This is a genomic window from Rhizobium sp. ERR 942, assembly GCF_007828395.1.
In the GTDB taxonomy this organism is placed as follows: Bacteria; Pseudomonadota; Alphaproteobacteria; order Rhizobiales; family Rhizobiaceae; genus Rhizobium; species Rhizobium dioscoreae.
Map to the genome: position 1 here is coordinate 110562 of NZ_VIUA01000006.1, position 224427 is coordinate 334988.

Genomic DNA, 224427 nt, shown 5'->3' on the forward strand with positions numbered 1-224427 from the left:
CAATTACACCATGCCCGTCCTCGCAGACGAACAGGCGTTCGCCATTGGTATGAATGGCAAAATCTTCAAGGGCGAAATGCCCGGGATCGACCCATAGGAACGTTTCGCGACGGACACGGAGATAGATCTCCGCAAGCTGCTGCATGTCCCGTTCGCGTGCAGGCCGGACGGCCCAGGTCTCGAATTTCGATGTCATGATCGACTATATGGGGCCGAAATATTCGGCTGGCAATCAGGCGCTCGCCTGGCCGTTGATGGCAGCGGTGAAATCGGCAAAAAACTGCTGCGCCAGCTTCTTGGCGCTGGAATCGACCAGGCGGGAGCCAAGCTGCGCGATCTTGCCGCCGACCTGCGCCTTCGCCTCATATTGCAGGATGGTCTCGTTGCCGTCTTCCTTGAGTATGACGTCCGCGCCGCCCTTGGCAAAGCCGGCAATGCCGCCCTTTCCTTCTCCCGAGATCGTATAGCTTTCCGGCGCATTGATGTTGGAAAGCTTGACCTCGCCGTTGAAGGAAGCCGAAACGGGGCCGATCTTCAGCTTGACGGTTGCCGTCAGCTCCGTCGGGGAGACCCAGTCGAGGCTTTGACAGCCGGGGATGCATTGTTTGAGGATTTCGGAATTGTTCAGCGCAGCCCAAACGGCATCTCTGGGTGCTGCGATCCGTTCCTCACCGGTCATGTCCATGCACAATCCTCCCAATGTGACATTTTGTGCATGGATCATCGCAGATCGGAAAGCGCTTTGCCAAGTGGCGGCCAGATGCTATTTGCACGCACATATCAATTTTGAGACAAGCATGGTGAAACATAGGGAAAGCCGGCCCGGCCAGAAAAATACGGGCGGCCTTGGGGCGAAACCCCGGCGTGACATGCCCGGCAAGCCGCCGGCAAAGCCCGCGCATGCTTCAAGGCCAGCCAAGCCTTTGCGTGATGCCAAGCCTCCGCGCGATCATGGCGAGCGTGTTGCAGAGTCGCGTTCTGCATCACCTGCCGCCGCCGCGCCGGAACGCCCGCTGATCGCCCGAACCGGTGAGCGTCCGCCGGAGCGCGTGCCGGTTATCCTGGAATCGCTCGGTGCCGGTGATTTCCACCTGATCGACAGCGGCAATGGCCTCAAGCTCGAGCAATACGGTCCCTACCGCATCGTCCGGCCTGAGGCACAGGCGCTGTGGCCGCCGTCGCTTGCCGCGCATATCTGGGATAATGCAGATGCGATCTTCACCGGCGATACCGATGAGGACGGCATGGGCCGCTGGCGTTTTCCGCGCGAGGCGCTCGGCGAGACATGGCCGCTGCAATTGCTCGGTGTCGATTTTCTCGGTCGCTTCACCGCATTTCGCCATGTCGGCGTCTTCCCGGAGCAGATCGTGCACTGGGCATGGATGAAGGAGCAGGTCGAGGCGGCGCAACGGCCACTGAAGGTCCTGAATCTATTCGGCTACACCGGCGTCGCCTCCCTGGTGGCGGCTGCTGCCGGGGCTGAAGTGACGCATGTTGACGCTTCGAAGAAGGCGATCGGCTGGGCGCGCGAAAACCAGGCTTTGGGCCGCATGGAAAAACTGCCGATCCGCTGGATCTGCGAGGATGCGATGAAGTTCATCCTGCGCGAGGAGCGGCGCGGCAACAAATACGACATCATTCTCACCGACCCGCCGAAGTTCGGCCGCGGCCCGAATGGCGAGGTCTGGCATCTGTTCGAACACTTGCCGCTGATGCTCGATATCTGCCGCGAGATCCTGTCGCCGAAGGCGCTCGGCCTCGTGCTGACGGCCTATTCCATCCGAGCCAGCTTCTATTCTATACATGAGTTGATGCGCGAGACGATGCGCGGTGCCGGCGGCGCCGTCGAATCCGGCGAACTCGTCATCCGCGAGGCCGGCCTCGATGGCCGCACGCCGGGCAGGGCGCTTTCCACCTCTCTCTTCAGCCGCTGGGTGCCGAAATGAACCAGGATTTTCGTAGTGACGGCCCGCGCAAGGTCGGACAGGTCAAAGAGGTTACCTCGCTTGCCAATCCGATCGTCAAGGATATCAAGGCGCTGACGGTCAAGAAGTCTCGCGAGGAAAGCGGCGCCTTCCTGGCCGAAGGACTGAAGCTCGTCATCGATGCGCTCGAGCTCGGCTGGACGATCCGCACGCTTGTTTACGCCAAGGCCGCCAAGGGCAAGCCTCTCGTCGAACAGGTCGCCGCCAAGACGGTCGCGGCCGGCGGGCTGGTGCTGGAGGTCAGCGAAAAGGTCATTGGCTCCATTACACGCCGCGACAATCCGCAGATGGTGGTCGGCGTCTTCGAGCAGCGCTGGCGGCCGCTTCGCGACGTCAAGCCGAAGGCGGGCGAGACCTGGGTGGCGCTCGATCGCGTGCGCGATCCCGGCAATCTCGGCACCATCATCCGCACTGCCGATGCGGCCGGCGCTTCCGGTGTCATCCTCGTCGGAGAAACGACCGATCCGTTTTCGCTGGAAACCGTGCGTGCCACCATGGGCTCGGTCTTTGCCGTTCCTGTCGTCAAAGCGACGCCGGAGGAGTTTCTGATCTGGAAGAAGACGGCCGGTGTCGCTGTCGTCGCCACCCATCTGGCTGGCGCCGTCGATTACCGCACCATCGATTACAAGAAGAAGCCCGTCGTCATCCTGATGGGTAACGAGCAGTCCGGCTTGCCGGATGCCCTGGCGAAAGAGGCCGATGCGCTCGCCCGTATCCCGCAGGCCGGCCGCGCGGATAGCCTCAATCTGGCGGTCGCGACGGCAGTCATGCTGTTCGAAGCACGCCGCCATATCCTGACCCTGAGCGAGACCCGATGACCGATAGCGAGACCCATGAGCAGCCGACTGCAAAGCCGGCCCTGTTTTCACGGCCCCTGCCGATCCTGATCTTCATCGTGGTTGCGGTCATTCTCGACCAGGCCATCAAGATCATGGTGGATCATTGGCTGCCGCTGCAGGAGATGGTGCCGGTCATTCCGATGCTGGCGCTCTATCGCACCTATAATCTAGGCGTGGCCTTCTCCATGCTTTCGGGCATGGACGGCTGGTTCATCGTCGGGATGCGGCTCGTCATCGTCGCCTTCGTGCTGTGGCTCTGGCGGCGCACGCCCGATCATCGCTGGCTCGCGCATATGGGTTTTGCCCTGATCATTGCCGGCGCGCTCGGCAATCTGCTTGATCGCTTTCTCTACGGTCACGTGATCGATTACATCCTGTTTCATACGCAGACATGGTCTTTCGCGGTTTTCAATCTTGCCGACAGTTTCATCACCGTCGGGGCAGGCTGCGTCATTCTCGACGAGCTTCTGATGCCGAAAAAGGCAAAAGTTTAAAATTCTAGCGAATCCCTGAAGGCATCGGGAAGAATGCCCATGTTAGCCAGACTGTATGAGCACTCTGGCAGATTTGCAGGAAAAGCTTGCCGCGGCGGCAGTTCACGACCAAACGGGACCGATCGAAGGGTCGACCGCCGACGAGTCGCCGCTTGCAAAATCGACCGTGCCACGTGAGGCAGGCCGGCACTCGGCGCCGCCTGCGCAAACCTGGTGGCTGCAAAGCCATTGGCTGAATGGTGGCGGTCTTGTGGCCGGGGCCGCCTTTCTTGCGATCGGCTTCGCCGGAGGTCCTCTGGTGCTTTTAGGCTTTCTTGGCCTCGCAGCCCTTGCGCTGGCAGCCGTCGGCATCGTCAAAACGCAAGGCGCGGCGCGCGAGCCCGAGATTGTCGCTGCCAATTTCAGCGAGAGCGATCACGATCGCCTATGGGAGTACAAGGAAAGCACCAGCCTCCTTGCTACCGTCCACGATGCGCTTGGCGACATCGCGGTCACGCGCAGCATCGACCGCCGGATTCTGCATGCCAACGCCACCTTCAGTAGATTGACCGGAAGGTCGCACCCCGAAGGCCTGACGCTGGAAGAAGCTGGCCTCGTATTCCGTGCCGTCACCGATGCGAAGCATCAGGATGCGGAAATCGCGACACCCGAGGGCCGGCGCATCTTCGCCTGGCACGATGTCATGTTCCGCGATGCGACGACCGGGCAATTATGCATACAGAGCATCGCGCGCGACGTGACGGAGGAGCGGCAGGCAGCCCGCCTGCGCGAAGACGCGCGGCTGAAGGCCGAATACAACAGTGCCGCCAAATCGAGGCTGCTCGCCACCGTCAGCCATGAGATCCGCACGCCGCTGTCGGGCATTCTCGGCATGAACCATCTGCTTGCCCAGACGCCGCTGACCCTGGAGCAGGCAAATTACCTGACGGGCATTCGTCAGTCGGGTCACGCGCTGGTGCAGCTGGTCGAAGATCTCCTTGATTTCTCCACGATCGAAGTCGGTCGCTTCCAGTTGCATCCGCGCACGGAGGCTTTGCGGCCGCTGCTGGAAGGCGTCATCGAGATGCTTGCGCATCGAGCCCATGAGAAGGGCATCGAAATTGCCGCGAGCGTTGCGGCCGATGTTCCCGAGAGCATGGAATTTGATCCAGCCCGGCTGCGCCAGATCCTGTTCAACGTCATCGGCAATGCGGTTAAGTTCACCCAGACCGGCGGTGTTCTAGTCAGCGTCGACCTCAACGGCCGGGATTTGACAATATCGGTGCGCGACAGCGGTCCCGGCATGACCGAGGAAGAACAGGCCCGCGTCTTCGGCGAATTCGAACAGGCCGGCACCACGGTGGAAAGAAGCGCCGGCACCGGCCTTGGCCTTGCAATCTCCGCCCGCATCCTGCGCGAATTCGGCGGCGGGCTCAGCGTTGCCAGCGAGCGCGGCGAGGGCAGCGAATTCGTCATCTCCTTCCCGGTCGGCCTGATTGCCGGCGAAGACGGATACGATCGGCGCAATACCATGCTTAGGGGATCTCGTATCCTGCTGCTGGCTCCCCAAGGGGCGGCAAGCACGGCCATCATGCGAACCATCCAGACCCTTGGCGGCCATTGCCGGCTGATCGGCCCGGGCGACATGGATGACCTGCTGCCTTCGTTTCCGATGGGCGAGGGCGGGGTTTGGACGGATCTCATCGTCGACCATCGCATGGCGCCCTGGTACTTCAGCGAGGGAAATGCGCTTGCGGTGCCAAGGCTGCGCAAGATCTTCCTGGTCAATCCCGAGGAGCGCAACACCCATCCGCTCGATCTTTTCGACGCCTGGCTCATCCGGCCGCTGCGCGAACAGTCGCTGATCGATGTGCTGAGAGGCCGCATGCGCGGCATGGAAAAGCGCGAAGCCTTGATCGAGGCAGTCTCCGAGATCGGCATAACGACACCAGAGTCGGAAGACCGCGCGCTCGATATTCTGCTGGGTGAGGATGACCCGGTCAATGCGATGCTGGTTCGGGCCATGCTCTCCAAGGCTGGCCACAGGGTTCGCCTCGTCGAGGATTTCGACGGTCTTCGAGCCCGCACCGAAGACGGCGAAGCGCGGCCGGAGGTGCTGGTGACGGATTTCAATATGCCGGGCGGTACGGGTGCGGCTGTGCTTGCGCAATTGCGCGCTCATGAACGCAGGCATGGCCTGCCGCCGCTTCCGATCATAGTGCTGACCGCGGACAGCCGCGATTCGATCCGTCGCCAGGCACTGCTGGCCGGAGCCGATGCCGTCATCGTCAAGCCGGTTGATCCCGAAAAGCTGACGGCCGCGCTACGCGGCCTGTCGAGATCGGTCTTCGAACGCGCCTAGAAATCATCCGCGATCTGCGGATGAAAATTGCAAAGCCGGCTCATCAATGCTTGATAGCGGCGTTTGACATGGCTCAACTTATGGCAATCGTCCTCGCTAAGTTGGGGATGGCGCGTCCATTCGAAAAATTGCAACGGGCACGGTTCTTGCTTTTAGCCAAGCTGCGTGTCACTTTCCTGTCGCACGAATTTGGTTTATGGCGCTATATCGGCCCGCAGGGGGAGAATCGCCATGTCCATCGAAATTTTGAATCGCGAAGCTCAGGGCGAAATGGTTCAGTCTTCAAAGGCAACGGTTGAGCCAGTTGCCAGCGATGTGCTTGGACGCATCGGAAATCTCGAAACGCGCCTTGCCCGCACGGCGCGCGAAATCGATGCCGCTCAGGCCGTCCGCTACCGCGTTTTCGTCGAGGAGATGAACGCGCAACTGCCGGCTGAGGCCATGCGTCGTCAGCGTGATGTCGACAGCTGGGACGACATTTGCGACCATCTTCTGGTGCTGGACCGCTCGCTTGAGGGCGATCCGGAAGACCAGATCGTCGGCACCTATCGCCTGCTGCGCCAGGAAGTGGCCATGGCCAATGGCGGCTTCTATTCCTCATCGGAATTCGACATCGATGCGCTGCTCGCCCGTCATCCCGATAAGCGCTTCATGGAGCTCGGCCGTTCCTGCGTGCTGCCGGATTACCGCAACAAGCGTACGGTGGAACTGCTCTGGCAGGGCAATTGGGCCTATGCGCTGAAGCATGGCATGGGCGCCATGTTCGGTTGCGCATCCTTTCCGGGCATTCTGCCGGAGCAGCATGCGCTGGCGCTTTCCTTCCTCTATCACAATGTTCTCGCCAAGGACGAATGGGCCGTCGGTGCGCTGCCATCGCTGGCACGCAACATGGATCTGATGCCGGTCGAGGCCGTCAATCCGAAGAAGGCGCTGATGTCGCTGCCGCCCTTGATCAAGGGCTATCTGCGTCTCGGCGCCATGGTCGGCTCGACCGCCGTGGTCGATCAGGCTTTCAACACGACGGACGTTCTGATCGTCCTGCCGATCGCCAGCATCTCCAACCGCTACGTGAACTATTACGGCGCGGATGCCGGTCGCTTCGCCAGCTGAGGACTATCAAGGGATCGCGAAAATATCGATCGCATCCGTGATGCCGCGCAGCGCGACATGATGCGATTGCGGCGTGAGGCCGCGCCTTGTCATCAGTTCGGCAGCGCGAGGATGATCGAGCACCGAGCTGGTGGCGAAGATCTCGCGTGACGTGGCGAGGTGCTGGACGCGGGATGCGATATTGACCGTCTGCCCGAAATAATCCTGTCGTTCGTTCAGGCTCACGGCGATGCACGGCCCCTCATGGATGCCGATTTTCAGGAGAAGATCGTCATTGCCGCGCTCTTCATTGAGGCTGAGCATGGCCTCGCGCATCCGCATCGCCGCAGTGAGCGCCCGGTCCGGCGTCGGGAAGGTCGCCATGACCGCATCGCCGATCGTCTTGACGACCGCGCCCGCCTCTGCCGCCACGATCTCATGCAGGATACCGAAATGCGTCTTGACCAGATCGAAGGCCGCAAGATCGCCAACCCTTTCGTATAATTCCGTCGAACCGCGCAGGTCGGTGAACAGAAAGGTCAGGCTGGTGATCTTCAGCCGCTGATCGATGTCAATCGTGTCCGTCCGATAGATGTCACGGAAGGTCTGGTTGGAAAGCAGGCGCTTGGCGGTCAGAAATGGCCGGCGTTGTCCAAGCAGCGTGTGAAGGGCATCGTTGGCCACGCAGATCGATGGCAGCACGCGAAGGTCCGTGTGGTTCTCCATCTGGACGCGTAGCGGGCCGGGCCGCAATTCTATGGCCTCGCTATGGCGATGCATGCGATCGAAAACGAGCGAGAGAGCCTGCCGCTCCTTCGATGGTTCTCCCTTCACGTCGAGGAATTGCGCCGCATGCGTGACCGGCTCGAAGATGATGGTGAATTCCGCCGGCAATTGAAGCGATATGACCGCTTTCTCGCCCGGCGGCAGTTCCAGGGATTCCAAAACGAACTGATCGACTTTTTCTTCGTAACCCTCGTCGGGAAGGTCGATGCCTGAGCCCCAATAAATCTGGCGGAAATATTCGAGCGGCGGCAGATCGTGCGGATTGTGCGCTTCTATGTGGCGCACGCGTGGACTGACGGTGAAGGTGACTTCGACCATCTCGTCGAGCGTCGGCTCATATCCGGCTGCGCAAAGCGTGCAGTTATAGGTATCGCTCTGCACGGTTTTGAGTGAAGTATTGGCATCCAACACTCCGCCGCAGCCGGGGCAAAGAACATTCCACGACATCTCGAACAGGCCGAGGCGCGAGGCGTGCAGGAAGGCATTGACGGCCTGTTCTTCATCGAAGCCGTGGCCTGCCGCAAAGGCGAGCGCATTCACACGGTTGAGCTTGCGGTCGGGTGCCTCAAGAACGAGCCGCTCGATAGCATCGACAATGTCAGGCTGCGCTGAATGGCGCAGCACTCCGAACAGGACCTGAGCTTCACTCATTCCCCTATTTTACACCGAATTGATACGGCAGCCCATCACCTTTGTTGGGTCGCCGGCTCAGTCTTATGGGGTAGTGGTTACGAGCCCGCGCCATAGGCGGCGATGGCGGCCATGTTGACGATATCGGAATCCTTGGCGCCCATCGATGTGATCTGCACCGGCTTGTCGAGACCTACGAGCAGCGGCCCGATGACCGTCGAGCCGCCGAGCTCCTGCAGCATCTTGGTGGAGATCGCCGCAGAGTGGAAGGCGGGCATGACAAGCACGTTTGCCGGTCCGGAAAGTCGCGAGAAGGGATAGAGGTTTTCCATGAGCTTGCGGTCCAGCGCCACATCCGCCGCCATTTCGCCGTCGAATTCAAAATTGACGTATCGCTTGTCGAGAATATTAACCGCTTCACGCACCCGCTCGGAGCGTTCGCCTGGGGGATGGCCGAAGGTGGAATAAGCGAGCATGGCGACGCGCGGCTCATAGCCCATGCGCCGGGCGAAGCCGGCAGCTTCCTCGGCGATATCGGCCAGTTCTTCGGAGGTCGGCATGTCATGCACGGCGGTATCGGCAACGAAGACGGTTCGGCCGCGGGCAAGCACGATCGATATGCCGATGACCCGGTGTCCCGGCTTGGCGTCGATGCAGCGGCGCACATCGCCAAGCGCAGTCGAATAGTTGCGCGTCACGCCCGTCACCATGCCGTCGGCATCGCCCAGTGCGACCATGCACGCGGCAAAATGATTGCGGTCGTTGTGGATCAGGCGCGTCACGTCACGATGCAGGTAGCCCTGGCGCTGCAGCCGGGCATAGAGATAATCGATATAGGCATCACCGCGCTTCGAGATGCGGGCATTGACGATCTCGAGGCCTGGGCGGTTGAGATCGATGCCGGCGCGCTCGGCGGTTGCCTGGATCAGATCCTCGCGGCCGAGCAGGATTGCCGTGCCAAGCCCCTGATTGGCGTAGGAGAGGGCGGCGCGCATGACCTGCTCTTCTTCCGCCTCGGCAAAGACGATGCGCTTCTGGTGCCGGCGGACACGCTCGTAGAGCTGCGCCAGTGTTGAGGCGATCGGATCGCGCCGGGCAGAGAGTTCGCGCGCATAAGCGGCCATGTCGGAAATTTCGCGGCGTGCGACGCCGCTCTCGATCGCGGCTTTTGCGACAGCCACCGGAATGGCCGAGATCAGGCGCGGGTCGAAGGGCACAGGGATGATGTACTGCGCGCCGAAGCGCGGCCGCGCGCCCTGATAGGCTGCCACGACATCGTCAGGCACGTCTTCGCGCGCAAGGCTCGCCAGCGCGTTGACGGCGGCGATCTTCATCTCGTCATTGATGGTGGTGGCGCGCACGTCGAGGGCGCCGCGGAAGATATAGGGAAAACCGAGGACATTGTTGACCTGGTTCGGATAGTCCGAGCGCCCCGTCGCCATGATGGCGTCGTCGCGGATGCGGGCGACTTCTTCCGGCGTGATTTCCGGATCCGGATTGGCCATGGCGAAAATGATCGGCCGGTCGGCCATGGAGCGGATCATATCCTCGGAAAAGGCGCCCTTCTGCGAGAGGCCGAACACGACGTCGGCGCCCTTCATTGCTTCCGCTAGCGTGCGCTTGTCGGTCTTGACGGCGTGTGCCGACTTCCACTGGTTCATGCCTTCGCTGCGACCCTGGTAGATCACGCCCTTGGTGTCGCAAAGGACGATGTTTTCCGGGGCGAAGCCCATCGACTTGATCAGCTCGATGCAGGCGATGGCGGCAGCGCCAGCGCCGTTGCAGACGAGCTTGGTGGTCTTCAGGTCGCGGCCGGTCAGCTCCAGCGCGTTGATGAGGCCGGCAGCGGCGATGATGGCGGTTCCGTGCTGGTCGTCATGGAACACGGGGATATCCATGAGCTCGCGCAGGCGCTGCTCGATGATGAAGCAGTCGGGTGCCTTGATATCTTCCAGATTGATGCCGCCGAAGGATGGGCCGAGATAGCGCACGCAATTGATGAATTCGTCGACATTCTCGGTGTCGATCTCGAGATCGATCGAATCGACGTCGGCGAAGCGCTTGAACAGCACCGATTTGCCTTCCATGACCGGCTTGGAGGCGAGTGCGCCGAGATTGCCGAGGCCGAGAATGGCTGTGCCGTTCGAAATGACAGCGACCATGTTGCCGCGCGAAGTATAATCGTAGGCGGTGGCCGGATCGGCGGCGATCGCTTTCACCGGGACGGCGACACCGGGCGAATAGGCAAGGGAAAGATCGCGTTGTGTCGCCATCGGCTTGGTCGGGTTGATCTCAAGCTTGCCGGGGCGCCCGTTCTTGTGGAAGTCCAGTGCTTCCTGATCGGTGATCCCCGTTCCCGGACGCGACTTGCTCTTGCTGTCAGCCATTGTTCCTCCAAACCTCCTGTGGGCGACCGGTCCCTCTTGTCCGATAGCTGTTGTCTTCTATAGCGGCGCGCGGATAGGGTGGCACCTCATTTTTTTGGAAAAACTGCACCTCCGTGAACGAACGTATTAACGCCAGCATCGATGCTTTCTCGGCCGCCGAGCTTGCCTCGGAGGAAAGCCGTGCCTCGGCCACTCCGATGATGGAGCAATATATCGAGATCAAGGCGAATAATCCCGGTTCGCTGCTGTTCTATCGCATGGGCGACTTCTACGAACTGTTCTTCGAAGACGCCATCGACGCCTCGCGCGCGCTCGGCATCACGCTGACGAAGCGCGGCCAGCACATGGGGCAGGATATCCCGATGTGCGGCGTGCCGGTTCATGCCGCCGATGATTATCTGCAAAAGCTGATCGGTCTCGGCTTCCGCGTTGCTGTATGCGAGCAGGTGGAGGATCCTGCCGAAGCGAAAAAGCGCGGCGGCAAATCGGTGGTGCGGCGCGATGTCGTGCGCCTGGTGACGCCGGGTACGATCACCGAAGAAAAGCTGCTTTCGCCCTCGGAATCCAATTATCTGATGGCGCTCACCCGTATTCGCGGTGGCGCCGAGCCGCAGCTGGCGCTTGCCTGGATCGATATTTCGACAGGCGTCTTCCGTCTTGCAGAAACAGAGACGTCGCGGCTGCTCGCCGATATCCTGCGCATCGATCCGAGAGAACTGATCCTGCCGGATACGATGTTTCATGATCCGGAGCTGAAGCCGGTTTTCGATATCCTCGGCCGGACCGCTGTTCCGCAGCCGGCGGTACTCTTCGACAGCGCCAGCGCCGAGGGACGGATCACGCGTTACTTCGGCGTCTCGACACTCGATGGTTTTGGCACGTTCAGCCGCGCCGAATTGGCTGCGGCTGCGGCTGCAATTGCCTATGTCGAAAAGACCCAGCTCGCCGAGCGGCCCCCGCTGGGACTGCCGGAGCGCGAAAGCGGCGCCTCGACACTTTTCATTGATCCCGCCACGCGCGCCAATCTCGAACTGGTGCGCACGCTCTCCGGCGACCGCAACGGTTCGCTGCTGAAGGCGATCGACCGTACCGTGACCGGCGGCGGTGCCCGCCTTCTTGCCGAGCGGCTGATGTCGCCACTGACCGACCCTGCCCGTATCAACGAACGGTTGGATTCGATCGGCTTTCTGACCGAGGAGCCATCGCTCTGCAGCGATCTGCGTTCGGCATTGAAGCATGTGCCCGACATGCCGCGCGCCCTGTCGCGCCTTGCGCTCGATCGTGGCGGCCCGCGCGATCTCTGGGCGATCCGTCAGGGGCTGGCGGCGGCGGCCGATCTTGCCCGGCTTCTCGATGGCGCCTTGCTGCCGGAAGAGCTTGCCGCCGCACTGGACGGACTGAAAGCTTTACCGGCTGATCTCGAAGCCATGCTTGCGGCGAATCTTGCCGACGAGCTGCCCCTGCTGAAGCGCGACGGAGGTTTCCTGCGGGAAGGGGCGAATGCCGAGCTGGATGAAGTGCGGGCACTGCGCGACCAGTCGCGCCGCGTCATCGCCGGCCTGCAGCTGCAATATGCCGAGGAAACCGGCATCAAGTCGCTGAAGATCAAGCACAATAATGTGCTCGGCTACTTTATCGAGGTCACCGCCGGCAATGCCGGTCCGATGACGGACACCAGCGAAGCCAAGGCGCGCTTCATCCATCGCCAGACCATGGCGAATGCCATGCGCTTCACCACTACAGAACTTGCCGATCTTGAAAGCCGCATTGCCAATGCCGCCGACAAGGCGCTGGCGATCGAACTCGAGGCCTTCGACCGCATGGTTGCGGCCGTTGTGGCCGCTGCCGAGGCGATCAAGACCGGCGCCCGCGCGTTGTCGGTGATCGATGTCGCGGCGGGGCTTGCACTGCTTGCCGAGGAGCAGGCCTATTGCCGGCCCGTCGTCGACGGCAGCCGCATGTTCGCGATCGAAGGCGGCCGTCATCCAGTCGTCGAACAGGCGCTGCGCCGTCAGGCCGGCGGTCCGTTCGTCGCCAACAATTGCGATCTTTCGCCGAAAGCCGACGGCAAGGATGGCGCCATCTGGCTCCTGACCGGCCCGAACATGGGCGGTAAATCCACCTTCCTGCGCCAGAATGCTTTGATCGCTATTCTAGGGCAGATGGGCTCCTTCGTGCCCGCCGCTTCGGCCCATATCGGTATCGTCGACCGGCTCTTCTCGCGCGTCGGCGCTTCCGATGATCTTGCCCGTGGCCGCTCGACCTTCATGGTCGAGATGGTCGAGACGGCGGCGATCCTCAACCAGGCAACGGAACGCTCCCTCGTCATCCTCGACGAGATCGGTCGTGGCACCGCGACCTTCGACGGTCTTTCGATCGCATGGGCAGCCGTCGAGCATCTGCATGAAGCCAACCGATGCCGCGGTCTGTTCGCCACGCATTTCCACGAGCTGACCGTGCTCTCGGAAAAGCTCGGCCGGCTTTCCAATGCCACCATGCGCGTCAAGGAATGGGATGGCGATGTCATCTTCCTGCACGAGGTTGGGCCGGGGGCTGCCGATCGCTCCTACGGTATCCAGGTGGCGCGACTCGCCGGTCTGCCGGCTTCCGTTGTGGCGCGCGCCCGCGATGTCCTGACGCGGCTTGAAGATGCCGACCGCAAGAATCCGGCAAGCCAGCTCATTGATGATCTCCCCCTCTTCCAGGTGGCCGTCCGCCGGGAGGAAGCCGTTGGCCGGCGCGAGCCGTCCAAGGTTGAGGAACGGCTGAAAACGCTCGATCTTGACGATCTGACGCCGCGAGCCGCCCTGGATGTGCTCTATGAACTGAAGAAAACGCTTACCAAGACCAGTTGACCGCAGGCGATATTCCAAAGGCAATATGATGTATCTCGAAGTTCTTCTCGCCGAAGTCCGCATTCTGGGTGAGCGCTTCTCTCCGATCGCCGCGCGCGGCAAGATCTGCGGCGAGGGCGAAGCCCCGGACTGTGAATCCGATCGGGGCCTGCTCGATATCACGCTGTCCTGCAGCCGCATTTCCGATATCTGCTCCAAGATCGCCAAGGCCGGTTATTGGGAATGCGAGCGCGAAATGGTGACGCAGATCGGCGCTCAATCGCGAAACATACTATATAGTTTGAACGAGCTCAGACGGGCACTTGGGCCGGCAAGGCCCTAAAACTGCCGATTTCTGCGTCGATGGCCGTCACGCTTCGTCAACCTTGGCCCGATAGAAATCTTGACGGATCATCGATTCGAGATGATCGGCTCCAGCTGGCTTTGGGGATGCGGGCGTAGAATGCCTGTGTCAATCGCTGGGCAAAGAGGCTATAGCGCATGCAGACGAAAAGACGGGCGCGCCGGCAACGGACCGCGGTCAGCGAAGAGAAAGCCGATCGGCAGAGCATGGAAACGCATCATATCGATTTTTCGACCATTCTCGATGTATCCGCGCTGAAGGCGGAGTGCGAGACCCTCGCCAAACGCGGCCTGGATAAGAATGAAGAGCGCTCCGCACTGCTGGCGCTGTTGAAAAAGGCAAGCCAGGATGGACGGGAAGAAGCGCGGCGGTTGCTGATCGCCGACGGCAGCGGGCTTAATTGCGCGCACCGGATTTCCTGGCTGCAGGACCAGATCATCACCGTCCTCTACGATTTCACCGTCCATCACGTCTATCCGAAGCAGGCCGGCGCCTTCTCCGTCACCGCCGTCGGCGGCTATGGCCGCGATACGCTGGCGCCGGGCTCCGATATCGACCTTCTCTTCCTCTTCCGGCCGAAGCCGGAGAGCGAGACGCACAAGGCGGTCGAATTCATTCTCTATATGCTGTGGGACATGGGCTTCAAAGTCGGCCACGCCACGCGCACGGTCGAGGAGTGCATCCGAGAGGCCAAGTCCGACATGACGGTGCGCACCGCCATTCTCGAAACCCGCTATATCTGCGGCAACATCGCGCTGGAGCGCGAGCTGCAAGCCCGTTTCGACAAGGAGATCGTCACCAATACCGGCCCGGAATTCATCGCCGCCAAGCTCGCCGAGCGTGACGAGCGCCACCGCAAGGCGGGCGACACCCGCTATCTCGTCGAGCCCAACGTCAAGGAAGGCAAGGGTGGCCTGCGCGACCTGCACACGCTGTTCTGGATCTCGAAATATTACTATCACGTCCGCGATCCAGCCGAGCTGGTAAAGCTCGGCGTGCTCTCGAAACAGGAATATCGTCTCTTTGAGAAGGCCGAGGATTTCCTCTGGGCCGTGCGCTGCCATATGCATTTCCTGACCGGCAAGGCGGAAGAGCGGCTTTCCTTCGATATCCAGCGCGATATCGCCGCAGCCCTCGACTATAACGCCCGCCCGGGCCTTTCGGCCGTCGAGCGCTTCATGAAGCATTATTTCCTTGTCGCCAAGGATGTCGGCGATCTCACCCGCATCCTCTGCGCCGCACTGGAGGACCAGCAGGCGAAAGCCACGCCGGGGCTCACCGGCGTCATCAGCCGTTTTGCCAACCGCTCGCGCAAGATCCCCGGCACCGTCGAATTCGTCGAAGACCGCGGCCGCATCGCGCTTGCCAATCCCGATGTCTTCAAGCGCGATCCGGTCAGCCTTATCCGGCTGTTCTTCGTTGCCGATATCAATGGGCTGGAATTCCATCCGGATGCGTTGAAGCGCGTCACCCGCTCGCTGAACCTCATCGACAACGATCTGCGCGAGAACGAGGAGGCGAACCGGCTCTTCCTCTCCATCCTCACCTCGAAGCGCGATCCCGCGCTGATCCTGCGCCGCATGAACGAGGCCGGCGTGCTCGGCCGCTTCATTCCGGAATTTGGCAAGATCGTCTCGATGATGCAGTTCAACATGTATCATCACTATACGGTGGACGAGCATCTGATCCGCGCCGTTGAGGTGCTATCGGAGATCGACAAGGGCAAGGCCGAGGATATTCATCCGCTGACCAACAAGCTGATGCCCGGCATCGAGGATCGCGACGCTCTCTATGTCGCCGTCCTCCTGCACGACATTGCCAAGGGCCGCGAGGAGGACCATTCGGAAGCCGGCGCCGCGGTTGCACGCAAGCTTTGCCCACGCTTCGGCCTTTCGCCGAAGCAGACGGAGCTGGTGGTCTGGCTGATCGCGGAACATCTGACCATGTCGATGGTCGCTCAGACGCGCGACCTGACCGACCGCAAGACCATTATCGATTTCGCCGACCGGGTGCAGTCGCTTGACCGGTTGAAGATGCTGCTGATCCTGACCGTCTGTGATATCCGCGCCGTAGGCCCCGGCGTCTGGAACGGCTGGAAGGGCCAGCTGTTGCGCACGCTCTATTATGAAACGGAGCTGCTGCTGTCAGGAGGTTTCTCCGAAGTTTCGCGCAAGGAACGCGCCGAAGCTGCTGCCGAAGCGCTGGAACACGCACTCGCGGATTGGAGCCAGAAGGAGCGCAAGGCCTACGTCAAGCTGCACTATCAGCCCTATCTGCTGTCCGTGCCGCTGGAAGATCAGGTCCGCCATACGCAGTTCATGCGTGAATCCGACAAGGCGGGCAAAGTCCTCGCCACCATGGTGCGCACCGACAGCTTCCACGCCATCACCGAGATCACCGTGCTCTCGCCTGACCATCCGCGTCTTTTGACCGTGATTGCCGGCGCCTGCGCTGCTGCGGGCGCTAATATCGCCGATGCGCAGATCTTCACGACATCGGATGGCCGCGCGCTCGACACCATCCATGTCAGCCGCGAATTTCCTGATGATGCCGACGAACTGCGCCGCGCCGGCACCATCGGCAAGATGATCGAGGACGTGCTGGCCGGCCGCAAGCGGCTACCGGAGGTCATCGCGACGCGCACGAAGAACCGCCGCAAGAATAAGGCTTTCGTCATCCCGCCGTCGGTCATCATCACCAACAGCCTCTCCAACAAGTTCACGGTCATCGAGGTCGAATGCCTCGACCGCCCAGGCCTGCTGTCGGAAATCACGGCCGTTCTTTCGGACCTGTCTCTCGATATCCAGTCTGCGCGGATCACCACCTTCGGCGAAAAAGTCATCGATACCTTCTATGTCGCCGACCTGGTAGGCCAGAAGATTTCCAACGAGAACAGGCGAGCCTATATCACCGCCCGCCTGAAAGCCGTCATGGCCGGCGAAGAGGATGAAATGCGCGAGCGCATGCCCTCCGGCATCATCGCGCCCGCCGCCACGCGCGGCGTCGCCGTCGAAAAGTCAGACACTGAGAAGAAAGCCGGTTCAGCCGCATGAGCCTAGTCAAGAAATTCATCACGGTCGGTGGCGCGACGCTCGGCAGCCGCATCTTCGGCTTCGCCCGCGAAACGCTGATGGCCGCTGCCCTCGGCACCGGGCCGATGGCCGACGTCTTCTACGCCGCCTTCCGCTTTCCGAATCTCTTCCGCCGATTGTTTGCCGAAGGCGCCTTCAACGCCGCCTTCGTGCCGCTTTTTGCAAAAGAGATCGAGGCGAATGGCATCGACGGCGCCAAGCGGTTTTCCGAGGAAGTATTCGGCGTTCTCTTCTCGGTCCTGCTGTTGATCACTATCGTCATGGAACTAGCCATGCCGCTCCTGGTGCGTTGGGTCATCGCACCTGGTTTCGCCGACGATGCCGAGAAATTCGATCTGACGGTCCGGTTGGCCGCCGTGATGTTCCCTTATCTCATGTCGATGTCGCTGACGGCGATGATGAGCGGCATGCTGAACTCGCTGCATCATTTCTTCGCTGCCGCCGTGGCTCCGATCTTCCTAAACCTAGTGATGATCAGTGCGCTGTTCTATGCGATCTACTACGGCGCCGATCCGCTGAGCACAGCCTGGTACTTGTCCTGGTCGGTACTGGTGGCAGGCGTGCTGCAGCTGGCGGTCGTCTATATCGGCGTGCGTCATGCCGGCATCAGTATCGGTCTGCGCTTTCCGCGCTTCACGCCCAATGTCAAACGGCTCCTGCTTCTTGCGATCCCGGCGGCCATCACCGGCGGCGTCACTCAGATCAATCTGGTGATCGGCCAGGCAATTGCCTCGGGCAAGGAAGGCGCGATCGCCGCCCTGCAATATGCAGACCGCATCTACCAGTTGCCGCTCGGCGTCGTCGGCGTCGCGGTCGGAATCGTGCTTCTGCCGGAACTAGCCCGCTCGCTGAAATCAGGCCATATCAAGGAAGCTGCCAATATCCAGAACCGCTCGATCGAATTTGTGCTGTTCCTGACCCTGCCGGCCGCTATTGCCCTCTGGCTGCTCTCTGACGATATCATCCGCGTGCTTTACGAGCGCGGCGCCTTTAACTCGGAAAATACAAAGCTGGTCGGCTCCATCCTCGCAATCTTCGGCCTTGGCCTGCCGGCTTTCGTGCTGATTAAAGCACTGCAGCCCGGCTTTTATGCCCGCGAAGATACGAAATCGCCGATGCGCTACACGGCGGTCGCCGTCGCCGTCAATTCGGCGCTGTCCATCTTGCTTTTCCCGGTGCTGGCCGAACGCGGCATTGCGCTCGCTGAGGCGGTTGCCGGATGGCTGAACGCCGTGCAGCTCTTCGTCACACTCTATCGCCGCGGACATCTCGCCTGGGAATGGTCGCTGGCGCGCCGCACTGTGATGCTGCTCGTATCCTCCGCCGTCATGGGCGGCGTTATCGTATATTTGTCTGATCGCTGGGAGCCGCTTCTGGGGGGGAGCTCGTCGCTGCTCATCAAAACCGGCATCCTGGGCTTGCTCATATTGATTGCGATGGCGGTGTATTTCATTGTCGCCTTCCTGATCGGCGGCGTGGATTTGGGCATGGTACGCCGCAATTTGAAGCGCAAGCGGGCCGCGACCGCTCCAGATGCCGAGGTGGCGAACGGGGAATAACAAAGGCTCCTTCGCCCGATCGAACGGTGCGAGATTGAATCCGTTTTATAGGTTTTTATTTCGAGCCGAGAATCGTAGCTAATGCTGCCGTGCCAGGAAATAAGACGGAGTTCCCATGCCCCAATCCCTCTTCCTCGTCGCCCTCGTCGTCGATGACTATGATCGCGCGAAAGCCTTCTATTGCGATGCCCTCGGCTTCGAGTGCTTGGCCGACGAGGTGCAGCCGGAGGGCAAGCGCTGGGTCGTGGTCAGACCGAAAGGCACCGAGGGCGCCGCGCTATTGCTCGCCCAGGCCGCCAGCGACAGCCAGCGCGCGGCGATCGGCAACCAGACCGGTGGCCGCGTCGGCTTCTTCCTCAAGACCGATGATTTCGCCCGCGATCATGCAGCTATGAAGGCAAAGGGCGTGCATTTTCTGGAGGAACCGCGCCATGAAGTCTATGGCACGGTCGCGGTCTTTGCCGATCCCTACGGCAACACCTGGGACCTGATCCAGCATTCTTCCTGAGACTGCCCATATAACCTCTTGATCCCAACCTATCCGCCGTGCATAAGCCGCACGAAACCAGGGGTCGAGAGCCACTCGCCCAGGCCCTCCACAAGCCTTTTGAGGACGACATGACCGAATTCAAGCCGCTCGTATTCTCCGGCGTTCAGCCTACCGGCAACCTCCACCTCGGCAACTATCTCGGCGCAATCCGCAAGTTCGTGGCCCTGCAGGCCAATAACGACTGCATCTACTGCGTCGTCGACATGCATGCGCTGACGGCGCAGCTGGTCCATGAGGACATGCCGAACCAAACGCGTTCGATCACCGCGGCCTTCCTTGCCGCCGGCATCGATCCGGAAAAGCATATCGTCTTCAATCAGTCGGCCGTGCCCGGCCATGCCGAGCTTGCCTGGATCTTTAACTGCGTCGCCCGCATCGGCTGGATGAACCGCATGACGCAGTTCAAGGACAAGGCGGGCAAGGACCGCGAACAGGCATCGCTTGGCCTTTACGCCTATCCGAGCCTGATGGCGGCGGACATTCTGCTCTATCGCGCCACCCATGTCCCGGTCGGCGACGACCAGAAGCAGCATCTAGAGCTGACCCGCGACATCGCCATGAAGTTCAATCTGGACTACATGGAGCATATTCGCCGCACGGGCTACGGCATCGACATCACCGTCGGCGATGAGCCGGTGCATGCCTATTTCCCCATGGTCGAGCCGCTGATCGATGGCCCGGCGCCGCGCGTCATGTCGCTGCGTGACGGCACGAAGAAGATGTCGAAATCCGACGCATCGGACCTCTCGCGCATCAACCTGCTCGACGACGAGGAAAACATCTCGAAGAAGATCCGCAAGGCCAAGACCGATCCGGATGGCTTGCCGAGCGAAATCGCCGGTCTTGCCGGCCGGCCTGAAGCCGACAATCTGGTTGGCATCTATGCGGCGCTTGCCGACAAGTCGAAGGCCGAGGTTCTTTCGGAGTTCGGCGGTCAGCAATTCTCGGTCTTCAAGCCGGCGCTGGTCGATCTCGCCGTGCATGTGCTCTCGCCGATCACGATGGAAATGCGCCGCCTGATGGCCGACCCTGGCCATATCGACGCCGTTCTGCGCGATGGCAGTGCCCGCGCCCGCGCCCGCGCCGACGTGACCATGAAGCAGATTCGCGACATTATCGGCTTTCTCTATTGATGATATCGTCATGCAAGCCTCTCGGTCCCAAACGGGGGCTTGCAAAACGCCGCCTTCGGGTGTCAGAGTCGCCGCATGGTTTCAAAACGTCTCTCACGGCTCGAAGGTCATCGCCGCAAGTTCATGGCGGTCATCGACGGCACGCCTGAATGCCAGCGCGCCGTCCATTATGCCGGCCGGCGCGCCAAGAATTCCAATGGCGGCCTCGTGCTGCTCTATGTGATCCCCGAGGGCGACTTCCAGCAATGGCTTGGGGTCGAGGAGATCATGCGGGCGGAAGCGCGCGAGGAGGCCGAGGCCGCAACCGCAAAGGCTGCGCAAACCGTGCGCGAAAACATCGGCATCGACGCGGAAATCGTCATCCGCGAGGGTGCTGCCGCCGAGCAGATCAATGCCGTGATTGAAGAGGATCGAGATATCGCTCTTCTCGTGCTTGCCGCCGGTTCCGCCAAGGAAGGTCCAGGCCCGCTCGTCTCGTCGATCGCCGGTCGTGCCGCTGCTTTCCCGATCCCGGTGACGGTGCTCCCGGATACGCTGAGCAACGAGGAAATCGACGCGCTGAGTTGATCGCGTGTGCCATTTCTTGAGAAACACTCTCTTGAATAGAATGGCCAAAAGGCCTATTTTCTTTTGAAATATTCTAAAGTCGGGATCGGGCGTCTGCCCGCCGCATGGAGATCAAGATGTTCATTCAGACCGAAGCGACGCCGAACCCCGCGACCCTCAAGTTTCTGCCGGGCAAAGTGGTGATGGAAAGTGGCACGGCCGAATTTCGCAGCGCCGAAGAAGCCGAAGCTTCGCCGCTCGCTGCTCGCCTCTTCGAAATCCCGGGCGTGATCGGCGTTTACTTCGGCTATGACTTCATTTCCGTCTCCAAGGAAAATCAGGAATGGCAGCATCTGAAGCCCGCCATCCTCGGTTCGATCATGGAGCACTTCATGTCCGGCAAGCCGGTCATGGGCTCGGCATCCGTTCTGTCCGAAGTGCAGGATGCCGGCGGCGAATTCTTCGATGAAGGTGACGAGGCCATCGTGCTGACCATCAAGGAGCTGCTCGATACCCGCGTTCGTCCCGCCGTTGCCCAGGATGGCGGCGACATCACCTTCCGCGGCTTCCGTGACGGCAAGGTCTACCTCAACATGAAGGGATCGTGCTCGGGCTGCCCGTCCTCCACGGCAACTCTGAAGCATGGCGTGCAGAACCTGCTGCGCCATTTCGTTCCGGAAGTGCAGGAAGTCGAAGCCGTCTAATCCCGGCCTAGCGGAAAAATTGACATGATCGTACTGGCGCTCGACACGGCAGGTGTGGATTGCGCTGCCGCTGTGTATGATAGCGGCAGTGATTCTGTGATGGGGGAGGTCACGGAAACGATCGGACGGGGGCATGCCGAGCATCTGATGCACGTTGTCGACGAGGCGCTGGCGAAAGCCGGTGTGACGCTTTCGGCCATTGAGCGTGTTGTCGTGACCGTCGGCCCCGGTTCCTTCACCGGCATCCGCATTGGCGTTGCAGCCGCGCGCGGTTTTGCACTTTCCCTCAATGTTCCAGCGGTTGGCGTCACGACCCTCGAGGTCATGGCCGCGACCGCCAGAGCGCAGAATCCGGGCAAGTCGGTTCTGGCTGCCATCGATGCCAAGCGCGAGGAGATCTATCTCCAGAGCTTCGATGCCGATGGCAACCCGCTGGACGAGGCTCGGGCCGTGACGATCGACGAAGCGCGGGCAATCGCCGGCGCATTCGATGGCGTCGTCACCGGAACGGCCGTCGCCCGGTTGAGCGACGCGCCGCCTGCGGAGCGGCCAGACGCATTTCCGATTGCCATCGTCGCCCGGCTGGGCGCTGGCAAGCCTGCCGGCGAAAAGCCGAAGCCGCTTTATCTTCGCGGACCCGATGCCAGACCGCAGGCCGGATACGCAGTTGCCAGGCAATAGACATGCTCGAATCCTATCTGACCTTGAAAGCCGAATACGAAATCGTCCCGATGGAACTGAAGGATTGCGCTGAAGTGGCGCTCCTTCATGGCGAACGCTTCCCGCGGGTATGGGACGAAACTGAATTTCAGGGTCTCCTTTCGCAGGAGACCACCTTCGGCTTCGTTGCCCGCCAGACCAATGCCATCCTTAAAAAGGCGCTTCCCGGCTTCGTGCTGGCCCGGCATGTGGCGGGCGAGGGCGAAATCCTGACAATCGCCGTCAATGCCAAACTCGGACGCTCCGGCCTTGGCTGGCGCCTCATGCAGGCGGCGTTGCGTGAAACTCGCAATCGCGGCGGCGAAACGATGTTTCTCGAAGTCGACGGCAGCAATCAGCCGGCCCTCGGCCTCTATCGCAAGCTCGGTTTCGAGACGGTCGGCGAGCGCAAGGCCTATTATGCCGGCGAAAACGGACAAAAATCGACGGCGCTTGTCATGCGCCGCGTTCTTCGCTAGTCCCTTGTCACAGTTCATTTGGACCGAAGACAGCGATTGATGGAAGACGCCGTAAAATCCCTGGAGGAGCTTTGCGCCGAGCGCGGCATGCGCATGACGGAGCAGCGCCGGGTCATTGCGCGCATCATCGAGAGCTCCGGCGATCACCCGGATGTCGAGGAGCTCTATCGCCGCTCGGTGAAAGTGGATGCGAAAATCTCAATCTCCACGGTGTACCGCACCGTCAAGCTGTTCGAGGACGCCGGCCTTCTTGCCCGCCATGATTTCCGCGATGGGCGCTCCCGCTACGAGACCGTGCCGGAAGAGCACCACGACCATCTGATCGATCTGAAGAGCGGTCAAGTGATCGAATTCCACTCGCCGGAGATCGAGGCGCTGCAGGAGCGCATCGCCCGCGAACACGGCTTCAAACTCGTCGACCACCGGCTGGAGCTTTACGGCATCCCGCTGAAGAAGGACGAAGGTTGACGTGAAGGCTTTCATGCAGGAGCGAGCGATTTGATGACCTGGCTGCGCATCGGCTGTGCCGCCGTGGTTATTTGTGTCGTCAGCGCGGTGATGCTGCCGCTGCAGATCCTCTGCCTGCGCTTTGACTGGAAGCTCCGGCGCTATCTGCCGCGCTACTGGCATCGCATCGTATGCTATTGGCTTGGTGTGCGCATTCATGTGATCGGCAAGATGGAGACGAGCCGGCCTCTCATGCTGGCCTCCAACCATTCGTCCTGGCTCGATATTCTCGTGCTTTCAGCAGTGGCCGATGTCTCCTTCATCGCCAAATCCGAAGTACGGGACTGGCCGATCTTCGGGCTTTTCGCGCAGTGGCAGAAGAGCGTCTTCGTCGAGCGCGAGCAAAAGCGCAAGACCGGCGAGCAGGTGAACGAAATCGCCGACCGTATGGCAGACGGCGAAATCATGGTGCTGTTCCCTGAAGGAACTACCTCGGACGGCAATCGCCTCCTCGAAGTCAAGTCCTCGCTGTTCGGCGCGGCCGCTGCCGCCCTGCCGAAGGCGCCGGATGCCGTCGTGCATGTCCAGCCGGTCGCGGTCGCCTATACCCGTGTCCACGGAACGCCCATGGGCCGCTATTATCGCCCGCTGACGGCATGGCCTGGTGACATCGAGCTTGTGCCACACCTAAAGGGCATCATCCAGTGCGGTGCCATCGATGTCGACGTCTGTTTCGGCGAGGCGGTGGATTATCGCGCCGGCACCAATCGCAAGGAAGTCAGCGCCACCATCGCCAGGCGCATCCGCAATATGCTTGCCAGCCGCCTGCTCGGGCGCGAGATCGCCTGATTTCCAGGTGATTCCAACTTTTTCATTTTCTCCGAAAGCAAAAGCCACTACATAGCGGCCCATGACCAAGGACAGCCTAACCCTCGACGCCCCGGCGGCCGACGCTTTGCAGCTCGGTCCCCGCGATGGCTCCAACAGCCGCAAGGTTTTCATCAAGACCTACGGTTGCCAGATGAACGTCTATGATTCCACGCGGATGAGCGATGCGCTTTCCCGCGACGGCTATGAGCCGACCGAGGACATGGAGGAGGCCGACCTTGTCCTTTTGAACACCTGCCACATCCGCGAGAAGGCTGCCGAAAAGGTCTATTCCGCGCTCGGCCGACTGCGCGAAATGAAGAAGCGCAAAGCGGCCGATGGTCGCGAGATGATGATCGGCGTCACCGGCTGCGTCGCGCAAGCGGAGGGCGAGGAAATCCTGCGGCGCGCGCCTGCCGTCGATGTCGTCATCGGCCCGCAAACGTATCATCGCCTGCCGGATGCGCTTCGCCGCGCCAAGGAGGGCCAGCGCGTCGTCGACACGGAATATGCGATCGAGGACAAGTTCGAGCATCTGCCGATCGCCGAAAAGACGAAGATCCGCGCCCGCGGCGTCACTGCCTTTCTGACGGTGCAGGAAGGCTGTGACAAGTTCTGCACCTTCTGTGTCGTGCCATATACGCGCGGCTCCGAGGTCTCCCGCCCGGTCGCGCAGATCGTCGAAGAGGCCGAGAAACTGGTCGATGGCGGCGTGCGCGAAATCACGCTGCTCGGCCAGAACGTCAATGCCTGGCATGGCGCTGGCCCGAAGGGCGAGGCTTGGAGCCTCGGCGATCTCCTCTATCGTCTCGCCGAGATCCCCGGCCTCGCGCGCCTGCGTTACACCACCAGCCACCCGCGCGACATGGACGACCGCCTCATCGGCGCCCATCGCGACCTGCGGACGCTGATGCCCTATCTGCATCTGCCCGTTCAGGCGGGCTCCGACCGCATCCTGAAGGCGATGAACAGGCGGCATACGGCCGCGGAATATCTGACGCTCATCGAGAAGATCCGCACTGCACGCCCGGATATCGCTCTTTCGGGCGATTTCATCGTCGGCTTCCCGGGGGAGACAGACCAGGATTTTGAGGATACACTGAAGCTTATCGAGGAGGTGAATTATGCACAGGCCTTCTCGTTCAAATATTCCACGCGGCCGGGCACACCCGGCGCGGAATTGAAGGATCAGGTGCCCGAAGAGGTCAAGACCGAGCGGCTGGAGCGTTTGCAGGCATTGTTGCTGAAGCAGCAGCATGCGTTTGCCGAGGCCTGTGTGGGCAAAACAGTGGATATCCTTCTGGAAAAGCCGGGCCGGATGCCGGGCCAGTTGATCGGACGCTCTCCCTGGCTGCAGTCTGTGAATGTTGATGCAAAAGCATCGCAAATCGGTGACATTATTAACGTACGAATCACCGGAACCAGCACCAACAGCCTTTTTGCTGAATTGCTCTAGGTTCCGGACGGGCACAAGGAGCCGCACCGCTTGAACGGACAGGAATTGGTTTCTTCTTCATCGCGCCAGCCCCGCACCGCGAGCGACGCCAATCACTTCACCCTGACGTTCGAGAATAATCGGTTCGCCAGTGAGCTTTTCGGGCAGTTCGACCAGAATTTGAAGCTGCTTGAGGAGCGCCTCGGCATCGATGCGCGTGCTCGCGGCAATTCCGTCGTCATCACAGGCGATGTGCTGGCCACCAATCAGGCACGCCGCACGCTCGATTATCTCTATGACAAGCTGCAAAAAGGCGGCAATGTGGAGCGTTCCGATGTGGAAGGGGCAATCCGCATGGCGGTTGCCGCCGACGATCAATTGACGCTGCCGACCATGGAGAGAAAAGCCAAGTTGACGATGGCGCAGATTTCAACGCGCAAGAAGACGATCATCGCGCGGACGCCGACCCAGGATGCCTATATGCGGGCGCTGGAGCGGTCCGAGCTCGTCCTCGGTGTCGGACCTGCCGGTACGGGCAAGACCTATCTCGCCGTCGCGCACGCCGCCCAGCTTCTGGAGCGCGGTGCCGTTGAAAAGATCATCCTGTCGCGCCCGGCCGTCGAAGCCGGCGAGCGGCTCGGCTTCCTGCCTGGCGACATGAAGGAAAAGGTCGATCCCTATCTGCGCCCGCTCTATGACGCGCTTTACGACATGATGCCCGGCGACAAGGTCGAGCGTGCTATCACTGCAGGCGTCATCGAGATCGCGCCGCTCGCTTTCATGCGTGGCCGCACGCTCTCCAATGCTGCCGTCATCCTCGATGAGGCGCAGAACACCACATCCATGCAGATGAAGATGTTTCTGACGCGTCTCGGCGAGAACTCGCGGATGATTGTGACGGGCGACCCAAGCCAGATCGACTTGCCGCGCGGCGTCAAATCCGGCCTCGTGGAAGCGCTGCAGCTGCTGGATGGCGTCGAGGGCATCACCATCGTCCGCTTCAAGGATACGGACGTCGTCCGCCATCCGCTGGTGGCGCGCATCGTCCGGGCCTACGATTCCACCTATGCCGCAAAGGCAGAGGAAAGCGATCCGCAGATCTGATCTGCGGTTACGAAAGCTCATGGCCGAACTCGATATACAGATCAGCGTGGAGGAGGGCGATTGGCCCTCCGAAGAGGTGTTGCAGTCACTTGCCGAGCGGGTGCTGGGCGAAGCTGCAAATTATCTCAAGAAGCACGAGAAGCAGCCATTTCCAAAAATGGCCCCTGAATTGTCGCTGGTCTTTACCGACGACGCTTCGATCCGCGAGATCAATGCGGAATGGCGCTCTCAGGACAAGGCGACGAACGTTCTGTCCTTTCCGGCTTTTCCGCTGCAGCCCGGCGGCAAGCCCGGCCCGATGCTGGGCGATATCATCATCGCCAGGGAGACGGTGGAGCGTGAGGCGGTGGATCTCGAAAAGAGTTTTGACGACCATCTGACGCATTTGATGGTGCATGGTTTCTTGCATCTCTTCGGCTACGACCATATGAATAATAGCGAAGCCGAAAGAATGGAGGGGCTGGAGACTCGCATTTTGGCTAGTCTTGGCCTATCTGATCCCTATGCGGGACAAGACCCCATTTGATCTGAACCCTGTCTGACCAGGAACAATGAGCGACTTTACGACAAGATCGGCCCCCGAGGCCAAAGACGGAGCCGACGCAGCCTCCTCCGACGAGGTAGGCAGTAGTAGCAACGGCAAGCGATCCCACTCTTCATTCTGGGCACGTGCCGCGCGGATTCTGCGCCCGGCGCAGGACGCCGCCCGCTTGCGCGAGGACCTTGCCGACGCGTTGATGACCAACGCTGCCGGTGATGATGCCTTTTCGCCCGATGAGCGTGCAATGCTGCACAACATCCTGCGCTTCCGCGAGGTGCGCGTCGAGGATGTCATGGTGCCGCGCGCCGATATCGAGGCCGTGGATCAGAACATCACCATCGGCGAGCTGATGATCCTCTTCGAGGAAAGCGGCCGCTCGCGCATGCCCGTCTATGCCGATACGCTCGATGATCCGCGCGGCATGGTGCATATCCGCGACCTGCTGTCCTATGTCGCCAAACAGGCCCGCAACAAGCGCCGCAGCGGCAGTGCTAAGTCGGCGGCTGCTGCAGCGGCTGCACCTGCAGCCGAAAAGCCGGCACGCTCGGCCAAGCCGAACTTCGATCTGTCGCGTGTCGATCTGCAGAAGACGCTGGTCGAGGCTGGTATCATCCGCAAGATCCTGTTCGTGCCGCCTTCGATGCTTGCCTCCGATCTCCTGCGCCGCATGCAGGTCAACCGAACGCAGATGGCCCTCGTGATCGATGAATACGGTGGCACGGACGGCCTGGCGTCGCATGAGGACATCGTCGAAATGGTCGTCGGCGATATTGATGACGAGCACGACGACGAAGAAGTGATGTTCAAGCGCGTCTCCGAGGATGTCTTCGTAGCCGACGCCCGTGTCGAGCTGGAGGAGATCGCAGCCGCGATCGGTCCGGATTTCGACATCGCCGAGCAGGTGGACGAGGTGGACACGCTCGGCGGCCTGATCTTCTCCGCGCTGGGCCGCATTCCGGTGCGTGGTGAGGTGGTGCAGGCGCTTCCCGGTTTCGAATTCCATATTCTCGATGCCGATCCGCGCCGCATCAAGCGGGTGCGCATCACGCGTAAGCGTCACGCCGCCCGTCGCCGCCCGACCGTCAAGCTGGAAGGCGATGCCGGTACGCCGGAGCGCGATTTGCCGGCACCGGAAACGATCGCCGAAGAAACGCGGGCCGAGCGTGACGCCGCCCGCCAATAAATGGCGTGAGAGCGGGACAAATCGCTGCATTTTTGAAAGACTGCGCCCAATTGATTCGCGATTGGACGGAGCTGACGCATGGAATGGCTTTCGGGCAGGGTGATCCTCGTCTGGGGTTTCAAACGTGCGTTGCTTACGGTCTTAGCCGGTGCCATCGGCGTACTGGCGCTGCCGCCCTTCGGCTTCTTCGCGGCAATGTTCGTCTCGTTCACGCTGCTCATCTGGCTGCTGGATGGCGTTGCTGCCGGCCCGGATAGCGGTCTGCTCGGGCGCCTCTGGCCCGCCTTCTTCACCGGCTGGCTGTTCGGCTTCGGCTATTTTGTCGCCGGCCTCTGGTGGCTCGGCCATGCGCTATTGATCGATGCCTATGAGTTCGCCTGGGCGCTGCCGCTGGCAATCCTCGGCCTGCCGGCCTTTCTGGCCGTTTTCTACGGCGTCGCGACCGTGCTTGCACGGATCCTGTGGTCCGACGGCATGGGGCGCATCGCCGCGCTTGCCTTCAGTTTCGGTATCCTGGAATGGCTGCGCAGCTTTCTTTTCACCGGCTTTCCCTGGAATGCAATCGGCTATGGCGCCATGCCCATTCCGCTGATGATGCAGTCGGCGCATGTCGTCGGTGTGCTCGGAGTGACCGTGCTTGCCGTCTTCGTCTTTGCGACACCTGCGCTGCTCGGCACGCGCCAGGGGCGGGTGCCGGGGATCGGCCTTGCTGTCCTCATCGCCGCCGCTCATTTCGGTTATGGTTATTACGCACTGGGCCAGCCGGAAGCGCCGTTGGCCGATGCCAAGACGGCACCTATGGTACGTATCGTTCAGCCGTCCATCGACCAGGAAACCAAGATGGATACGGCCGCCGACCGTGCCGCCATCTTCGACAAGCATTTGGCGCTCTCGGTCCAGCCGCCTGCCAATGGCGGCAAACGGCCCGACATCATCGTCTGGCCGGAAACGGCCGTGCCCTTCATCCTCACCGATAACCGCGATGCGCTCGCCCGTATTGCCGATCAGCTCGAAGACGATCAGATCCTGATCACCGGCGCCGTCCGCGTCGAAGACATGGGGCCGGGAGTCGAGCCGCGCTATTACAATTCGATCTATGTCATCGACGGTCGCGGACAGATCATCGGTGCGTCCGACAAGACCCATCTCGTCCCCTTCGGCGAATACGTGCCCTTCGAGCACATTCTGAGCTATCTCGGCATCGAGAACGTCGTGGAACTGCCGGGAGGGTTTTCAGCGACCGCCAAACGGGAATTGCTGAGCATGCCGGATGGCCTGAAATTCTATCCGCTGATCTGTTACGAGATCATTTTTCCGAACGAGATGACTCCGGAGATCTGGCAGGCCGACGCCATCTTGAACGTCACGAACGACGGCTGGTTCGGCGATACGCCTGGCCCATACCAGCATTTCCAGCAGGCAAGGGTGAGGGCGGTGGAGCAGGGGCTGCCGTTGATTCGAAGCGCCAATACCGGCATTTCAGCATTTGTTGATGCACATGGACGGGTGCTTTCCGGTATCGATTATAATCAGCAAGGCTTTATAGATACCACTTTAGGTGGCGCAACCGTATCGCGCATCGACGATAAAGCCAGAAAAACATACTTTTGGTTGATCATCGGAGCAGTCGGCATGATTGCCGTGATTTCGCGCATGGGTTTTATTTTCAGGGTGAATTGACCAAAAAACCCTAAAATTGCATAGTGCTAGATGTCCGCCTTTCGAACGTAGACTGGAGGCCTTGGGGGCGTCGGCTGCAACGTGGCGTTATAGGGGTGGTGAAGGGTACCGGGTGGCAGGTCCTGAATTCAACCTATGTTAGGGTAAAATGATGATTGAGAATAAAAAGAAGCCGAACCCCATCGACATTCATGTCGGTAGCCGCATACGCCTCCGCCGCACGATGCTTGGCATGAGCCAGGAGAAGCTCGGCGAAAGCCTCGGAATCACGTTTCAACAAATCCAGAAATACGAAAAAGGTACCAACCGCGTTGGCGCCAGCCGCCTCCAGAATATCTCCAGCATCCTCAATGTCCCGGTTTCCTTCTTTTTCGAGGATGCGCCGGGCGAGCACGCGGCCGGTGCGGGCGGCATGGCCGAGGCATCCAGCTCCAACTACGTCGTCGACTTTCTGTCGTCTTCCGAAGGATTGCAGCTCAACCGCGCCTTCGTGAAAATTTCCGATGGCAAGGTCCGACGCAAGGTTGTCGAGCTGGTCAAGGCGCTCGCGGCCGAGGCGGATGCCGAATAACCCTTCGAAGCGGGGTTAAACCGACAAAGTCGAGAGGCGGTCATTTTGGCCGCCTTTTCGCTATTTACGGCAAAATTTTATCACTTGAACGGGGATATAAAGATATATTTATGTCCTTGTGCGGCTTGTTTTTCGAGGCGGAGACGAATATCAAAAGCAGAGATTTGTTCTTTGAGGGGAATCCCGCATGCGCGCGAATTATCTGTTTACGAGTGAGTCTGTTGCCGAAGGTCACCCGGATAAAGTTTGTGACCGCATTTCCGATGAAATCGTCGATCTGGTTTACCGCGAGGCTGCAAAGACCGGCGTAAACCCATGGACCGTGCGCATTGCATGCGAGACCCTTGCCACCACCAATCGCGTCGTCATCGCCGGCGAAGTGCGTTTGCCGCCGAGCCTGATGAAGAAGGACAAGGATGGCAACGACGTCATCAATCCTTCGAAGTTCAAGGCTGCCGCACGCCGCGCCATTAAGGACATCGGCTACGAACAGGACGGCTTCCACTGGAAGAAGGCCCGCATCGACGTGCTCCTGCATTCGCAATCTGCCGATATCGCCCAGGGCGTCGACAATGCCGCCGACCAGCAGGGCGACGAAGGTGCTGGCGACCAGGGCATCATGTTCGGCTACGCCTGCAAGGAAACGCCTGATCTCATGCCGGCGCCGATCTACTATTCGCACAAGATTCTGCAGCTGCTCGCTACCGCCCGCAAGAAGGGCGATGGTGAAGTTGCCAAGCTCGGCCCGGACGCCAAGAGCCAGGTGACGGTCCGTTACGTCGACGGCAAGCCGTCCGAAGTGACCTCGATCGTGCTGTCTACCCAGCATCTCGACGAGAGCTGGGATTCGAAGAAGGTTCGTGCCGTTGTCGAGCCCTATATCGTCGAAGCGCTCGGCGACCTGAAGATCGCTTCCGATTGCAAGTGGTACATCAATCCCACGGGCAAGTTCGTCATCGGCGGTCCGGACGGCGACGCCGGCCTCACCGGCCGCAAGATCATCGTCGACACCTATGGCGGCGCAGCCCCGCATGGCGGCGGTGCATTCTCCGGCAAGGACACGACCAAGGTCGACCGTTCCGCAGCCTATGCGGCCCGCTATCTGGCGAAGAACGTTGTTGCCGCCGGTCTTTCCGATCGCTGCACGATCCAGCTCTCCTACGCCATCGGCGTTGCTCAGCCGCTGTCGATCTATGTCGACCTGCACGGCACGGGCAAGGGCGTCACCGAGGATCAGGTCGAAGCGGCCATCCGCAAGAACATGGACCTTTCGCCGACCGGCATCCGCCGCCACCTCGATCTCAACAAGCCGATCTACGCCAAGACTTCGGCTTACGGTCACTTCGGCCGCAAGGCCGGCCGTGACGGCTCCTTCTCCTGGGAGCGTACGGACCTGGTGAAGGCCCTCAAGGAAGCCGTAAAGCTCCGGGAAGCCGCATGATCGATACCGAGCGCCGGTCGCGGGCGACGGAAGCATTCTTCGGCCGGCGCAAGGGTAAAGCCTTGCGCAGCCAGCAGGCTGAAAAGCTGGAAGCATTGCTGCCGCAGTTCATCGTCGACCTTTCCGCCCCGGCGCCGCAGCCGCTGAACGACCTTTTCCCGGTGCCGACCGAGCGTCTGCGCCTTGAAATCGGTTTCGGCGGTGGAGAGCATCTGATTCACCGGGCGCTGGAGCAGCCAAAGACCGGCTTCATCGGCGTGGAACCTTTCGTCAACTCGATGCAGAAGTTGCTTGCTAGCGTCGACGACGCGGGTGCACGCAATATTCGCGTCTACAATGACGACGCGACGCAGGTACTGGATTGGCTGCCTAACGGCTGCCTAGATCAGATCGATCTGCTCTATCCTGATCCCTGGCCGAAGAAGAAGCACTGGAAGCGCCGTTTCGTCTCTCGGGTGAATCTTGCCCGCTTCCATCGCGTCCTGAAGCCGGGCGCGCTCTTCTGCTTCGCCTCCGATATCGACACCTACGTCAATTGGACGCTGCAGCATTGCCAGGCGCATGGCGGCTTCGAGTGGACCGCGCAGAACGCCGCCGACTGGCTGACGCCCTATGAGGGCTGGCCGAGCACGCGCTACGAAGCCAAGGCCAGGCGCGAAGGGCGCTCGTCGGCCTATCTGACCTTCAAGAGGGTCTGATCGCTCCAATTACGGGCGAGAATTTCAGATTGAAATATTCACACTATCCTGCGCGACGACCGCCGTTGGGCGGTCTGGATCATGCGCGCGCGTTGCCAGGTGGGGCCGGTTCGATGCGGTCCTTGCGGACGGTGACGTTCACCGTCGGGCGACGCTCATGGTCAGTGCAAGCTGACCGTCTTCAATTCGTCCTCGGCAGCACGATAGAAGGTGCTGGAGCGATTGTCCGTCAAGAGGATCGGGGTGCCGTCGGCGCCGAAAAGCGCCCAGAGATCGACATCCGGATCGATATCGGGCGCTTCCGGGAAGCAGCGGGATACTTCGGACCAATCCATTTTTCTGATGTAGGCGACCTCACCGGTGCCGATATTGGCAAGTTCGGATTGGGTCAGGCGGGCGGTGGCTTCTTTTAACAACATGCTCGTACCTCCAGTATGAGGGACCAACGGCTCCAGAGCATGATGACCAAAAGTGTGAGCGGCTTTTAGGTGACGTCGTGCTCTAGTTCTTTGATTCTAGAGCCGATTCAGACTTCAGACCGATTCGGCCTGAATCATGCGGCTCTAGGCCGTTGTTCTACTGTGAGACCGAAATGTTAATTTTCTTTACCACGCGGTCCGGTTCCGGCCGAATGAGATCGACGGAGAGCAGACCGTTCTTCAGCGTGGCGCCGAGCACCTGCATGCCATCGGCAAGGACGAAAACACGTTGGAATTGCCGGGCAGCGATGCCCCGGTAGAGATAGTCGCGCTCGCCCTGTTCCGTCTGGCGTCCGCGGATCAGCAGCTGGTTCTCTTCCGTGGTGACATCAAGCTCATCCTCGGAAAAGCCGGCGACCGCCAGCGTGATGCGCAGACGTTCCGGCTCGCCCGACAGGCGGTCCGCGCGCATTCTTTCGATATTATAGGGAGGGTAACCGTCGCTGACCTTGGCAATCCGCTCAAGCGTCTTTTCCATAGTATCAAAGCCCAGAAGCAGCGGGCTGGCAAAGGGAGTCGTCCGGCTCATCGTCTCAAAGTCCTTGGGTGTCAAGCGACCGTTCCGGACCTGATCTTCAGCACCCGGTTGTCCCTAATATGGGAGTACGCGTCTGGGAGTGCAAGCCATGAGGTCTTCGCATTTGCGAGATCGAATTCCGTGGTGAAAAATCGTTTTGTGACATGACGAGCGAGCGCTTGACAAAGCCGGACCGGACCCGCGACAAAGCCTGTCGATCTGCACCGGAGGAAAGTTGAAGACATGACCGAACCTAGAAAAATCATCATCGATACCGACCCCGGTCAAGATGACGCTGCGGCGATCTTTCTCGCCTTCGGCAGCCGCGAGGAGATCGAGGTGCTCGGCATCACGACGGTTGCCGGCAACGTGCCATTGCGGCTGACCAGCCGCAATGCCCGCATCGTCTGCGAGCTCTGCAATCGCCGCGACGTCAAGGTGTTTGCCGGCGCTGATGCGCCGCTCAAACGCAAGCTGGTCACGGCCGAACATGTGCACGGCAAGACCGGACTTGACGGCCCCGAACTGTCCGAGCCGACAATGGAGCTGCAGCCGGGCCACGCCGTCGATTTCATCATCGACACGCTGCGCAAGGAACCGGAAGGCGCCGTGACCCTCTGCACGCTTGGGCCGCTGACCAATATCGCAATGGCTTTCCAAAAAGCGCCTGACATCGTCGGCCGCGTGCGCGAGCTCGTGATGATGGGCGGCGGCTTTTTCGAGGGCGGCAACATTACGCCGGCGGCCGAGTTCAACATCTATGTCGATCCGGAGGCGGCAGATGTCGTGTTCCGTTCGGGTGTTCCCATCGTCATGATGCCACTCGATGTCACCCATAAGCTGCTGACGCGAAAGGATCGCGTCGAGCGCATCGCCGCGGTCGGCACGCCGCCTGCCAAGGCCATGGTCGAAATGCTGCAATTCTTCGAGCGCTTCGATATCGAGAAATACGGTTCGGACGGCGGTCCGCTGCATGACCCGACCGTCATCGCCTACCTTCTGAAGCCTGAGCTCTTCAAGGGTCGCGAATGCAATGTCGAGATCGAAGTGACATCGGAACTGACCGTCGGCATGACCGTCGTCGACTGGTGGCACGTTACCGACCGCAAGCGCAACGCCAGGGTCATGCGCGATGTCGATGCCGATGGCTTCTTCGCGCTGCTGACGGAACGCTTCGCTCGCATCTGATTAGGCTCCATGAGAAAGGCCGCCGGATCGCTCCGGCGGCCTTTTGATTTCTCTCCGAGCGGATTCGCTCAGAATTCTTCCCAATCGTCCTGGGCAAGCGCCGTGGCACCCTGTGTCTGCGGAATGGCCTTGCGTGCCGGTGCGGACGCGGGCGCGCGACGCGGCGCTGCCGGAGCCCGCATCTGCTGAGCAGTCGCCCGCAATGCGCTGGCGTTGTCCTGGGCAGCACGGCCGGTGCGGAAGCGTGCAACGAGCGCTCTGAGCGATTGGGCTTCCTCGGCAAGCGCGACGCTCGAAGCGGTGGTTTCCTCGACCATTGCGGCATTCTGCTGAGTGACCTGATCCATCTGGTTCATGGCCGAGTTGATTTCCTTCAGGCCGATCGCCTGCTCGCTCGCGGAAGCCGAAATTTGGCGGATCAGGCCGTTGATCTCCATGACCTGCTGGGCGATCTTGTGCAGGGCGTCGCCCGTGCGGCCGACCAGATCGACGCCTTCCTTCACCTGTCCCGCCGAGGCGTTGATCAAGGTCTTGATCTCCTTGGCGGCATTGGCCGAGCGCTGGGCCAGCTCGCGCACTTCCTGCGCGACAACGGCAAAGCCCTTGCCGGCCTCTCCGGCACGGGCCGCTTCCACGCCGGCATTGAGCGCCAGAAGGTTGGTCTGGAAGGCGATTTCGTCGATAACGCCGATAATGCGCGACACCTCCTGCGACGATTGCTCGATGCCGTGCATGGAGGCGATAGCCTTTTGCACGATCTCGCCGGAATGCTCGGCATCCTCTGATGCGGCATTGACGCTGCTGGCCGCCGTGCGTGCGTTTTCGGCGCTGGAATTGACCTGCGCGGTCAGCTCGTTGAGGGCTGCCGCAGTCTCTTCCAGGCTTGCCGCCTGCTGTTCGGTGCGGCGGGCGAGGTCCGAGGCACTGTTGCTGATTTCGCCCGTGCCACTGCCGATATTGCCGACGCTGACATTGACGGTATGAACCGTCTCCTCGAGGCTCGCCAGCGCGGCATTGAAGTCCTGCTTGAGCTGGGCATATTCGCCGGGGAAGTCGTCCGTGATCCGCTGAGTGAGGTTGCCCTTGGAGAGCTCAGCGAGGCTTTGGCCGAGAATGCTGACGATATGGCGCTGCAGGGCGACGCTCTCGTTGCGTTCATTTTCCGAGCGGCGGCGTTCGCCCTCGGCAGCCAGGCGCTGGTCGTTGGCTTCACTTTCGAGACGCTTGGTGTCGGCAAGCGCAAAGCGGAAACCTTCCAGAGCCTTGGCGACCGAGCCAACCTCATCGGCACGGGCCTGTCCTGCGACCGGCTCGGCATAATTGCCGGCGCTGAGGCGATTGACGCTTGCGACAAGACCGGCAAGTGGCTTCTGAACGAAGCCGCGCACGGCGGCATAGAGCGCCAGCATGACTGCAGCCAGCACGATGAAGCCGGAGACGATCATCATATAGGTCTGATCCCGGACCGGCGCTGCAATTGCGCTGTGCGGAACGTCGATCAGAACGACCCAGGTGGCGTTCAGGCCGGGAACGGCGAAGGGATAGACGACACGGTCGAATTCTTCGCTACCGTCTTCCGAGAGGTTTCTGAGGATGCTTGCGGACGAGGAGGTCAGCGCGGCCTTGATGGTGTCGGCGCCGGAACCATTATAGTCCTTCATCAGCAGGTTCGCGTTCGGCGCGACCAACCACTTGTTATCCTGCGAAACGAGCAGCACGCGGCCGGTGCCGAACGGCTGCAGCTTCTGAAGCTTAGTGGAAAGCGAAGCAAGGGAGATGTCGACACCTGCGACGCCGATCAGCTTGCCGCCCGACATGACGGGGTAGGCGATCGAGCTCATGGTCGTCGGAACGTCTGTGCCTTCGGCCATATAGGGCGGGGTGATTGCGCCCTTGCCGCTCGTGGCGGCGAGCTTCCACCAGGCAGCGGTATAATCATTGTCGAACGTGGAGAATTGGATGCCGCCATCCTTGGTCTTTGACCAATAGGGTGTAAAGGCGCCTTTGTCGTTGACACCCTGATCCTTGTTGTTGGCAAGCTCCGTCGTTTTACCGTCGAAGGTGCCGAGCTGTTCGCAGAACCAGCTGCCGAAGGCAAAAGCATTCTGTTCGACATTCGCCTTGAGGATATTGATGATGCCTTTGCGATCGAAGGTGTGACCTTCGTGACCGCGGCCGAGGATACCAGCCATGGAGCGGGCGGCGCTCGCCAGTTCGCCGACATTTGCCGCAATCTCATTGGAAATGGACTTGGCCTCGGTATTCGCCTGATCCATCGTCAGCGTCTCGACGCGATCGCGGGTTTGAGAAATCAGCAGAAAATTGGAAATCAGCAGAACGAGTGCGATCGCCAGTCCAGTGACCAAGATGAGTTTGGCCGCAAGCGACTTCATACGAAAGATGAACATCATTTCCTCGAAAAAGCGATGCGTCGGATACACATTATCCGAATGCAAGGTCGGCGCAGGATGGCCCTGTCATGGAGCCGCCGTGAGAATTCCTGCCGCGTGTGGAAGGTCATGCGCGCCAGGCCAGAGGAGAATGATATGGAAGCGCAAAAATTTAATTAATTGCGCTTCGCAATGCTTATGGAATTTTAGCTTTAAAGCTTTTCGGCGACTTCGCTGGCAACCGGTATGGAAGGCTGTGCGCCCGGCTTCAGGCAGGCCAGCGAACCGGCAACGGCGGCACGGCGCAGGCTGGCGTGGAAATCCAGGCCCTGATCGAGGCTTGCGGCAAAATAGCCGCAAAAGGTGTCGCCGGCACCGACGGTGTCCACCGGGTCGATCACGAGACCCTTGGCGCGAGAAAGCTCGCCGTCGCGGATGGCGATGACGCCGTCGCCGCCGAGCGTGACGATTAGCGTCTGGCCGGTTTCGCCGTGCAGGCGAACGAGGGCAGCCTCGCGCTCGGATGCCGACATGTTGTCCTGGCCGGCCAATCTCTCGAATTCGGTCTCGTTGGCGATGACGATATCGGCAAGGCGGCCGAGGCGAGCAGCCTCCGGGATCAGAGGAGCAAGATTGAGCACTGTGCGCACGCCCTTTGCCTTCGCGGCGTTGAGCGCGGTTTCGACGGCTGCGACCGGGATCTCAAACTGCAGCATCAACGTATCGCCGGGGTTTAGGGCCGCCACGGCGGCTGTTGCGTCTTCGGCCGTGTTCGTGCCGTTGGCACCGGGAACGACTGCGATCATGTTCTCGCCGTCGCCGCCGACGAGAATGAGAGCGGTACCGGTCGGCTCGGACACCCGCCGGACAGTGGAAAGATCCGTGCCTGCCGCCTGAAGCAGGTCCAGTGCGGGCTCCGCAAAGCCGTCATTGCCGACGGCACCGCTCATGCGCACTGTCGCGCCGGCCCGCCGGGCAGCCAGCGCCTGATTGGCGCCCTTGCCGCCGGCGGCCGTGGAAAAGCCGTTGCCGGCAACCGTTTCGCCCGGCTTCGGCAAACGATCCGTGGTGGCGATGAGGTCCATGTTGATGGAGCCGAAAATAGTGATCATGCGATATCCTGCCCTGGGTGTTGCGTCTGCATGATCCTGCCCGAAGGCTGCCTTTGTCTTTTCGGATCATGCATCGATTGGGCGCGACACTGCCGAAGCGATCAGTCTTCGTCAACCACCCTGAGCTTGAGTTGGCTCGTGCGGTTGTCGACCGACTTGGCCCGTTCTTCCGCGCGTGTCTTGGCGGGCTCTTTCACGGCCTCGAATTCCAGCGCTTCTATCCGCTCACCGCGTCTCGCCAGCTTGTCGGCCGAGGTGACGATCATGTCGACATCCTTTTGCGCCATGGCGAAATGACCCTGTAGCTTGCGCACGCGTTCGTCCAGGCGCGAGAGGTCGTCCATCAGATGCGCCACTTCGCTCTGGATGACATGAGCCTGCTCGCGCATGCGCTGATCCTTCAGCACGGCTTGAATGACCTGGATCGACAGCATCAGCAGCGAGGGCGAGACGATGACGATGCGGGCGCGCTGGGCCTTCTGCACGATCGCCTCGAAATTCTCGTGGATCTCGGCGAAGATCGACTCGGACGGCACGAAGAGAAAGGCCGTATCCTGCGTCTCGCCGGGAATGAGGTATTTCTCGGCAATGTCGCGAATATGCAGCTCCAAATCCCTACGGAATTGCTGGGCCGCGATCCGGCCTTGATCGGGATTGGCGGCGGCACGAATGGCGTTCCAGGCCTCCAGCGGGAACTTGGCATCGATGACGAGCGGCGGCGAGCCATTGGGCATGCGAACAGTGCAGTCCGGCCGCGAGCCGTTCGATAGCGTCGCCTGGAATGCATAGGCGCCCATCGGCAGTCCATCGGCGATGATGGTTTCCATGCGTGCCTGGCCGAAGGCGCCACGCGTCTGCTTGTTGGAAAGGATGGCCTGCAGGCCGACGACATCCTTTGCCAATGTCTGGATATTGGTCTGCGCGGCATCGATGACGGCGAGCCTTTCCTGCAGGCGGCGCAGATTCTCATGGGTCGCGCGCGTCTGCTCGCCGATGGTCGCCGTCATCCGCTGCGACATCCCGTCGAGACGCTGGCCGATGGCCTGATTGAGCTCGGCCTGTCTGGAGCCGAAGACTTCCGCCATGGTGGCAAGCCGTCCCTGCATCTCCGCCTGCGACCGCAGCAGCGCCGCCATCGTATGCTCGGCATCGAGCTCATCGTCCTCCGCCTGCGCCCTGCCGCGGACGAAAAGGACGATGACTGCGATCGCAAGCAGGAAAACGAGGCCGGTCAGAAGCTGGACCGTGGAAATGGCTTGGCCGAAGATGATGAAAGACATGAAACCTGGCGCGCTGATGAAGTTCTTCGCGCAAGCATAGCAAAATCGTTGTGAATATCCAGATCAAACCGTGAACAAAATTTCGAGGCCATCCGTGGCCGTTTGGATCGCTGCCGTTGAAAAAACACTGCCTCACCGCCATCTTGGCGATTCCATCGCACAACAAGATGCGTTATGGGAAACGTCATGACGATCAAGCCACTTATCATTTTGCCCGACCCGCTGCTCCGCCAGGCTTCGAAGCCCATCGAGCAGATCGATACCGAAATTCAGCGCCTCGCCGACGACATGCTGGAAACCATGTATGACGCGCCGGGCATCGGCCTTGCGGCGATCCAGATCGGCGTTCCCCGCCGCATGCTCGTCATCGATGTCGCGCGCGAAGGCGAAGAGAAGAAGCCGCTGGTGTTCATCAATCCGGAGATCGTCGCGTCTTCGGACGAACGTTCAGTTTACGAGGAAGGCTGCCTCTCGATTCCGGATTACTATGCCGAGGTGGAGCGCCCCGCGCGTGTCACCGTCAAGCATCTGGATCGCGACGGAAAGGAACAGCTCACCGAAGCCGACGGCCTACTGGCGACCTGCGTGCAGCACGAGATCGATCACCTGAACGGTGTGCTCTTCATCGACTATATCTCGCGCTTGAAGCGTGAGATGGTGATCAAGAAGTTCACCAAGGCCGCCAAGTCGAAGGCTCTATAGTCCCCGGCCATTGAAAGATCGGCCTGAGATGCCTATGATATCATTGATATCAAATGGAGGCGCGAATGGGCGATCTGTTGTTGCGCGGCATCGAGGACAGCTTGAAGAAGCAGTTGCAGGCCAATGCCAGCAGGCATGGCCGCAGCCTCTCGGATGAGGCGATCGAACTGCTGCGTCAGTCGCTCGGGCGCGAGCGGGATGGAAGCGAGTCGGCGGGGCAGCGATTGAGAGCTGTTCTCGGCGTAGAAAAGCTGAGCGAAGAAGAAATTGAGGCGATCAACACGTTTCGAAATGCGCCGGATCGCGAACCGCCCCATTTCGACTAGCCCCGTGGCCTGCGCATGATCGTTCTGGACACGAATGTCGTATCGGAGCTGCTGCAAGGGCGGCTGCATAGTGAACGCATATTGTCCTGGCTTGATAGTGTCGCCATCGAGGCCGTTTTTCTGACAACCATCACCATCGGCGAGATCCGGTTCGGACTGGAGCTCCTGGCTGACGGGAAGCGCAAGGCGGCGTTGATTGCGGAGCTGGACGCGATAGAGGCAGAGTTTTCGGGCCGCGTTCTGGGATTTTCGAGCAATGCTGCCCATCAATACGGAGTAATCTCCGCTCAGCGCCACAAGATTGGGCGAAGGATGGAAACGAAGGACGCCATGATCGCCGCCATCTGCCTTGCGAACGGCGCGACATTGGCCACGCGCAACACAAAAGACTTCGAGGGGCTTGATCTCAAGCTCATAAACCCGTTTGAAGGCGGCTAGCGTCTGACCCCAATGGCGCGTGCCGTCACTGCCGGGTCATTCGAAACTTGATATCTTAGCCGGATGGATCGCATGTCGCTCAACATCATCTTTATGGGAACGCCCGAATTCTCCGTGCCGACATTGCGGTCCCTGATCGATGCCGGTCACAAGATTCGTGCTGTTTATACACAGCCGCCGCGTCCCGGCGGCCGGCGAGGGCTGGATCTGCAGAAATCGCCGGTGCATCAAGCGGCTGAGCTGTTGGGCCTGCCGGTCTTCACGCCCGTCAACTTCAAGGATCCGGACGAGCGCCAGCGCTTTCGCGATCTGAACGCGGATGTCGCCGTCGTCGTCGCCTATGGCCTGTTGCTGCCGGAGGCAATTCTGTCGGGCACGCGTCTCGGCTGCTACAACGGCCATGCTTCCCTACTGCCGCGCTGGCGCGGCGCAGCCCCTATCCAACGGGCGATCATGGCCGGCGACAAAAAAACCGGCATGATGGTGATGAAGATGGATAAGGGGCTCGATACCGGTCCGGTTGCGCTGACACGCGAAGTCGAGATCGGTGACGCCATGACCGCGGGTGAACTGCATGACAAGCTGATGCTCGTCGGCGCAAAAGCCATGGCCGAGGCCATGAATAAGCTGGAGCACGATGAACTGCCACTGACCGCGCAGCCGTCCGAAGGCGTTCTTTATGCTGCAAAGATCGACAAAGGCGAAACGCGCATCGATTTCGGCAGGCCGGCAGCCGATGTCCATAATCACATTCGCGGCCTGTCGCCTTTTCCCGGCGCCTGGTTCGAAGCCGAAATCGCCGGCCGCCCCGAACGCATCAAGGTTTTGGGTTCGGAATTGACAGAGGGCAACGGAGCCTCCGGCCACGTGCTGACGGATGATCTCGTCATTGCCTGCGCTTCCGGCGCCGTCAGATTGACGAAGCTGCAGAAGGCCGGCGGCAAGCCCTTGGCCGCTGCTGATTTCCTGCGTGGCACGCCGATCGCATCAGGCACCGTGCTCGCCTCGGAGCAGGCCTGATGCCGCGTTACAAAATGACCGTCGAATATGACGGCGTTCCCTATGTCGGCTGGCAGCGCCAGGAAAACGGTCCCTCCGTGCAGGGTGCGATCGAAGGCGCCATCCTGTCCTTGACCGGCGAAACCGTTTCGATCCGCGGGGCGGGACGTACCGATTCCGGCGTGCATGCCATGGGGCAGGTCATGCATGCCGACCTCTCCAAGGAATGGAAGGTCTATACGCTGCGCAATGCGCTCAATGCCCATCTGAGGATGGCCGGTGACCGCATCGCCATTCTCGATATCGTCGAGGTCGACCAAAGCTTCGATGCACGCTTCTCGGCCATCCGCCGCCACTATCTCTATCGTATCATCGCCCGCCGCGCACCTTTGGCTTTGGAAGCCGGGCGTGCATGGTGGGTGCCGAAGGATATGGATCATGAGGTCATGCACGCCGCGGCGCAGACCCTTGTGGGACGGCATGATTTCACCACCTTTCGCTCCGCGCATTGCCAGGCAAACAGCCCGGTGCGTACTCTCGACCGGCTGGACGTGACGCGCAGCGGCGAACTGATCGAGATCCGCGCCACCGCGCAAAGCTTCCTGCACAATCAGATCCGCTCATTCGCCGGTACGCTGAAGCTTGCGGGCGAGGGCAAATGGACACCCGAGGATGTGCGCGCGGCGCTGGAAGCCAAGGATCGCAAAGCCTGTGGCCCTGTCGCCCCGCCGGATGGGCTCTATTTCATGCAGGTGGATTATCGTGACGGTGCCGGCTCGGACGGCAACGAAGTGCAGGATATCGATGACGGTGACGATCTATCATAATCCAGCCTGCGGCACATTGCGCAACACGCTGGCGATGATCCGCCAGTCCGGCGAAGAACCCGTCGTTATCGAATATCTGAAAACGCCGCCCAGCGGCGAACGGCTGGTGGAGCTCATTGCCGCCATGGGCCTGACGGTTCGTGATCTTCTCCGCCAAAAGGGAACGCCCTATGACGAACTCGGTCTTGGCAATCCCGATCTCACCGACGATCAGCTGCTTGACGGGATGATCGAGCACCCGATCCTGATCAACCGCCCGATCGTGGTGACGGAGAAAGGCGTGCGTCTCTGCCGCCCCTCCGAACTCGTGCTCGATATCCTGCCGAACCCGGACATCGGCCCTTTTACCAAGGAAGATGGTGAGGTCGTCAACCGTTAGAACGCGACTGCCTCAGCCCGGCGGATAGACGCCGAGGAAGCGCTGCAGGAAGTCCGTCAGCAGCATGGTCGGAATGAGCAGCACCAGCGTCAGCGTGCCGATGAAGAGCGGATGCGTACCGCAGATCATTCTGAGCATGCGCGCCAGCGAAAAGATGATCGCCATCATCAGTGCCAGCCACAGCAGCGCCGCCAACCCGCTGGACCCGGGAACGAAGGCGATCAAGGCGATGAGCAGCGCATTGAGGTAGGATGTCGGCACGCCAAGCCAGTTCACGACGACAACGATCGGCGTGAACTTGTCGCCGAAGCGAAAAATCAGCAGCAACACGCCAGCAAGCACGAGCGGGATCAACCAGTTCGCAAATTCGACCAAGGCCAGGCGCAGAAAAAAAGCAAGGCCCGTCGATGTCTCCGGCGGCATGGCAGTTAAATAGGCCTTCTGCCACCACAGCCATGAAATGCCGATCGACGGCAAGCACCAGAGGATTGCCCAGAAGGAGCGCATCATGCCGCGGTCCGATATGTCCAGATACTGGAAGCCGCGTGCATCCATCCGGATCAGCAGCCACAGGCCGGACAGGTAGTATTGGACTTCCTTAAAGCTCGGCATTCTCGAACCAGCGCTGGATGAAGGTCTGGTAGATCCCGGTCAGCGTTTCGAGATCCGAGAGCGCCACACGCTCGTCGATCATATGCATGGTCTGGCCGACAAGCCCGAATTCCACGACGGGGCAGTAGTCCTTGATGAAGCGGGCATCGGACGTGCCGCCGGTGGTCGACAGCGCCGGCCTTTGACCGGTGATGTTTTCGATGGCAGAGGAGAGCGAGGCGATTAGCGCATTGTTTCGCGTCAGGAAGACTTGGCTCGGGCGCTCCGACCAGACGATGTCGTATTTCGCCGGCGGACGCCCGGGCCGCAACGTCTGGTCGGCGGCGGCCGCATCCAGGCGCGCCAGGATTTCCGCCTTCAGCGTATCGGCGGTCCAGGTGTCGTTGAAACGGATGTTGAAGGCAGCAGTCGCCTTGGCGGGAATGACATTGGTTGCGGTATTGCCGACGTCGATCGTAGTCACTTCGAGGTTCGACGGCTGGAAATTGTCCGTGCCGGCATCGAAGGGTGGATCGAGCAGCGCTTCCGTCAGCTTGATGATGCTGCGCACCGGGTTATCGGCAAGGTGCGGATAGGCGGCGTGGCCTTGAACCCCGTGGACGGTGATAGTGCCGGAAATCGAGCCGCGGCGACCGATCTTGATCATGTCGCCGAGCCGGTCAGGATTGGTCGGTTCGCCGACGAGCGAGGCATCCCATGTCTCGCCGCGCTCGGCCGCCCATTGCAGCAGCTTCACGGTGCCGTTGATCGCGGGTCCTTCTTCGTCGCCGGTAATCAGGAAGGAGATTGAGCCGGCGGGTCTGCCATGCTTCTCGATATGACGCGCAACCGCCGCCACGAAGCAGGCGATGCCGCCCTTCATGTCGACGGCGCCACGGCCGAAAAGCTCGCCATCGGCGATTTCGGCGGCAAAAGGCGGATGGCTCCACGAAGCGGCATCGCCGACCGGCACGACATCCGTATGGCCGGCAAACATCAGATGCGGTCCGTCCGTGCCGAGCCGCGCATAGAGATTTTCTATATCGGGCGTTCCCGCCTCGCTCGCCGTCATGCGATCGATCTTGAAGCCGAGTGGCTGCAGCATATCGGCAAGCGCGGTCAGCGCGCCGCCTTCGGCCGGGGTGACGGAGGCGCAGCGGATCAGAGTCTGCAGGTTCGTAATGGGATTGGTAACAGTCATCGGAGGCAACTTATCCGGCGGGAAATGGCAAAGCGATGGCAAAGGATCGGTAACGACTCGAAAATCTTTGCCGCGATTCCAGCAATCGCACAGGCATGCTCACCCGGCAAGCATGAGGGAAGCGCGATATGGCAACCGCGCTTCCCAAATTTTGCGAGATTAGTCGCGCAGCAGCTCGTTGATGCCGGTCTTCGAGCGGGTCTTTTCATCGACGCGCTTGACGATGACGGCGCAATAGAGGCTCGGGGCCGGCTGGCCGTTTGCCATGGCGTTGCCGCTCGGCAGAGAGCCGGCGACGACGACCGAATATGGCGGAACTTCGCCATAGGTGATCTCGCCGGTGGCGCGATCAACGATCTTGGTGGACTTGCCGATGAACACGCCCATGCCAAGCACGGAGCCTTCACGGATGATGCAGCCTTCGACGACTTCGGAGCGGGCGCCGATGAAGCAATTGTCTTCGATGATGGTCGGGCCGGCCTGCATCGGCTCCAGCACGCCGCCGATGCCGACGCCACCGGAAAGATGCACATGCTTGCCGATCTGAGCGCAGGAGCCGACCGTCGCCCAGGTGTCGACCATGGTGCCTTCGCCGACATAAGCGCCGAGATTGACGAAGGACGGCATCAGGATGGCGTTGGGGGCGATATAGGCGGAATGACGTACGACTGCGTTCGGCACGGCGCGGAAACCCGCTTCGCGGAAGCGGTTCTCACCCCAGCCTTCGAACTTCGAGGGAACCTTGTCCCACCAGGTGGCGCCGCCGGAGCCACCTTCGACGATCTTCATGTCGTTGAGGCGGAAGGAGAGCAGAACCGCTTTCTTGAGCCACTGGTTGACGGTCCAGTTGCCATCGGCACCACGTTCGGCCACGCGAACCTTGCCGCTATCGAGGAGATTGAGCGCCGTTTCGACGGCATCGCGGACTTCGCCGCGCGTCGACGTGTTCACATTGTCGCGATTGTCGAAGGCAGCCTCGATGGACTTTTCGAGGGAGGCGAGATCGGTAGCGCTCATGGGAATTCCTTACAACGTCAGGGCCTATCGTGTTTTCCGGATAAAGCTCCGGATGCGGTCGATTGGTCCTATAGCATGCATGCCGAAAATGGAATGTCTTTTCCGCGCCGATTGAGCTTGGATTCAAGGCGTTGTAGGGGCATATGCAAGAGCTTGGCTATTTCCGTTCGCGGACGGAAACTGCCCGTCATGATCGATTTGAAAGGCATGAGCAGATGAGCAAGGCGAAGAACGGCAGGCTGAGGCGCAAGGACGGGGTTTGGGACCCGTTGAAGACGAGCTCGGCGGACAAGCAGCGGGCCGAGTCGGTGCCGCGCACGCCGCAGTCGATGTCGCCCTCCTACCGGCTTGCCTATGCCGATGAGGATTTCCTCTGCCGCGAGGAATTGCGGCCCATCCGCCTGCAGCTGGAATTGCTGAAGACCGAAATGTCGCTGACCGAGCGCGGCATCAAGTCGACTGTCGTGATGTTCGGCGGCGCACGCATTCCCGCCCCCGGCACCAACGCCTGGGCTGCCCGCAATGACGTGCAGCGCGCCAATCTCGAAGCCGCATCGGTCTATTACGAGGAGGCGCGCAAGTTCGCCCGACTCTGCTCCCGTTATTCCGCCGGCTTCGATTACCACGAATATGTCGTCGTCACCGGCGGCGGTCCAGGCGTCATGGAAGCAGGCAATCGCGGCGCGGCAGAAGAAGGCGCGCCCTCGATTGGCCTCAACATCGTGTTGCCGCACGAGCAGGCGCCGAACGCCTATGTGACGCCGGAACTCAGCTTCAACTTCCATTATTTCGCGATCCGCAAGATGCACTTCATGGTGCGAGCTAAGGCGATCGCGGTGTTCCCGGGCGGTTTCGGCACGCTCGACGAACTGTTCGAATGCCTGACGCTCATCCAGACCGGCCGTATGGAGCGCCTGCCGCTCATTCTCTTTGGTGAAAAGTTCTGGCGCAGCATCATCAATTTCGATGCGCTGGCGGAGTTCGGCACCATCGCGCCGGACGATGTGAACCTTATCAGCTTCGTCGATACCGCCGACGAGGCCTGGAAGATCGTCGCCGATTTCTACGAGCACGACAACGGCCACCACGACAACGGGCACTGATAACGAAAAGCCCGCCGTCGCTTGGGCGAGGGCGGGCCTTTGTTCATGGGTTTGTTGCCGGAGCGATCGGCTTAGAGCAGCGGGCGGCCCGGCATGTCGTCAAGGTTGACGACGCCATCATGATTGCGATCCAGCCGGTCGAAGAGCTTGTTCATGGCGTCTTCGGCCTCCTTCTTGCTGATCTGGCCGCTTTGATCGGTATCGGCAAAGCGGAAGACCATAGCTTCGTGCATGAAGCGGCCATGCGGTCTGTGATGGCGATGGGCTTCGCCACCCTTGTCGTTGTCATTGTCGTTTTGAGCCTGATCGCTCTTGGACTGGTCGGCCGGAGCCTGATTGCTCTGCGCCTGATTGTCTTGGGTCTGATTACCCGGGGACTGATCGCCGCCCGAAGCCTGGCCATTTTGAGCCTGATTATCATCGGCTTTGGCATGCTCGGCTCGCCACTGCTTCATCTGCTCCTGGCGGTAGGCGCGATATTCGCCGGGGGTGATCTCACCGTCGTGGTTGACGTCGATCTGGTCGAAGATCTTGTCGACGCCAGCCTTGACCTCATCCTTGGTGAGCTTCGTGTCACCGGGATTGCCGAATTCCTTCAGCATGCGCACGTAAAGGACTTCGGGCGAAATATGAGGTCTGTGCCAGCGGCCGTGATGATGCCTGCCCCCACGGTCGCCATCATGCGAAGCGGCGAGCGCCACCTGTGCAGCACCGCCGAGAAGCAGGGTTGCGGAAAGTCCGGCCAGAAGAAGTTTTTTCCCGTTCATCGTTTTTCCTTTCGTGTCGAGGAATGATCAAACGATACGGTTGGCGGTCGAAAACGACCAATTAAACCTCTGTAAGGCGCATGAAACTTTGGTAACCACGTCCTAATGAACAGTTAAACCAGCGCTTTCAGGAAGGTCGTGAGGTCGTCGGTCACGTAGTCGATGTGGTCGTCTTCGCCGGTGGTCCGTTCCCACCATTCGACGACCGTCGTCTCGAGATTTTGCGGTACAAGAAGTACCGTCTTCATGCCGAGCGCTTTGGGTACCGTGAGATTGCGCGGCAGGTCCTCGAACATGACCGCCTTCTTCGTATCCACCCGATGAAGGCTCATGAACTTGTCATAGGTGCTGCCGGCGGGTTTCGGCACGTAGTCGGCCGCGACGATATCGAAAATATCGTCGAAGCCATCGAGGATGCCGAGTGCGCCGGCCGTTGCCTGGGCGTGTTTGACGCTGCCATTGGTGAAGATGAACTTGCGCCCCGGCAATGCTTTGATGGCGGCGGCGAGCTCCGGCTGCGGCGTCAGCGCCGAATAGTCGATCGCGTGCGCTTTCTCCAGGAAGTCGTTGGGGTCGATGCCGTGATGGATCATCAAACCCTGCAGGGTCGTGCCGTGATCGAGATAATATTGCTTTTGCAGCTTGCGGGCCTCTTCGCGCTCCATGTGCAGAAGGGCGGAGACGTAAGCCGTCATGTTCTTATCGATCTGCGCGAAGAGATCGACATGATGAGGATAGAGCGTGTTGTCGAGATCGAATACCCAATCACGGATGTGGGAGAAATCGGCTGGCTCGGATAGCGTTTTTGTCTGGCTCATGCCTGTCTTATGGCACGCCCGCTCCGGACGGGGGAAGGGAAATATTCATGCTGCCGCATCTCAGCCATTTTGGGGAGATTGCCGTGCGATCTAATGCCGGCTATGATTTTACCATTGATTTCCGGGGTTTTACTCTATTTGCCATGTGAGGGAGAGCTTACGCTCTTTTGGGTCGCGGAGGAGAAATCACCCGGCCGGGCTTTTCGGAGGGGATGCGATGAGTCAGGTGGAAAAGGCGCTGGAATTCGCGCGGCTGCACAAGAAGGGTGAGCCGCTGATCCTTTTCAATATTTGGGATGCGGGCTCTGCCAAGGCTGTCACTGAAGCCGGCGCTAAGGCGCTGGCAACGGGGAGTTGGTCGGTCGCCGCTGCCAATGGTTTCGGGGACGGCCAGGCAATCCCGCTATCGCTGCTGGCGGTGACCGCCAGGCTGATTTCGGTGACGAGCCCGTTGCCTCTGTCGGTCGATTTCGAGGGCGGTTATGCCGTCGAGCCTGAGGAAGTCGCCGCCAATGTCGAAAAGATCATGGATCACGGCGCCATCGGCATCAATTTCGAAGATCAGGTGATCGGCGGCCAGGGCGTTCATCCTATCGAAACGCAGGCAGCACGCATCCGCGCCATCCGCGAGATGGCCGATCGCCGGGAAATGCCCTTGTTCATCAACGCCCGCACCGATCTTTTCCTGCAGGAAAGCGATACGGCGCATCATCAGCTCCTGCTGGACGATGCCTTTCAGCGCGCCGATGCTTTTGCCGAGGCCGGTGCCAGCGGTTTCTTCGCGCCGGGCCTGGTCGAACCGGATTTGATCGGCGCCCTCTGCGAACGCTCGCCTTTGCCTGTTAACATCATGGTGCGGCCGACCACGCCGGACAATGAGACCATGGCAAGGCTGGGTGTCAGCCGCATCAGCTATGGGCCGGCTCCCTATCGTTCGGTCATGGGAATGCTGAAAAGCGAGGCCGAAGCGATCTATCGGCCGTCCTGACGAGCCCCTCGGCGCTTCGCAATCTCGTTTGCGGAGCGCCTGAATTTTCTCAATGAGTGTGCCCTATCAGGGAACGATCAACGTGCCCGCACCGCGCTCGGTGAAGATCTCGAGCAGCACGGAATGGGCCGTCTTGCCGTTGAGGATAACGACGCCCTGAACACCGGCCTTGATGGCGTCGATGCAGGTTTCGACCTTCGGAATCATGCCGCCGGAAATCGTGCCGTCGGCAATCAGCGCATGGGCCTGGGCTACGGACAATTCCTTGATGAGCTGGCCCTGCTTGTCGAGGACGCCGGGAACATCCGTGAGGAAAAGCAGGCGCGTGGCACTGAGCGCACCTGCGATCGCGCCGGCAAAGGTATCGGCGTTGATGTTATAGGTCGCGCCGTCGCGGCCGGGGGCGACCGGGGCAATGACCGGAATCATCTCGGACTTGGCAAGCAGATCGAGCAGCGTGCGATCGACTTCGACCACTTCGCCGACGAAACCGAGATCGAGTACGCGTTCGATGTTGGAATCGGGGTCCTTGATGGTCTTGCGCGCCTTTTCGGCGAAGACCATGTTACCGTCCTTGCCGCAAAGGCCGATCGCCCATTCGCCAGTTTGGTTGATCAGCGCGACGATTTCCTTGTTGATCGAGCCGGCGAGCACCATTTCGACGATCTCGACCGTCTTCTGGTCGGTGACGCGCAGCCCGCCTTCGAACTTCGATTCGATTCCCATCTTTGTCAGCATGGCACCGATCTGAGGGCCGCCGCCATGGACGACGATCGGATTGACGCCGGACTGCTTCAGGAGCGCGATATCGGCCGCAAAGGCCTTGCCAAGTTCGACATTGCCCATGGCATGACCACCATATTTCACGACGATGGTCTTGTTTTCGTAACGCTGCATATAGGGCAGCGCCTGTGCGAGCAGGTTGGCTTGGAGTTCGCTTTGGGCTTCGGACATGGTGCACCCTTCGAAATTGATCGCGGCCTTTTATCTCAAGTTTTTGACAGAGGGAATAATGATCTCGGGATTAAAGCATGTCGCGCAAAGGTGTTCAGCGGTTTTGCGACAACGATATGCGAAAAATCAAAGACCTAAAGCGCGAAAAGTGCATCTGAAAGATCGCACTGCACTTTCGTTGACGCTTTGTCACATTAGCGTCGCCGAAATTGATGGTGCGGATGCGTTTGCCGAAGCGGAGTTTTCTTCTAAAGATGGTGCAGGCGTTGTACCCCGGGGATTTGGATGGCGAGCGAGGAGACGGAAGCGCTGATCGGCCGCATTGCCATGCGCGACCAGAAAGCCTTTGCCGTACTCTACAAGCGTACCAGCCCGAAACTTCTCGGTGTTTGCCTGCGCATCGTTGGCAACAAGGCGGATGCTGAAGAGGTTTTGCAGGAGGTCTATATCAAGGTCTGGCAGCGGGCCGAGCAATTTGCTGTTGCGGAAGGGCCGGCAATGGCCTGGCTGATGACGATCGCGCGCAATCGCGCCATCGATTTCGTCCGTGCCCGCAAGCCCGTAGCTGACGAAATAGACAGCGCTTACGATCTCGCCGACCTGGAACCCGGCCCCGAAGAGCAAGCAATCGTGAAGGGAGAGGGAAGGCGGATTGACAGGTGCATGGAAGAGTTGGAAGCTGATCGTGCGCGGGCTGTTCGCAGCGCCTATGTCGAGGGCTTGAGCTACCAGGAGCTCGCCGACCAACACGCTGTGCCATTGAATACTATGCGCACCTGGCTGCGCCGAAGCCTAATCAGACTGAGAGAGTGCATGGACCGATGAGTACGCCCGATCAAAGCAAGGGAGGCCGCTCCCGCGATGAAGTCCTGGCCGGAGAATATGTGCTTGGCGTGCTTTCCCTGGAAGACCGGCAGAAGGTCGAGCGCCGCATGCGCAGCGACCGGCAGTTCGCCGCAATCGTCAGCCGCTGGGAGCAGAATCTCTCGGAATTCAACGAGGAATATGAGGCGGTGACGCCTGCGGCCGCCGTATTTCCGAAGATCGAAAAGCGGATTTTCGGCGAAGCGGCGTTCGGCGCCCATCTCTGGAATTCGCTGATGCTGTGGCGCTCGGTCGCCTTCGGCTCGCTGTTCTTGGCGGCCGGCGTACTCGTCTTCGCCATCACGAATGAAGGCGGCTTGCGCACGAGCCCGGGCAAGCAGCTCACCGCATCCCTTTCCGGCCAGAACAGTCCCTTCAATCTCCTCGCCAATTACGACGTCGCCAATGGGCGCCTGAAAATTACGCCGGTCGCCGCCGGCAAACCCGAGGAGAAATCGCTGGAGCTCTGGCTGATTCGCGGCAGCGATCCCGCCGAGGCGCTGGGCATACTGCCACCGACCGGCGATGGGGAAATCGTCTTGTCGCCGGAACTTCACGCCAAATTGACTGAAGGCGCCATCATCGCCGTCAGTGTCGAGCCCTTTGGCGGCTCGCCGACCGGCAAACCAACGGGCGATGTGGTTGCTTCCGGCACGATCCATTTGCCCTGAGGAATTTCGCCTCCCGAAAAACGATCGCGGCTGAAACTCCCTGACAGCATGCTCCGTATCTTCTTCCGACCCCGCCTGATCGGGGCAACAGAGAGGAAGAGGTACGTTATGATCAAGACCGTGTTTCGCATTGCCGCCGCTGCCGCAATCCTGTCGGCCGCAAGCAGCCTAGCCTATGCCAAGGACCCGATGGTGGGCGGTGCTGCGATGTATGCCAGCAAGAACATCATCCAGAATGCCGTCAATTCCAAGGATCACACGACCCTGGTCGCGGCCGTCAAGGCGGCCGGCCTCGTCGATACCCTCGAAGGCAAAGGCCCATTCACCGTCTTTGCGCCGACCAATGAAGCCTTCAAGCAATTGCCAGCAGGCACGGTCGAAACCCTGCTGAAGCCCGAGAACAAGGAGAAGCTGGTCAAGGTGCTGACCTGCCACGTTGTCGCCGGTGATGACATGGCCGCCGCCATCAAGAAATGGGCAATGAGCAAGGGCGGCGAATACGATCTGAAGACGGTCGGCGGCTGCACGATCAAGGCCGTGGACAAGGGCGGCAAGCTGACGTTGACCGACGAAGCCGGCAGCATTGCCCATATCAGCATCGCCGACGTCAAGCAGTCGAACGGTGTGATTCATGTCGTCGACAAGGTGTTGTTGCCGAAGATGTAATCCTTAGCGGCAACACGGCCGCCGTCGCCTTATGCGGGGTTGGGGGCGGCGGCCTCACTTGACCGGTCGGTCTTCAGACCTGGATGCCGACCGTCAGGCCAATGGCCTCGCGCAATTCCTGAAGGCCAGCGCCCTTTTCCGATGAGGTGGCGAGGATGCCGGGATAAGCGGCGGGGCGCTTGCGGATTTTTTCAGCGGTATCGGCTAGCAGCTTCGGTATGCCTGCTTCCTTGATCTTGTCGGTCTTGGTCAGCACGATCTGATAGGAAACGGCAGCTTTGTCGAGAAGGTCCAGGACCTCCGCATCGTTCTTCTTGATACCGTGGCGGCTGTCGATCAGCACATAGACGCGCTTCAGCGTCGTGCGCCCGCGCAGATAGTCGAAGACGAGCTTCGTCCAGGCGTCGACCTGATCCTTCGGCGCTTCGGCATAGCCGTAGCCCGGCATATCGACCAGAGCCATCGGCGGCAGATCGCCGCCCTCGCCGGAAAAGCCGTCGGGAACGAAATAGTTGAGCTCCTGCGTGCGCCCCGGCGTATTCGAGGTACGCGCCAGGCCCTTATGCCCGACCAGGGCATTGATCAGCGACGACTTGCCGACATTGGAGCGGCCGGCAAAAGCAATTTCCGGCGGCCCTTCCGGCGGCAGAAATTTCATCGACGGCACGCCACGGATGAAAATCCACGGACGCCCGAAAAGCGGCTTGTCGTCTTTTGTCGTCTGATCTGCCATTTACTCAGTCTTTTGCTTGAATGAGTGGATTGGCTTCGAGGTTTTATCCGCGAAAGTCAAGTTTGGATCGGCATTTGGCTTCGTGCCGCCGAGCTTCGATGCCGCCTCAAAGAGTCGGTAATGGCTAACCGCAACACGTGACGGCATTTGCTGGGCCACAGCAAGCGGCCGCTTGAGCGACTAGCCACCGGTCACGTGGCTTGCAGCTAGCTGCGCGGGGAATGAGGTTGACATGCACCGCACCGTTACCGATAGCGGGAGTCGATGCGCAGTAGAGCTGCATCGGCTGCACCCCGTCGCTTACCTCAAAGGTCAGCCTTGCGGAACCGTCGAGCTGGACGTGCTCGGAAACTTTGCGGATGATAGCGGCGAATTTGCCCGCTGGCATATGCGTGCGGTTGCCTTCATCGATATCCCAAAGCTGCACGAAAATCTCCGCCCATGTTTCCGGATTGGCCCCGCAGTCCAGTGCCGAAAACTGCCCGGCTTTGACTTCTGTGACATGATAGCCTGGCCTCACCGGCCGTCCGTTATAGCGGAATACAAGGGGCAGATCGTGGGAAGCGGCCAAGGTCTCAAGCAGAAAGCCGATGCTGATATCCGAAGCTGGGGTCTTGTCGATCGCATTCATTTGAGGTACTCCATATTTCAACATTTCAAGGATTATTGAAATATGGATGAAGGTCAAGCCCTCGCTTCGTTCGGCGCTCTCTCTCAGGAGACCCGCCTGCAGATCGTCCGCATGCTCGTCGTTGCTGGTCCTGACGGCATGGCTGCGGGCGCGATTGCGGAGAAGCTCGGCGTATCGCCCTCGAATGTCTCATTCCATCTGAAGGAACTGGATCGGGCCGGCCTCATTGGCCAGCAACGGGAATCCCGCTCTATCGTCTACACCGCCAACTACCATGTGCTCGGAGGTCTCGTCCGCTTCCTGATGGAAGACTGCTGCGCGGGGCACCCGGAGGTCTGCGCGCCGGCGACGCAAGTCGCTGCCTGCTGCGCACCAGCTGCGAGAAACGTTCCATGAATATGCTGATCTCGGGCCTGAAACCATGACATCTTTTCCGCTTTCGCGCCGTCTTGTCTCTGAGGCCTTGGGCACGGGTCTTCTGGTCACGACGGTGGTCGGTTCGGGCATCATGGCGGACAGGCTGACGACCGATACGGCGCTTGCGCTGCTCACCAATACGCTGCCTACGGGTGCGATCCTCGTCGTGCTGATCACCGTCCTGGGGCCGATATCCGGCGCTCACTTCAACCCGGCCGTATCGCTGGTCTTTGCGATACGCCGCGAGCTGACCGCGATGTCGGCTTTGGGCTATGTCGTCGCCCAGATCCTTGGCGGGATTTTCGGAACGATCCTTGCGCATGCCATGTTCGAACTGCCGTTGCTGCAGGCCTCGACCACCATTCGCAGCGGCGGCGCGCAATGGCTGGCCGAGGTGACGGCCACCTTCGGCCTTGTCTTCTTCATCCTCGCCGGCCTGCGGTTTCGCGCCGACGCCGTGGCATGGCTGGTCGGCCTCTACATCACGGCTGCCTACTGGTTCACCGCTTCCACCTCTTTCGCCAATCCGGCTGTCGCAATCGCCCGCTCGCTGACGAACACCTTCGCCGGCATCCGTCCTGTCGATCTGCCGGGTTTCATCCTCGCGGAAATCCTCGGCGCATTGCTGGCGGTGTTGCTCGCGAGCTGGCTGCTGATGGAAGCCCGCAATCCTCAAACTCTCGCTGAAACGGAACTTGCCCATGATCATGGATGTCACGATCTACCACAATCCCGACTGCGGCACCTCGCGCAACACGCTGGCGATGATCCGTAATGCCGGCATCGAGCCCACCGTCATCGAATATCTGAGCAATCCGCCAAGTCGCGATGATCTCATCAAGATGATTGCCGATGCGGGTTTGACTGTCCGGCAGGCGATCCGCCAAAACGGCACGCCCTATGCCGAACTCGGCCTCGACAATCCGGACCTGACCGATGCCCAGTTGCTCGATGCCATGTTGAAGGATCCGATCCTGATCAACCGCCCGTTCGTCGTCACGCCCATGGGCACGCGTCTGGCCCGGCCTTCGGAAGTCGTCCTGGATATCCTGCCCGATACGCATAAAGGCCCGTTCGCCAAGGAAGATGGCGAACAGGTTCTCGATGCTGACGGCAAACGCCTTGTCTGAACGGGTGCCTCTTCTTGCAGTGCTTGCGCTCGGCATCACGCAGATCATCGGGTACGGCACTCTCTACTACAGCTTCAGCATCCTCGCGCCCGATATGGTCGCGCAGTTCGCGTGGTCGAGTGAACGGGTTTTCGGTGCGCTGTCGGTCGCGCTTCTGATCGGCGGCCTCACCGCACCGTGGCTCGGCGTGCTTTTCGACAGGCTCGGCGCCGCCCGGGTGATGACGATCGGCTCCCTCATGGCGGCTGTCGCCCTGGCCGCCTGTGCCTTTGCACCCAACAAGGCAGCCTATGTCGCTGCACTTGTTGCGATCGAAGCTTCCGCCAACCTGGTCCAGTATGGCGCGGCCTTTGCGCTGCTCGTGCAAATCCGACCGCAGGTTGCCTCCCGCAGTATTACCTATCTGACGCTGATCGGCGGATTCGCCTCGACAATCTTCTGGCCGATGACCACGGCACTTCACGCGCATCTCACATGGCAGAACGTCTATTTGGCTTTCGCCGTGCTCAACCTCAGTATCTGCCTGCCAATCCACGCCTGGTTGTCGCATCAGGGAGGCTCGCGCGAGGCGAAGGCATCGACCGTAGCTCGGCGCGTAGAGGGTGTGTTGCCACCTGCTCGCCGTCGCCTTGGCTTTGCAATCATGGTTACGGGTTTTTCGCTGATGTCGCTGGTCAGTTCGGCCGTTCTGGTGCATCTGGTGCCGCTGCTGTCCGGCCTTGGTCTTAGTGCGACCGCGGTTCTCGTAGGGACGCTCTTCGGCCCATCGCAGGTCGGCAGCCGCCTCACCAATATGGTGTTCGGCAAGAACCTGCCAGCACTCCATCTGGCCGTGATTGCTTCGACGCTGATTCCGGGCGGGCTGCTGGTGCTTCTGCTTTCGGCTCCCTCCGTGCCCGGCGCCATGGCCTTCGCGATAATCTTCGGCATGGGCAACGGCCTCCTCAGCATCGTCACCGGCACGCTGCCTCTGCATCTTTTCGGCAGTGATGACTACGGGAAGCTTCAGGGGAAGATGATGGCGGCGCGGCTGATCCTTTCAGCTCTTGCCCCGTTCGCTCTGGCCTTCGCGATGGAGAATATCGGCATTACGCCGTCACTCGCCGTCACGGCCGCTCTGGGCCTGCTTTCCATCGTTGCGCTATCTTCCATCGCAGCATTGCGATGACCATTATGGGCGGCGTATCGGTGCTGGAGGTCGCGTCGATCGCACCTCCGCCGGATAAAGAAAAAGCCCCACCGGAGCAGGGCTTTTGTCGTCATTTCGATGGTGCCGGTTTTCGTTTGAAGAGGCCCTTCAGATTGTCGAAGAGCTCCACCTTCACGCCATGGCGCTTCATGATGATCGACTGCTGGATGACCGAGAGCGTGTTGTTCCAGGCCCAGTAGATCACGAGTCCGGCCGGGAAGCTTGCCAGCATGAACATGAATACCAGCGGCATCCAGTTGAAGATCATTGCCTGCGTCGGGTCCGGCGGCGTCGGGTTCATGCGCATCTGCAGGAACATGGTGACGCCCATGATCAGCGGCCAAACGCCGAGATGCAGGAAGGTCGGAGCCGCGAACGGCAGCAGGCCGAACAGGTTGACGATCGAGGTCGGATCCGGCGCGGAAAGATCCTGGATCCAGCCGAAGAAGGGTGCATGGCGCATTTCGATGGTGATGTAGATCACCTTGTAGAGCGAGAAGAAGATCGGGATCTGCAAGAGCACCGGCCAGCAACCCGCGATCGGATTGATCTTCTCTTCCTTGTAGAGCTGCATGGTCGCCTGCTGCAGGGCCATGCGGTCGTCGCCGAACTTGGCCTTCAGCTCCTCCATCTTCGGCTGCACGCGCTTCATGTTCGCCATGGAGGCATATTGCCGGCTGGCGAGCGGGAAGAAGAGCGCCTTGACGACGATGGTGGTGCAGAGGATGGCAACGCCGAAATTGCCGAAGTAGCGGAAGAAGAAATCCATCAGCTTGAACATCGGCTTGGTGATGAAATAGAACCAGCCCCAGTCGATCAGGCGGTCGAAGCGCGGGATCGAATAGCTGGTCTCATAGCGGTCGATGACCGGAACTTCCTTGGCGCCGGCGAAGACGAGGTTCTTCAGGTCGATCGACTGACCGGGGGCAACCGTGATCGCATCCTGCTTGTAGTCTGCCTGGTAACGCGGCGTGCCATCCGCGAAGTGCGAGAAGCGGGCGTCGTAAGCGGTCGACTGCGGCGGCACGATGGTTGCAGCCCAATACTTGTCCGTCATGCCGAGCCAGCCGCCGGTCGCCTTGGCGGGCGTCGTGGCTTCCTTTTCGGTAGACGCGTACTTGGTCTCGATCAGGCCGTCATCGCCGATAACGCCGATGAAGCCTTCATGCAGGACGTAGGCGGAAGGCGTCTCGGGCTTGTTGTAGCGGGTGACGCGGCCATAGCTCGACAGTGCAATCGGCGCCTGGCTGGCGTTGGCGATCTTGTCGGTGATCGTGAACATATAGCGATCGTCGACGGAGATCGTGCGGCTGAAGGTGATGCCCTTGTCATTGGTGTAGGACAGTGTCACCGGCGTCTTGTCGGTCAGCTTGTCGCCGCTCGTGAGCTTCCACAGGGTCGAAGGGCCTGGGACTGCGCCGGTCGCATCGCTGCCAACATAGCCGAGTTCGGTGAAATAGCCGTCCTTGGTGTCGGCCGGGCTGAACAGGGTGATGATCGGGCTGCTCTTGTCGACCGTCTCGTGATAGGCCTTCAGACGGAGATCGTCGAGGCGAGCGCCTTCCAGGTTGATGGAGCCGGCAAGGGCCGGCGTATCGATGACAACGCGCGCGGATGCGGTCTTTTCGACGGACTGGTCACGGGTGAGGACCGCCGAGGTCGTCTGGCCATTCGCCGGCAGCGAACCGTTGACCGCAGTGCCCGCGGGAGCTGGCTGCGTCGTCTGGGCCTGCTGCGCCTGCTGGTGCTGCTTGGCGGCTTGCTCGGCCTGACGCTGCGCTTCAAGGCGCGGGTTCATGTAGAAAAACTGCCAGCCGAGAACAATCAGCACAGACAGTGCAATTGCAATGAAGTAATTGCGGTTGTTTTCCATCATACTTTCCTGGAGCGGTCCTTTTCCGACCGCCGGTGTTTCGGCCTGGTTTCGATGCGGCTTACGAGTTCGCTCGCCAGTTTTTCGAAAGGCGCGGTCAGCACCTCGCGTCGCGCGACAACCACATAGTCGTGTCCGGGCTGCATTGCAAATCCGGCGTGAAGCCGCACGGCTTCTTTCAGCCTGCGCCGCATGCGGTTGCGCTCCACCGCGTTGCCATGTTTTTTGGTGACGGTAAAACCGACGCGGGGTTCGGCGTCGGCGGTCTTGCGATCCAGCATTTCGATGAGAAAGAAGCTGCCTCTGCGCTTCTCGCCTTCGCGGACTGCAAGAAACTGCGGCCGGCTTTTCAGCCGCCCGACAGTCTTTTTGGGTCGTTCATTCGTCAATTTGCCCGCCATCCTGGATTATCGGGCACTTCGGCCCTTAGGCCGAAAGACGCTTGCGGCCGCGGTTACGGCGAGCGGAAAGAACCGCACGGCCGCCCTTGGTGGCCATACGCGCACGGAAGCCGTGACGACGCTTGCGGACAAGCTTGGATGGTTGGTAGGTACGCTTCATTTATTTAAACACCGCGGAGTGCGGCCCTTCTTGAGCTTTGCTTTGAATAGCAAGGAGCGTTGTTGATTATGGCGAACGGACTTGGCCCGCAAAAGCAGGCTCCATGACCGGACGTGCGCGGGCTTATACGGATCAAGGCCCCGGAAGTCAATTATAGGAGCGCAGATTCCTCGAAATCAGGCAAATTCGCGCCAATCGGCCGCGGCAACGTGCTTGGGCGGCAATGCTCGCCGGAATGTGTGCGCAACTTTAAATATAGATTGAGGATATTCTAAAATATATGGAAAGTATAGTTAGGAATGCCGTACGTTTAGATTTAAAATACTTCAATATAACGTTAATGATTTTAGCCGATATCTAGCTCTATGTCGTAAAACCCATCGATTTATGGGGGATGGGATCTGCGCCGGAGGGGTATTGTGAAAATTCGCGGCAAAATAAATCTGCTTGTATCTGTCATGGCCGGGGCGGCGCTTCTGATTGGCGCCACTGCCCTCTATGCATTGCATCAATATGACCAGAAATTACAGAGCTATGAGCAGACGGCGAGCCGCGCTTACATGGGCGAGCGCCTGAATCGCTACGTGACCGCAGTGGTCATGGAGGCGCGCGGCATCTATGCCGCTGCCGCGGCAAAGGATTCCAAACCCTTTGCCGATGGGCTGATGGCCGATCTCGACGAAATCGACAAGGTGCTGACGAGCTGGGCGCCTCTGGTGCCGGAGACGCAGAAGCCCGAATTCACCAAGCTGCAGGCCCGCGCCCAGGAGTTCCGCGTCTTTCGCACGGAAACGGCCAGGCTCGGCGTGACCGATGGCCCGGACGCCGCCGGCAAGCAGGGCAACAACGAGGCGAACCGCGCCAACCGCAAGGCTTTCCAGGCCGAGATCGATGCGATCGTCCAGACCGACAAGGCGGAGCTGGCGAAAGCCGAAGCCGAGATTGCAGCTTTTCATAGCAACGTCCTGTGGGTCGTCCTCGGCATCATGATTGCCGGTATCGTGGCGGGCGTCGGCCTCGGAGCCTATATCGGAACCGTCCACCTGAGCCGCCCGATCCGCAAGGTGACGGATGCGATAAAGAATGTCGCCAACGGCCAGTTCGATATCGAGGTGCCGTTTGCCGGCCGCCGGGACGAAATCGGCGAGATGGCCGCGGCCGTCGACGTCTTCAAGGAAAACGGCAATGCCGTGCGCCGCATGAATGCCGAAGAAACAGCCATGCGCGCCAAGAGCGACGAGCTTCAATCGAGCATGTCTCTCGCAGTATCTGCCGCGGCAGCCGGCGATTTCAGCCAGCGCATCGAGAAGGACTACGGTGACGTCAATCTCAACCGCTTCGCGCGCAACGTCAACGAGCTCCTGATCAGCGTCGACACGGGAATCGGCGAGGTCCGCCGCGTCATTGCAAGCCTGGCTGACGGAGATCTGACCCAGGCGATGAAGGGCGAATTCCAGGGCGCCTTTGCCGAGCTGCAGCAGAACGTCAATACGACGCTTGCGACGCTGAAGAGCACCATGAGCGAGGTGCGCGCGACCACTGGTTCGATCAACTCCAACACCAACGAGCTCCGCCACGCCAGCGACGACCTCTCCAAGCGCACCGAACAGCAGGCGGCCGCCCTGGAGGAGACCTCGGCGGCGCTCGATCAGATCACCTCCGTCGTGCAGAATTCCACGGAGCGGGCGCGCGAAGCCAGTGTCATGGTGAGCGAGGCCAAGGACGATGCGGCCCGTTCCGGCACGGTCGTTCGCAATGCCATCGACGCCATGGGACGCATCGAGCAGGCATCGGGCGAGATCAGCCAGATCATCGGCGTGATCGACGATATCGCCTTCCAGACCAATCTTCTGGCATTGAATGCGGGCGTCGAGGCCGCACGTGCCGGCGAGGCAGGCAAGGGCTTCGCGGTAGTTGCCCAGGAAGTACGCGAGCTTGCGCAGCGCTCCGCAACAGCTGCCAAGGATATCAAGGCCTTGATCGGCAAGTCCGGTAGCGAGGTGCAGATCGGCGTCAAGCTTGTGCAGGCGACCGGCGAGGCGCTGTCGTCCATCGAAGCGCGCGTCCTCAAGATCAACGACCACATACACTCGATCGCAACGGCGGCGCGCGAGCAGGCAACTGGCCTGTCCGAGGTCAACAACGCCGTCAACCAGATGGACGAAGTCACACAGCGCAACGCCGCCATGGTCGAGGAAACCTCGGCCGCGACCCATCGATTGGCAGCCGAGGCGGATGGCCTTGTCCACCTCGTTTCGCGCTTCAAGGTCGATGCAGCCAATGTTTCCGCTCCCGTTCCAGCGCGCGCCGAAACGCATCGCCCGGCCGCTTCGCCGGCCCGACGCATGATCGACAGGGTCGCGACTGCATTTGGCGGAGGAGCGCTTGCTCCGGCTGCCGCTGCGCAGGGCTGGGAAGAGTTCTGATCCTGCCGATCTGATCTCACCAATATGAGGCTGGCTGCGGCGCTTGGGCGTCGTTGCCGGCCTTCGTCTTGTGCCAAAATCCGGAGCCGATTGGAAAAAAGCCGACAATCGCCTATTATCTAGTTTCGATAAGGGCGCATCAGATCGCTTTGCGGCGAAGCGGGACAATTGAAATGGACAGTGGGCAGGACAAGGGTGCCGTAAAGGACGGCAAGGTTGAAAAAAGCCGCCTGTCCCAGCTTTGCCGTCCCACAGGCATTTTCGGCGGCCTCTCCGGCAAGCTTCTCATTCTCACCGTCGTTTTCATTTCGTTGGCGGAAGTGCTGATCTTCGTGCCGTCGGTCGCCAATATGCGGCTGCGATGGCTGGAGGATCGGCTGAACACCGCCGCTGCCGCCGCCATCGTCATCGACGGCCTGCAGCCGGCCGAGTTGCCGCGTGCTCTGCAAAAGGAGACGCTGATGGCGACTGGCACGCGGGCCATCGTCCTGCGCAAGGACGGCACGTCGCGCTTGCTGGCGACGGCCGAGATGCCAGCCTCCGTCGATGAGAAATACGATCTCAGCGACGTGTCGCAGCTCACCGCCATCAAGGATGCGCTCGATACGCTGCTGTTCGGCGGCAATCGCATCATCCGCGTGTTCGGCCCCGTCGGCGGCGATGCCAACACCGGTATCGAGGTTGTGCTGAAGGATACACGTCTCCGCAATGCGATGCTTGCCTATTCGACCAGCGTCTTCTTCGTGTCCATCCTCATCTCGCTGTTCACCGCAACGCTGATCTTCTTTGCGATCAACCGCATGATGATTCGTCCCATCCGTCGGCTGACGGACAGCATGCAGGCCTATTCCGATGATCCGGAGGATCCCGGCCGCGTTCTCGTTCCCGACAAGGGCGGCGATGAGCTTGCTGTTGCCGGACGCCATTTGGCCTCGATGCAATCGCAGCTGCAGAAGACGCTGAAGCAGCAGAAAAATCTTGCCGCCCTCGGCCTCGCCGTGTCGAAGATCAACCATGACATGCGCAATATTCTCTCGGCCGCGCAGCTGATGTCGGACCGCCTGGTCGATGTCGATGACCCGATGGTCAAGCGCTTCGCCCCGAAGCTGCTGCGCACCATCGATCGTGCCGTCGGCTATACGACCGAAGTTCTTTCCTTTGGCCAGACCTCCGAATCGGCGCCGCGCCGGCGCAAGATTCGCATATTCGAGCTTGTCGAGGAGGTCCGCGATATTCTGGCGATCGATCCGGATAGCGGCATCGAGTTCATCGAACAGCTCAGCCCCGACCTGGAGGTCGATGCCGACAGCGAGCAGCTGTTCCGCGTCATTCATAATCTCTGCCGCAACGCCCATCAGGCGCTGATCGCTTTCGGCGAGGCGGAGCCCGACAGCATCAGGCGGATCACCGTTTCGGCGCATCGAATCGGCAGTGTCGTCAGCATTACCGTAGACGATACGGGGCCGGGCATGCCGCAAAAGGCGCGGGAGAACCTGTTCACGGCTTTCCGTGGTTCAGCCCGCTCGGGCGGCACCGGCCTTGGCCTGGCAATCGCCCGTGAACTCGTCCTTGCCCATGGCGGCACCATTGCGCTCGTCGAAAAACCGGCGGCCGGCACGCAGTTTCGCATCGAAATTCCCGACCGCCCGGTATCCCTCGATGACTACCGGAGCAGAAGCCTCCAAGAAAACTGATTGTTTTCAGCTGCTTGGCGTCAATATGCACGAAAATCGCGATCTTTTTCAGAAATCCACTTGCATTCCCTCAAGGGAGGCTTTAGAGAACCGCCCACGCCAACGGTTTCTTCCGTTTCGGCCACGCACCCGTAGCTCAGCTGGATAGAGCACCAGACTACGAATCTGGGGGTCAGGAGTTCGAATCTCTTCGGGTGCGCCATTTTCACCACCTTCATGCGAATAGAAAATAGTTAGGCTTTCACGCCTTAGCCTGGTCACATAAAGCCTGGATTCCGCGGCAGATATTGAGTCCAGTCGCCATAGCCGGGTGATGCCATCAATAGCATCGGAAAGGTGATCCGCATGCCTTGGTTGATCGCAAGGCTCAAGGCGCTGTCGCATGTGCCCGGCAGGAATGCTGATATCTTCTCGGCAGAGCCATCTGCCGCCAGCTTCAATGCGGCCACAAAGGCATCATGAAGAAAATCGGGCCGCGTGACCGCGAGGGGGCCGATGTGCCCGCGGGGGCTGATATAGCCATAGCCGACAATATCATCGCCAGCACAGAGCAAAAGGCCCGTGGTCGATGGGTCGTCGAGCAGATAGCGATGATGCTTCTCCCGCGAGACGCCTATGGCATGGGAATCGATCTTGGCCAGATTTTCTATCGCCGCCGCGCTGATATCGAGTGCGATGGCGCGCAATGACGGTTCCGGCAATGTTTGCTTCAGCCGTTCGCGCTCGACGCTGAAAAGGTAAATGGGCATCTTGGGAAAGAGACCATGCCGCATGTAAAGGCCCTGCGAGACACGATTGAACGTGAACGTAATGAGTGCCTTGTGAACCGCTCCTGATTTGCGGGCATGCTCCACGGTTCTTTCCAAGAGCTCATTCCCGATGCCCTGGCCCTGCCGGGCGGGATCGACGAACAGCTGGGCGAGGAACCAGACATTGCCGCAAACCCAGCTCCAGGCGAAGCCGAGAATTTTTCCGCCATCGTCGGCAACCCATAGTCCATCCGGATCATCCTTGAGCGAAAACAGCTGAAAGTGGGGAGGGCTCGCCGTCGCCATGGGGCCGAAACCATGGCGAACGGTAAGATCGTTGATACTGGTGACCACCAGAGCATCGGTTGCGGCAAAGTCGTCCGCACGGGCAGGTCTGTAAACAAGCGGCATTGGATAACCCGCAAATGTTCCTGCGAAGGAGCGCCAGAACGCGTCGTACCGACCGCTTAAGACCGCCGTCTCAGTTGTCTAGGCTGCACTTTCGGCACCCCTTCGTCCCAACAAGAGAAACCGGAGGCTTAATACTTCTCTCTCCGGGTACATTCTTTGATCACAAGGCCGTGATTATAACACACGTGTTCCCAATTTCATCCTGCACGGCGCGCTGTTTGCGCACTCATCTAGACCCGGAACATGGCCCTCTCGCGTTACGAATCTGCGCCTTTTCGCGGGCTGAGCTGACTTAAGCCGGGCTTATTCCTAGGTGACTGCAATTGCTTCGCACGCCGCTCACCCCTGCCGCTTCGTTTCCTGCCCATGATCCGTCTTCAGCGGCAATTCCGGCAAGAACAGCAGCACGATCAGCGCCAGCGCCACGATGGCTGTTCCCGTTGCGAAGGTCATGGCGATCGCGTGACGATAGAGTGCTATCGCGGCGGCATGAGCCTCGGGAGAGGCCGTAGCGAGCTGTTTCATGCCAGCCTCGGTCAAGGACGATACATGCATCCCATCCAGCGCGCCGCCAGCGTTCTGAACGCGATAGGCAAGGATGGCGCCGGAGCCGGTAACGCCGATAAGGCCGCCAAGCGAGCGGAAGAAGGCGAGCGTCGCCGTCCCCACGCCGCGATGGGCTAGGGGCAGGGCATTCTGCACCGCGATCGTCATTGTAGGCGTGACGAGGCCAAGACCGAGGCCGAGCGCAAAGACCGTCGGCTCGATGATCCAGAAGCCCTGGCTGGTGGCGGCCGCCCAGGCGAGCACGGCGAAGGCGGCGGTTGCGAGGCTGAGACCGCAGAGCTGCGCCGGCTTGTAGCGCCCGAAGCGATGCAGCAGCACCCGCCCGTTGACCATGGAGGAGATGACGACGCCGATCATCAGCGGGCCGGTGAGCAGGCCGGAATGCGATGGGCTGACCCCCATGACCATCTGAAAGAACAGCGGAAAGAAGAGGCTTGCGCCCAGCATTCCCATGAAGGTCAGGGCGAGCACGGTGCAGGCGACGACGAAGAGCCGGTTGCGGAAGAGATCGGGCGGCAGCACCGGCTCTGGTTCACGCCGGATGTGCAGAATGAAAAAGACGAAGAGAACGAGTGCAAGGGCGGAAAGCCCGAAAATCTCAGGCGAATTCCAGGCCCATTCATTGCCGCCGAGGGCCAGCACCAGCAGGAAGCTGGTCGTACAGCTGGTCAGCAGCGCCGCGCCGAGATAGTCGATGCGGCGGCTGCGCGCCTGATGTGGCCGCTTCAGCGCCCGGCCGATCATAACGAGCGCGACGGCGCCGATCGGCAGGTTGACGTAGAAGATCCAGTGCCATGACAGGAGATCGGTGATGACGCCACCGGCGATCGGGCCGATGACGCTGCAGATGGCGAAGACGGCTGCGATCGAACCTTGATTGCGGCCGCGTCTGGCTGGCGGCACGATATCGCCGATGATGATCTGGGCCAGCGGCAGCAATCCCCCGGCGCCGATGCCCTGGATCGCCCGGAATATGATGAGCTGCGGCAGCGTCTGCGCCATGCCGCTCAGCACAGAGCCGAGAAGGAAGATGAGGATCGCCGCATAGATCATCGGCTTGCGGCCATATTGGTCGCTGAGCTTGCCGTAGAGCGGCATGGTGCTGGTTGAGGCGAGCACATAGGCGCTGACCACCCAGGAGAGATGCGTCAGCCCGCCGAGATCGCTGACGATACGCGGCAGCGCGGTCGCGACGATGCTCTGGTCTATGGCGCCGAGGCCGAGAACGATCATCAGTCCGAGGATGACGGCGCGGATCTCGCGACGATCGGGCGGGTCGCCTGCTGCCGGAGCGGATGGTGGGACAACATTCGGGCGAGCGGTATTCATTGTCCGATCTCCATGAGCGGTTCGATTGCGGCACGAATGGCGTCACGCTGCTGCGGCGACAGTTTGGCGAGTTCGGAGGCGAGCCAGTCGGTTCTCCGCCGTTTCAGGCTGCGGATGATGTCCTCACCTTTCTCCGTCGCCACCAGACCATTGCGGCGCCGGTCGCTCGGGTCCGGTTCCGAACGGGCGATGAGGCCATCCCGCTCCATGGCTTTCACATGCCCTGAAATCGTCGGTCCGCGCAGCTTCTCCATCCGCGCCAATTCGGCAACGCCGATGCCCGGCTGGCGCATGATGGCGACGAGCAACAAGGCATGCAGCGGCGACAGTCCGGCCTCGTCGCTCTCGCGCCGCAATTGTCGATGCAGGCGATGGAGGGCAGGACGCAACACCTCGGCCAGCGCGTAGGCTTCCTCGATTCGGTGATGACGGTCGGCTTTGCTCATCGATAGACTCGTTCATATCTAGATAGATAGGCTTCCTATCTATATACCTATCGTGCGGCATGTACTTGCGCAAGCAATAATATTGTGAAAGATTTTCAATCATTGCGCGTTGTTCATCAGTATTACGACTCGATAGGAGGAGAAGAGCTGTGAAACGATTCCTGACAACCGTAACAGTGACTGCCCTGAGCGCCCTGCTTGCGGTAGCGTCTTTCGACCCCGCGGCCGCTGCACCGATTCAGCCGCTGATCCAGCCGGCAATCCAGCAGACCGACAATCAGCCCGCTGGCCTGACCGAAGTTCAATATCGCCACCACAACAGGCACTATCGCGGGCGTCACCGTCCGCATTATCGTCCTCACTACCGTCCACATCATCGCCCGGGTTATTGGCATGGCCATCGCGGCTATCGCTATCACCGTCCGGGCTACCGGCGTCATGGTGGCTGGTGGTATCCGATGGCCGCCTTCACCGCCGGCGCGATCATTGGCGGAGCCGTTTCGCAGCCGCCGCGCGGCAGTGCGCATGTCCGCTGGTGTGCAAGCCGCTACAAGACCTATCGTGCGTCGGACAATACCTATCAGCCCAGCAAGGGTCCGCGCCGCCAGTGCGTCAGCCCGTAATACGAAATAGATCGAAATCCCTCTCCGTTTCGCGGAGGGGGATTTCTTTTCAGACCGTCGCGGGAAGGGTGTCTTCAACCGGTCAACTGTTCGGAGACGTCCCACAACCGCCGCCAGATCGCCTGATCACGGGCATGAGCGGCAATCTTGGCACGCACCGGCGGACCTTTGAGCTCATAGAAACCGTTCGGGCCATACATGGCGCCGCCTTCCGCCGTAGGCGAGGTGGCCGCAAAGAGGGTCGGGAGGGCGCCGGCTGCTGCCGTATGCGATAGAAACGGCCCCAGCAATTTTGTCGCGATTTCGAGACCGCCGGCCCGATCACGGCCCATGCGCGGACCCGTGGTCTGCAGGCCGGTCGCGGCATAGCCGGGATGAGCGGCAACGCTTTTCAGCTTCCAGCCTTCGGCGCGGGCGATGCGATCGAGCTCCAGGCTGAACAGCAGCGTTGCCAGCTTCGATTGGCAATAGGCGGGCCAGGGACGATAGCGCTTGCGCCACTGCAGATCGTCGAAATTGATCCTGCCGCTGCGATGCGCCAGGCTGCTCACCGTGACCACTCGCGGATTTTCCGCAGCAGAAACCTTTGGCAACAGCCGCATCGTCCAGGCGAAATGGCCGATATAATTGGCGCCCATCTGCATTTCGAAACCATCTTCGGTCTCATGCCGGTCCGGGATGGCCATGACACCGGCATTGTTGATGAGCAGATCGATATGCGGCAGTCTATCTCCGATGCGGGTTGCCGTGCGCGCGACGGAATCGAGGCTGGCAAGATCAAGCGCTTCGAATGTCACGTCTGCGCCCGGTGTCGCCGCACGGATCTTGGCGAGTGCCTCATTGGCCCTGGCCTCGTTTCGTGAGGCGATGACGACCTTTGCGCCGGCGCCTGCCAGAGCCTTTGCTGCTTCGTAGCCGATACCGCTGTTGGCGCCGGTAATGACTGCGATGCGGCCCGTCTGCGGCGGAATATCTTTTATTGTCCAGTCTGGCATTGCGGAGCTCCTGTGAAGAGATTTTGGCATTGCCCATTGTATCTGGTAATTTCTACACTAAATGCAAGTTTGCAATAAATGAAAATATGTAAGTGCAAAATATGCGATGATGCTTGCATATCAATGGCTTTCGACGGTCTAATGGCGTGGCATGCCTTCGAATTGCCACGCTGTTCGGCCCTCATAAAATTATGTGACCGAAGATTGGATTTGCGGAATGACGACAAAGACCTCATGCGCTGATTTTGTGCAGTTCTTCCGCTCCTGGGTCAGCGATCCCCTGCGTGTTGCGGCTGTGGCGCCCTCCGGTGAGAGGCTGGCAAGGCTGATGACCCAGGAGATCGAGCCGTTCGATGGTCCGATCCTCGAACTCGGTCCGGGCACCGGCGTATTCACGCGGGCGCTGCTGGCGCGTGGCGTCCCCGAAAGTGCGCTGACACTCGTCGAGTTTGGCGAGGAGTTCGCTGTCCGCCTGCGGGAGCGTTTTCCGGCGGCGCGGGTGGTGCATATGGATGCGGCGCAGCTCAGCCGATGCGGACTTTTCGATGACGCGCCTTTCGGCGCCGTCATCAGCGGCCTGCCGCTGCTGTCCATGCCTCCCTCCAAGGTCGTGGCCATTGTCGGTGGCGCCTTTGAAACGATGAAGCCGGGAGGAGCTTTCTATCAGTTCACCTACGGCCCGCGCTGTCCGGTGCAGAAACCGATCCTTGAAAGCCTGGGGCTTACGGCAAAGCGCATCGGCGGTACGGTGCGCAACATTCCGCCGGCCGGCGTCTACAGGATATCGCGGCAAAATCCTCTGGAGCTCTCGATTGCTGGCTCCAAATATCGTAGCACCGGAGAGAATGCCGGAATCAGCGCTTAGGCGCCGGAAGCCGGCAAGGCCGATTTGGGGCGGCCCGAAGTGAGTTCCGGGGGTAGCGGATGGCGAAAAAGCCGGATGTCGATAGCGCGGTGAAGGAAGGCCGGCGTGAACGCAAGCGTCGTCAAACCCGCGAACGCATCGAATCCGCCGCCTTGCGGCTGTTCCTCGAGCGTGGCTTCGAGGCCACCACCATCGAGGACATCACGGAAGCTGCCGATGTTTCCAAGCGCAGCTTCTTCGATTATTTCCCCAGCAAAGAAGATGTGGTCACCGCCTGGCAGGATGGTTTTGCCCGCGAGCTGATCGGCGCGGTCGCGGCGCAGCCCGAAGATGTTTCGATCGTCGACGTCATCGAGACGGCTGTCAATTCTGCCCTTCGTGCTGCCATCGCCGATCCGCAGAGCCTTGCTCTGGCTGCCCTGATTCACAATACGCCGACGCTTCAAGCACGCGACCAACTCAAATATGCCAAGCTGGAGAAGAAGCTTGCGGATGCACTGTTTGCCCGTGGCAGCGGCAGCGAGGAGGAGCGTCTTCGTCTTGGCATGCTTGCGGCCGCGGTCGTGACGATGCTGCGCATCGGCAGCGAGCGCTGGATGCAATCTCCGCAGGATGTTTCCGTAGAGCAGTTCGCTCGTAACCTCTTCGATGAGCTTTGGGCCACGCTTGCCGATCTCGGCAAACAGGTGCAACGGCGTACATGATGGCACCTGGCTAGACTAAGGGAAACCGTCCTGATCGGTCGCGACGCATCGCGTATCGATGCATTGCATATGCCGCGATGCAGACCCATCTAGTATCGGATCGCGACTGTATCTCTCCCTCGCGAAACCCTCGATTTGCCCCTCGAATCTCGGCTCCCCTCGGATGCCGGAAACGCCAGCTACATTTCAGATCAGCAAAAGGGACTATAACCATGTCAGAATTCGACGCAGCCAAGTCCGGTCAGTTCAAGATCGGCGGTGACCTTCCCGTTCATCGTCTCGGTTTCGGCGCCATGCGCATTACCGGCGCCGGTATCTGGGGTGAGCCAGAGGATCATGACGAAGCCGTCCGTACGCTGAGGCGCCTGCCGGAACTCGGCATCAATTTCATCGATACGGCCGATTCCTATGGTCCGGATGTTTCCGAACGTCTGATCAAGGAGGCTCTCCATCCCTACGGTCATGGCCTCGTGGTCGCGACCAAAGGCGGTTTGACCCGAACCGGCCCGAATGTCTGGGTGCCCGTGGGTCGCCCCGAATATCTGATCCAGCAGGCGCACAAAAGCCTGCGCAACCTCGGCGTCGATCGCATCGATCTCTGGCAACTGCATCGCATCGATTCCAAGGTGCCGGCGGCGGAGCAATTCGATGCCGTGAAATCGCTGCTAAATGACGGCATCATCCGTCATGCGGGCTTGAGCGAGGTCTCCGTTGCCGACATCGAAGCCGCTTCGAAGCATTTCAAGGTCGTGACGGTGCAGAACCGTTACAATCTGGTTGATCGCACGAGCGAAGACGTGCTCGACTATTGCGAAAAGCACGGCATCAGCTTTATCCCGTGGTTCCCGCTGGCCGCCGGCGACCTCGCCAAGGAAGGCTCGCTGCTCGATACCATCGCGAAGAAGCACAATGCTGCTCCGAGCCAGATCGCACTTGCCTGGGTGCTGAAGCGCAGCCCCGTAATGCTGCCGATTCCTGGAACCGGTAAGGTCAAGCACCTCGAAGAAAACACCGCAGCGGTGGATATCGTTCTATCCGACGAGGAGTTTGCTGCGCTCGATGCCGAGGGCAAGAAAGCCTTCAAGGCCGCATAAGCCGAAATTCGTTCGTCCGGTCGGCGGTTGCTGACCGGACAAGCGTCGGCGAGGGTGCTTTCCCATGCAGAAACGCCGATCACAATCATGTGAATCTCAGGATTTAGGTCGATAACGACTGCAAAATAGGCGTTGGAACCTCGGAAATGCCGGCGCTATGCGATATTTTTGGCATCTTCGGATAAAGCAATGCGCTCATTGCATTGCTGCAATGCGAAAGATGATCTGTTCATGCTGTCGCGAACATTATATCTACTCCCTCGAAGGCAGCGCACTCCTCCTCCCAGCGCTCCTTCAATGATTGGCAACACTCCTCCTCCTCCCAGTTGCCAATCCGGATCAAGAGCCCGATGCATCCTCCTCCCGCATCGGGCTCTTTTTTTATCTTCCTCAGTGATTTTCCGGGATCTTTAAAGGCGTTGCGCCTTTGCAATGCCTCCGCGAATTAGCATCGCATCATGTGGTCAAGAACCGCTGGAGTCGCTTGCGCCGCAGGTATCCATGCGTAGAGTGGCGCGACGTTATGGCGGTAAGGAAGGGTTGCATGATGCAGCGCATGGCGGGTTCGGACCGATGGGGAAAGCTGTTTTTCCGAACTGTAGCTGTCGTTGCCACATTGTCGCTGGCCGCATGCGGCCGTCCCATAGGGGTTATGCAGCCCATCAGTGAAAACGTGCCTGGCACATCCAAAGTCGATCTCCTCGTCGCGACGACACGCCTGCCGGACAAGGACCCGGCCATTCTGTTTTCCGGCGAGCGCGGGCCGGGGCTCAAGGTGGATGCTGTCAGCGTCTCCATTCCGCCGGAGGCCAATCGCAAGGTTGGCCAGGTGCAGTGGCCGAGCCGCCTGCCAGGCGATCCGTTGAAGAATTTCGTCACGACGGCCGTCAAGCCTTTGGCGACGGAGGCGGACGGGCGAGCCTGGGTGCATGCGGAACTGCCGAAAAACAAGCGTGTGCTGATTTTCGTGCATGGCTTCAACAACCGCTACGAGGATGCCGTCTACCGATTCGCGCAGATCGTTCACGATTCGCACGCCGACGTCGCGCCGATCGTGTTCACCTGGCCGTCGCGCGCCAGCATTTTCGACTACGCTTATGACAAGGAGAGCACCAACTATTCCCGCGACTCGCTTGAGGAATTGTTGCGTCGCGTTGCGGCCGATCCGGCCGTCGGCGATATCACCGTCATGGCGCATTCGATGGGCAGCTGGCTCGCGGTCGAATCGCTGCGGCAGATGGCGATCCGCAATGGCCGCGTCGCGCCGAAGATCAAGAACGTCATCCTGGCGTCGCCCGATCTCGACGTCGATGTTTTCGGGCGGCAGTTCGCCGCACTCGGCAAGGACAAGCCGCATTTCACCCTGTTCGTCTCGCGGGATGACCGCGCGCTTTCCCTCTCAAGGCGCATCTCCGGCAATATCGATCGCCTCGGTCAGATCGATCCCACGGCCGAGCCCTATCGCAGCGAGCTGGAAAAACAGGGGATCACCGTGCTGGATCTCACCAAGCTCAAGACTGGCGATGGCCTCAATCACGGCAAGTTCGCCGAAAGCCCGGAAGTGGTGAAGCTGATCGGCGCGCGGCTGATTGAGGGCCAGACGATCACCGATTCCGATGTCGGCATCGGCGATGCCGTCGGCGCGGTCGCCATGGGTGCTGCCCAGACGGTCGGCAGTGTCGCAGGTGCTGCCGTCAGCGCTCCGATTGCCATTTTCGATCCTCGGACGCGGGCGAATTACGGCGAGCAATGGCGTCGCGTCGGTGCGTCGGCGAACAATACCGTCGGCTCGCTCGGCGATAGCGTCGAGGCGACCGGCAACAATGTCGGCGACGCATTGAAGCAATAGCGCTGTCGCGGCATGTCCCCCAGCGGAGGCGTTTCAGCGCCGCCGCAAAACGCCATAGCCACGCCGCTCGATCTGATATATCAGAGGGGTGTGCATGGCGCTCGCTCGGTTTACCCTCCAGAATGCCTGCGTTGGCGGCGACATGACGCAACACGTCCGATGGGAGCCTGTGAAATGAGATGGAAGCGCACAATCCAGCTGCTGGATGTCCACTGCGAAGGTGAAATCGGCAAGGTTGCCATCGGCGGCGTCCCAAAAATCCCCGGCAACAGCATTGCCGAGCAGCTGCATTGGCTGAACACGGATCCGAAGGGTCAGGAACTGCGGCGCTTCCTTGTGCTGGAGCCGCGCGGTGCGCCGATCGGCTCCGTCAACCTGCTGTTGCCGGCTAAGCATCCTGAAGCCGATGCCGGTTTCATCATCCTGCAGCCGGATCAGGCACATGCAAGCTCCGGCTCGAACTCCATCTGCGTGACCACCGCTTTGCTCGAATCCGGCATTGTCGAGATGAAGGAGCCTGAAACCGTCGTCACGCTCGATACGGCCGCCGGTCTCGTGCGCGCGACTGCGACCTGCCGCGACGGCCGCTGCGAAAAGGTGCGTCTGACTATGGTGCCGTCCTTTGTGCATGAGCTGGATGTCGAGCTTGAGACGCCGCAATGGGGCAGGATCAAGCTCGATCTCTGCTATGGCGGGATTTTCTATGCGCTTGTTGATGTCGGCCAGATCGGATTGAAGATCGAAAAGGCCAATGCAGCCGCCCTCGTGCAGGCCGGCATGATCCTCAAGGAAGCGATCAACCGGGCGATGACCGTGGTCCACCCGGAAATTCCCGCAATTTCCGGCGTCGCCTATGTCATGTTCCGCGATATCGACGCCGATGGCGCGATCCGCACCTGCACGACCATGTGGCCCGGCCGCGCCGACCGTTCGCCCTGCGGCACCGGCAATTCCGCCAATCTGGCGACGCTGCATGCCCGCGGCAAGGCCAAGGTCGGCGATGTCTTTAAATCCCGCTCGATCATCGGTTCGGAGTTCGAGGTAGGCCTGCTGGCGGAGACCGAAGTTGCCGGCAAGCCGGCCGTCATCCCGACCATCACCGGCCGCGGCTTCACCTTTGGCTTGAGCCAGGTGGCGCTCGATCCCTTCGACCCGATGGCAGAAGGTTTTGCCATGACGGATGTCTGGGGACCTTCGGCGGGGGATATTTGAGGGATCGCGAAGAGATTGTTGTAACATCGTCCCGAGAATATTGCCCCTCACCCTAACCCTCTCCCCGCAGGCGGGGAGAGGGGATTAGTCCTGTATTCTCGTCTGAGTAAAGTGTGGGAAGGAAGGCTGCGGTTGCGCCCATCTCCTTCTCCCCGCATGCGGGGAGAAGGTGGCCGAAGGCCGGATGAGGGGCTTTTCGGAGTCATCCTCGTCTATACTTTCGGATAAATCACACCCTTGCGCAGAATGATATTGCCGTAGAGCCGGGGCTCGCTGGTCTGGATCAGCGCATGTGCCTGCTTCACCCGCTCGTAGAATTCCGAGGGCAGCAGCGGCACGACCTTGATCTCAGGCACATGACGGGCACAGCACTCGATCATCTCCGCATGAACGGGGTCGACGGCATCGCGGTCCTGCTTGACGGTTGCCCGGAAAATCGCCTGCGGCACGAAATCGTCGATCGGCAGCACGCTTAGCACTGCATCGAGCACGGGAATGACGCCATGGCCGTCGAGGCGGATGAGGCGGCGTCCATGTTCGAGACCGGGATAATTGCCGTCGACAAGGGCGATCTCGTCGCCGTGGCCCATGGCGCGTAGCGTCGCCAGAAGTTCCGGGCTCAACAGCGGGTCAATGCCCTTCAGCATGCTCAATCTCCTTGAAAAGAACGTTTTGGTCTATGAGGTAGCGCGCGAAGATCGGCAGGCTGGCGCCGCCGATGGCGCGGGCCTGCGGCCCCACGGCGCCCTCGATGATCTCGGGCATGACGACACCTTGAAGATCCAGTTCCGCCGCTGCCTTGATGGTTGCGCGCACCACGCGTTCCCGCACCCAGCCGGGAAAGCCGCCATCGATGACGGCGGCGCTGAAATCGAGAACCGAGGCGGAGGCAACGATCGCTTGTGCCAATGCCTTGGCTGTATCCTGGATCCAGATCTCCAGCGGCTCGCCGAAATCGATCCAATTATCCGCCGAATACCAAAGAGGGCGCGGATCGAAACCATGATCCCGCAATAGGTTTTCCAGCACGAAGATCGAGGCGATTTCCAGAAGCTGCCGGTTCTCGCCGTTGCGGCCGCGCACGGGCAGAGGGCCGAGCGCGCCGGCCGTCCCGGTCCGACCAACAAAGACGGATGAATTGAGGACGATGCCGCCGCCGATGAAGGAACCGATGAAGAAATAGACGAAATCAGGATAATGCGGGCCGACGCCGAAGACCAGCTCGGCACCGCAGGCGCTGGTGGCGTCGTTCTGCAGGAAGACGGGATAAGCGACGCGCGAGGCGATTTCGGTTCTCAGATCGAAGCCGCGCCAGGCATCCATCGCACCGGGCGGGGCGCCTACCTGCTCGGCCCAATTCCAGAGCTCGAAAGGTGCCGCGACACCCATTCCGGCGATCTTACGGCGCTGATCATCATGGAGGCGTCCCTCCAATTCCCTGATGCCGGCCGTGACGAAGGCGATGATGTCTTGCGGCAGCGGATATGGGTAGGTCTGATGCAGCTGCATCCTGATGCCGCCGACAAAATCCATCAGCACGAGGTCGGCGCTGCGCCGGCCGATCTTGACGCCGAAGGAGAGCACCGCATCCGGGTTGAGCCGCATGGGAATGGATGGCTGGCCGACGCGGCCGCGCACCGGAGCATCGCGGGACAGCAGGCCGTCCTTCTCTAGCGCGCGCATGATGACGGAGACTGTCTGCGCCGAAAGCCCGCTGCGCCGCGCGATATCGGCCTTCGACAGTGCGCCGTGACGGCGAACGAGCGAAAGCACGAGCCGCTCGTTATGGGCGCGCACGCCAAGCTGGTTCGCGCCCCCGGAGGGGTCGAGAATCGCCGGTGTTGTGGGTGTGTCCTCCGGGTCCTGCACGAGAGACATGGGCCTGCTCCTTCCATCATGGCCATGCCTGATTTTTTTCAAGAATGCCACATCGAATTAATAATTCAATCCGATTTATTTATTGACAGCTGGAAATCTTTAGGTTCAGATATGGGGGTAGGAGATGCGCATATGGCCGTGGAGGAGGTCCACTGGAAATAATCCGACAGGCATGGCGCGTCTTCAAGCCGGGTTGAGGCCCGGGGCTGCCGGAAGGTCCGGCTTTTAAACATCGGGAGGATTGAATGAAGAAATCTGTTATTTCCGCCGCCGTCGCCGCCCTGGCGCTCGGCGTTGCTTTTGCCGCACCTGCGAAGGCGGCCGGCGTATCCGCCTGCCTCATCACCAAGACCGATACCAATCCCTTCTTCGTGAAGATGAAAGAGGGCGCGACCGCCAAGGCCAAGGAACTCGGCGTGACGCTGAAGTCCTATGCCGGCAAGATCGATGGCGATAGCGAAAGCCAGGTTGCTGCGATCGAGAGCTGCATCGCCGATGGCGCGAAGGGCATCCTGATCACCGCCTCCGACACCAAGGGCATCGTTCCCTCGGTCAAGAAGGCACGCGATGCCGGCCTGCTGGTCATCGCGCTCGACACGCCGCTTGAGCCGGCCGATGCGGCCGACGCCACCTTTGCCACGGACAATCTGCTCGCCGGCAAACTCGTTGGCCAGTGGGCCAAGGAAACGCTGGGCGACAAGGCCAAAGACGCCAAGATCGGCTTCCTCGATCTGACGCCGTCGCAGCCGTCGGTCGACGTTCTGCGCGATCAGGGCTTCATGATCGGCTTCGGCATCGACCCGAAGGATCCGAACAAGATCGGCGACGAAACCGATCCGCGCATCGTCGGCCATGACGTCACCAACGGCAACGAAGAGGGCGGCCGCAAGGCCATGGAAAACCTTCTGCAGAAGGATTCCAGCATCAACGTCATCCACACGATCAACGAGCCGGCTGCAACCGGCGCCTATCAGGCTTTGAAGGCCGTCGGCCTCGAAAAGCAGGTGCTGATCGTGTCGATCGACGGCGGTTGCCCGGGCGTCAAGTCGGTCAAGGATGGCGTAATCGGCGCGACTGCGCAGCAGTATCCGCTGATGATGGCGGCCCTCGGCGTCGAGGCGATCAAGAAGTTCGCCGACTCGGGTGAGAAGCCGAAGCCGACCGAAGGCAAGACCTTCTTCGACACCGGTGTTTCCCTGGTGACGGACAAGCCGGTCTCGGGCCTGAAGTCCATCGACACCAAGGAAGGTCTCAACAAGTGCTGGGGCTAAGCCCCTCACGAATGTGATATAGTCCCTTCGGAGCCGCGTCATGCGCCTCATGGCGCGGCTCTTTGACAGGGAGAAGACAATCGCAACAGTCACGTCGGTCGGGCTCAGATCCTGGCTGGCCCCCAACAGCCGGCGGTTTCCGCGCATGTGCGCGGTGGCGGAGGAATAATTATGTCCGGAGCACAGGAATTCGAACGTGTTCTCGACGGCAGCGACAAGAATGTCGCTTCGTTCGAGCACAACGATGTCTCTCTTTTGAAGCGCGTGCAGCACTTTCTGCATTCGACGCCGGCGGCGGTGCCGCTGATCGTCCTGGTGCTGGCGATCGTGATCTTTGGTATCGCGATTGGCGGGAGGTTCTTTTCCGCCTATACGCTGACGCTCATCCTGCAGCAGATCGCCATCGTCGGCATTCTCGGCGCGGCCCAGACGCTGGTCATCCTGACCGCCGGCATCGATCTCTCGATCGGCGTCATCATGGTCATCTCCTCGGTCGTCATGGGCAATGTCGCCGTGACATACGGCTTGCCGACACCTGTAGCAATCGTCGCCGGCCTGGTCGTGGGCGGCATCTGCGGGCTGCTCAACGGCTTCCTTGTCGCCAATATGAAGCTGCCGCCGTTTATCGTGACGCTCGGCACGTGGAATATCGTCATGGCGACGAACTTCATCTATTCGGCCAATGAAACCATCCGCGACACCGATGTCGATGAAAAGGCGCCGCTGCTGCATCTTTTCGCCGCGAGCTTCCGCGTCGGCGGTGCCGTGCTCACCCTCGGCGTCATCGCCATGGTGCTCCTCGTCATTGGCCTCTGGTATGTCCTCAATCACACCGCCTGGGGCAGGCATGTATATGCCGTCGGCGACGATCCGGAAGCGGCGAAACTCGCCGGTATCCAGACCAAGAAAGTGCTTCTTGCCGTCTATGGCGTCTCGGGATTGATCGCAGCGCTTGCCGCCTGGGTCTCCATCGGCCGCAATGGCTCGGTCTCGCCGTCTTCCGCGGTGACCGATTTCAATCTTCAGGCAATCACAGCAACCGTGATCGGCGGCATCTCGCTCTTCGGCGGCCGCGGCTCGATCCTCGGCACGCTCTTCGGCGCCATGATCGTCGGTGTCGTTTCCATGGGCCTCAACATGCTCGGCGCCGATCCGCAGTGGAAGGTGCTCCTGACGGGCGTGCTCATCATCGGCGCCGTCGCGATCGATCAATGGATCAGAAAGGTATCGGCATGACCACGACCGTCGAACCCATCCTCACTGCCCGCGGTCTCGTGAAGCGCTATGGCCGCGTGACCGCCCTCGACAATGCCGATTTCGACCTCTATCCCGGCGAGATCCTTGCCGTGATCGGCGATAACGGCGCCGGCAAATCCTCGCTGATCAAGGCGATCTCCGGCGCGGTCACTCCCGATGAGGGCGAGATCAAGCTGGAAGGCAAGCCCGTTCACTTCCGCTCGCCCATGGAGGCGCGGGAGGCCGGCATCGAAACGGTCTACCAGAACCTGGCTCTGTCGCCGGCGCTCTCGATCGCCGACAACATGTTCCTCGGCCGCGAAGTGCGCAGGCCCGGCATTCTCGGCTCCGTGTTCCGGATGCTCGACCGCCCGGCTATGGAAAAGCGCGCCCGCGACAAGCTCTCTGAGCTCGGTCTGATGACGATCCAGAACATCAACCAGGCGGTGGAAACGCTCTCCGGAGGCCAGCGTCAGGGTGTGGCCGTGGCACGCGCCGCAGCCTTCGGTTCGAAGGTCGTGATCATGGACGAGCCGACGGCGGCCTTGGGTGTCAAGGAAAGCCGCAAGGTGCTGGAACTGATCCTCGACGTCCGTGCCCGCGGCCTGCCGATCGTGTTGATCTCGCACAACATGCCGCATGTCTTCGAGGTGGCGGACCGCATTCACGTCCATCGCCTTGGACGTCGGCTGACCGTGATCAATCCGAAGGAATACACCATGTCCGATGCCGTTGCCTTCATGACCGGCGCCAAGGCTCCGCCGGTCGAGAATGTTGCTGCATGAGCGTCTCTCTTGACGATGTTGCCGGCGAGATCATCGCGCGCGCCGGCAACAGGAAACGTTTCCTGGTTGCGATCGCCGGTCCTCCCGGTGCCGGCAAATCCACCCTGGCCGACAATGTCGTAAAGGCCTTGAAGGCGAGGGGCGAGAGCGCCGAAGTCCTGCCGATGGACGGCTTTCATATGGACAATGCCGTCCTGATCGAGAAGGGACTTTTGAAGCGGAAGGGCGTGCCTGACAGTTTCGATGTTCGCGCCTTCCTTGATATCGTCAAGGCCGTGCGCGCGGCCGATCAGGAAGTCCTCGTGCCGGTCTTCGACCGTTCGCGGGAGATTGCGATCGCCTCTGCCCGCATCGTCTCGGCCGATCATCGCTTCATCGTCATCGAGGGGAATTATCTGCTGTTCAGCCAGGGAAAATGGGCTGAGCTGGAAGGCATGTTCGATTATTCGATCATGCTCGCCCCGCCGATGGAAGTGCTGGAAGAGCGGCTATGGGCACGCTGGCGGGGCTACAAGCTCGATGAGGACGCCGCTCATGCCAAGGTCTATGGCAACGACCTGCCGAATGGTCGGCTGATTCTGGAGAACCGCCGCCCGGCCGACGTTACCATAGACATCGTGCAGGATTGACCATCTATCATTTAAGCGCCGTCGCGGATTGTTTTGCGGGGGCGTATGGTGCTATCGAAGCGCGATATCAAAGAGCACGATCCCGAAGAAGCCGAGGCGGTTTCCTGACGAGATCGCGCTCACATTTCCAAAGGTCGCGCCCATGCAAAAGCTCACCATCCGCCGTCCCGACGACTGGCATCTGCATTTGCGGGACGGAGCCATGCTCGAAGGTGTGATTGCTGATACCTCCAGGCATTTCGCCCGCGCCATCATCATGCCCAATCTCGTACCGCCGGTCGTGACCACGGCGGACGCGACTGCCTATCGCGGGCGCATCCTGAAGGCATTGCCGGCGGGCGATCGGTTCGAGCCGCTGATGACGCTTTATCTTACCGAACACACCAGCCCCGACGACGTCGAAGAGGGCAAGAAGAGCGGCCTTATCACCGCCGTCAAACTCTATCCGGCCGGCGCGACGACCAACTCGCATGGCGGCGTGCGCGATCTGAACAAGGCAATGCCGGTGCTGGAGCGCATGGCAAAGATCGGTCTGCCGCTCTGCGTTCATGGCGAGGTCACGACGCCGGAGGTGGATATTTTCGATCGCGAGGCCGTGTTCATCGAAACCGTGCTTGATCCCTTGCGCCAGCGCTTGCCGGAATTGAAGGTCACGATGGAGCATGTGACCACGTCGGATGGCATCAACTACATCAAATCGGCAAAGGCCAACCTCGCCGGCTCGATCACGACGCATCACCTGATCATCAACCGCAACGCCATCCTCGTCGGCGGCATCCGTCCACATTATTATTGCCTGCCGGTCGCCAAGCGCGAAAGCCATCGCCTGGCGCTGCGTGCGGCCGCAACCAGCGGCGATACCCGGTTCTTCCTCGGCACGGATTCGGCTCCGCATGTCGATCCGCTGAAGGAATGCGCCTGTGGCTGCGCCGGCATTTATACATCGATCAATACCATGAGCTGTCTTGCCCATGTCTTCGAGCAGGAAGGCGCGCTGGACAGGCTCGAAGCCTTTGCTTCGCTGAACGGCCCAGCCTGGTACGGCCTGCCGGTCAACGAGGACAGTATTACCCTCGTGCGCCGGCCCGAGGCTGTAACCTTCCCGGCAAAGATCGAAACTGGCGCCGGTCCGGTCACCGTCTTCGACCCGATGTTCCCTTTGCACTGGGACGTCGAGATTTAATTTCAGATTAATCTACATAAGTAAATATAAACATATAAGACGTATTGCGACACTTCATTGGTGTATGCCGGGATTTGAAACGTATATTTTGTTGAAATACATTTTCTTTATTATTTGCCGTAACTAATTTGATACCCCTGACGGCCTAGCGTGGCAGCAATCCCCTGCGGTAGAAACCAAACCGTTGAAAGAGCATGATGCTGGTCGATTACAACTCGCTTCTTCTGGCCCTCGGCGTTTCCGCCTCATGCCTGGCGGTCACGTTGGTCGGAAGCTGGTTTTCGCGCCGGCCCGATACCTTCCTCCTGACGTGTTCTGCCGGTCTTGTGCCTATCGTCGGTGGCATCTTCACCTATGGCGCCTATGTTGACCATCCCAGGCCGATTTTCGCCATTTTGACGTTCGTCTTATTCTTCCTCGGCTTCGCGACGATATGGGTGGCGGGTTATCAGTTTCGCAAGGGTCGCCTTTCCAAGATCCGCTTTGCCCTTGGTTGCTTGTCTGGCATGACAGTATCGATCGGACCGATGCTTGTCGGTTACGACGGTCTGGCTTTCATCGCTGATAATCTTGTCATCTGCGTGCTGCTGCTTCTGACGGCGCGCGAATATTGGCTCAGCCGGCGCGAGGCGCCGACGCCGCTTTACGGCATTACGGCGCTTTACACGCTGACGGCGATTTCCTTTGCCTTATGCGCGGCCGTGCTGATTGCCGATGGTAAGCTCGTGCTCGGTCATGCGCCGGATAACTGGGCGGAGGATGTCAGCCTCGCCGTCTGCATCGCCGGAATGACCGGGATCGGGGCTCTATCCCTCGCTTTGCACCAGTGGCGCCAAGCAGCATTTCATCGTCAGGAGGCGATCACCGATGCCCTGACCGGGCTGCTCAATCGCCGCGCGCTGTTCGATCTCTACGGCCGCCGGTCCTTCGGTCCCTCGATGGCTGTCATCATTTTCGATATAGACCGCTTCAAGACGATCAACGATCAACATGGCCATGCTGCCGGCGATCTTGTGCTTAAGCTTTTCGCGGAGGAGCTCTCCTTCGGCCTGCGGTCGTCCGACACTGTGGCCCGCCTCGGCGGCGAGGAGTTCGCGCTCGTGCTTGACAATATGCTGCCGGGCCGGGCCGAGCAGGTCGCCGAGCGGGTGCGCGATGCCTTTGCCGCGCGGGCGATCAGCATCGAAGACAAATCTCTCGCCTGCACCGTCAGTGCCGGTATCGCGACCGGCACTGCCAAAGGGCTCGGCTTCGACGATGTGTTACGTGCCGCCGACAAGGCGCTTTATGAGGCAAAGCGAAACGGCCGCAACCGCGTGGAGGTCGCGGCCTATCTGCGAGCTGTCTAGCCGGCCGTTTTGGCTGGTGCCCCATCATTTCCAGGCTTTCAGAACATGGCCTTCACGAAGGCGCATGCGGCGAGCAGCGAGGCGACCGTGCGCACATGGTTCCATCGCATCCAGTCGCTGAGATAGGTCGACCAAAATTGTACCGCCTCGGCTGAATGGCCATCGATCTTGTCGAGCGCGTCGTTCAGCGGCACGTTGAACACCATGGTCGAAAGAAAGCTCGCGACGATATAGAGCGCGGCGCCCGTGAGCATCATCACGCTCACGCTGCCCCGCCAATGGATGATGGCCATGACGGCGATGAAGAGCGACAGCGCGGCCGTCAGCAGGAACAGCACGATGAAGGGCGAACGCACGATCGTAACGTTGATCGATTGCATGGCAGCAATCCCTTGATCGACCGGAAGGCGGGCGAGGGACTGCATAACGAACGTCGAGAAGGCGAAATAGACGCCGGCGAGAAGACCGCTGCTGAGCGCGGCGATGATGAGAGCGATATTCATGATCGGAAAGGTCATGACTGGATACTCCAGATGCCGGTTGCGGCGGTTTCACGGGCATAATCGGAAAAATCTTTAGGCTGCCTGCCGAGAATCTGCCTTATGCCGTGCATGACAGGTGAATTGCGGCCATCAAGAACCTGCGTGAAAAGCTCGCGCAGGAGGTCGGTGGTTTCCTGTGGCAGGCCGTAGGCGGTCATCTCGGCGATAAAGGCGTCGATCGGAACCGTTTCGTATTCTATGGGCCTGTTCGAAGCCGTCGCGATTTCGGAAACCGCCTGACGGAAGGTTAAAGCGCGGGGTCCCGTCAGTTCGTAGGTTTGGTTGCGATGACGCGGATCGATAAGACATTCGACGGCCGCATCCGCGATGTCGTCTGCGTCGATGAAAGGCTCAGGGACATCGCCGGCCGGTAGAGCGAGCTTGCCCTGCAAAAGGCCGTCCACGAAGGCGCCCTCACTGAAATTCTGGTTGAACCAGCTGGCGCGCAGCACCGTATAGCCGATGCCGGTGGCCTTGAGTTTTTCCTCGCTGCGAACGGCTCCGTCTTCACCACGCCCGGAAAGCAGCACGATGTGTTCCACACCAGCCTCGATAGCGGCTTTTGCCAGAGCGCCGATGGTTTCTGCCGCCCAATCGACCGAAAGGTCCGGCTGGAACGTGACGTAAGCGGCAGAAGCGCCTTCCAGTGCCTGCCGCCATGTGCTGCGGTCCTGCCAATCGAAGCGTGGTGTCGTTGAGCGGGAGGCTGCGCGAGCCGCGATGCCGCGCTCTTTCAGCCGCTCGGCGACCCGGCCGCCGGTTTTTCCCAATCCACCGATGATGGCAATTGTCGAGATCTGCATTTCAAGCTCCTCCAGCGCAAAACGTGATAAATTCTCTCATTTGCGAAATGTGATAAACTCTCTTATATTGTCTGTCAACAGGCACAGGCGGGGAATGGTATGGCGCGGGAACTGATCGCGAGACGCAGGCGCAGCAAGGATGAGGCGGGCACACCACGACGCATACCCAGCCAGCAGCGCGGCCGCGAGCGCGTCGACCTCATCCTTTCGGTGGCATCCGAGCTGATTGCGAAAAACGGCAGCGATGCGCTACGCATGGGCGAGATCGTCGAAAAGGCAGGCGTCTCCTTCGGTTCGCTCTACCAATATTTCCCCGACAAGACGGCGATCATCCGCGTGCTGGCTGAGCGCTTCAACGAGCAGGGCAGGCAATGCGTCGAGGATGAGTTGGCGACGATCAAGAGCCGCGATCAGCTCCAATCCGCTCTTGGCCGCATTGTCGATGGCTACTACGCCATGTTTCTCAATGAGCCGGTCATGCGCGACATCTGGCATGCCACTCAGGCCGACAAGCTGCTGCAGAAGGTCGATGCTGAAGACATGGAATGGCATTCGCAGGCGTTTCTGACCGTCCTAAAACGCCTATGGCCGGAGCGCGACGATTCCGAACTTGCAAGAACGGCCCGATTGACCATGCAGCTCGTCGCGGCCGCGGTGCGCTATGCGATTTCGATCGAAAGAGAAGAAGGCGATAAGGTCATCGAGCTGTTCAAGGCCATGCTTCTTGCCGATCTTGGTATACTGCGCTGATTGCTTCGGCTCGCCCTGCGGGCGCCAGCCGAGAGGATATTGGCAAAAGCTTTCATACGTCTGGAAACTCGGGCCGCTTGCTGCTATTGCCGCTGGAACATTAGCGCTCGCGAAGGAGGCCTCGTATGACCCAGATGATATTCACCGATCGCACTGTCATGGCCGAGCTGATGGCCAGGATGCTTTGGGAGATCAAGGCGGTCCACTTCAATGCCGACAAGCCCTACAAATTCGCGTCCGGCATGGCGAGTCCTGTCTATATCGATTGCCGCAAGCTGATTTCCTATCCGCGCATCCGCTCGACAGTCATGGATTTCGCCGCAAGCCTCATCGTTCGCAATGTCGGCTTCGAGCAGTTCGATTGCGTCGCCGGCGGCGAGACGGCGGGCATCCCCTTTGCCGCCTTCCTGGCCGAGCGCCTGAACCTGCCGATGATCTATGTGCGCAAGCAGCCGAAGGGCCATGGCCGCAATGCCCAGATCGAAGGCGACATGAAGGAGGGCGCCCGCGTGCTCGTCATCGAGGATCTGACGACGGCTGGCGGCAGCATGTTCACCTTCATCGACGCCATTCGTGCGGCTGGCGGCATCGTCGATCACGGCATGGCGCTGTTCTACTATGGCATCTTCCCCGAGGCGGTCGAACGCTTTGCCAACCGGAAAGTCAGCCTGCAATACATCACGACCTGGCGTGAAGTGCTCGCCGTCGCCAAGGAGCAGAAGCTGTTCGACGACAAGACGCTGGAAGAAGTCGAGGCCTTTCTCAATGCGCCGCTCGCCTGGTCCGGCTGGAATGGCGGCATTTCGGAGCTGCCGACAAACTGACACTTTGCTTTTGCATTGAATCTATCTAATCGATTTATGTAACTGGATAAGACAGACGCGCTCTTTGGGAGGCCGGAATGATATTGTGCTGTGGCGAAGCTTTGATCGATATGCTGCCGCGGGATACGACGCTAGGTGAGAAGGGCTTCGCCCCTTACGCCGGCGGCGCGATCTTCAACACTGCGATCGCGCTTGGTCGTCTCGGCATTCCCACGGGCTTCTTCACCGGCATTGCCGATGACATGATGGGCGAAATCCTGCGCGACACGTTGTCGGCCGCCAAGGTGGATTTCAGCTATTGCGCCATCACGCCGCGTCCAAGCACGATTGCTTTCGTCAAGCTCGTCAATGGTCAGGCGACCTATGCCTTCTACGATGAAGGCACAGCTGGCCGCATGATCACCGAGGCGGATCTCCCGACGCTCGGTACTGATTGCGAAGCTCTGCATTTCGGTGCGATCAGCCTCATCCCCGATCCCTGCGGCGCGACCTATGAGGCGCTGATGAAGCGCGAGCACCAGAGCCGCGTCATCTCGCTAGATCCGAACATTCGTCCGGGCTTCATCAAGGACAAGGCGGCTCATATGGGTCGCATCAGCCGGATGGCTGCCATGTCCGACATTCTCAAATTCTCCGATGAGGATCTGGAATGGTTCGGTATTGCTGGCAATCACGACGAACTCGCCGCCCATTGGCTGAACCAGGGCGCCAAGCTCGTCGTCATCACCAAGGGTGCCGAAGGCGCAACCGGCTATACGAAGTCGCTGAAGGTCTCGGTGCCGAGCGAGCGCGTCACGGTCGTCGATACGGTCGGGGCTGGTGATACCTTCGATGCCGGCATCCTGGCATCGCTGAAGATGAACAATCTGCTGACCAAGGCGCAGGTGGCATCGCTGAACGAGAAGGCGTTGCAGGATGCGCTTGCTCTGGGCGCCAAGGCTGCGGCGGTGACTGTGTCGCGCGCGGGTGCAAATCCGCCCTGGGCACATGAGATCGGGCTGTAATCGTTTATCGGCTTTCGGAAGCGGGGAGAGTGCTGCACCCCCTCTGTCACTGTCGTGACATCTCCCCCACAAGGGGGGAGATCGGTAATTCGCGGCGCTTCATCACCTCAAGCTGATATCGAACCGACTGCGCTTGCTTTGTTTGCGGAGCGCGCGGCAAACTCCCAATGATCTCCCCCCTTGTGGGGGAGATGTCAGCGAAGCTGACAGAGGGGGGTACTTTCACGACATATTCGGATAGAGCGTTCAGCCAGCAAAACCCTCCCCTTGAGGGGAGGGTCGACACGTCATGCCGAGGTGGGGTGATCCTTTGGTCGTTCCGATGCGGAGAGCTCAATCACCCCCACCCGTCGCCTTGCGGCGACCTCCCCCGTCAAGGAGGAGGTGGATAATCAGCTTACTTCGCGCGGCTTGCGAGCGCTGCCACCAGCCCTTGCGTCGAGGAATCGTGGCCGGCGGCGCTTTCCTTGCCTTCGATGACCGGAAGCAGGCCTGTTGCCAGTTCCTTGCCGAGCTCGACGCCCCATTGGTCGAAGGAGTTGATGCGGAAGAGCACGCCCTCGACGAAGACGCGATGTTCGTAAAGCGCGATCAGGCGTCCCAGCGCAAAGGGCGTCAGCTTGTCATAGACGAAGGTGATCGACGGGCGGTTGCCGGTGAAGACGCGGTGCGGCGCGATGAAATCAGCCTTCTTGTCGTCCATGCCCTTGGAGGTGAGCTGAGCCTTGGCTTCCTCGAAGGTGCGGCCCTTCATCAGCGCTTCCGACTGTGCCAGGCAGTTGGCCATCAGCAGGTCGTGCTGGTGGCGCAGCTCCGGCTCGAAGCCGTTGGCGGCGATCATGAATTCGGCCGGGATGATGCTCGTACCCTGATGGATGAGCTGATAGAAGGCGTGCTGGCCGTTGGTGCCGGGCTCGCCCCAGACGACCGGGCCGGAATTGCCTTCGACCGGCGTGCCGTCGATGGTGACACCCTTGCCGTTCGATTCCATATCCAGCTGCTGCAGATAGGCCGGGAAGCGCGAGAGACGCTGGTCATAGGGCAGGATCGCACGCGTCGGATAGCCGAGCACGTTGCGGTGATAGAAGCCGATAAGGCCGAGCAGCATCGGCAGGTTTTCCTTGAATGGCGCCTGGCGGAAATGGTTGTCCATCGCATGCGCGCCATCGAGGAATTTGCCGAAGTTTTCCGGGCCGATCGCGATCATCAGCGGCAGGCCGATCGCCGACCAGATCGAATAGCGGCCGCCAACCCAATCCCAGAAGCCAAAGACGCGTTCACTGTCGATACCGAAGGCGGCGACCTTATCGAGCGCCGTCGAAACGGCGGCGAAGTGATGCTGCACGGCAGCTTCGCCGAGCGCGTCGGCGATGAACTTGCGCGCCGTCTGGGCGTTCGTCATCGTCTCGATGGTCGTGAAGGTCTTCGAAGCAACGATGAAGAGCGTCGTTTCCGGCTTAACGAGCTTCAGGATATCGGCGATATGGGCGCCGTCGATGTTGGAGATGAAATGCGAGCGTGGGCCGTCGTGGTAGGGGGCGAGCGCCAGCGTTGCCATGACCGGCCCGAGATCGGAGCCGCCGATGCCGATATTGATGACATCGGTGATCGCCTTGCCCGTGGAGCCCTTGAGTGCGCCCGAGCGGATGCCGTCGGCAAACTTGCCCATGGCGGCCAGAACCGCGTTGACATCAGGCATGACATCCTTGCCATCGACGAGCACCGGCTTGTTCGAGCGGTTGCGCAGCGCAGTGTGCAGAACGGCGCGATTTTCGGTGAAGTTGATCGCTACGCCGGAGAACATTTCCTCGCGCTTGGCGGCAACGCCGCCCTCGGCTGCGAGCTTCTCGAGCAGGGCGAGGATATCGTCGTTAACAGCCGTCTTGGAGTAATCCATCAACAGATCGTCGAACGAGGCGCTGAAGCGGGAAAAGCGTTTCGGATCGGCGGCGAAGGCGGCGCGAATATCCGTGGCCTTCGTTGCCGATGCGGTGCTCTTCAGTTGGTCGACGAGGGCGTTCATGGGAGGCTCCTTGCGGTTCGCGCTGCTGGCCTTCAAAACCGGGCCAAGCGCTTTGAGATTGGTCGCGAAAACTATTCCCTATGTAGGGCGTAAATCAAGTTCACCTATCGCCCAAAACGAAAAAAGCCGCTCGTGAAAAAGCACGAGCGGCTTCCTGAATGACATCGAATTATGTCAGCCGCGCAACTCCTTGCGCAGGATCTTGCCGACATTCGATTTCGGCAGTTCGGTGCGGAATTCAATGAAGCGCGGACGCTTGTAGTTGGTAAGGTTTTCCGCGCAATGAGCCTTGACGTCGGCCTCCGTCAAAGCCGGATCCTTCTTGACGATGAAGAGCTTCACCGCTTCACCGGAATGCGGGTCGGGCACGCCGATTGCTGCGGCCTCAAGAACGCCCGGATGCATGACGGCGACTTCCTCGATCTCGTTCGGATAGACGTTGAAGCCCGAGACCAGGATCATGTCCTTCTTGCGATCGACGATCTTGGTGTAGCCGCGCTCGTCCATGAAGCCCATGTCGCCGCTGCGGAAGAAGCCGTCCGGCGTCATGACGCGCGCGGTCTCTGCCGGCTGCTTCCAGTAGCCCGCCATGACCTGTGGCCCGCGAATGCAGATTTCGCCGACTTCGCCGAGCGGCAGGGAATTGCCGTTCTCGTCGCGAATATCGAAATCGGTGCCTGTAATCGGCAGGCCGATCGTGCCGGTAAATTCCGGGCTGTCGAAACGATTGGCGCTGGCAACCGGCGACGTCTCGGAAAGGCCGTAGCCCTCCGTGATCCAGGCGCCCGTCATCTTCTGCCACCGTTCGGCGACTGGCCGCTGAACCGCCATGCCGCCAGCAAGCGTTGCGGTATTGGACAGGTCGAGTTTGCTAAACTCCGGATTGTTCATCAGCGCGTTGAATAGCGTGTTCAGGCCGGGGAACATGTCGAACTTGTATTTACCGAGCTCCTTGATGAAGGCCGGTATGTCGCGTGGATTGGCGATCAGCACATTATGGCCGCCGAGCGACATGCCCATCAGCGAATTCACCGTCAGCGCAAAGATATGATAGAGCGGCAAGGCGCAGACAAAGGTCAGCTGCTCCGGGCGCGGCTTGTTGATATAGGCGGATTGGAGCCAGAGCAGCAATTGCAGCTGGTTGGCGAGCAGATTGGCATGGGTAAGGATCGCGCCCTTGGCGACGCCGGTCGTGCCGCCGGTATATTGCAGAAATGCGATGTCGCTGCCGGTCAGTTCCGATAGCTTCAGGGGCAGACGCGAGCCCTCGGCGATCACGCTCTTGAAACTGCGATGGCCGGGAATGGACCAGGCTGGAACCAGCTTCTTCACTTTACGGACGATGAAGTTGACAATGTGACCCTTGGCGCCGAGCATGTCGCCGAGCGCGGTGACGACGACATGGCGCACATCCGTATGGGCCAGAACCTGCTCGACCGTATGGGCGAAGTTTTCCAGAACGAAGATCGCCTTGGCGCCGCAATCGCGCAGCTGATGTTCGAGTTCGCGTGGCGTGTAGAGCGGGTTGACGTTGACGACGACGAGCCCGGCACGAAGAATGCCATAAACTGCGATCGGATTTTGCAGCACGTTCGGCATCATGACGGCAACGCGATCACCCTTCTGCAGGCCGAGGCTCTGCAACCAGGCGGCAATCTTGCGCGTCTGCAGATCGAGATCGCGATAGGTGATGGATTTGCCCATGCTGGTGAAGGCGGGTCTGTCGGCATAGCGCGCGCAGCTTTCCTCCAGCAGTTCGGCGAGCGATGCATGTTCCAGCGGCGGCAGCTCCGCCGGTACGATATCCGGATAGGAGGCGAGCCATATTTTCTTGACCTGCGGTCTATCCGAAGGAGCGGAGACTGAATTCATGCGCATTTCCTCCTCTACGCACCATCACCACGCCCCGCCGTCATATGCGGCGGCTATGCAGAGTGTCATTGGACGATCAAAAAGTCTCCCGCTTTTCACATCGCCGCAGTCTTTGCTCTCAACTAAATCATTGGAGCGAAACCGACGCTACAATAACCTTGACGTAAACGTCAATAATCGTCTTGCGCTCACGTTTTTTTACAATCTTGAAAAAAGTACTGGAACTTTTATGACAACGGAGCGTTAATAGCGCCATGGGTTTAAACCCATCGGAGCATCGTGCTGCCCCAAAGAGCAGATCGGACGCTCCATAGTTTATGTGACGCGTATCCAAAAGGAGGTGCGCATATGCATAAAGAGAGTGCCGATTTTTCGGGTCGTGACCTTTACATCAAGGACATGTCGATGCTGGTCGCCTGCGATCGCGTCGAAGGGTCGAGAGTGTACGGCTCGGACGGCAAACAGATTGGTCATATCGAGCGGCTGATGCTGGAAAAAAGTGATGGACGCATCGCTTTCGTCATTCTGAGCTTCGGCGGTTTCTTCGGCATCGGCCAGGAGCACTACCGGCTGCCGTGGGAGAAGTTGCGCTACGATGCCCACATTGATGGCTATCGCGTCAGCATGACCAAGAATGACATCGAAAAGGCGTGCCGCTTCGCTGCCAAGGACGACCACGACCATAAGAATCATGGCCACAAGAGCCACGATTATTTTGGCGTGCCGCCCTATTGGATGTGAGCGCGCTGGCGGAACTGCCGGATGCCCCGCCGATGCGGGGCTTGCTCCCTGTTTGGGCTAGTTGAACCGCCCAAGCCTTTGCACCACCTCGATCGTGTAACCATCGGGGTCGGTGACGAAGAACAGCAATGCAAAAAGCTTCCCATCACGATTGAGTTCGATGATCTTGCCGGGGTTGAGCCCGAGTTTGGTCATACGCGCATGCTCGTCCTTCAGTTCCGAAACTGAAACCGCGAGATGGCCGTAGGCATCCCCTTGCGCATAAGGCTCGATGCGGCCCTGATTGATGGTCAATTCCAGCTCGAAGCCGGTCTCGGCATTGCTGAGATAGACCAGGGTAAAGGTCTCGAAGGCAATACGGTCGGCAACCTTCAGGCCGAAAGCCTTGTCGTAGAATTCGATCGAGCGCGCCTCGTCCAGCACGCGGATCATCGAGTGAATCATCTTGGCCATCGGTGCCTCCATAAATCGTCGGAACATATCATTGCAGCCAATGCCATCGGCAGCCAGTGAAGGCAAGCATGGGGAAATTCGCCATATCTTCAGCCGAGCATAGATCCGGGGTTCCCGGATTGCGATCGGTCTGCTTAACTCCCCGGCGCTCACGTATAGGGCTCAAGGGGGAGAAACCATGTACTACGCCATTCTGGCCTATCACGAGGAAAGTATCGTCGAATCCTGGAGCAAGGAGGAGGATACCGCGCTCATGAAGGAGCTTTTGGAGATCAATGACCGCATGGTCGCGCAGAAATCGCTGGGGCCGGCTGCGCGTCTCGGATCGACCCAAAACGCCGTCACTTTGCGGGGGAAGGGTGCGGGAATGGTGATCGATGGACCGTTTGCAGAAACCAAGGAGCAACTGCTGGGCTTCTACGTCGTCGATTTTCCGACGATTGAGGGCGCGGTGGAGGCCGCGCGCGAGTTGCGCCGCGCCAATCCGACAGCCATCTACGAAATCAGGCCGGTCCTGCTTTATCTGCCGGGCGCATCCTTGCCGTCAGGCGAGGGCAAGGATGGGGAGCTGTGATCGGCGTCGACCTCAATGAGGTTGAAGGCCGATCTTGCTGGTGACCGACCGCTCGATCATCTCCATGCCGTCATAGATCAGCACCGCCATGAGGCCGACGATCAGGCCGCCCTGCAAGATGAAGGCGGTGTTGTCGTTGATGAGCCCGGCGATGATGACTTCACCCAGCCCCTTGGCGGCGACGGTGGAGCCGATTGTCGCCGTACCGATATTGATCACGGTCGCGATTTTCAGCCCTTCGATGATGAGCGGCAGGGCGAGCGGCAGCTCGACGCGGAAGAGCCGCTGCCAGCCGCTCATGCCCATGCCGTCGGCGGCCTCGAGCACCGAGGCGGGTACCTGCTGCAAGCCTGCGACCGTGTTCTCGAAGATCGGCAGCAGCGCGTAGAGAAACAGCGCGATGAATGTCGGGACGGCGCCGAAGCCGGTGGTTGAGATCGCAAGCGCCAGCACGGCAACCGGCGGGAAGGTCTGGCCGGCATTGGCGATCGCTCGCGACAGCGGCAGGAAGTCGGCGCCGATCGGCCGCGTGACGAAGATGCCGCCAAGCACGGCCAGGATCCCGCTTGCGGCGATCGAGACAAGGATCAGCTCGAGATGGCTGAGCGCCAGGCTCGGCAGGCTGTTCTGCGTATAGATCGGAGACGCCCCGAATTTGGTCAGCGGTGCCAGAACAGGTATCAGCCATTCCGGACGGAAGAGCATCACCAGCAGCAGCGCCAGAGCCAGGAGGCGAAAGAGATTGGCGGCGAGAAATCTCATGCTTTGCGGCCCAGCTCGATCAGGTGCTGGATCGAGATCGAGCCGACGGGCACTTTGCGCTCGTCCTCGACCGTCGCCTCGTCCTTGCCCTGCCAGATCAGTTCGGCCAAAGCGTCGCGAAGATTGAGGGTTTGCGGCAGGCTGTAGCCTAGGCCCGGCCGCGGCGGCTGCATGCTTTCCTTCAGCGGCAGCAGGGACATCAGCTTCAAGGCACGATCGGATGTGCCGGTCAGCTGCTGCACGAAGGGATCGGCCGGCTCGGTCAGGATCTTCTCGGGCTCGGAACATTGCAGCAGCTTGCCGCCGCTCATGACGGCGATCTGGTCGCCGAGATGAAAGGCCTCGTCCATATCGTGGGTGACGAGGACGATGGTCGTGCCGAACTGCTTCTGGATGGCGAGCAGGTCGTCCTGCGCCTTGCCGCGGATGACCGGGTCGAGTGCGCCGAAGGGCTCGTCCATCAGCAGCAATTCCGGTTCCGCTGCAAGCGCGCGTGCGACGCCGACGCGCTGTTGCTGGCCACCGGAAAGCTGGCTTGGATATTTGCCGGCAAAGGTGCCGGGGTCGAGATGGAAAAGATTGAGGAGCTCTTCGACACGGCCGTCGATGCGCGTCTTTTCCCAGCCGAGCAGCTCGGGGACGGTAGCAATATTCTGCGCAACGGTGCGATGCGGAAAGAGCCCGTGCCCCTGAATGGCATAGCCGATACGGCGGCGAAGCTCGGTCGCCGGCACATTCATGATGTCCTCGCCGGCAACGGAGATGTGGCCCCCCGATATCGGCACCAGCCGGTTGATCATGCGCATCAGCGTCGATTTGCCGGAGCCGGAGGTGCCGACGATGACGGTGATTGTGCCCTTCTCCATGCTCATGCTGACATTGTCGACGACCGTTGCGTTGCCATACCGCTTGGTGACGCCCTTGAGCTCGATCATGCTGGTCATACGCGTTGTCCCCGGATGCTGTCGATGACCGCATCGAGGATGACGGCCGATGAGAAGGCGAGAAAGACCGTCGGCACGGCGCCGAGCAGCACGAGGTCATTGGCCGTCTGGCCGATGCCCTGGAAGATGAAAAGACCGAAGCCGCCGCCGCCGATCAGCGCCGCCACGGTGACGAGGCCGATTGCCTGTACCAGCACGATGCGGATGCCCGTGAGGATGACGGGGAAGGCGAGCGGCAGGTCGATGCCGGTGAGGATCTGCCGGCGCGTCAGGCCCATGCCGGCGGCGGAATCTCGCACGGAAGGGTCGACGCCGGCAAGGCCGACGACCGTATTGGCGACGATCGGCAGCAGGGAATAGATGACGAGCGCTACCAGCGCCGGTGCCACGCCAATGCCTTTGACGCCGATCTCGGCGGCGAAAGGCACGGTCGCGGCGATATAGCCGAGCGGCAGCATGAGAATGCCGAATAGGGCAAGGCTGGGGATGGTCTGCACCAGGCTCAGCGCTCGCAGCACCACGGCGCGGATGCCAGGTTGCCAATAGCAGAAGATGCCGAGCGGCAGCGCCAGCACGATGGCGATGGCGACCGAGCCCAGAGACAGGAAGACATGGTTAAGCGCCTCATGCCAGAATTTGTCGGCATTGTTGGCGTATTCCTTCATGATCGAGAGATTGTTGAGCAGGCCGGAGCGCAGGACGACGGCAAGCAGCGCTGCATAAACAGCCAGCGCCCCGACCCGCAACCAGGGTGTCAGCCGCAGCTTGACCAGCGCGTCCGAAATCATCAATCCCACGACGGCGAGCAGCACCCAGAAGCAGCCGCCGGGCGTAATACGTGCCACGGTGCTGCCCGCAGGCGTTGCGGCCGTCGAAACCAGTCCGAGGGTTACGATCAGCATGGCGATCGCGAGTGTTGCGATCCCGAGGCGAATGACCTGGTTGCGCAGGAAAAGCGCGGCGAGCGCGGCTGCGGCCAGAAGGACCAGCAGGCATAGGGCGGACGGCTGGGCAAGAAGCTGCGTCAGCAGTTGTGGCTTGCCGGCGGCGATGCGGTTTGCCTTGACGATGATGAACGGCATCCAGGCCGTTGCCAGCACGCCGCCGGCCACCAATACCACTCCGAGACGGTCCACTCTGCGGACCGCTAGCGCATCTTCCATCAGGCAAGCTCCGTCAGCACATGAGCCCAGAATTCAAGGCGGGTTCGGACAAGATCATGCCCAATTGAGACCCCGCGGCTCCACCTTATTAAAATGGAGCCGCCGGAACGGATGATTTTAGGTCTGCTAGACCTAAAATCTGAATCCGCTCCGAAACCAGAGGAGTAGAGCATGATGTCGTCCGAAAACCGTTGACACTTTTCGGCATCATGCTCGAGAGCAGCGTCAATGCCTTATTTCAGGAAGCCATTATCCTTGAGGTAGGATTCGGCAACAGCCTTGGCCGGCTCGCCATCGACCTGGATGCGGCCGTTGAGCTTGCGCAGCACGTCGGCGGTCAGACCCTTGAAGATCGGAGCCAGAACCTCTTCGATCTTCGGATTGGCCTTCAGCACAGCCTCGCGGATGATCGGCGTCGGCGCATAGACCGGCTGCACGCTCTTGTCGTCCTCGAGCACGGTCAGTTCGGCGGCTTCGATGGCGCCGTCGGTGCCATAGACCATCGCCGTGTTGACGCCGTTGGTTTGGTCGGCAGCAGCCTTGATCGTCGCCGCAGTATCGCCGCCCGAAAGCACCACTTCCTGATCCGGCTTCAATTTGAAGCTATAGGTGGTTTCGAAGGCCGGCAGGGCTGCCGGCGAATTGACGAATTCAGAAGAGGCTGCGATCTTCACAGAACCGCCGCCAGCAACCCACTTGCCGAAGTCCGACATGGTTTTCAGCTTGGCCGGGCCGGCGACGTCACTGCGCACAGCGATCGCCCAGGTGTTGTTGGCGGGCGAGGGCGTCAGCCAGACGATTTTGTTGGCGTCATAATCCAGCTTCTTGGCCAGATCGTAGCCCTGCTGCAGGTTCTTCCAGGCCGCATCGTCGGCCTTGTTGAAGAAGAAGCCGGCATTGCCGGTATATTCGGCATAGATGTCGATTTCGCCCGCGGTAATCGCCTTGCGCACGACCGGCGTCGTGCCGAGCGCGATGCGATCCTGCGCCTTGATGCCGTTGGCATTGAGCGCCGCGAGGATGATGTTGCCGAGCAGCGTGCCTTCGGTGTCGATCTTCGAGGAGACGACGACGTCGGCGGCGCTGGCGCCACTGGCAAGGAGAGCCGTCAGCGTGGCGGCAAGTGCAAGCTTCTTGAACATGATGTTTCCCTTTGTACCCCGTTAAATCGTTCTTCTGCTTGCCCGCGCCGCCTTGAAGGGCCGCAGTCCGGACAGGCAGGCTTGGAGCGGGCGGTCAGCCCACAGGCGAATTCGTGGCCGCTTCGGGCAGGTAGCGCTCATCGCGGAAAAGTCGATGTGCTTTGGATTCCCGTTGCAGTCGCGCGATTATGACGAGCGTACTCGACATTCGCGCGAAATTGGATTTCTTTTTTCGGGGGCAAGTGCGTTTGTTTTTGTTCCCCTTACCCGTTTGGCGCTGTTCCGATCTCATTTTTGCGGCTGGATCGGTAAGGCGGCAAGGAAACGATAGCCGTCGCTTTTCGGCTTAGGGATATCTTTTTTCGAGAACACGGCATATCGTCGGGATATTGTTGATATTGCTGCGGTCGAGCCAGGATGCGCGCGGCGGCTGAGGAGATCTGATTTGTATCTCGGCGCATTGTTCATAGCCGATATGGTGTTCTCCATCGGCTCGGTGAGGGAGACCGCGCGGCGGCTGTCTTTTTCCGCTTCGACCGTCTCAAGCGCGTTGCGTCGGCTCGAGACCGAGCTGGCCATGAAGCTTGTCGAGCGCGCCTCCGGCGAGCTTGCAACCCTTCTGGCGAGTTCGAAGGTTCAAAAGGGCCTGCAACCTATTCTCGCGAGCATGCGTCAGCTTTCCGCCCTGGTGAAGGAGCCGCCGGCGCCCGGGGACTATGACCAATGGGCCGCGCGCCTGCCGCTGAAGATCGCCACCATAGAACGCTTTCTGGAGGTTGCCGATCAGGGCAGCATCAATCGTGCGGCCCGCCGCCTGCGTCTTGGCCAGCCGCAGCTCTCCTTGCAGATCGCCAATCTGGAGGAATTGTTCGGCTGCCGCCTGTTCGCGCGGCAGGCGCAAGGCTCCATGCTGACGGAGGCCGGACAGCAGGTTCACGCCATTCTCTCCGCCATTGCGCAGGCCTGGGACGAGATGAAGGCGGCGGCGGACGAGCGCTTTCAGCGCACTGCACGCGCGGTCCGCATCGGCTCGATCATTCCAACCGGTTCGGAAAGCTGGGTCGCCCGCTCGCTTGCAAGCCTGGTGTCGCGCTGGAACATCGGCGGCAACCGCAACATGCTGTCGCTAATGCTGATGACGGCCGATGATCTGCGCGAGGCGCTTCGATCAGGCCGTATCGATGTCGCCATCGTCGATTCCGTCTTCGGCCTCGATGCCTTCGAACATGTGGAACTGATCGCCACGGACATGGTGGCCATCGCCCCGCCCGACAGCACGGAGCAGACATTCGCCGCGCTCGTCGAAAATCATCCGCTCTGCGTGCCGAGCCCCCGGACCGGTATCGGCAATGCCGCGACGGCCTTCGGCTATGACAGCCGCGACCGCCGCCGGTTTCGCGGCCGCGACATTACCTCGGCCGACTCGCTGCCCGTCATCGTCGACCTCGTCGCCAATCACGGCTACGTCTCGTTTCTCGGCCGCGTCAGCGCCATTCCGATTGCCGACAAGGTCCGCATCGTCGATCCGGATGAGATATTGCCGCTGTCCTATCATCTCGCCCATAACGGCCGCAAAGCCTCGGTGGAAGCCTGCCGGTTGATCCAGCAGGCGGTTGGTGAACTGGTTGGAGAGATGGGTACGGCACGAAAGCGGCTGTCGTCCCGCGGGTAGCGGAACAAACGTGGCATATTCGCGTTTAGGTGGGTTAGGTTAGTCCGGGCGTACGCAGCCGGGGGGCTCGTTCGGCACCCAAGGAGAGACCATAGATGAAAATTCTTGCAACTGCGCTCGTCGCATTAGGCATTATTGTTCTACCCGCTACCTATGCCGAGGCGCGTGATCATCACCACCACCGCTGGCATCAACATCACCATCGCGACTATCGCCCTCATCATCATGGCTGGCATCGCCATGAGGGATGGCGGCATGGACATCGCCATCATCGCTGGCACAGCAAGCCGCATTTCTCGCATGCCTGATGGCCGTAGGCAGGTATGAAAGCGGCGCCCTGGGGCGCCGCTTTTGCGACTGCCCCACTCCTCATTCCGTCTTGACGATACCGGTTGAAACCCTCAGCCGGCAAGCGCGTGATCGTGCTTCGGCGGACCTATGGCGATGTCGCGAAAACGCCTGCTCTCCAAGGGATAACGGAACTTTCGAAGGCGCTGTTGCGTTTACTATATCGTCCGGAGGACGCGAGTAATACGAGTAGCGTTTACGTCCGGCATTGAAGGAGGCTGGAAATGAAAATTCTGGCAACAGCGCTGGTTGCGCTAGGTATGGTCGTGTTGCCGGCAACCTATGCCGAGGCGCGTCCCCATCACCATGGGCACCACCATCGGGTGTTCGTCCATCGGTATTATCATCACCACTACTATTACCGCCATCACTACTATCGCCCATATTACGGCTATTACGCGCCGTATTATGGCTATGATCGACCCTATTACGGTTATTACCAGCCCTACTACCCCTTAGGGGTATTCGGTGTTTTCGGCGGCTATGGCGGCTATCGCCACCACCACGGTTGGTATGGCGGGCGCGGATACCATCACGGCTGGTATGCCGGCGGCCATCGCGGATGGCACGGCGGCGGTGGCCACTGGCGCTATTACAGCCAGCCGCACTTCTCGCACAATTGACGGCCTGGCCGCTGGCAAAACGGCGCCTCCGGGGCGCCGTTTCATGATGACATCAGAAGCTGTCCGGCAGCGACAGGTTCACGCCGGGTTCAGGACGTGAACGGCGCGATCGGCCATCAGATGCTTCACCTTCTCGCCGTAGGCGGCCATATGCGCGGAAGCGGCATGCGCCCTCAGCGCCGCCAGGCTTTCCCATTTCTCGACCACGACGAAGGTGTCAGGCCCAAAGGCCGGATCGGCCCCTTCGACATCCACGACGGCGGTATATTCGATGCAGCCGTCTTCGGCGTGGACGGCCGGAACATTCGCTTGGAACGCTTCGAGCACTTCGGCGCGCTTGCCGGGATGGGCGGTGAGGATGGCGAGTACGTGAATCATGGAGATGTCCTTGAAGCGATGTTCAATACGGATGGAGAATAACGGACGCCACCGGATGTGCGGCCGGTTTCAACCATTACCACGGAACAGGTTCATCCGAACGCCGAACTTCAATTTTTATCGCGCATGAGATTCTTGCCGGATCGCGGCGTTCACATCCGATTGATGTATTTGGGATCGAGCGATCCGCTCAGCAGATGGCCGACCGCGAGGAGATTGCCCTGCAGGCGGCCGCGCCGGTCGATATAGGGCGGTGGGTTGACGGAGCCGACAACATTCGAGGCGATATTGCCGCCCATCAGCTTCAGCGCCCATTTCAGCGAGACCGAGCGCTTCTTGACGAGATAGAGCGGATTGGCGACCTGGGAGTATCCGAGGCGCAGGCCCGATGTGCGCCCGGCCTTGACCCCGAGATGGACGCCGCGCAGGCGATTGAACTTGACGATCTTGCCGAAAGGACGCAGCCGCCGGCACAGATCCACATCCTCCTGCCAGGCATAGAGCGGCAGATCCTCGTCGAAATAGATGCCGTTTGCGAGCATCTGCTTCCGGCGGAAAATCATATTGCAGCCATAGGCGTTGTGCGTGTCCTCGATCGTTGGCGCCGGAAAGGGAATGGCATCGGCTGCGAGCGCCGCGTCCGCCTCGTCCGCCGTCAGGCCCGGTCCAAGGATACCGTCGCGGACGACTTCGCCGGTCGCCACGACGATCTCCTCATCCGCCTCGAACAGGGCTTCCGTTTCGGCGAGATAGTTGGTTGCCGGGAAGAAATCGTCATCGAAGAATACGACCACATCCATGCCGACGGCCGCATCGATGATGGCATTGCGCTGCGGGCAGCTTCCCTGCGGTGAGGAGACGATCGTCACCGGAAAAGGCGCAGAACCTAAGCGTTCCGTGTCGATGTCGTCACTCTTGACCGGGCACAGGAAGAGATGATCCGGCTTGCGCGCCTGTCCGGCAAGCCTCTCGATCATCGCCCCCAGAATCGCCTTGCGACCGCATGTCGCCACGCCAACGGCAATTTTCATGATGCATCCCCAGAATATGATCCTAAGGCGCACGGAACCACCAAAAGCTGAATCTTTGGTTGTGCTAATCGCATGCATTCAACGGATTGCGCGCGAAAGCTGTTTCGTTGCCGGCGGCCGACCCATTTACAGCCGTCGATGGAGCGTTTCGAAAGAGGGGGCCGTCTCGCGGGCCGGCATTTGCGATCGGCTCGAATGCCTGACGCAAGCCATGAATGCCAAGACTTACAGCACCCACGGTCCAGAAGCAGGTCGTCCATGCGATCTGCCCTTCAGCCAATATCGAAGGTATCCGCTGCCAAATGCAAACGCGCGACTCGAGATTTCAGTACAAGAGCGGCATGCCGCATACGCAGCTCGGCCTGCATCACATGGAAAATGCCCGGCTGCTGCCCGATCGCGGCGAGCTGCTGCACCGCCTGCCGCATGGCGGCGTCTGCGCCGAGATCGGCGCGGCTTTCGGCGATTTCACCGCCGAGATATTTGAAAAGAACGCGCCGCGAGAGCTTTACCTGATCGACGCGTGGGATACGCCCCGCTATCAGGAGGGCCTGGAGCAGATCAGGTCAAAATTCCGCGGCGCATTGGATCAAGGCCGCCTGCGCATCGTTCAGGGCTACTCCACCGTCCGGCTTTCGGAATTTCCCAACAGCTTTTTCGATTGGGTCTACGTCGACACCAATCACAGCTACGAGACGACTCTGGAGGAGCTGCAGATCAGCCACTTCAAGGTCAAGCAGGACGGCCGCATTGCCGGCCACGACTTCTGCACCGGCAATGTCGTCGATGCCATTCCATATGGCGTGGTCGAAGCCTGCACCAAGTTCTGCAAGGATTTCCATTGGCAGTTCGAATACATGACCTTGGAATCCCACGGGCATTTTTCGTTCTCGCTGAAGCGGCTTTGAAGCATGTCGCGTAAAAATGCGCAGCGGTTTTGCGACAATGACATGCACAAAATCAAAGATCTGAAGCGCGAAAAGCGAATCTGAAAGATCGCGCCGCGCTTTGGGTGTCATGGCCTATGGCCGGCAGGCACCCCGTCGCCGATGCGGGCTCAATAAGGCCGCTGCCGTTCGGCGCCTGACGTGAGATGATTGCAGCGGCCGGCCTATTGGCGAGGAGCTTCCCGCCTGCATTTGAACACCGGCCGATCATGGACCGATGCAGGCTCAATCCTCGAAAATAAAGATGTCGCCTTCCTGCAAAGCCGCGATGAAGGCCTCCCTGGCTTTCTCCGCGTCAAGCTTACCCTCATGCGCGTCCAGCAGCGCTTTTCTGGCGGTCCTGTAGGCTTGCCCGTCCTCGAGCGTCGGCCACTCCTTCGCCATGTATTCCATGGCGCGTTCCGCATTCGATATCACCAGCCGGTCGCCCGTTTTGCGGGTCTCGACGATTACGGGTTTGCTCCACCATTGGGCCATGAGGTTTCTCCTTCCGCGGTCAACGTGCCGTTGGCTGGAATGTTCCGCAGCCCCGTCGGCCGGATCCGCGCCGTCACGACAGCAAGGGAACTCCCGCTTCGGCCGCTGCGGCAATGAAGGCGACGCGCGCTTCCTCAGGCGCTCGCCAGCCGCGCTGGACGTCGATGCAGATGAGCAGTGCCGACAGAAAGCAGTCGCCTTCCTCCGAAGGCCAGTCATCGAGAAGCGTCTTCCAGACTTCCTCGGCGGTGCCTACGGACTTCGCTTCACCGGAACCGTTGCGAATGACGCGGATGGGAGAGAAGTGCGGCACGATGTTCATGATAGCAGACTCCGTCAAGGCAGAGGCTGTTTTGGCCCTTTTGCCACTGGGCGCGCATTTAACTTTCTTAATCCGCCGGCCGCTTTGAGGCATATGTGATCAATCTTCGCCCGCACGCCTGCGATATCAGCAAAATCGCGCCTGAGTGGGGCGCTGACCAATCACGCCAGGATCGATAATTCTCGCGGCAAATTGGTCGACAGCGCGGGCGAACTTGCTGAGGATTGGCGATGCCTGGAATGGAGCTGAGGATATTCGGGCAGTAGACGGGATAAATGGTGCCGCTTACGTGACTCGAACACGTGACCCCATCATTACGAATGATGTGCTCTACCGACTGAGCTAAAGCGGCATTCTGCGGAGCATTCGGTTCGGCCCCGCGATTTGCATGGCGCTGATACAGTCTATGTGGCGAGATTTCAAGCGCTCAAATTGCCAATTGGCAAAAAAGCGAGATGCTTGTGAAAAAATACCGCCTTTCGCGTCCGATCAAAGTGCCAGTCGGGCGCGTGCCAGTCGGTATTCTCTCTCAAGCCTGTCGACGAGGGCGGATACGGGCTGGATGGATTTGACGGCGCCGATACCCTGGCCGGACCCCCAGATATCCTTCCAGGCCTTCACGCCGGTCGTGGCGGCCTCGAAATCCATCTTGGAAGGATCGGCCTCGGGCAAATTGTCCGGATCGAGGCCGGCTGCGCGAATGGAGGGCTTCAGATAATTGCCGTGAACGCCGGTGAAATAATTGGAATAGACGATATCGGCGGCGGAACCTTCGACGATCGCCTGCTTGTAGGCGTCAACCGCACAGGCCTCCTCCGTCGCGATGAACGGCGAGCCGATATAGGCAAGATCAGCTCCAGCAGCCTGCGCCGCCAGGATCGCGCCGCCCGTGGCGATGGCGCCGGCCAGGAGCAGCGGCCCATCGAACCATTCGCGGATTTCCTGCACTAGCGCGAAGGGTGAAAGCTGGCCGGCATGGCCGCCGGCGCCGGCAGCAACCGCAATCAGCCCGTCCGCACCCTTGCGGATCGCCGAATTGGCATGGCGGTTGTTGATGATGTCATGCAGTACGATGCCACCATAGGAATGCACGGCGGCGTTCACCTCGGGTACGGCGCCGAGCGAGGATATGACGATCGGCACCTTGTATTTCACGCAAAGCATCAGATCGTGCTCGAGGCGTTTGTTCGACGTATGGACGATCTGATTGACCGCAAATGGAGCTGCCGGACGGTCCGGATTTGCGGCATTGTGTGCGGCAAGGTCCTCTGTGATCATGGCAAGCCATTCGTCGAGCTGGCTTTCCGGGCGTGCATTCAGCGCCGGAAAGGAGCCGACGACGCCGGCCTTGCATTGCGCGAGCGTCAAGGCGGGGTGCGAGATGATGAAAAGCGGCGAAGCCACAACCGGCAGGCGCAGGTGCTCGGTCAGGATGGAGGGGAGGGCCATGAACATCATCCTTTTTGACGTTTACGAAAACGTCAAAGGGGATAGCAGATGTCTATCGAGAGGGGAAGATGGTGAAAGAGGCAGGGAAAGGCAGTAGGCAGTAGGCAACAGGCAACAGTAATAGCGCTTGACCGCCCCGGTCCGATACCTTCGCCCACTGCCCACTGCCCACTGCCCACTGCCCACCGCCTACTGCCTCACCTCCACCCCATTTGCGTCGTCTTTGCTGTTTATCCCCGCCCGAGTGCCCTTAACCCAAGGCGGAGGCTTGCGTATTGCAGAACGGGGCGTTACCGAATCCGGTTAACGATTGATGAAAATATGGCTGCCTTATCGGTAGAGTATGCGCGTATGTTGCGAGTGAGCGTAAAGGATCGGATGTGAGCGGATTAGAAACGGCTATCAGAAGCGCCTTGGATCGGTCTGATCGCGCCAATCCGGAAATTCGCGCTCGCATCTATCAATCGGCGCGTCAGGCTCTGGAAGCCGGCCTTCGCAAGCAGGACATTACCGATATCAACGTCATTGCCGCCCAGCGTCAGCGTCTGGAGGCGACGATCCGCGAGATTGAGGCCGATGAACGCGCCCGCCCCATGCAGGCGATGCCGGTTTCACCGGAGCTGGATGCTCCGCATGTTTCTCCTTCCGTACCCAGGTCCGATGCAAGGCAGGTAGCGGCACGACCGCAGGAGCCCGTCATGAGCGTGCGCGGAGAAACACGCGATCCGCCAACGTCGGCAGGCCCGGCCGTTCCGCCCGAGCCGACCTCGACCGAGCTGGCTGCACGTGAAGACGATTTCGGCGATATGCGCGCCGGCCCCGCCGATCATCTCGGGGCGGACAGTGATGTGCGTCCGACGGCTGATGCGCCGCCGCCGCGGTCGATGAATTTCAAGCCGGAGCGGGCGGCCGTGCGCCGCAAGCCGCGCAAGTTCTTCTCGCGCCTGCTCGTCTTCTGCATTCTGCTGGCCTTCCTCGGCGTCGGTGCCTGGTGGATCAAGACCTCGGGCTTGCTCATGTCTGCATCCCAGAGGGATACGAGCGTGCCCAATCCGCCGGCGCATGTCGATTCGCAGGATTTCAGCGGCAACAGCAACGATGACGATACCTCGGACCAGGACGACAATAGCGGTCCGGTCAATCCGGGCCTTGCGACCATCGATCCGCAGAACAGCTTCTCCGCGGAATGGTTGGAGGTATTGAAGCCCACCGACGCGCCGAAGGTGACGACCGGCTCGCAATCGAAGGCCGAGAATGTATCGGAAAACGAAGGGCCGGCCGTGAGGCTGACCTCGCTTAGCAGCGGTCCGGACGGCAGTGGCTCGGTCGAGGTGCCCGTCAATGTGTTGCAGCAGATGGCCGGCAAGGCTTCGACGGTCGCGCTGACATTGCAGTCCACCTCGGATGCGCCGACGCAGATCACCGTGGAATGCGATTTCGGTTCTCTCGGTCGTTGCGGCCGGCACCGTTTCACCGTCAGCCGGCAAAAAACGGATTCGTTGTTCCAGGTCAAGTTCGATCGCGCCATGGCGCCGACGGGTTCGGGACGCCTCATGATCAACAGCGATGTCGATGGCAAGGCCCGCGGCATCAATATCTACGCCATCCGCGTCCTGCCCGGGCAATAACCCCGGGGCGATGCCTCGACCTCGTCAGGCAAGGATATCCGATCCCATGCCGAGAATCTTGTCGTCGACCTTGCCGATGGCTTCCTTGTCCTTGCCGTCATAGTCGAGCGTCAGCAGAATGTGACGGATAAGATTTAGGCGTGCGCGCCGCTTGTCGTTGGCGCGGAGGACAGTCCAGGGTGCGTGGTCCGTATGCGTATCCTTCAGCATGCGGTCGCGCTTCTCGCTATAGTCCTTCCATTTCGGCAGGGCGGCGATATCCATCGAGGAAAGTTTCCAGACGGCGCGCGGATCGTGGCGCCGGTCGTGGAAGCGCTTCAGCTGCATCTCCCGGCCGATATCGAGATAGAATTTGAAGAAGTAGATGCCGTCCTGGACGATGAGCTTTTCCATCCTTGGGGCCTGCTTTAGGAACTGCTCGTATTGCTGCGGCGTGCAGAAGCCCATGACCGGCTCGACGCCGGCGCGGTTGTACCAGGAGCGGTCGAAGAGCACGAATTCGCCGGCCGTCGGGAACTGGGCGACATAGCGCTGAAAATACCATTGCCCGGCCTCGCGATCCGTGGGCTTCGTGAGCGCCACCACGCGCGCCAGACGAGGGTTCATATGGGCCGAGGTTGCGGCGATCGAGCCGCCTTTGCCGGCCGCGTCACGCCCCTCGAAGAGCGCCATCACTCGCTTGCCGGTCGCCTGCAGCCAAAACTGCACCTTGATGAGTTCGATCTGCAGCGTTTTCAGCTCGTCGAGATATTCGTCTTCCTTCAGCTTCTTCTTGTAGGGATAGCCGCCCGAGGTCAGCGCCTCGTCTTCGACCCAGCTCGGCAGGACGGGGTCATCGACATCGAATATGCGCTTGATGCCATGGATATCCAACTCAACTGCCCGGCTTTCTGTCTTCTCCCCCATATGTCGGCTCCTCGGCTGTTTACACGGCGTTAACCCTACCGCTGGCAGCGGCAAAAAAGCTTGGCCAGGAAACTGGAGCTTTTGTTCAATAGTTTCAAGCCCTTTACTGCTGCCCTCCTTTGCCGGCTACATTTATTTTTGTCAGTTACTGGCTTCTGTGGATAGAGCCGAATACTTCTGTCATGAATCGCAGATAAGACGCGGAATCCAGCGTTCCATGATGGCAGGCGAAGGACGGCGCAGTTGGAAGACGAATGGTCATTTGTCAGGAAGTTGGCAGTTCGGCTGCGGCAGGAGAGCGCCATCCTGGTTCTGGCGACGCTGATTGCCGCACTCGCCCTGGTCGAAGGCATCAATACCGGCGCCGTATTCTGGATCTGGGCGATTGTCATGATCGTCACACTGCTTCGCCCGCCGCTCGTCGAGCGGGTAGAGGTGCCGTCACAGGCCGAGGCGCCGCCCGTCGATGCGCAAGCCCTGTTGCGCACCGCCTTTGCTGGACTGGCGGCACTCGATATGCCAGTGCTGATCATCGACCGCGAGGCATCAGTGCTGGTGCAGAACATGGCCGTCGAAAAAGCCTTCGGTGCCTTTCCGATCGGCGCACATATTTCCTCCAAGCTGCGCTCGCCGGGTCTGCTCGACATGGTGCGCGAGACCATCGCGACCAATACGCCGAACCAGATCGAGCATTCCGAGCGCCTGCCTTCGGAACGGGTCTATGTCGTGCGCATCGCGCCGATTGATCTGCCTGAGATCGACAGACAGGAAGATGCGCTCTTCCTGCTCTCCTTCCGCGACATATCGGAGCTGCGCCACATCGACCGCATGCGCTCCGATTTCGTCGCCAATGCCAGCCACGAATTGCGCACGCCGCTGGCGTCGCTGCGAGGCTTCATCGAGACGATTCAGGGACCTGCCAAGGCCGATCCGAAGGCGCAGCAGCGTTTCCTCGGCATCATGCTCGATCAGACGACGCGCATGAGCAGGCTGGTCGACGACCTCCTGTCGCTGTCGCGCCTGGAGCTGAAGTCGCATATCGCGCCGGATCAGAAGGTAGATCTCGTGCCCCTGCTCGGCCATGTGCGCGACTCCCTGTTGCCGCTGGCCGGGGATCTCGATGTCAGCATCAATCTGCATTTGCCGGCGGGCAAGGTGGAAGTATTGGGCGATCGCGACGAGCTGGTGCAGGTCTTCGAAAACCTGATCGAGAATGCCTGCAAATACGGCCAGGAAGGCAAGTCGGTCGAGGTTTCGCTGCTGAACGGTGCCGGCCAGGCCGTCGAGGTCGTCGTCTCGGACAAGGGGCCGGGGATACCCGCAGAACATGTGCCGCGCCTGACCGAGCGCTTCTATCGCGTTAACGTTGAGGATAGCCGGTCCAAGAAGGGAACCGGTCTCGGGCTTGCCATCGTCAAGCACATTCTGACCCGCCATCGCGCCAGACTGATCGTCAAGTCGGAAGTCGGAAAGGGAACCGACTTTACGGTTCGCTTCTGACAAGCTCTACCTGCCCCGGTTTAGGTGGCGATTTATCCAAATTATATCAGGCATATAGCCTGTCATAATTGTTTCACTCGCCTGACATAAAAGGGCGGTGTTTTCGCCAGTAAGAATGGACTGCTGAAAAAGTGGATGTGGCCTCCACCTCGGCGCTCTTCAAAGCTCATCAGGGGGATTCGTTGTGAATGCTTTGAAAATATCCATTCTTGCGCTGGTTGCATCGGTTGCCCTTGCCGGCACTGCAACCGCTCGCGATCAAATTCAGATCGCCGGTTCATCGACCGTATTCCCATATGCCAAGATCGTGGCCGAAACTTTCGGCGAGACCTTCACCAACTTTAAGACCCCGGTGGTCGAGTCCGGCGGCTCCGGAGCCGGCCTGAAGGAATTCTGCAAGGGTGTGGGAACGGATTCGATCGACATCGCCAATTCGTCGCGTCCCATCAAGGACAGCGAAGTCGCAGCCTGCAAGGCTGCCGGTGTCGCTGACATCCAGCAGGTCAAGATCGGCTATGACGGCATCGTCTTTGCTTTCGACAAAAGCAATCCGGATATCAGGTTCGAACCGGTCGATCTCTACAAGGCGCTTGCTGCCGAGGTCGTCGTCGATGGCAAGCTCGTCGCCAATCCTTATAAGAAGTGGTCTGAGATCAATCCATCGCTGCCGGATTTTGAAATCGCCGCCTATATTCCGGGCGAGAAGCATGGCACGCGCGAAGTTTTTGAAGAGAAGGTGCTTGCTGCCGGCTGCAAGGCTTCCGGCGCGGCCGATGTCATCAAGGCAGCATTCTCGGATGCCGCTCAGCAGGCGAAGAAATGCATTGCCGTGCGCAAGGATGGCGCCGCAGTCGATATCGATGGCGACTATCCCGAGACCTTGGCCCGCATCAATGCCAACAAGCATGGCATCGGCGTGTTCGGCCTGTATTTTTTCCAGAACAACGCCGACAAGCTGAAGGTCGCTACCGTCAGCGGTATCGTGCCCTCGGGCCAGACGATCGCCGATGGCACCTATCCGGTATCGCGGCCGCTGTTCTTCTACGTCAAGAAAGCCCATCTGGGTGTGGTCCCGGGGCTCAAGGAATATGTCGATTTCTTCACGAGCGATCAGATGATCGGACCGGACGGCCCGCTGGCGGAATATGGCCTCGTGTCGGCGCCGGATGCTGAACGCGACCAGATCCGCAAGGATTTCGCGGGCGGGAAGATCATGTGACTGCTGAAGGGTCGGGCACCGGGGCGGCCTTCCGCTGCCCTGGGGGGCGCCGGGGAATGGGAATGAGTGTATCGCTGCTGCTGCTCTGCTTGTCGGTCTTCGGCGCCTCCGCTTTCGTGCTGGGGCGGGTGAGGGCGGCTGCGCTGTCGGGTGGCAGGTCTTCGTCCATGCACTCCCGGCTCGGCTATCACGGTGCCTATGCCGCCATATGGGCGGTACTTCCGCCCCTGGCGCTCGTCTGCGCCTGGCTGATCGTCAGTCCCATCGTCATCGACCGCCTGGTGACCAAATCCTTTCCCGAGGAGGTTCAGTCTCTGCCGCCGGCTGAGCTCAATCTCAGCTACGGCATGGTGCGCAGCATCGCCCGCGGCATGCGCATGCTCGATAGCCAGGAGCTTGCCGATGTCGATGGCGGCAAGGCCGATCTTCAGTTGCTGCTGGCGCAGAAGGGCGTTCCACTCGCCGTACGCCCCACGGGCTACATGATCGAGGCCGCGAATAGATATAATGGCATGCGCGAATTGAGCCGCATGGTCATGGCGGCGGCGGCGATCGTCCTGTCGTTGCTTTGCGCGGCCCATGGCCTTCACGCGATTGCGCCGCGTTTTCGCGCCCGCAACCGGGTCGAGCAGGTCATCCTCGGAGCCCTGATCGTTGCCTCCTCCATCGCGGTGCTGACAACGGTCGGCATCGTCGTTTCCATGCTTTCGGAAGCGGCGCGCTTCTTCAGTATGGTGCCGGCCAGCGAGTTCTTCTTCGGTACCGTCTGGGACCCGCGCTTCACCGGCGCCGGCGCGCAGACCTCGGGCACCTTCGGTCTGATCCCGCTCCTGGCAGGCACGATTTATATCGGGCTTGTGGCCATGCTCTTCGCCGTGCCCATTGGTCTGTTTGCGGCGATCTACATGGCCGAATATGCCTCGGCTCGCGTCCGTTCCATCGCCAAGCCGATGCTGGAGGTTCTGGCCGGCATTCCAACGATCGTCTACGGCTTCTTCGCCCTTGTCACAGTCGGCCCCTTCTTGCGCGATATCTCCGCCGAGATCGACGGGCTGATGACCGGAAACTACAGAAGCTTCATCGAGGCGCAGAGCGTTTTGACGGCTGGCTTTGTCATGGGCGTGATGCTCATCCCTTATGTTTCGTCGCTGTCGGATGATATCATCATGGCTGTGCCGCGCTCGCTGCGCGACGGCTCGCTCGGGCTTGGTGCCACGCGGTCGGAAACGGTCAAGCGCGTGCTCCTGCCGGCGGCTCTTCCGGGCATCGTCGGCGCGCTGCTGATGACCGCGTCGCGGGCGATCGGCGAAACCATGATCGTGGTACTGGCCGCAGGCGTTGCCGCGCGCATGCAGCTCGATCCCTTCGAACCGATGACGACGGTCACGGTGAAGATCGTCAATCAGCTGACCGGCGATCTGGAGTTCACTTCGCCGCAGACGCTCGTCGCCTTCGCCCTCGGCATCACACTGTTCTGCCTGACGCTGTGCCTCAACGTCTATGCGCTCTACATTGTCCGTCGATACAGGGAGCAATACGAATGAGCGACGTCGTATCTTCCTCTCAGCTCAACATGCCGCGCGGTCTGACGCCGGGTGCGTCTGTACACCGCGATATCGGCATTAAGCGGCGCTATGCCGCCGAGCGTCGCTTTCGCGCCTATGGGATGACCGCCGTCATCTTCGGTCTCGTCTTCCTTATCATCCTGGTCTCGACCGTGGTCCGCACAGGCTATACCGCCTTTGTCCAGACTTCGATCACCCTGCCGATCGAATTCAGCGAGAAGGTAATCGACCCGACGGGTAAGCGCATGAACGATCCAAAGGTGCTGATCGCTGCCAATTACCCCGTACTGGTGCGCGATGCGTTGGTGAAAGCGCTTGGCATCGATCCGGCCAATCGCACGCTTGTACGCGAGGCCATGGCGATGATGTCGGACAGCGCCAGGATCGTGTTGCGCGACAGAGTCGTTGCCAACTCCTCTCTCATAGGGACGACACAGAACGTCACATTCCTGGCCAGCGCCAACATCGATTCCGCCAACAAGGGGCAGATCGATCTGACCGTCAGCGAGAAGGATCGCAAGATTTCCGACCGCCAGGTCGCATGGATGAAGCAACTCAGCCAAAGCGGCGCGCTTCATAAGGCCTTCAACAGCGGTCTCTTTCTGTCGGGCAATTCGAGCCGCCCCGAAGCGGCCGGGCTTGGTGTCGCGCTGATCGGCTCGCTCTACCTGATGCTGACCGTTCTCGTACTTGCCTTGCCGGTCGGCGTTGCTGCCTCGATCTATCTGGAAGAGTTCGCACCGAAGAACCGGCTGACGGATCTGATCGAGGTCAACATCAACAATCTCGCTGCCGTCCCCTCGATCGTTTATGGCCTGTTGGGTCTCTCGGTCTTCATCAACATGATGGGGCTGCCGCGCTCGGCATCGCTGGTCGGCGGCCTTGTACTGAGCCTGATGACGCTGCCGATGATCATCATCGCCACGCGCTCCGCCTTGCGTGCTGTGCCGCCGTCGATCCGTAGCGCCGCGCTCGGTCTTGGCGCATCGCGCATGCAGATGGTCTTCCATCATGTTTTGCCGCTCGCGATGCCTGGCATTCTGACGGGCACGATCCTAGGGCTTGCCCATGCGCTCGGAGAGACCGCGCCACTGCTTCTGATCGGCATGGTCGCCTTCGTTGCCAATTATCCGACATCGCCGCTCGATCCCTCGACGGCGCTGCCGGTGCAGATCTATATGTGGGCGAGCGAAGCCGAGCGGGCCTTCGTCGAAAGGACGTCCGGCGCCATCATCGTGCTCCTCTTCTTCCTCGTCGCGATGAACATCGGCGCCATCCTGCTGCGCCGCCGCTTCGAGCGGCGCTGGTAAGGGAGGGTGCACGAAATGAACATGATGACGGAAGCTGCCAGCGAAAGAGCCTTGGCCAAGAAGATGACGACGATCCCTTACAAGATGATCGGCCAGGACGTTTCTGTGTTCTACGGCGACAAGCGGGCGCTCTTCGACGTCAATCTGAAGATCCGCGCCAATACGGTCACGGCTCTGATCGGCCCTTCCGGCTGCGGCAAGTCCACCTTTCTGCGCTGCCTCAACCGCATGAACGATACGATCGAGACCTGCCGCGTCACCGGCAAGATCACGCTCGACGATCAGGATGTCTACGACGACAGCATCGATGTCGTGGAATTGCGCGCCCGCGTCGGCATGGTCTTCCAGAAGCCCAACCCGTTTCCGAAGTCGATCTACGAGAACGTCGCCTACGGCCCGCGCATCCATGGCCTGCATCGCTCAAAGGCCGATCTCGAGCATATCGTCGAAACCAGTCTGCAGAAGGCCGGTCTATGGGGTGAGGTGAAGGATCGGCTCCATGATGCCGGCACGAGCCTGTCGGGCGGCCAGCAGCAGCGCCTCTGCATCGCGCGCGCCGTTGCTGTCAGCCCGGAGGTGATCCTGATGGATGAGCCGTGCTCGGCGCTCGATCCGATCGCAACCGCCAAGGTCGAGGATCTCATCCACGAGCTTCGGGAGAATTTTACCATCGTCATCGTGACGCATTCCATGCAGCAGGCCGCCCGTGTCTCGCAGCGTACCGCAATGTTCCATCTCGGCCACCTGGTCGAGGAGAACGACACCGATAAGATGTTCACCAATCCCGACGATTTCCGCACGCAGGATTACATCATGGGCCGTTTTGGTTGATGATGGCAGGCGCGCGGCTCCTTTCACACAGTTCACTTGAGGATAGAAAAATGGTCTCCACTCACATTCTCTCAGCCTATGACGAAGACCTGAAGTTTCTGACGCGTCGCATTGCCGAAATGGGCGGCCTGGCCGAGCAGATGGTTAGCGACAGCGTACGCGCTCTCGTCAACAGCGACGCGGCCCTGGCCCAGAAGGTCATCTCCGACGACGTCGTTCTCGACCATGCCGAGCGCGAAGTTGGTGACAAGGCGATCGTCACCATCGCTCGTCGTCAGCCGATGGCAGCGGACCTGCGCGAAATCATGGGCTCGATCCGCATCGCCTCCGATCTGGAGCGCGTCGGTGATCTCGGCAAGAATACCGCAAAGCGCGTCATCGCCGTTCAGGGCACGGGCGTGCCGCGTCGTCTCGCTCGTGGCATCGAACACCTCTCCGAACTGGCACTGAGCCAGCTCAAGGAAGTTCTTGATGTTTACGCGACCCGCTCGCCCGATAAGGCCGTGTCGATCCGCGAACGCGACGAGGAAATCGACGCCATGTACACCTCGCTCTTCCGCGAGATGCTGACCTACATGATGGAAGATCCGCGCAACATCACCACCTGCACGCATCTTCTCTTCTGCGCCAAGAACATCGAGCGCATCGGCGACCATGCCACCAACATCGCCGAGACGATCTATTACATGGCGACCGGTGCTCAGCCGGAAGGCGAGCGCCCGAAGGACGATACCGCCAACACCGTCGGCGCAGTGACGGAATAATCTGGAAGCGAAGAAAGGAGACCATAGGCGCATGGTTCCGAGAGTTGCTGTTGTAGAAGACGAGGAAGCGCTTAGCGTTCTGCTGCGCTACAATCTTGAGGCCGAAGGCTTCGAGGTCGACACGATCCTCAGAGGTGATGAGGCCGAGCTGCGTCTCCAGGAGCGCATCCCCGATCTCCTGATCCTCGACTGGATGCTCCCCGGCGTGTCCGGCATCGAGCTCTGCCGCCGGCTGCGTATGCGGCCGGAGACGGAGCGCTTGCCGATCATCATGCTGACGGCTCGCGGCGAGGAAAGCGAGCGCGTGCGCGGACTTTCGACCGGCGCGGACGATTACGTCGTCAAGCCGTTCTCGACGCCGGAGCTGATGGCCCGCGTCAAGGCGATGCTGCGGCGTGCCCGCCCGGAGGTTCTCTCCACGGTGCTGCGTTGCGGCGATATCGAGCTGGACCGCGAAACCCATCGCGTCCATCGCAAGAGCCGCGAAGTCCGGCTGGGGCCGACAGAATTCCGCCTGCTGGAGTTCCTGATGTCCTCGCCAGGGCGCGTCTTCTCGCGTTCGCAGCTGCTCGACGGCGTGTGGGGTCACGATATTTACGTCGACGAACGCACGGTCGACGTCCATGTCGGCCGCCTGCGCAAGGCGCTCAATTTCTCCAATATGCAGGATGTCATCCGCACCGTTCGCGGCGCGGGCTATTCCATGGAAGCCTGAGCGGCTCGCCGCTCGGGTGTTACTAGAGCGTTTCCGATTTATCTGAATCGGAGGGATTCCGTTTTTGGGTGTTTTGTGATTCAAGATGCTGGCTGGAATGGAGGCCAGCATCGAATGACTCGACCCCTTTCCGATGATCTTCGCAAGCGTGTTGTTGATGCGATCGAGGCCGGTGAGAGTTGCCGGTCGGTGGCGGCGCGGTTCGGTATTGCGGTGTCTTCGGCGGTGAAATGGTCGCAGCGGTATCGTTCGAGCGGCTCTGTCGCGCCCGGGAAGATGGGCGGTCACCGCAAGCGTGTTCTGGAGCCGTACCGGGCGTTTATCGTGGAGCGGATCAGCCAAACGCCGCATCTGTCACTGCATGGGTTGAAGGAAGAGCTGGCCGCACGAGGGGTGAAGGTATCCCACGACACCGTGTGGCAATTCCTGCGACGCGAGGGGCTACGGTTCAAAAAAAACACTATTCGCCCTTGAGCAGGCGCGTGCCGACATTGCGCGGCGGCGACAGCGCTGGCGGTCCTGGCAAACTGGTCTCGATCCAAAGCGGCTGGTCTTCATCGATGAAACCTGGATCAAGACCAACATGGCGCCGCTTCGAGGCTGGGGGCCGAGGGGCAAGCGTCTGCGCAGCTTCGCCCCGCACGGCCACTGGCGCACCTTGACCTTCCTCGGCGCGTTGCGCTGCGATCGGCTTGCCGCACCCTGTGTCTTTGACGGGCCGATCAACGGCCAGTGCTTTCGAGCCTATGTCGAGCAGCAACTCCTACCCGTGCTCCAACCTGGCGATATCGTCGTGATGGACAACCTCGGCTCTCATAAATCAGTCGCCATCCGGCAGATGATCCGTGATGCTGGTGCGCGGCTCTGGTATCTGCCGCCCTATTCTCCTGACCTTAATCCGATCGAACAAGCCTTCGCCAAAATCAAGCACTGGATGCGCTTGGCTCAGAAGCGAACCATCGATGACACCTGGCGCTACATCGGACACCTCGTCACAACCATCGAGCCTAGCGAATGCAGCAACTACTTCGCCAACGCCGGATACGCTTCCGTCAAAACCTGAAAAGCTCTAAATAGCGGCGGAAATAGAAAAACGGGCCTCGAGGGGCCCGTTTCTCTTTGTCTTGCGGTAACTTTCAGCCGTTGTTGCGACGGCGGTCATGCACCGGCTGGTAGGCCATGCGCTGATGATAGGTGCAGTAGGGCGACGAATCCGGGCTGTCATTGCCGCAGAAGTGGAAGTCGTCCTTCAGCGGGTCCCCGACCGGCCATTTGCAGGTGCGTTCCGTCAGCTCCGTCAGGCCGAGGCGGCGGGAGATCGGAACGACGACGTTCGATGCCGGGCGATACTGAATTTCATTGACGGAATCGATCTCGATCTCTTCCTTCAACATGGTTGCACCCTGCTGGCGGGCGACCACAGTGCGGGTAGCGACGCGCGAGCCATAGGTCGTTGCGCGAGGAGCCGCGGCACTGCGCTTTGGCGTGCGCGCCGCGGTTGCCGTGCCGCCTGCCTTCGCTCGGCCAGGAAGGTTCAGGCGGTGCACCTTGCCGATAACGGCATTACGGCTCACGCCACCGAGCTGCGCAGCGATCTGGCTGGCGCTCAACCCTTCGGACCATAGCTTTTTCAGCTTCTCGACGCGTTCGTCTGTCCAATTCATGCCCTGTCTCCGCTGTCGCGTTTCCGATGGCAGAATCCCTCACCATTGCCTCGCATGGGAACGAGGCGCGAAACGCTCTAAAATTGTGGTGACTAGTTCCGCCGCATGCAGTCTAGCAATTGCTTTTTAACCTAGTGTGAGGCTGACTCCGTGACAAGAGTCGCGAGAATCTTGAGGAATCGATTTCGAGGTTTTCCCCAACTTGCTGCCTAGGCGTGGCATTTCTGCAATAGGCGCCGCCGAACCTATCTCTTTTGCCCGCAAGCGCTATCTCGCACCTGCTAAAACGCCAGTTTTGTTGACATCGCGATGCAAAACATCAATAGTGCCCGGGCCGCCGCAAGGCGGCATTTTTGATTTTTTCGGACCCGTTTCATCAAATCGAAGCGATCGGTCCTTAAAGTTGTGATCAGGAGATATGGCCATGGCCGAGACCACGCCGCTTTATGACACCTATATGCGCGCTCCGTTACGGTTCGAGCGAGGCGAGGGCGTCTGGCTGGTCACCGAAAATGGCGAGCGTTACCTCGATTTCGCGGCCGGCGTCGCGGTCAACTCGCTCGGTCACGCCCATCCTCATCTCGTCGCCGAGCTGAAGGCACAGGCCGACAAGGTCTGGCACCTGTCGAACCTCTACGAGGTGCCCGGTCAGGAGAAGCTGTCGAAGCGGCTGACGGAAGCGACCTTCGCCGACAAGGTATTCTTCACCAATTCGGGCGCCGAGGCGCTGGAATGCGCCATCAAGACGGCGCGGCGCTATCAATTCGCCAAGGGGCATCCCGAAAAGTTCCACATCATCACCTTCGAGGGCGCCTTCCACGGCCGCACCATCGCGACCATCGCCGCCGGCGGCCAGGAGAAATATATCGAGGGCTTCGGGCCTAAGGCACCGGGTTTTGACCAAGTGCAGTTCGGTGATCTCGATGCCGTGCGTGCCGCCATCACGGATGCGACAGCCGGGATCCTGATCGAGCCGGTCCAGGGCGAGGGCGGCATCCGTCCGGCCACCAACGAATTCCTGCGCGGGCTGCGTGAGATCTGCGACGAACACGGCCTGCTGCTGATCCTCGACGAAGTACAGTGTGGCGTCGGTCGCACTGGCAAGCTTTTCGCCTATGAATGGGCCGGCATCAAGCCTGATATCATGGCTGTCGCCAAGGGCATCGGCGGTGGCTTCCCGCTCGGTGCATGCCTTGCGACGGCGGAAGCCGCCTCAGGCATGAAGGCGGGCACCCACGGCTCGACCTATGGCGGCAATCCGCTTGCCATGGCGGTCGGAAATGCCGTTCTCGATATCGTGCTTGCCGAAGGCTTCCTGCAGCATGTGCGCGATGTCTCGCTGGTCTTCCGCCAGGGGCTCGCTTCGCTCAAGGATCGTTTTCCTGACATCATCGAGGACGTTCGCGGCGAAGGTCTGATGCTCGGCATCAAGGCGGCCATTCCGCAGGCAGAGCTACTGCAGGCTATCCGTGCCGAGCATCTGCTCGGCGTGCCGGCCGGCGATAACGTCATCCGCCTTCTGCCGCCGCTGGTCGTCACCGCCGAAGAAGCACGCGAAGGTCTTGCCCGCCTGGAGCGTGCCGCCGAGCGTGCGCGCGCTGCCCGCACCAAGAAATCGGCTTGAGTTCAACGCCCGCTGACGGGGCGTTCCTGCCCACGCGGGCGTTATTGTTTTTTCTGGAGCACAGGTAAGGACATGGCTTCTCCGAAACACTTTCTCGACCTCTCTGCCGTTCCGGCGGCCGATCTGCGCAACATCATCGATGACGCGATCGTGCGAAAGAGCGCGCAGAAGGCCGGCACTGCCGACAAGCCGCTCGCCGGCAAGATGCTGGCGATGATCTTCGAGAAGCCGTCCACCCGAACCCGCGTTTCCTTCGATGTCGGCATGCGACAGCTGGGCGGCGAGACGCTGTTCCTCTCCGGCACCGAAATGCAGCTTGGCCGCGCCGAAACGATCGGCGATACGGCCAAGGTGCTGTCGCGCTATGTCGATGCCATCATGATCCGCACGACCGATCATTCGCGCCTGCTGGAGCTGGCGGAACATGCGACGGTTCCCGTCATCAATGCGCTGACCGACGATACGCATCCTTGCCAGATCATGGCCGACATCATGACCTTCGAAGAGCATCGCGGCCCGATCAAGGGCAAGACGCTCGCCTGGACGGGCGACGGCAACAACGTGCTGCATTCGCTGATCGAAGGGGCCGCGCGCTTCGGCTATCGCATGAATATGGCGGTACCCCTTGGCTCCGAGCCGAAGGATCACTATCTGAACTGGGCCCGCAACGAGGGCGCCGAAATCATGCTCTCGCATGATGCAGACCGTGCGGTCGCCGGCGCCGATTGCGTGGTAACCGATACCTGGGTTTCCATGAATCAGGAGCACCGGGCACGCGGTCACAACGTCTTCCAGCCCTATCAGGTCAACAAGGCTTTGATGGCACAGGCCGGCAAAGACGCTTTGTTCATGCATTGCCTGCCCGCCCATCGCGGAGAGGAAGTGACGGACGAGGTGATCGATGGCCCGCAATCCGTTGTCTTCGATGAGGCGGAAAACCGCCTTCATGCGCAAAAGTCGATTCTTGCTTGGTGCCTGGGCGCGATCTGAAGATATTAAACCGCGTCTCAAGGGCGCGGGCGCAGTAGGAGTAAAGCAATGGCCGAAAATGCCGCCTCGCTGGGTCAGTTCGATTTCGCCGGTGACGATCATGTCGTTCCCTTCCAGGTGGAAGGTTTGGACGTGCGCGGCCGTGCCGTACAGCTCGGTCCGCTGCTGGACGCGATCCTTGCCCGGCATGACTATCCGACGCCGGTTGCACGCCTTCTGGCCGAGGCCATCGTCCTGACCGTCCTGCTCGGCACGTCGCTGAAATTCGAAGGCAAGTTTACCGTACAGACCAAGAGCGACGGTCCCGTCGACCTTCTGGTTGCCGATTTCACGACGCCGGAAAACGTTCGCGCCTATGCCCGTTTCGACGAAGAAGCACTGGAAAAGGCAGTTGCCGAAGGCCGGACCGAGCCGGAACAGCTGCTCGGCAAAGGCGTCCTCGCCTTCACCATCGATCAGGGCCGTTTCAGCCAGCCCTATCAGGGCATTGTCGCGCTTGATGGCGCCTCGCTCGAGGAGATTGCCGGCACCTATTTCCGCCAGTCGGAGCAGATCCCGACGCGCGTGCGTCTGGGGGCGGCAGAACTTTTCGACCGTGATGAGAACGGCAAGCCGCGTCACCGCTGGCGGGCCGGTGGCCTGATCGCGCAGTTCCTGCCCGAAGCGCCCGAGCGTATGCGTCAGCCGGACCTGCATGGCGGTGACGGAGATACCGGCGTGCGCGATCATGTCGAAGACGATGCCTGGGCGGAGGCACGCAGCCTGGTGGAAACCATCGATGCCGATGAGCTGACGGATCCGCAGGTTGGCACCGAGCGCCTTCTCTATCGCCTGTTCCACGAGCGTGGCGTACGCGTCTACGAGCCGAAGGCCGTCTATGACCGCTGTTCGTGCTCGCGCGACAAGCTGAAGGGCGTCTTGAAGGGCTTCACGGCCGAGGAGATCGAGGCCAGCCAGGACAATGGCGAGATCGCCGTCACTTGTGAATTCTGCTCCACGACGTATCGCTTCGAAGTGTCGGAGATAGAGGCGGCCTGATGTTGCCGATTTTGGCGGCTCAGTTCAGCGTGCGCAACAGGTTGGGCGTGTCCAGAGAAAAGGCGGGGATCTTGACATGGAATTGCTCCCCGTCGTCCGTTTCCATCTGGTAATGGCCGAACATCATGCCTGACGGCGTATCCAGCGGGCAGCCCGATGAATATTCATAGGTATCGCCGGGTTTCAGATGCGGCTGCTCGCCGACGACGCCCGGCCCCGTCACCTCATCCACCATGCCGTTCATGTCGGTAATGTGCCAGTAGCGCGTCACCAGCTTCACGGCCTTCTTCGAATGGTTGGATATGACGATGCGGTATCCCCAGACATAGCGATCGTCGTCCGGATCGGATTGCTCCTCCAGATAAAAAGGTTCGACGACAACCTCGATGTCGCGTGTTAGGGCGCGATACATGCCTGATACCTTGCCACTGCCCTGAAGCGCCGAGCGCTTCTCCAAGCCTCACTGCCGCTTCAGCATTTCCACATTCGCGGCATATTATCCGCATTCCACCACCCCCGCCAAGAGCGGGATATCTAGCGGTATCCTATAACCAGCCCGCTCCGTCAAGGAACGGCGTGATGAAAACTTGCGTGAACGGGTAGAGCCTTCCCAGCATTTAGCTATTACAGCTAATAACAAAGGTTAACGAGACGTCGAAAGAAGTATCTCAAATCGTCTGTCATTTGGTATTCTCTGACATGAAGCCTCTCTCCACTTTTGGTGAGAAGAAACGCTTGCCGCAGCCAAAGGTGCACTTGTAGGTTGCCCGTCATATCTGCAGCCCGCCGATCAAAATCTCCAGCTCATATAATTCCTCATTTCATCTTATGTTCCCTGGGGGGTGTGACCGCAATTTTCATCGGAAGGCATTTCGGCTATCATCTGATTCTGGCATGGCCCGTGCCTCCCCCCTCCATTCGGGAAAGTATATTTCATGCGGGGCCGTCGATATCAAAACCGACTGTTTGAGCGCCTGGCATAAGGAGGGGTTGCGGTCATTGCTCGCAATAGGAGGTTTAGATGAGGCTTTCTGCCCCTGTTTATCATTTAAAGCGCAAGGCTAGGCTCCTGTCTCGCCAGCAGAAAATCCCCTTGCACGCCGCGCTGGATCGCGTCGCGGCTGGCGAAGGCTTTGCGGGCTGGAGCTTGCTCGTAAGCAAAACGAGCTCAGCTGTGCCCATCGGTGAGCTATATTCGCGTCTGAGCCCGGGCGATCTGGTGCTGATCGGCGCGCGGCGCGGTCATGGCAAGACCCTAATGAGCTTGCGGCTCGCCGTCGAAGCCATGAAGGCTGGCAATCGCGGTGTTTTCTTCACGCTGGAGGACACGGAAAAGGTCGTCCTGGACCGTTTTCCGGTGATCGGTGCCGATTATGCGGAATTTGCCGATCTGTTCGAATTCGACAATTCAGATGCCATCAGCGCCGATTATATCGTCGAGAGGCTGGCCGGTGCGCCGCGTGGCACGTTGGCGGTCGTCGATTTTCTGCAACTGCTCGATCAGAAGCGGGAAAAACCGGAGCTGATGATCCAGGTCCGGGCGCTGAAGGCGTTTGCGCGCGCCAGAGGCGTGATCGTCGTCTTTGTCTCGCAGATCGACCGTTCCTATGATCCGGCGCTGAAACCAGTGCCCGATCTCTCGGATGTTCGCCTGCCGAATCCGCTGGATCTCAAGCTGTTCGATAAAATGGTCTTTCTGAACAACGTCTGGTTGAATTCAAGGCCGCTAGCTGACGAGCTACCCTATCTCTCGCGAGATTGCCCGATGAGGGCAGGTCGAGCCGCCCGGAAAAATCCGGGCGGCTCGATTGATATCAGGCGGAAACCTGCTCGAGCGCGCGGGCGAAGTCCTCGACCAGATCCGCGCTGTCCTCGATGCCGGCGGAGAAGCGCACGGTGCCCGGCGAAATGCCGAGCTCGGCGCGGGCTTCGTCGGTGAGGTTCTTGTGCGTCGTGGTGGCAGGATGGGTGATCAGGCTCTTCGAGTCGCCGAGATTGTTGGAAATCTTGACGATCTCCAGCGCATTCTGCAGCTTGAAGGCCGCTTCCTTCCCGCCCTTGAGCTCGAAGGCGACCAGCGTAGAGCCGCCGCTCATCTGCTTGGCGATGATATCGGCCTGCGGATGGTCCTTGCGGCCTGGATAGATCACGCGGGCGACCTTGTTCGTCTGCTCGGCGAGGAAATCGGCAACCTTGGAGGCGTTCGCCGTCTGCTGCGCAACGCGCAGCGGCAGCGTCTCAATGCCTTTCAGCAGCGTCCAGGCGGTAAAGGGAGACATGGCCGGGCCGGTATGGCGGAAATAGTCCTGCAGGTTCTCGTCGATCCACTGCTTGTCGGAGAGGATGACGCCGCCGAGAGAACGGCCCTGGCCGTCGATATGCTTGGTGGCGGAATAGACGACGATATGGGCGCCAAGTTCTAGCGGCTTTTGGAAGAGCGGCGTCGCGAAGACGTTGTCGACCACGACCTTCGCGCCGATCTGGTTGGCGAGCTTGGCGACGGCGGCAATATCGACCACTTCCAGCGTCGGGTTGGTCGGGCTTTCGAGGAAGAACACCTTGGTGTTCGGGCGGATGGCCTTTTCCCAGTTCTCGGTAAAGCGGCCGTCGACCAGCGTGCATTCGATGCCGTATTTCGGCGCCAGCGTCTCGACCACCCAGCGGCAGGAGCCGAAGAGGGCTCGGGCAGCGACGATATGATCACCGGCCTTCAGCTGGCAGAGGATGGCAGCGGAGACGGCGGCCATGCCGGACGCGGTGGCGCGAGCGTCTTCAGCACCTTCCAGCGCGCACATGCGCTTTTCGAACATGTCGTTGGTGGGGCTGCCGTAACGGGCGTAGATAAAGCCGTCCGTCTCGCCCTTGAAGCGGGCTTCCGCCGCTTCCGAGGTCTCATAGACGAAGCCCTGGGTCAGATAGATTGCTTCGGAGGTCTCGCCGAATTGCGAACGGAGCGTTCCGTTGTGTACGAGCTGGGTTGCGGGGCGCCAAGTCTTGCTCATGCCATCACCACTTTCAAAACAAAAAAACCGGTCGCGAAAGCAGACCGGTTCAACCCCGGTCTTTTTAGCCATTTGTTTAACGTGGCTGCAAGCCGACCGGCCAAATCACCACGGGATAAGTTGCAATACTGCCGTTGACGGCTTGCGTCAATTCCCCGAGTTTGGTTTTGTCTGCGACAAATTATGAGAGAAGCATGATGGCTCGCAATACTGGAATTTTGGCCGATCGCGCCATCGCAGCGCTGTTTGAAACGGGGCGGCTGACGAGCGAGAGAGAACTGGATGTCGATCAGATCCAGCCGGCAAGCCTTGACCTGCGGCTCGGCTCGCATGCCTTCCGCGTCCGCGCCAGCTTCATGCCCGGTCCATCACATCTCGTCGCCGACAAGCTCGACCGGCTGAAACTGCATGTGGTCGATCTCTCTGAAGGCGCGGTGCTGGAAACGGGCTGCGTCTATATTGTGCCGCTGATGGAGCGGCTGGATCTACCCGAGGATATGTCGGCCTCCGCCAATCCGAAGAGCTCGACCGGCCGTCTCGACATCTTCACCCGCGTCATCACCGACCGGGCGCAGGAGTTCGACAAGATCCCGGCCGGCTATTCCGGCCCGCTCTATCTCGAAATCAGCCCGCGCACCTTCCCGATCGTCGTTCGCCGCGGTTCGCGCCTGTCGCAGATCCGCTTCCGCGTCGGCCAGGCCCTGCTCACCGAGCCGGAACTGCTGGCGCTACACGAGAGCGAGACGCTGGTCGCCAGCAAGAAGCCGAATATCACCGGCGGCGGCATCGCGCTCTCGATCGATCTTGCCGGCGACAAGGAAGGCCTGATCGGCTATCGCGGCAAGCACCATACCGCCGTCGTCGACGTCGACAAAAAGGCCCAGCACGATATTTTCGATTTTTGGGAACCGCTCTATAGCCGCGGCCGCACCGAGCTGATCCTCGATCCCGATGAATTCTACATCCTCGTCTCGCGCGAGGCTGTGCATGTGCCGCCGCATTTCGCCGCCGAGATGACGCCGTTCGATCCGCTGGTCGGCGAATTCCGCGTCCACTATGCCGGCTTCTTCGATCCCGGCTTCGGCCATGCCCCGGCCGGCGGCCGCGGCAGCCGCGCCGTGCTTGAAGTGCGCAGCCACGAAGTGCCCTTCATCCTCGAGGATGGCCAGATCGTCGGTCGCCTGATCTATGAACACATGCTGGAACAGCCAAGCAGCCTCTACGGCTCTGGCCTCGGCTCGAACTACCAGGCACAGGGTCTGAAGCTCTCCAAGCACTTCCGGCTTTGATCGATTGCCGACCGGCCTTGACAGAGGCCGGTAACTGTTGGACATCTCACGATGTCAGGCGGGTGTAGCTCAATGGTAGAGCAGCAGCTTCCCAAGCTGAATACGAGGGTTCGATTCCCTTCACCCGCTCCATACTTTTCACGCCAGAAGCGGTCTCTTCGTTTTCAGCGTTTCCTTCAGCGCTTCCCCAAAAATTGCGATCGGACGGGCAAGCCGCCCCGCCGGCGGGCGATGCACCAGCCAGTTGACGACCTTCGGGCTGAAATCCGGGGCTTCGACGATTTCGACCAAATCGCGCCAGCGGCTGTCCGCTAGTGCGGCCGGCGTCAAGACGCCGATGCCGAGACCGCGCGCGACCAGCGACATTCTGAGATCGGCGCTCATGGCCTCGACGCCTACGTCGAAGGGCAGGCGTTCGGCTTCGAAGCGATGCTGAATGAAGGCGCGAAAGCCGCAGCCGCTCTGGTTCATGATCCAGGGGAAGCGGGAGAGATCTTCCAATCTCGGTTCCTTGGGGACGCCCAGCGACGGTGCCGCGACGAGAATGACGGCATGGACTCCGAGCATCTCGCCGACGACATTATCCGGCGGCTGCAGCCCTTCCGCCAGGCAGACGGTTGCCGCATCGAGCTGACTGTGAGCGACTTGTTCGATCAGTTGCGGCGACCAGCCGGTGACGACGCGCAGCGTCAATTGCGGAAACTGGCCGCGTAACTCGTCGAGCGGGGCCGATAAGGCCGCTTCGGAGAGATAAGGCATGATCCCGAGACGGAATTCGCCGCCGATTGTGCCGCCGGGCGAAACGCCTGCCTTCAGATCGTCGAGCGAGCGAAGCACGCGGCGCCCATGCTCATAGGCCTCGCGTCCTGCCGCCGTTGGCCGCAAGGGCTTCGACTGCCGGTCGAGCAGCGCAATGCCGAGGCTGTCTTCCAGGTTCTGTATGCGGCGGGTGATGCCTGGCTGGGTCAGATTGATGCGCGCGGAGGCGGCAACGATCGAACCTGTTTCCACCACTGCGACGAAGGCTTCCAGGTCATGAATGTTCATGCTTGGCTCGCATAATCATTATTAGTTCATTTCAATTGCCGCATTATGCAATAAAGCGATAATGATTGCTATCTTTATTATCAGAAATTATTGGAGAGATCATGTCGCAAGTCCCGGAATGCATCACGCGCGAGCCGGAGGAAGCGGTTTCCGCAGCAACAGCCGCTCCCTCGACCTTGTTGTTTGCCATTGCGACCGGCGTCATTATCATCAATCTCTTCGCACCTCAGACGCTGGTCGGCATCATCGGCCCATCGCTCGGCTTTTCCGAAAGCGGTGCCGGCCTGGTGGCCATGGCCTCGCTGCTTGGCTATGCCGCCGGCCTGTTCTTTCTGGTGCCGCTGGCGGACCTTATGGAGAACCGGCAGCTGGTGCTGCGCATGCTCCTTTCGGCTCTGGTCATGGCCGTTGCCGCCGCCTTCGCGCCGACCGGCTGGAGCCTGTTGATCTTCCTCTTCCTTCTGGGAGCGGCCTGCTCCGCCATCCAGATCCTCGTGCCGATCGCGGCAGCGATGGCGCCGCCCGAACATCGCGGCCGGGTGATCGGCAATGTCATGAGCGGCGTCATGGTCGGCATTCTTGTCTCGCGACCGCTGGCGAGCCTGATTGCCGATTTCTGGGGCTGGAGAAGTTTCTATGCGTTGAGCGCCGCAACGCTTGCGCTCCTCGCCGCTGTGCTCGCCCTACGCCTGCCCGAGCGGCGCCCTCTGATCAGCGCGAGCTACGGGGCCTTGATCGGTTCGCTCTTCAAGCTTTTGCAGGAGGAACCGGTGCTGCGGCTGCGCGCCTTCACGGCAGCCTTGATGATGGCGAGCTTCAGCCTGTTCTGGACTTCCGTTGCACTGCGTCTGGCGCAGCCGCCGTTCTCGCTCGGCCAATCCGGCATCGCACTGTTTGCCCTTGTGGGTGCCGGTGGTGCCGCGGCGACCTCCGTCTTCGGCCGTATGGGCGACAGGGGATGGACGCGGACGGCGACATTGGCCTCGCATGTGATCGTGCTTGCCGCGATGGTGCTGGCCGCCTGGGTGGGTGGAATACGCTCGGGCAGCTCCGTGGCCCTGTTGATCCTTCTGGGCATGAGCGCCGTCTTGCTCGATGTCGGCGTCACCGGCGATCAGACCTTGGGTCGCCGTGCCGTCAATCTCTTGAAGCCGGAGGCGCGCGGGCGGATCAATGGTCTGTTCGTCGGCATCTTCTTCCTCGGCGGGGCTCTCGGATCGGCGCTCGCCGGCACGGCATGGGATTTCGGCGGCTGGGCTGCTGTATGCGCAGGGGCGGCGGGCTTTGGCGTGATTGCATTGATCACGGGTCTTGCTGCGCGCACCTGAGCAATGCAAGGACAGCACTTGTGGCTGCGCTGCCGCATCGCCATCTGTGACGCATTCAGGTGGCCGCCAGACAAGCATGCAAAAATAGGCGCCCCTTGTCAGGAGCGTCGGAATGCGTGGAATAGCTTGGTTTTACAGGCTGAGGGCGCTCTTTCGAAGCGGTGCGCTGAAGATTGCCCGCAGCACGAAAGTACCTCTCGGCACCAGGATCATCTGGCGGAGCGGCGACGTTCGCATCGGGGAAAGAGTGCATTTCCGCAAGGGAGTCGTCATCGATGCACAGGAAGGCAGCATCGAGATCGGTAATCACGTCTCCTTCAACGATTACAGCATTCTGCTGGGCCGCGGCGGGATCGTCATAGGCAATGATGTACGCATCGCTGCGCATGCGATGATCGTTTCTTTCGATCACAATTTCGATGATATTTCCCGCTCAATTCGTCTTCAGGGCGTGACGAAGAAGCCGATCGTCATCGAAGACGATGTCTGGATCGGAGCGGGCGCCAAGATCCTCGGTGGCTCCCATATTTCCAAAGGATGCGTCATCGGTGCGAATGCCGTCGTCAAGGGTAGGACCGAGCCTTACGGCATCTATGTCGGTACCCCGGCAAGGCTGTTGAAGCGGCGCGGGGAGGCGGGCGGCACCCGATCGGCAAAGATTGAACGGCTCGTTCTGCCGAAAAAGTAAAAGGCTCGAACGCCGCTCATCCCGGAGCCGCTTCGACCATCAGTAGGCCGCGATATTCCCCCTGCGGCATGACTCTGCTACATCGGATTCGTGAAACCAGAAATGTGCATCCACGACCGGAGGCCGGATCCAGACCATGCGTGTTTGCCTTTCCTCGATCATGTCGGCCGCCCGGCATCTTGCGCTTACGGCCTTGATCGCCATGTCCTGCACCCTGCCGCTTGCCGCTCAGGAGACGAAGCCGCAGAGCCTGCCGATCCTGTTCGATGCGCGTGAGCGCCTGCCGAAGCCGGATCTGTCTTCGCTGGTCAGACTGCGCTTCCTGACGTCGATCGACTTTCCGCCCTTCAATTTCCTCGATCAGAACGGCAAGCTCACCGGCTTCCATGTCGAGCTGGCGCGCAAGATCTGCGACGAGCTGGCAATAGCGGACAAATGCCAGATCCAGGCCTTGCCCTTTGGCGAATTGCAGGGCGCACTTGCCGCTTCGCAAGGCGATGCCGTCATCGCCGGCGTTGCGGTCACACCCGAACTGCGCAAGACCTTCGCCTTTTCACGGCCGTTCCTGATGTTGCCGGCCCGTTTCGTGCGCAACCTCAAGGCATCGATCGGCGGCACGACAGCCGCCTCGCTCTCCGGACATCCGGTCGGCGTCGTCAAGGGCACAGTGCATGAAGCGATGCTGACGGCCTTCTTCCCGGCGATCAAGCCGGTACCGTTTGATGACAAGGATGGGCTTCTGGCCGCCGTCAAGGACGGCAAGGTCGATGCGGCATTTGCCGATGGCCTGCAGCTTTCCTTCTGGGTCTCATCGCCGGCGGCGGAAAAATGCTGCGCTCTTTTTGACGGTCCCTACCTGTCACAGCAATTTCTCGGCGAAGGCATGACCATCATGCTGCGTCAGCAGGATGCCGATCTGACGGCCGCGATCAACCACGCGCTTGCCACCCTGTCTCGTGATGGCAGGCTGCAGGAAATTTATCTGCGCTATTTTCCCTATGGGCTTTACTGATTAGCGCGATTTCAGGAAAAGCCTCTAGGCCTTGCGATAGCGGGCGATTGCGCTACGTTCGATGGCAGCACAAGTCAGTTTGTCGAGGCCGAGACGGTCGCGGAGCAGGCTGAGCAGGCGCAATTCCTCGGCCTTGACCGACAGGTCGGCCGAAGCGACTTCGACGGCAAGGGCGTAGGCTGTATCATAAAGACGGGCGGGAAGCGTATCGCGCACGGTTTCGAGCACGATATCCAATCCCTCATTGTTCGAAAGAAGCTTGGCGCAGTCGCGAGAGACGGAAATCAGTTTCTCGTCGTCGAACCCCTTGAAGACCGGCAGGGCGTGAATGAGCTCCCCGATGCGGCTGAGCTCCCGGTCGTTCATCGTGCGGTCAACGGCCGAGGCCAATACCATGACGTAGATCAGGGCCTCGTGAGCAGAAAGCGGCTTGTTCATGACAGGCGAAGTCCTTTGAATTTGGCAAGCTGAAAAGTCGCGCGTCCCATGGCAAAAGTTACTGCATAATTCCTTGAATCGGAATCGATTTAAGGAATTATGTGGCGGATTGGAAGTGCCGTAGCGGCCTTTGCGCGCGATATATGAGGCGCGGCGCTGTGGCGGCGGAAGCAAGGCGTCAGATCGGATTGAGCGGGTCTTCCTTGGGCAAGGCCGGCCCGAGCGTCGATTTTCCATTCTTGCGCGGATCGTCGCCATACATGCCGCGCTTCTTCTGCTTGGCCTCGTCGACGAGCGATGCAAGCGGCGAACCTGGCTCCGGATCGGCCCAGCCGAAGCGCACCAGCCAGGCGCTGAGATCGACGCGGACGTAGCGGCAGGCGGCCTTGACAGTGCCTTTCCAGTTGGCATCGGGCACATCGCAATCGATCGATCGGCCACGCAGATACATGCGGAATGCCGTGCGCGCGGCTTGGCCGCAGGGCCAGTCCTTCCCGCTCGGGCCGGTGCACATTCGATCGACATCGGTCGGAATGATCCCGGTGAGCTGTACGCTCCTACCGGTGATGGTCAATATGCCGGCCTGATCCGAGAAGGGGCGGACGAGTTCGATCGTTGTCGTCTGCTCCTGCGGCTTGGATGCGGGATCAAGTGCTGCCTGTTCGGACTGAGACGCTGGCTGAACCTGCTGCCGCGGCAATTCCGGCGGCAGGGTTCGATGTTCGGCCGCCGCCGTCTCCCTGTCGATCTGGTCGGCCGGTACCCGGTTGTCCGGGATGGGGTCGGTCTTGGCCTGGTCGTCAGACCCAGTCTCCGATGAAGCGGCTACCGCCTTGCCCGGCGTGTTTTCGCTTGATTGCTGGGCCTGGGACTTGGCGGCGTCCCTGCTGCTCGCCGTCTCTGTCGCAGGCGGCAGCTTTTGCGTTTCCTCTGGCTTCGTCGATATGTCGTTCGAACGTGCAGGATCGGTCGGAACTTTGTCGTCCTGTTGCGTCACCGGCTGCGCTGCCGCCGTCTTGTTTTCCGCGGCCTTAGTCTCGTCGCCATCGCTCGCCGCCGCTGCCATGGCAGCGGCGGACAGCTCGGGACTGCCGTCGGAACTGCTTGTCGATGGGGACGCTGTGGCGAGGATCGTTGCCTTATCCTTCGTTGCTTGCGTGGCCGAGCCGGCGGCTTGCGCTACCGGTTGGCCCTCCGATTGCGCCTGACCTGAATTTGCGTCGTTCTGCTTCGTGGTCTCGCCTGGCTTGGGTGCCTCGATAGCCTTTGGTGGTGTGGTGCCGGCCTTAGCAGTCTCACCCGGCCCAGTCACAGCCGGCTTACTTTGAGCCGTCGTGTCGCTGTGGTCTCGGTGGGGCAGGCTGAAACCACGCTCGCTGACCTGAATCGCGACGAGGGTCAACCAAGAACCGACGATCGCGCCTGCCGCACCTGCAAGCCAAATATTACGACGCATAACGAGAAAACTTTCCTATTGGCTGGCCCAAATGATCCGGGCAATCCATTCCACATCCGCAAGATCGAAGCTGCGGTTGGGGTGTTCGGGATTGAGCGACAAAAGCTCAATCGACTTGGCGCTCTGCCGCAGCAGAACTTTGGCCATGACTTCGCCCTCGCGGGTCTTCACGACGACACGGTCGTTTTTCCTGATCTGAGCACCTGGCTCGACAATCAGAATATCCCCGTCGCGATAGAGCGGCAACATGCTTTCGCCCTGCACCTCGAGCGCATAGGCGCCGGTCCTGTGCCCGGCAGCGACGGGAAATTCCACCATGTCCCAGCCCTGACCGGCTGGAAATCCGCCATCGTCGAAGAAGCCGCCTGCGCCCGCTTGGGCAAAGCCGATCAGAGGTATGGCGTTGCCGGCCGGCAAAATCCCGTTTGGTGGAGTCGTAGCGCCCGGCGGCTCGGCGGGCCGGATGAAGCTCAGGAACTGCTCCAGGCTGGCACCCGTCGCATCGAGGATCTTGGCGATCGATTCCGTCGAGGGCCAGCGCAGGCGTCCGTCTTGGCTCAGCCGCTTCGATTTGTTGAAGGAGGTGGCATCGAGGCCGGCGCGGCGGGCGAGACCGGAAGGGGTCAGGGCATGCCGCTCGGCAAGCCGGTCGATCGCACCCCATATCTGCTCGTGTGACAGCATCGCCGCTCGGTATCCGCGCCGGCTCGCCCGGCACTTTGCTCTTCAGAAAAGGTTAACCGAGGCATTTTGGCGAGTAAAGACCGGTATAGGAATACGGTCCTTTATCCCCGTGCTTTCGCGGCCCTTTTTACAGCCATCAGGTCTTCTGCGGCTGCGGCTTCACATCCGGCTGCTCGTTCTGGAATTCCTTCGCCATGCCCATGAAGCCGCGCATGAATTTCTGCATGATCCCGAGCGTACGGTCGATCTCGGCGTCGTCGGGCAGGCTCGATCCCTTGTTTGCGGCAACGGTCTTTTCCAGCTTCGTCACGCGATCGGACAGTCGATCGAGCTCGTCGTCATAGGCGCTGCGCTCGTCGGCGGCCATGCGGCAGACGAGATTGCCGCTTTGATCCTGGCAAATAGACATCGCGCCCGTCTGCTTGTCGAGGCGGATGAAATGATCGCCGCTGCGTTCCAGCTGGAAGCGCGTTGCGTCCGGTTCGGCCGATAGAACCGGTGTGGAGAGAAGAAAAGCGGCAGGCACAAGCATGGCTGCAAGACCGATTTTCAGTTCCTTCGTCATGTCATCCTCCGGATTTTCTGCGTTAAACTCCAAATCCATCACGGAAACCGTGGACATCGGCTGATGTTTTCGTGCAAAGCCCTATCAGGACAGCTTTACAGAGGGATGATGACCGCCATGCCAGTGGTTTACAAGATCGTGCCGGACACGCTCTGGCAGCAAGCCAGACAAACCGGCGTTTTTCATGGCGCGGCGATCGATCTGACCGACGGCTACATTCATCTCTCCACCGCGAAGCAGGCACGAAAAACCGCCGAGCTCTATTTCGCCGGGCAGACCGGGCTGCTGCTCGTCGCGGTGGACGGCGACGCGCTCGGCGACAAGCTGGTGTTTGAACCCTCGCGCGGTGGCGATCTCTTCCCGCATCTCTATGCGCCGCTGCCACTTTCGGCCGTGCTCTGGGAAAAGCCGCTGCCGATTGGTGAAGATGGTTCTCACCTCTTTCCGGAGATGGCGGAATGATCGGCGCCTTTCGCGATCTCGGCCGGCGCGGCCTGTTCCTGTTCGATCCGGAAACCGCGCATGGCGTGTCGATAGCAGCGCTGAAATCCGGCCTCGTTCCCGCCTGCCGCACACACAACGATCCCCGCCTGCGCCAGACCGTGGCAGGGCTCGACTTTGCCAACCCCATCGGCATGGCCGCCGGCTATGACAAGAATGCGGAGGTGCCGGAGGCGCTGCTGAAGCTCGGTTTCGGCTTTACCGAGATCGGCACGGTGACGCCGAAGGCGCAGCCCGGCAATCCGCGCCCGCGCATCTTCCGACTGGTGGAGGACGAAGGCGTCATCAACCGCCTGGGCTTCAATAATGAGGGCCATGAGGCAGCATTTCAGCGCCTCAAAACCATCCGCGGCAACGGCATCATCGGCGTCAACATCGGCGCCAACAAGGATAGCGCCGACCGCATCGCCGATTATGTCGCCGGTATCCGCCGCTTCTATTCCGTGGCGCGCTATTTCACCGCCAATATTTCCTCGCCGAATACGCCGGGCCTGCGCGATCTTCAGGCGCGCGAAAGCCTGTCGGCCCTTTTGTCGGCGGTGCTTGCCGCGCGCGACGAGGAAGCGGCCAAGGCCGGCAAACGCATCCCTGTCTTTCTCAAGATCGCGCCGGATCTTACCGAGGAGGGCATGGACGATATCGCCGCGGAAGTATTGTCGCATGCGCTCGACGGTCTGATCGTCTCCAACACCACGCTCTCGCGTGATGGCTTGAAAGACCAGCGTCAGGCGAAAGAGGCAGGCGGCCTTTCCGGCAAGCCGGTCTTCGAAAAATCGACTGTGGTGCTTGCCAAGATGCGCCGCCGCGTCGGTGCCGCACTGCCGATCATCGGTGTTGGCGGCGTTTCCTCAGCGGAGACCGCGCTGGAGAAGATCAAGGCCGGCGCGGATCTCGTGCAACTTTATTCCTGCATGGTCTATGAAGGCCCGGGATTGCCGGGCCGCGTCGTGGCGGATCTCTCGAAGTTGCTCGATCGCGAGCGCGCCGGCTCGATCCGCGACCTGCGCGATACCAAGCTGGACTACTGGGCGAATCGGAACGTCTGATCCGCCCGCTTCTTCAGGCCCATGGCCAGGAAGATGCCGCGAAACAGCAGGAAGGCGTTCATGGCCATCCACAGGCCATGATTGCCAAGCGTCGGCACGAAGACGGCGAGCGCTATGAGATAGCCGCCGAAGGATAGCAGCATCTTGTTGCGCATCTCGCGCGACCATGTGGCGCCAATAAAGACTCCATCCATCAGGAAGGCGAGCGCCCCAGTCAGGCCGGTGATTGCCGCCCAGGGCAGATAGGTCTCCGCAGCGAGGCGCACCTCTTCGGAAGTTGTCAGCAGGCGGATCAGCGCCGGCCCAACCGTAAAGAAAAAAATGGCGGCGGCAAGCGCCAGCCCGAAGGACCAGAGCGCTGTCAGTTTCAAGCCGCGCTCGAAGGCCGGCCTGTAATTGGCGCCGATCGAGCGGCCGGTGATCTGCTCGGCGGCATTGGCGAGCCCGTCGAGATAATAGCCGGATAGCAAAAAGAAGTTCATTAGTACGGCATTGGCGGCGAGCATGACTGCACCAAAACTGTTGCCGATGCGCGTCATCAGCGTGAAGGCGCCGATCAGAACGAAGGTGCGGATCAGGATATCGCGATTGAGCGCGAAGAGCTGGGTAAGTTTAGCGCGGGAAAGCAGTTCCGCGCGCGGCGGCCGCTCCTCGCCGGCAAAGCTGCGCAGGACAATAGCAAGCCCCAGCAGCATGCCACTTGCTTCGCCAATCAGTGTACCCCAGGCGACGCCGGCGACACCCCAGCCAAGGTATAAGCCGAGCAGGATGGCGAGCACCATATTGACGCCATTGATGACGGTCTGCAGCAAAAGCCCGATACGGCCTTGGCCGCGGCCGAGCACGAAACCGAGGAGTGCGTAATTGGCAAGTGCCGCCGGGCCGGAGAGCATGCGGATGGAGAAATAGGTTCGCGTTGCGTCGGCAATGCCGCCTTCCGGCCCCATGAGCTTGAGGCCGAGCCAAAGGAGAAGAGGCGACAAGAGCACGATCAGGATGCCTGATGTGAGCGCCGATATCAGCGCGCGCCAGAAGACGGCCTGCTGTTCGTGCCGGTCATGACGGCCGTAGGCTTGCGCGGTGAGCCCTGTCGTCGAAGCGCGCAGGAAGTTGAAGCTTGAGAAAAGGAGATCGAACAACACGGCACCGATCGCAAGCCCCGCCAGCGCGTCCGGCTGGCCGAGATGCCCGACGACGGCCGTATCGACAAGGCCGAGCAGCGGTGTCGTCATGAAGCCGAGCGTCATCGGAATCGCGATCGACAGCACGAGCCGATGCGTCACGTCGAAGGGCAGAACCTTCCGGCTCTCCTGCTGGACATCCATGTTGCCTTACGCCTCCTCAGTTCGAGGAAAGCACCATGGACCAATAAGGCCTGTCGCCGGAAGAGGGTGCATAGGCGAGAGCGACACCGAGCCCATCATATTTGCCGAGCATGTTGTGCAAATGCTCCGGCGAATTGATCCAGGCCGTCACCGCCGCATTCACGTCACGCTGCCCCTCGGCAATGTTCTCCGCTGCCGGCAGCTTGACGCCGCTTGCCTTGACCCGCTTGCCGAAATCGTCGCCGAGGCCGATCAGGTGCTCCATCTTGCCGGCATCCGCCATCCGCCTCGCCTGATAGACGGCGGCGGTGCTGGCAGCGGTATCGATCTTCAATGGTGGCAAGCCGTTCTTGGCGCGCAGTGCATTGACGAGCGGCAGGGCGGAGGCGGTCTGGTCGCTGGCAGGGATGCTGGAAATCCGGGCAGGCGGCGTGGCGCAGCTTGCGACGGATGCGGTAAGCGCAAGAGCGGCAAGGCGCAACGCATCGCGGCGCGTGCAGTTCAGTGTCTGGGAGGTCATGTCAGCTGCGGTAGTTGAACAAACGAAGTATGATGAAGACGGGAATGACGATGGAGGCGCCAAGCAGCACATAATCGCCGAACTCGCCAAGCGCAGCGAAGCCGCTGTGCCAGAGATCGAGCAGGAAGCGACGGACGCCATAGAGGAAATCGAGCGGCCGCCAGCCGAAGAACTTCATCACGAAGCCGACCACGAGCGACACGATGACGAGCTTCACCAGCGTTCTGCCTGGCGAGTCGCCAAGGAATCTGTTCACCTGATCGGACATGCTGACGTCTCCATATGGCAGTCGGTCGGTGCTGAGATAGGGCCGGCACCTGCGACTCGCAAGCACTTTCGCCCAGCCTACACCCTAAACCAGCGCCTGCCTGAAATAGGACTTGAGTTTTTTTATGGCCGCGTTCAAAGGCGAGCATCAAACAGGATGAAACACATGCTGCCAAGCCAGCTTTCCTCCGGCGATGTCATCGCCGACCGCCGCGCCGATTATGCGAAGATGCTTGCCGAGAGCGGAGAACCCGCGAGTGCGGCCGAGCTGATGGAGCAGGCGCTGGAGCTGGTACCACGCTGGGCGGCGGGCTGGTTCACGCTTGCGACCTATCGCGAGAAGGCCGGCGATGCATCCGGCGCAATCGCGGCGCTGAACGAAGTGCTGATGCTCGATCAAGGCGATGTCTTCGGTGCGCGCCTCAAGCTTGCCGTTCTCGGCGGTACCGATGTGCCGGACCGGCCGCCGAGCCTCTATATCGAGCGGTTGTTCGACGACTACGCCGACCGCTTCGAAACCTCGCTGGTCGAAAAGCTCGGCTACAGCGTGCCCGGCAAGCTTGCCGGCCTAATTGCCGAAACGGCGGGTATCCCGAAACATTTCCGTCTCGCGATCGACCTTGGCTGCGGCACGGGCCTGCTCGGGCCGGAAATCCGCGCCCGGGTCGATCGGCTCGAAGGCTATGACCTGTCGAAGGGCATGCTCGCCAAGGCGGCGGAAAAGCATGTCTACGATCATCTCGGCCAGGCCGATCTGTCGCTGGAGCCGGAGCTGTCAGGCGTGTTCGATGAAGGGTTCGCCGTTGGCCGAGCGGATCTGATCACCGCCGCCGACGTGCTGATGTATCTCGGCGATCTGCATGGCGTGACGGCGATCGTGCAGAAACTTTCGGCCGATGGCGCCATCTTTGCGTTTTCGCTCGAGGATGCACAGCATGCGGACGGCTATGTCCTGCGCGATTCCTTACGGTTCGCCCATTCCGAAGCCTATGTCAGTCGGATTTTGGCCGCTCATGGTTTTACGGTGCTGAATGTCACCCGCAGCATCATTCGCATGGATGGCGGAAAACCGGTCCATGGCATTCTGTTCATTACCCGGAAATCGGCTTAATAATTTCGAATCTTGCGAATTTGAAATAGGTCAGCATTGCTTACGTATTTTCGCTTGATTATCGCCTGAGCTTTCAGCAAAAAGCCTTGAAACCCAGGGGAAATCACATGGCAAACGCAAAGAGCGCATTTGGTATCTGGAATACGTCCGCGACCCGGCATTCGTGGATCGAGGATGTTCAAGGCATCGTCTCCGGCAGCCTGATTTCCTCGCTCGGGCTATTTTGCCTTTCAAGCGCCGGCCTTCTGACCGGTAGCACTGCCGGCATCGCCTTCCTGTTGCACTATGCGATCGGCGTGAATTTCGGCCTCGCTTTTTTCGTGGTCAATCTGCCGTTCTTCTATCTGTCTCTGAAACAGCTCGGCCCGGTCTTCACCGTCAAGACCTTCATCGCCATCGCGCTGACCTCGCTGCTGACCAACCTGCAGCCGCTGCTCTTCGATGTCGCGCATATCAATGCGCTCTGGTCGGCGGTGCTCGGCGGCATCCTGCTCGGCTTCGGGCTGCTCGCACTCTATCGCCATCGGGCAAGCCTCGGCGGCGTCGGCATTCTGGGGATTTATCTGCAGGAGCGTTTCGGCATCAGGGCAGGGCTGGTGCAGCTTGCGATCGACCTCTGCGTGCTCGCCGTCGCTTTTGCGGTGACCACGCCTGCTGTGGTCATCTGCTCGGTGATCGGCGCAATCGCGCTCAATCTCTTTGTCGCGATCAATCATCGCTCGGATCGCTATATAGCGCTGTAAAGCTGAAGCCTACTGCTTGCGGGTCTCGTCGGATTCGACGATCGCGGCTTCGTGATACCAGCTATCGAATGCGGCCGTCGCAATGGACGGGCCGATATCCGGGGTGAGGTTCACCTTCGGACGCTGGCTGAGCGCCGTGGGGCGAGCCGTAACGGGAAACTGATAGATCTTTGCGGTTTCGTGCCGAGTACCGATTGCCATTCTTTGTCTCTCCCTTTTTGGTGTTCAAGCGGGCGCGCTTCAAGAGACAACTCATATATAGCAAAGCCGAAGGCGAATATCACCATTTCGCTTAAAAAAAATGCTAAATGATGAAATTATAGGCAAATCGACGATGGTGTCGCCGATGCCGTTTCTTTGGTCTGCCGATTTTCCAATCCGTTTTAGGGCCCGGTCGAGCCTGCGACACTTTGGCAGCTCGATTGGAGCCATGGCGGCGATTTGAAAAGAATCTGATGCTTGGCACTGGGAAATCTTGCCCGAATACGCCTCAATCATAAAAATCTCGCCTGACGGGCTAGGTGCCGATGCGATCTGGCACGGCACATGCATCTCTGTCGGCAGCCGTTCGTAGTGAGGAATTTTCCGGCGGGCGCGCCGGCCAAGTTTTTCCTACTTCGCCTGATTAACTGTTATGAGGTGCGTAATGACGAAGTTTAAGCTCGAGTACATCTGGCTCGACGGGTACACCCCGGTACCGAACCTGCGCGGTAAAACGCAGATCAAGGAATTCGACGCATTTCCGACGCTTGAGCAGCTTCCGCTTTGGGGCTTCGATGGTTCGTCGACGATGCAGGCCGAAGGCCGCAGCTCTGACTGCGTGCTGAAGCCCGTCGCTATCTATCCGGATCCGGCCCGTACCAACGGCGCTCTCGTCATGTGCGAAGTCATGATGCCCGACGGCGTCACCCCGCATCCGTCCAACAGCCGCGCAACCATCCTCGACGATGAAGACGCATGGTTCGGTTTCGAGCAGGAATACTTCTTCTACAAGGACGGCCGTCCGCTCGGCTTCCCGGAATCCGGCTATCCGGCTCCGCAGGGCCCGTACTACACTGGCGTCGGCTACAAGAACGTCGGCGATGTCGCTCGCGAAATCGTTGAAGAGCACCTCGACCTCTGCCTCGAAGCCGGCATCAACCACGAAGGCATCAACGCCGAAGTGGCCAAGGGTCAGTGGGAATTCCAGATTTTCGGCAAGGGCTCCAAGAAAGCCGCCGACCAGATCTGGATGGCACGCTACCTGCTGCTGCGTCTGTGCGAAAAGTACGGCATCGACATCGAGTTCCACTGCAAGCCGCTTGGCGACACCGACTGGAACGGCTCGGGCATGCACTGCAACTTCTCGACCAAGTTCATGCGCGAAGTCGGCGGCAAGGCCTATTTCGAAGCACTCATGGCTCAGTTCGACAAGAACCTCGAAGCCCACATCGCTGTTTACGGTCCGGACAACCATATGCGCCTGACCGGCAAGCATGAAACGGCTCCGTGGAACAAGTTCAGCTACGGCGTTGCCGACCGCGGTGCCTCGATCCGCGTTCCCCACTCGTTCATCAAGAACGACTACAAGGGCTACCTCGAAGATCGTCGCCCGAACTCGCAAGGCGACCCCTACCAGATCGCTTCCCAGGTTCTGAAGACCATCTCGGAAGTTCCGACGGCTGGCTTCGGCTCGGTTGCTGCCTAAGACTTCTCAGCTTCGGTTCCCCGAGCATAAGAGAACAAATGAATGACGCGGGGTTTTTGGCCCCGCGTTTTTCGTTTTGAGGTTATCAAATAGCCGCTGTCGCCCAGACTTTCTTGGCCCCCCGCTGCTAACCCCACAGTGCGTCATCCTCGGGCTTGACCCGAGGATCCACGCCCAAGCTGGGAGGGGAGTGCATCGCATCATGGGATGCACTCTCGCCAACGCTCACTGGCGGCGCTTCGGTGCCACTGCCTTCCTTGTGTCTGGATCCTCGGGTCAAGCCCGAGGATGACGGAGCTCAGGGGAAGCTCAGCGCAGCAAGCGGCGGCACATCACATGCCCGGCAAGAGCGTACTCAAGCAGCCTTGCTTGCCGCATCCACCGGATGCTGCGAGCGGAAGCCCACGGCGAGGCGGTTCCAGATGTTGATCGTGCCGATCGCTACCGTGATCTTGACGATCTCTTCTTCGCTGAAATGCTGCTTCAGCGGTTCGAAATCGGCATCCGGAATGCCGGTCTGGGCGATCTTGGTGACGGAATCGACCCAGCGGAGCAGGGCACGCTCGCGATCGTCATAGATGGGTGATTCCCACCAGACGCACATCAGGTTGATCCACTGTTCACTGAGCCCATCGTGGCGGGCTTCCTTCACATGCATGTCGACGCAATAGGCGCAGCCGTTGATCTGCGAGGCGCGGAGCTTGATCAGGTGAATGAAGCGGCGCTCAAGGCCGCTGCTCTGAACGAAGTTTTCCAGCGCGACGACGGCCTTGTAGGAGTCCGGGGAGGCTTTGGCGAAATTGAAACGCGGATGCATGGTCTTCTCCTTGGGTTTTAAATTGAGGTTCAGTTTCTGGTCTTGCGTTCATGCAGCTCGAGAAAGGCGCAGCCTCTCGCGGCTATTCCACCGTCCGTGTCCGTCTGCCGGAGGTCGGTCAGCACGTCGGCGATCGTTGTCTTTGCCAATTCGGCCCGATAGACGCGTTCTGCTGCCAGCATGGCGGCATTGATGCCGCAGGGCTTGGCGAAGTAGCGCCCTTCCAGCGGGTTCGGGCCGCGCTGGCGGATTTCCGCGCAGCGGAAGGCGGGTGCTGGGCCTTCAGCCGCCAGCACTATATCGAGAAGGGTGATCTCCTCCGGCTTGCGCGCCAGCCGATATCCGCCCTTCGGCCCCGGCACGGTATCGAGAATGCCGGCGCCAGAAAGCGCCTGCAGGTGCTTCAGAAGATAACTGACCGAAACGCCGTGAAATTCCGCAAGCGCCGCAGCCGAGAGCACGCCGCCATCGGACAAACCCGACAGCATGGCAACGCAATGGATGGATTGTTCGACGCCGTCTCCGAGCTTCATCTTCGTGCCTTTCTAATCGTAGATAATTTTTATCCATGATTATGATGGGAGTCAATAGCCTTAGAAATTGGGGTTGCATGGAAGCCGCGTTTGGAGCCTGTCGTGCGCCCGATACCCCCTCTGTCACTTCGTGACATCTCCCCGCCGGCGGCAGGGCTATCGCATATGGAGGCGGACGAGCGCCATAAGCTCCTTCTCCCCTTGGGGAGAAGGTGGCCCGAAGGGTCGGATGAGGGGGTTATCGATTTGAATTCATGGATTTTTGTGGTCTTGGCGGGCACCCCGTCATCCGCCTGTCGGCACCTTCTCCCCGCTGGGGAGAAGGGGGACGGCGGCGATCTCCGCTCATATGCGATACCCCTGCCCACAAGGGGGGAGATCGTTAGGAGTTTGCTGCTGCGTTTCGGTTAACATCGGGCGTCTTTTCCGGAGATGCAGAGTTTGTTTGAGGCAAGCAGGTGCTGCGGATTACCGATCTCCCCCCTTGTGGGGGAGATGTCACGACAGTGGCAGAGGGGGTATTGCGTTCTCCGCAAACGCTGAAACGAAAGGACACGAAGTCTCCCCGCTTCTCATCCGCCGCATATCCATTACATTGAACCCCGTGGACCAGATCGAGCCGAAGCCCCTCGTTGCCCTGCCTGCCCCTTTCCTCCGCTGGTTTGCGGAAAAGGGCTGGCAGCCGCGTGCGCATCAGCTGGAGCTGCTGGCCCGCGCCGAAGCCGGCGAAAGCACGCTGCTGATTGCCCCGACCGGTGCGGGTAAGACGCTCGCCGGTTTCCTGCCGTCGCTCACCGATCTCACCCGGCGTGGCAAGATTCCGCCCGGCTCCGCCTTCACCGGCATCCACACGCTCTACATTTCGCCGCTGAAGGCACTCGCAGTCGATATCGAACGCAACCTGATGAAGCCCGTTTCGGAGATGGGCCTGCCTGTCACGGTCGAAAACCGCACCGGCGATACGCCGAGCGGCAAGCGGCAGCGGCAGAAGCTCAATCCGCCGGATATCCTGCTGACGACGCCGGAGCAGGTGGCGCTGCTGCTTGCCAATCGTGAGGCCGAGCGCTTCTTCAAGGATTTGAAATACATCGTCTTCGATGAACTGCATTCGCTCGTCACCTCCAAGCGCGGCCACATGCTGTCGCTTGGCCTTGCCCGTATCCGCAAGCTGGCGCCGCGCGTGCAGACCATCGGCCTTTCGGCGACGGTCGCCGACCCCATGGATCTGCAGAAATGGCTGGTAGCGCAGCGGCCGGGGGAGGAGCGCCATGCGGGCCTCGTCATGGTCGAAGGTGGCGCCAAGCCCGATATCTCGATCCTTGCGACGGAAGAGCGCATCCCCTGGTCCGGCCACTCCGCCAAATATGCGATCCCCGATATCTATCGCGAGCTGAAGGCGCATCGCACGACGCTGCTCTTCGTCAACACGCGCTCGCAGGCCGAAATGCTGTTCCAGGAGCTATGGTCGGCCAATGACGACAATCTGCCGATCGCCCTGCACCACGGCTCGCTCGATGTCGGCCAGCGCCGAAAGGTGGAGGCGGCCATGGCGGAAAACCGGCTGCGCGCCGTCGTCGCCACCTCCACGCTCGATCTCGGTATAGATTGGGGCGACGTCGATCTCGTCATCCATGTCGGTGCGCCGAAAGGCGCCAGCCGCCTTGCCCAGCGTATCGGCCGCGCCAACCACCGCATGGATGAACCCTCGAAGGCGATCCTTGTGCCGGCCAACCGCTTCGAGGTCATGGAATGCCAGGGAGCGCTTGATGCCAACTATACAGGCGCGCAGGACACGCCGCCGGTCGGCGCCGGAGCGCTCGACGTTCTCGCCCAGCATGTGCTCGGCATGGCCTGCGCCGAGCCCTTCGACATGCTCGAACTTTATGACGAGGTGCAGAGTGCGGCACCCTATGCCGAGCTTTCCTGGGAGACCTTCGAGCGTATCGTCGATTTCGTCGCCACCGGCGGCTATGCGCTCCGAACTTACGAGCGCTATGCCCGTATCCGCAAGACGGCGGATGGGCGCTGGCGCGTCTCCAATCCGCAGGTCGCCCAGCAATACCGGCTGAACCTCGGCACGATCGTCGAAGAGGCGATGCTCAACATCCGCCTGGTAAAGCGCAACGCGCTGGGCTCACTCGGAAGAGGCGGCGCGCCGCTCGGCAAGGTCGAGGAATATTTCGTCGAGCAGTTGTCACCCGGCGATACCTTCCTCTTTTCCGGCAAGGTTCTGCGCTTCGAAGGCATCCGCGAGAGCGAATGCCTCGCGTCGCAGGCCTTCTCGCTGGATCCGAAAATTCCCTCCTATGCCGGCGGCAAGTTCCCGCTGTCCACCTACCTGGCTGATCAGGTGCGGGCGATGATAGCCGATCCCGACCGGCGGCACCGCCTGCCGGATCAGGTGCGCGATTGGCTGGAAATTCAGAACGAGAAGTCCTTGCTGCCGAAGCGCGACGAGTTTCTGATTGAGACATTCCCGCGCGGCAGCCGCGCCTACATGGTTGCCTATCCTTTCGAGGGAAGGCTGGCGCACCAGACGCTCGGCATGCTGCTGACCCGAAGGCTGGAGCGCGCCGGCGCCAAGCCGATGGGCTTTGTCGCGACCGATTATTCGCTCGGCATCTGGGGCCTGGAGGATATGGGGCTGATGATCGCCAACGGGCGCCTCAGCCTCTCCGATCTCTTCGACGAGGATATGCTCGGCGACGATCTCGAAGCCTGGCTCGATGAATCTTTCCTGCTGAAGCGGACCTTCCGCAATTGCGCCGTGATTGCAGGCTTGATCGAGCGCCGGCATCCGGGCAAGGAAAAGACCGGCCGGCAGGTGACCGTCTCGGCCGATCTGATCTATGACGTGCTGCGCAGCCACGAGCCCGATCATATCCTGCTGCAGGCAACGAGGCAGGATGCCGCGACCGGGCTTTTGGATATTGGCCGTCTTGCGGATATGCTGAAGCGAATCAGGGGCCATATCACCCATCGCGCGCTGGACCATATTTCTCCGCTCGCCGTTCCGGTGATGCTGGAAATCGGCAAGGTGCCGGTACCGGGCGAGGCTCACGATTCTCTGCTTGCGGAAGCGGCTGACGACCTGATCCGCGAAGCGATGGAATAGGGATGCTGCAAGGCAGACGACGAAGGTAGATTGTTACGGTGATGAACCGCCTGGCGCTAGCGCGAGATATGAATGAAGGCAACGGCGCAACCAGTGCGCTGGGTGTCGAGGCCGTCATTCATGGCGTCGCCGCCGTCTGCGATCCGCTCGGCGCGCTCTATCTGCCGGATGCGGGCATTCTCGTCGTCTCCGATCTGCATCTGGAAAAGGGCGCGGCCTTTGCCCGCCGAGGCATGATGCTGCCGCCCTACGATACGCTGGCGACCCTGACGGTCCTCTCCGCCGTCATCTCGCGCTACGATCCGAAACTCGTGGTGTCGCTGGGCGACAATTTCCACGATCGGATCGGTTCGCAGCACTTGCCGGAAGAGTTTCGCAGCCTGATCGTTAACATGGCGCGCGGCCGCGAATGGATCTGGATCAACGGCAATCATGATCCGGATGGCACCGTCGATCTCCCCGGCCATTCGGTTGATGAGATGCATTACGGTGGTTTAACGTTCCGCCATGAGCCAAAGGCCGGGTTGCAGGCCGGCGAGATCGCCGGCCACCTGCATCCCTCGGCCACCGTTCGGCGTCGCGAGAAATCGGTGCGCCGCCCTTGTTTCGCTACGGATGGCGCCCGTTTGCTGATGCCCGCCTTCGGCGTGATGACCGGCGGCCTCGATCTTCGCCACAAGGCCATGGCGGGCCTCTTCGAGCGGGAGAGCCTGATTGCGCACCTGCTGGGCCGCGACCGCATCTACTCCGTGCGGTTCGGCAATCTCTCGGCCTAGGCCGCGTTCGCCGGTTCGTAACGCAGGATGACAGCTCCGGTCTTGAGAGGCGTGGAGTCGATAAGCTTCATCGGGCGTTGCTCGGCCGCCGGTTTAAAATGCGGATTGCCGGCACCGAGGACGACAGGAACGAGGCAGATCCTGAGCTCATCGACCAGCCCCGCCTTGAGCAATGTATCGGTCACTTCAGCGTTGCCGAAGACGAACATGGTCTTGCCGGGTTCTTGCTTCAGCTTTTTCACCTCAGCAACGATGTCACCAACGACGCGGGTATTGTTCCACTCCGCCTTGTCGAGCGTCCGCGAGGCTGCAATCTTGGCGATACCGTTCATGTAGGCGGCGATGTCGGGCGCTTCCGTTGCGGTCGGCCAATAGGCGGCCATGCCTTCATAGGTCTTGCGGCCGAAGATCAGCAGATCGCCTTCCTTGCCGAGCTCGGTCGCATAATGTTCCAGCTCATCGCCCCAGGCGAGCATATGAAAATCAAGGTCCCACGGCTTGGTTCCCTCGAAATAGCCGTCGAGCGTCATGAGATTCCAGATAACGAGCTTCCTTATCACTTCCTCCATTGTGATAACCGTACCATAATCAAAACTAGTTGCTAAAAGAAAGTAGTTGCAAATTAATCGTACTGATAGCAAAATGCAAGCGGTCTTTTGGAGGCCCTTATGGACGCAGTGCATCGTTCCGGCTGCCCGATCAATTTGACCCTGGAAATCCTCGGTGATCGCTGGAGCCTGATCGTCATCAGGGACATCATGTTCGGCAATCGCCGGCATTTTCGCGAGTTGCTGCAGAATTCGCAGGAGAGGATTGCTTCCAATATTCTCGCCGATCGGCTGAAGCGGCTGGTGGAACGTGGTCTGCTGACCCGCGAAAGCGATCCCACTCACAAGCAGAAGGCCGTCTACAGCCTGACGGAAATGTCGATCGACCTCGTGCCCATTTTTGCCCATATGGGTGCCTGGGGCCGCAAGCATCTGCCGGTTTCCGAGGAGCTGTCGATCCGGGCCGAACTCCTGGAGGATGGCGGCCCAAAGCTCTGGGATGATTTCATGGAGGAGTTGCGTGCCAAGCATCTCGGCAAGGTGCTGCTCCCGGGCACGCCCTCGGTGCTCGGCCGGTTGACCGAAGCGTATATCGAGGTCGCCAATCGCCGGAAAAGCGGTTGATCAGTTCTTCCGGAAGATGAAGCTTGCGCCCCAGCCGGTGATGAGGGCGAGCAGCACCGAGAAAATGCCATAGGTGATCGGCCGCTGATGCGCCGCATCCGTAATTGTCTGCTCTATACCCGTCTTGATGACGCGCAGCGGCAGCGATTTCTCGCTCAGGAACTTGCCGCTCTTGAAAAGATAGGCGCGCACTGTATGCACCCCATTCGGCACATCGGCTGGAACCCTGAGCGTTGCCTTGAAGAGCGAGGAGCTGACGAAGCGAACGCCGGCGGGGTCGCTTTCATAGAGCCCGCCGGCTTTCTGCAGGCGTCGGAAGGCGTTGCGGAATTCCGGGACATCGCCAACATTGCCGACGAAGCCGACCGGCGTCAGCGGAAGATGGTCGACGCCGATGCCGCGGTCGCTGAGTTCGAGCGGCGTGGTGATATTGTCGACCGCGCGCGTGCTCGAGAGCGAATAGGCTTCCGGCACATGCTCGAACGTCATCGAGCGGGTGTTGACCCATATGCCAAACACGCGTTCCTTCCGGCGTACCGTCGCATTCTCGCGCGGACCTTCCAGCACGACGACGATATCGTACTGGCCGATTGCCAGAAGCAGCTGGTCGGTGTTGGAAAGGGCGCCGAAGATCGTCAGATCGGCGCCGGTAAAATCCGAGGTAATGGCGATCTCGCTCGTCGATGTGCCGATCTCCATCGTCTCCCGCGCCGTGGTCGAGGTCGTGGGCTGATCGAGCAGCACTTGCGCCGGCGCGGTGAACGGAGTGAGCAGCAATGAGGCGGCAAGGAGCAGTCCGAATCCTCTCATCGGCTCACCCCTTCCATGACGACGGAGTAAACGTCCGCCGGCGTCACCACGAGAGTGATGACGAGGCGAAGACCGACGGCCAGAACGAGGAGGCCGAGGAGCGCGCGCAATTGCTCGCCGCGCAGCTTCTGGCCGACACGCACGCCGTATTGCGCGCCGACGACGCCCGCCACCATCAAGAGGAAGGCCAGGATGATATCGACGGAATAGTTGGTGGCTGCCTGGACGATTGTCGTAAACGCCGTCACGAAAATGACCTGGAACAACGAGGTGCCGACAACGACATTTGTGGGCACGCGCAGCAGATAGATCATGGCGGGCACAAGAATGAAGCCGCCGCCGATACCCATCGGCGTCAGCATGCCGACGAAGAAACCAAGACCGATGACCGGAATGGCGCTGAGATAGAGCTTGGATTTCTTGAACCGCAGTTTCAACGGCAGCCGCTGTACCCAGTTGTGATGGCGCGGCTTGCCGGTTGCCGGGGGCAGTTTGCCGGCTGCGCGGCGCATGGCTCGCACGCTTTCCCATAGCATCAGCGAGCCTACGGTGCCGAGGAGAATCACGTAGATCAGGGAAATGATCAGGTCGATCTGGCCGAGCCTTCGCAAGAGCACGAATAGCCAGAGGCCGAACGTCGCCCCCGCGAGACCGCCGGCCAGCAAGATCGAGCCCAGTTTCAGGTCGAGCGAGCCACGGCGGAAATGGCTGAGCGCTCCCGAAACCGAGGAGGCGACGACCTGATTGGAGCCGGTGGCGACGGCAACAACAGGCGGGATGTTGTAGAAAATCAGAAGAGGCGTGATGAGGAAGCCGCCGCCGACGCCAAACATGCCGGAGAGAAACCCTACGGCTGCTCCCATGCCGAGAATAATCAAAATATTCACCGACAATTCTGCGATCGGCAGATAGATCGTCACGCCTTGTTCCCATTTGTAGGCTTTCGGCGCGGTGACCGAAGCCCATTTCCCCTTAAACGACGGATTCTAATCTGAAATCATTGCCAGAGCCTTAGGAAGGGCCGAGCTGCCCCAGTTTTCGAATTGCCGCATTCACCCTAACCCGGCTTTTTCCACTTTTCTGTGACGCTGTATAGCGGAATGGTGGGTGCTGGCAGGGGATGCGGCAGCTTTGAGCTACCTAAACAAAATGCCGGCGTGCTGACGCCGGCATTTTGGTTGATCGTTTTCGCACGAAAGCCCGAAGCTACTTGTTGCGGGCGAGAAGCTCCTTGACCACCTGATCGGTGACCCGTCCATCCGCCGGCAAGCCGACAGATTTCTGGAAGCTCTTCAGGGCGGCTACCGTCTTGTCTCCCATGGTGCCGTCGGGTGCACCGGCGTCGAAGCCATTCTTGTTGAGGATGGCCTGAATGTTGCGGATCGCCTTCTTCATGTCGATCGAAGCCGTGTTCACGCCCTTGCCGGTGGTCCATTCGTCGGGGATGTCGGTGCCGTTGGCCTTCGGATCGGCCGGCTGCACTTTCCAGAGATCGACCTTGGCACGCGCACTTTCGAGATCGGCCGGTTTCATGGCGTTGGCCACTTCGTCACGCTTCTGGGCAGCGTCCTTGTCGCCGCTCTTTGCGGCGATCGCGAACCATTTGTAGGATTCCTGCAGGTCCTGTTTCACGCCGTTGCCGCGCGCATAGAGGATTGCGAGGTTGAACTGGCTGTCGGAGACGCCGAGGTTGGCGGCGCGGACGAACCAGTTCGCCGCGCTATCATAATCCTGCGGTCCTACTGTGCCCGAGGCGTAGAGAACCGCGAGATTGTGCATGGCGCTGGCATTGCCCTGATTGGCGGCCTGTTCGTAATACTGCTTGGCCTTGACGAGGTCGCGATCGACGCCGTTGCCCTTCTCATACATGCTGGCGAGGCGATATTGGGCCGGGGCATAACCCTTGTCGGCCGAAAGCTGATACCAGGTTGCAGCCTGCTTCATATCGGCAGCAACGCCGCGGCCATCCGTATAGCGTGCGCCGATTTCGAAGAGCGCCACCGGATCGGCCGATTTAGCGGCAGCGACGAGCGATGGCGGCTGGATGCCGTCGGGTACCGCGATTTCCGGCGCTGCCGGCGTGGTGGCGGGAGAGACAGCGGATGTGTTCTCAGTCTGAACGAAGGCGGTGGCCTGCTGTGCAGGTGCGCTGCCGGCAGGAGCCAACTCTTCGCTTGCCGTCTGGTTGCCGTCGAGCGGAGTGGCTGCCGTCAGGTGGTCATTCGCGGGTGCGGCGGGATCGGTGGCCGTGGGTGCAGGCTGGACTTCCGCCGTCTCCGTCGTGGAAGCCGAGGGTGGGACGGCCAGGTTTGCAGCAGGCTGCTGATTGCTGGCGGCCGGGTTGGCATTGGCAGCGACGGTATTGGTCGCGGCACTATCGGCAGGCACGACCATTGTCGATACCTGGGCCGGTGCCGGCGCCTTCTGGCCGCGTGTCAGTGTGTTCGCCAGCGGATAGGCCATGATGGCGAGCATGACTGCGCCCAGTGCAAGGAGGATAGGCCGGCGGAAGCGCGAGAACGCACCGCCCTTCTTGGCGTCCTTCTTGGAAGCAGGAGCAGAGCGCTGCGTCTGATCGACTTCCATGGCCGCGGCCTGCGCGGCGCGGCGGGCGGCCGCGATATAATCGGCCCGTTCGTTCTCGCTCGGCTGGCGGGCGTTCCCGCTGCGCGACGTGTTCTGGCTGGCGCGCACGCGCTCGAGGATCTTCTTGATGTCAGGCGCGCCGGAGCCCGGCTCCAGCAGTTCGTTGGCCTCTTCGCCGGGCATCACGTCGGCGGGATCGATCGACGGCGCCTGCTCGATGACCGGGCGGTCCGGCAGAAAGATCGGTTCGGCCTTTTCCGGCATGAAGAAGCGCTTGCCGAGGCTGGCAAACAGGCTGGTCTTGCCGCTCTTCTTGGCTGCCGCCTTGATTTCAGCCTTTGTGTTGGCGTCGATCGCCTGCGCGACCGCGACTTCGGCTGAAACCGAGGCTTCGGCAGGCGCCATCGTGCGGATGATCGGACCCGCCTTCTGCTGCGCGGCCATTGGCGGCCTCAGCGCCGGAGCATCCTCTTCGGCAAAGACGTCGCTTTCGAATGTCGCGGCCGGCATAGCAGGCGCCGGCTTGCGCTGTTCCATATGATCGAGACGGTCGGCGATCTGCAGCAGCGTATCGTGCAGAGCCTCGAAGGTGCGGTGCGTGCGCTCGTCGCTGGCGCGGCTGAGGTCCTCAAGATGACGAAGGTCTTCGGCAAGTGCCGTCAATGCCGCCATATCGGCCGCCTGTGCACCATGACCCATTCCGCCTTCGCGCGAATAGGCTTCGACGACGGTTTCCGCCGCATGGCGGGCCGCTTCGATGATATATTCGTCGTTGGTCGCCATATAGTCCTCGATCGCGCTCATGCGGCGATCGAAATCCGGAGGCAGATGATCGCCGCCGGCGCGAGGCTCGGCCGTCAGCAATGTCGAGAGATGGGCGATCTGCTCTTCGAGACTGCGCAGCGCCTGCGTATCCGTCGGCGGAGCGGCAGTGCTCGCTTCCAGCCGGGCTGCGATGTCGGAGAGGCGGCCTTCGAGGCGACGCGCCATGCTGTCGTCGAGGCTTGCGGCCGGCGCTGCCGGATGGAAATCGATCTCGTCGATGCGGCGAGCGAGATAATCCAGCCGGTCGGCCAGCGCGTTGCCGACAGACCCATGTTCCAGCGCATCGATCTTATGGGAGATGTCGGCGAGATAGGTGACGAGCTCCGGCTGCGGCGTGGCCTTCTGCGAACGCTCCATCAGATGCGAAAGCTGGTCCAGGCGCTCTTCGAGGCGGGCGACGGCCTTGGCGCTGCCGAGTTCGTCGATGCGCATGGCAAGCGCTTCAAGGCGGCCGGAAAGGTCGTCGGCAGGCTGACGCCGGCCCGCATCGCGGCTCATCATGTCGATCTGGTCGGCAAGGCCGCTGAGGCGGCCTTCCAGCCGCTGCATGGCCTGGTCCTGCGGCTGCATCATCGAGCCGAGGCTTTCCATCGCGGTTGCGATCGTCAGCAGCTTGGTTTCCAGCGCATGCACGGCCGGGCTGTCGTTCATGCCGCCGAGATGCTGCTTGATGTCATCGAGGCGATAGGCCAGCGAGACGAGCTCGTCCTGCAGGCCCGACGTGTCGATCGCCTTCACCTGGCGCTCAACATGGTGAAGCGACTCTTCGCGGGCGAGACCGTCCATGAGCGAACGCAGCTCATCGAATTCCGCTTTCAGTCCGGCAGTCTCCGGCTGACCGGCGAGCTGGTTGATGCTGTCGGCAAGCCTGGCCATGTCCTGGCGGACATCGGCGACGAAATGCTTGTCCTCGGCGTTTTCGCGGATATCGCGGATTTCGGCACGCAAGGCGGTGACTTCGCGGCTCACGCTATCGGCGATGTCGCGCTTCAGATCCTGGCGAAGGTTGACGAGCGCCTGGGCGATATCAACCGGTGCGTCGGCGGCAGCGGCCCGCATCGGCTGGCGCTGGGGATAGCTGTCGATCGGACGTCGTGCCGGCTGCAGTTCTGCATGCGCGATTTCCTCACGCCGTGGCTGCAGACGTTCGCGGTTTGCTTCCAGCGTGCGTTGACGCTGACGGATTTCGGCAAGCGGATCGGAGCGAAGGTCGCTCTCATGGCGTTCGTTGCGCAGCGGGCGCTCGTAAGCGCGGCTGACATATTGTTCGCGTTCGGGGCGGGGCGGCATCCGCTCGGGTGCGGCTCGTTCGGGAGCAGGCGCATAGCCGGCGGTGGCGCGCTGGCGCGTATCGCGCGCGGCGGCGGTTCCCATCAGCCCTTCGATGCGTGCCTCCAGCCCCTCGATTGTGCGGCTCAGAGCATCCAGCGACGTCCAGTCGCCGGTTCCGGTATGATTTGATCGCGATCCGCTCATATCTCTTGCTCGCCTCGAACTGTGGACCACCAGGCTGTCATGCTGACGAAAGAAGACGTTGCTGCATCGCCTTGCTGTCTGCATCCCGCCGTTCGGAAAGGGATAAATCTATTGGCTTTCCTCAAACAGAGCGGCAAAGGCAGCGCGATTTCCAAGCATAAGTTGAAAAAACGCGAAGCACTGCTGCTCAACCCGTACAATTTACGAAACGTGGTAAACAACTCGTTAAGTTTGCCTGATGTCTTAACCTTTTATTTTGGTTCTGCTGTACCGCCGCCTGATATTCTTGCGCTGAGGCAGCACCAGTTTGCTTGGGCAGAGGGGAGGTATCGGCAATATGCGGAATGCTCTTGCTCATCGGCTTCACCAAAATTTCACCGCGAGACACGAATTTGACGTTTACGCAAACGTCAATATTTTGTAAGAGTATGACAGTGGCCGGAATCTCAAGGTCCGGCGGCGAATTGGAGGAATTCGAGAAATGCCAGTCTACAAGGCCCCGGTGAACGATACGCTCTTCGTCCTGAACGATGTGCTTGGGCTGGAGCGCTACAACAATCTTCCGGGTTATGCTGATGCCACGCCTGACATGATCGAAGCGATCGTCGGCGAAGCGGCCAAGATGTCGGAAGAGGTGCTTTTCCCGCTCAATTATTCCGGCGATCAGGAAGGCTGCGTGCGCCATGACGACGGCACCGTCTCCACGCCGAAGGGCTTCAAGGAAGCCTATCGCGCCTATCGCGAAGGCGGCTGGCTGGGTCTCGCCGTGCCGGAAGAATTCGGCGGGCAGGGGCTTCCCTATGTGCTGCACTGCGCCGTCGGCGAATATACCTCTGCCGCCAACATGTCGCTGATGATGTATCCCGGCCTGACGCAGGGCGCGATTGCCGCCATCCTCGTGCATGGCACCGATGCACAGAAGCAGACTTATCTGCCGAAGATGGTCGAGGGCAGCTGGTCCGGCACCATGAACCTCACCGAACCGCATTGCGGCACCGATCTCGGTCTCTTGCGCACCAAGGCGGTGCCACAGCCTGATGGTAGCTACAAGATATCAGGCCAGAAGATCTTCATTTCGGCCGGTGAGCACGACATGACAGACAATATCGTTCATCTCGTCCTTGCCCGCATCGAAGGTGCACCCGAAGGCACCAAGGGCATCTCGCTCTTCGTCGTGCCGAAGTTCCTCGTCAAGGATGATGGTTCGCTCGGCGATCGCAACCCTGTCTCCTGCGGCGCGATCGAGCACAAAATGGGCATCCACGGCAATGCCACTTGCGTCATGAACTATGATGAGGCCACAGGCTTCCTGATCGGTGCGGAGAACAAGGGCCTCAACGCCATGTTCGTGATGATGAACGAGGCTCGCCTCGGCGTCGGCCTGCAGGGTCTCTCCATCGCCGAGATCGCCTATCAGAACGCGGCCAATTATGCCCGCGAGCGCATTCAGGGCCGCTCGCTCTCCGGCCCGAAGGCGCCCGACAAGAAGGCGGACCCGATCATCGTCCATCCGGATATCCGTCGCTCGCTGATGACCATCCGCGCCTTTAACGAGGCGGGCCGCGCCTTCCTGCTCTGGACGGCGCTGAAATCCGATATCGCCCATCGCTCCCCGGACGAGAAGGAACGGCAGGCAGCCGACGATATCCTGGGTCTGGCGACGCCGATCCTGAAGGGCGTCCTGACCGACAAGGGCTTCGAGCATGCCGTCATGGCACAGCAGGTCTTCGGTGGTCACGGCTATATCGAAGAGCATGGCATGAGCCAGTATGTCCGCGATGCACGCATCACCATGATCTATGAAGGCGCCAACGGCATTCAGGCGCTCGATCTCGTCGGCCGCAAGCTGGCGCTGAACGGCGGCCGCGCCGTCATGGCGCTGTTCAAGGAAATCGGCGATTTCTGCGAGGAAAACCGCAACGACGAGCAGATGGCCTTCTTCACCAAGCATCTGAAGAAGGGCTTGAACGATGTACAGGCCGCGACCATGTGGTTCATGCAGAATGCCATGGCCAAGCCCGACAATGCCGGTGCCGGCTCGACCGATTACATGCACCTCTTCGGCCTAGTCGTCCTCGGCTATATGTGGGCGAAGATGGCCAAGGCGGCGCAGGCAGGCCTTGCGGCTGGCGACAGTGCGCGCGAGGATTATCTGAAGAACAAGCTTGTCACGGCGCGGTTCTACATGGAGCGCATCATGCCGGAAACGGCGCTGCGCAAGGCGCGTATCGAAACCGGTGCCGACACGATGATGGAACTGGCGGCGGAAGCCTTTTGATCAAGGCGGCGCCAGCCGCTGCAGGGAGATGAGACATGACCGAGGTTTTCATTTACGACCACGTGCGCACGCCGCGCGGGCGGGGCAAGAAGGATGGGGCGCTGCATGAAGTGCCCTCCGTGCGCCTTGCCGCCAAGACGCTGGAGGCGATCCGCGACCGCAACGGCCTCGATACCGAAACGGTTGACGACATCATTATGGGCTGCGTCGATCCTGTCATGGAAGCAGGCGCCGTTATCCCGAGGGGCGCTGCCTTCGAAGCCGGCTATTCCACCAAGGCGCCTGGCATGCAAATTTCCCGCTTCTGCGCCTCCGGCCTTGATGCCGTGAATTTCGGCGCGGCCAAGATCGCTCAAGGGGCTGATGACATCGTCATCGCCGGCGGCGTCGAAAGCATGTCGCGCGTCGGCTTGGGCATGTCGGGTGGTGCCTGGTTCATGGACCCTTCCGTCAATTTCCCGGCCTATTTCATGCCGCAGGGCGTCTCGGCCGATCTTATCGCCACGAAATACGGCTTCTCCCGCGATGACGTCGATGCCTATGCCGTCGAAAGTCAGAAGCGCGCCGCCAATGCCTGGGAGAAGGGCTACTTCAAGAATTCGGTCATTCCGGTGAAGGACATCAACGGCCTGACCATTCTCGACCGCGATGAGCACATGCGTCCCGGCACCGATATGCAGGCGCTCGCCTCGCTCAATCCGTCCTTCCAGATGCCCGGCGAGATGGGAGGCTTCGAAGCCGTCGGCATCCAGGCGCATCCGGAAGTCGAGCGCATCAACTACGTCCATCACGCCGGCAACTCCTCCGGGATCGTCGATGGTGCTGCCGCCGTTCTGCTCGGCTCCAAGGCGGGCGGTGAAAGCATGGGGCTGAAGCCGCGTGGCCGTATCAAGGCCTTCGCCAATATCGGCTCCGACCCGGCGCTCATGCTGACAGGCCCGGTCGACGTCACCGAAAAACTCCTGAAGCGCAGCGGCTTGACGCTTGCCGACATCGATCTTTTCGAACTGAATGAAGCCTTTGCCGCCGTCGTGCTGCGCTACATGCAAGCCTTCGATATCGAGCATGACAAGATCAACGTCAATGGCGGCGCCATCGCCATGGGCCATCCGCTCGGCGCCACCGGCGCGATGATCCTCGGCACCGTGCTGGATGAGCTGGAACGCCGCGACCTCAACACGGCGCTGGTTACGCTCTGCATCGGTGCCGGTATGGGCACGGCCACGATCATCGAACGCGTCTGAGGAGGGGAAACCAATGGCTTACACGAATTTCACCGTCGAAACCGACGCAGACGGCATAGCCCTCGTTACCTGGGACATGCCCGGCAAGTCCATGAACGTCTTCACCGCCGAGGTCTTGGAAGAGCTGAACGCCATCATCGATGCCACTGTTGCCGATGCGGCCGTCAAGGGCGTGGTCTTCACCTCAGGCAAATCCTCCTTCTCCGGCGGCGCCGATCTCTCGATGATCAAGTCGATGTTTTCCTTCTATCAGGAGGAAAAGGCGAAGGACCCGGCCGCTGCCACACAGAAGCTCTTCGATCTCGTCGGGCGCATGACGGGCCTGTTCCGCAAGCTCGAAACCTGCGGCAAGCCCTGGGTTTCGGCCATCAACGGCACCTGCATGGGCGGCGCTTTCGAGCTGTCGCTCGCCTGCCACGGCCGTGTTGCGTCGAGCGCCAAGAGCGTCAAGATTGCGCTGCCCGAGGTCAAGGTCGGCATCTTCCCCGGCGCCGGCGGCACGCAGCGCATCTCGCGCCTGACGGATGCACAATCGGCGCTGCAGATGATGACGACGGGCCAGTCGCTGACGGCGGCGCGCGCCAAGGCGATGAACCTCGTGCATCAGGTGGTCGAGCCGGATCAGCTGATCCCGGCCGCCAAGCAGATGATCAAGGATGGCTTGAAGCCCGTCGCCCCCTGGGACGAAAAGGGCTTCAAGGCACCGGGCGGCGGCATCTGGACGCCGGCCGCGGCCCAGCTCTGGCCGGCAGCCCCGGCCATCCTGCGTCGCGAGACATCGGGCAATTATCCGGCAGCGCTCGCCATCCTCAAATGCGTCTATGAAGGCCTGCAGGTTCCCTTCGATACCGGCCTGAAGATCGAGCAGCGCTATTTCACCCATGTGCTGCAGACCACCGAAGCCTATTCGATGATCCGCTCGCTGTTCATCTCCATGCAGGAACTCGGCAAGGGCGCCCGCCGCCCGGCCGGCCAGCCGAAGACGGAGCTGAAGAAGGTCGGCGTCGTCGGCGCCGGCTTCATGGGCGCGTCCATCGCCTATGTCACGGCTGCCGCCGGCATCCCGGTCACGCTTATCGACCGCGATATCGAAGCCGCAACCAAGGGCAAGGGCGTCGGCGAGGGGCTGGTCAAGGACTCGATCGGTAAGGGAAGGTTGACGCAGGACGAAGGCGCAGCTCTGCTCTCGCGCATCACGCCGTCGGCCGATTACGCCGATCTCAAGGATGCCGATCTCGTCATCGAAGCCGTGTTCGAGGATCGCGACGTCAAGAAGGCCGTTATCGAGGCCGTCGAAGCCGTGCTGCCGGCCGGCGCCGTCTTTGCCTCCAACACCTCGACGCTGCCGATCACCGGCCTTGCGAAGAATTCCAAGGGCCCGGTCGATTTCATCGGCGTCCACTTCTTCTCGCCGGTCGAGAAGATGATGCTGACCGAAGTCATCCTCGGCAAGGAAACCGGCGACCATGCGCTGGCGGTTGCGCTCGACTATGTCGCCGCCATCAAGAAGACGCCGATCGTCGTCAATGATACCCGTGGCTTCTTCGTCAATCGCTGCGTCTTCCGCTATATCCACGAAGCCTATGACATGCTGATCGAAGGCGTGCCCGCAGCCATGATCGAGAATGCCGCCAAGATGGCTGGTATGCCTGTCGGGCCTCTGGCGCTGAACGATGAAGTCGCTATCGATCTGTCCTACAAGATCCTGAAGGCGACGGTTGCCGATCTCGGCGAGAAAGCCGTCGACCCGCGTCACATGCAGCTGATCAGCGGTCTCGTCGAAGGCGAGGGTCGTTTAGGCCGGAAGAACTCCAGGGGCTTCTACGATTACCCGCCGAAGCCGGCGAAGAAGTCGCTCTGGCCAGGCCTCAAGGATCTCTATCCGCAGAAGAAGGCCGATGAGATCGATGTCAACGTGCTGAAGCAGCGCTTCCTCGTCACGATCGCGCTGGAAGCTGCCCGCACCATCGAGGAAGGCATCGTCACCGACCCGCGCGAGGCCGATGTCGGCTCCATCCTCGGCTTCGGCTTCGCGCCCTATACCGGCGGTGCGCTGTCCTACATCGATGGCATGGGTGTGAAGGCTTTCGTGGAGCTCTGCGAAAAGCTGGCGGCCCCCTACGGCCCGCATTTCCAGCCCACAGCGCTTCTGAAGGATATGGCCGCAAAGGGCGAGACCTTCTACGGCCGCTTCGATCCCTATGGCGCCAAGAAGGCGGCCTGAACCGGAGAGCTATTGCTCGCGACAAATCATGGGCCGCCCCTGTCAGGAGCGGCCCTTTTTTGTTGATTGGTTCAGCCTAGATCAATGGCGAGTACGTAAGATTTTGCTTACGCGTTGCTCAATGGCTTCTCTTGCCCCGCCCTCAGCGCAACGACGCCCCAGCCGATGAGTAGAAGGATCGCCGCCGCATAGATATCGGCAGCCTCGGCAAAGCCGAGCGCTTTCGACAGGAAGCCGGCGAGGATGGCAGGGACGCTGAAGGCGAGGTAGCTCTGGATGTAGAAGGCGGAGAGCAGCCCGGCGCGTTCGTCGGGCTTTGCCAGTGGCATGATGCTTCTGACCGTGCCGAGGAAAACCGCCCCAAAGCCCGAGCCGGCAATCACAGTTCCCAGGGCGAGGATCGACACTTCAGCCGCATGCATGCCGGCGATGATGGTCAGTATGCCGAGGCACATGGTTGGTATGCCGAACTTCATGATCGCGGCGGCGGATCGCTTACGCAACAGGAACACCGCGGCCGCACCGCTGATCGTCAATGCTCCGACTACAGAACCGCCGACCAGCGGCGCCGTGCTGCCGGTCGTGGCGCTGACCAGCGAGGGCACCAGCGACAGATAGAAGCCGGCGAGCGCCCAGACGGCGATATTGATCGGCGTCAGCGCCAGCAGCGTCCGCCGCGCCTGCTGGGGAACGGCGACTTCCGGCTTCAGCGATGCGAGCACACCGGCGCGTCTGTTCGTAGTCTCCGGCATCAGCCATAGCAGCGCGGCTTGCAGCGCCAGCAGGGCAAGCGTGACGATATAGACAAGCACGGTCGGGGCCGGCGCGAATTGGATCAGCAGGCTCGTACCGATCGCGCCGATCGCCATGCCCACAAGCGGGGCAAGGCTGTTGGTGATCGATCCTCTGATCGGATCGAGATCGACAAGCGCGGCACCGACGGAACTGACGGCAGTGCCCGTCGCGAAGCCCTGCACGATGCGGGCGGCAATTAGCCAATCCGAACCCCTGGCCATTAAAAACAATACTATCGCCACCATATTGAGGAGGATCGAAGCAAAGATCACAGGCCGACGGTCGAGATGGTCGGAGATCGAGCCGACGATGAGGAGCGCGGCGAGAAGGGAGAAGGCATAGACGGCAAAGATCACCGTAAGCAGCACCGGCGAGAAGGCAAAGACCTGCTGATAAAGGCGGTAGAGAGGCGTCGGTACGGACGAGGCAGCCAAAAACAGCGCGCTGGTTGCGGCATAATAGAAAGGCGCCAGGCGTCTGGCTGGTGAAATCGGAGCGCTGCCGGTGGAATCGAGTTCGGTCATCGACTATATCCTACCTAAAGCTAAAAGATTGCGTTAGACGCATATAGGGCGCCTGATGTATAAAAACAAATAATTTGCGTTAGTGAATGTCCACGGATCATTCACGATCCGCAAAACGGGAAAAATTGGCAAGGGCTTATGGGCTACAGAGAAAATCCCCGCCCCGGCGGGCGCAGCGCCAGAGTGCAAGCGGCCGTGCATCAATCCGTCCGCGACATGCTGGCGACGATGGATCGCGCCGAGGTGACGATCCCGCTGATCGCGCAGCGCGCCAATGTCACGCCGTCGACGATCTACCGCCGCTGGGGCGACCTTCAAAAGCTTCTGGCGGATGTTGCCGCCTCACGCCTGCAGCCTGAAGGCGAGCCCGCTAGGATTGGCAGCGCCCGGGAGGACCTGGAGGCCTGGGTCGAGCAATATGCCGATGAAATGGCCTCGGGAGTCGGACGGCAACTGCTGCGCGATGTTCTCGCGGTACCCGATAGCGCAAATGCGGAAAAATGCTGCACCTATACACGCTGCCAACTAAGCGTATTTATTGCGCGGGCGGAGGCGGCTGGCGAGCCTTTTCCGACTTTGGTGGAACTGATGGATCACGTCATCTCGCCGATCATCTATCGCATTCTCTTCGACCAGGCGCCCGGTCCTGACTACGTTCGCAAGCTCGTCGCGAAGGTGATGCGGGAGAGTGCCGTCAGCGCTTGAAGCGCGGCCGACTATGCCGAACGACTCACCCGAGATCCCCGATGTACATCCAGGGGCCTCGGCTTGGTTGCTCGCAACTGACGAACAAGCTGCCGAATATATGCTCTCTAAAGTTGCTAATGTGGTGAAATTATCATGGGATATGCATGCCTGGACATGGCTCCTGATCAATTTGCTGTTGAAAAATAAGGAAAAAGATGGTGCTAATTATCATCAGTGAATTCAACGGCAACGCGAAGGGGACTGCTCAATGCTAAATGAATTCAAGGCATTTATCGCCCGCGGCAATGTCATGGATCTCGCAGTCGGCGTGATCATCGGCGGCGCTTTCGGCGGCATCGTGAAATCGCTGGTTGACGATATCATCATGCCGATCGTCGGCGCGATTTTCGGCGGCTTCGATTTTTCCAATTACTTCATCGGCCTTTCCTCGGCGGTCAACGCGCCGACGCTGGCAGCCGCCCGTGCCCAGGGGGCGGTCTTCGCCTACGGCAACTTCATCACCGTCCTCATCAACTTCCTCATCCTCGCCTGGATCATCTTCCTGATGGTCAAGGGCGTGAACACGCTACGTGCCCAGCTCGAGCGCAAGGAAGAGAAGATTGCCGAGGCAGCTCCGCCGCCGGCCGACGTTCAGTTGCTCACCGAAATCCGCGATCTTCTCGCCAAGCGCTGACGGGCTTGCTTCAACCTCTTTCAAAGCCCCGGTTTCCGGAAGGATCGGGGCTTTATTCATCACCAAAATCGATCGGTCACTAAGGCAAAGTCATGGGATTTGTCCGCCGCTCTGCTTTATGAAGGCAGAAACCGGAGACTTTGCATGTCGATACTAGATAGCCTCAGCCCACGCGCGCTCGCAGCACCCGAAAGCGGGATCGTGGAAGTTGTCAACTATGCCCGCGGCCGTGAGGGCCTGTTGCCACTTTGGGTCGGTGAGGGCGATCTGCCGACGCCGGATTTCATCAACCGCGCCGCCATGGCCTCGCTCAACGCCGGCGAAACCTTTTACACTTGGCAGCGCGGTATTCCCGAGCTGCGTCAGGCGCTCGCCGATTATTATGGCCGGCATTTCGGCACCTCGCTGCCGATGGAGAATTTCTATGTCGTCGGCTCCGGCATGCAGGCGATCCAGCTGTCCGTGCAGGCGATCACCGCTCCCGGCGACGAGATGGTCTATCTGTCGCCCGCCTGGCCGAACATTGCTGCGGCGCTCGAGATCGCAGGCGCCCGTTCCGTCGCCGTACCCTTACAGTTTGAGCACGGCAAATGGTCGCTCGATCTCAACCGGCTGGAAGGGGCGATTACGCCGAAGACCAAGGGCCTCTTCATCAATACCCCGTCCAACCCCACAGGCTGGACGGCGACCCATCAAGATCTTCGCGATATCCTCGCTCTGGCGCGCAAGCATGATCTCTGGATCATGGCCGATGAAATCTACGCGCTCTATTACTATGCGGGCGGCCGCGCGCCGAGTTTCCTGGATGTCAAGGAAGCCGACGACAAGATTCTCTTCGTCAATTCTTTCTCGAAGAACTGGTCGATGACCGGCTGGCGTGTCGGCTGGATCGTCGCACCGGCCGAGCTCGGGCAGGTGATCGAAAACCTCGTGCAATATTCGACTTCCGGCGTCGCGCAGTTCATGCAGAGAGGCGCGGTTGCAGCGCTGAACGAGGGCGATGATTTCGTTCGCTCCAATATCGAAAAGGCCACCCGCTCGCGCGACATCCTCTGCGACGCGCTGATCGCCACCAATCGCGTGCAGACGCTGAAGCCGGATGGCGCGCTCTATTCCTTCCTCAGGATCGACGGCGTCACCGACAGCCGCAAGGCCGCCATTGACATCGTCGATAAGACCGGCGTCGGCCTGGCGCCCGGAACGGCCTTCGGTTTGGGCGGAGAGCTGTTCATGCGCGCCTGCTTCCTGCGCGATCCGGTGCAGGTGGCGGATGCTGCGGAACGGTTGAGCCGGTATATTTTGAGTTTGTAGGTACGATCTGTGTGCTGCGGCCGACAGCGTTTGATTTGGCTGGTCCCGATACCCCCCTCTGTCGCTTTCGCGACATCTCCCCCACAAGGGGGGAGATTGGAAACTCGCGGCAGCTTCTCACACCCAAGAACATCATATCTGCTGAAGCCGAAACTTCATTGTTTTGGTGAAGGGGGGCAGCAACCTCCCAACGATCTCCCCCCTTGTGGGGGAGATGTCACGAAGTGACAGAGGGGGGTATGCACTCTCCGATATATGCGAGGCCTGCCGTCGCACACCCAATCCATAAAATCCAATCAAACTGCGAAAGCCCCCTCTAACCATTCCCGCAATCTTTCCCGCCCCACCTCCGGCTTTTAATCAATTTCGCAGGGGAAGCGGCCTCATATATCGCCGATAAGACTTGGCGGGGACGCGAAGAATGACTGTCTTGGTGACGGGCGGAGCCGGCTATATCGGCAGCCACATGGTCTGGAGATTGCTTGACGCAGGCGAGAACGTTGTTGTTCTCGATTGCCTTTCCACAGGCTTTCGCTGGGCAGTGCCCCCCGCGGCCCGCTTCTATCTCGGCGATGTCGCTGACGAGGCGCTGCTCAAAGCGATTTTCGCCGAGAACGATATAGAAGCCATCATCCATTTCGCTGGCTCTGCCGTCGTGCCGATGTCGATCGAGGACCCTCTTGCCTATTACGAAAACAACACCGGCAAGACCCGCGCCCTGATGAGCGCCGCCGTCAGGGCCGGCATCCGCTATTTCGTCTTTTCGTCCACCGCTGCCGTCTATGGTCAGCAGCCCGCGGATCGACCGGTTAGCGAAGATGTGCCGTTGCGGCCTGAATCCCCCTATGGTCAATCCAAGCTCATGTCCGAGCTGATGCTGCGCGATGCCGCCGCGGCCTATGATTTCCGCTATGTGGCGCTGCGTTATTTCAATGTCGCCGGCGCTGATCCTGGGGGAAGGGCTGGTCAGTCCACTGATGGTGCCACCCATCTCATCAAGGTCGCCTGCGAGGCGGCCCTCGGCCGCCGCCGTCAGGTGGATATCTACGGCACGGATTACGCGACACATGACGGCACCGGCGTGCGCGACTACATCCACGTGAGCGATCTTGTTGAGGCGCATCTCGTGGCCTTGCGCCATCTGCGCGATGGCGGCCGCTCGCTGGTTGCCAATTGCGGCTATGGCCACGGTTACTCCGTGCTTGACGTGCTCAACATGGTCATGCGCATCCACGGGCGTTCCTTCCGCATCCATATTGCTCCGCGCCGGCCTGGCGATATGGCGAGCATTGTTGCAGACGCGACGCTCGCTCGTCGCGAACTGGGCTGGGTTCCAAAACACGACAGCCTGGAAGCGATCGTACGTTCGTCGCTGGATTGGGAGCTTCGCCTCGTCGAGCGGGCGAGCTTCGATGCCGCCGGGCTCGGCAAGATCTATGCTGCCCCGAGCACGCTATAGCCTGAAGCGATCTCAGTTCTCGTTACTTCTCCAAGGCCCCAGAAAGGCCGGTGCATTCCTGCGCACGGCGTCTGCCAGAAACTCGATGACGGTGCGCACGCGCGGGGACTGACGGAGATCGCGGTGGCAGGTGATCCAGTAGTGGCGCCTGAGATCCACCTCATGTGGTAGCACGACCTGCAGATCCGGATGTTTGCCGGCGATGAAGAACGGCAGTACGCACAGCCCCTGGCCATTCTTCGTCGCCGTCAACTGCGCAAAGATGCTCGAGCTCTGGAATTGCGGCCTGATGCGCGGATGGACGTCATCGAGATAGTCCAGGCCCGGCGCAAAGATCATATCCTCGATATAGCCGATGAAGGTGAAGTCAGGCAGATCGTCGCGGCTTTCGATCGGCGGATGGCGGGCAAGGTAATCGCGCGATCCGTAGACCTGCAGATGATAGTCTGTCAGTTTTTCGGTGAAGTAGGGTCCCGCCTTCGGCGGGTCGAGCACCACGACGATGTCGGCTTCCTTGCGCGAGAGCGACATGATCTGCTGGATGGTGATCAGCTCCAGCGAAATGTTCGGATGTTTCGCAGTGAATTCCGGCAGAACGCCGGTGAAGAAGAAATTGGAAAACCCCTCCGGCGCACTGATGCGGACCACGCCGCCTTGGGCTGCCGATCCCGTCGAAAGGTCGGTCCGCAGACGCTCGGTTTCCTGTTCCATTCTTTCGGCCGTGTCGACGAAGCGCTGCCCCATTCCGGTCAGCATGTAGCCGCGCGGATTGCGCTCGAAGAGCTTGACCTTCAAGGCGAATTCCAGCCGGTCGATACGGCGCGAGACCGTGGCATGGCTGGTACGTAGCTGTCTCGCCGCAGTCGAAAGTTGCCCCGTTCGCGCAACGGCGAGGAAGAACTGCAGATCGTCCCAGGTAAAATGCGGCGTGCGCTTCATGCCTCCCCCTCTGTTCAAAAATGAACAGACCTTGTTTGGAATTAGTTGCAATCGCGACTTGCGTCAACGCGCGAATTCCGTGATCTTGCCTATCGGGAAAAGCCGCTTTGAGGAAAGCGGCTGGCCAATTTTGAACAGATTCGTTTTTGCCAAATCTCTGGGAGGAGAGGATATGCGAAAGAGTCTTATTGCGTCCCTTGCATTTCTGCTTGCAGCCGGCACCGCGGCTTTCGCCGCCGGCCCGTCCGATGGTGTCGTCAAGATCGGCATTCTGAACGATCAGTCCGGAGTCTATGCGGATTTCGGCGGCAAGTCGTCGGTAGCGGCCGCCAAGATGGCCGCCGAGGATTTCGGCGGCAAAGTGCTGGGCGTGCCGATCGAGATCGTCGATGCCGATCACCAGAACAAGCCCGATATCGCTTCCAACATCGCCCGCCAATGGTATGACCAGGACAAGGTCGACGCCATCATGGAGCTGACGACCTCGTCGGTCGCGCTCGCCGTGCAGGCGGTCGCCAAGGAAAAGAAGAAGATCGATATCGTCACCGGCGCCGCGACCACCGATCTCACCGGCAAGCAGTGCTCGCCCTATGGCTTCCATTGGGCCTATGACACGCATGCTCTGGCCGTCGGTACCGGCGGCGCGCTCGTCAAGCAGGGTGGTGACACATGGTTCTTCCTGACGGCGGACTATGCTTTCGGCTACTCGCTCGAGCAGCAGACCAGCGATTTCGTCAAGGCAAGCGGCGGTAAGGTGCTTGGCTCCGTCCGCCATCCGCTGTCGACCAATGATTTCTCGTCTTTCCTGCTGCAGGCACAGTCGTCTGGCGCCAAGGTCATCGGCCTTGCCAATGCCGGCCTCGACACCTCGAATGCCATCAAGCAGGCCTCGGAATTCGGCATCACCCAGGGCGGCCAGCATCTGGCGGCACTGCTCTTCACGCTCGCCGAAGTGCACGGCCTCGGGCTGCAGGCGGCGCAAGGCCTGACGCTGACCGAAGGCTACTATTGGAACCTCGACGACAAGAGCCGCGAATTCGGCAAGCGCTTCTTTGCCCGCACCGGCAAGATGCCGAACATGATCCATGCCGGCACCTATTCCGCCGTGATGCAATATCTGAAGGCCGTGCAGAAGGCCGGCACGGATGATACCGACGCCGTTGCCAAGCAGCTGCATGAAATGCCTGTTGATGATTTCTTCGGCCGTGGTGGCACGGTCGGCGCCAACGGCCGCATGATCCACGACATGTATCTGCTTCAGGTCAAGAAGCCCGAAGAGAGCAAGGAGCCGTGGGATTACTTCAACGTGCTGGCGACGATCCCCGGTAAGGAAGCCTATATCGATCCCGCCAAAAGCGGCTGCGACCTCGTCAAGCAATAGGGCTTGGAACAGCTCATGGCGATGTCCGCGACACATCCGCATGAAGAGCCCCGGGTGGTCTTATCCGCCCGGGGACTGCGGCGCGATTTCGGCGGCTTCACCGCCGTCAAGAATGTCGATCTCGACGTATATCACGCGCAGGTCCACGCTCTGATCGGCCCGAACGGCGCCGGCAAGACGACGGTCTTCAACCTGCTCACCAAATTCCTGCAGCCGACGCATGGCACGATTACGCTGCTCGGCACCGATATCACCAAGACAAGACCTGATAAGGTCGCGCGCATGGGTCTCGTGCGCTCCTTCCAGATTTCCGCCGTCTTCCCGCATTTGACGGTGCTGGACAATGTTCGCGTCGCCTTGCAGCGGCCGAACAATCTTGCCCACCAGTTCTGGCGGCCGCTATCCGCTCTCGACAGCCTCAATGCCCGCGCCGAACAGCTCATCGCCTCTGTCGGTCTGTCGAAGGAGCGTGATGCCGTAGCAGCCGATCTTTCCTATGGCCGCAAGCGCGTGCTGGAGATCGCGACGACGCTCGCGCTCGACCCGAAGGTGCTGCTGCTCGACGAGCCGATGGCCGGTATGGGGCTTGAAGATGTGAATACGGTTTCGGCCATCATCCGCGATGTCGCACGCGACAGGGCTGTGCTCATGGTCGAGCACAATCTCTCGGTCGTTGCCGATATCTGCCATCATGTCACGGTGCTGCAGCGCGGCGAGATCCTGGCCCAAGGCGATTATGCGACGGTCAGCAAAGACCCGCGCGTCCGCGAAGCCTATATGGGCACGGAGGAGGCTTGACGATGGCGCCGCTTCTGGACGTTCAGGGCCTCAATGCCTGGTATGGTGAAAGTCACATCCTGCATGGCGTCGACATGCGTGTGGGCGAGGGGGAAACCGTCACCATCCTCGGCCGCAACGGCGTCGGCAAGACGACGACATTGCGCACCATCGTCGGCATCGTCCGCGCCCGCAAGGGCAGGATTACCTTTGCCGGCAAGGACATGATGCAGGTGCCGCTGCACAAGACGGCACATCAGGGTATCGGTTTCGTGCCGGAAGAGCGCGGCATCTTTTCCACGCTCAGCGTCTATGAAAACCTGATGCTGCCGCCGGTCGTGGCGGCAGGCGGCATGACGCTCGACGAGATCTTCGAGCTGTTTCCAAATCTGCATGAGCGGCGCAACAGCGTCGGCACAAGGCTTTCTGGCGGCGAGCAGCAGATGCTCGCCATGGCCCGCATCCTGCGCACCGGCGTCCGTATGCTGCTGCTTGACGAACCGACCGAGGGCCTTGCCCCGGTCATCGTTCAGCGCATCGGCGAAGTCCTGCAGAAGCTGAAAGGCCGTGGCATGACCATCTTGCTCGTCGAGCAGAATTTCCGCTTTGCCAGCCGCATCGCCGATCGCTTCTATGTGATGGATCACGGCCAGATGATCTCGGAATTCCCGGTCGGCGAGCTCTCCGAGCGCATGGATATGCTGCACAAGGTTCTGGGGGTCTGAGCATGACGACGATATTCGGCATCCCCGCCCAGGCTCTTCTCGGTCAATTGCTGATCGGGCTGATCAATGGCTCCTTCTATGCGTTGCTGAGCCTTGGTCTCGCGATCATCTTCGGCATGCTCAGGGTCATCAATTTCGCCCATGGCGCGCTCTATATGCTCGGGGCCTTCACCGCCTATCTGCTGCTTTCCTATGCCGGCATCGGCTATTGGCCGGCCCTCGTTTTGGCACCGCTGACCGTCGGCCTGTTTGGCGCGCTGGTGGAAAGGTTCTGCCTGCGCAGGCTCTACAGGGTCGACCCGCTCTATGGCCTGCTCTTCACCTTCGGCATGGCCCTGACCATAGAAGGAACCTTCCGCTATCTCTACGGCTCCTCCGGTCAACCCTATGCCGTACCGACGGAGCTGGCGGGCGCAAGAAATATCGGCTTCATGTTCCTGCCCGTCTATCGCGGCTGGGTGGTCATTGCCTCGCTGGTCGTCTGCATCGGCACTTGGCTGCTGATCGAAAAGACCAAGCTTGGCGCTTATCTGCGCGCCGCAACCGAGAATTCCACGCTCGTCCAGGTTTTCGGCGTCAACGTGCCGGTGCTCCTGACGCTGACCTATGGTTTCGGCGTCGCGCTTGCCGCCTTCGCCGGGGTGCTCGCAGCACCGATCTATCAGGTTTCGCCGCTGATGGGGTCGAACATGATCATCATCGTCTTCGCCGTCGTGGTCGTCGGCGGCATGGGCTCGATCATGGGGGCGATCGTGACAGGCTATATGCTTGGGATTGCCGAGGGCCTGACCAAGGTCTTCTATCCGGAAGCTTCCAACATCGTCATCTTTGTCATCATGGCAATCGTGCTGCTTCTGAGGCCCGCGGGTCTCTTCGGTCGGGAGGCGTGATATGGCTGGATTGATCAGCTTGAGCTCCAAGGAGCGTCCGAAGCTTTCGGTGCAGAAGCTGTTGCTGATCCTCGGCCTCGTTGGCCTGATCTGGGCGCCGTTCTTCATCTACCCGATCTTCGTCATGAAGGTGCTCTGCTTCGCGCTGTTCGCTTGCGCCTTCAATCTGCTGCTCGGCTATGCCGGTCTGCTCTCCTTCGGCCATGCCACCTTCTTCGGCGGGGCCGCTTATTTCACCGCCCATGCGGTGAAGGAGTGGGGGCTTCCGCCCGAACTCGGCATCCTGATCGGCGTCGCCGGTGCGTCGCTGCTCGGCCTCGTCATGGGCTTCGTCGCCATCCGCAGGCAGGGCATCTATTTCGCCATGATCACGCTGGCGCTCTCCTACATGTTCTATTTCTTCTGCCTGCAGGCGGTATTTACCCATGGCGAGGATGGCATTCAGTCGGTGCCGCGCGGCTACCTCCTAGGCGTCCTCGATCTCAACAACTCCTTCAACATGTATTATTTCGTCCTCGCGATCTTCCTGATCGGCGTGCTGATCATCTGGCGTTTCATCAATTCGCCCTTCGGCATGATCCTGAAATCGATCCGCGAGAACGAGCAGCGGGCGATTTCGCTTGGCTATTCCGTCGCGCATTATAAGCTCGGCGCCTTCGTCATGTCGGCGGCACTTGCGGGGCTGGCCGGAGCGGTCAAGGCACTGGTCTTCCAGTTTGCGACGTTGACGGACGTCGCCTGGCAGATGTCCGGCGAAGTCATTCTCATGACCTTGCTTGGCGGCATCGGCACGTTGATCGGCCCGATTTTTGGCGCGGGGTTCGTGGCGACGCTGGAAAACTATCTCGCGACTTCGGAATTCCCCGTCACCATCATCACCGGCATCGTTTTCATGGTGTGCGTTTTGCTCTTTCGCCGCGGGGTTGTCGGTGAATTCTATGCCTCACGGCTGGGACGGAAGCTGGGGTTTGAGTATCGGCGGTAATGATCAAACCTATGCGTACTTGTTGTGCACCCCCTCACCCCAGCCCTCTCCCCGAGGGGAGAGGGAGGAACGGTCTTTGACGATCATCGGATACGGGGCCGAGGCAAATGCCGAAATAGTCCCCTCTCCCCCTCGGGAGAGGGTTAGGGTGAGGGGGCATACCAATGGACCGCTTTGACTACATCATCATCGGCGCCGGCAGTGCCGGATGCGTGCTGGCCAACCGGCTTTCGGCCGATCGCAACAACAGGGTGCTGCTACTGGAAGCCGGCGGCAATGACAATTACCACTGGATTCATATCCCGGTTGGCTATCTCTATTGCATCAACAATCCCCGCACCGACTGGTGTTTCACCACGTCACCCGAAGCAGGTCTCAACGGTCGATCGCTGAACTATCCGCGTGGCAAGGTGCTCGGCGGCTGCTCCTCCATCAACGGCATGATCTACATGCGCGGCCAGTCGCGCGACTACGATCTCTGGCGCCAACTCGGCTGCGCCGGCTGGGGTTGGGACGACGTATTGCCCTATTTCATCAAGTCCGAGGATCATTATCGCGGCAAGGATGAGATGCATGGCGCCGGCGGCGAATGGCGGGTCGAGAAGGCCCGCGTGCGCTGGGCCGTGCTCGACGCCTTCCAGGCCGCGGCCAAGGAGGCCGGTATCCCCGAGACGGCGGATTTCAATCGCGGCAACAACGAAGGCTCCGGTTATTTCGACGTCAACCAGCGCTCCGGCATCCGCTGGAACACGACGAAAGCCTTCCTGCGGCCGGCCATGAAGCGCGGCAATCTCACCGTCTATACCAAGGCGCAGGTCCGCCGCCTGATCGTCGAGGGCGATGCCGTGACCGGCGTCGAGTTCCAGCATGATGGCGTGGCAAAGCGCGCCTATGCGAACAAGGAGACGGTACTATCGGCCGGTTCCATCGGATCGCCGCACATTCTTGAGCTGTCAGGCATCGGCAACGGCGAGGTGCTGAGCAAAGCCGGTATCGACGTCGTCCGCGAGGTCCGGTCCGTCGGCGAGAACCTGCAGGATCATCTGCAGCTGCGCCTTGCCTACAAGGTGACCGGCGTGCCCACGTTGAACGAGAAGGCGACGAAGCTGATCGGCAAGGCTGCGATCGGCCTCGAATATCTGGTTCGCCGTTCAGGCCCTATGGCAATGGCGCCAAGCCAGCTCGGCATCTTCACCCGCTCGGGGCCGGACAAGGAAACGCCGGATCTGCAATACCATGTGCAGCCGGTCTCGCTCGACAAGTTCGGCGATCCTGTCCACCCTTTTCCAGCCATCACCGCCAGCGTCTGCAATCTGCGACCTGAGAGCCGCGGCTCGGTGCATGTGCGCAGCCCCGATTTCGCCCTGCAGCCGGCCATCAGCCCGAATTATCTTTCGGCGGCACGTGACCGGGAGATCGCCGTACGCTCCATTCGCCTGACGCGGCGGATTGTGGCGCAGCCTTCCTTTGCACGGTTCAGGCCGGAGGAATTCAAGCCCGGACCGACCTATGAGACGGATGCCGATCTGGAACGCGCCGCCGGCGATATCGGCACGACGATTTTCCATCCGGTCGGCACATGCCGCATGGGCGGTGACGCGCAAAGCGTCGTTGATCCGCGCCTGCGGCTCAGGGCATTGGCAAGGCTGCGCATCGCCGATGCGTCTGTCATGCCGTCGATCACGTCTGGTAACACCAATTCGCCAACCATCATGATCGCCGAAAAGGCAGCCGAGATGATCCTTGCCGACAATAGATGAATCCCTGAGGATCGATGGCAGCAGGACAGGAGATTTGCATGGATAGCACGGACGAAGTCATCATCGAACGGCGCGGGTCGGCCGGCATCATCAGGCTCAACCGGCCGAAGGCGTTGAATAGCTTGACATTGCCGATGGTGCGGGTCATCGCTCCAGCACTGGAGGATTTCGCCGCCGATCCGGCTATTGCGAGCGTCATCGTTTTGGGCGAGGGGGAGCGCGGCTTCTGCGCCGGCGGCGATATCCGGCTGCTGCATCAGAGCGGCAAGGACGGCTCCGATGAAGCGGAAACCTTCTGGCGCGAGGAATTCCTGCTCAACCACGCCATCTCGCGCTATCCCAAACCTTATGTGGTGCTGATGGATGGCATCACCATGGGCGGCGGCGTCGGACTTTCGGCGCATGGTAGCCATCGCGTCGTCACCGAGCGTACGCGCCTCGCCATGCCCGAAACCGGCATCGGCTATTTCCCGGATGTCGGCGCCACCTGGCTGCTGCCGCAGGCACCGGGGGAAGCCGGCACCTGGATGGGCCTAACAGGCCTGACCATCGGCGCCGCCGATGTCATCCATGCCGGCTTTGCCGATCACTGTGTGGTATCGTCGCAACTGCCGGCTCTGGTCGATGCGATTGCGGCATTGTCTACCTCGGCCACGGCAGCAGACGTGCATGCGCTGATCCGGACGATGGCGGTAGACGCCGGCGAAAGCCGGCTTGCCGCAAATCGGGATGTGATCGACCGGGCGTTTTCGGCAAACACGGTCGAGGAGATTCTGAAGGCCTTGGCCGGTGAGCCCGGAGAGTTTGCCGCTGAAGCTGCCGGCGTCATCGCCAGCCGCTCGCCGACTAGCCTGAAGCTGACCTTGCGGCTTCTCAGGGCAGGGCGAACGAGCGCCGATCTTGCCGAATGCCTCAATCGTGAACTCGGCGCCTGCAAGGGCATATTGTATAATCACGATTTCTACGAAGGCGTGCGTGCTGCCGTCATCGACAAGGACCGCAATCCGAAATGGTCGCCGGCGAGCCTTGCCGAAGTGCCAGCGGATGTCATCGACCGCTTCTTCATACCGGCGCAGCCACCGCTTTTCGCAAAATAACCGATCATGGGAGGAAAACATCATGACACGGATCGCCTTCATCGGCCTCGGCAATATGGGAGGCCCGATGGCCGCCAATCTCGTCAAGGCCGGCCACGCCGTCACAGGATTCGATCTTTCGCATGATGTGCTGAAGGCAGCCGAAGCATCGGGGGTAAAGCCTGCCAGCGTGCTCACCGAAGCCCTGGCGGATGCAGAGGTGGTCGTGACCATGCTGCCGAAGGGCCAGCATGTCCTCACCGTCTGGACCGACGTGCTGCGCTCCGTGCCTAAGGGGACCCTGTTGATCGACAGCTCCACCATCGATGTCGATAGCGCCCGCAAGGCGCATGCGATGGCCGGTGATGCTGGTTGCCTCTCGCTCGATGCGCCCGTTTCCGGCGGCACAGGCGGCGCCGCAGCGGGAACGCTGACTTTCATGGCGGGCGGCTCGACGGAGAGCTTTGCTGCTGCCAAGCCGTTGCTCGAGGTGATGGGCAAGAAGATCGTCCATTGCGGCGATGCCGGCGCCGGCCAGGCGGCGAAGATCTGCAACAACATGATCCTCGGTATCTCGATGATCGGCGTCTGCGAGGCCTTCGTGCTTGGCGAAAAGCTCGGCCTCTCGCATCAGGCTCTCTTCGATGTCGCCTCGACTTCCTCTGGTCAGTGCTGGTCGATCAATACTTATTGCCCGGTGCCCGGTCCTGTGCCGACTTCACCGGCCAACAATGATTACAAGCCCGGCTTTGCGGCGGCGTTGATGCTCAAGGATCTACGGCTATCTCAGGAAGCGGCACTCTCCAACGGCGCGTCAACACCGCTGGGCGCAGAGGCGGCGCAGCTCTACGCGCTCTTCGAAAAGCTCGGCAATGGCGGGCGCGATTTTTCGGCAATCATCGAGATGTTTCGCGAGGCGAAGTAAAGATGACTCGCGACAATCGAGTGAGTTGAAATCTCGGATTGCCCCTCACCCCAGCCCTCTCCCCGCAGGCGGCAGGGGTATCGCATATGAGCGGAGATCGCCGCTGTCCCCCTTCTCCCCAGCGGGGAGAAGGTGCCGCCAGGCGGATGAGGGGGTGCCCACCAACACCACAAAAATCCATGAATTCAAATCGATAACCCCCTCATCCGACCCTTCGGGCCACCTTCTCCCCAAGGGGAGAAGGAGCTTATGGTGCTCATCCGCCTCCATATGCGATAGCCCTGCCGCAGGCGGGGAGAGGGGGATTGGTGCCCCAAGCGGCTCCACTTTGAGGAGAGGCCTACCGCTTGATGAGGTCGTCCCCTCGCCCCGCTTGCGGGGAGAGGGCTAGGGTGAGGGGCCACGCACAAAGAGGCGGCATCACAAAACATGCCTGACCTGCTGCTCACAACCGCCAAACTCACCGCCACATGCCCCGCATCCGCGCCCCCACATCGACGCGTACCTCTCGCGCCCGGATCGCGGCGGCACTTTCGGCCCGTGCCTGCGGCCAGCCGCAAACCTCGAAGAACTGCAGCAAGGTCGCGGGAATGAAACGTGTGCGCGAGGCAAAGACATGCTTGTCGCCCTGCGCATGCTGGCCGTGCACGAAGAAGCGCTGCGGAATGACGAGGTCGAGATTGTCCTTCGCCCTGGTCATAGCGACGTAGAGCAGCCGCCGTTCCTCCTCGATCTCGGCCGATGATCCGACCGCGAGATCGGCGGGGATGCAGCCGTCGACGGCGTTGAGGATGAAGACCTTCGTCCATTCCTGGCCCTTGGCGGAATGGATAGTCGACAGGATCAGGTAGTCCTCGTCCAGCAGCGGCACGCCGGCCTGATCGCTCGTGGCGTCAGGTGGATCAAGCGTCAATTCCGTGAGGAAGCGCTCGCGCGAGCCGTAGCCCGCGGCGATCTGTTCGAGCTGGACGAGATCCGCCTGGCGGGTCGCGGCATCCTCATGCGCGCGTTCCAGATGCGGCTCGTACCATTGGCGAACCAGGCCGATTTCCCCCGGCCAGCCGGCCTTGCCGCTTTTGACCTCCCGCATCGTCTCGACAAAGGCGGTCCAGTCGTCGCCCGTGCGCGGCGGTGGCGGCAGTTCGGTGAGTGCGGTAATCGGGCTTGCCTCTTCGCCGATCTGGTCGAGCACGCGCTGCGCCGTGGAGGGGCCGACGCCGGGCAAGAGCTGCATCAGGCGGAAGCCGGCGACGCGATCGCGCGGGTTCTGGGCGAAGCGAAGCGCCGCCAGCATATCCTTGACATGAGCGCTATCGAGGAACTTCAGCCCACCGAACTTGACGAAGGGAATGTTGCGCCGGGTGAGTTCCACTTCCAGCGGGCCGCTATGGCTGGAGGTGCGGAATAGCACTGCCTGTTGCTTCAGCCTTACGCCGCCCTCACGATTTTCCAGTATCTGATCGGCGATGTAGCGCGCCTGATCGGCCTCGTCGCGCACCGTCACCAGCCGCGGCCGTTCCGTGCTTTGCCGTTCGGTGCGCAGGTTCTTGGTGAAGCGCTCCGAGGCGAGATCGATTACAGCGTTGGCGGCAGCAAGGATCGGCTGCGTCGAACGGTAGTTGCGGTCGAGCGTCACGATATCGGCCGAGGGCGTGAAGGCTTTCGGGAAGTCGAGAATGTTGCGCACGGTCGCGGCGCGGAAGGAATAGATTGACTGCGCATCGTCGCCGACGACGGTCAGTCCGCGGCCATCGGGCTTGAGAGCCAGCAGAATGGAGGACTGCAGCCGGTTGGTGTCCTGATATTCGTCGACAAGCACATGGTCGAAGCGGCTGCCGATATCCTCGGCGATCAGCGGCTCTTGCAGCATATGCGCCCAATAGAGCAGCAAGTCGTCGTAATCGAGCACGTTCTGCGCCTGTTTCGCCTCGACATAAGAGGCGAAGAGATCACGCAGCTGCTGCTCCCACATGGCGCACCACGGGAAATAATCCCGCAGCACGCCGTCGAGCGGTGCTTCCGCATTGACGGAGCGTGAATAGATCGCAAGGCATGTCGCCTTCGTCGGGAAGCGGTTCTCCGTCTTCGAGAAGCCGAGATCATGGCGTGCAAGATTCATCAGGTCGGCGCTATCTTCCCGGTCGTGGATCGTGAAGGCCGGATCGATGCCGATCTGCTCGGCATAGTCCCTGAGCAGACGTGCGCCGATGCCGTGGAACGTGCCGCTCCATGCCAGCGCGTCGGCGTTAATGCCGGCATTCGCACCCAGCACCTCGCGGCAGATCCGCTCGACGCGACGGCCCATCTCGGCGGCAGCGCGGCGCGAAAAGGTCATCAGCAGGATGCGGCGCGGGTCCGCACCTCTAACGATTAGATGCGCGACGCGATGGGCAAGCGTATTCGTCTTGCCGGAGCCGGCCCCGGCGATGACGAGCAGCGGCCCGGCAATATGACCGTCGCCTGCCGTCGTGCCATGTTCCACCGCCAGCCGTTGCTCCGGGTTCAGCTTTTCCAGATAGGCGGCGGTCATCAACTCTCCTGAGTACCTCCGGCAGCAGGCGGAGCGCGGCATGCGGCGAATCGCAAGCGCGAAAATATAGGGACGTTCTATGGATGTTCCGAATCGCCAAAGCCTGTCAAGATGAACAGGGCCTGCACGCGGATGTGACCTCCGGCGCAAGAATCTTATCCGGATTTGCACTCGTCCGGCTCGAAAAGGATCTTCTTCGTGCTTATGTATCATTCCGGCGCAGCATTTTGAGTTTTTGGGGCTTCGTAATGCGTAGAATGAAGGTTTCAAAACATGAACGAAACGATTGCCACCGGGCTGCGTCTGCCTAGCGGCCTCGTGGCTTTGCCGGACGGCCGCCTGGCGGTCGTGGAAATGGATGCCAGTCGCCGCTGTCTGAAACTTTTCGACGCAAGCGGCGTACCGCAGGAACTTTGCCGGGTCGGCGGCCGGCCGATGGGGATTGCGGTCGATGGCGACGGATGTTTCTGGGTAGCCAACGGCCCGGAGAATTCCCTTGTCAGATTATCGGCGCAAGGCCGCGTCCTGCAAGTCATCGAGGGTAGCGCGGATGGTCCGTTTCTGCATCCGAATGCACTCGCTTTCGGACCCGACGGCCTGCTTTATATGACTGATTCCGGCATCCGTCTTGCCAATCTTCTCGAAGGCGGCCACATCCATCCCGATTTCTTCAAGGCGGCTTACAATGGCTGCGTCTATCAGATCGATCCGGCTGAGGGACGGGTCATCCGTGTCCTCGCAGCCGGTCTGCTCTTTGCGAGCGGCATTGCCTTCGATGCCGATGGATTGCTCTATTATAGTGAAACACTGACTGGAAAAATCTATCGGCAGGTCGTTGGCGGCAGGCAGGAAATGTTTGTCCAGTCGATGACATCGCCCGCCGTGAACGCGCTGCGCGGGCCGGCCGGCCTCGCCTTTGATCGCAGTGGCATGCTTTACTGCGCCATGTACGGCCTGGGTGAAATTTCCATGGTGGACGCCGAGGGAAAAATGGCCGGTCATATCCGCACGGACGGCGCGCGCCCAGCTAATATTGCTTTTACCGTCGACGGCAAACATCTGCTCGTCAGCGAACAGGAAAACGGTGTCGTGGAAAAGATTACGGCGCCGCGTCCGGGCTTGCCTTTGCATATGCCGCCGATTTCGTAGGGCGGTGGAGGACATGCCCGGAAGGCGGGCATGTCCTCGTTTCATTTATTATGCCGCAGGAATCTGCTTGTTGTCCTTACCGGACTTGCCGTCTGTCGATGCCGTCTCATTGGCAACCGGCTTGGCATGACGGCGGCGCCAGTCGCCGAGGAACAGCAGGATCGGCGCCGCGATGAAGACCGACGAGGCGCCGGCAACGAGGATGCCGAACACCATCGGGATCGCGAAGCTGGAGACGGCGCTGCCGCCCCAGATTGCCATCGGCACCAGCGCCAGGAAGGCGGTGGCGTTGGTATAGAGGCTTCGCGCCAGGGTCTCGTTGATCGATTTGTCGATGATGTCGCGCAGTGGCATCGACTTGTAAAGCCGCATGTTTTCACGCATGCGGTCATAGACCACGACCTTGTCGTTCACCGAATATCCCACAAGCGTCAGGATCGCGGCGATGGCTGTCAGGTTGAAATCGAGGCCGGTGATCGCGAAGAAGCCGATCGCCTTGGTGACGTCGAGCACCAGCGTCACGATGGCGCCGACCGCGAACGGCCATTCGAAGCGATACCAGATGTAGAACAGCATCGCCAGGCTGGCGATCACGACCGACAGGATTCCGGCCCAGGCAAGCTCGCCCGAAACCTTCGGACCGATGACATCGGTGCCTTCGATGGTCGCGCTCGGGTCGATCTTGACGATTTCGGCTTTGAGCTTGGTCACTGCCGCCGTCTGCGCCTCTTCGCCGCCGTCCTGGCGCTGGGCGCGGACAAGAAGGCTGTTATTGTCGCCGAAGGACTGCAGTGCGATTTCGCCGAGGCCGAGCGTGTTCAGGCCCTCGCGGAATGTCGCCAGATCGGCCGCGTCCTTGGTCTTGACCGACATCTGGATGCCGCCGCGGAAATCGACGCCGTAGTTGAGGCCCGGATGGATGAACAGGACCACCGAGGCAAGCGACAGGATCGCCGAGACGGTGACGCCGAAGAAGCGGGCCTTCATGAACTGGATGTGCTTATCATAGGGGCTGAAGGGGATCAGCGGCCTGATGTTAATCACCTTCAGCTTGCGGCGACGGGTGATGGCGATCATCACGACACGCACGAAGGCGACGGAGGTGAACATCGAGATGATGAGGCCGAGACCCATGGTCACGGCAAAGCCGCGGACAGGCCCGGAGCCGAAGTAGAACAGGATGGCGGCGGCGATCAGCGCCGTCATGTTGCCGTCGATGATCGTCGAATAGGCCTTCTTGAAGCCGTTATCGATGGCGGCAAAGGCGCCGCGGCCCTTGCGGGTTTCTTCGCGGATGCGCTCGTTGATGAGAACGTTGGCATCAACCGCGAGGCCGATACCAAGGACGACGCCGGCGATGCCGGGCAGCGTCAGCGTGGCGCCGACAAGCGTCAGGGCCGAGAAGGTCAGGACTGTGTGGATGAGCAGGGCAACATTCGCCAGAATCCCCCAGGCGCCATAGAGCACGAAGATGAAGGCGGCAACCAGAACGAAGCCGACCAGGCCGCTATAGATGCCCTTCTGGATCGCGTCGCTACCAAGGTCGGCGCCGACGGTGCGCTCCTCGATGACGGTGAGCTTGGCCGGCAGGGCACCGGCGCGCAGCAAGGCTGCAAGCGTGGTGGCGCTGTCTGCGGTGAAGTTGCCGGAGATCTGGCCCGAGCCGCCGGTGATCGGCTCGCGGATATTAGGCGCACTCAGAACCTTGTTGTCGAGGACGATGGCGAAGGGCTTGCCGACATTTTCGCGAGTGATTTCGGCAAACCGGTTGGCGCCGGCGCTGTCGAAGCGGAAGGTGACGAGCGGCTCGTGCGTGTTCGGATCGAAGCTGACGCGGGCATCCGTCAGGCGGTCGCCGGACAGTTCGATGCGGTCGAGAACCGGATAGCTGTTGCCCTGCTCGTCCTTCATGATGGTGACGCCGGGGCCGGGATTGTTCGGGTCGACGTTATCGGCCAGCAGATGGAAGGACATCTTCGCGGTCGAGCCGAGAAGCTCGCGCAGGTGCGACGGATCCTGTGCGCCGGGAAGCTGGACGAGAACGCGGTTCGGACCGACGCGCTGAATGGTTGGCTCGGCAACGCCCACCTGGTCGACGCGCTTGCGGATAACTTCAAGGCTCTGCTGAACGGCGGAATCGACGTTGGCCGAAATACCGGCCGGCGAGAAGGACATCGCGATCGTCGCGCCATTCGGCTTGATGTTGAGATCGGACTGGCCGGCCGAGAGGCCCGACGTGATCGTATTGGCCAGCGTCTGCAGCTGCGTCACGGCATCGCTGCTCTGCGAGGCGTCGCTGAGCGTCACGACGATCTGGTCGCCATTGCGGACGATCGAGCGGGTCTGGATGTTCTTGTCGCGCAGCACGCGGCGCGCGTCCTGCTGCAGCGATTGCAGCCGGCCGTTCGTCAGGTCCTTCTCATCGACTTCGAGAACGAGATAGGAGCCGCCGCGAAGGTCGAGGCCGAGCGAAACCTGGCTATGAGGCAGCCAGGATGGGATCTTGCTAAGAACCGACGGCGGTAGCGCATTCGGCAGTGCGATCAGAAAGCCAATGACGATGATCACCGTATAGAGTGCCACGAGCCATGGTGAGGTACGCATGGGTATTATCCTTGAAAATAGGCTTATGCCGACGGTCTGGCCGCAGGCGGACTTGAGGTCGTGTCGGAAATTCAGCGCGTCTGCGCCAAACGCTTAGGCGAGCGCGCCTGGAGGCGCACGTGCGAGATAGGCGCGAAACGCCAGGGATTCGAACCGTGCGGCATCATCCGGGCGGTACGATTGCCACGAGGTTGCCGGATATCCGAGGGTAGGGAGGGCAGCAAGCGTTGCAGGCCCTATATCGTGCCATGTGGCCTTCGGCGTCACCAGCCGATCGGCAACGACGATTCCGCGGACGGGGTCACGCAGGGATAGATAGAGAGGCTGGGTGTCTTTGCCCGAGGAGAGCGCGTCCGCATCGGCGCGCGCGGCAAGGTTGATGCCACCGCCAAGCGCCAATCCGATATAGGCGAAGAATGCGACGAACAGCGAGGCGATCACGCGCGCTCCGGCGCGGTGCGTCCTGTCGTCTCTATCTTCGCTGTCGGCGGCGCCGAATTCAAGCGGGCTCAACGATCCAAAATGCCTTCATTCCTTTGCCGGAGCGAACTCCAGCGGTTCGGTCATGATAACAGGACGCTTGGCGTCTTCCTAGTGTGGCCTGTCATGATGCAGTTGCACGAGCCGGTCAACAGTCCCGGCTCGATTTCTTAATTTTCCGTCGCACCCGCTGTCGACGATTTAGGCGCCAGGCAGGATGCCGGGACGCGATAGGCATAAAGCGTCTTGCCCTTCATCTCGCCATAGGGTGGCGACCAGCTCTTGATGAGTTCGGCCTGGCCTTCCGGGCAATCGATCGGATCGTTGTCGACGAACAAGACCGGACCGATCACGCTGGCCGGCAGGGAGAAATCCTGCTCGTAATAATTCGCGGGGAAGCCGCCGAAGTGGCGGGCATAGATGTGGAACGGCTTGCCTTTCAGCGTGTAGTAGAGATCGGCGAGGATATCGCGGTCCTGGGCAACGATTTCAGTCAGTTTCGCCTCCGTGGCGATATTGGCGATTTCTTCACTGATGACGCTGCGGCCGACATAGCGCTTCATGACGAGATCGCCGTTCGGCAGCTTGATGTCATAGGCAAACACCGTCAGCACCGGGATCACGAAGGCGACAACGGCGCCTATGATAAGCGAGGTGCTCAGCCCCTTTTTCGTCAGGCGATAGAGCAGCCAGACGGCGAGAATGGTGCCTGCGGCATAGGCCGAGACGGCCCAGTTGGCATAGGCCTTGGCGAGGAGGGCCTGCAGCGTGATCAGCGCCACGACAGGCACAGAGAGCCAGAACAGCAGCTTTTCCCGGTCGTCGCTCTGCCCGCGGATCAATCGCCACGTCGCCCACAAAAGCGCGTAGAAGACGACCGGGCCGACGACGCCGAACTGGGCACCGAAGAAGCTGAGCCCGTTGAGTATGTGCTTCAGCAGGGTGTTGCCGCCGCCGCTCTTGCTCCATTGGGCGATGTTTTCGGTGTGCTTTATGGTCGTCGCATCATGGGTGAGATTCCACCAGAGATTGGGGGAAACGACGATGGCCCCGATAATGGCGGCAATGGCAACGTCCCGCCAGGCGATACGCGCCGAACGCATCGTCAGCATGGCAATGCCGACACCGGGCATAAGGAAGAGCACCGAATATTTCGTCAGGAAGGCGATGCCGAGGCTGGCACCGAGGATGACAGCTTCCAGCACCGAGGAACGCCTGGTCAGCCCGATAAAAGCCCAGATGGCGATGGTTACGAACAGGATCTGGATCGTGTCCGTCGATACCAGCACGGCGGAAAGCGAGGCAGCCGGCAGCGTGATGAAGATGACGCCGACCCATGGCGCGATCTCGCGTCCGGTCTCGTCGTCGATCAGCCGCCGCGTCGTGCACATCAGCATCAGGGCGGTGGCAAGATGGAAGAGCGGCGCCGATATGCGGATCCAGAAGGTCGAATCCGAGCCGGAGATCGTATTGAAGAAGCGGATGACCCAGGCAATCATCGGCGGCTTGGAATAATAGCCGAAATCCAGATTCTGGCCCCAGAACCAATATTGTGCCTCATCGACGAAGAGGTCCGTCCTGTTGAGGAGCAACATGAGCACGCGCCAGAGCGTTACTCCGAAGATGATCGCAAGGGCGAGGCCCAGCGAAAGTTTCTGGGCATTTGTTCGGGAATGGGTCGTGTCGAGCATTAAAGGATGGGTCTCGGTGCCTGATCGTGAGGCTTAATACGGAACTATTGAGGCCAAAGCTAGCTCCTGCCATCCGCGGGAACTACAGCGCTCGCATCGTGTGGCCGCGAAGTGCCATATGTCCGATTTCGGATATCAGATGTCCGTTAAAGCTCCTAGAGAATGCGAGGGGTAGCTTTGCCGCGCGCCGCTTCGATGCGGGACAGAAGCATGAAGGCCGCAAGCGTCAAGCTGGCCATCAGCGAGGCGGTCAAACCAAGAACAATCATTGCTCTCTCCGTAGCGACATCGGAAGTGTCTATCCCTTGGGTAGTAAGGGATGAAGCTTGCTCGTGACTTGCGATCGATGTTCTTCCACGGCGACAAACTATATCTGAAAGTAATCGCTAATTTAGTATAGATCAGTAGGAGACATGCCTTCTTCCGTCATTAACCTTCGGGCAAGGAATTAACCATAAATATTGAGCCTGAACGTCGGAATGGGAAAATTGTGACTCGTTCTCAGCAGGCATGAAGCCGCCCCGTCGTACCGGGTCCGATCCGGTATCCATGTCATCAAACAGGTCCGCAATAGACTTTGATGAACGAGCGAGCTTCGGTGCCTCGATCACATGATCGACGGCTACGGCTGCCTTTCCTCGCCTCCTCATTGCGCCTGGCGCGGATCATCAGCGGTTTCGCCGGCGCTTGAATGCGCGGCAGTTCGGCAGGGACGACTTTGGCGCAGGATTCGCCGTCAGATCAGGCACGCAGGGCGCAGGCTGGCAGCCTTCGCGACCGTTTGCGTTTTGCTGGTCTCGATGCCGGGCAATGCGAAACCTTGCGCCGTCACCGGCCAATGCTCGAAGCGCATCTGAAAGCCGGCCTGCGCGATCTTTTCCACCGCTTTCAGGCCTATCCGGACGCCGCGCGCAATTTCACCAGTGAAAGCCAGCTCGAACGGCTCCAGGATTTGCAGTCGTCGCACTGGGACGTGCTGACGGATGCGCGTTTCGACAGCCTCTATGCCGAGCGCGTCAAGGTTCTGTCCGACAGCGAAAGCAAGATGGGTCTCGATCCGCGCTGGCATGTCGCAGGCCATGGTGTGATGCTGGAGCATCTTCTTGCCGGCCTGCTCGAAGACATGGGCGGCCGTACCATTCTTCCGGGAGCCAAGCGTCGTGCCCGTGAACTGAGCGAACTTGTCACAGCGATCGTTCGGCTCGTCATGGTCGATGTCGAGATTGCCGTATCGTTGCGGTTCAACGAATTGCGGGTCGGCCACCAGCGCGCGCTCGCGGAACAGCGGACGGCTGATTGCGCCGAGGCGGCCGCCATTATCGCCGATCTCGCCAATGGCCTTGCCGACCGCGATCTGACGACGCGCCTGCCGATGGATGGTCCCGAAGCCTATGCCGAGGTTGCGGAAGCCTTGAATGCGGCGCTGGCGGATATCCAGCAGCAGTTTTCAGTTCTATCCGGCGGCGTGCTGGCGGCTGAGACGACGGCCGAGGCCATCGCCCGTGCCTCGAAATCCCTGGCGGAAACCTCATCGGAGCAGTCGCAGGGCCTTGCGGCCTCCGCAAAGCAGCTTGCAGAGCTAGCCGATCAGGTGCGCGGCAATGCGGCCAACACCCGTTCTGCCGAGCGCGTGACGGCATCGACCCGCATCGCGGCGGAAGATAGCGGAAGGATCGTCGGTCAGGCTATATCGGCCATGGCCGATATCGAGACCTCGGCCGAAAAGATCGGCCAGATCATCGGCGTCATCGATGAGATTGCCTTCCAGACCAATCTTCTCGCACTCAATGCCGGCATCGAGGCAGCCCGCGCCGGCGACAGCGGCCGCGGCTTTGCCGTCGTCGCGCAGGAAGTTCGCGCGCTTGCCCAGCGTTCCGCCGATGCGGCCCGCGAGATCAAGGTGCTGGTGACGGGAACAAAGGCGCAGGTAGATGCGGGCGTCCAGATGGTCGGCCGCACCCAGGACGCGATCGGCAGCATTGTGCGCCAGGTGACGGATATCAACGAAGCCATTTCCGGAATTGCGGCTGCGAGCGACGAACAGGTCGCCGGCCTTCAGGCGCTGACATCGGATATCGGCGGCCACAGCGAGCGGGCGGCCGCCGCCGGCAGCAATGCCAGCCGCTCCGAGCAAGATGCCGATCACCTGCATACCGTCGTCGTCGAGCTCGGCCGAACCATCCGCGAGTTCCGCATCGAGCGCGAGCGGCGGCATGCCGTCGCTGGCGTGCCGGTCAGAGCCGCGCAGCAGCGACAGCTCCCCGCCCGCGAGGAATTCGGCGCTGCGCAGAATGACGAGGAGATGGCCGATTTCGGCTTCCCGCTTCGCAGGACCGCAGCGGGAGGCGATCGCAATGCCTATTGATCTTTCAGTTTCATGCATATGCGGGCCGACAGGCCTGATTTCAGACAACGGGGAATGACGCGATGCCGAGCAGGAAAGGCGAAAAGACAATCAGTCTGGCTGCGGTGCTGGACCTCAACGAGGCCTCCGCCCTTCGCGGCACGTTGATGGGGTTGCGCGGCAGCAATGTCGCGATCGATGCGTCCGGCGTCGAAAGGATCGGGACCTTGTGCGTGCAGGTCATCATGGCCGCCGCCAAGACCTGGGATGAGGACAAGCTCTCCTTCACCTTCTCCAAGGTGTCGGATGCATTTCAAAAAACGATGCAGGTGATCGGGGTGGATATCTCCCATCTGCTTGCCAAGGAGATCCGGCAATGAAGAAAAAAGTGCTGACCGTGGATGATTCACGGACCATTCGAAACATGCTTCTCGTGACCCTCAACAATGCGGGTTTCGAGACCATTCAGGCCGAAGACGGTGTCGAGGGCCTGGAAATCCTGGAAGAAGCCAATCCCGACGTCATCGTCACGGATATCAACATGCCGCGGCTCGACGGCTTCGGCTTCATCGAGGGCGTTCGCCGCAACGACAGATACCGCGCCGTTCCGATCCTCGTTCTGACGACCGAAAGCGATGCGGAAAAGAAGAACCGTGCCCGCCAGGCCGGCGCGACCGGCTGGATCGTCAAGCCGTTCGATCCCGCCAAGCTGATCGATGCCATCGAGCGCGTAACCGCCTAAACAGGATCCGCCCCTTATGGATATGAACGAAATCAAAGAGATTTTCTTCCAGGAGTGCGAAGAGCAGCTCGCTGAACTGGAATCCGGTCTCCTGAAGTTGAATGATGGCGACCGTGACCCGGAAACTGTCAATGCCGTATTCCGCGCCGTTCATTCCATCAAGGGTGGGGCAGGGGCCTTCGGTCTGGACGACCTGGTCGCATTCGCCCACGTCTTCGAGACCACACTCGATTGCGTTCGATCCAACAAGCTGGAGCCGACTCAGGATGTCCTGAAGGTCATGCTCAAGGCGGCCGACGTGCTGGCGGATCTCACCAACGCCGCCCGTGATGGCGGCAGTGTCGATCCGGCGCGCAGCCGCGGCCTCGTCAAGGAACTGGAAGCGCTGGCAAATGGCGATATTCCCGCGCCGTCGGCAGCGGCGGTTGCCGATGTTGCTTCGAAGCCCGTCGTGGCCGCGCCTGCGCCCACGGACGAAAGCGGTTTCCAGCCGATTCCCTTCAGCTTCGACGACGATTTCGGCAACGATGAGCCGGCCGTCGATGCCAGGCCGGAATATGAAGTCAATTTCAAGCCGCGGTCCGATCTCTACGCCAAGGGCAACGATGCGACGCTGCTGCTGCGCGATCTCTCGCGGCTCGGCGAGATGAATATCTTCTGCGATATGGATGCGCTGCCGGGTCTTATCGACCTCGATCCCGAAGGCGCCTATTTCAAATGGGCGATCTCCATCAAGACGGACAAGGGCGAAGACGCCATTCGCACCGTCTTCGAATTTGCTGAATGGGACTGCGATCTCGATGTCCAGCTGGTTGGAAGCGGCGGGTCTTCGAGCGGCGAAGAATTGCCGATGATACCGGTGCCCTTCGATCTCTCGATCCTCGATGACGGCGCCGCACCGGCTGCCGAAACCATAGAGGAGACATCCGCGCCGAGAAACGACGTCGCTGCCGCCGTGGCTGCTGCGGAAACCGCAAGCAACGTCACGCAGTTCGCCTCCGCTGCCGCACGCGTCGAGAAGAAGGAAGCCGCCCTTGCCGCCGCTGCCGCTTCCAACGCAGCCGCGGCGCAGAACAGTGCCGCCGCTGCCGCCGCCGGGCAGACCATCCGTGTCGATCTCGATCGCGTCGACCGCCTGATCAACCTTGTCGGCGAGCTTGTCATCAATCAGGCGATGCTCTCCCAGAGCGTCATCGAGAACGACAACAACGGCGCATCCTCCATCAACATGGGTCTCGAAGAGCTGCAGCAGCTCACCCGCGAGATTCAGGACAGCGTCATGGCGATCCGCGCCCAGCCGGTGAAGCCGGTCTTCCAGCGTATGTCGCGTATCGTCCGCGAAATCGCCGACATGACCGGCAAGTCGATCCGCCTGATCACCGAGGGCGAGAACACCGAAGTCGACAAGACCGTCATCGACAAGCTTGCCGAGCCGCTCACCCACATGATCCGCAATGCGGTCGACCATGGCGTCGAAACGCCGGAAAAACGCGCGGCACTCGGCAAGAACCCGGAAGGCACCGTTCGCCTGACGGCAAAGCATCGCTCCGGCCGCATCCTCATCGAGCTTGCCGACGATGGCGCCGGCATCAACCGGGAGAAAGTCCGCCAGAAGGCGATCGATAACGACCTGATCGCGGCCGATGCCAATCTTTCGGATGAGGAAGTCGACAACCTGATCTTCCTGCCGGGCTTCTCGACCGCCGACAAGATCTCCGACATCTCAGGCCGCGGCGTCGGCATGGACGTGGTCAAGCGCTCGATCCAGGCGCTCGGCGGCCGCATCAACATCAGCTCCAAGCCGGGGCAGGGTTCTGTCTTCACGATGAGCCTGCCGCTGACGCTCGCAGTCCTCGACGGCATGGTGGTCACCGTTGCCGGCCAGACGCTCGTCGTGCCGCTGACGGCGATCGTCGAAACGCTGCAGCCCGAAGCGTCCGCTATCCACTCCTTCGGTGCGAACCATCGCCTGATCTCGATCCGCAACAGCTTCTGCCCGCTGGTCGATGTCGGCCGTATCCTGAATTTCCGTGCCACGCAGGCCAATCCGGTCGAAGGCGTCGCGCTGCTGGTGGAATCGGAAGGCGGCGGTCAGCGCGCCCTCATGGTCGATGCCATTCAGGGCCAGCGCCAAGTCGTCATCAAGAGCCTCGAGGCCAACTACACGCATGTCCCGGGCATTGCGGCGGCAACCATCCTCGGCGATGGACGCGTGGCGCTGATCCTTGACGTCGATGCAGTGGTCGGCGCTTCGCGCGGCCAGTCGCTGAAGCCTGAAATGTCTTATGCGGCGGTGGGGTGAGTTGATGTCCTATGCCGTCAAGAGCCTGAGCCAGGGCAATCGCGAGCTGATCGCCTTCCGCATCGGCGACCAGGAATTCTGCGTCGACATCATGTCGGTTCGTGAAATCCGCGGCTGGACCCCGGCAACGGCCATGCCGCATGCGCCCGGTTACATGCTCGGCGTCATCAACCTGCGCGGCGCCGTGCTGCCGATCATCGATCTCTCCGCCCGGCTCGGCATGAAGCGTGCGGAACCGACGGCTCGGCATGTGATCATCGTCGCGCAAGTGAAGCGCAAGGTGGTCGGTCTTCTTGTTGACGCCGTATCTGACATTCTGACGATCACCGACGACAGCATCCAGCCAACGCCGGAAGTCTCCTCCGATCACGAGCGGCAGTTTGCCCGCGGCATCGTGGCGATCGACCGCCGCATGATCTGTCTGATCGAACTGGAAGCCCTGTTCCCTGAAAGCGAAAGCGAGGCTGCATGAGCGTGATGGGAGCAATGGATTTCAAGGCGTCTCCCGATGAGGTGCTGGCGAGCGGCGAATATCCGCTGACGCGCCGCGACCTCTCGGAAATCGCCGCCATGATCTATTCGGATGCGGGCATTTCTCTCAATGAGAGCAAGGCATCGCTCGTCTATTCCAGGCTGTCGAAGCATATCCGCGCGCTGGGGCTCTCCGGCTTCCGCGACTACTGCCAGCTGGTGTCTTCGCCTGCGGGAAGTGCGGCGCGTCGCGAGATGCTGTCGCATCTGACGACCAATTTCACCCGCTTCTTCCGCGAAAACCATCATTTCGATCATCTGCGCGACGAGGTTCTGCCGGGTCTCCTGGCGCGCGCCAAGGCTGGCGGCCGGGCGCGCATCTGGTCGGCCGCCTGTTCTGACGGGCAGGAGCCTTACTCGATCGCGCTGACGGTGCTTGCCTTGATGCCGAATGTCGCCGATTTCGATTTCAAGATCCTGGCAACGGATATCGACCCCAAGATCCTCGGGCTTGCCCGCGCTGGTGCCTATGACGAGTCTTCTCTCGAAACGGTTTCTCCGGCCATGCGCAAGCAGTGGTTCCAGGAAGTCAATGTCCAGGGCCGCCGCAAATTCCAGATCGACGATCGCGTCAAGCGGCTCATTACCTTCAACGAGCTGAACCTGCTCGGGCAATGGCCCTTCAAGGGCCTGTTCGACGTCATCTTCTGCCGCAACGTCGTCATCTACTTCGACGAGCCGACGCAGACGAAGATCTGGACGCGCTTTGCCGGCCAGCTGCAGGATGCCGGCCATCTCTATATCGGCCACTCCGAGCGGGTCGCCGGCGAGGCCAAGCACGTCTTCGACAATATCGGCATCACCACCTATCGCTATCTCGGCAAGACCGCGGGGAGGAAACCATGAATTCTCCTGCTCGTGTTCTCGTGGTCGATGACTCCCCGACGATGCGCGGCCTGATCACCGCCGTCCTGCGTGCCGATCCAGAGGTCGATGTCATCGGCCAGGCCGGCGATGCGATGGAAGCGCGCGCCGCCATCAAGGCGCTCAATCCGGATGTCGTCACGCTCGATATCGAGATGCCGAACATGAACGGCCTCGAATTCCTGGAAAAGATCATGACGCTCAGGCCCATGCCCGTCATCATGGTTTCCACGATGACCCATCGCGGCGCCGATGCGACGCTTGCCGCGCTCGAAATCGGTGCGTTCGATTGCGTCGGAAAGCCGTCCCCGGGCGAGCCGCATCCCTTCGGCGATCTGGCAGAGAAGGTAAAGGCGGCTGCCCGCTCTCAACGTCAATATGTGAAGCCCGCCGCCCAGCGCGCGCAGCCGCCGGCCGTCGCGGATTTCCGTGTGGGCCGCAAGATCGTCGCGATCGGTTCCTCCACCGGCGGCGTCGAGGCGCTGATCAACGTCTTGCAGAAGTTCCCGGTCAATTGTCCGCCGACGGTCATCACGCAGCATATGCCGCCGACCTTCACGCGCAGCTTCGCCGAGCGCCTGAATCGCCTCTGCGCCCCGGTCGTCCAGGAGGCGACCGATGGTGCGCGGCTCGAAATCGGCAAGATCTATCTGGCGCCGGGCGGCGAAAGGCACCTCAGGGTAGCCAATTCCGCGGCACCCCATTGCCGTCTGGTGGACGGCGGGCCGGTGAACGGCCATCGCCCTTCCGTCGACGTGCTCTTTGATTCGGTTGCCGAACTGGCCGGCCGCAATGCCGTCGGCGTGATCCTGACCGGCATGGGGCGCGACGGCGCTGCCGGTCTCCTCAAGATGCGCCATGCCGGCGCGCGTACCATTGGCCAGAACGAGAAGACCTGCGTGGTCTACGGCATGCCGAGGGTCGCCCACGAGCTTGGCGCAGTCGAACAGCAGTTTCCGCTGAACGCCATTGGCGAGGAAATTTTGAAAGCCACAGCCGCCCGAAAGGAAGGGAGCGAATAATGTCTCTAGCGGAGAAAATCAAAGTTCTGATCGTTGACGATCAGGTCACCAGCCGCCTGCTGCTGAGCGATGCGCTGACGCAGCTCGGATTCAAGCAGATCACGGCTGCCGGCGACGGTGAGCAGGGGATGAAGATCATGCAGCAGCAGCCGCATCATCTCGTCATCTCCGATTTCAACATGCCGAAGATGGACGGGCTCGGCCTCCTGCAGGCGGTGCGCACCAACCCGACGACCAAGAAGGCGGCCTTCATCATCCTGACGGCGCAGGGCGACCGTGCGCTGGTTCAGAAGGCGGCGCAGCTCGGTGCCAACAACGTGCTCGCCAAGCCCTTTACCATCGAAAAGATGAAAGCTGCCATCGAGGCCGTCTTCGGAGCTCTAAAATGATCGTCGAAGGTGCTGCCCGCCGCGTGCATATTATTCAGGGCGAGTACAAGGTCATCAGCGATCCCGAAGTGGTACTGACGACCATTCTCGGCTCTTGCGTGGCGGCTTGCCTGCGCGATCCCATCGCTGGCGTTGGCGGGATGAACCATTTCCTTCTTCCGGGAATGGCGAACTCGCCGATGAGCGGCGGCGATGCGACGCGTTACGGCGTGCACCTGATGGAACTTCTGATCAACGGCCTCCTGAAGAAGGGCGCAAGGCGTGACCGGCTCGAGGCGAAAGTTTTCGGCGGCGCCAAGACGATCGCGACCTTCTCCAATGTCGGCGAGCAGAACGCGGTCTTTGCCATGCAATTTCTGAAAGACGAAGGCATCCCGGTCGTCAGCTCCAGCACGGGCGGCGAACACGGGCGCAAGATCGAATATTGGCCAATCTCCGGAAGGGCCAGGCAATATCCGCTGACCGGCGCCGAGACGCAGAAGACCGTGGCGCTGGAGCAGCGTCCGGTCATTGCTCCGAAGCCGGTCGACAACACGATCGAATTTTTCTGATCAACGAGGCAAGCGCATGACCCCCTTCCAGCGCGTTGAGACGGCCGCCATCGAGGAGACGCTTCCGGCTATCCTCTTGCGCATCGTTTCCGAATTGCATGACATCGCCTATCTGATCGAACGCATCGAGCCCCAGCTGCTTGACATCAGCGACGCCAATATACTGGCCTCGCCGGAGGCCATGAAGGTCGTCCAGGGTATTGATCTCGCCGTGCAGAAGACGCGCGGCATCGCCGAATTCATCGATACCATTGCCGGCACCATGCCCGAGGGCTGGACGGTGGATCTCGCGACGGCACTGAGCCTGGTCAAGCTGACGGAGATGCAAAAGGCGCTCGGCGGCGGCGGTTTTCACGCGCATTCGCAGACCATGGCCCAACCCATGGCGAAGGCTGCCGGCGATTTCGATTTCTTCTGAGTGCGTCGTCAGCAATAGATACTGTTTTTCTTATATAATCTCCTGCATTTCTTCCCGGCTTTTTCCTGGGCTCTTCTGGCCGGACGAAACGTTCGCACAAGTTTCGATTTCTATTTTCGCCGCATAGCACAAAGCCATCAGGTCTTTGACGAATCGTGCGAGAACAGAATGAATCTGTTAAATCAATTAGTTCCCCTGCTTCGGAATCTTCAGAATCTCGGGAGAACGCGGCTGATGATCCTGGGGGGCGTGGGCGCCGTGTCCATGCTGCTGATCCTTTTTGCAGCCCTCTATGTCAATAAGCCCGCACAGGAGACATTGTATGTCGGCCTGGATGCGACGGATCTCAACCAGATCAGCATCGCGCTCGCGGAAGCCAAGATCAATTTCCAGGTCGGTACGGATGGCTCCAGCCTGACCGTTCCGGCGGGCATGACCGGCAAGGCCCGCGCGCTTCTTGCTGAACGCGGCCTGCCAACCAGCGGCAAGGCCGGCTATGAGCTCTTCGACAATGTCGGTTCGCTCGGTCTGACCTCCTTCATGCAGGAAGTCACCCGCGTCCGTGCCCTCGAGGGCGAAATCAGCCGCACCATCACCTCGATCGCCGGCATCAGCGCCGCCCGCGTCCATATCGTCATGCAGGATGTCGGCAATTTCCGGAAGGCGGATCAGAAGCCGACGGCATCCGTCATGATCCGCGCGAGTGCGGAAGCTGCCCGCAAATCGGCTTCGGCTATCCGCCACCTCGTCGCGTCAGCCGTTCCTGGCCTGGAGGTCGATGATGTAACGATCCTCGACTCCACGGGCCAGTTGCTCGCATCGGGCGACGATCCCGGCAACGGCGCTCTCAGCCGCAATCTCGGCATCGTGCAGAACGTGCAGAGCGAAGTCGAATCCAACATCGACAAGGCCTTGGCGCCCTTCCTCGGCATGGATAATTTCCGCTCTAGCGTGACGGCACAGCTGAATACCGACAGCCAGCAGGTGCAGGAAACCACATACGATCCGGACTCGAAGGTCGAACGCTCCGTCCGCACCGTGAAGGAAGCGCAGAAGTCGCAGCAGAGCCAGCCCGACAGCGCCGCGACCGTGGAGCAGAATATTCCGCAGGCGGCCCCGCAATCCGGCGGCAACACGCCGACGTCGAACGATCAGTCCGACAAGCGCGAGGAACAGACCAACTACGAAATCAACAGCAAGACGACGGCCACGACCCGCACCAGCTACAAGATCGAAAAACTGTCCGTCGCCGTGGTGGTCAATAAGGGCCGCATCGCGCAAATGGTCGGCCAGGGCGCTGATCAGGCCAAGATCGACGCCTATATTGCGGAAATGCAGAAGATCGTCGCCACCGCTGCAGGCGTTGATCCGGCCCGCGGCGACATCGTTACCGTCAATGCCATGGACTTCCTCGACAACCAGCTGCTTGAAGACACATCCTCCAGCTTCAGCATTACCGATATGTTGAGCCGCAACATGGCTGGCATCATCAACTCGCTGGCCTTCGTCGCGGTCGCCTTCCTGATCGTCTGGATGGGCTTCCGTCCGCTGATCCGCTCGCTCGGCGGCTCGTCCAGCAGCACCGCGCTTCCGGAAGCAGCGGGCCTGGAATTGCCGGATTTCGCGCCGGCGGTCGGCGGCCCCGGCGCGGCACTGATGGACGGCTTCGGCTCGGACTTCGGCTTCGACAGCACCGACGACCTGCTGACGATGGGCGACGATGGCGGAACCTTCAACCGCCGCGTCAAGGAAGGGCCGGAGCGCCGCCTGTCCCGCATGGTGGAAATCAGCGAAGAACGCGCTGCAAAGATCCTCAGGAAATGGGCCGTCGACCAGGCCGCCTGACAAAAGGACCGGGAAATTCCCGGTCCTTTTTCTATCCAGGGGATGACATTTGAGCTTGCATCATTGTCGATGCCACCTGTGATCAATTAGTCGCGGCTAGCCGAATTGACGTGTTCGTAAGATGGAATTTCAATGGATATACGGTTGCTGGGTATAAAGAATCGACTTACAAATACTGTATCTATTGCGTAACAACTGTGTATTCCGAGCGAATCGACCATCGTTTTCCGCGTTTCGCATGTTTTAAGTTTGTAGATTCCGGAGCGGGAAATTAGCTCATGATTCGTAGATCGTGCTTGCGGCAGTGCGCGCCGGTGCGATTGCGGGTGTCGAATTCAGGGATGAGACATGCGCCCATCCATCCGTATCCGCCGGAAGTGTTGGGTCGCGGTAGAGAAAGATCCGGCTTCGATGCCTCGTCGAGATTCGCTGCCGATTCTCTGAGGTGAAGCGATTGGGTTCTGACGGAACAATGCTCTCGTTGACGGCCGATCGTCCAACAGCGGCAGGAAATGCAAGTATGGACATGCAGATATCGCAGATGAGCAAAGGCGATAGGGATGCGCGATCGATCGCATCCGCCGGAGCTATGTCGCGCGAGCAGCTCATTCTGCAGCTGAATGCCGTTTCAGGCCCTGCCTATCTTCAAGCCGGCCTTCACGCCTTGGCGAGCTACGCCGGCGCCTCCCATTATCTTCTTGTCAGGTCCGATCTCATCCAGGAAAGCGGGCTCGACTTCGTGATTTCCTCCGATTGGCCCTTCGATCTCGTCCGGCGTCTGGCAACGGAGCTGACAAGCGGTTATGGCCGCATCGGCGAGCTTGAAAAGTGCATGGCGCTGTTTCAGCCAAGCCTGGCGCTGCTTCCCGATGATGTCTCGCTGCCTGACGGTGTGGGCCGGCAATATCATGCCTTGACGTTCAATGTCGGTCGCACCCGCTTCTCCCTGCTGCTGCTGGCGAGCGAAGCAGCAGTGCTTCTGCCCGAGCGGTTGAGGGATGTCGGCCTCCTGGCCGGCTATCTCGCCAGTTCCACGCGTTGCTTCGAGGGCAAGCTGGAGCGCGATTTCGATCTGACCGAGCGCGAGCTGGAATGCCTGTTCTGGATCGCCGAAGGCAAGACGAGCGATGAGATCGCGATGATCCTCGGGATCTCGCGCAATACCATCAACAACTATATTACCAGCGTCATGCGCAAGACCGCCACCAAGACCCGCTCGGAGGCTATCGCCTTTGCAGTGCGCAATAATCTCGTTTAAGGGCCGACCGGATGCGCTATCAGCCAGACAGGACGACGGATATGCCGGGCGAATCACGGCTTACCCGTTCCGGACGGATCTCCGGCCGCTCCGATCTGTTCCCGAAGCTGGTATCGATGCAAAAGCTGATCGACGCGCAGCATTTTGCCGTTTATCGCCTGCACGGCTCCGGCCTGCCGCATAAGCAGCGCCTGGTATGCGAACTCGATAATTGGGGCTCGGCCAACTCCGTCGTCGGCAAATCCTTTGTGGAGGCCTATGGCGAAGCACTGATCGAGCATATCGACAAATCGCTGCTGCCTCTGATGTGGAACGGGCGCGACAGCGACAGCACCGCAGAGACGCCGGATTTTGCCGTCTTCACGCAGCGCCTGAAGCCGCATCTCCTGCCTTTTGCCGGCGCCGCCTTTCCCGTGCGGCTCGGCGCCGTCGGCAACGGCTACACCGTCTTTACGGCCAAGTTCATGGATCTCTCAAGCGATATGATCGTCGAGCTGCACGGCCGCAGTTGCCAGATCATGATGCAGCTCCTGTCGCTGGATGAGCGGCGCTCACAGGCGGCCGAAGCGCTGAGCGAGCGCGAAATCGCCTGCCTGCAGCTTGCCGGCGACGGGCGCATCAGCGAAGAGATTGCCGAGAAGCTTGGATTGTCGGTGCATACCGTCAACGCTTATCTCGGATCGGCGACGATCAAGCTCGACAGTGTCAACCGCATCCAGGCCATCGCGAAGGCGATCCGCTTCGGCTACATAAGCTGAGATAGCGGCGCCTTGGGGCACTGCCGCAAGACGAAATCACCTGCGACACCTTGCTGAACAAATGAATTGAGCGGCGTTCCGGTTTCTGCCGGATGCACGCCGCTCTCGCGAATCACTTTGCCGATTTTTGAAAAAGGAATTCCTCAGAATGCGTGTGCGGCCTCGCCGCGGACGACGTAACGAGCGTCCCTTAGGCTGCGGGCGAGCAGCGCCGTGTTCTCGTCGGGATCGACGGAGGCCTTGTCGAAGGCAATGTGGTTGATCTCGATGCCCGCGTGGTGCTCCGCCAGCGAAAGCTTGGCATAGATGGTAACGCCCCGCGGCTTGATCTCCAGATCGAGCGTCACTTCCGCCGGCCCGCCCCAATCGAGCTTGTAGTCGCCGCCGAGCCCGAAATTGACCGTGCCGGGAAGAAAATAGAGCTCTGCGGCCGAGGCGACGAGGTCAGCGAGGTTGCCATATCGTTCGAAGCGCAGCAGCGAGATCAGATCGGCGGCATCGAGGAGGCGCAGCTCGCTTGCGACCGGGCTGATGGCTTCGGCTAGTATTTGTTCACGCTGGGCAGAGTAGGGGCATTTTTTCATTTGGTTTATCGTACCCGTTTTCTATTCGACTGCGCGGCATAGATCCGATGGATGAGTTCTGCGACAGCCTTGTAAAATACTGACGGTATGACGCTATCAACCGAGACTTGCGCAAACATGGAGCGCGCGAGCGGCGGGTCTTCGAAAACGGGAATATTGTTGGCCTCGGCTATCTCCCTGATTTTCAGAGCAATCAGATCCTGGCCTTTGGCGACGACGACAGGGGCGTCGTTTTCCTCGCGCACATAGCGAAGTGCGACGGCGAAGTGAGTTGGGTTGGCGATGACGAGGGTGGCGCGCGGCACCTGCTTCATCATGCGGCGGCGGGCGCGGTCGCGCGCGATCGAGCGCTGGCGAGACTTGACGATCGGGTCACCCTGCGACTGCTTGTGCTCGTCCTTGACCTCCTGCTTCGTCATCTTCAATTGGTCGAACCAGTGATGCCGGCTCCACAACAGGTCGGCAACACCGACGACGACGGTCGCCATCAGCACGATGATCAGGATGCGCTGAACGATCGTCGACAGACGCACGAAGATTGTCTGCGGGTCGGACACCATCGAATCCATCGCATGGAAGTACTGGCTGCGCAGCACGAAAAACATGACGATGCTGACCAGCACGATTTTTGCGAGGGATTTGCCGAATTCCACCATGCCGGTCGCGCTGAAGATGCGCGTGAAACCTTTCGCCGGCGATATGCGCGAAAACTGTGGCCTGATTCGTTCGAGAACGGGGGTAGGCAGGTTCTGGAAGATCGAGGCGCCGATCCCGAAGACGAAGAAGAGCACGACCGCCGGCAGCACCATGTTGCCGACTTCCCAGCCTATGCGCGTAAACAGCGAGATGGCGTCTGGGCCTGTCTCCAGCTGCCATTGATCCGGCTTTTCGAAGAGATCGCGCAGAACCTCGCCCATGCGGCCCATGCGTTCGGGCAGAAAGAAGGTAACGTAGATGACGGTCGCGAGCATGGAAGCAAAGAGCGTTGCTTCTCTGGAGTGAGGGACATTGCCCTTCTCGATCGTATCGCGGAGTTTTTTCTCCGTCGGTTTTTCTGTTTTACTGTCCTTGTCTTCGTCAGCCAAAGCAGCCGTCCTCTGCGAAACGGAAAGAGGCCGCGCATCATGCGCGGCCCATAGCTTGTCAGTCTATGATGTTTTAGCTGAGTCGCGCCGCGTTTACGCCGCTTCTTCCACAGGCGTATTTTCCTTGGTCTTGAGCTCGATCTGGCCGGAGTTGGCCAGACGAATGGCTTCCTGGGCGATGGCACGCCGGGCAATCGCGATTTCGCGCGGATTGATGCCGGCATTGCCCATCTGCAGGTCGGATTCGATCATGCGGCGCTGACGCGGGCTGATCGAGGACAGCACGATCTCGCGGATCTCGTTGCTGGATCCCCGCAGCGCCATCGTCAGGATGTCGGCGGCGATGTCGTTGAGCAGCAGGACGCGGCTCGGCTGCGGCATACGGGTGAGATCGTCGAAGAGGAAGATCTTCGGACGAACCTTTTCGACCGATTCCTTGTTGATCGTTTCCAGCGAGCTCAGCAGCGTATCGACCACCGGCTTGTCGAGTTCGTTCATCAGATCGGCAACCTTCGTGGAGCCGGACGCGTTGCGTTCGGCGTCGATCTCAGCCATCAGCCCGAGAACGCGGTTTTCGATGATCTGGGCAGCCTTGGGGCTGACGTCCTTGATATTGACGGTGCGATTCATGATGTCGGCGCGCTGGGCTTCGGGAAGCTGCAGCAGGATCTTCGCGCCGAAGGCCGAAGGCATCATGGAGAGCACATAGGCGATCGTCTGAGGATGCTCGCGCAGGAAGAACTTGGCGACGAAGACCGGATCGGCCTCGCCCAGGCGATCCCAGATGGATGTCTCGTAGGCCTGGAACGCCGTGCGGCGGCCAAGCAGGCTGTCGACCTCATCCGGTGTCAGGCCCTCTTCGAGAATGCTCTCGATGGCCTTGGCGTTGTCCATGAGGCCGGCGCCCTCGGTGAAAAGGTCTTCGAATTCAGCCACAAGCTGTGCCAGCTCGTCCGGTGGAATAACCCGCAGCGATTGCGCTGAGGCGATGATCATCTGCAGCTCAGCCTGCGTGAAGTATTTCAGCAGCCGTCCTGCCACTTGCTTGCCCATGGCGAGAAGGACGGCGGCTGCTTTTTCAGTCTGAGATAACGGTTTCTCGGCGATCGCGCCGCTGAAATCGTCAAAGTCCATCATGGTCTTCGTCTCCGTCCCGCCAGGGGGAGTGGGCTCATCCTGAGCCGGGTTCAGCTTTTCTTCGCGTTATAAATTTCAGTGAGCTTGATGCCGAATCTGGTGTCGTCATGTTCCAGAACGGTAATCTCGCCCCGGCCGATCTTGCGGCCGTTCACGGTAATTTCGACCGGTTCGCCGATCTTCTTGTCGAGTGCGATGATTGCGCCCTCGGCCAGGTTCATCAGGCCGGACACCGGCATGCGGCTGCTGCCGAGCACGATCTGGACGTCGATCGGGATATCCATGATCAGGTCCATATTCGCAGTGAGCGCGCTGCCGGGGGCAGCCGGTGCCGCAGACACGCCGCCGAACTCGCCGTCATCGAAGGCTGGAGCGGAGTTGTCGTCCCCGAAATCGCCGAAGGTGGAGAGATCCGTGCCTGTTTGTGCGCCGAATGCGTCGGCCTCGAAATCGGGCAGACCGCCTTCATTGTCTTTCTTCAGGACGCCGCGCAGACCATCGATGGCCTCGTCCAAGGCGGCGTCGCTGTTTGAAATCTCCAGCGATTCCTCGCTGCTTTGCTGTGTCGTCTTCGTAGCCATGAAATCACTATTCCAGTTGAAACTTGCCTCAAGCTGCCGTGTGCGGGGCCACGCGCCAGCCGATCAATTCATCAAGTGTCTGAGAAGCTCGTCGTCGGAATTGACGTTGTCCTTGACGCGCACCGTATAATTTTCGCCAGAGCGGCCGAATTCGCAGATGTAAAGGTCTTTGCTGTTGGCGCTGACTTCGACGCGGACATCGCCCGTGTCCATGAAAGGAATGATATCGCCGACCGCAAGCTTGGAAATGGTGTCGAGCGTCAGCGATTCGAGCCGAATTCGCGCCTCAAGCGTCACCTGCGAGCGGCGGACCTGCTCGCTGAGCTGCTCCGACCATGCCTGGGAAGCGGCGGTCGGGTTCTTGGCGCGAGGCGTACTGACGACGGTGCGCAGCAGATCCCGTTGCGGTACGATGATGACGATATGGGAAATCGATTTGCCGAGCGAGATCGTCATCGTGATCGCAGCGGCAAAGTCGTTACCGTTGTCACCGATGGCAACCGGGCGATCCTCGATATTGTAGGGCGGATCGAGGTAGGGCTCGAAACCGCCGGCAGCATTCACCGCCGAGCGAAGCACTTTGGCGATCTTTTCGAACACCATGACGGAAAGATCGAGTTCGATCACCGAAAGCGGGCGCGCGACCGGCGCTTCCATATCTTCGGCGCGCGCGCCAAGCATATGCTCCATCAGCGTCATGATGAAGCCGGCGCCGCAGCCGAGGATGAAGTTCGGGGCCCAGTTGCGCAGCGAACCGTTGACCAGTGCGTGGTTGCCGCCCAGCTTGGCGATCAGCTCGTTCATTGAGCCAGACTGGCAGCCGGCATAGGCGACGTTGATATCCAGGCCTGTCTCGGTCTTGATGATGTCGGGCAGGAATTCGGCATAAACCTGGGCGAAGGCGGTGCCGAGTTTCGCAAGCGTCGCCTGATCGCCGAGATTGCCTGTGAGCTTGGCAAAAAGGGTGCGGTCCATCGTCTGTGCCCTATGCGCGGATTGCTGGCTCATGATCGTCAGGCTGCCTTGCTTTCACCGCCGGGGTTCATCATTTCCTGCTCGACGGCGTCGATCGAGGGGCGCTCATAGGAGGAGATGGTCTTGCGGCCGTATTCGAGTGCGACCTGCGGCACCGATCCGTTCATGTAGGCAAGCAGCGTCTGCTTCACGATGACGTAGAGGCGATGCTGCTTGTTGCGCACGACCTTGATCTGGGAAACCAGCGGTGCGCAGACGGAATAGGACAGGATGATGCCGAGGAAGGTGCCGACCAGCGCCGAGCCGATGAGGTGGCCGAGCACTTCCGGTGATTCGTTGATGTGGCTCATCGCCTTGATGACGCCGAGAACGGCGGCGACGATACCGATCGCCGGGAAGGAATCGCCCATGATCGTGATCGAATGATAGGGCTTCATCTTGTCGTGCTGCATCGTGTCGAGCTCTTCGTCCATCAGCGCCTCGATCTCGTGCGAGCGGGCGTTGCCGATGATGATGAGGCGGACATAGTCGCAGATGAAGGCGGTCAGATCCTTGTTCTTCAGAACCGTCGGAGCGGCCTTGAAGATCGTCGATTCGTCGGGATTGTCGATATGGGCTTCGATCTCGTTGCGCGACTTGGTGCGCAGATCGCGCATCAGGGCATAGAGCACGCCGAGCGTGTCGAGGTAGTCGCGCTCCTTGGGAACCGCATGGCGGAAGGCCTCTCCGAGCGCCTTGCCCGAATCCTTCACTACCTTCATCGGATTGGCCATGATGAAGCCGCCGAGACCGGCGCCTGCGATAATGACAAATTCGAAGGGCTGGAACAGCGCGCCTACGTCTCCGCCCATAGCCATGAAGCTGCCTATGATGCAGCCGCAGGTCACTACAAATCCGATAATAATATTCATCGTCGGTCCACACCTGAACGTTGCTTCATACGATGAACTAGGGGACCTGCCTTGCGTGAGGCTGTTCGATGGGTCTCCGAACATCCTTTTTGCCTTGTCAGCTTCGCACAAGCCAAGCCCTGCAGGATGGCGGGTAAGGGCATCCATGCCCCGCTAACGAAATGTAGGAGCGCCGGCGGCGTTTCCTTTCCCGTTATTCTCCAATGTCCGGAGGGCGTTGAAAATGCAGTCTGGTATTTATGTCGCGCTGTCGTCCCAGATGGCGCTCGAGCGGCGTCTGACGACGATCGCCGACAATCTGGCCAACGTGAATACGACGGGCTTCCGCGGTACCGAGGTCAAGTTCGATCAGGTCCTCAGCAATACGCAAAACAAGCTCAACGCCAAGGTCGCCTTCGTCTCGCAAGGCAACGACTATCTCTCCACTGACAATGGCGAACTTCAGAACACCGGCAATCTCTTTGATTTCGCTGTCAAGGGCGATGCCTATTTCGGCATGAACACGCCGGCCGGCCTGGTGCTGACACGCGACGGCCGCTTCACCATGACTGAAAGCGGCGCGCTGGTTTCGACGCGCGGCTTCCCGGTCCTCGATCCTGGCGGTGCGCCGATCCAGCTCGACCCCGCCGGTGGTCCGCCGAGTGTCGCGTCGAACGGGACCATCATGCAGAACGGCCGCAGCATGGGCCAGATCGGTCTCTATAGTGCCGATGTTAGCAAGGGCTTCCTGCGCTATGAAAACAGCGGCATCCTGCCGACCGATGCGCCACAGGCGGTCGTCGACCGCTCGAACATCGGCATCGCCCAGGGCTATCTCGAAAATTCCAACGTCAACGGCATGCGGGAAATGACCAATCTGATCGAGGTCAGCCGCGCCTTCGACAATATCAGCACGCTCACCAGCAGCAGTGAAGGCACGCTCACCGATGCCATCAAGACCCTCGGCGGCAGCCAGTAAAGAGGGCTTGTCATGGTCGAGGATCGGTTGCCGGAGGGCGCAATATCGCCGAAGCTTTCGCATATGGCCCTTCTGGCGGGCCAATATGCGATGGCGGAGAATGCCGTGGCCCATGGTGGTCATGTGCGCACCATCGCTGCCGGACACTATACGGTTGCCGGCCTTTCCAGGCAGGTGCGTCTAGGCGATTTCGTTGCGCATCGGTCGCAGACGGGCATCCACCTCGGCGAGGTCGTCCGCGTCGAACCGGGTCTCATCTATGTCTGTCCGATCGAACCCGGCGAGCCGATCGGCATCCAGGATACCATCATCCGCAAGGGCGCCTTCCGTATCGCACCCGATGACAGCTGGTGCGGCCGCACGATCAACTCGCTCGGCGAACCGATCGATGGGCTGGGACCGCTGACAGCGGGTCTGGAAGCACGCCCAATCTCCAATACGGCTCCGCCGTCGATGACGCGCAAGCGCGTCGAAACCGGTTTCAAGACCGGCGTGCGTGCCATCGATATCTTCTCGCCGCTCTGCCTGGGACAACGCCTCGGCATCTTTGCCGGCTCCGGCGTCGGCAAGTCGACGCTGCTGTCGATGCTGGCGAGGGCCGAAGCCTTCGACAAGGTGGTGATTGCGCTCGTCGGCGAACGCGGCCGCGAAGTGCGTGAGTTTATCGAGGATACGCTCGGTTCCCACATGCAGAAGTCGGTCGCCGTCGTTGCGACCAGCGACGAGAGCCCAATGCTGCGCAAGATGGCGCCACTTTCGGCCATCACAATCGCCGAACATTTCCGCGACAAGGGCGACAACGTTCTCCTGATCGTCGACAGCGTCACTCGTTTTGCCCATGCCATCCGCGAAGTGGCCACTGCCTCCGGCGAGCCGCCGATCGCACGCGGATATCCAGCGTCCGTCTTCACGGAATTGCCGCGCCTTCTCGAGCGCGCAGGCCCCGGACCGGAAGGCACCGGCACCATCACCGCGATCATCTCCATCCTCGTCGATGGTGACAACCACAACGATCCGATCGCCGATTCCACCCGCGGCATTCTCGATGGTCACATCGTCCTGCAGCGCAGCCTTGCCGAAGAAGGACGCTACCCGCCGATCGATCCATTGGCATCCGTATCGCGTCTTGCCCGCAAGGCCTGGACTTCCGACCAGGAAAAGCTCGTGTCGCGCCTGAAGGCGCTGGTGCACCGCTACGAGGAAACGCGCGATCTGCGCCTGATCGGCGGCTATCGCCAGGGCAGCGACGCCGATCTCGACATCGCCGTGCGTCAGGTACCGATCATCTACGACATACTGAAGCAGACCCCGGGTGAAGAGCCGTCGGCGGATGCCTTCACCGATCTTGCGACGGCTCTCAGAAACGCTTCGAGCGGTCTCCCCGCCAGAGCCAAGTGATGGTTGGGCACAGCACTACCTCGATTTTTCCTTGTCCGCGGTCTGCCGGATATCGCCGAATGTCATGCCTAAAAAGGGACCAGAAGTGAAAGAATCCGACGCTGACGAACCGGTCGCCCCGCCGAAATCGGCGAGAAGGCGAACCGTTACGGACAAGGCTCTGGCCTTTACTGGACTGGCGCTTGCCGGTGCCTCTGCCTTCTTCCCCTGGTACGTCTTTCTGAACCCGGACAAATTCGGCATTCAGGTGGCCGAAGGCGATCGCACCCGCGATCTTCCGAACTGGCCTGGCCGCACCATCGTCAGCGTGTCGCCGCTCGCCATGGTGAACAAGAATCCCTCCGAGCCGAAAGATTTGATTCCCGATCCGCTGACGACGGCGACGGTCAGCAATGCCGGCCGTGAGGAGGACAAGGGGCCGCCGGCCGATCAGCAGCCGTTCCCCGGCAAGTCCGCCTTCCAGCTGCTGCATGTCGCCAATGGCCGCGCGCTGATCGAGGACGACACCGGCATGTATGTCGTGCGCGTCGGATCGCTTTTGCCCGACAACAGCCGGTTGGCCTCGATCGAACAGCGAGAGGGAAAATGGGTCATCGTGACATCGACGGGCGATGTCTACGGCAACAATTGAGGAAAACCCGGAATCGCCTGGATTTCAGGCACTTCGAAGACTTTACAGGAACGCATTTCTCGCAAGTCCCACGCAAGATTATCCCGCTAGATTCACAGTGTAAGAACGGAGAGAAGCCCATGCAACCCATTCAGCTCTTTGACCTGGCCTCGCGGCAAGCCGAGTGGCTCCAGGTACGTCAGCAGGTTGTTGCCGGCAATATCGCCAATGCCAATACGCCGAAGTTTCACGCCAAGGATGTCACGCCATTCCAGGCCGTTCTGGACAACCAGAACGTCGGTATGGTCCGGACCAATCCCGCGCATCTTTCGGGCAGCGAATTCAGCACGAGCGGCAACGTCAACGTGGAGGAAGCGCCGCTCAATCAGGAAATTGGTGTCCAGGAGTCGGGTAACACCGTCGGCCTGGAAGACGAGCTCGCCAAGGCCGGTGAAATCAAGCGCCAGTACAGCCTGAACACCGCTCTCGTCGGCTCCTTTCATCGCATGATGTTGATGACCGTAAAACAATAGATGAAGTGAAGATGTCATGGACCCTTTATCAGCCGCATTGAAGATTGCGGGCTCCGGCCTGGAGGCTCAATCGACTCGTCTGCGCATTGTCTCCGAAAATATCGCCAACGCCCGTTCGACGGGCGATACGCCGGGTGCCGATCCCTATCGACGCAAGACCGTGACCTTCGGCGCCGAGATGGATCGCGCCAACGGCGTCACCACGGTCGGCGTCAAGAAGCTCGGCGAGGACACGGGCAAATTCGTCGAAGAATACGATCCCAGTAATCCGGCCGCCGACCAAAAGGGCTACGTCAAGATGCCCAACGTCAACATTCTCGTCGAGATGGCCGATATGCGGGAGGCCAACCGTTCCTACGAGGCCAATCTGCAGACGGTCAGACAGGCCCGTGATCTCATTTCCTCCACTATTGATCTGCTGAAGAACCAATGATCGACTCGGTTAAGAATGTAGCCTCTCTTTCGGCGACCCGCGGCCTCGGCAGCATCGCCACGGATCTGACCTCCGCCGCTTCCAGCGCCCTGAATGCCTCGCCGGCCGTCGCTGCGGGCGCGGATGCCGGAATGAGCTTCGCGTCGGTCATGTCGAATGTCGCGAAGGATTCCATCAACTCGCTGAAGGACGCCGAAAACGCCTCCTTCGCCGGCATCAAGGGCACGATGAGTACCCGCGAAGTCGTCGACAAGGTCATGCAGGCCGATCAGACCCTGCAGACCGCGATCGCACTGCGCGACAAGGTGGTCTCGGCGTTCCTCGATATTACGAAGATGCAGATCTAGCGCGGGGGTTCCCGCTCTAATTAATTGATTTGGCGTGAGTTGTTCGCAGGCCGCTTCGCGGTTTCGAAGGTTCCGCCCTGGCTCGAAGGACGAAAGCATGAGAGCGCTCGCAATTGCCGCGACGGGCATGGACGCCCAGCAGACCAATCTCGAAGTGATCGCGAACAACATCGCGAACATCAATACGACGGGTTACAAGCGCTCGCGCGCCGAGTTTTCCGACCTTCTCTACCAAACCGAGCGCGCCAAGGGCATCGCCAACAGGCCGAACCAGGCAGTCGTGCCGGAAGGCGCTAACATCGGCCTTGGCGTTCAGACCGTAGCCGTGCGCAACATCCAGGTGCAGGGCGAGCTGTCGCAGACCCAGAACGAGCTCGACGTAGCCCTCGTCGGTCGCGGCTGGTTCCAGATCCAGATGCCCGACGGCACGACCGCATATACCCGCGCCGGCTCCTTCAACAAGAGCGACACCGGCCAGATCGTCACCCCCGATGGCAACGTATTGGAGCCTGGCATCACGATCCCGAACAATGCCAGCAGCCTCACCATCAGCCAATCCGGCCAGGTGTCGGCGATCATCGGCACGGCGACCACGCCAACTGTACTCGGCCAGCTGCAGATCGCCAATTTCGTCAATGAAGCCGGCTTGCAGCCGATGGGCAGCAACCTCTTTACGCAGACGCCTGCCTCCGGCGATCCCGTCGTCTCCGATCCGAACCAGAACGGCTTTGCCTATCTGAAGCAAAACTATCTGGAATCGTCGAATGTCGATCCGGTCAAGGAAATCACCGATCTGATCACTGCGCAACGCGCCTACGAGATGAATTCGAAGGTCATCACGACGGCTGACGAAATGGCGCAGATCGTCAGCAAGAACCTGAAGTAGCAAGAGGACGGGCCGAACATGAGGTTTCGCCGGATGAAAAGCTTGGCAATGGCATGGTTCGCCGCAGCGAGCCTCTCCGTCGTATTCGCGTCGGCTGCGCCGGCCGGCGCAATGAGTGCCGACGGCTCCAGCCTCGGAACTGCCGTGGTGCCGACCGAGACGATCTATCCGGGCGATATCATCAGCAGCGGCCAGCTCGAAGAGGTCGAGGTCACCAATCCAAACCTGAGCGGCGACTATGCCAAGAGGCTCCGCGAGGTCACCGGTCTGGTGTCGAAGCGCACGCTTCTTCCCGGCCGCACGATTTCCATCTCCGCGCTGCGCCAGCCCTATGCGGTAACGCGCGGCTCCAATGTCCGTCTGGTGATGAGCATGGGTACCATGACGATCACGGCGGCCGGCACGCCGCTGGATGATGGCGCCGTCGGCGATAACGTCCGCGCCCGCAACATGGACTCCGGCATCATCGTCAACGGCACGGTCCTGCAAAACGGTACGATCCGCGTGGTCGCGAAATGAAACGGCTTCGTCAACTACTCGCAATCCTGTTCGCATTGCCGAGCCTGATCGCGGCCGATCCGGCTCTCGCGATGCAATCGCGCATCAAGGATATTGCCTCGCTGCAATCCGGCCGCGACAATCAGCTGATCGGCTACGGCCTGATCGTCGGTCTCCAGGGGACCGGCGACGGTCTGCGTTCCTCGCCATTCACCGAACAGTCTATGCGCGCGATGCTGCAGAACCTCGGCATCTCGACGCAGGGTGGCCAGTCTGCCGCCAAGAACACCGCCGCCGTCATGGTGACGGCGAACCTGCCGCCCTTTGCAAGCCCGGGCAGTCGCATCGACGTGACGGTCAGCTCGCTCGGCGATGCGACGTCGCTGCGCGGCGGCACGCTGATCATGACTTCTCTGAGCGGCGCCGACGGGCAGATCTATGCCGTGGCGCAGGGCTCGGTCATCGTATCCGGTTTCCAGGCGCAGGGCGCCGCCGCCACGGTGACCGAAGGTGTCACGACGGCTGGCCGCGTGCCCGGTGGCGCCATCATCGAGCGCGAACTGCCGTCGCGCTTCAAGGATTCCGTTAACCTGGTCCTGCAACTGCGCAATCCGGACTTCTCCACCTCGATTCGCATCGCCGATACGGTCAATACCTGGGCGACCTCGCGTTTCGGTGCGCCGATCGCAGAAGCCAAGGATTCGCAGGAGGTGACGATCGCCAAGCCGAAGATGTCGGATCTGACGCGGCTGATGGCCGACATCGAAAATCTCAACGTTCAGACCGATACGCCGGCCAAGGTCGTCATCAACGAGCGCACCGGAACGATCGTCATTGGTGCCGATGTCCGCGTCTCGCCGGTCGCCGTCAGCTACGGAACGCTGACCGTGCAGGTGAGCGAGAACCCGCAGGTGATCCAGCCGGAACCCTTCTCGGACGGCCAGACGGCGATCCAGGATCAGACCGATATCACTGCCACCAAGAGCGGCGGCCGCGTGGCCGTGCTGGAAGGGCCTGATCTGAAGACGCTGGTCTCCGGCCTCAACAATATCGGCGTCAAGCCGGACGGCATCATCGCCATCCTGCAAGGCATCAAGTCGGCCGGCGCCCTGCAAGCGGAGCTCGTATTGCAATGATCTCGACCGCCATTGCCAGAAAAATGCTGATCACCGCCAGCCTCGCCGCGCTGTTGTCGCTGACTACGGCCGCGGCGCAAGAGGCGCCGAAGCCAGTCGCCGATCCAGCTTCGAGCCAGGACGAGATCCGCCAGTTCTGCACCAATATCGCCGATCCGGCTCGAGACCAGCGCTATCTGCTGCAAAAGCAGGAATTGGAAAAGCTACAGGCGGATGTCGATCAGCGCATTGCCATCATGGACAAGCGCAAGGCCGAATATGAGGATTGGCTGAAAAAGCGCGACGACTTCCTCAAGACGGCCGATCTCGGCCTGGTCGATATCTACAAGAACATGAAGCCGGATGCCGCAGCGGCAAGCCTCAACGATGTCAGGACCGTAACTGCCGCAGCCATCATCATGAAGCTTTCCGCGCGCCAGTCGAGCCTGATCCTGGCGGAAATGGATGCGAAGAAGGCGGCCATGATCACCAATATCATCGCCAGCGCATCCGACCCGAATACATCGAAGTCGAAGGACCCCTCATGAACACGCGTCTTACGGCCGCCTGCGCAATCGTCGTCTTCCTCGCCGGTTGCCAGTCGCAGGCCCTCAAGGAAATCGGCAGGGCGCCTGCCATGAGTCCGATCGGCAGCGGCCTGCAATATGCGCAGACGCCGCAGATGTCGCAGTATCCGAAGCGGCCTCATCAAGTCGCGCAGGGCTATTCGCTCTGGAATGATTCGCAGGCCGCCCTGTTCAAGGATGCGCGTGCACTCAATGTCGGCGACATCCTGACTGTTACGATCCAGATCAATGACAAGGCGAATTGGGATAACGAGACCAATCGCAATCGCACGAACAAGAGCGATATGAACTGGAACATCACCGCCAAGATCTTTGGCTGGCAGCCAAGCACCAATGCTGACGCGACTTCGGGCTCTGACACCAGCACCGACAGCAAAGGCAAGATGCAGCGTTCCGAGCAGATCAACCTTCTGGTCGCAGCTGTCGTGACGGGTATTCTCGAAAACGGCAACCTGATGATCAGCGGTTCGCAGGAAGTGCGCATGAACCAGGAAATCCGCATTCTCAACGTCGCCGGCATCGTCCGGCCGCAAGACGTCACCTCCGAGAATACCATTTCCTACGACAAGATCGCCGAGGCGCGCATCTCCTACGGCGGCCGTGGCCGCCTGACGGAAATACAGCAGCCGCCGAGGGGGCAGCAGGCCGTCGACCTGCTCTCGCCGCTCTGATTTGACAGTGAACGGATAGGGAATATGGCAGCAGCCGCAGACGAACCGGCAAAGGGCAAGGGATCGCCGATGATCATGATGATTGTCGGGCTACTGGTGCTGACCGTGCTCGGCGGCGGCGGCGGCTGGGTCCTGGGAATCATGGTGGCGCCGCGGATCAAGGAGGCCACTGCGGCCGTGCAGGCGATTGCAAAGGCCGGCGGCGACAGCAAGCAGGCTGCGGCAGCCGCCCAGGCAAACGGAATCGTTGCGCTCGATCCGATCACCACCAATCTCGCTTATCCCTCGCAGAGCTGGATCAGGCTGGAGCTCGCGCTGGTTTTCAAGGGGCCGCCGGACGCACAGCTCGCTCAGGCGATCCATCAGGATATCCTGGCTTATATCCGCACGGTTTCCCTGCAGCAGATCGAAGGCGCCCGTGGCCTGCAATATCTTCGGGATGACATTCAGGAGCGTGTTGACCTGCGCTCGGAAGGACGAGTATCGAAAGTTATATTCAGAACTTTCGTGATCGAATGAGTCGACCAGCACTTGCTCTATTTATATTCGTGATTGCTGCCTTGTCGCCTGAGCTGGCGGCGGCGCAGCAATTGTCGCAGCAGCTTCCGACCGATCTGCTGAACGCGCCGGTCAACGGCTCGGTTGCCGCCTGGATCATCCGCACCTTCGGGCTTCTGACGATCCTGTCGATCGCGCCGGGTATCCTGATCATGGTGACGAGCTTTCCGCGCTTCATCATCGCGTTTTCGATCCTGCGCACCGGCATGGGCCTTGCGACGACGCCGTCGAACATGATCCTGCTGAGCCTCGCCCTTTTCATGACCTTCTACGTCATGTCGCCGACCTTCGATCAGGCCTGGAAGGACGGCGTGCAGCCGCTGCTCGCCAATCAGATTTCGGAAGGAGATGCCGTGCAGCGCATCGCCGAGCCCTTCCGCACCTTCATGTCCAACAATACGCGCGACAAGGACCTGAAGCTTTTCGTCGACCTCGCACAGGAACGCGGCCAGACGACGGTGGTCGACAACAAGATCGATTATCGCGTGCTGATCCCGGCCTTCATGATCTCGGAAATTCGCCGAGGCTTCGAAATCGGTTTCCTTGTGGTCCTGCCGTTTCTGGTCATCGACCTGATCGTTTCGACCATCGTCATGGCGATGGGCATGATGATGCTGCCGCCAACCTCGATCTCTCTGCCGTTCAAGATTCTCTTTTTCGTGCTGATCGACGGCTGGAACCTTCTGGTCGGCAGCCTGGTCCGCTCTTTCCACTGATGTTATGAGCGGAAGGCGATCACCGGGGCTCTTGCCCCGATGATCGCTGAAACTTATTCGGCCGCGATTGCCGCCGAATTCCGGTCGTCTTCCATGAAGGGTTCCGCGCGCGGCGGCAGTGCCGGTACGTCCATGTGATCAGGTGCAAGCCCCTGCTTGGCCCGCGCCGCCATCATCTCGAAGGCCGTCTCCAGATGATGCGTGAAGCGTTCGGCATCGAAGAGCGGCTTGATGTAGCGATTGGCCGCCAGCGTCTCCTTGAATTGGGCAATCCGCTCAGGCTGGCCGGCGAGCTGCACCGCCATGTCTTCATAGGCCTGGACGTCGTCGGCCACCAGCTCCGGCAGGCCGATGGCATTCAGCAGGCTTTCACTGACGCGCGAAGCGAAATTGGTGCCTTTGATGGTGAGAACCGGCAGGCCGCCCCAGAGCTGTTCCGAGGTCGTCGTATGGCCGTTGACGGGGAAGGTATCGAGGCCGAGATCGGCAAGCTGCTGGCGGTCGATATGGTCCTCGTAGCGAATGCGGCTGGTAAAGATGACCCGCTTGCGGTTGACGCCGCGGGCTTCCAGGCGCGACCAGATATTGGCCTCCGCGCGAGGGCCGTTACACAGCAGCCAGAGCACGCTGTTCTTGCTGCGCTTGAGAATATTGCACCATACGTCGACCATCTGCGGCGTGATCTTGCGGTTGCCGTTGAAGGAAGCGTAAACGAAAGCGTCCTCGGGCAGCCCGTGCTCCGCACGCGTTGTCGGCCGCGGCTTCGGGCGGTTGAGCGGATCGTTCGGCTGATAGCATTCGGGCAGGCGACAATATTTTTCGTAGAAATGCGCCTTCGACTGATCCGGCAGGACGTAATGGTCGCCGATGATGTAGTCGAGGTCGATGTTGACGGTCGTCCCGGGAAAGCCCAGCCAGGCGACATGGATCGGAGCGGGCATGTAGTTGAGGATGAAAGCGCGACTTCCCTTTGTATGCCCCTTGAGATCGACGAGAATGTCGATTCCGCGGGCGCGGATCGCTTCTGCCGCAGCCTGGTTGGAAAGGCCGCGAATGTCGACCGTCGTCCCCAGTGCCGAATAGTCGAAAGCCTCCTCTTTCTGGTGAGCCGTCTCCGAGTGGTCGAAAAGGGTGATTTCGAACCGATCCTTGTCGTGAAGCTCGAGGACGCGCTGCATCAACTTCATCGTCGCGTGTCCCGGCCAGAAATCGGAGGAGAGATAGCCGATGCGGATCTTGCCGCTCCATGTGTGCGGCAGCTTGCGGCGGGCTTCCGCATGCCCCGCCGGCAATGGATCGGTGTCGTGGACCGCGAGCTTGTTAAGCGCCTCGTCGCCGCACCAATGGAGATGGAAGAAGGGATTGTCCGGAATGACATGCTCGAGCTTGCCCTGTGCAAGCGATGCCAGGACCGGGGCCATATGTTTTTCGACGGCGGCCAGATCGGACACCTCGCGCGCGAAGATCAGGTAGAGCGCGCGGAAAATGACATGGTCGGGATGCTTCTTGAACAGGGTCGTGACGATGTGCCGGTTGCTTTCGTCATAGAGATCGTCGGTCAGCAGCCTTGCGGCCATCTGGCGATGCTTGAGTTCCGGTCCTTCGACGAGCACCGTCTTGAAGCCCGTCAGCAAATCCTTTTGCTGGCGGGCGAGAAAGATGCGGCTGAGGACGAAGGCAAGGTCCGGATCCTTGAATGCCAGGGGCAGGATCAGACTTCCGATCGCGAGAGCCTGATCGTCGTTGCCGCAGTCGCCGTACAGCAGCAGAGCTTCCCGAAGATAGTCGTCGCGCTGTGGCTTTTGCCGGCCGGCTAGCTCGTAGGCGCTTGCCGCATCCGATCGGAAGCCGAGTTTCAGCAGCGTCTTTGCCAGCAGCGCATAGGTCTTGGGCGATCGGTCGATGTTCAGCAGCTCGTTCAGCGTTTCGAGTGCGCGTGTATATTGGCCCTTCTGGTAGAAGCCGGACGCTGTCACAAAGGCATTTTTCGTATTCACGAGCGAGAACTCCGAGCGATATGTTGACTGGCTCCCGCCGAAGGGCGAGGGCCGGCATCATGGATTCGCTTCATGATCCCTCACGGAGCTTGCCTGAAACCGAAGCACCGGTCGAAATTGCCTTTACGGATTCTTAGCCACGTTCCAGAGAGGCGGTGTCCACTGGTCCCGGATTTAAGAAATTGGCAAGCAATGGATGCGAACTTTCTCGCGACATGACGGGTTTGGTCCTCTAGGAAAATGGATCGAGGGGCATGAAGCTGCTCCGTCATCGCCGGTATTTCCAGTCCGGTATGTCCTCCTTTTGTATCCAGTTTCCAGGGGACACTCCTATGACCAGCATTATCACCAACAATTCCGCAATGGCCGCCCTCCAGACGCTGCAGAACATCAGCAGCAACCTGCAGGACACGCAGAACGCCGTTTCTTCCGGCCTGCGCATCTCCAAGGCTTCCGACAACGCTGCTTACTGGTCGATCGCCACCAGCATGAAGTCCGACAACAGCGCCATCGGCGCCGTTTCCGACGCTCTCGGCCTCGGCGCTGCCAAGGTTGACACCGCATCGACGGCCGTCACCAGCGCGATCGACATCGTCGGCCAGATCAAGGACAAGCTTGCAACCGCCATGGAAGGCTCGGTCGACAAGAAGTCCGTTCAGGAAGAAATCGGCCAGCTGCAGCAGCAGCTTCAGAGCGTTGCCCAGTCGGCTTCGTTCAACGGTGAAAACTGGGTCATGGCCGCAAACAACGGCTCGGCTTCGGTTGTTTCCTCGTTCATCCGCGGCACCAACGGCACCGTTTCGGTCAGCACGACCTCCTACGCCTTCAACACCGGCGCAACCGGCAACGTTCTGTTCGGCGCCAATGCAGCCGGCACGATCGACACGGCTTCGGGCATCCTCGGCACGAAGGACACCACCGTCGGCGCTTCGGTCTTCAGCCTCGACATCAGCAGCATGACTTCCGGCCAGATCTCCAGCGCGCTCAACATGGTTCAGACTGCTCTGAACTCCATGACCAGCCTGGGTTCGAAGCTCGGCTCCATCTCCAGCCGTATCGACCTGCAGACGAGCTTCGCTTCGTCGCTGTCCGACTCGATCCAGTCGGGCGTTGGCAAGCTGGTTGACGCCGACATGGAACAGGAATCCAGCAAGCTGTCTGCTCTGCAGACGCAGCAGCAGCTGGCTATCCAGTCCCTGTCGATCGCCAACTCCTCGACCCAGTCGATCCTGTCGCTCTTCCGTTAATAGGAAGCGCCAACGCTGCGCGTTGGTCGAAAATCCTAAACAACAAGTTAACCGCGCCTATCTAAGGCGCGGTTTTTTTTATATTTTTTGGCCAAACGCGGTTCAGCTTTTCTTAACTATATTGCTGTTTCTTAGGACCATCGAAGCGGCGAGTTAACCTTAACGAATTTGGTTAATAGGCATGATGCTGAATGCCGTTACCGGTTTTAGGTCCGGAATGTCCCTTATTCAACCACTGCCAAAGGGGCAAATATCATGACGAGCATTCTTACCAACAACGCCGCAATGGCTGCTCTCCAGACGCTGCGTACCATCGGCTCGAACCTGCAGGACACGCAGAACGCCGTTTCTTCTGGCCTGCGCATCTCCAAGGCTTCCGACAACGCTGCCTACTGGTCGATCGCCACGAGCATGAAGTCCGACAACAGCGCCATCGGCGCCGTTTCCGACGCTCTCGGCCTCGGCGCTGCCAAGGTTGACACCGCATCGACGGCCGTCACCAGCGCGATCGACGTCGTCGGCCAGATCAAGGACAAGCTTGCAACCGCGATGGAACCGTCGGTCGACAAGAAGTCTGTTCAGGAAGAAATCACGCAGCTGCAGCAGCAGCTTCAGAGCGTTGCCCAGTCGGCTTCGTTCAACGGCGAAAACTGGGTCATGGCCGCAAACAACGACTCGGCTTCGGTTGTTTCCTCGTTCATCCGCGGCACCAACGGCACCGTTTCGGTCAGCTCGACCTCCTACGCCTTCAACACCGGCGCAACCGGCAACGTTCTGTTCGGTGCCAATGCAGACGGCACGATCAACACGTCTTCGGGTATCCTCGGCACACAGGACGGCACCGTCAACGCTTCGGTCTTCAGCCTCGACATCACCAACATGACGGGCGGCCAGATCTCCAGCGCGCTCAACATGGTTCAGACCGCTCTGAACTCGCTCACCAGCCTGGGTTCGAAGCTCGGCTCCATCTCCAGCCGTATCGACCTGCAGACGAGCTTCGCTTCGTCGCTGTCCGACTCGATCCAGTCGGGCGTTGGCAAGCTGGTTGACGCCGACATGGAAGAAGAATCGAGCAAGCTGTCCGCTCTGCAGACGCAGCAGCAGCTGGCTGTTCAGTCCCTGTCGATCGCCAACTCCTCGACCCAGCAGATCCTGTCGCTCTTCCGTTAATAGGAAGCGCCAGCACACGTTGGCCAAACAGGAAACGACCTTGCCGCGCCTTCTCCGGAAGGCGCGGTTTTCGTTTTGGCGCAACGCCGCAATCCGGCTGCGAGCCTAGAGCGCAATTCCGGACGGAAAACCGCTGCGCACTTTTCCTGGAATTGCTCTAAAGCGCACTATTCGCCCTTCGCCTGATGGCATCGACGAAGCCATCGAACAGCTTGCGCATGGCAACCTGCTTGTAGGGATAGACGACAGGGTCATCCATATTGTGGACCACCATTGCCACATCGAGCTCGAATACCAACAGACGACCGTCAGGAAGCTCCGCGCAGTCGATGCCGAAATAGTCGAGTTTGATATGACGGCAGAGTGCTGCAAAACTCTCTTCGTGGCGGACGGCGAAATCGCAGTCGAAATCTTCCATCCATGCCTGTTCGACAGCTCGTTTTGCGGCACTCTGACCCATCCCGGCACTCAGATAGTGCACGATCCAGTGGTCCGAGAGCGCCATGTGGCTGGCGAAGGCCTTGCCGTCGATGAATACGACGCGCTGCTTGTTGTAATAGCCGTCGGCCCCGCGGAAATCGATGAAGGGTGCCACGTAAAGCTCGGATGCCGGCTGTGCTGCGAGAAAGGCTGCCAGTTCAGCCGGATCGGAGACGCGCTCCATTCCATTACCGGCATGTGTGCTGAGCGGGCGCACGACCAGCGGGAAGGCCAGGCCTGGGGCGCAGTCTTTCAGCTGCTTGGCGCCGACGGCGACGGCTGCGAGATCGTCGCGCGATACGCGATGGGTGGTAGGGGAGAGGATCGACGGTTCGTTTGCCAGCATTCCGCTCACTCCGTCGCGCGTAAGCCTCGCGATCAGTTCCGGGTTGCGGTTCATCACGAGACCGTCGAACTTCGCAAGAAGCCCCCGCATATGGGCGAGCAGGGGCGCGTTTTCAGTTGACTCTCCGATTGCCATGAAGGCGACGTCATGCTCCGGCAGACCGATGAGTGCAGAGGTTTGCAGGTCGACATAGCGCAGCCATAGTACGCAATCGCTGCCCGCCAGCAGAAAATCCAGCGGCGTGTTGGCCATGAAATCGCCTTCGGTGACGAAGGCCAAGAGGCGCGGTCCGGTTCCGTTGCCGTGGACGACGCGGAAGTCCCGCCGCAGCTGCACGGCGTTCTTCAGGATCTGGCGTGCCTCTTCGGTGCGGCCGAGCGTTTGCAGGATGATCGCCAGGTCCATGAGTGCGGCCGCATCGGCCGAATCGGCCGTCACGCGTTGCATGAGCTCGTTCCATAGCGGCGTTACGTCGCGGCCGGCATAGACGAGCGAGACGATTCTCTGCATGCCGAGAATTCGGGAGGCGTCCGGCATATTGGTCGAAGCCGGTTCGATGCCTGGGGCTTTGGTCATCAGCATTGGGGGAAATCCTGTCGGGAGCCGATTGTCAAAACGCTATGAACGAGCTCGTCGATATCCGCCTGTCGCGTGCGATGGTTCACGATCGCGGCGCGGATTGCCGGTTGTCCGTTCAGATGGGTCAGGGATGGAGCGACGCGGCCTTCGGCGTGCAGCCGCTCGACGATCTGGGAGTTGACGGATGCAGGTACAGTTCCATCCTCGCCGACATAGGCGAAGCAGACGATATTGAGCGCGACCGGTGCGAGCAATGTCAGCCGAGGTTCCTGTTCGATGCGCTCGGCCAGCCTATGAGCCAGCCGGCAGTTGGCGCTTATGGCGTCTCCGAGAGCTTTGACGCCGTAGGTTTTCAGCGTGAACCAGGTCTTCAGCGCCCTGAAGCCGCGCGACAGATCCGGACCGTAGTCGCAGGGCCACCAGTCTCCGCCTGCAAGCCCGGTGGCTGCGCGGCTGAGATAGGCGGCGTCCGAGGCAAAGGTCTGCCGCTGCCATTCACTGTCGCGCACGAGCAGGAAGCCGGCATCGTATGGCACCTGGCCCCATTTGTGGAAATCGAAAGCGAGCGAATCGCAACTGTCGATCCCTGCGAACAGATGCGCAAGGTCGGGGCTCAACACGCCGAGGGCGCCCAGCGCGCCGTCGACGTGAAAATGAAGATCGTAATTGTCGGCGATATGCCGCAAACCGGCGAGGTCATCGACGGCACCGGTATTGACCGTTCCCGCACTGCCGATGACGAGGAACGGCACAAGACCTTCCCGTTTGTCGCGAAGGATCGCCTCTTCCAGCGCGCCGATATCGATCTGGCCAAGGTTATTGACGGCAATGCGCCGGAGCTGAGCGCTGCCGATACCGGACATTTCGAACGCGCGGGGAACACAGCCATGAACCTCGTTCGATGCATAGGCGACGAGCCGGGATTCGTCGGATAGACCGGTTGCGCGCACATCGCGGCCGAGCTTCCGGCATCTGGCGATCTGCACCGCGACGAAATTGGCCTGCGATGCGCCGGTGAGGAAAATACCGCCTGCCGTCTCCGGAAAGGAGAAGATCTCGCGCGCCCAGCGGATGATCTGGCGCTCGACTTCGATCGGCATATGGTCGCGTCCGCCGAGATTGGCATTCAACCCACCGGCGAGCATTTCGGCCAGCATGCCGGTAACCGTGCCGCCGCCCTGGACCCAGCCCATGAAACCCGGGTGAATATTACCGCTGCCATAGGGGAGGATATTTTCCCGAAAAATGGCGTGGACTTCGGCCAGGTCGCTGGCTTCGACCGGCAGCGGCGCATCGAACAGGGCACGGGCGGAGGAGGGAGCGTGTTGCCAGACCGGCTTTGTTCCGAGCGTCTGGAGATGATCGAACATGTCGTCGAGCATCTGGTGACCCTGCCTGCGCAGAGCCTGCCAGTCGTCGGGGTCGAGGCTTGTTCGCTCTTGGCGATCGACCGCCGCCCATCCGGCGTCCTGCAAACTGAACATCTCAACCTCGCATATGGCCGCTGGTGCCGGCATCATCGCCGGGACGCTGCAGAAGACGGCCGTCTTCGTCCGACATTGGACTGATAGCGGCTATCTACGATGCCGAAGGTGGCGCGAGGCTGACTTGCGGTACTTGCTGCGCGTCAAACGATGATATCCGGCTGGAAAGCGGCATGTCGACACGCGCTGCGCGGATAGGCCTCCCTCAGGTTCAATGAAAGGTAGCGCAGGCGATGCCACGATGCCTGAGGGCCATTTAACGGAAAGGATGATTCCATTAACTTTTGTGGTCGGCATTAATCTTTTATTAACCCTATTCCTGTCAGTTGCAGCTAGCGCAACGGTTGGTTAACCTCCCCTAAGAGGCGGTTAACAAGCATGAGGCTGATTGCCGTTCCCGGCCGCAGACCGGAATGTCCCTTCCAAATTCAGCCATAAGGGGCACTTTTCGATGACCAGCATTCTCACCAACGACGCGGCGATGTCCGCCCTCCAGACCCTGCGCTCCATCAACACGAACCTGCAGGATACGCAGAGCCGCGTTTCCTCGGGCTACAAGGTAGCCAAGGCAGCCGACAATGCCGCCTATTGGTCGATCGCGACGACCATGCGGTCCGACAATAGCGCGCTTTCAGCCGTTTCGGACGCATTGGGCCTGGGCGCGGCAAAGGTCGACACCGCCTATACGGCGATGGACAACGCCATCACGGTCGTTCAGCAGATCAAGGACAAGCTCGTTGCGGCAACGGAAAACAGCGTGTCGAAGGCCGACGTCCAGGAAGAGGTCACGCAGCTGCAACAACAGCTGGAGAGCATTGCGCAATCCGCATCCTTCTCCGGGCAGAACTGGATGTATGCGGTCAATGGCGCCTCGGCCTCCGTCGTCTCCTCCTTCGTGCGCAACAATGACGGTACGGTTTCCGTCAACAGCACCAGCTACGCCTTCGATACCAGCTCGCAGGGCAACGTCCTCTTCGGCGCGAACAGCAGCGGGACGATCGATACGAGCTCGGGCATCCTCGGCAGCAAGCAGACCATCAACGGCAACGACTATTCCGTCTTCAGCCTCGATATCACCAACATGACGAGCGGCGATATCGGCTTGGCGATGAACCTGGTGCAGGGCGCCCTTAACGCCATGAACAGCACGGCGTCGCAGCTCGGCTCTCTCTCGACCCGCATCGATCTGCAGACGAGCTTCGTCTCCACCCTGCGCGATACCATCGATTCCGGCGTCGGCAAGCTCGTCGACGCGGATATGGAAGAAGAATCGAGCAGGCTCTCGGCGCTGCAGACCCAGCAGCAGCTGGCCATCCAGTCGCTGCAGATTGCCAACACGAGCGCGCAGAATGTTCTTGCTCTCTTCAAGTGAGCCTTGACTGGAGCTTGCGTTGAAATGGCGCGGCGGCTTTTCCCTCTTGTCGCCGCGTATAAGCTTTTGTTAACGTTGCCGCTAATTGATTTGCAGTCTCTGCACAGATCCGGCTCCGTTCTCCTTCCAAGCGATTGCCGGATCGCGCTTTAGCGACGGGCCGCGCTGGGATATCTCCCGCTGGTGGGCATGAGGCCAATCGTTGCTGCCGGATCGGTCCGGCTTGCCAGTCCCAATGGAACTACGGATTTTCAGATGAGCAATGTGACGACGAATCCCACCACGTCGGCGGCGCTGACCGTGTTGCGCGGTATCAACAAAGATCTCGATGTCGTGCAGCAGCAGGTTTCGTCCGGTTACCGCATCCAGACGGCGAGCGATGATCCCACCTATTGGTCTATGGCGACCACCATGCGCTCGGACCAGAGCAGCCTTTCCACGATTACGGACGCGCTGGGCCTCGGTGCGTCCAAGGTCGATACCGCATCCACCGCCATGGATACGGTCGTCAGCCTTCTGACCCAGATTCAGTCCAAGCTGGTTTCGGCAAAGGAGCCAGGCACCGATAAGAACGCTATCAACTCCGACATCCAGCAGCTCAAGAACCAGCTGCAATCCGTCACCCAGTCGGCATCCTTTTCCGGCGAGAACTGGCTCTATAATACGGAGCAGCAACCCTCCACCCAGCAGTCGGTGATCAGCAACTTCACGCGTGGAACGGGCGGCCAGATCAGCTTCACGACGATCAGCTATGACAGTTCCCAGACCTTGATGGTCGATACTGTCAAACCTGAGCGGGGTATGTTGACGAAGAATGTTGATGCAAGCACCTTCGATGCTTCGGGCAGCGGCAGCAGCACGCCTCGCAATTATTACCTCCTCTCCGCCACCGGCGGCACGACGCCGACGGGCGGAACCGAGATCGCCCTATCGAGCAGCACGACCGATGACGAACTGACCGATATGATCAATGTTACCAACTCGCTCCTGAAGTCGGCAACATCGGCGGATTCGACATTGGGCCTGATGAAGTCGAACATCGACGATCAGTCGGATTATATTTCCAAGCTCAGCGATGCCGTCAAGAGCAGCGTCGGCGATCTCGTCGATACGAATATGGAAGAGGCCTCTGCGCGGCAGAGCGCCCTGCAGACGGCGCAGCAGATGGGTGTGCAGGCATTGTCGATCGCCAATAGCATGGCGAGCAAGGTGCTGATTATTCTCCAGTCGAAATGATTGCCGGGTGCCGCCGTCCGATCGGCAATACCGCATCGCATTCATCCTCGCACAAGTTTGGCTGCCTACGGTCCTTCGCAGTGGCTTGGCTGCACAATGTGCCGGTGACATTGGTCCCGGAAGGTGCTGCCTGAGGACGGAAACCGGAAGCGTGATGATCGACGTTTTGAGAATGGGAATGGATCGACCGGCTGTCGGCATCGACTTGCAGCGTCTCTGCGGCGCGAATGGGGAGATGCGCGCGTGAGCTTGACACTGTCCCGATATCTCAAGGATTTCAGCGCCGAACAGGCCCCGCCGGCCCATGTCGAGGATATGGCGTTTGCGGAACCGGTCGAGTTTGCCGAAAGCCCGCTCGAGCCGCCCGTTGATGTCGAGGCCGAGCGCCGTGTCGCCTATGCGGAAGGGCATGAGGCGGCGACGCAGGAACTGACGCAAAGGCATCAGGCCGAGATCGATGCCATGGCCCAGTCGTTTCGCGCCGAAATGGATGCGCTGCGGATACGCTACGAAGAGCAGGCGGCGGAAAAGATCGCTGCGGATATGACCCGCATCGCCACGATGCTCGGGCAGGCGATCAGCACCGAAGCCGCCGCCATTCTTGCGCCGGTCATGACCGAGACGCTGACGGCCAAGGCCGTCGCCGATCTTGCCGAACTGGTCAGGGCCGCGATCCTCGACGGCAGCGCCGGGCCGATCTCGGTCAGCGGTCCGCGTCATCTTTTCGAGGTCCTTCATGATCATCTCGGCGATGACGGCGCGTTGCTGCGCCACGTCGAGGCTGATGATGTCGATCTCACCGTTACGATCGGCGAGAGCGTTCTCGTGACCCGTATGTCCGCCTGGGCCGCTAGCCTGAAAGAGATCCTGAAATGAGCGACGGCGATCAAAATCACGGCAAGCACGAGATCATCGTCGTCAAGCGTCGCGGCGGCGAACATGAAGGCGGCCATGGCGGCGCGTGGAAAATCGCCTATGCCGACTTCATGACCGCCATGATGGCCTTCTTCCTGGTCATGTGGCTGGTGAACGCCGCCAACGAGGAGACGAAGGCCTCCGTCGCCTCCTATTTCAATCCGATCAAGCTCGCCGACGAGAAGCCGACGGAAAAGGGTCTCAAGAAACCCGTCGATCAGGCTCAGGGTGAAAAGAATCAGCAGAAGTCCGACAAGCCGCAGGAAAAGCCGAATGACGGAAAATCGGCCAAGACCGGCGAAGACCTGACCTCGACATCGGGCGACCAGACGAACTATTCCGAAGCGGATTTCTTCGAGAATCCCTATTCGGTCCTGGCTGAGATCGCTCAGGAAGTCGGTCAGCAGGCCAATGTCAGCGCCAAGGGCGAGGGTGGGGCCGCTCAGTCGGGTCCAGCGACCGGTGCCGATGGCGGCCAGGCCTATCGCGATCCGTTCGATCCGGATTTCTGGACCAAGCAGGTGCAGGTTTCCAGCGCTTCGAAGAAGGCGAACGAGGAACAGTCCGCCAAGTCGGATCAATCGCCCAAGGGTGAGGTCATCGCTCTGTCGAAGGCGACAGCTGCGGATACGGGTCAGCCGGCCGATCAGCCGCAAACGCCTGAACAACAGCCGACGGTGAGCGAGCAGCAGGCGGCCGGCAAGGCGCCGGAAAAGCCGACGCAGGCTCAGCAGGTTGCCAAGGCCACTATGCAGGGCGATGCATCCGCGCCCGAGGACAATGCCGCTTTGGCGGAGAACAAGGATGTTCAGCCGACAAAAGCGCAGCAGCAGGAGGCCAAGGATCTGCAGCAGACCATCCAGGCCGAGATCAAGGGTGTTGCCGGTCAGCTGGCCGAAGGGTTGCAGGTCAGCGCCGCGGAAGGCGGCGTGCTCGTAACGATCTCCGATCAAACAAACGATCCGATGTTCAATATCGGTTCGGCGGTTCCCCGGCGCGAGATGGTGCTGGCGATGGAAAAGATCGGAAAGATCCTCTCGGAACACAAGGGATCGATCCTGATCCGCGGCCATACCGATGGACGCCCCTATATGGTCGGCGGTCGCAATGACAACTGGCGGCTTTCGCTCGATCGTGCCCAGAGCGCCTATTACATGCTGACGAGCGGCGGGCTGGACGAGAAGCGGATCGTTCAAGTGTCCGGTTTTGCGGACAGGCGTCTGAAACTGCCCAACGATCCCTTCAACGATGCCAACCGCCGTATCGAGATCCTGATCGCCAACCCCTCGAACCAGGCAGCGACGGATCCTGCGGCTTCGGGAACGCAGGCTCCCGCGAAGCCCGCTTCGGGCAAGGGCAAGTCGAGCCAAGGCAAGCAGGGATAGTCCATGGCGCGCAAACAGCATCGTCATCACCTTGCGCTCACGCTCACCCTCGGCATGTTGATGCCGGGGGCTGCAAGCGCTGAGGGGCAGGACAACCTGCCGCTCTACAAGATGCTGCGCTCGCTCGAATTCGTCCAGGATTCCGTTGTTGCCGGCGATAGTTCCGCCGGAGAGATGCAGCGCTTTCTGCTCGCCACCATAGACGAGCGCTTGCGCAATGCGGACAAATCCATATTCGAGGACAACCGTAACGTCGATGCGGCACTAATCTACGCCATGAGCGGGGGCAATCCCGAAACGCTCGAATATCTGATGTCGCGTGACGTCAATGGCAATTTCGACAATCGCGTTGCGGATGTTCTGCGGAAATACCTGAACGGCAAGGGTCTGCTGGTCGTCAACACGCTTGTCGATATTTCCAAGGAATATCGCGACAAGCCGATCGGCCCCTACCTCTCGTTGGTTGCCGGCAATGTCATGTCGGGCAAGAACGCCAAGGCCGCCTTGCCGCTTTACGACTGGGCGCGGCTGATGGCGCCCGGCACGATCGTCGAGGAATCGGCGCTACGCCGCTCGCTGGCTCTCTGCGCCGATGCGGGCATGGTGCCGCAAGGGCTCGATTATGCGCAGCGTTATACGCGGCGCTTCCTGCATTCGCCCTACGCCAGCCAGTTTGCGGATCTTTTTGTGCAGCTGGTGGTGGATCACGATTCCGATGTCAAGCAACAGGACATCATCGACATCCTGTCCTTCATGGACCCGCCGAGACAGCGGGAGATCTATCTGCGCATGGCACGCCGTGCCGCGATCGCCGGCAAGGCCGATCTTGCCGCGCTCGCAGCCAACCGCGCCCAGGCAATCTCCAATGACGGCGGCGATGCCTTTGGCGCGCTGGCGAACTTCTATGGCGGCGTGGCGGGCATATCCACGCCTGAATGGAAGTCGGCGATCAACGACGTGAACCAGATGCCGGCGGGCGAACTGAATGCGCGCGACCGGGCTCTGCGCGACGCCGCAAAGGCTGTGGCGGCAGAGATACTGCGCACGCCCGACGCTGCAAGCCTCGGGCAAGGCAATGTTCCTAACCTGCCCAACCAACAGAAGACTGAACACGATGCTGCTGTGACGAATCAATCGGGAGGTCAATCTCCCGGCACGGCGGGTGTTGAGCAGGGAGCCCCGCCAAACGCGGCTCCCGCCCCGAAAGGAGGGCGGCAGGAGGCCGACTCTTCGTTCAACGCATTCGTCACGACGAGCCGCTCGAAGCTGGATGCCATCGACGGCCTGTTGAAGCAGGAAAGTCATTGATATGAACGACATCGGTGTGTCTGGCGCCTCATCGGGGGCGGATATTCTTGCTGTTGCCAAAGGCACTCGCTCAACAAAGCAGGATGACGGCAAGGGTTTTATCGATGCTCTGACCAGTTCGCTCGGCAATGGACGCAAATCCGCCGGTTCGAATACCGGAACCGATGTGGCGACGGACGCGAACACGACAACCGGTGACAATGCGGATGACGACACTGGCGCGGTGAAGACGGCAGCGAGCAATCTCGCCGCGATAACCCTTACCGTCGATGACAGCGCCAATGTCGGAGTTGGAATGATCGATACGTCCGGAGCCAATCTCGCCAATCCCGCCGGCCTTGCCAAGGGCACGAAAGCTTCGCAGCCCGCCGGTGTCGCCTCGCTCTCGAAATCGCTGATCGAGTTACAGAAGGCAGCCTCCGCGGCTGCCGACGGCGAGGCTACCCCTATCGATGGCGATCAGCCGGCCGCAGCCGCCGATCCCACCACGCCGACGATTGACACCGGCAAGGTGCAGGTGTCCCCGACGGCGCTCGATCAGCTGGCCGAGATCGCGCAGCAACTGGCCGATGTCGCGACGACTGACGGTCAGACGGCGCCGATCAAGGGCGACGGTAAGATGCCCGCGGTGAAGGATGGAAAGGATGTCCAGTCCACGGATGACGGTAAGCCTGCATCGACGCAAGGCAGCCAGCCGGCCAATACGATTTCCGATGCATTGTCGCTGCTGAACGTTGCGCAGCCCATCGCGGTGACGCAGGTTAGCACGACCCAGGCCAGCACAACCCAGGTCAGCACGACGCTGGCGGGCAAGACAACAGACGATGCCAAGGTCCAGACATTGCCATCAGGCAAAGCTGCCCTCGCGGACGCTTCGGACACGGCCTTGACGCTGCCAGACGACGGCAAGGGAGCGGATGTTGCGCAAACATTCCGCCTGACGCGGGCGGATGGCCGTGGCAGCGCGCTCGACCTGTCGATCAGCAAGAGCGGCGATGACGTTGCCGATGTCAAAGTCGGTGCTGCTACAGGCGGCGATGCGGTGGCGGTCACCGTGCTGGATTCGCGCCGCTATCTCGGGCTTGCCGCCAATTCCAACTCGGCACTCGTTGCTGGAACCCTGGCGGGCGACCACGAATGGTCGGCGGCGATGCAGCCAGGCTCGGCGCTCTCCAACGCCGCGAACCTGACCAGCACCGGCAAGGTCGTCAATACGCTGAAGATCCAGCTGCGCCCCGACAATCTTGGCGACGTGACGGCAACCATGCGGCTCTCCGGAGACCAGCTGAGCGTCGATCTGAAGGTTCAGACGAGCGAAGCCTACAGGCAGCTTCACGCCGATCAAAGCCGCATGGTCGATGCATTGCGCGCACAAGGCTATCAGGTCGACAATATCACCGTCTCCATGGCGTCCAACGCCGACCAGCAGTCGGATAGCGGCCGCAATTCCGGATCGAACCAGCCACAGCAACAGTCCCTTTTGAACCAGGGACAGGGGGGCGACGCACGCCCGAGAGGCCAGAACTATTCAGGGCAGCAGGCAAATGGAAACGATGGCAATCGCAGTTCGGGTGAGCGCGGTGTTGAGGACGGCGCTGCTGGTGGCGTGCAGCGTTCTCGCTCTGGGGCGGTTTACCTCTGAGGCGCATGCGTCGGGCAATCCGGCACCGCCTGACAATGGTGCAGCCGGTCTTTGCGAACGCGAAATCCAGTCTGCCGCCGCGAAATACGGAATACCGGAAGGGATTCTTTATTCGGTGGGTCTAACGGAAACGGGTCGCAAGGGATCGCTCTATCCCTACGCTCTCAATGTCGAGGGGCGGCCGATCTTTCCACCATCCGAGGACGCCGCCCTGCAGATATTCGCTGCGGCACGGCAGAACGGGGCGAAGCTTATCGATGTCGGCTGCATGCAGATCAATCAGTATTTCCACGGCGAAAACTTTACATCCGTCAACGCCATGTTCGACCCGCGTAGCAATGTCGAGTATGCCGCAAAGTTTCTCCGCAATCTGCATGACAGGCATGAGACCTGGACGATGGCGGTAGCTAGATACCATGCCGGCCCGAACAATGACCCCGCCCAGAAGGTCTATGTCTGCCGCGTGATCGCCAATCTGGTCGCCACAGGCTACGGAAAATGGACGCCCAATGCGGCGACGTTCTGCCGGGAGTAAGCAATTACAGGTTGCATATGCTCTCCGGTTAGCCGGCGCTAACCCAATCGAAGCGGTTGACTGCCGTCGATTTGCCTAAAATGCGCATGTTAATAATACGTCCGCTAACAACTTTTTTATCGGTGTAAAATGCCGACCACCTACTATATCTAGTGCAAATCGCCCCTACAAAGTTAATCAATTATTAATTTCTGCCACTCATTTCCGACAGTTGTTCGTGATTCGCCCGATTCGTACCCATAGATCATCGAAACACCACACTGATTCGGAGGCGGACGAATGATCGTAGTGGTTGATGAGCGAGAGCTCGTTAAGGACGGATATACATCACTGTTTGGACGCGAGGGCATCCCTTCGACGGGATTTGATCCGCGTGAATTCGGCGAATGGGTGACGACGGCAGCAGAGGGCGATATTGCTGCGGTGGAAGCCTTTCTGATCGGACAGGGTCAGCAGGTGCATGAGCTTCCAAGGGCGATTCGCGACCGGACGGCAGCACCTGTTATCGCGGTGAGCGACCAGCCCTCGCTGGAAGCCACGCTTGCACTTTTCGATTGTGGCGTCGACGATGTCGTACGCAAGCCGGTGCATCCTCGCGAAATTCTTGCCAGGGCCGCGGCGATCCGCCGCCGCTTGAAGGCAATCAGCAACTATACCGATATTGGCCCCATTCGCGTCTTCGCAGATGGCCGCGATCCGGAAATCAACGGTTCCGTATTCGCCTTGCCGCGCCGCGAGCGCCGCATCCTCGAATATTTGATCGCCAACCGCGGTCGCCGTGTGACGAAGACCCAGATCTTCAACGCCATCTACGGCATCTTCGACGAGGAAGTCGAAGAGAACGTCGTCGAAAGCCATATTTCGAAGCTGCGCAAGAAGCTGCGCAAGAAGCTCGGCTTCGACCCCGTCGATTCGAAGCGCTTCCTCGGCTACTGCATCGACTGGAGCTGATGCTGGGGTCGCACATTCCGGTACTAAACTCATGAACAGGCCCGAGAATCAGCTGATTCTCGGGCCTGTTCCTTTTCGGTTGCCTGATCGGCACGGCGCCGGAAAGTACGTTGCTCCTTACCATTTCGGTGCACAGCAGTCCGTAGCATGATCGCTCGATGGCGCTCTTGACGAAGCTTTTCGCGATGATCGGTTTTTCGTCCTCTCAGACAGCTTCACGCAAGGCCCGCCACCTACTCTCAGTCGTATGAAGGATAACGAGGATTCCAGATGAGGAATTTCGGCAGCATGAAGACTGCACTTGCGGAAGCGGATGCGCCGGCGCTTCGCCTCGGCGCCGCTTTTGGCGGCCGTGTCGGTGTGACGCCGGTTCGCCGTGCTATCTCTGCAGGCGACGGTGCTCTCGTCTTGCGCCATGTTTGCGGGAGGGGGGCGCCGGTTCGTTCCGGTGATCGTCCATCTGCCAATGAAAATCTGGTCTATTTCGCCGGCCTTGCTCTGACAGGCTATTCCGACACTTCCTGCGCGCCTTCGGCCAATCTGCCGCGCTAAAACGAATAGGGTATCGAGTCAGTCATGTCGCTCACAACAGCTCTCAATAACGCGCAGGCAATATTCAACAATACCGGCACGCAGAGCAGCGTCGTGTCGAACAATATCGCCAATGCCAACAACACGAATTATTCGCGTCGTCAGGCGGTGGTGACGACCAATATGGCTGGTGCTCAGGTGGTGCAGATTGCCCGCAGCAGCGAACCGGCATTACAGAAGGCCTATCTCAGCTCGGTCTCGTCGGATTCGGCACAGCAGCTGCTGCTGAATGCCTACAGCAACCTTCAGTCGGCCACGCTTGGCGGCAACGACAACGAGATCGCGCCGTCGACTTATCTGTCGGCATTTCAGGATGCGATGCAGAACTATGCGGGATCGCCATCCAACGCGACGGCTGCGCAATCTGCGATCAATGCGGCCCAAAGCCTGGCGACATCGCTCAACAATGCCACGGCGGCAGTGCAGAGCGCCCGTACCGACGCCGACAAGCAG

218 protein-coding genes, 3 tRNA genes, 2 pseudogenes and 1 riboswitch (2 of these 224 running past the window's edge) are annotated in these 224427 nt (G+C 60.5%); of the genes and pseudogenes, 147 read left to right on the forward strand and 76 right to left on the reverse strand.

Annotated features, from left to right (window positions below; translation table 11 throughout):
• Both FBZ97_RS23835 and FBZ97_RS23840 read right to left on the reverse strand, forming a co-directional pair.
• Positions 1–196: the 5' end (the start) of a GNAT family N-acetyltransferase gene (locus tag FBZ97_RS23835; RefSeq protein WP_145322256.1), read on the reverse strand. It extends 263 nt beyond the left edge of the window; only the first 196 of its 459 coding nucleotides appear in the window; it begins with the start codon at positions 194–196; the stop codon falls past the left edge of the window.
• Between the two features lie 36 nt (positions 197–232).
• Complete coding sequence (locus tag FBZ97_RS23840; protein WP_113329981.1) at positions 233–685, reverse strand: carbon monoxide dehydrogenase subunit G; 453 nt, start codon at positions 683–685, stop codon at positions 233–235.
• A 112-nt stretch (positions 686–797) separates the two neighbouring features.
• Here FBZ97_RS23840 and FBZ97_RS23845 point away from each other — a divergent pair, with 112 nt between their 5' ends.
• From FBZ97_RS23845 to FBZ97_RS23865, 5 genes are all read left to right on the forward strand, one after another.
• Positions 798–1946, forward strand: a complete 1149-nt coding sequence (locus FBZ97_RS23845) for a class I SAM-dependent methyltransferase (protein ID WP_145322259.1) — start codon at positions 798–800, stop codon at positions 1944–1946.
• Positions 1943–2803, forward strand: coding sequence for an RNA methyltransferase (locus FBZ97_RS23850; protein WP_113351321.1), 861 nt, complete (start codon positions 1943–1945; stop codon positions 2801–2803). Before FBZ97_RS23845 ends, FBZ97_RS23850 begins: the two co-directional genes overlap by 4 nt.
• Complete coding sequence (lspA, locus tag FBZ97_RS23855; protein ID WP_069611144.1) at positions 2800–3318, forward strand: signal peptidase II; 519 nt, start codon at positions 2800–2802, stop codon at positions 3316–3318. The genes FBZ97_RS23850 and lspA overlap by 4 nt, the downstream gene beginning before the upstream one ends.
• 55 nt (positions 3319–3373) lie before the next feature.
• On the forward strand, positions 3374–5659 hold the full coding sequence (locus FBZ97_RS23860) for a PAS domain-containing hybrid sensor histidine kinase/response regulator (RefSeq protein WP_145322261.1): 2286 nt from the start codon (positions 3374–3376) through the stop codon (positions 5657–5659).
• A gap of 231 nt (positions 5660–5890) precedes the next feature.
• The gene (locus tag FBZ97_RS23865; protein ID WP_113390004.1) at positions 5891–6769 is read left to right on the forward strand and encodes a GNAT family N-acetyltransferase; all 879 of its coding nucleotides are present in this window, start codon (positions 5891–5893) and stop codon (positions 6767–6769) included.
• A 6-nt stretch (positions 6770–6775) separates the two neighbouring features.
• On the opposite strand, the gene FBZ97_RS23870 is transcribed toward FBZ97_RS23865, so the two are convergent.
• Together FBZ97_RS23870 and FBZ97_RS23875 are read right to left on the reverse strand one after the other, a co-directional pair.
• The gene (locus FBZ97_RS23870) at positions 6776–8185 is read right to left on the reverse strand and encodes an adenylate/guanylate cyclase domain-containing protein (RefSeq protein WP_113329986.1); all 1410 of its coding nucleotides are present in this window, start codon (positions 8183–8185) and stop codon (positions 6776–6778) included.
• A gap of 77 nt (positions 8186–8262) precedes the next feature.
• Positions 8263–10551, reverse strand: coding sequence for an NADP-dependent malic enzyme (locus FBZ97_RS23875; RefSeq protein ID WP_145322263.1), 2289 nt, complete (start codon positions 10549–10551; stop codon positions 8263–8265).
• A 113-nt stretch (positions 10552–10664) separates the two neighbouring features.
• On the opposite strand from FBZ97_RS23875, the gene mutS reads away from it, so the two are divergent.
• The 20 genes from mutS to FBZ97_RS23975 all read left to right on the forward strand — a co-directional run bounded on the left by mutS (position 10665) and on the right by FBZ97_RS23975 (position 32478).
• Positions 10665–13406, forward strand: a complete 2742-nt coding sequence (mutS, locus tag FBZ97_RS23880; protein WP_145322266.1) for a DNA mismatch repair protein MutS — start codon at positions 10665–10667, stop codon at positions 13404–13406.
• 28 nt (positions 13407–13434) lie between these two features.
• Positions 13435–13728 carry a hypothetical protein gene (locus FBZ97_RS23885; protein WP_145322754.1) on the forward strand — a complete coding sequence of 98 codons (294 nt, stop codon included), beginning with the start codon at positions 13435–13437 and terminating at the stop codon, positions 13726–13728.
• Between the two features lie 158 nt (positions 13729–13886).
• The gene (locus tag FBZ97_RS23890) at positions 13887–16802 is read left to right on the forward strand and encodes a [protein-PII] uridylyltransferase (RefSeq protein ID WP_145322268.1); all 2916 of its coding nucleotides are present in this window, start codon (positions 13887–13889) and stop codon (positions 16800–16802) included.
• Positions 16799–18400, forward strand: a complete 1602-nt coding sequence (murJ, locus tag FBZ97_RS23895) for a murein biosynthesis integral membrane protein MurJ (protein ID WP_113329991.1) — start codon at positions 16799–16801, stop codon at positions 18398–18400. The genes FBZ97_RS23890 and murJ overlap by 4 nt, the downstream gene beginning before the upstream one ends.
• Positions 18401–18515: 115 nt before the next feature.
• Entirely contained in the window at positions 18516–18908 is a 393-nt protein-coding gene (locus FBZ97_RS23900; protein ID WP_113351315.1) for a VOC family protein, read from the forward strand.
• 110 nt (positions 18909–19018) lie between these two features.
• Complete coding sequence (gene trpS, locus FBZ97_RS23905; protein ID WP_145322270.1) at positions 19019–20083, forward strand: tryptophan--tRNA ligase; 1065 nt, start codon at positions 19019–19021, stop codon at positions 20081–20083.
• A gap of 75 nt (positions 20084–20158) precedes the next feature.
• On the forward strand, positions 20159–20650 hold the full coding sequence (locus tag FBZ97_RS23910) for a universal stress protein (RefSeq protein ID WP_095433804.1): 492 nt from the start codon (positions 20159–20161) through the stop codon (positions 20648–20650).
• Between the two features lie 116 nt (positions 20651–20766).
• Positions 20767–21333, forward strand: coding sequence for a NifU family protein (locus FBZ97_RS23915; RefSeq protein WP_113249832.1), 567 nt, complete (start codon positions 20767–20769; stop codon positions 21331–21333).
• A 24-nt stretch (positions 21334–21357) separates the two neighbouring features.
• The gene (gene tsaB, locus FBZ97_RS23920; protein ID WP_113329993.1) at positions 21358–22014 is read left to right on the forward strand and encodes a tRNA (adenosine(37)-N6)-threonylcarbamoyltransferase complex dimerization subunit type 1 TsaB; all 657 of its coding nucleotides are present in this window, start codon (positions 21358–21360) and stop codon (positions 22012–22014) included.
• A gap of 2 nt (positions 22015–22016) precedes the next feature.
• Positions 22017–22511, forward strand: a complete 495-nt coding sequence (locus tag FBZ97_RS23925) for an N-acetyltransferase (protein WP_113329994.1) — start codon at positions 22017–22019, stop codon at positions 22509–22511.
• A gap of 39 nt (positions 22512–22550) precedes the next feature.
• Positions 22551–22979 carry a Fur family transcriptional regulator gene (locus tag FBZ97_RS23930; RefSeq protein WP_113329995.1) on the forward strand — a complete coding sequence of 143 codons (429 nt, stop codon included), beginning with the start codon at positions 22551–22553 and terminating at the stop codon, positions 22977–22979.
• Positions 22980–23009: 30 nt separating this feature from the next.
• Positions 23010–23807: a 1-acyl-sn-glycerol-3-phosphate acyltransferase gene (locus tag FBZ97_RS23935; protein WP_113329996.1), complete on the forward strand. Its 798-nt coding sequence runs from the start codon at positions 23010–23012 to the stop codon at positions 23805–23807.
• A 61-nt stretch (positions 23808–23868) separates the two neighbouring features.
• Positions 23869–25281, forward strand: a complete 1413-nt coding sequence (miaB, locus tag FBZ97_RS23940; protein WP_113329997.1) for a tRNA (N6-isopentenyl adenosine(37)-C2)-methylthiotransferase MiaB — start codon at positions 23869–23871, stop codon at positions 25279–25281.
• A 30-nt stretch (positions 25282–25311) separates the two neighbouring features.
• Complete coding sequence (locus FBZ97_RS23945) at positions 25312–26364, forward strand: PhoH family protein (RefSeq protein ID WP_069611161.1); 1053 nt, start codon at positions 25312–25314, stop codon at positions 26362–26364.
• Between the two features lie 19 nt (positions 26365–26383).
• A complete protein-coding gene (gene ybeY / locus FBZ97_RS23950; RefSeq protein ID WP_145322271.1) occupies positions 26384–26890 on the forward strand; it encodes an rRNA maturation RNase YbeY in 507 nt (168 codons plus the stop codon).
• Between the two features lie 25 nt (positions 26891–26915).
• Positions 26916–28088: a hemolysin family protein gene (locus tag FBZ97_RS23955; RefSeq protein ID WP_145322273.1), complete on the forward strand. Its 1173-nt coding sequence runs from the start codon at positions 26916–26918 to the stop codon at positions 28086–28088.
• Positions 28089–28166: 78 nt separating this feature from the next.
• Positions 28167–29768, forward strand: a complete 1602-nt coding sequence (gene lnt / locus FBZ97_RS23960) for an apolipoprotein N-acyltransferase (protein WP_145322275.1) — start codon at positions 28167–28169, stop codon at positions 29766–29768.
• 151 nt (positions 29769–29919) lie between these two features.
• Positions 29920–30339, forward strand: coding sequence for a helix-turn-helix domain-containing protein (locus tag FBZ97_RS23965; protein WP_041677790.1), 420 nt, complete (start codon positions 29920–29922; stop codon positions 30337–30339).
• Positions 30340–30526: 187 nt separating this feature from the next.
• Complete coding sequence (gene metK / locus FBZ97_RS23970) at positions 30527–31780, forward strand: methionine adenosyltransferase (protein WP_095433815.1); 1254 nt, start codon at positions 30527–30529, stop codon at positions 31778–31780.
• Complete coding sequence (locus tag FBZ97_RS23975) at positions 31777–32478, forward strand: tRNA (guanosine(46)-N(7))-methyltransferase TrmB (RefSeq protein ID WP_145322277.1); 702 nt, start codon at positions 31777–31779, stop codon at positions 32476–32478. The genes metK and FBZ97_RS23975 overlap by 4 nt, the downstream gene beginning before the upstream one ends.
• Positions 32479–32639: 161 nt before the next feature.
• On the opposite strand, the gene FBZ97_RS23980 is transcribed toward FBZ97_RS23975, so the two are convergent.
• Together FBZ97_RS23980 and FBZ97_RS23985 are read right to left on the reverse strand one after the other, a co-directional pair.
• Positions 32640–32897 (reverse strand): DUF1150 family protein, encoded by a 258-nt coding sequence (locus FBZ97_RS23980; protein ID WP_069611167.1) that lies wholly within the window; start codon positions 32895–32897, stop codon positions 32640–32642.
• Positions 32898–33054: 157 nt separating this feature from the next.
• A complete protein-coding gene (locus FBZ97_RS23985) occupies positions 33055–33486 on the reverse strand; it encodes an Hsp20 family protein (protein ID WP_145322279.1) in 432 nt (143 codons plus the stop codon).
• Positions 33487–33717: 231 nt separating this feature from the next.
• Between FBZ97_RS23985 and FBZ97_RS23990 the strand changes: the two genes are divergently transcribed.
• Positions 33718–34662, forward strand: a complete 945-nt coding sequence (locus FBZ97_RS23990) for a nucleoside hydrolase (protein WP_145322281.1) — start codon at positions 33718–33720, stop codon at positions 34660–34662.
• Positions 34663–34730: 68 nt separating this feature from the next.
• On the opposite strand, the gene FBZ97_RS23995 is transcribed toward FBZ97_RS23990, so the two are convergent.
• The 3 genes from FBZ97_RS23995 to FBZ97_RS24005 all read right to left on the reverse strand — a co-directional run bounded on the left by FBZ97_RS23995 (position 34731) and on the right by FBZ97_RS24005 (position 39444).
• Entirely contained in the window at positions 34731–37070 is a 2340-nt protein-coding gene (locus FBZ97_RS23995; protein WP_145322757.1) for a methyl-accepting chemotaxis protein, read from the reverse strand.
• Positions 37071–37264: 194 nt separating this feature from the next.
• Entirely contained in the window at positions 37265–38164 is a 900-nt protein-coding gene (locus FBZ97_RS24000) for a ribokinase (protein ID WP_145322283.1), read from the reverse strand.
• A gap of 101 nt (positions 38165–38265) precedes the next feature.
• Positions 38266–39444, reverse strand: coding sequence for a DNA recombination protein RmuC (locus FBZ97_RS24005; RefSeq protein WP_145322285.1), 1179 nt, complete (start codon positions 39442–39444; stop codon positions 38266–38268).
• A 186-nt stretch (positions 39445–39630) separates the two neighbouring features.
• Between FBZ97_RS24005 and def the strand changes: the two genes are divergently transcribed.
• The 6 genes from def to arsC (FBZ97_RS24035) all read left to right on the forward strand — a co-directional run bounded on the left by def (position 39631) and on the right by arsC (FBZ97_RS24035) (position 43115).
• Positions 39631–40146 carry a peptide deformylase gene (def, locus tag FBZ97_RS24010; protein WP_145322287.1) on the forward strand — a complete coding sequence of 172 codons (516 nt, stop codon included), beginning with the start codon at positions 39631–39633 and terminating at the stop codon, positions 40144–40146.
• Positions 40147–40211: 65 nt separating this feature from the next.
• The gene (locus FBZ97_RS24015; RefSeq protein ID WP_113330005.1) at positions 40212–40472 is read left to right on the forward strand and encodes a plasmid stabilization protein; all 261 of its coding nucleotides are present in this window, start codon (positions 40212–40214) and stop codon (positions 40470–40472) included.
• 15 nt (positions 40473–40487) lie between these two features.
• Positions 40488–40910: a type II toxin-antitoxin system VapC family toxin gene (locus FBZ97_RS24020; protein ID WP_145322289.1), complete on the forward strand. Its 423-nt coding sequence runs from the start codon at positions 40488–40490 to the stop codon at positions 40908–40910.
• Positions 40911–40982: 72 nt separating this feature from the next.
• Positions 40983–41930 (forward strand): methionyl-tRNA formyltransferase, encoded by a 948-nt coding sequence (gene fmt, locus FBZ97_RS24025; RefSeq protein ID WP_145322291.1) that lies wholly within the window; start codon positions 40983–40985, stop codon positions 41928–41930.
• Positions 41930–42736: a tRNA pseudouridine(38-40) synthase TruA gene (gene truA, locus FBZ97_RS24030; protein WP_145322293.1), complete on the forward strand. Its 807-nt coding sequence runs from the start codon at positions 41930–41932 to the stop codon at positions 42734–42736. Before fmt ends, truA begins: the two co-directional genes overlap by 1 nt.
• Complete coding sequence (gene arsC, locus FBZ97_RS24035) at positions 42714–43115, forward strand: arsenate reductase (glutaredoxin) (protein WP_145322295.1); 402 nt, start codon at positions 42714–42716, stop codon at positions 43113–43115. The genes truA and arsC (FBZ97_RS24035) overlap by 23 nt, the downstream gene beginning before the upstream one ends.
• 12 nt (positions 43116–43127) lie before the next feature.
• Here the strand turns inward: arsC (FBZ97_RS24035) and FBZ97_RS24040 are convergent, their stop codons facing one another.
• From FBZ97_RS24040 to dapD, 3 genes are all read right to left on the reverse strand, one after another.
• Positions 43128–43727, reverse strand: a complete 600-nt coding sequence (locus FBZ97_RS24040; protein WP_069611175.1) for a hypothetical protein — start codon at positions 43725–43727, stop codon at positions 43128–43130.
• Positions 43714–44907 carry a succinyl-diaminopimelate desuccinylase gene (gene dapE / locus FBZ97_RS24045; RefSeq protein ID WP_145322297.1) on the reverse strand — a complete coding sequence of 398 codons (1194 nt, stop codon included), beginning with the start codon at positions 44905–44907 and terminating at the stop codon, positions 43714–43716. The genes FBZ97_RS24040 and dapE overlap by 14 nt, the downstream gene beginning before the upstream one ends.
• 159 nt (positions 44908–45066) lie before the next feature.
• Entirely contained in the window at positions 45067–45924 is an 858-nt protein-coding gene (gene dapD, locus FBZ97_RS24050) for a 2,3,4,5-tetrahydropyridine-2,6-dicarboxylate N-succinyltransferase (RefSeq protein ID WP_113351300.1), read from the reverse strand.
• Between the two features lie 215 nt (positions 45925–46139).
• Between dapD and FBZ97_RS24055 the strand changes: the two genes are divergently transcribed.
• A complete protein-coding gene (locus tag FBZ97_RS24055) occupies positions 46140–47027 on the forward strand; it encodes an LOG family protein (protein WP_145322300.1) in 888 nt (295 codons plus the stop codon).
• Positions 47028–47098: 71 nt separating this feature from the next.
• Here the strand turns inward: FBZ97_RS24055 and FBZ97_RS24060 are convergent, their stop codons facing one another.
• Both FBZ97_RS24060 and FBZ97_RS24065 read right to left on the reverse strand, forming a co-directional pair.
• The gene (locus tag FBZ97_RS24060) at positions 47099–47794 is read right to left on the reverse strand and encodes a calcium-binding protein (RefSeq protein ID WP_145322302.1); all 696 of its coding nucleotides are present in this window, start codon (positions 47792–47794) and stop codon (positions 47099–47101) included.
• Between the two features lie 113 nt (positions 47795–47907).
• Entirely contained in the window at positions 47908–48612 is a 705-nt protein-coding gene (locus FBZ97_RS24065; protein WP_145322304.1) for a pyrimidine 5'-nucleotidase, read from the reverse strand.
• A 217-nt stretch (positions 48613–48829) separates the two neighbouring features.
• Between FBZ97_RS24065 and FBZ97_RS24070 the strand changes: the two genes are divergently transcribed.
• A complete protein-coding gene (locus FBZ97_RS24070; RefSeq protein ID WP_145322306.1) occupies positions 48830–49600 on the forward strand; it encodes an isocitrate lyase/phosphoenolpyruvate mutase family protein in 771 nt (256 codons plus the stop codon).
• A gap of 66 nt (positions 49601–49666) precedes the next feature.
• Here the strand turns inward: FBZ97_RS24070 and argB are convergent, their stop codons facing one another.
• The gene (gene argB, locus FBZ97_RS24075) at positions 49667–50554 is read right to left on the reverse strand and encodes an acetylglutamate kinase (RefSeq protein ID WP_015338657.1); all 888 of its coding nucleotides are present in this window, start codon (positions 50552–50554) and stop codon (positions 49667–49669) included.
• Between the two features lie 285 nt (positions 50555–50839).
• Between argB and FBZ97_RS24080 the strand changes: the two genes are divergently transcribed.
• The 3 genes from FBZ97_RS24080 (at position 50840) to FBZ97_RS24090 (ending at position 52755) form a co-directional block, all read left to right on the forward strand.
• Positions 50840–51379 (forward strand): sigma-70 family RNA polymerase sigma factor, encoded by a 540-nt coding sequence (locus tag FBZ97_RS24080; RefSeq protein WP_145322308.1) that lies wholly within the window; start codon positions 50840–50842, stop codon positions 51377–51379.
• Positions 51376–52089: an anti-sigma factor gene (locus FBZ97_RS24085; RefSeq protein ID WP_092715039.1), complete on the forward strand. Its 714-nt coding sequence runs from the start codon at positions 51376–51378 to the stop codon at positions 52087–52089. Before FBZ97_RS24080 ends, FBZ97_RS24085 begins: the two co-directional genes overlap by 4 nt.
• A 108-nt stretch (positions 52090–52197) precedes the next feature.
• A complete protein-coding gene (locus FBZ97_RS24090; RefSeq protein ID WP_113330017.1) occupies positions 52198–52755 on the forward strand; it encodes a fasciclin domain-containing protein in 558 nt (185 codons plus the stop codon).
• Positions 52756–52828: 73 nt separating this feature from the next.
• Here the strand turns inward: FBZ97_RS24090 and yihA are convergent, their stop codons facing one another.
• Together yihA and FBZ97_RS24100 are read right to left on the reverse strand one after the other, a co-directional pair.
• Complete coding sequence (gene yihA / locus FBZ97_RS24095; RefSeq protein WP_113231905.1) at positions 52829–53488, reverse strand: ribosome biogenesis GTP-binding protein YihA/YsxC; 660 nt, start codon at positions 53486–53488, stop codon at positions 52829–52831.
• Positions 53489–53612: 124 nt separating this feature from the next.
• Complete coding sequence (locus tag FBZ97_RS24100) at positions 53613–54119, reverse strand: DUF6428 family protein (protein ID WP_145322759.1); 507 nt, start codon at positions 54117–54119, stop codon at positions 53613–53615.
• Between the two features lie 42 nt (positions 54120–54161).
• Here FBZ97_RS24100 and FBZ97_RS24105 point away from each other — a divergent pair, with 42 nt between their 5' ends.
• The 4 genes and pseudogenes from FBZ97_RS24105 to arsK all read left to right on the forward strand — a co-directional run bounded on the left by FBZ97_RS24105 (position 54162) and on the right by arsK (position 56834).
• Positions 54162–54515, forward strand: coding sequence for a metalloregulator ArsR/SmtB family transcription factor (locus FBZ97_RS24105; protein ID WP_145322310.1), 354 nt, complete (start codon positions 54162–54164; stop codon positions 54513–54515).
• A 25-nt stretch (positions 54516–54540) separates the two neighbouring features.
• Positions 54541–55230 (forward strand): annotated as a pseudogene (locus tag FBZ97_RS24110) (MIP/aquaporin family protein); the annotation flags it as partial.
• Between the two features lie 7 nt (positions 55231–55237).
• On the forward strand, positions 55238–55666 hold the full coding sequence (arsC, locus tag FBZ97_RS24115) for an arsenate reductase (glutaredoxin) (protein WP_145322314.1): 429 nt from the start codon (positions 55238–55240) through the stop codon (positions 55664–55666).
• A complete protein-coding gene (arsK, locus tag FBZ97_RS24120) occupies positions 55623–56834 on the forward strand; it encodes an arsenite efflux MFS transporter ArsK (RefSeq protein ID WP_246661835.1) in 1212 nt (403 codons plus the stop codon). Before arsC (FBZ97_RS24115) ends, arsK begins: the two co-directional genes overlap by 44 nt.
• 91 nt (positions 56835–56925) lie before the next feature.
• Here arsK and yidC read toward each other — a convergent pair whose 3' ends face one another.
• The 3 genes from yidC to rpmH are packed head-to-tail and all read right to left on the reverse strand — an operon-like array spanning position 56926 to position 59289.
• On the reverse strand, positions 56926–58728 hold the full coding sequence (gene yidC, locus FBZ97_RS24125; RefSeq protein ID WP_113330022.1) for a membrane protein insertase YidC: 1803 nt from the start codon (positions 58726–58728) through the stop codon (positions 56926–56928).
• Positions 58728–59129: a ribonuclease P protein component gene (rnpA, locus tag FBZ97_RS24130; protein ID WP_015338668.1), complete on the reverse strand. Its 402-nt coding sequence runs from the start codon at positions 59127–59129 to the stop codon at positions 58728–58730. The genes yidC and rnpA overlap by 1 nt, the downstream gene beginning before the upstream one ends.
• A gap of 25 nt (positions 59130–59154) precedes the next feature.
• Entirely contained in the window at positions 59155–59289 is a 135-nt protein-coding gene (rpmH, locus tag FBZ97_RS24135; protein ID WP_041677194.1) for a 50S ribosomal protein L34, read from the reverse strand.
• Positions 59290–59708: 419 nt separating this feature from the next.
• Here rpmH and FBZ97_RS24140 point away from each other — a divergent pair, with 419 nt between their 5' ends.
• The 3 genes from FBZ97_RS24140 (at position 59709) to FBZ97_RS24150 (ending at position 63611) form a co-directional block, all read left to right on the forward strand.
• Positions 59709–61715: a methyl-accepting chemotaxis protein gene (locus tag FBZ97_RS24140; RefSeq protein ID WP_145322317.1), complete on the forward strand. Its 2007-nt coding sequence runs from the start codon at positions 59709–59711 to the stop codon at positions 61713–61715.
• Positions 61716–61888: 173 nt separating this feature from the next.
• On the forward strand, positions 61889–63409 hold the full coding sequence (locus tag FBZ97_RS24145; protein ID WP_145322319.1) for a HAMP domain-containing sensor histidine kinase: 1521 nt from the start codon (positions 61889–61891) through the stop codon (positions 63407–63409).
• A 125-nt stretch (positions 63410–63534) separates the two neighbouring features.
• Positions 63535–63611, forward strand: a tRNA-Arg gene (locus FBZ97_RS24150).
• Positions 63612–63666: 55 nt separating this feature from the next.
• On the opposite strand, the gene FBZ97_RS24155 is transcribed toward FBZ97_RS24150, so the two are convergent.
• From FBZ97_RS24155 to FBZ97_RS24165, 3 genes are all read right to left on the reverse strand, one after another.
• The gene (locus tag FBZ97_RS24155; RefSeq protein WP_145322321.1) at positions 63667–64569 is read right to left on the reverse strand and encodes a GNAT family N-acetyltransferase; all 903 of its coding nucleotides are present in this window, start codon (positions 64567–64569) and stop codon (positions 63667–63669) included.
• Between the two features lie 339 nt (positions 64570–64908).
• On the reverse strand, positions 64909–66465 hold the full coding sequence (locus FBZ97_RS24160) for an MDR family MFS transporter (RefSeq protein ID WP_145322323.1): 1557 nt from the start codon (positions 66463–66465) through the stop codon (positions 64909–64911).
• Entirely contained in the window at positions 66462–66911 is a 450-nt protein-coding gene (locus FBZ97_RS24165; protein WP_113351290.1) for a MarR family transcriptional regulator, read from the reverse strand. The genes FBZ97_RS24160 and FBZ97_RS24165 overlap by 4 nt, the downstream gene beginning before the upstream one ends.
• A 290-nt stretch (positions 66912–67201) precedes the next feature.
• Here FBZ97_RS24165 and FBZ97_RS24170 point away from each other — a divergent pair, with 290 nt between their 5' ends.
• Complete coding sequence (locus FBZ97_RS24170; protein ID WP_246661846.1) at positions 67202–67534, forward strand: BA14K family protein; 333 nt, start codon at positions 67202–67204, stop codon at positions 67532–67534.
• Between the two features lie 74 nt (positions 67535–67608).
• On the opposite strand, the gene FBZ97_RS24175 is transcribed toward FBZ97_RS24170, so the two are convergent.
• Positions 67609–68529 carry an oxidoreductase gene (locus FBZ97_RS24175; protein ID WP_113351288.1) on the reverse strand — a complete coding sequence of 307 codons (921 nt, stop codon included), beginning with the start codon at positions 68527–68529 and terminating at the stop codon, positions 67609–67611.
• Between the two features lie 217 nt (positions 68530–68746).
• On the opposite strand from FBZ97_RS24175, the gene FBZ97_RS24180 reads away from it, so the two are divergent.
• The 5 genes from FBZ97_RS24180 (at position 68747) to FBZ97_RS24205 (ending at position 74253) form a co-directional block, all read left to right on the forward strand.
• Positions 68747–69394, forward strand: coding sequence for a methyltransferase domain-containing protein (locus FBZ97_RS24180; protein ID WP_145322325.1), 648 nt, complete (start codon positions 68747–68749; stop codon positions 69392–69394).
• A 59-nt stretch (positions 69395–69453) separates the two neighbouring features.
• Positions 69454–70098 carry a TetR family transcriptional regulator gene (locus FBZ97_RS24185; protein WP_145322327.1) on the forward strand — a complete coding sequence of 215 codons (645 nt, stop codon included), beginning with the start codon at positions 69454–69456 and terminating at the stop codon, positions 70096–70098.
• A 212-nt stretch (positions 70099–70310) separates the two neighbouring features.
• The gene (locus tag FBZ97_RS24190; RefSeq protein WP_145322330.1) at positions 70311–71192 is read left to right on the forward strand and encodes an aldo/keto reductase; all 882 of its coding nucleotides are present in this window, start codon (positions 70311–70313) and stop codon (positions 71190–71192) included.
• A gap of 544 nt (positions 71193–71736) precedes the next feature.
• Complete coding sequence (locus FBZ97_RS24200) at positions 71737–73041, forward strand: alpha/beta hydrolase (protein ID WP_145322334.1); 1305 nt, start codon at positions 71737–71739, stop codon at positions 73039–73041.
• A gap of 174 nt (positions 73042–73215) precedes the next feature.
• Positions 73216–74253 (forward strand): 4-hydroxyproline epimerase, encoded by a 1038-nt coding sequence (locus FBZ97_RS24205; protein ID WP_145322336.1) that lies wholly within the window; start codon positions 73216–73218, stop codon positions 74251–74253.
• Positions 74254–74465: 212 nt separating this feature from the next.
• Here the strand turns inward: FBZ97_RS24205 and FBZ97_RS24210 are convergent, their stop codons facing one another.
• On the reverse strand, positions 74466–74900 hold the full coding sequence (locus FBZ97_RS24210; RefSeq protein WP_113351283.1) for an RbsD/FucU family protein: 435 nt from the start codon (positions 74898–74900) through the stop codon (positions 74466–74468).
• Complete coding sequence (locus FBZ97_RS24215; protein WP_113390025.1) at positions 74884–76131, reverse strand: ROK family transcriptional regulator; 1248 nt, start codon at positions 76129–76131, stop codon at positions 74884–74886. Before FBZ97_RS24215 ends, FBZ97_RS24210 begins: the two co-directional genes overlap by 17 nt.
• Before the next feature lie 245 nt (positions 76132–76376).
• Here FBZ97_RS24215 and FBZ97_RS24220 point away from each other — a divergent pair, with 245 nt between their 5' ends.
• From FBZ97_RS24220 to FBZ97_RS24245, 6 genes are all read left to right on the forward strand, one after another.
• Entirely contained in the window at positions 76377–77402 is a 1026-nt protein-coding gene (locus FBZ97_RS24220) for a sugar ABC transporter substrate-binding protein (protein WP_069611208.1), read from the forward strand.
• 171 nt (positions 77403–77573) lie between these two features.
• A complete protein-coding gene (locus FBZ97_RS24225) occupies positions 77574–78638 on the forward strand; it encodes an ABC transporter permease (RefSeq protein ID WP_113331993.1) in 1065 nt (354 codons plus the stop codon).
• Positions 78614–79423: an ATP-binding cassette domain-containing protein gene (locus FBZ97_RS24230; RefSeq protein ID WP_186449544.1), complete on the forward strand. Its 810-nt coding sequence runs from the start codon at positions 78614–78616 to the stop codon at positions 79421–79423. The genes FBZ97_RS24225 and FBZ97_RS24230 overlap by 25 nt, the downstream gene beginning before the upstream one ends.
• Positions 79420–80052, forward strand: coding sequence for a nucleoside triphosphate hydrolase (locus FBZ97_RS24235; RefSeq protein WP_145322338.1), 633 nt, complete (start codon positions 79420–79422; stop codon positions 80050–80052). The genes FBZ97_RS24230 and FBZ97_RS24235 overlap by 4 nt, the downstream gene beginning before the upstream one ends.
• Positions 80053–80194: 142 nt before the next feature.
• Positions 80195–81235 (forward strand): dihydroorotase, encoded by a 1041-nt coding sequence (gene pyrC / locus FBZ97_RS24240; protein WP_145322340.1) that lies wholly within the window; start codon positions 80195–80197, stop codon positions 81233–81235.
• Between the two features lie 197 nt (positions 81236–81432).
• Positions 81433–82584, forward strand: a complete 1152-nt coding sequence (locus FBZ97_RS24245) for a GGDEF domain-containing protein (protein WP_113332086.1) — start codon at positions 81433–81435, stop codon at positions 82582–82584.
• Positions 82585–82622: 38 nt separating this feature from the next.
• On the opposite strand, the gene FBZ97_RS24250 is transcribed toward FBZ97_RS24245, so the two are convergent.
• Positions 82623–83087 carry an anthrone oxygenase family protein gene (locus FBZ97_RS24250; protein WP_145322765.1) on the reverse strand — a complete coding sequence of 155 codons (465 nt, stop codon included), beginning with the start codon at positions 83085–83087 and terminating at the stop codon, positions 82623–82625.
• A gap of 11 nt (positions 83088–83098) precedes the next feature.
• Positions 83099–83929 carry an NmrA family NAD(P)-binding protein gene (locus FBZ97_RS24255; RefSeq protein ID WP_145322342.1) on the reverse strand — a complete coding sequence of 277 codons (831 nt, stop codon included), beginning with the start codon at positions 83927–83929 and terminating at the stop codon, positions 83099–83101.
• Between the two features lie 99 nt (positions 83930–84028).
• Between FBZ97_RS24255 and FBZ97_RS24260 the strand changes: the two genes are divergently transcribed.
• The 3 genes from FBZ97_RS24260 (at position 84029) to FBZ97_RS24270 (ending at position 86507) form a co-directional block, all read left to right on the forward strand.
• Positions 84029–84679, forward strand: a complete 651-nt coding sequence (locus FBZ97_RS24260) for a TetR/AcrR family transcriptional regulator (RefSeq protein WP_145322344.1) — start codon at positions 84029–84031, stop codon at positions 84677–84679.
• A 125-nt stretch (positions 84680–84804) separates the two neighbouring features.
• Positions 84805–85503, forward strand: coding sequence for an orotate phosphoribosyltransferase (locus FBZ97_RS24265; protein WP_113331999.1), 699 nt, complete (start codon positions 84805–84807; stop codon positions 85501–85503).
• A gap of 77 nt (positions 85504–85580) precedes the next feature.
• On the forward strand, positions 85581–86507 hold the full coding sequence (locus tag FBZ97_RS24270; RefSeq protein ID WP_113332000.1) for a carbohydrate kinase: 927 nt from the start codon (positions 85581–85583) through the stop codon (positions 86505–86507).
• A 397-nt stretch (positions 86508–86904) separates the two neighbouring features.
• Here the strand turns inward: FBZ97_RS24270 and pgi are convergent, their stop codons facing one another.
• On the reverse strand, positions 86905–88530 hold the full coding sequence (gene pgi, locus FBZ97_RS24275; protein ID WP_095433860.1) for a glucose-6-phosphate isomerase: 1626 nt from the start codon (positions 88528–88530) through the stop codon (positions 86905–86907).
• 174 nt (positions 88531–88704) lie between these two features.
• The gene (locus tag FBZ97_RS24280; RefSeq protein ID WP_113351277.1) at positions 88705–90402 is read right to left on the reverse strand and encodes a long-chain fatty acid--CoA ligase; all 1698 of its coding nucleotides are present in this window, start codon (positions 90400–90402) and stop codon (positions 88705–88707) included.
• A gap of 348 nt (positions 90403–90750) precedes the next feature.
• On the opposite strand from FBZ97_RS24280, the gene FBZ97_RS24285 reads away from it, so the two are divergent.
• Positions 90751–91143: a PRC-barrel domain-containing protein gene (locus FBZ97_RS24285; protein ID WP_095433862.1), complete on the forward strand. Its 393-nt coding sequence runs from the start codon at positions 90751–90753 to the stop codon at positions 91141–91143.
• A 57-nt stretch (positions 91144–91200) separates the two neighbouring features.
• Here the strand turns inward: FBZ97_RS24285 and FBZ97_RS24290 are convergent, their stop codons facing one another.
• The gene (locus FBZ97_RS24290) at positions 91201–91596 is read right to left on the reverse strand and encodes a VOC family protein (protein ID WP_145322346.1); all 396 of its coding nucleotides are present in this window, start codon (positions 91594–91596) and stop codon (positions 91201–91203) included.
• A gap of 178 nt (positions 91597–91774) precedes the next feature.
• On the opposite strand from FBZ97_RS24290, the gene FBZ97_RS24295 reads away from it, so the two are divergent.
• The gene (locus tag FBZ97_RS24295) at positions 91775–92170 is read left to right on the forward strand and encodes a YciI family protein (protein WP_145322348.1); all 396 of its coding nucleotides are present in this window, start codon (positions 91775–91777) and stop codon (positions 92168–92170) included.
• Between the two features lie 12 nt (positions 92171–92182).
• On the opposite strand, the gene FBZ97_RS24300 is transcribed toward FBZ97_RS24295, so the two are convergent.
• The 5 genes from FBZ97_RS24300 to FBZ97_RS34800 all read right to left on the reverse strand — a co-directional run bounded on the left by FBZ97_RS24300 (position 92183) and on the right by FBZ97_RS34800 (position 96760).
• Positions 92183–92932: an ABC transporter permease gene (locus tag FBZ97_RS24300; protein WP_113332004.1), complete on the reverse strand. Its 750-nt coding sequence runs from the start codon at positions 92930–92932 to the stop codon at positions 92183–92185.
• Positions 92929–93876 carry an ABC transporter ATP-binding protein gene (locus FBZ97_RS24305; RefSeq protein ID WP_113332005.1) on the reverse strand — a complete coding sequence of 316 codons (948 nt, stop codon included), beginning with the start codon at positions 93874–93876 and terminating at the stop codon, positions 92929–92931. Before FBZ97_RS24305 ends, FBZ97_RS24300 begins: the two co-directional genes overlap by 4 nt.
• On the reverse strand, positions 93873–95039 hold the full coding sequence (locus tag FBZ97_RS24310; RefSeq protein ID WP_145322350.1) for an ABC transporter permease: 1167 nt from the start codon (positions 95037–95039) through the stop codon (positions 93873–93875). Before FBZ97_RS24310 ends, FBZ97_RS24305 begins: the two co-directional genes overlap by 4 nt.
• A gap of 233 nt (positions 95040–95272) precedes the next feature.
• Entirely contained in the window at positions 95273–96181 is a 909-nt protein-coding gene (locus FBZ97_RS24315) for an ABC transporter substrate-binding protein (RefSeq protein ID WP_069611224.1), read from the reverse strand.
• A gap of 288 nt (positions 96182–96469) precedes the next feature.
• The gene (locus tag FBZ97_RS34800; protein WP_246661853.1) at positions 96470–96760 is read right to left on the reverse strand and encodes a hypothetical protein; all 291 of its coding nucleotides are present in this window, start codon (positions 96758–96760) and stop codon (positions 96470–96472) included.
• Between FBZ97_RS34800 and FBZ97_RS24320 the strand changes: the two genes are divergently transcribed.
• From FBZ97_RS24320 to FBZ97_RS24325, 3 genes are all read left to right on the forward strand, one after another.
• Complete coding sequence (locus FBZ97_RS24320; RefSeq protein ID WP_246661847.1) at positions 96657–97853, forward strand: LysR family transcriptional regulator; 1197 nt, start codon at positions 96657–96659, stop codon at positions 97851–97853. The two genes, FBZ97_RS34800 and FBZ97_RS24320, sit on opposite strands and share 104 nt — an antisense overlap.
• A 165-nt stretch (positions 97854–98018) precedes the next feature.
• A complete protein-coding gene (locus tag FBZ97_RS34520) occupies positions 98019–98180 on the forward strand; it encodes a hypothetical protein (RefSeq protein WP_156090768.1) in 162 nt (53 codons plus the stop codon).
• Between the two features lie 245 nt (positions 98181–98425).
• Positions 98426–98824, forward strand: coding sequence for a hypothetical protein (locus tag FBZ97_RS24325; protein WP_186449545.1), 399 nt, complete (start codon positions 98426–98428; stop codon positions 98822–98824).
• A gap of 78 nt (positions 98825–98902) precedes the next feature.
• Here FBZ97_RS24325 and FBZ97_RS24330 read toward each other — a convergent pair whose 3' ends face one another.
• Both FBZ97_RS24330 and FBZ97_RS24335 read right to left on the reverse strand, forming a co-directional pair.
• A complete protein-coding gene (locus tag FBZ97_RS24330; protein ID WP_113332009.1) occupies positions 98903–99202 on the reverse strand; it encodes an antibiotic biosynthesis monooxygenase in 300 nt (99 codons plus the stop codon).
• A 152-nt stretch (positions 99203–99354) separates the two neighbouring features.
• Positions 99355–100233 (reverse strand): glycosyltransferase, encoded by an 879-nt coding sequence (locus FBZ97_RS24335; protein WP_145322354.1) that lies wholly within the window; start codon positions 100231–100233, stop codon positions 99355–99357.
• Positions 100234–100535: 302 nt separating this feature from the next.
• Between FBZ97_RS24335 and FBZ97_RS24340 the strand changes: the two genes are divergently transcribed.
• Positions 100536–101141, forward strand: a complete 606-nt coding sequence (locus tag FBZ97_RS24340; RefSeq protein ID WP_069611385.1) for a class I SAM-dependent methyltransferase — start codon at positions 100536–100538, stop codon at positions 101139–101141.
• Positions 101142–101405: 264 nt separating this feature from the next.
• Here the strand turns inward: FBZ97_RS24340 and FBZ97_RS24345 are convergent, their stop codons facing one another.
• From FBZ97_RS24345 to FBZ97_RS24360, 4 genes are all read right to left on the reverse strand, one after another.
• Positions 101406–101657: a DUF982 domain-containing protein gene (locus FBZ97_RS24345; RefSeq protein WP_069611230.1), complete on the reverse strand. Its 252-nt coding sequence runs from the start codon at positions 101655–101657 to the stop codon at positions 101406–101408.
• A 73-nt stretch (positions 101658–101730) separates the two neighbouring features.
• Entirely contained in the window at positions 101731–101979 is a 249-nt protein-coding gene (locus FBZ97_RS24350) for a DUF982 domain-containing protein (protein WP_113351266.1), read from the reverse strand.
• Between the two features lie 276 nt (positions 101980–102255).
• Positions 102256–102331: transfer RNA gene (locus FBZ97_RS24355), tRNA-Thr, on the reverse strand.
• A 137-nt stretch (positions 102332–102468) separates the two neighbouring features.
• On the reverse strand, positions 102469–103428 hold the full coding sequence (locus tag FBZ97_RS24360) for a nitronate monooxygenase family protein (protein ID WP_145322356.1): 960 nt from the start codon (positions 103426–103428) through the stop codon (positions 102469–102471).
• A gap of 380 nt (positions 103429–103808) precedes the next feature.
• Here FBZ97_RS24360 and FBZ97_RS24365 point away from each other — a divergent pair, with 380 nt between their 5' ends.
• On the forward strand, positions 103809–105056 hold the full coding sequence (locus FBZ97_RS24365; RefSeq protein ID WP_145322358.1) for a hypothetical protein: 1248 nt from the start codon (positions 103809–103811) through the stop codon (positions 105054–105056).
• Positions 105057–105080: 24 nt separating this feature from the next.
• Here the strand turns inward: FBZ97_RS24365 and ppk2 are convergent, their stop codons facing one another.
• A complete protein-coding gene (ppk2, locus tag FBZ97_RS24370) occupies positions 105081–105962 on the reverse strand; it encodes a polyphosphate kinase 2 (RefSeq protein WP_145322361.1) in 882 nt (293 codons plus the stop codon).
• 273 nt (positions 105963–106235) lie between these two features.
• On the opposite strand from ppk2, the gene phoR reads away from it, so the two are divergent.
• The 8 genes from phoR to FBZ97_RS24410 all read left to right on the forward strand — a co-directional run bounded on the left by phoR (position 106236) and on the right by FBZ97_RS24410 (position 114929).
• Complete coding sequence (gene phoR, locus FBZ97_RS24375) at positions 106236–107462, forward strand: phosphate regulon sensor histidine kinase PhoR (protein WP_246661836.1); 1227 nt, start codon at positions 106236–106238, stop codon at positions 107460–107462.
• 184 nt (positions 107463–107646) lie between these two features.
• Positions 107647–108681, forward strand: a complete 1035-nt coding sequence (locus FBZ97_RS24380; protein WP_145322365.1) for a substrate-binding domain-containing protein — start codon at positions 107647–107649, stop codon at positions 108679–108681.
• Positions 108682–108743: 62 nt separating this feature from the next.
• Positions 108744–110225: a phosphate ABC transporter permease subunit PstC gene (pstC, locus tag FBZ97_RS24385; protein ID WP_145322367.1), complete on the forward strand. Its 1482-nt coding sequence runs from the start codon at positions 108744–108746 to the stop codon at positions 110223–110225.
• A gap of 29 nt (positions 110226–110254) precedes the next feature.
• A complete protein-coding gene (pstA, locus tag FBZ97_RS24390; protein ID WP_145322767.1) occupies positions 110255–111556 on the forward strand; it encodes a phosphate ABC transporter permease PstA in 1302 nt (433 codons plus the stop codon).
• A 15-nt stretch (positions 111557–111571) separates the two neighbouring features.
• A complete protein-coding gene (gene pstB / locus FBZ97_RS24395) occupies positions 111572–112387 on the forward strand; it encodes a phosphate ABC transporter ATP-binding protein PstB (RefSeq protein ID WP_113332018.1) in 816 nt (271 codons plus the stop codon).
• A gap of 50 nt (positions 112388–112437) precedes the next feature.
• The gene (phoU, locus tag FBZ97_RS24400) at positions 112438–113151 is read left to right on the forward strand and encodes a phosphate signaling complex protein PhoU (protein WP_015338719.1); all 714 of its coding nucleotides are present in this window, start codon (positions 112438–112440) and stop codon (positions 113149–113151) included.
• Between the two features lie 31 nt (positions 113152–113182).
• Positions 113183–113866, forward strand: coding sequence for a phosphate regulon transcriptional regulator PhoB (phoB, locus tag FBZ97_RS24405; RefSeq protein WP_004128368.1), 684 nt, complete (start codon positions 113183–113185; stop codon positions 113864–113866).
• Between the two features lie 114 nt (positions 113867–113980).
• A protein-coding gene (locus FBZ97_RS24410; RefSeq protein WP_145322369.1) for an IS630 family transposase occupies positions 113981–114929 on the forward strand; the annotation gives its coding sequence in 2 pieces (ribosomal slippage) (positions 113981–114316 and positions 114318–114929; 948 coding nt in all).
• Positions 114930–115002: 73 nt separating this feature from the next.
• Here FBZ97_RS24410 and FBZ97_RS24415 read toward each other — a convergent pair.
• On the reverse strand, positions 115003–115530 hold the full coding sequence (locus tag FBZ97_RS24415; RefSeq protein ID WP_069611239.1) for a GcrA family cell cycle regulator: 528 nt from the start codon (positions 115528–115530) through the stop codon (positions 115003–115005).
• Between the two features lie 424 nt (positions 115531–115954).
• Here FBZ97_RS24415 and FBZ97_RS24425 point away from each other — a divergent pair, with 424 nt between their 5' ends.
• The 3 genes from FBZ97_RS24425 (at position 115955) to FBZ97_RS24435 (ending at position 119182) form a co-directional block, all read left to right on the forward strand.
• Positions 115955–117154, forward strand: coding sequence for an aspartate aminotransferase family protein (locus FBZ97_RS24425; RefSeq protein WP_113332020.1), 1200 nt, complete (start codon positions 115955–115957; stop codon positions 117152–117154).
• A 72-nt stretch (positions 117155–117226) separates the two neighbouring features.
• Entirely contained in the window at positions 117227–118144 is a 918-nt protein-coding gene (argF, locus tag FBZ97_RS24430) for an ornithine carbamoyltransferase (protein ID WP_069611241.1), read from the forward strand.
• A 48-nt stretch (positions 118145–118192) separates the two neighbouring features.
• A complete protein-coding gene (locus FBZ97_RS24435) occupies positions 118193–119182 on the forward strand; it encodes an Hsp33 family molecular chaperone (protein WP_145322371.1) in 990 nt (329 codons plus the stop codon).
• Positions 119183–119201: 19 nt separating this feature from the next.
• Here the strand turns inward: FBZ97_RS24435 and apaG are convergent, their stop codons facing one another.
• Positions 119202–119594 (reverse strand): Co2+/Mg2+ efflux protein ApaG, encoded by a 393-nt coding sequence (gene apaG / locus FBZ97_RS24440; RefSeq protein WP_113332090.1) that lies wholly within the window; start codon positions 119592–119594, stop codon positions 119202–119204.
• Positions 119595–120203: 609 nt separating this feature from the next.
• Here apaG and FBZ97_RS24445 point away from each other — a divergent pair.
• A pseudogene (locus FBZ97_RS24445) lies at positions 120204–120884 on the forward strand (DNA helicase); the annotation flags it as partial.
• 112 nt (positions 120885–120996) lie between these two features.
• Here the strand turns inward: FBZ97_RS24445 and FBZ97_RS24450 are convergent.
• Positions 120997–122184, reverse strand: coding sequence for an O-succinylhomoserine sulfhydrylase (locus FBZ97_RS24450; RefSeq protein ID WP_113332023.1), 1188 nt, complete (start codon positions 122182–122184; stop codon positions 120997–120999).
• A gap of 43 nt (positions 122185–122227) precedes the next feature.
• Positions 122228–122306, reverse strand: a riboswitch (SAM riboswitch).
• Positions 122307–122378: 72 nt separating this feature from the next.
• Between FBZ97_RS24450 and FBZ97_RS24455 the strand changes: the two genes are divergently transcribed.
• Both FBZ97_RS24455 and FBZ97_RS24460 read left to right on the forward strand, forming a co-directional pair.
• On the forward strand, positions 122379–123473 hold the full coding sequence (locus FBZ97_RS24455) for a 2'-deoxycytidine 5'-triphosphate deaminase (RefSeq protein WP_069611245.1): 1095 nt from the start codon (positions 122379–122381) through the stop codon (positions 123471–123473).
• Positions 123474–123531: 58 nt separating this feature from the next.
• A tRNA-Gly gene (locus tag FBZ97_RS24460) sits at positions 123532–123605 on the forward strand.
• A 6-nt stretch (positions 123606–123611) separates the two neighbouring features.
• On the opposite strand, the gene FBZ97_RS24465 is transcribed toward FBZ97_RS24460, so the two are convergent.
• Positions 123612–124520 (reverse strand): LysR family transcriptional regulator, encoded by a 909-nt coding sequence (locus FBZ97_RS24465; RefSeq protein WP_112722064.1) that lies wholly within the window; start codon positions 124518–124520, stop codon positions 123612–123614.
• Positions 124521–124621: 101 nt separating this feature from the next.
• Between FBZ97_RS24465 and FBZ97_RS24470 the strand changes: the two genes are divergently transcribed.
• The 3 genes from FBZ97_RS24470 to FBZ97_RS24480 all read left to right on the forward strand — a co-directional run bounded on the left by FBZ97_RS24470 (position 124622) and on the right by FBZ97_RS24480 (position 127548).
• Entirely contained in the window at positions 124622–125848 is a 1227-nt protein-coding gene (locus FBZ97_RS24470; protein WP_145322373.1) for an MFS transporter, read from the forward strand.
• A 112-nt stretch (positions 125849–125960) separates the two neighbouring features.
• Positions 125961–126536 (forward strand): acyltransferase, encoded by a 576-nt coding sequence (locus tag FBZ97_RS24475; RefSeq protein WP_145322375.1) that lies wholly within the window; start codon positions 125961–125963, stop codon positions 126534–126536.
• 202 nt (positions 126537–126738) lie between these two features.
• Positions 126739–127548: a transporter substrate-binding domain-containing protein gene (locus tag FBZ97_RS24480; protein ID WP_246661848.1), complete on the forward strand. Its 810-nt coding sequence runs from the start codon at positions 126739–126741 to the stop codon at positions 127546–127548.
• A gap of 24 nt (positions 127549–127572) precedes the next feature.
• Here the strand turns inward: FBZ97_RS24480 and FBZ97_RS24485 are convergent, their stop codons facing one another.
• The 4 genes from FBZ97_RS24485 to FBZ97_RS24500 all read right to left on the reverse strand — a co-directional run bounded on the left by FBZ97_RS24485 (position 127573) and on the right by FBZ97_RS24500 (position 130691).
• Positions 127573–127986, reverse strand: a complete 414-nt coding sequence (locus tag FBZ97_RS24485) for a tellurite resistance TerB family protein (RefSeq protein ID WP_015338732.1) — start codon at positions 127984–127986, stop codon at positions 127573–127575.
• A gap of 178 nt (positions 127987–128164) precedes the next feature.
• The gene (locus FBZ97_RS24490; protein ID WP_145322379.1) at positions 128165–129442 is read right to left on the reverse strand and encodes a hypothetical protein; all 1278 of its coding nucleotides are present in this window, start codon (positions 129440–129442) and stop codon (positions 128165–128167) included.
• A gap of 15 nt (positions 129443–129457) precedes the next feature.
• Entirely contained in the window at positions 129458–130126 is a 669-nt protein-coding gene (locus FBZ97_RS24495) for a helix-turn-helix transcriptional regulator (RefSeq protein WP_145322381.1), read from the reverse strand.
• Positions 130127–130262: 136 nt separating this feature from the next.
• On the reverse strand, positions 130263–130691 hold the full coding sequence (locus FBZ97_RS24500; RefSeq protein WP_145322383.1) for a hypothetical protein: 429 nt from the start codon (positions 130689–130691) through the stop codon (positions 130263–130265).
• A gap of 105 nt (positions 130692–130796) precedes the next feature.
• On the opposite strand from FBZ97_RS24500, the gene FBZ97_RS24505 reads away from it, so the two are divergent.
• Both FBZ97_RS24505 and FBZ97_RS24510 read left to right on the forward strand, forming a co-directional pair.
• A complete protein-coding gene (locus FBZ97_RS24505; protein ID WP_145322385.1) occupies positions 130797–131153 on the forward strand; it encodes a DUF952 domain-containing protein in 357 nt (118 codons plus the stop codon).
• On the forward strand, positions 131150–132238 hold the full coding sequence (locus tag FBZ97_RS24510) for a quinone-dependent dihydroorotate dehydrogenase (RefSeq protein WP_145322387.1): 1089 nt from the start codon (positions 131150–131152) through the stop codon (positions 132236–132238). Before FBZ97_RS24505 ends, FBZ97_RS24510 begins: the two co-directional genes overlap by 4 nt.
• Here FBZ97_RS24510 and FBZ97_RS24515 read toward each other — a convergent pair.
• From FBZ97_RS24515 to FBZ97_RS24525, 3 genes are read right to left on the reverse strand one after another with little or no spacing between them, the layout of a single operon-like run.
• Positions 132214–133563, reverse strand: a complete 1350-nt coding sequence (locus tag FBZ97_RS24515; RefSeq protein ID WP_113332033.1) for an MATE family efflux transporter — start codon at positions 133561–133563, stop codon at positions 132214–132216. The genes FBZ97_RS24510 and FBZ97_RS24515 overlap by 25 nt on opposite strands.
• Positions 133564–133579: 16 nt before the next feature.
• The gene (locus FBZ97_RS24520) at positions 133580–134083 is read right to left on the reverse strand and encodes a CAP domain-containing protein (protein WP_145322389.1); all 504 of its coding nucleotides are present in this window, start codon (positions 134081–134083) and stop codon (positions 133580–133582) included.
• Position 134084: 1 nt separating this feature from the next.
• The gene (locus tag FBZ97_RS24525) at positions 134085–134351 is read right to left on the reverse strand and encodes a DUF6460 domain-containing protein (protein WP_145322391.1); all 267 of its coding nucleotides are present in this window, start codon (positions 134349–134351) and stop codon (positions 134085–134087) included.
• Between the two features lie 165 nt (positions 134352–134516).
• On the opposite strand from FBZ97_RS24525, the gene FBZ97_RS24530 reads away from it, so the two are divergent.
• Both FBZ97_RS24530 and FBZ97_RS24535 read left to right on the forward strand, forming a co-directional pair.
• Positions 134517–135461, forward strand: a complete 945-nt coding sequence (locus tag FBZ97_RS24530) for a methyltransferase domain-containing protein (protein ID WP_145322393.1) — start codon at positions 134517–134519, stop codon at positions 135459–135461.
• A gap of 107 nt (positions 135462–135568) precedes the next feature.
• Complete coding sequence (locus FBZ97_RS24535) at positions 135569–136204, forward strand: YitT family protein (protein ID WP_145322395.1); 636 nt, start codon at positions 135569–135571, stop codon at positions 136202–136204.
• Positions 136205–136213: 9 nt separating this feature from the next.
• Here FBZ97_RS24535 and FBZ97_RS24540 read toward each other — a convergent pair whose 3' ends face one another.
• On the reverse strand, positions 136214–136405 hold the full coding sequence (locus tag FBZ97_RS24540) for a DUF2735 domain-containing protein (RefSeq protein ID WP_015338743.1): 192 nt from the start codon (positions 136403–136405) through the stop codon (positions 136214–136216).
• Between the two features lie 445 nt (positions 136406–136850).
• On the opposite strand from FBZ97_RS24540, the gene FBZ97_RS24545 reads away from it, so the two are divergent.
• Positions 136851–137891 (forward strand): glutamine synthetase beta-grasp domain-containing protein, encoded by a 1041-nt coding sequence (locus FBZ97_RS24545; protein ID WP_145322397.1) that lies wholly within the window; start codon positions 136851–136853, stop codon positions 137889–137891.
• A 355-nt stretch (positions 137892–138246) separates the two neighbouring features.
• Here the strand turns inward: FBZ97_RS24545 and FBZ97_RS24550 are convergent, their stop codons facing one another.
• Both FBZ97_RS24550 and FBZ97_RS24555 read right to left on the reverse strand, forming a co-directional pair.
• Positions 138247–138708 (reverse strand): carboxymuconolactone decarboxylase family protein, encoded by a 462-nt coding sequence (locus FBZ97_RS24550; protein ID WP_132715773.1) that lies wholly within the window; start codon positions 138706–138708, stop codon positions 138247–138249.
• 29 nt (positions 138709–138737) lie between these two features.
• Positions 138738–139241, reverse strand: a complete 504-nt coding sequence (locus tag FBZ97_RS24555; protein WP_113332039.1) for an Rrf2 family transcriptional regulator — start codon at positions 139239–139241, stop codon at positions 138738–138740.
• Positions 139242–139845: 604 nt separating this feature from the next.
• Here FBZ97_RS24555 and FBZ97_RS24560 point away from each other — a divergent pair.
• Both FBZ97_RS24560 and pdeM read left to right on the forward strand, forming a co-directional pair.
• Entirely contained in the window at positions 139846–142356 is a 2511-nt protein-coding gene (locus FBZ97_RS24560; protein WP_145322769.1) for a ligase-associated DNA damage response DEXH box helicase, read from the forward strand.
• A 41-nt stretch (positions 142357–142397) separates the two neighbouring features.
• A complete protein-coding gene (gene pdeM, locus FBZ97_RS24565; protein ID WP_113332040.1) occupies positions 142398–143132 on the forward strand; it encodes a ligase-associated DNA damage response endonuclease PdeM in 735 nt (244 codons plus the stop codon).
• On the opposite strand, the gene FBZ97_RS24570 is transcribed toward pdeM, so the two are convergent.
• Positions 143129–143689 (reverse strand): dihydrofolate reductase family protein, encoded by a 561-nt coding sequence (locus tag FBZ97_RS24570; RefSeq protein WP_145322771.1) that lies wholly within the window; start codon positions 143687–143689, stop codon positions 143129–143131. The two genes, pdeM and FBZ97_RS24570, sit on opposite strands and share 4 nt — an antisense overlap.
• A gap of 111 nt (positions 143690–143800) precedes the next feature.
• On the opposite strand from FBZ97_RS24570, the gene FBZ97_RS24575 reads away from it, so the two are divergent.
• A complete protein-coding gene (locus FBZ97_RS24575) occupies positions 143801–144304 on the forward strand; it encodes a helix-turn-helix domain-containing protein (RefSeq protein WP_113351237.1) in 504 nt (167 codons plus the stop codon).
• Here FBZ97_RS24575 and FBZ97_RS24580 read toward each other — a convergent pair whose 3' ends face one another.
• The 3 genes from FBZ97_RS24580 to FBZ97_RS24590 all read right to left on the reverse strand — a co-directional run bounded on the left by FBZ97_RS24580 (position 144305) and on the right by FBZ97_RS24590 (position 150001).
• Positions 144305–145114 (reverse strand): TIGR02186 family protein, encoded by an 810-nt coding sequence (locus tag FBZ97_RS24580; RefSeq protein ID WP_145322399.1) that lies wholly within the window; start codon positions 145112–145114, stop codon positions 144305–144307.
• Positions 145111–146034, reverse strand: a complete 924-nt coding sequence (locus tag FBZ97_RS24585) for a sulfite exporter TauE/SafE family protein (RefSeq protein WP_113332044.1) — start codon at positions 146032–146034, stop codon at positions 145111–145113. The genes FBZ97_RS24580 and FBZ97_RS24585 overlap by 4 nt, the downstream gene beginning before the upstream one ends.
• A gap of 286 nt (positions 146035–146320) precedes the next feature.
• Positions 146321–150001, reverse strand: coding sequence for a peptidoglycan-binding protein (locus tag FBZ97_RS24590; RefSeq protein ID WP_145322401.1), 3681 nt, complete (start codon positions 149999–150001; stop codon positions 146321–146323).
• Between the two features lie 39 nt (positions 150002–150040).
• Between FBZ97_RS24590 and FBZ97_RS24595 the strand changes: the two genes are divergently transcribed.
• The 4 genes from FBZ97_RS24595 to FBZ97_RS24610 all read left to right on the forward strand — a co-directional run bounded on the left by FBZ97_RS24595 (position 150041) and on the right by FBZ97_RS24610 (position 155747).
• Complete coding sequence (locus tag FBZ97_RS24595; RefSeq protein ID WP_145322403.1) at positions 150041–150397, forward strand: hypothetical protein; 357 nt, start codon at positions 150041–150043, stop codon at positions 150395–150397.
• Between the two features lie 85 nt (positions 150398–150482).
• Positions 150483–152279 carry an acyl-CoA dehydrogenase C-terminal domain-containing protein gene (locus tag FBZ97_RS24600; protein WP_145322405.1) on the forward strand — a complete coding sequence of 599 codons (1797 nt, stop codon included), beginning with the start codon at positions 150483–150485 and terminating at the stop codon, positions 152277–152279.
• Positions 152280–152314: 35 nt separating this feature from the next.
• The gene (locus FBZ97_RS24605; protein WP_113351233.1) at positions 152315–153523 is read left to right on the forward strand and encodes an acetyl-CoA C-acetyltransferase; all 1209 of its coding nucleotides are present in this window, start codon (positions 152315–152317) and stop codon (positions 153521–153523) included.
• A gap of 13 nt (positions 153524–153536) precedes the next feature.
• Positions 153537–155747: a 3-hydroxyacyl-CoA dehydrogenase NAD-binding domain-containing protein gene (locus FBZ97_RS24610; RefSeq protein ID WP_145322407.1), complete on the forward strand. Its 2211-nt coding sequence runs from the start codon at positions 153537–153539 to the stop codon at positions 155745–155747.
• 107 nt (positions 155748–155854) lie between these two features.
• Here the strand turns inward: FBZ97_RS24610 and FBZ97_RS24615 are convergent, their stop codons facing one another.
• Positions 155855–157066, reverse strand: a complete 1212-nt coding sequence (locus tag FBZ97_RS24615; RefSeq protein ID WP_145322409.1) for an MFS transporter — start codon at positions 157064–157066, stop codon at positions 155855–155857.
• A 138-nt stretch (positions 157067–157204) separates the two neighbouring features.
• Here FBZ97_RS24615 and FBZ97_RS24620 point away from each other — a divergent pair, with 138 nt between their 5' ends.
• From FBZ97_RS24620 to galE, 5 genes are all read left to right on the forward strand, one after another.
• The gene (locus FBZ97_RS24620; RefSeq protein WP_113390049.1) at positions 157205–157771 is read left to right on the forward strand and encodes a TetR-like C-terminal domain-containing protein; all 567 of its coding nucleotides are present in this window, start codon (positions 157205–157207) and stop codon (positions 157769–157771) included.
• Positions 157772–157784: 13 nt separating this feature from the next.
• A complete protein-coding gene (locus FBZ97_RS24625; protein WP_145322411.1) occupies positions 157785–157991 on the forward strand; it encodes a hypothetical protein in 207 nt (68 codons plus the stop codon).
• A gap of 30 nt (positions 157992–158021) precedes the next feature.
• Positions 158022–158447 carry a large conductance mechanosensitive channel protein MscL gene (gene mscL, locus FBZ97_RS24630; RefSeq protein WP_145322414.1) on the forward strand — a complete coding sequence of 142 codons (426 nt, stop codon included), beginning with the start codon at positions 158022–158024 and terminating at the stop codon, positions 158445–158447.
• A 144-nt stretch (positions 158448–158591) separates the two neighbouring features.
• Positions 158592–159758: a pyridoxal phosphate-dependent aminotransferase gene (locus FBZ97_RS24635; RefSeq protein ID WP_113351229.1), complete on the forward strand. Its 1167-nt coding sequence runs from the start codon at positions 158592–158594 to the stop codon at positions 159756–159758.
• 421 nt (positions 159759–160179) lie between these two features.
• Positions 160180–161217, forward strand: a complete 1038-nt coding sequence (gene galE / locus FBZ97_RS24640; RefSeq protein ID WP_145322416.1) for a UDP-glucose 4-epimerase GalE — start codon at positions 160180–160182, stop codon at positions 161215–161217.
• Between the two features lie 12 nt (positions 161218–161229).
• Here galE and FBZ97_RS24645 read toward each other — a convergent pair whose 3' ends face one another.
• Positions 161230–162156 carry a LysR family transcriptional regulator gene (locus FBZ97_RS24645; protein WP_145322418.1) on the reverse strand — a complete coding sequence of 309 codons (927 nt, stop codon included), beginning with the start codon at positions 162154–162156 and terminating at the stop codon, positions 161230–161232.
• A gap of 172 nt (positions 162157–162328) precedes the next feature.
• Between FBZ97_RS24645 and FBZ97_RS24650 the strand changes: the two genes are divergently transcribed.
• The 8 genes from FBZ97_RS24650 (at position 162329) to mmsB (ending at position 170675) form a co-directional block, all read left to right on the forward strand.
• Entirely contained in the window at positions 162329–163537 is a 1209-nt protein-coding gene (locus FBZ97_RS24650; protein WP_069611277.1) for an ABC transporter substrate-binding protein, read from the forward strand.
• 15 nt (positions 163538–163552) lie between these two features.
• Positions 163553–164335 (forward strand): ABC transporter ATP-binding protein, encoded by a 783-nt coding sequence (locus FBZ97_RS24655; RefSeq protein ID WP_145322420.1) that lies wholly within the window; start codon positions 163553–163555, stop codon positions 164333–164335.
• Positions 164336–164337: 2 nt separating this feature from the next.
• A complete protein-coding gene (locus FBZ97_RS24660) occupies positions 164338–165039 on the forward strand; it encodes an ABC transporter ATP-binding protein (RefSeq protein WP_112724523.1) in 702 nt (233 codons plus the stop codon).
• Between the two features lie 2 nt (positions 165040–165041).
• A complete protein-coding gene (locus FBZ97_RS24665) occupies positions 165042–165929 on the forward strand; it encodes a branched-chain amino acid ABC transporter permease (RefSeq protein WP_113351224.1) in 888 nt (295 codons plus the stop codon).
• Between the two features lies 1 nt (position 165930).
• On the forward strand, positions 165931–166914 hold the full coding sequence (locus FBZ97_RS24670) for a branched-chain amino acid ABC transporter permease (RefSeq protein WP_145322422.1): 984 nt from the start codon (positions 165931–165933) through the stop codon (positions 166912–166914).
• A gap of 164 nt (positions 166915–167078) precedes the next feature.
• The gene (locus FBZ97_RS24675; protein ID WP_145322424.1) at positions 167079–168674 is read left to right on the forward strand and encodes a GMC family oxidoreductase; all 1596 of its coding nucleotides are present in this window, start codon (positions 167079–167081) and stop codon (positions 168672–168674) included.
• A 38-nt stretch (positions 168675–168712) separates the two neighbouring features.
• Positions 168713–169771 carry an enoyl-CoA hydratase/isomerase family protein gene (locus tag FBZ97_RS24680; protein WP_145322426.1) on the forward strand — a complete coding sequence of 353 codons (1059 nt, stop codon included), beginning with the start codon at positions 168713–168715 and terminating at the stop codon, positions 169769–169771.
• 22 nt (positions 169772–169793) lie between these two features.
• On the forward strand, positions 169794–170675 hold the full coding sequence (gene mmsB, locus FBZ97_RS24685; protein WP_145322428.1) for a 3-hydroxyisobutyrate dehydrogenase: 882 nt from the start codon (positions 169794–169796) through the stop codon (positions 170673–170675).
• Between the two features lie 460 nt (positions 170676–171135).
• Here mmsB and FBZ97_RS24690 read toward each other — a convergent pair whose 3' ends face one another.
• On the reverse strand, positions 171136–173205 hold the full coding sequence (locus FBZ97_RS24690) for an ATP-dependent helicase (RefSeq protein ID WP_145322431.1): 2070 nt from the start codon (positions 173203–173205) through the stop codon (positions 171136–171138).
• 273 nt (positions 173206–173478) lie between these two features.
• On the opposite strand from FBZ97_RS24690, the gene FBZ97_RS24695 reads away from it, so the two are divergent.
• Positions 173479–174354: an SMP-30/gluconolactonase/LRE family protein gene (locus FBZ97_RS24695; protein ID WP_145322433.1), complete on the forward strand. Its 876-nt coding sequence runs from the start codon at positions 173479–173481 to the stop codon at positions 174352–174354.
• Positions 174355–174402: 48 nt separating this feature from the next.
• On the opposite strand, the gene secD is transcribed toward FBZ97_RS24695, so the two are convergent.
• The 3 genes from secD to FBZ97_RS24710 all read right to left on the reverse strand — a co-directional run bounded on the left by secD (position 174403) and on the right by FBZ97_RS24710 (position 179129).
• The gene (secD, locus tag FBZ97_RS24700; RefSeq protein ID WP_145322435.1) at positions 174403–176958 is read right to left on the reverse strand and encodes a protein translocase subunit SecD; all 2556 of its coding nucleotides are present in this window, start codon (positions 176956–176958) and stop codon (positions 174403–174405) included.
• Between the two features lie 93 nt (positions 176959–177051).
• Entirely contained in the window at positions 177052–177471 is a 420-nt protein-coding gene (locus tag FBZ97_RS24705; RefSeq protein WP_145322437.1) for a hypothetical protein, read from the reverse strand.
• A gap of 137 nt (positions 177472–177608) precedes the next feature.
• Positions 177609–179129, reverse strand: coding sequence for a glycosyltransferase family 39 protein (locus FBZ97_RS24710; RefSeq protein ID WP_145322439.1), 1521 nt, complete (start codon positions 179127–179129; stop codon positions 177609–177611).
• A 718-nt stretch (positions 179130–179847) separates the two neighbouring features.
• Between FBZ97_RS24710 and FBZ97_RS24715 the strand changes: the two genes are divergently transcribed.
• From FBZ97_RS24715 to FBZ97_RS24775, 13 genes are all read left to right on the forward strand, one after another.
• Complete coding sequence (locus tag FBZ97_RS24715; RefSeq protein ID WP_145322773.1) at positions 179848–181494, forward strand: globin-coupled sensor protein; 1647 nt, start codon at positions 179848–179850, stop codon at positions 181492–181494.
• Positions 181495–181556: 62 nt separating this feature from the next.
• Entirely contained in the window at positions 181557–181853 is a 297-nt protein-coding gene (locus FBZ97_RS24720; RefSeq protein WP_069611290.1) for an STAS domain-containing protein, read from the forward strand.
• Positions 181850–182215, forward strand: coding sequence for a chemotaxis response regulator CheY1 (gene cheY1, locus FBZ97_RS24725; protein ID WP_004128526.1), 366 nt, complete (start codon positions 181850–181852; stop codon positions 182213–182215). Before FBZ97_RS24720 ends, cheY1 begins: the two co-directional genes overlap by 4 nt.
• Before the next feature lie 16 nt (positions 182216–182231).
• Positions 182232–184517 carry a chemotaxis protein CheA gene (locus FBZ97_RS24730; protein WP_145322441.1) on the forward strand — a complete coding sequence of 762 codons (2286 nt, stop codon included), beginning with the start codon at positions 182232–182234 and terminating at the stop codon, positions 184515–184517.
• A gap of 4 nt (positions 184518–184521) precedes the next feature.
• On the forward strand, positions 184522–184989 hold the full coding sequence (locus FBZ97_RS24735; protein ID WP_113332068.1) for a chemotaxis protein CheW: 468 nt from the start codon (positions 184522–184524) through the stop codon (positions 184987–184989).
• Positions 184986–185894 (forward strand): protein-glutamate O-methyltransferase, encoded by a 909-nt coding sequence (locus FBZ97_RS24740; RefSeq protein WP_145322443.1) that lies wholly within the window; start codon positions 184986–184988, stop codon positions 185892–185894. Before FBZ97_RS24735 ends, FBZ97_RS24740 begins: the two co-directional genes overlap by 4 nt.
• The gene (gene cheB, locus FBZ97_RS24745) at positions 185891–186934 is read left to right on the forward strand and encodes a protein-glutamate O-methylesterase CheB (RefSeq protein WP_113351213.1); all 1044 of its coding nucleotides are present in this window, start codon (positions 185891–185893) and stop codon (positions 186932–186934) included. Before FBZ97_RS24740 ends, cheB begins: the two co-directional genes overlap by 4 nt.
• The gene (locus FBZ97_RS24750) at positions 186934–187323 is read left to right on the forward strand and encodes a response regulator (RefSeq protein WP_095433933.1); all 390 of its coding nucleotides are present in this window, start codon (positions 186934–186936) and stop codon (positions 187321–187323) included. Before cheB ends, FBZ97_RS24750 begins: the two co-directional genes overlap by 1 nt.
• Positions 187320–187874, forward strand: a complete 555-nt coding sequence (cheD, locus tag FBZ97_RS24755) for a chemoreceptor glutamine deamidase CheD (protein ID WP_095433934.1) — start codon at positions 187320–187322, stop codon at positions 187872–187874. The genes FBZ97_RS24750 and cheD overlap by 4 nt, the downstream gene beginning before the upstream one ends.
• 16 nt (positions 187875–187890) lie before the next feature.
• Positions 187891–188292, forward strand: coding sequence for a hypothetical protein (locus FBZ97_RS24760; protein ID WP_113332071.1), 402 nt, complete (start codon positions 187891–187893; stop codon positions 188290–188292).
• Between the two features lie 168 nt (positions 188293–188460).
• Complete coding sequence (gene fliF / locus FBZ97_RS24765) at positions 188461–190137, forward strand: flagellar basal-body MS-ring/collar protein FliF (RefSeq protein ID WP_113332072.1); 1677 nt, start codon at positions 188461–188463, stop codon at positions 190135–190137.
• Between the two features lie 520 nt (positions 190138–190657).
• Positions 190658–191395, forward strand: coding sequence for a helix-turn-helix transcriptional regulator (locus FBZ97_RS24770; protein ID WP_113332073.1), 738 nt, complete (start codon positions 190658–190660; stop codon positions 191393–191395).
• Positions 191396–191436: 41 nt separating this feature from the next.
• Complete coding sequence (locus tag FBZ97_RS24775) at positions 191437–192153, forward strand: helix-turn-helix transcriptional regulator (protein WP_095433938.1); 717 nt, start codon at positions 191437–191439, stop codon at positions 192151–192153.
• Between the two features lie 143 nt (positions 192154–192296).
• Here the strand turns inward: FBZ97_RS24775 and FBZ97_RS24780 are convergent, their stop codons facing one another.
• The 6 genes from FBZ97_RS24780 to motA all read right to left on the reverse strand — a co-directional run bounded on the left by FBZ97_RS24780 (position 192297) and on the right by motA (position 197426).
• The gene (locus tag FBZ97_RS24780; protein ID WP_092709076.1) at positions 192297–192737 is read right to left on the reverse strand and encodes a hypothetical protein; all 441 of its coding nucleotides are present in this window, start codon (positions 192735–192737) and stop codon (positions 192297–192299) included.
• Between the two features lie 5 nt (positions 192738–192742).
• A complete protein-coding gene (gene flhB, locus FBZ97_RS24785; RefSeq protein ID WP_113332074.1) occupies positions 192743–193822 on the reverse strand; it encodes a flagellar biosynthesis protein FlhB in 1080 nt (359 codons plus the stop codon).
• 93 nt (positions 193823–193915) lie between these two features.
• Positions 193916–194959, reverse strand: a complete 1044-nt coding sequence (gene fliG / locus FBZ97_RS24790; RefSeq protein ID WP_145322446.1) for a flagellar motor switch protein FliG — start codon at positions 194957–194959, stop codon at positions 193916–193918.
• Between the two features lie 50 nt (positions 194960–195009).
• A complete protein-coding gene (gene fliN, locus FBZ97_RS24795) occupies positions 195010–195540 on the reverse strand; it encodes a flagellar motor switch protein FliN (protein WP_113332076.1) in 531 nt (176 codons plus the stop codon).
• Positions 195541–195603: 63 nt separating this feature from the next.
• Complete coding sequence (locus FBZ97_RS24800) at positions 195604–196548, reverse strand: FliM/FliN family flagellar motor switch protein (RefSeq protein WP_145322448.1); 945 nt, start codon at positions 196546–196548, stop codon at positions 195604–195606.
• Positions 196549–196553: 5 nt separating this feature from the next.
• Positions 196554–197426, reverse strand: a complete 873-nt coding sequence (gene motA, locus FBZ97_RS24805) for a flagellar motor stator protein MotA (RefSeq protein WP_069611305.1) — start codon at positions 197424–197426, stop codon at positions 196554–196556.
• A 223-nt stretch (positions 197427–197649) separates the two neighbouring features.
• Here motA and flgF point away from each other — a divergent pair, with 223 nt between their 5' ends.
• From flgF to fliP, 13 genes are all read left to right on the forward strand, one after another.
• The gene (gene flgF / locus FBZ97_RS24810; protein WP_145322450.1) at positions 197650–198384 is read left to right on the forward strand and encodes a flagellar basal-body rod protein FlgF; all 735 of its coding nucleotides are present in this window, start codon (positions 197650–197652) and stop codon (positions 198382–198384) included.
• A gap of 12 nt (positions 198385–198396) precedes the next feature.
• Positions 198397–199782, forward strand: coding sequence for a flagellar protein export ATPase FliI (gene fliI, locus FBZ97_RS24815; protein WP_145322452.1), 1386 nt, complete (start codon positions 198397–198399; stop codon positions 199780–199782).
• Between the two features lie 85 nt (positions 199783–199867).
• Positions 199868–200413, forward strand: a complete 546-nt coding sequence (locus tag FBZ97_RS24820; RefSeq protein WP_145322454.1) for a flagellar protein — start codon at positions 199868–199870, stop codon at positions 200411–200413.
• Positions 200414–200532: 119 nt separating this feature from the next.
• Positions 200533–200925, forward strand: coding sequence for a flagellar basal body rod protein FlgB (gene flgB / locus FBZ97_RS24825; RefSeq protein WP_069611309.1), 393 nt, complete (start codon positions 200533–200535; stop codon positions 200923–200925).
• A 16-nt stretch (positions 200926–200941) separates the two neighbouring features.
• Complete coding sequence (flgC, locus tag FBZ97_RS24830) at positions 200942–201358, forward strand: flagellar basal body rod protein FlgC (protein ID WP_069611310.1); 417 nt, start codon at positions 200942–200944, stop codon at positions 201356–201358.
• Positions 201355–201705, forward strand: coding sequence for a flagellar hook-basal body complex protein FliE (locus FBZ97_RS24835; RefSeq protein ID WP_113332081.1), 351 nt, complete (start codon positions 201355–201357; stop codon positions 201703–201705). The genes flgC and FBZ97_RS24835 overlap by 4 nt, the downstream gene beginning before the upstream one ends.
• Positions 201706–201802: 97 nt before the next feature.
• Positions 201803–202591, forward strand: coding sequence for a flagellar basal-body rod protein FlgG (gene flgG / locus FBZ97_RS24840; RefSeq protein WP_092709105.1), 789 nt, complete (start codon positions 201803–201805; stop codon positions 202589–202591).
• An 18-nt stretch (positions 202592–202609) separates the two neighbouring features.
• Complete coding sequence (gene flgA / locus FBZ97_RS24845) at positions 202610–203110, forward strand: flagellar basal body P-ring formation chaperone FlgA (RefSeq protein WP_069611313.1); 501 nt, start codon at positions 202610–202612, stop codon at positions 203108–203110.
• A complete protein-coding gene (locus FBZ97_RS24850) occupies positions 203107–204225 on the forward strand; it encodes a flagellar basal body P-ring protein FlgI (RefSeq protein ID WP_145322456.1) in 1119 nt (372 codons plus the stop codon). The genes flgA and FBZ97_RS24850 overlap by 4 nt, the downstream gene beginning before the upstream one ends.
• Entirely contained in the window at positions 204222–204752 is a 531-nt protein-coding gene (locus FBZ97_RS24855) for a MotE family protein (RefSeq protein WP_145322458.1), read from the forward strand. The genes FBZ97_RS24850 and FBZ97_RS24855 overlap by 4 nt, the downstream gene beginning before the upstream one ends.
• Positions 204749–205462: a flagellar basal body L-ring protein FlgH gene (gene flgH / locus FBZ97_RS24860; RefSeq protein WP_092709116.1), complete on the forward strand. Its 714-nt coding sequence runs from the start codon at positions 204749–204751 to the stop codon at positions 205460–205462. Before FBZ97_RS24855 ends, flgH begins: the two co-directional genes overlap by 4 nt.
• A 24-nt stretch (positions 205463–205486) precedes the next feature.
• Positions 205487–205981 carry a flagellar basal body-associated FliL family protein gene (locus tag FBZ97_RS24865; protein ID WP_145322460.1) on the forward strand — a complete coding sequence of 165 codons (495 nt, stop codon included), beginning with the start codon at positions 205487–205489 and terminating at the stop codon, positions 205979–205981.
• Complete coding sequence (gene fliP, locus FBZ97_RS24870; protein ID WP_246661837.1) at positions 205978–206736, forward strand: flagellar type III secretion system pore protein FliP; 759 nt, start codon at positions 205978–205980, stop codon at positions 206734–206736. Before FBZ97_RS24865 ends, fliP begins: the two co-directional genes overlap by 4 nt.
• A gap of 53 nt (positions 206737–206789) precedes the next feature.
• Here the strand turns inward: fliP and FBZ97_RS24875 are convergent, their stop codons facing one another.
• Complete coding sequence (locus tag FBZ97_RS24875; protein WP_145322463.1) at positions 206790–208733, reverse strand: glycosyl transferase; 1944 nt, start codon at positions 208731–208733, stop codon at positions 206790–206792.
• A gap of 332 nt (positions 208734–209065) precedes the next feature.
• Here FBZ97_RS24875 and FBZ97_RS24880 point away from each other — a divergent pair, with 332 nt between their 5' ends.
• Entirely contained in the window at positions 209066–209980 is a 915-nt protein-coding gene (locus FBZ97_RS24880; RefSeq protein ID WP_113406423.1) for a flagellin, read from the forward strand.
• Positions 209981–210235: 255 nt separating this feature from the next.
• Entirely contained in the window at positions 210236–211150 is a 915-nt protein-coding gene (locus FBZ97_RS24885) for a flagellin (protein WP_145322465.1), read from the forward strand.
• Between the two features lie 157 nt (positions 211151–211307).
• Here FBZ97_RS24885 and FBZ97_RS24890 read toward each other — a convergent pair whose 3' ends face one another.
• Both FBZ97_RS24890 and FBZ97_RS24895 read right to left on the reverse strand, forming a co-directional pair.
• Positions 211308–212558, reverse strand: a complete 1251-nt coding sequence (locus FBZ97_RS24890) for a tetratricopeptide repeat-containing protein (RefSeq protein ID WP_113330054.1) — start codon at positions 212556–212558, stop codon at positions 211308–211310.
• On the reverse strand, positions 212552–214039 hold the full coding sequence (locus FBZ97_RS24895) for a pyridoxal-dependent decarboxylase (protein ID WP_145322467.1): 1488 nt from the start codon (positions 214037–214039) through the stop codon (positions 212552–212554). The genes FBZ97_RS24890 and FBZ97_RS24895 overlap by 7 nt, the downstream gene beginning before the upstream one ends.
• 451 nt (positions 214040–214490) lie before the next feature.
• On the opposite strand from FBZ97_RS24895, the gene FBZ97_RS24900 reads away from it, so the two are divergent.
• The 10 genes from FBZ97_RS24900 to flgK form a co-directional block, all read left to right on the forward strand.
• Positions 214491–215411: a flagellin gene (locus FBZ97_RS24900; RefSeq protein WP_113330056.1), complete on the forward strand. Its 921-nt coding sequence runs from the start codon at positions 214491–214493 to the stop codon at positions 215409–215411.
• 255 nt (positions 215412–215666) lie between these two features.
• Complete coding sequence (locus FBZ97_RS24905) at positions 215667–216647, forward strand: flagellin (protein WP_145322469.1); 981 nt, start codon at positions 215667–215669, stop codon at positions 216645–216647.
• A gap of 243 nt (positions 216648–216890) precedes the next feature.
• Complete coding sequence (locus FBZ97_RS24910) at positions 216891–217523, forward strand: hypothetical protein (RefSeq protein WP_145322471.1); 633 nt, start codon at positions 216891–216893, stop codon at positions 217521–217523.
• Positions 217520–218947 (forward strand): MotB family protein, encoded by a 1428-nt coding sequence (locus FBZ97_RS24915; protein ID WP_145322473.1) that lies wholly within the window; start codon positions 217520–217522, stop codon positions 218945–218947. Before FBZ97_RS24910 ends, FBZ97_RS24915 begins: the two co-directional genes overlap by 4 nt.
• Positions 218948–218950: 3 nt before the next feature.
• Positions 218951–220255 carry a chemotaxis protein MotC gene (gene motC, locus FBZ97_RS24920; RefSeq protein ID WP_145322475.1) on the forward strand — a complete coding sequence of 435 codons (1305 nt, stop codon included), beginning with the start codon at positions 218951–218953 and terminating at the stop codon, positions 220253–220255.
• Between the two features lies 1 nt (position 220256).
• Positions 220257–221897, forward strand: coding sequence for a flagellar hook-length control protein FliK (locus tag FBZ97_RS24925; RefSeq protein WP_145322477.1), 1641 nt, complete (start codon positions 220257–220259; stop codon positions 221895–221897).
• The gene (locus FBZ97_RS24930) at positions 221839–222432 is read left to right on the forward strand and encodes a lytic transglycosylase domain-containing protein (protein WP_145322777.1); all 594 of its coding nucleotides are present in this window, start codon (positions 221839–221841) and stop codon (positions 222430–222432) included. The genes FBZ97_RS24925 and FBZ97_RS24930 overlap by 59 nt, the downstream gene beginning before the upstream one ends.
• 279 nt (positions 222433–222711) lie before the next feature.
• Positions 222712–223383 (forward strand): winged helix-turn-helix domain-containing protein, encoded by a 672-nt coding sequence (locus FBZ97_RS24935; RefSeq protein WP_069611329.1) that lies wholly within the window; start codon positions 222712–222714, stop codon positions 223381–223383.
• 288 nt (positions 223384–223671) lie between these two features.
• Complete coding sequence (locus tag FBZ97_RS24940; RefSeq protein WP_145322479.1) at positions 223672–223935, forward strand: hypothetical protein; 264 nt, start codon at positions 223672–223674, stop codon at positions 223933–223935.
• A 24-nt stretch (positions 223936–223959) separates the two neighbouring features.
• Positions 223960–224427 carry the 5' portion of a flagellar hook-associated protein FlgK gene (gene flgK, locus FBZ97_RS24945; protein ID WP_145322481.1) on the forward strand. 1023 nt of this gene lie beyond the right edge of the window, so 468 of the gene's 1491 nt are visible here — the first part of the coding sequence; it begins with the start codon at positions 223960–223962; its stop codon lies beyond the right edge, outside the window.

Coding starts and splice junctions, on each gene's coding strand:
- FBZ97_RS23840 (WP_113329981.1), bottom strand. CDS start 685: ATGGACATGACCGGTGAGGAACGGATCGCAGCACCCAGAGATGCCGTT.
- FBZ97_RS23845 (WP_145322259.1), top strand. CDS start 798: ATGGTGAAACATAGGGAAAGCCGGCCCGGCCAGAAAAATACGGGCGGC.
- FBZ97_RS23850 (WP_113351321.1), top strand. CDS start 1,943: ATGAACCAGGATTTTCGTAGTGACGGCCCGCGCAAGGTCGGACAGGTC.
- lspA (WP_069611144.1), top strand. CDS start 2,800: ATGACCGATAGCGAGACCCATGAGCAGCCGACTGCAAAGCCGGCCCTG.
- FBZ97_RS23860 (WP_145322261.1), top strand. CDS start 3,374: ATGAGCACTCTGGCAGATTTGCAGGAAAAGCTTGCCGCGGCGGCAGTT.
- FBZ97_RS23865 (WP_113390004.1), top strand. CDS start 5,891: ATGTCCATCGAAATTTTGAATCGCGAAGCTCAGGGCGAAATGGTTCAG.
- FBZ97_RS23870 (WP_113329986.1), bottom strand. CDS start 8,185: ATGAGTGAAGCTCAGGTCCTGTTCGGAGTGCTGCGCCATTCAGCGCAG.
- FBZ97_RS23875 (WP_145322263.1), bottom strand. CDS start 10,551: ATGGCTGACAGCAAGAGCAAGTCGCGTCCGGGAACGGGGATCACCGAT.
- FBZ97_RS23885 (WP_145322754.1), top strand. CDS start 13,435: ATGTATCTCGAAGTTCTTCTCGCCGAAGTCCGCATTCTGGGTGAGCGC.
- FBZ97_RS23890 (WP_145322268.1), top strand. CDS start 13,887: ATGCAGACGAAAAGACGGGCGCGCCGGCAACGGACCGCGGTCAGCGAA.
- murJ (WP_113329991.1), top strand. CDS start 16,799: ATGAGCCTAGTCAAGAAATTCATCACGGTCGGTGGCGCGACGCTCGGC.
- FBZ97_RS23900 (WP_113351315.1), top strand. CDS start 18,516: ATGCCCCAATCCCTCTTCCTCGTCGCCCTCGTCGTCGATGACTATGAT.
- trpS (WP_145322270.1), top strand. CDS start 19,019: ATGACCGAATTCAAGCCGCTCGTATTCTCCGGCGTTCAGCCTACCGGC.
- FBZ97_RS23910 (WP_095433804.1), top strand. CDS start 20,159: ATGGTTTCAAAACGTCTCTCACGGCTCGAAGGTCATCGCCGCAAGTTC.
- FBZ97_RS23915 (WP_113249832.1), top strand. CDS start 20,767: ATGTTCATTCAGACCGAAGCGACGCCGAACCCCGCGACCCTCAAGTTT.
- tsaB (WP_113329993.1), top strand. CDS start 21,358: ATGATCGTACTGGCGCTCGACACGGCAGGTGTGGATTGCGCTGCCGCT.
- FBZ97_RS23925 (WP_113329994.1), top strand. CDS start 22,017: ATGCTCGAATCCTATCTGACCTTGAAAGCCGAATACGAAATCGTCCCG.
- FBZ97_RS23930 (WP_113329995.1), top strand. CDS start 22,551: ATGGAAGACGCCGTAAAATCCCTGGAGGAGCTTTGCGCCGAGCGCGGC.
- miaB (WP_113329997.1), top strand. CDS start 23,869: ATGACCAAGGACAGCCTAACCCTCGACGCCCCGGCGGCCGACGCTTTG.
- ybeY (WP_145322271.1), top strand. CDS start 26,384: ATGGCCGAACTCGATATACAGATCAGCGTGGAGGAGGGCGATTGGCCC.
- FBZ97_RS23955 (WP_145322273.1), top strand. CDS start 26,916: ATGAGCGACTTTACGACAAGATCGGCCCCCGAGGCCAAAGACGGAGCC.
- lnt (WP_145322275.1), top strand. CDS start 28,167: ATGGAATGGCTTTCGGGCAGGGTGATCCTCGTCTGGGGTTTCAAACGT.
- FBZ97_RS23965 (WP_041677790.1), top strand. CDS start 29,920: ATGATTGAGAATAAAAAGAAGCCGAACCCCATCGACATTCATGTCGGT.
- metK (WP_095433815.1), top strand. CDS start 30,527: ATGCGCGCGAATTATCTGTTTACGAGTGAGTCTGTTGCCGAAGGTCAC.
- FBZ97_RS23975 (WP_145322277.1), top strand. CDS start 31,777: ATGATCGATACCGAGCGCCGGTCGCGGGCGACGGAAGCATTCTTCGGC.
- FBZ97_RS23980 (WP_069611167.1), bottom strand. CDS start 32,897: ATGTTGTTAAAAGAAGCCACCGCCCGCCTGACCCAATCCGAACTTGCC.
- FBZ97_RS23985 (WP_145322279.1), bottom strand. CDS start 33,486: ATGAGCCGGACGACTCCCTTTGCCAGCCCGCTGCTTCTGGGCTTTGAT.
- FBZ97_RS23990 (WP_145322281.1), top strand. CDS start 33,718: ATGACCGAACCTAGAAAAATCATCATCGATACCGACCCCGGTCAAGAT.
- FBZ97_RS23995 (WP_145322757.1), bottom strand. CDS start 37,070: ATGTTCATCTTTCGTATGAAGTCGCTTGCGGCCAAACTCATCTTGGTC.
- FBZ97_RS24000 (WP_145322283.1), bottom strand. CDS start 38,164: ATGATCACTATTTTCGGCTCCATCAACATGGACCTCATCGCCACCACG.
- FBZ97_RS24005 (WP_145322285.1), bottom strand. CDS start 39,444: ATGTCTTTCATCATCTTCGGCCAAGCCATTTCCACGGTCCAGCTTCTG.
- def (WP_145322287.1), top strand. CDS start 39,631: ATGACGATCAAGCCACTTATCATTTTGCCCGACCCGCTGCTCCGCCAG.
- FBZ97_RS24015 (WP_113330005.1), top strand. CDS start 40,212: ATGGGCGATCTGTTGTTGCGCGGCATCGAGGACAGCTTGAAGAAGCAG.
- FBZ97_RS24020 (WP_145322289.1), top strand. CDS start 40,488: ATGATCGTTCTGGACACGAATGTCGTATCGGAGCTGCTGCAAGGGCGG.
- fmt (WP_145322291.1), top strand. CDS start 40,983: ATGTCGCTCAACATCATCTTTATGGGAACGCCCGAATTCTCCGTGCCG.
- truA (WP_145322293.1), top strand. CDS start 41,930: ATGCCGCGTTACAAAATGACCGTCGAATATGACGGCGTTCCCTATGTC.
- arsC (WP_145322295.1), top strand. CDS start 42,714: ATGACGGTGACGATCTATCATAATCCAGCCTGCGGCACATTGCGCAAC.
- FBZ97_RS24040 (WP_069611175.1), bottom strand. CDS start 43,727: ATGCCGAGCTTTAAGGAAGTCCAATACTACCTGTCCGGCCTGTGGCTG.
- dapE (WP_145322297.1), bottom strand. CDS start 44,907: ATGACTGTTACCAATCCCATTACGAACCTGCAGACTCTGATCCGCTGC.
- dapD (WP_113351300.1), bottom strand. CDS start 45,924: ATGAGCGCTACCGATCTCGCCTCCCTCGAAAAGTCCATCGAGGCTGCC.
- FBZ97_RS24055 (WP_145322300.1), top strand. CDS start 46,140: ATGAGCAAGGCGAAGAACGGCAGGCTGAGGCGCAAGGACGGGGTTTGG.
- FBZ97_RS24060 (WP_145322302.1), bottom strand. CDS start 47,794: ATGAACGGGAAAAAACTTCTTCTGGCCGGACTTTCCGCAACCCTGCTT.
- FBZ97_RS24065 (WP_145322304.1), bottom strand. CDS start 48,612: ATGAGCCAGACAAAAACGCTATCCGAGCCAGCCGATTTCTCCCACATC.
- FBZ97_RS24070 (WP_145322306.1), top strand. CDS start 48,830: ATGAGTCAGGTGGAAAAGGCGCTGGAATTCGCGCGGCTGCACAAGAAG.
- argB (WP_015338657.1), bottom strand. CDS start 50,554: ATGTCCGAAGCCCAAAGCGAACTCCAAGCCAACCTGCTCGCACAGGCG.
- FBZ97_RS24080 (WP_145322308.1), top strand. CDS start 50,840: ATGGCGAGCGAGGAGACGGAAGCGCTGATCGGCCGCATTGCCATGCGC.
- FBZ97_RS24085 (WP_092715039.1), top strand. CDS start 51,376: ATGAGTACGCCCGATCAAAGCAAGGGAGGCCGCTCCCGCGATGAAGTC.
- FBZ97_RS24090 (WP_113330017.1), top strand. CDS start 52,198: ATGATCAAGACCGTGTTTCGCATTGCCGCCGCTGCCGCAATCCTGTCG.
- yihA (WP_113231905.1), bottom strand. CDS start 53,488: ATGGCAGATCAGACGACAAAAGACGACAAGCCGCTTTTCGGGCGTCCG.
- FBZ97_RS24100 (WP_145322759.1), bottom strand. CDS start 54,119: ATGAATGCGATCGACAAGACCCCAGCTTCGGATATCAGCATCGGCTTT.
- FBZ97_RS24105 (WP_145322310.1), top strand. CDS start 54,162: ATGGATGAAGGTCAAGCCCTCGCTTCGTTCGGCGCTCTCTCTCAGGAG.
- arsC (WP_145322314.1), top strand. CDS start 55,238: ATGATCATGGATGTCACGATCTACCACAATCCCGACTGCGGCACCTCG.
- arsK (WP_246661835.1), top strand. CDS start 55,623: ATGGCGAACAGGTTCTCGATGCTGACGGCAAACGCCTTGTCTGAACGG.
- yidC (WP_113330022.1), bottom strand. CDS start 58,728: ATGGAAAACAACCGCAATTACTTCATTGCAATTGCACTGTCTGTGCTG.
- rnpA (WP_015338668.1), bottom strand. CDS start 59,129: ATGGCGGGCAAATTGACGAATGAACGACCCAAAAAGACTGTCGGGCGG.
- rpmH (WP_041677194.1), bottom strand. CDS start 59,289: ATGAAGCGTACCTACCAACCATCCAAGCTTGTCCGCAAGCGTCGTCAC.
- FBZ97_RS24145 (WP_145322319.1), top strand. CDS start 61,889: ATGGACAGTGGGCAGGACAAGGGTGCCGTAAAGGACGGCAAGGTTGAA.
- FBZ97_RS24155 (WP_145322321.1), bottom strand. CDS start 64,569: ATGCCGCTTGTTTACAGACCTGCCCGTGCGGACGACTTTGCCGCAACC.
- FBZ97_RS24160 (WP_145322323.1), bottom strand. CDS start 66,465: ATGAATACCGCTCGCCCGAATGTTGTCCCACCATCCGCTCCGGCAGCA.
- FBZ97_RS24165 (WP_113351290.1), bottom strand. CDS start 66,911: ATGAGCAAAGCCGACCGTCATCACCGAATCGAGGAAGCCTACGCGCTG.
- FBZ97_RS24175 (WP_113351288.1), bottom strand. CDS start 68,529: ATGCCAGACTGGACAATAAAAGATATTCCGCCGCAGACGGGCCGCATC.
- FBZ97_RS24180 (WP_145322325.1), top strand. CDS start 68,747: ATGACGACAAAGACCTCATGCGCTGATTTTGTGCAGTTCTTCCGCTCC.
- FBZ97_RS24185 (WP_145322327.1), top strand. CDS start 69,454: ATGGCGAAAAAGCCGGATGTCGATAGCGCGGTGAAGGAAGGCCGGCGT.
- FBZ97_RS24190 (WP_145322330.1), top strand. CDS start 70,311: ATGTCAGAATTCGACGCAGCCAAGTCCGGTCAGTTCAAGATCGGCGGT.
- FBZ97_RS24200 (WP_145322334.1), top strand. CDS start 71,737: ATGATGCAGCGCATGGCGGGTTCGGACCGATGGGGAAAGCTGTTTTTC.
- FBZ97_RS24205 (WP_145322336.1), top strand. CDS start 73,216: ATGAGATGGAAGCGCACAATCCAGCTGCTGGATGTCCACTGCGAAGGT.
- FBZ97_RS24210 (WP_113351283.1), bottom strand. CDS start 74,900: ATGCTGAAGGGCATTGACCCGCTGTTGAGCCCGGAACTTCTGGCGACG.
- FBZ97_RS24215 (WP_113390025.1), bottom strand. CDS start 76,131: ATGTCTCTCGTGCAGGACCCGGAGGACACACCCACAACACCGGCGATT.
- FBZ97_RS24220 (WP_069611208.1), top strand. CDS start 76,377: ATGAAGAAATCTGTTATTTCCGCCGCCGTCGCCGCCCTGGCGCTCGGC.
- FBZ97_RS24225 (WP_113331993.1), top strand. CDS start 77,574: ATGTCCGGAGCACAGGAATTCGAACGTGTTCTCGACGGCAGCGACAAG.
- FBZ97_RS24230 (WP_186449544.1), top strand. CDS start 78,614: ATGGATCAGAAAGGTATCGGCATGACCACGACCGTCGAACCCATCCTC.
- FBZ97_RS24235 (WP_145322338.1), top strand. CDS start 79,420: ATGAGCGTCTCTCTTGACGATGTTGCCGGCGAGATCATCGCGCGCGCC.
- pyrC (WP_145322340.1), top strand. CDS start 80,195: ATGCAAAAGCTCACCATCCGCCGTCCCGACGACTGGCATCTGCATTTG.
- FBZ97_RS24245 (WP_113332086.1), top strand. CDS start 81,433: ATGCTGGTCGATTACAACTCGCTTCTTCTGGCCCTCGGCGTTTCCGCC.
- FBZ97_RS24250 (WP_145322765.1), bottom strand. CDS start 83,087: ATGAATATCGCTCTCATCATCGCCGCGCTCAGCAGCGGTCTTCTCGCC.
- FBZ97_RS24255 (WP_145322342.1), bottom strand. CDS start 83,929: ATGCAGATCTCGACAATTGCCATCATCGGTGGATTGGGAAAAACCGGC.
- FBZ97_RS24260 (WP_145322344.1), top strand. CDS start 84,029: ATGGCGCGGGAACTGATCGCGAGACGCAGGCGCAGCAAGGATGAGGCG.
- FBZ97_RS24265 (WP_113331999.1), top strand. CDS start 84,805: ATGACCCAGATGATATTCACCGATCGCACTGTCATGGCCGAGCTGATG.
- FBZ97_RS24270 (WP_113332000.1), top strand. CDS start 85,581: ATGATATTGTGCTGTGGCGAAGCTTTGATCGATATGCTGCCGCGGGAT.
- pgi (WP_095433860.1), bottom strand. CDS start 88,530: ATGAACGCCCTCGTCGACCAACTGAAGAGCACCGCATCGGCAACGAAG.
- FBZ97_RS24280 (WP_113351277.1), bottom strand. CDS start 90,402: ATGAATTCAGTCTCCGCTCCTTCGGATAGACCGCAGGTCAAGAAAATA.
- FBZ97_RS24285 (WP_095433862.1), top strand. CDS start 90,751: ATGCATAAAGAGAGTGCCGATTTTTCGGGTCGTGACCTTTACATCAAG.
- FBZ97_RS24290 (WP_145322346.1), bottom strand. CDS start 91,596: ATGGCCAAGATGATTCACTCGATGATCCGCGTGCTGGACGAGGCGCGC.
- FBZ97_RS24295 (WP_145322348.1), top strand. CDS start 91,775: ATGTACTACGCCATTCTGGCCTATCACGAGGAAAGTATCGTCGAATCC.
- FBZ97_RS24300 (WP_113332004.1), bottom strand. CDS start 92,932: ATGAGATTTCTCGCCGCCAATCTCTTTCGCCTCCTGGCTCTGGCGCTG.
- FBZ97_RS24305 (WP_113332005.1), bottom strand. CDS start 93,876: ATGACCAGCATGATCGAGCTCAAGGGCGTCACCAAGCGGTATGGCAAC.
- FBZ97_RS24310 (WP_145322350.1), bottom strand. CDS start 95,039: ATGGAAGATGCGCTAGCGGTCCGCAGAGTGGACCGTCTCGGAGTGGTA.
- FBZ97_RS24315 (WP_069611224.1), bottom strand. CDS start 96,181: ATGTTCAAGAAGCTTGCACTTGCCGCCACGCTGACGGCTCTCCTTGCC.
- FBZ97_RS24320 (WP_246661847.1), top strand. CDS start 96,657: ATGGTGTTCTCCATCGGCTCGGTGAGGGAGACCGCGCGGCGGCTGTCT.
- FBZ97_RS34800 (WP_246661853.1), bottom strand. CDS start 96,760: ATGGCCAGCTCGGTCTCGAGCCGACGCAACGCGCTTGAGACGGTCGAA.
- FBZ97_RS24325 (WP_186449545.1), top strand. CDS start 98,426: ATGAAAATTCTGGCAACAGCGCTGGTTGCGCTAGGTATGGTCGTGTTG.
- FBZ97_RS24330 (WP_113332009.1), bottom strand. CDS start 99,202: ATGATTCACGTACTCGCCATCCTCACCGCCCATCCCGGCAAGCGCGCC.
- FBZ97_RS24335 (WP_145322354.1), bottom strand. CDS start 100,233: ATGAAAATTGCCGTTGGCGTGGCGACATGCGGTCGCAAGGCGATTCTG.
- FBZ97_RS24340 (WP_069611385.1), top strand. CDS start 100,536: ATGCAAACGCGCGACTCGAGATTTCAGTACAAGAGCGGCATGCCGCAT.
- FBZ97_RS24345 (WP_069611230.1), bottom strand. CDS start 101,657: ATGGCCCAATGGTGGAGCAAACCCGTAATCGTCGAGACCCGCAAAACG.
- FBZ97_RS24350 (WP_113351266.1), bottom strand. CDS start 101,979: ATGAACATCGTGCCGCACTTCTCTCCCATCCGCGTCATTCGCAACGGT.
- FBZ97_RS24360 (WP_145322356.1), bottom strand. CDS start 103,428: ATGGCCCTCCCCTCCATCCTGACCGAGCACCTGCGCCTGCCGGTTGTG.
- ppk2 (WP_145322361.1), bottom strand. CDS start 105,962: ATGGGGGAGAAGACAGAAAGCCGGGCAGTTGAGTTGGATATCCATGGC.
- pstC (WP_145322367.1), top strand. CDS start 108,744: ATGAGTGTATCGCTGCTGCTGCTCTGCTTGTCGGTCTTCGGCGCCTCC.
- pstA (WP_145322767.1), top strand. CDS start 110,255: ATGCCGCGCGGTCTGACGCCGGGTGCGTCTGTACACCGCGATATCGGC.
- pstB (WP_113332018.1), top strand. CDS start 111,572: ATGAACATGATGACGGAAGCTGCCAGCGAAAGAGCCTTGGCCAAGAAG.
- phoU (WP_015338719.1), top strand. CDS start 112,438: ATGGTCTCCACTCACATTCTCTCAGCCTATGACGAAGACCTGAAGTTT.
- phoB (WP_004128368.1), top strand. CDS start 113,183: ATGGTTCCGAGAGTTGCTGTTGTAGAAGACGAGGAAGCGCTTAGCGTT.
- FBZ97_RS24415 (WP_069611239.1), bottom strand. CDS start 115,530: ATGAATTGGACAGACGAACGCGTCGAGAAGCTGAAAAAGCTATGGTCC.
- FBZ97_RS24425 (WP_113332020.1), top strand. CDS start 115,955: ATGGCCGAGACCACGCCGCTTTATGACACCTATATGCGCGCTCCGTTA.
- argF (WP_069611241.1), top strand. CDS start 117,227: ATGGCTTCTCCGAAACACTTTCTCGACCTCTCTGCCGTTCCGGCGGCC.
- FBZ97_RS24435 (WP_145322371.1), top strand. CDS start 118,193: ATGGCCGAAAATGCCGCCTCGCTGGGTCAGTTCGATTTCGCCGGTGAC.
- apaG (WP_113332090.1), bottom strand. CDS start 119,594: ATGTATCGCGCCCTAACACGCGACATCGAGGTTGTCGTCGAACCTTTT.
- FBZ97_RS24450 (WP_113332023.1), bottom strand. CDS start 122,184: ATGAGCAAGACTTGGCGCCCCGCAACCCAGCTCGTACACAACGGAACG.
- FBZ97_RS24455 (WP_069611245.1), top strand. CDS start 122,379: ATGATGGCTCGCAATACTGGAATTTTGGCCGATCGCGCCATCGCAGCG.
- FBZ97_RS24465 (WP_112722064.1), bottom strand. CDS start 124,520: ATGAACATTCATGACCTGGAAGCCTTCGTCGCAGTGGTGGAAACAGGT.
- FBZ97_RS24470 (WP_145322373.1), top strand. CDS start 124,622: ATGTCGCAAGTCCCGGAATGCATCACGCGCGAGCCGGAGGAAGCGGTT.
- FBZ97_RS24475 (WP_145322375.1), top strand. CDS start 125,961: ATGCGTGGAATAGCTTGGTTTTACAGGCTGAGGGCGCTCTTTCGAAGC.
- FBZ97_RS24480 (WP_246661848.1), top strand. CDS start 126,739: ATGTCCTGCACCCTGCCGCTTGCCGCTCAGGAGACGAAGCCGCAGAGC.
- FBZ97_RS24485 (WP_015338732.1), bottom strand. CDS start 127,986: ATGAACAAGCCGCTTTCTGCTCACGAGGCCCTGATCTACGTCATGGTA.
- FBZ97_RS24490 (WP_145322379.1), bottom strand. CDS start 129,442: ATGCGTCGTAATATTTGGCTTGCAGGTGCGGCAGGCGCGATCGTCGGT.
- FBZ97_RS24495 (WP_145322381.1), bottom strand. CDS start 130,126: ATGCTGTCACACGAGCAGATATGGGGTGCGATCGACCGGCTTGCCGAG.
- FBZ97_RS24500 (WP_145322383.1), bottom strand. CDS start 130,691: ATGACGAAGGAACTGAAAATCGGTCTTGCAGCCATGCTTGTGCCTGCC.
- FBZ97_RS24505 (WP_145322385.1), top strand. CDS start 130,797: ATGATGACCGCCATGCCAGTGGTTTACAAGATCGTGCCGGACACGCTC.
- FBZ97_RS24510 (WP_145322387.1), top strand. CDS start 131,150: ATGATCGGCGCCTTTCGCGATCTCGGCCGGCGCGGCCTGTTCCTGTTC.
- FBZ97_RS24515 (WP_113332033.1), bottom strand. CDS start 133,563: ATGGATGTCCAGCAGGAGAGCCGGAAGGTTCTGCCCTTCGACGTGACG.
- FBZ97_RS24520 (WP_145322389.1), bottom strand. CDS start 134,083: ATGACCTCCCAGACACTGAACTGCACGCGCCGCGATGCGTTGCGCCTT.
- FBZ97_RS24525 (WP_145322391.1), bottom strand. CDS start 134,351: ATGTCCGATCAGGTGAACAGATTCCTTGGCGACTCGCCAGGCAGAACG.
- FBZ97_RS24530 (WP_145322393.1), top strand. CDS start 134,517: ATGCTGCCAAGCCAGCTTTCCTCCGGCGATGTCATCGCCGACCGCCGC.
- FBZ97_RS24535 (WP_145322395.1), top strand. CDS start 135,569: ATGGCAAACGCAAAGAGCGCATTTGGTATCTGGAATACGTCCGCGACC.
- FBZ97_RS24540 (WP_015338743.1), bottom strand. CDS start 136,405: ATGGCAATCGGTACTCGGCACGAAACCGCAAAGATCTATCAGTTTCCC.
- FBZ97_RS24545 (WP_145322397.1), top strand. CDS start 136,851: ATGACGAAGTTTAAGCTCGAGTACATCTGGCTCGACGGGTACACCCCG.
- FBZ97_RS24550 (WP_132715773.1), bottom strand. CDS start 138,708: ATGCATCCGCGTTTCAATTTCGCCAAAGCCTCCCCGGACTCCTACAAG.
- FBZ97_RS24555 (WP_113332039.1), bottom strand. CDS start 139,241: ATGAAGCTCGGAGACGGCGTCGAACAATCCATCCATTGCGTTGCCATG.
- pdeM (WP_113332040.1), top strand. CDS start 142,398: ATGAACCGCCTGGCGCTAGCGCGAGATATGAATGAAGGCAACGGCGCA.
- FBZ97_RS24575 (WP_113351237.1), top strand. CDS start 143,801: ATGGACGCAGTGCATCGTTCCGGCTGCCCGATCAATTTGACCCTGGAA.
- FBZ97_RS24580 (WP_145322399.1), bottom strand. CDS start 145,114: ATGAGAGGATTCGGACTGCTCCTTGCCGCCTCATTGCTGCTCACTCCG.
- FBZ97_RS24590 (WP_145322401.1), bottom strand. CDS start 150,001: ATGAGCGGATCGCGATCAAATCATACCGGAACCGGCGACTGGACGTCG.
- FBZ97_RS24595 (WP_145322403.1), top strand. CDS start 150,041: ATGCTGACGAAAGAAGACGTTGCTGCATCGCCTTGCTGTCTGCATCCC.
- FBZ97_RS24600 (WP_145322405.1), top strand. CDS start 150,483: ATGCCAGTCTACAAGGCCCCGGTGAACGATACGCTCTTCGTCCTGAAC.
- FBZ97_RS24605 (WP_113351233.1), top strand. CDS start 152,315: ATGACCGAGGTTTTCATTTACGACCACGTGCGCACGCCGCGCGGGCGG.
- FBZ97_RS24610 (WP_145322407.1), top strand. CDS start 153,537: ATGGCTTACACGAATTTCACCGTCGAAACCGACGCAGACGGCATAGCC.
- FBZ97_RS24615 (WP_145322409.1), bottom strand. CDS start 157,066: ATGACCGAACTCGATTCCACCGGCAGCGCTCCGATTTCACCAGCCAGA.
- FBZ97_RS24620 (WP_113390049.1), top strand. CDS start 157,205: ATGGGCTACAGAGAAAATCCCCGCCCCGGCGGGCGCAGCGCCAGAGTG.
- FBZ97_RS24625 (WP_145322411.1), top strand. CDS start 157,785: ATGCCGAACGACTCACCCGAGATCCCCGATGTACATCCAGGGGCCTCG.
- mscL (WP_145322414.1), top strand. CDS start 158,022: ATGCTAAATGAATTCAAGGCATTTATCGCCCGCGGCAATGTCATGGAT.
- FBZ97_RS24635 (WP_113351229.1), top strand. CDS start 158,592: ATGTCGATACTAGATAGCCTCAGCCCACGCGCGCTCGCAGCACCCGAA.
- galE (WP_145322416.1), top strand. CDS start 160,180: ATGACTGTCTTGGTGACGGGCGGAGCCGGCTATATCGGCAGCCACATG.
- FBZ97_RS24645 (WP_145322418.1), bottom strand. CDS start 162,156: ATGAAGCGCACGCCGCATTTTACCTGGGACGATCTGCAGTTCTTCCTC.
- FBZ97_RS24650 (WP_069611277.1), top strand. CDS start 162,329: ATGCGAAAGAGTCTTATTGCGTCCCTTGCATTTCTGCTTGCAGCCGGC.
- FBZ97_RS24655 (WP_145322420.1), top strand. CDS start 163,553: ATGGCGATGTCCGCGACACATCCGCATGAAGAGCCCCGGGTGGTCTTA.
- FBZ97_RS24660 (WP_112724523.1), top strand. CDS start 164,338: ATGGCGCCGCTTCTGGACGTTCAGGGCCTCAATGCCTGGTATGGTGAA.
- FBZ97_RS24665 (WP_113351224.1), top strand. CDS start 165,042: ATGACGACGATATTCGGCATCCCCGCCCAGGCTCTTCTCGGTCAATTG.
- FBZ97_RS24670 (WP_145322422.1), top strand. CDS start 165,931: ATGGCTGGATTGATCAGCTTGAGCTCCAAGGAGCGTCCGAAGCTTTCG.
- FBZ97_RS24675 (WP_145322424.1), top strand. CDS start 167,079: ATGGACCGCTTTGACTACATCATCATCGGCGCCGGCAGTGCCGGATGC.
- FBZ97_RS24680 (WP_145322426.1), top strand. CDS start 168,713: ATGGATAGCACGGACGAAGTCATCATCGAACGGCGCGGGTCGGCCGGC.
- mmsB (WP_145322428.1), top strand. CDS start 169,794: ATGACACGGATCGCCTTCATCGGCCTCGGCAATATGGGAGGCCCGATG.
- FBZ97_RS24690 (WP_145322431.1), bottom strand. CDS start 173,205: ATGACCGCCGCCTATCTGGAAAAGCTGAACCCGGAGCAACGGCTGGCG.
- FBZ97_RS24695 (WP_145322433.1), top strand. CDS start 173,479: ATGAACGAAACGATTGCCACCGGGCTGCGTCTGCCTAGCGGCCTCGTG.
- secD (WP_145322435.1), bottom strand. CDS start 176,958: ATGCGTACCTCACCATGGCTCGTGGCACTCTATACGGTGATCATCGTC.
- FBZ97_RS24710 (WP_145322439.1), bottom strand. CDS start 179,129: ATGCTCGACACGACCCATTCCCGAACAAATGCCCAGAAACTTTCGCTG.
- FBZ97_RS24720 (WP_069611290.1), top strand. CDS start 181,557: ATGCCGAGCAGGAAAGGCGAAAAGACAATCAGTCTGGCTGCGGTGCTG.
- cheY1 (WP_004128526.1), top strand. CDS start 181,850: ATGAAGAAAAAAGTGCTGACCGTGGATGATTCACGGACCATTCGAAAC.
- FBZ97_RS24730 (WP_145322441.1), top strand. CDS start 182,232: ATGGATATGAACGAAATCAAAGAGATTTTCTTCCAGGAGTGCGAAGAG.
- FBZ97_RS24735 (WP_113332068.1), top strand. CDS start 184,522: ATGTCCTATGCCGTCAAGAGCCTGAGCCAGGGCAATCGCGAGCTGATC.
- FBZ97_RS24740 (WP_145322443.1), top strand. CDS start 184,986: ATGAGCGTGATGGGAGCAATGGATTTCAAGGCGTCTCCCGATGAGGTG.
- cheB (WP_113351213.1), top strand. CDS start 185,891: ATGAATTCTCCTGCTCGTGTTCTCGTGGTCGATGACTCCCCGACGATG.
- FBZ97_RS24750 (WP_095433933.1), top strand. CDS start 186,934: ATGTCTCTAGCGGAGAAAATCAAAGTTCTGATCGTTGACGATCAGGTC.
- cheD (WP_095433934.1), top strand. CDS start 187,320: ATGATCGTCGAAGGTGCTGCCCGCCGCGTGCATATTATTCAGGGCGAG.
- FBZ97_RS24760 (WP_113332071.1), top strand. CDS start 187,891: ATGACCCCCTTCCAGCGCGTTGAGACGGCCGCCATCGAGGAGACGCTT.
- fliF (WP_113332072.1), top strand. CDS start 188,461: ATGAATCTGTTAAATCAATTAGTTCCCCTGCTTCGGAATCTTCAGAAT.
- FBZ97_RS24770 (WP_113332073.1), top strand. CDS start 190,658: ATGGACATGCAGATATCGCAGATGAGCAAAGGCGATAGGGATGCGCGA.
- FBZ97_RS24775 (WP_095433938.1), top strand. CDS start 191,437: ATGCCGGGCGAATCACGGCTTACCCGTTCCGGACGGATCTCCGGCCGC.
- FBZ97_RS24780 (WP_092709076.1), bottom strand. CDS start 192,737: ATGAAAAAATGCCCCTACTCTGCCCAGCGTGAACAAATACTAGCCGAA.
- fliG (WP_145322446.1), bottom strand. CDS start 194,959: ATGATGGACTTTGACGATTTCAGCGGCGCGATCGCCGAGAAACCGTTA.
- fliN (WP_113332076.1), bottom strand. CDS start 195,540: ATGGCTACGAAGACGACACAGCAAAGCAGCGAGGAATCGCTGGAGATT.
- FBZ97_RS24800 (WP_145322448.1), bottom strand. CDS start 196,548: ATGAGCCAGCAATCCGCGCATAGGGCACAGACGATGGACCGCACCCTT.
- motA (WP_069611305.1), bottom strand. CDS start 197,426: ATGAATATTATTATCGGATTTGTAGTGACCTGCGGCTGCATCATAGGC.
- flgF (WP_145322450.1), top strand. CDS start 197,650: ATGCAGTCTGGTATTTATGTCGCGCTGTCGTCCCAGATGGCGCTCGAG.
- fliI (WP_145322452.1), top strand. CDS start 198,397: ATGGTCGAGGATCGGTTGCCGGAGGGCGCAATATCGCCGAAGCTTTCG.
- flgB (WP_069611309.1), top strand. CDS start 200,533: ATGCAACCCATTCAGCTCTTTGACCTGGCCTCGCGGCAAGCCGAGTGG.
- flgC (WP_069611310.1), top strand. CDS start 200,942: ATGGACCCTTTATCAGCCGCATTGAAGATTGCGGGCTCCGGCCTGGAG.
- FBZ97_RS24835 (WP_113332081.1), top strand. CDS start 201,355: ATGATCGACTCGGTTAAGAATGTAGCCTCTCTTTCGGCGACCCGCGGC.
- flgG (WP_092709105.1), top strand. CDS start 201,803: ATGAGAGCGCTCGCAATTGCCGCGACGGGCATGGACGCCCAGCAGACC.
- flgA (WP_069611313.1), top strand. CDS start 202,610: ATGAGGTTTCGCCGGATGAAAAGCTTGGCAATGGCATGGTTCGCCGCA.
- FBZ97_RS24850 (WP_145322456.1), top strand. CDS start 203,107: ATGAAACGGCTTCGTCAACTACTCGCAATCCTGTTCGCATTGCCGAGC.
- FBZ97_RS24855 (WP_145322458.1), top strand. CDS start 204,222: ATGATCTCGACCGCCATTGCCAGAAAAATGCTGATCACCGCCAGCCTC.
- flgH (WP_092709116.1), top strand. CDS start 204,749: ATGAACACGCGTCTTACGGCCGCCTGCGCAATCGTCGTCTTCCTCGCC.
- FBZ97_RS24865 (WP_145322460.1), top strand. CDS start 205,487: ATGGCAGCAGCCGCAGACGAACCGGCAAAGGGCAAGGGATCGCCGATG.
- fliP (WP_246661837.1), top strand. CDS start 205,978: ATGAGTCGACCAGCACTTGCTCTATTTATATTCGTGATTGCTGCCTTG.
- FBZ97_RS24880 (WP_113406423.1), top strand. CDS start 209,066: ATGACCAGCATTATCACCAACAATTCCGCAATGGCCGCCCTCCAGACG.
- FBZ97_RS24885 (WP_145322465.1), top strand. CDS start 210,236: ATGACGAGCATTCTTACCAACAACGCCGCAATGGCTGCTCTCCAGACG.
- FBZ97_RS24890 (WP_113330054.1), bottom strand. CDS start 212,558: ATGCTGATGACCAAAGCCCCAGGCATCGAACCGGCTTCGACCAATATG.
- FBZ97_RS24895 (WP_145322467.1), bottom strand. CDS start 214,039: ATGTTCAGTTTGCAGGACGCCGGATGGGCGGCGGTCGATCGCCAAGAG.
- FBZ97_RS24900 (WP_113330056.1), top strand. CDS start 214,491: ATGACCAGCATTCTCACCAACGACGCGGCGATGTCCGCCCTCCAGACC.
- FBZ97_RS24905 (WP_145322469.1), top strand. CDS start 215,667: ATGAGCAATGTGACGACGAATCCCACCACGTCGGCGGCGCTGACCGTG.
- FBZ97_RS24915 (WP_145322473.1), top strand. CDS start 217,520: ATGAGCGACGGCGATCAAAATCACGGCAAGCACGAGATCATCGTCGTC.
- motC (WP_145322475.1), top strand. CDS start 218,951: ATGGCGCGCAAACAGCATCGTCATCACCTTGCGCTCACGCTCACCCTC.
- FBZ97_RS24925 (WP_145322477.1), top strand. CDS start 220,257: ATGAACGACATCGGTGTGTCTGGCGCCTCATCGGGGGCGGATATTCTT.
- FBZ97_RS24935 (WP_069611329.1), top strand. CDS start 222,712: ATGATCGTAGTGGTTGATGAGCGAGAGCTCGTTAAGGACGGATATACA.
- FBZ97_RS24940 (WP_145322479.1), top strand. CDS start 223,672: ATGAAGACTGCACTTGCGGAAGCGGATGCGCCGGCGCTTCGCCTCGGC.